We start from the raw sequence: 224,725 nt of genomic DNA, 5'->3' as shown, positions 1-224,725 counted from the left end.
CAAATGACCGTCCGCCAGTGCGGACACCTGTTCACGAACCGTCATCGTCTGATTCATTTCATTCACCTGCTTACCTACCAACGCTTGCCGGACTGGTTGTCCAGCAGCGGTTTGACCCTGGCCGAAATGGCCTCACGCGCCCGGAAAATACGCGAGCGCACCGTGCCGATAGGGCAATCCATGACCTCGGCGATCTCTTCGTAACTCATGCCCTCGATCTCGCGCAGCGTGACCGCCTGGCGCAATTCGGGCGGCAATGCTTCCATCGCCGCCTCGACCACCTGGGCGATCTCGTTTGCTGCCAAGACTGATTCGGGAGTTTCGTCGCTGATTGGTTCGTTTCCAGGGCGGTAAGTTTCATCGTCCTCGTCAGAAGACGGCCGCAGGGCACTTTCGGAGATGGTCGGGTCGCGCTTCATGTCGACCAGCGCCTTCTTGGCGGTGTTGACCGCAATCCGGTAGAGCCAGGTGTAGAACTGGGCGTCGCCGCGGAACTGATGGAGCGCGCGGTAGGCCCGGATGAAGGTTTCCTGGGCGATGTCCTCGACCAGGTCGACGTCGCGCACCATGCGCCCGATCAGGCGCTCGATCCGGCGCTGGTACTTGATGACCAGCAGTTCGAAGGCCTTCTGGTCGCCCGCGACCGTGCGCTGGACCAGTTGGAGGTCGACCTCGCCCGGGCGCGGTGCCTCGGCGGACCCATCGGGCAAGCCGGAGTCCGGTGGCACTGGCGGCGGAGAAGTTGTCATCGGGGAGGTTCAGGGCGCATCGGCAGGCGCGGTTGCTCGCCACGGCTCGCCCGCAGGCGAGGCGGACGGGGCGCGCGAATATACCGCACGGCGCACATCGCGCCAGCGCTCTGGCATGGCGCGCTCTTCGAGCCATATCCATCGTCCGGCACGGCCCGGCTGGGTCAGGCGGACCAGCAGCAGCGATTGCAGGTCGAGCGCCACGGTGGCGCGCGCCGCGTGAACGGCCCGGCCGGAATCGGTGCCCGTCAGGCTCCAACACAGGCCGTCGAAGTGCAGCATGCCCTTACCGTCGCTTCGCAGCCCGAGTCCGGCCGCAACGCCGGAAAACAGGACACTCAGGACCAGCAGCAGCTGGCGCCAGCCGACGCTATCGATCAGATAGCACGAGAGACCCGCGCAGCAGGCGCCCAGGGCCCAGGTGGCAATCAGGATCCGGGTCGCACCGCGCGAGCGCCCCACCGGATAGGTCACCGACGGTGCGCTGTACATGGAAGAGCAGGAATCAAACGCGCTTGAACACCAGCGTGCCGTTGGTGCCGCCGAAGCCGAAGTTGTTCTTGACCGCGACATCGATCTTGAGATCGCGCGCCTGATTGGCGCAATAGTCGAGGTCGCACTCCGGGTCCTGGTTGAAGATGTTGATGGTCGGCGGGCTCTTCTGGTGATGCAGCGCGAGCACCGTGAACACCGATTCGATGCCGCCGGCACCGCCCAGCAGGTGGCCGGTCATCGATTTGGTCGAGTTCACGACCATCTTCTTCGCATGGGCGCCGAAGGTGTTCTTGATCGCGTTGGTCTCGTTCAGGTCGCCCAGCGGGGTCGAGGTGCCGTGCGCGTTGAGGTACTGCACCTCGTCGGCGTTGACGCCTGCGTTGGCGAGCGCCATCGACATCGAGCGGCGCGGGCCGTCGACGTTGGGTGCCGTCATGTGGTACGCGTCAGCGCTCATGCCGAAGCCCGAGACCTCGGCGTAGATCTTGGCGCCGCGCGCCTTGGCATGCTCGTATTCCTCGAGCACGACCACGCCGGCGCCTTCGCCGAGCACGAAGCCGTCGCGGTCCTTGTCCCACGGACGGGACGCGGTGCGGGGATCGTCATTGCGCGTCGAGAGTGCACGCGCCGCCGCGAAGCCGCCGATGCCCAGCGGCGAAACGGTCGACTCGGCGCCGCCCGCAACCATCACGTCGGCATCGCCGTACTCGATCATGCGGGCCGACAGGCCGATCGCATGCAAGCCGGTGGTGCAGGCCGTGACGACCGCGATGTTCGGGCCCTGGAAGCCGTACTTGATGGAGACGTGGCCCGAGATCATGTTGATGATCGAGGCCGGCACGAAGAACGGCGACACGCGGCGCGGGCCGCGATTCACGAGTTCCGCGTGCGTTTCCTCGATCATCGGCAGTCCGCCGATGCCCGAGCCGATGTTGCAGCCGATGCGCGTCGCCTCTTCAGGCGACAGCGCATCGCCGGTCTTGAGACCGCTGTCCTGCACCGCCTGGATGGCGGCGGCCATCCCGAGGTGGATGAAGCGGTCCATGTGGCGCGCTTCCTTCTCGGAGATGTACTGCGTGATGTCGAAGCCCTTCACCTCGCCTGCAAACTTGCAGGCGAAGGCGCTGGCGTCGAACGATTTGATGGTGTCGATGCCCGAATTGCCGGCCAACAGGTTGGTCCAGGATTCGGCCACCGTGTTTCCGACAGGAGCGATGCAACCGAGTCCGGTCACGACGACGCGGCGTTTGGTCATGCCGGCAAACCTTTCTGGAAGCGCTGAAGACTGCGGTCGGCGCGTACGGGGCTGAAGAAGAAAAGCGCCGCCGGCCGAGACAGTTCCAGCTTGGCCCGATCAGGCCTTTTGATTCTTGGTGGCGTAGTCGACGGCGTTTTGCACCGTGGTGATCTTCTCGGCGTCTTCGTCGGGAATCTCGATGCCGAACTCGTCTTCGAGTGCCATCACCAGTTCGACCGTGTCGAGCGAGTCTGCGCCGAGGTCAGCCACGAAGGCCTTCTCGTTGGTTACTTGGGACTCTTCCACGCCGAGTTGCTCGGCGATGATTTTCTTGACACGTGCTTCGATATCGCTCATTTGGTTCCCTCTGAGGGTTGTAGGTAACAGTGGATTTTAGCCGGGCGCATTGTGGCATTTGCCGTGCGCCCGGTACGGGAAAAGATTGCGCCTTGCGGCTACATGTGCATGCCGCCGTTGACGTGCAGTTCCTGCCCCGTCACGTAGGACGCCTGGGGCGACGCGAGGTAGGCCACGGCATGTGCGATGTCGGCCGGCTTGCCCAGGTGGCCCAGCGGAATCTGCTGCAGCAGCGCCTGCTGCTGTGCTTCGGGCAGGCTGGCCGTCATGTCGGTTTCGATGAAGCCCGGCGCCACGCAGTTGACCGTGATGTTGCGGCTGCCCAGTTCGCGCGCCAGTGCGCGGGTCATGCCCGCCACGCCGGCCTTGGCCGCCGCGTAGTTGGCCTGGCCGGCATTGCCGGAGGCGCCCACCACGCTCGTGATGCTGATGATGCGGCCATAGCGCTGCTTCATCATCGGGCGGATCACCGCGCGCGAGAGGCGGAACACGGCCTTGAGATTGGTGTCGAGCACCGCGTCCCAGTCGTCGTCCTTCATGCGCATGGCCAGCGTGTCGCGCGTGATGCCGGCGTTGTTGACCAGCACATGGATCGCGCCGTAGGCCTTCACGATCTCGTCGATCAGCGCCTCGACCGCGACGGCGTCGTTCACGTCGAGCGCACGGCCGCGGCCGTCGAAGGCGCTGAGCGCCGAAGTGATCTTGGCCGCGCTGTCCTCGGTGGTGCCGGTGCCGACCACCTTGACGCCGCGCTGCGCCAGCTCGAGCGCGATGGCCGCGCCGATGCCGCGCGATGCGCCGGTGACCAGGGCGACCTGCCCTTCGAATTTGGGAATGCTCATAAAAGAAGTGTCTGGGCCCGCGCCGTTCAGCCGGCGAGCGATTGTCGGGTGTCCGCGAGCGTCGCCGGGTCGTACACCGACGCGGCTTCCAGCTCGGGGGCGATGCGCTTGACCATGCCGGCCAGCACCTTGCCCGGCCCGCACTCGATGATGGAGGCTACGCCGCGCAGTTTCAAGGCCTGCACGCTTTCGACCCAGCGAACCGGTCCGGCGGCCTGGCGCACCAGGGCGTCGCGGATGCGCGCGGGATCGGTCTCGACCGCGACGTCGATGTTGTTCAACACCGGAATCTGCGGGGGAGCCAATGCGAGGGTGGCGAGCTTTTCGCGCAGCGCCTCGGCGGCAGGCTTCATCAGGCTCGAATGGAACGGCGCCGACACCGGCAGCAGCAGCGCGCGCTTGGCGCCGCCGGCCTTGAGCAGCTCGCAGGCCTTGTCGACGGCCGCCTTGCTGCCCGCTATCACGGTCTGCATCGGATCGTTGAAATTCACCGCCTCGACGATCTCGGCGCTGCCTGCACCGAAGGACGCCGTGGCTTCCGCACAGCCCGCCACCACCTTGCCGGAGTCCATGCCCAGCACCGCCGCCATGGCGCCGACGCCGACCGGCACGGCCTGCTGCATGGCCCGCGCCCGGAAGCGCACCAGCGGCGCGGCCTGCGCGAGCGTCAGCACGCCCGACGCAACCAGCGCGGAATATTCACCCAGCGAATGCCCCGCCACCACCGAGGGGGTGGGCCCGCCTTCGGCCAGCCAGGCGCGCCAGGCGGCAACGCCGGCCACCAGCATCACCGGCTGGGTGTTGGTGGTCAGCGCCAGTTCTTCCTTCGGGCCGTTCTTGATCAGCCCGCCGATGTCTTCGCCCAGCGCTTCGGAGGCTTCGCGCAGGGTTTCGGCCACGGACGGGTGATCGCCCCAGGCATCGAGCATGCCGACGGCCTGGGAGCCCTGACCCGGGAAGACAAAAGCAAAGGATTTCATTTTTATCAAAAGCGTCGTGTCGCATCGCAGCCCGGAAGGGCACGGCCATGCGCTACAGATTCAATAGCACCGCGCCCCAGGTGAAGCCACCGCCCACGCCTTCCAGCATGACGGTTTCGCCCTTCTTCACCTTGCCGGACCGCACGGCCTCGTCGAGCGCCAGCGGAATCGACGCGGCCGAGGTGTTGCCATGCTCGTTGACGGTGACGATGAGCTTTTCACGCGGAAGCTTCAGCTTCTTGGCCGTGCCTTCCATGATGCGGATGTTGGCCTGGTGCGGAATGAGCCAGTCGATGTCGGCCTCGGTCTTGCCCGCCTTCGCCAGCGTGGCGCGGGCAGCGTCCTCGAGCACGCGCACCGCGAGCTTGAACACGGCCTGTCCGTCCATGTGCAGCAGCGGCGTGCCCAGCACGTTGCCGCCGGAGACGTGGCCCGGCACGCAAAGGATGCCGACGTGCTTGCCATCCGCGTGCAGGTCGCTCGCCAGGATGCCCGGCTCCTCGCTGGCCTCGAGCACCACGGCGCCGGCGCCGTCGCCGAACAGCACGCAGGTGGTGCGGTCGTTGAAATCGAGGATGCGCGAGAACACCTCGGCGCCGACCACCAGCGCGCAGCGCGCGGTGCCGGTGCGGATCATGGCGTCGGCCACGGTCAGCGCATAGACGAAGCCGCTGCAGACTGCCTGGACATCGAAGGCCGGGCAGCCGGCCACGCCGAGCTTGTTCTGGAGAATGGCCGCCGACGAGGGAAACACCATGTCGGGCGTCGACGTCGCGACGATGATCAGGTCGATGTCTTCCGCCTTGCGGCCTGCGGCTTCGAGTGCGTGCCTGGCGGCCTCGAGGCCGAGATCGCTGCTCGTGACCTCGGGCGCCGCGAAGTGCCGCGCATGGATGCCGGTGCGCTCGACGATCCACTGGTTCGAGGTTTCGATGCCGCGCGTTGCCAATTCCTTGGCAAGGTCGTCATTGGTCACCCGGCGCGGCGGCAGATAGCTGCCGGTGCCGGTGATGCGTGAATATGGGCTCATCAAACGTGAAGGGCTGTCGCGTCGGCTGGCACCGCGGGCTCCTGCCGCGCGAGCAATGGCGCGGCGTGAGCGATGCGGGCCCGCACGCGATCGAGCAGGTTGTTGCGAGCGGCATCATAAGCGCGATCCAGCGCATGCCCGAAAGCCACTTCGTCAGCCGAGCCATGGCTCTTGAAAACCAGGCCGCGCAGGCCCAGCAGCGCCGCGCCGTTGTACCGGCGGTGGTCAAGCCGGTTTTTAAACGCTTTTAAGACTGGATAGGCAACAATTGCTGCCGCCTTCGTGAAAATGCTCCGCGAGAATTCGACGCGGATGAACTCGCCGATCATCGAGGCCACGCCTTCGCTGGCCTTCAGCGCCACGTTTCCGACAAAACCGTCACAGACGACGATATCTGTCGTGCCCTTGAAAATATCGTTACCTTCCACGTTGCCGTAGAAGTTCAGATCCTTCGAGTTAGCGGCTGTACGCAGCAGTTGGCTGGCTTTTTTGATCGTTTCGCTGCCCTTGATGGCCTCTTCGCCAATATTGAGCAGACCGACCGAAGGCGCTTCGTTACCCGTGAGCGCCGAGACCAGCGCGGAGCCGAGCACGGCGAACTGGAGCAGGTCTTCCGCATCGCAGTCGACGTTGGCACCCAGGTCGAGCACCGTGGTCGCGCCGCCCTTGGCGTTGGGAAGCTGGGGCGCGATGGCGGGGCGGTCGATGCCGTCGAGCGTCTTGAGCAGGTAGCGGGCAATGGCCATGAGGGCGCCCGTGTTGCCGGCCGAGATGGCCGCTTGGGCGGCGCCATCCTTGACCTGCTGGATCGCGATGCGCATCGAAGAATCCTTCTTCTTGCGCAGGGCGATTTCCACCGGATCGTCCATGCCCACCACTTCGCTGGCGGCGACGATGCGAGCACGCGGATGCGCGGCAAAGCCCGCCAGTGCCGCCGGGGCACCGACCAGCAGCAACGAGGCTTCGCTGTGGCGCTCGAGAAACGCGCGGCAGGCCGCGAGCGTGACGCGCGGCCCATGGTCGCCTCCCATGCAATCCACGGCGAGCGTGATTGCGGAAGGCGCAGCAGTGGATTCGGGGGAAGAAGGCGTAGCCATCAAAACAAAGGCCCGACGCTACGGCAAAAGTAGCTTCGGGCCTCGGCCTTGGGATGCGAGATCAGGCTTCGGACTTGTTCTTGAGCACCTGGCGGCCACGGTAGAAACCGTTGGGGCTGATGTGGTGGCGCAGGTGCGTTTCGCCAGTGGTCGGCTCAACGGCAATGCCGGGCACGACCAGCGCATTGTGGGAACGGTGCATGCCGCGCTTGGAAGGCGACTTCTTGTTTTGCTGGACGGCCATGATGGCTCCTGGACTGTTAGGTGAGTGATTGGATGCGCTCTCTTGCGGTGGCAATCCAGGGGCATGCATGGAATGCCCTTGTCTGTCTTGCTGCTCACGGCGGCGCGCGCGAAGCCCATGATTATAGCCCAGGCGGCGAAAAAGGGCTACTTGCCCTCTTCCGGCTTGCGCGAACGCAACGCGCCGAGCACCGCGAAGGGGTTCGGCTTGGCCTCTTCGGCCGCCTGGAAGTCGTCGTCGCTGGACGAGAGCCGCACCGGGACCGGGCAGACCTCGTGCACCGGCATGACGGGAATCTCCATCAGGAGTTCGTCCTCGATCAGGGTGGGCAGGTCGAAGTCCCGGCTCGCGACGAGCAGGTCTTCCTCGGAATCCTCGTCCTCGGCTTCCGCCGTTGCCTCGTCGGCGACGAAACGGAACCAGCGGTCGACCACCAGCGGCGTCTCGACAGGCGTCAGGCAGCGCTGGCAGGTCAGCGGCACGGTCGCTTCGGCTTCCAGATGGAGCCAGGGCACGGCCTTGCCGTCGGCGCCCGGGCGCTCTTCGCCGGTCGCCGTCCAGCGGACCACGGCGTCGGGCGCCAGGGCCGCCAGTTCGGCGGCAAGGCGCACATAGTTGGGAACCGGGTCGGTGGCGCCGAGGGTGGCGGCAGCGGCGGCAAAGCCGGCCACGTCGAGCCGTTGGGGGGCAAATTCTCTCTTCATCCACACCAGTCTAGCGCGCCGGCCGCTTCACTGCCCCTCACGGGCATGCCTGGGGTTTTGCGCGGCTCCCGCACAATCTGGCCCATGCAACGCCCCTTGATCCTCGCCTCGACCTCGCGCTACCGGCGCGAACTGCTGAACCGCCTGCACCTGCCCTTCGATGTACAGCCGCCTGAAGTCGACGAAACGGCGCTGGACGGTGAAACGCCGCGCGAGCTGGCCGAACGGCTGGCGCTCGAAAAGGCCCGCGCCGTGGCCGCCCGCTTTCCCGAAGCCGTGGTCATCGGCTCGGACCAAGTGGCCGAGCTTGCGGGCGAAGCGCTCGGCAAGCCCGGCGACCACGCGCGCGCCACGGCCCAGTTGCGCCGGATGCGCGGCCAGACGCTGGTGTTCCAGACCGCGTTGGCCGTCGTCTGCGAGGCCACCGGCTTCGTCCAGCGCGACCTGGCGCCGGTGCGGGTGGTATTCCGCGAACTCAGCGACGCAGCCATTGAGCAGTACCTGCAGGCCGAGCAGCCGTACGACTGCGCGGGCAGCGCGAAGAGCGAAGGCCTCGGCATCGCCTTGCTCAGCGCGATCGACAGCGACGACCCGACGGCTCTCGTCGGTCTGCCCTTGATCCGCACCTGCCGGATGCTGCGCGCCGCGGGGGTCGAACTCCTGTGACGCACGGCAAGCTCTACCTCGTTCCCGCGCCGCTCGACTTCGGCTGCGACACCCAGGCGCCACTGCAGGACGCCCTGCCCCTGGGCACGATCCAGGCCGCCGCCGGGATCACCCACTGGATCTGCGAGAACGCCAAGTCGGCCCGCGCCTACCTGAAGCGGATCGATGCCGTCGCGCCGCTGGCGGCGCCGCTGCAGGCGCAGGACATCCGCGAACTGCCGCGCGAGGTCCACAAGAAGGGCGACCACGCCGGCCAGTTCGATGCCCGGCCGTTGCTGGCCGCCGCGCTCGAAGGCCACGACATCGGCCTGCTGAGCGAGGCCGGCATGCCGGCGGTGGCCGATCCCGGCTCCTCGGTGGCGCGCGCCGCGCACGACCTGGGCATTGCCGTGGTGCCACTCACCGGCCCCGTCTCGCTGCTGCTGGCGCTGGCGGCGAGCGGCCTCAACGGCCAGAACTTCGCCTTTGTCGGCTACCTGCCGCAGGATGCCGGCGAGCGCCAGGTGCGCATCCGCGAGCTCGAGGCGCTGGCGCTCAAGACGGGCCAGACGCAGCTGTTCATCGAAACGCCCTACCGCAACGCGGCGCTGCTGCAGGCGCTGGTGCAAACGCTGCAGCACAACACCCGGCTCGCAGTGGCGCGCGGCCTCACGCTCGCCAGCGCCCACGTGCGCAGCGAAACCGTGAAATCCTGGCGCGCCAAGACGCAGCCGGGCACATTGGACGAACGCCTTCCTGCCGTGTTCGCGATCGGGCGTTGACGATGGTGGTGACCGCCGGCACGCGCTGGGCCTCGCGCGCGCAGTTCTTTTCGTCCGGTTTCATCTTTGCGACCTGGGGCGTCCATGTTCCAACGGTCAAGGCGCACTACGGCATCGACGAAGCGCAACTCGGGCTGGCCCTGCTCGCGGCCGGCGCCGGCGCGATGTTCGGGCTGACCAGCGCCGGCCGCTGGATCGGCCGCCACGGCGCCCGGCGCATGGCCGCGCTCTGCGGCTGCGTCTACGCCTTGCTGCTTGCCGGCTTGATCGCGATGCCGGGCTATCTTTTCCTCTTGGCACTGCTGGCAGCCTTCGGCCTTGTGACCAGCGTGTTCGACGTGGCCATCAATACCGAGGCGGCGCAGCTCGAACTGCGCGGCGGCACGCCCCTGATGAGCGGCATGCACGGCATGTTCAGCCTGGGCGGCATGGCCGGTGCCGCGAGCGGCAGCGCGGCACTGGCCGCCGGGCTCGGGGCGCAGGCGCATCTGCTGTGGGTGGCTGCGGCGATGATGCTGGTCGTCGCCTTCTCCTCGATGCACATGCTGCCCAAACCGCCCATCGCAAGCGATGCAGCCCCGGCCGACCATCGCTTCCGGCTGCCCCGCGGCACGCTGGCGGTACTTGGCGTGCTCGCCGCGCTGGGCCTGATTGCCGAGGGCGCCATCTACGACTGGAGCGTGCTCTACATGCAGCAGGAACTCGGCAGCCCGCAGAAGCAGGCCGCGCTGGCCTACGCGAGCTTCTCCGCCGCCATGGCAGCCGCGCGCTTCGGCGGCGACGCCATGCGCGCGCGCTTCTCGCCGACCGCGCTGCTGCGCGGCAGCGGCATTCTTGCGGCGGCGGCCATGACGCTGGTGCTGCTGACCGACCTGCCCTGGCTCGCGCTGCTCGGCTTCGCGGGCGTCGGCATCGGCTTTGCGAACGTGGTGCCGATCCTGTTCGGCGCCTCGGCGCGCGTGCCCGGCGTCGAACCCGCCATCGGCATTGCCGCCGTCTCGGCCGTGGCCTACCTGGGTTTCATGGCCGGTCCGGCGGTGATCGGCCTGCTCGCGCGGGCCAGTTCGCTGACGGCCGCGCTCTATGTGGTGGTGGTCTTCGCGGCGGCGCTCGCGGCCTCAGCCCGCTTCACGGGCGACGACGGCAGCCGCGCCTGACGCGCCCCGCTGCCGCCGGCCTCAGCGCAGCGCCGGCGTGGCGGACTGCAGCGAGCGCACGGTGGCCGCGCCCATGGCCGCGCCGAATTTCTTCGCGAGCTTCTCGGCCACGTTGTCGCGCCGGGTGTAGTCGGTGACCTCTTCGGCCTTGATGACCTCGCGCGCCACGAAGTCGACATTGCCCAACTGGTCGGCCAGTCCGAACTCGACGGCCTGCTCGCCGCTCCAGAAGAGGCCGCTGAAAAGCCCCGGCGTGTCGAGCTTGAGCCGGTCGCCGCGACCGTTCTTCACCACGTTGATGAACTGCGTGTGGATCTGGTTCAGCATGGCCTGCGCATGGGCGCGCTGCGCATCGCTCATCGGGCTGAACGGGTCGAGGAAGCCCTTGTTCTCGCCGGCCGTCAGCAGCCGGCGCTCGACGCCGACCTTTTCCATCACGCCGGTGAAGCCGAAGCCGTCCATCAGCACGCCGATGCTGCCGACGATGCTGGCCTTGTCGACGAAGATCTTGTCGGTGGCGGCGGCAATGTAATAGGCGGCCGACGCGCAGGTTTCCTCGACCACCGCGTAGACCGGCTTCTTGTGCTTGGCCTTCAGGCGCTTGATCTCGTCGCTGATGATGCCCGCCTGCACGGGGCTTCCGCCCGGCGAATTGATCAGCAGCACGATGCCCTTGGCACCCTCGTCCTCGAAGGCGGTCTTCATGGCAGCGATCACGAATTCCGCGCTGGCGTCGCCGCCATTGGCGATCTCGCCCTTGATTTCGACCACCGCCGTGTGGGCCGTGGTCTTGGCTGCGCTCGGCGCGCTGCGCGACATCGCGAGCCAGACCAGGAAGATGAAGAAAACGAGCCACGACAGACGCGTGAAGGTCTTCCACCGGCGCGCGGCCTTCTGCTCGTTGAGCGAAGCGAAGGCGAGTTTCTCGAGCGTTGCGCGCTCCCATCCGGGACGCTGCGTGGGGTCTTTGGCCATGTTTCTCGGCGCGCCCTGCGAGGACGCAATGGGGGTGGCCGGCTCAAAAGGATCAAAACCTTCGGGTTCCGTGCGGTTCGGGTCGGTCATTGTCAAAAGCTCAGGGGATGGAGGTTCCAGGCAGTATGCCAGTGCACCACGCCGTCACGTTCGCTGAGGGCGATCTTCACGAGCCCGCCGCGGCACGGGCCGCCGGCGCATTCGCCGGTGTCCGGCCGGTAGACCGCGCCGTGGGTGGCGCAGAGCAGCCACTGGCCGCTGTCGTCGAAGAAGCGGTCGGGCTGGAAATCCAGTTCCATCGCCACGTGGCTGCACCGGTTGAGGTAGGCATGCGGCTGCCCTTCGAAACGCACCGCGAAGGCCCGGCAGGTTTCGCCGCCGTAGACCACATCGAAGGGGACGGCCCGGCTGCCTTCGACCAGGTCGGCGGCATTGCACAGGGGAATGCGCTGTTCTTCGCTCATGCCGCAATTTTCAGGCGTTCTCCAGAAGCCATGCCTCCAGGCTGGCCACCGAGTGGGCAACGAACAGCGGCTTCAGTTCGTCGAAGCTTTCGGGTTCGTGCGCGCCGTAGCTCACGCCCACGCTCGCGCAGCCGGCATTGAGCGCCAGCTGCAGGTCGTGCGTGGTGTCGCCGATCATCAGGGTGCGCTCGGGCGGCACCTCGAGTTCTTCCATGAGTTCCAGCAGCATGCGCGGGTGCGGCTTGCCGAAGGTCTCGTCGGCGGTGCGCGAGGCGTCGAAGCGGTCGCGCAGCGCGACCGACTTCAGCGCCTCGTTCAAGCCGCGGCGCGACTTGCCCGTGGCCACCGCGAGCTTGTGGCCGCGCGCGCGCAGGGCATCGATCATCTGCAGCACGCCATCGAACAGCACGAGGTCGTCCTGGTGCTGCAGATAGTGGTAGCGGTAGCGGGCGCCGAGCTCGGCGTATTTTTCCTTCGGCACATCGGGCGCGGCGCGCGCAAGAGCCTCGGCCAGGCCCAGGCCGATCACCCATGCGGCGTCGTTCTCGCTTGGCTTGGCGCCGCCGACGTCGATCACCGCCGCCTGGATGCAGCGCACGATGAGCCGCGTGGAGTCGTAGAGCGTGCCGTCCCAATCGAAGGCGATCAGGTCGAAACGCAGGGGTCTGGAGGAATCAGTCATTGGCCGTGGGAGTGGGATGTTGGGCGAGCGCTTCGATCGCCTGGGGCGGCATCAACGCGTGCAGTTCGGGTGGCAGGCCGGCCTGCAGCGCCACGCGCTCGCCCGTGGCGGGGTGGTTGAACTGCAGTCGCCATGCATGCAGGAACATGCGCTTGAGGCCAAGCTTTTGCAACACGCGCTGGCGCTCGAAGTCGCCGTACTTGTCGTCGCCCGCAATCGCATGGCCGGCCGATGCAAGGTGCACGCGGATCTGGTGGGTGCGGCCGGTCTTGATGGTGACCGCCAGCAGCGACAGCGGCGCGGCGTCGCCCGGCAGCGTGAGCCGCGCGAGCACGCGCACCAGCGTCACGGCCCGCATGGCATCGGGATGATCCTTGGCGACCACCCGCACGCGGCGCTCGCCGGCGCCCGCGCCGTCGCCCGGCAGCAGGTACTTGGCAAGCGGCGCATCGAGCACCTTCTTGTTGGCGGGCCAGGCGCCCTCGACCAGCGCAAGGTAGGTCTTGCCGGTCTCGCGTTCGCGGAACTGGTCCTGCAGCGCCACGAGCGCGCTGCGCTTCTTGGCCACCAGCAGGATGCCCGAGGTCTCGCGGTCGAGCCGGTGCACCAGCTCGAGGAACTTGGCGCCCGGGCGCGCCGTGCGCAATTGCTCGATCACGCCAAAGCTCACGCCGCTGCCGCCGTGCACGGCGACGCCGGCCGGCTTGTCGATGGCCAGCACCGCGTCGTCCTCCAGCAGCACCGGGAATTCGCGCGCCGGCGCGGGCGGCGTGGCGCCCTCTTCGGCGCGCGGCGATATCCGTACCGGCGGCAGCCGCAGCACGTCGCCGGTCTCGATGCGGGTCTCGGCCTGCGCCCGCCCCTTGTTGATGCGCACCTCGCCCGACCGGATGATCCGGTAGACATGCGTCTTGGGAACGCCCTTCAGATGGCGAAACAGGAAGTTGTCGAGCCGCTGGCCCGCGGATTCCGCATCGACGGTGATGAACTTGATGGCCGCATGCGGCGCGCCGGCCTCCGCCGCAGCCTTTTGAGCTGCGGGATCTGGAACTGCGGGATTTGGAGCGGCCGCGGGGCTTCGCTTCGCACCTATAATGTTTTTCACCAGCGCGGTCGTGTAAGTGCTTGATTAGACAGAAGTTTAGATCACTGCAGTCAAACGCCCAGGACCATGCTGTGAGGTCGATGCCGCTTTGGCGCCGAACCTGCAAACCCCGCGCAATTGCGCAAAGTGGCAGGCGTGGCGCCCAAGTCAAGCCGACACCCACGAAACACCGATACGGAATACCCAGCCTGCAGCTTCCAAGCTGCAGGCGGATCGAAGCGAGTCCCTTGTGTTGATGCTGCTGATTCAAATGTGCCTGCGCTGGCCCACCTGGCTTCTGCCAGCGGCCTCAGGCATTGAATCATCCGCACCGCGCGCCACCACTGCGCAACCGGCTATCAATAAGATAGCTGCTCAACACCGAATCTGGCTCGCGCCCATCCACGCGCCCCCACCCCGGCTGTCTTCTTGAGCTGACGCTCGAGAAGCCTGCTCGCGCCTGGCGCGGCAGTGGCAGCATCCGGGGCCAAGCGGCAATTCCCCTCGTTTCGCGGGCGTCGTCCGTGCATCGTTGGCCCGTCATGGGCCTGTAGAACGATACATATAAGGACAACGCATCATGAAGCGGATGCTGATCAATGCCACGCAGGCCGAAGAACGCCGCTTGGCCATCGTCGACGGGCAAAAGCTCCTCGACTACGAAATCGAGATCGAAGGGCGCGAACAGCGCAAGGGCAACATCTACAAAGCCGTCGTGACGCGCGTCGAGCCCTCGCTCGAAGCCTGTTTCGTCGACTACGGCGAAGACCGCCACGGCTTCCTGCCGTTCAAGGAAATCTCCAAGCAATACTTCGCCGAAGGCGTTTCCGCCAACCAGGCGCGCATCCAGGACGTCATCAAGGAAGGCCAGGAACTGGTCGTCCAGGTCGAGAAGGAAGAACGCGGCAACAAGGGCGCGGCCCTCACCACCTTCATCTCGCTGGCCGGCCGCTATGTGGTGCTGATGCCCAACAACCCGCGCGGCGGCGGCGTGAGCCGGCGCATCGAGGGCGACGACCGTGCCGAACTCAAGGAGGCGATGGACCAGCTCGAGTACCCCAAGGGCATGAGCATCATCGCGCGCACCGCCGGCATCGGCCGCTCGGCGCCCGAGCTCCAGTGGGACCTGAACTACCTGCTCAAGCTGTGGACCGCCATCGACGGCGCGGCCAAGGGCGGCAAGGGCGCCTTCCTGATCTACCAGGAATCGTCGCTCGTCATCCGCGCGATCCGTGACTACTTCAATCACGACATCGGCGACATCCTGATCGACACCGACGACATCTACGAGCAGGCGCAGCAGTTCATGGCGCACGTCATGCCCGAGCATGCCGCCCGCGTGAAGCGCTACCGCGACGATGCCGCGCTGTTCAGCCGCTTCCAGATCGAGCACCAGATCGAATCGGCCTATGCACGCACCGTGCAGCTGCCCTCGGGCGGCGCCATCGTGATCGACCACACCGAGGCGCTGGTCTCGGTCGACGTGAACTCGGCCCGCGCCATCAAGGGCGGCGACATCGAGGAAACCGCCACGCGCACCAACCTCGAAGCCGCCGACGAAGTGGCCCGCCAGATGCGCCTGCGCGACCTGGGCGGCCTGATCGTCATCGACTTCATCGACATGGACGAGTCGAAGAACCGCCGCGAAGTCGAAAGCCGCCTGCGCGACGCGCTACGGCAAGACCGCGCCCGCGTGCAGTTCGGCTCGATCAGCAAGTTCGGCCTGATGGAAATGAGCCGCCAGCGCCTGAAGCCGGCGCTCAGCGAAGGCTCGTCGATCCCCTGCCCGCGCTGCGGCGGCTCGGGCCACATCCGCGACACCGAATCGAGCGCGCTGCAGATCCTGCGCATCATTCAGGAAGAGTGCCTGAAGGACAACACGGCCGCCGTGCACGTGCAGGTGCCGGTCGAAGTGGCCTCGTTCCTGCTGAACGAAAAGCGCCCCGAAATCGCCAAGATCGAGCTCAAGCAGCGCGTCACCGTGCTGATGGTGCCCAACAAGACGCTCGAAACGCCGAACTACAAGCTCGAGCGCCTGAAGCACGACGATCCGCGCCTCGACCACATCGAAGCCAGCTACAAGATGGCCGACGAGATCGAGGATCCCACCTCGGTCACGCGCCGCTCGCAGGAGCCCACCAACAAGCAGACGCCGGTCATCAAGGGCGTTCTGCCCGATGCGCCCGCGCCCGTGGTGCCGCCCCGGCCCGAACCGGTGCGTGCGCCGGCCGCCATGGCCCCTGCACCGGTTGCGCCGCCCGTCGCGAGCGCACCGGCACCGGCCGAGACCGGCTTCTTCGCCCGCATCAAGAGCTGGTTCGGCGGCGCGCCGGCACCGGCACCCGCACCGGCCGTGATCCCGGTCGAGCCTCCGAAGCCCACGCGCCGTGATGGCGGCCGCCCTGGCCGCGACGGCGAAGCGCGCGGCGCCCGCGATGGCGAACAGCGCCGGGGTGGCCGCGGCGGCGAAGGCCGCGGCGAAAACGGCAGCCGCTCCGGTGGCCGCGACGGCGAACGCCGCGGCGGCCGCGGTGGCGAGCGCCGCGAAGGACGCGGCAGCGAGACCCGCAGCGAAGCCGCCCAGCCGCGCGAACCCCGTGAACAACGCGAGCCGCGCGAGCTCCGCGAACCTCGCGAGCCCCGTGAAGCACGCGGCCCGCGCGACGGCGAACAGCGCCGCGGTGGCCGCGGCGAGCGCCGCGAAGGCGAAGGCCGCGAGGCACGGCCGGCACCGACCGAGCTGATCGACGGCAACCTCGAAGGCCAGCAGCTGGCATCGGGTGCACCCGCCGGCGATGAAGGCAATGCGCCGGCAGAACGCGCCCCCCGCGGCCGCGGCGAACGCCGGGACCGCGGTGAACGTGGCGAGCGGGCCGAGCGCGGCGAGCGCAATGGCACCGACGCCCCGCGTGATGCATCCGGCGACGACAACGTCGCCCCGCAGGACGGCGCGCAAGCCGAACGCGCACCGCGTGGCGGCCGCGAAGAACGCGCGCCGCGAGGCGAGCGCAACGATGGCCGCCGCGAGCGCCGCAGCGAAGGCCAGCCGCGTTTCGCCAACGGCGAAGCACCGGCCAACCTCGACGAAGCGGACATCCGCATCGCCGAGGCCGCCGAAATGGCACCGGCCAATGAAGGCGAAGCCGGCACCGGCGAGCAGCAGGCACCGCGCCGCGAAGGCGAAGAGCGCCGCGGCCGTTCGCGCGACCGCTACGGCCGCGACCGCCGCGAACGCGGTCCGCGCGACGACAGCGAAGCCAGCGTGGCCGGCGCATCGGCCGACAACGCCGAGGCCAGCGAAGCACCGACACGCGAGCAGGCCCAGCCGCTGGCAACGGCAGAGCGCGCTGCGATGCCTGATGAAGAAGCGCGCGAACCGAAGCCGCGCAGCTACTTCGACCGTCCCGCCGCAGCGCCCGCGCCTGCCGCAGCACCCGCTGCGGCCACGGTCGCCACGGTAGCCGCACCCACGGCGGCGCCTGTCGCCGTCGAGAGCAGCAGCAAGCCCGCGGCTGCGGCCAACGGCCGGGCACTGCCGAAGGTGCAGCACTTCGAGCTGCCGCTGACCGAACTCGCGCAGATCGCCGAGAGCTCGGGCCTGCAATGGGTGAACTCGGATGCCGAGCGCATTGCACAGGCCCGCGCAGCGATTGCGGCCGAGCCGAAGCCGGTGCACGTGCCGCGCGAGCGCCCGCCTGCGATCGTGCTCGACGACGGTCCGCTGGTGCTGGTTGAAACCCGCCGCGAACTCGGCGCGATGACGCTGCCCTTCGAAAAGGCGCCTTCCGATGCGCAAGGCGTGAACTGAAGAAGACCGGGCCCCACGGCCCGGGAACAATGAAGAACGGCGCCACATCGGCGCCGTTTTTTTTATGGGGAATGCAAAAGCGGCAAACGCCGCAGCGCGGGGCCGATGCCGATGCCGGTTCAGGCCTTCTCGGTCTGCGCTGCGCGCTTCCAGGCCGCTGCGGCCTGCTCTTCATCGCCGCGCGTTTCGGCCAGTTCAGCCAGTGCCAGCCAGGCGCGCCGGTACAGCTCGGTGTCCTGCAGGCCCAGGCCGGCCTGCATCAGCAGCTGCTGGGCCTTGCCCCAGAGCTGGCGCTTCATGCAGGCCATGCCCGCGAGGTACTGCAGGTTGGGATCGCGCGGGTTGTTGCGCTGCGCCGTTTCGATGCGGGCCAGCCAGTCGGCATCCACCGAGTCGAGCCCCGCCTCGAGCGCGCGCGCCATCTTGACGCGCAGCGTGTCGCCCAGGCCCCGGGGCTGCGACACCATGCGCTCCCAGGCCGGCAGCAGCCAGCCGCGCGCCAGCGACAGGTCGCCGCGCAGCGCCACCATGCGTTGGGCGGCGTGAATCGCGACCTCGGGCATTTCGCGCTCGGCGGCGTCGAGCTCGGCCCAGGCGCGAAGCAGCTGTGCCGGGTCATGCGCGCCCGACAGCAGTTCGGTGGCGAGTCCGCGCACGATGCTCTGCGCCGCGCCATCGGAAAAGGCCCGGTGCTTGGCGAGCAGGCGCGCCGTTTCCAGTGCTTCGAGCGTGCGCCCGTCCTGGCGCGCCGCTTTCAGGCGGATGCGCAGCGCGAGCGTTCGCCGCTGCACGCCTTGGGGAAGCTCCTCGAGCCGGGCCAGAGCCCCGGCGGGATCGCGGTCTTCGAGTGCCCAGCGCGCCGCGCGCAGTTGCACGCCCTCGCGCGTTTCGGGGCTGGCCAGCACATTGCGGTCGACGCTTTCGTTGAGCGCCTGCTGCAGGTGCGCGTCGCGCGCGGGCCGGTCCTGCAGGGCCTGCGCGCTCTCGGCGGCCAGCAGGTGAGACAGCACGCGAACCTGCTGGGCCTGCGGCAGGCTCGCGCCGAGCGCGGCCAGCGTTTTTTCCTGCACCAGCGCAGCTTGCGCGGCCTTGCGCGCGCGCGAGAAGCGGCCCGACAGCAGCTGCACCATGGCGTCCAGCAAGGACGAATGCAGCATGCGTTCCTTTTGCTGCAGCCGCCATTGGCGCGCCTGGGTCGGCAGCGAGAACAGCGCCGCCAGGCCGCGCAGTGCAAGATGGAGCAGCACGAATGCGGCCAGCAGGATGACCAGCACCAGGTTCAGCGACAGGTCGACGCGCCAGGGTGGCCAGAACACGGTGATCGTGCCCTGGTTGTTGCCCGCGAACAGCGCCACCGCCGCCGCGACGGCGAACAGCGCGAGGAGCCAGAGCGCGGCTCTCACGTCAGCGCCCCGCCGCCGCCGTGGCCAGCGCGGACAGGGTGTCGTCGATGCGCGGGGGTTCGGCGGTTTTCACCAGCGCCTGCAGCTGCTGCAACTGCGTGGCGGCGGCCTGCGTGCGCCGCGATGCGGGATCGAAATAGCGGTTCAGCGATGCGGCCACCGTGGCGAGTTCGCTGCGCGCGGCGTCCACCTGCCGCGACAGCAGCGAGAGCCGCGCATTGAGCAGCTTGAGCTTGAGGTTCTCGCGCAGGAAATAGGTCTGGTCGGGTGCCAGCAGCACCGCCTCGGGACGCTCGATGCGCCCGACCCGCACCAGCGACCGCGCTTCGGCGCGCACCGTCAGCAGCACCCGCTCCCACCAGGCGGCGTCGGCGGGAATGGGTTCGGGCTGCCAGGCATTGAGCCCCGAGCCGCGCGTGGCCACGGCGTTGAGCGGCGGCAGGTCGTCCACGCTGCGCATCAGCTCGTCGAGTTTTTGCAGCGCCTCGCCGCTGTCGGCGCTCGCGCTGCTGCGCAGGCGGTCGGCATCGCGTTGCATGGCGCGCTGCAGCGGCGCGAGCCGGGGCTGCGCGGCGCGCGCGATGCGCAGGTCGCCGGACTTGAGGGCCGCGAGCAAGGGTTCCACGCTGCCCGTGACCTGCGCCTGCTGCAGGGCCAGGCGCACGGCCGATTCGATGTCGACCACCAGGTTCTCGTCGCGCGAACGCGAGAGGCTTTGCATCAGTTCCTCGAGCTGCGAGCGCTGCAGCGCGACCTCGGCAACGCGGGTTTCGGTGAGCGCGGCGCGTGCCGCGGTGTCCCGCACCGTGTCGATGGCCTGGCGGGCGAGCGTGCGCGCCTCGAGCGATTGGGCCAGCGCATCGGCGCTCTGGCGCGCCAGCTGCTCCTGCATGCCGCCGACCTTCTGCCAGAGCGAGATGGTCATCACCAGGGCCGCCAGTGCCACGATGGCCAGCAGGCCGAAGCCGATGCGCGAGAGCATCGTTGCGGCGGCCGCCTGCGATTCGGGCGACTGCGCCATTGCCAGCGTGGCGGGCACCGGCGCGGCGGCAGATGGGGGGGAGAAGTCGTCGGACGGGGACGCGGCACTCATGTGAAGGATTCTATCGACGCGACCAGGGCTTCCCGCAGAGGCGGGCACACGCGCACCGAACCGAATCCCGCGGCCCGCGCGGCTTCGGCGATGCGCGCATGGGTCGCCACCGCGCTTGCCGCATGCCAGTCGATGCCCGGCATGGCATCGCGCAGGTTGGCAATGGCCTCCGAACTGCTGAACAGCCAGACCGCACGTCCCGCGGCGCCGTCGAGTGCCAGTGCACGCGCCGCGTCGTCGAAGGATGGCGGCAGGCGCCGGTAGGCGACCACGGTGTCGCGCAGCCCCCGGGCGGCGTCGATCTCGTGGGCGAGCCAATCGCGCCCGCTCGGGTGGCCGGCCGCATCGCCGCCGCGCACGATCAGCACGCGCACGCCCTGGCCGACCTGCCCTCTCACACGCTCCCACAGGGCCTCGGAGTCGAAGCGGGCGGCGTCGGAAGGCGGTGCGTCGATGGCGTCTTGCGGCACGCCGGCACGCAAGAGCGCGCGCGCCGTGCCCGGTCCCGTGGCCCAGAAGCGCGGGCCGGCCGGGCGTTGTCCTTCTTCCGCGTGCAGGAAGAAATGCTCGACGGCGGTGGCGCTCACGAACATCAGCGCCGCGTAGTCGGGAAGATGCTTCCACGCTGCGCGCAACGGCTCCACCTCGATGGCGGGTTCGATGGCGATCAGCGGCAGCACCGCGGCATCCAGCCCGGCGGCCCGGAACTCGTGCGCCCATTGCGCGGCCTCGCGCGCCGGCCGCGTGACGATGACGGGCTTGGCGGCCATCGTTGTTTGAAGAATCTTCAGTGCGCGCCGGCGTCGCGCAGCAGCGCGGCAGCGCGTTCGCCGAGCGCGCCGGCCTGCGCGAAGTCGGCGGCCGGCGCCTGTGCATGAACCCGCACCAGCGCGGCGTTGCCTTCGGGGTCGCCCCAGGCCGCATCGACGCGCAGCGCCCCATCGGCCTGCCAGCGCGCATGGGCTGCCAGCGGCATGGAACAGCTGCCGCCCATCGACCGGCTCACCGCGCGCTCGGCGGCGGTGGCCAGCCAATCGCGCGAGTGCGACAGCGTGGCCAGCAGCGCGATCAGGTCGGTGCGGTCGGCCCGCACCTCGATGCCGAGCGCGCCCTGCCCCGCGGCCGGCAGCATGGTGTCGGGATCGAAGGCGACCCGGATGCGGTGCTCGAGCCCCAGCCGCTTGAGCCCGGCCGCCGCGAGCACGATGGCGTCGTAGTGGCCTTCGTCGAGCTTGCGCAGGCGGGTGTCGAGATTGCCGCGCAGCGGCTCGATGCGCAGGTCGGGCCGCAGGGCGCGCAGCAGCACCACGCGCCGCAGGCTGGAGGTGCCGACGACGGCGCCCTGCGGCAGCTCGTCGAGCGAGGCATGGTGCGGCGCCACCAGCGCATCGCGGGGGTCTTCGCGCTCCAGCACGCAGGCCAGCACGAAGCCCTCGGGCAGGTCCATCGGCACGTCCTTGAGCGAATGCACCGCGATGTCGGCGCGGCCTTCCTCGAGCGCGAGTTCGAGTTCCTTCACGAAGAGGCCCTTGCCGCCCACCTTGCTGAGCGACTTGTCCAGGATCTGGTCGCCCCGCGTGGTCATGCCCAGCAGGCTGACCGCGTGGCCTCTTTCCTGCAGCAGCGCCTGCACGTGCTCGGCCTGCCACAGGGCGAGCCGGCTTTCGCGCGTGGCGATCACGATATTGCTCAAGGCCGCTCCCAAAAAGTACATGTTGAAGACCTCCGGAATGCTAGCATGTTGCGCCGCAACAACGCAGACGGCGCATTCTTTCTAGACCAGGAAAAACATCGAAATGAAAGCCAGCAAGACTCCTGCGCCGCCCCGGCGCCGGCAAGCCGAAGACCAGCCGCTGATCGACGACATCCGGCTCCTGGGCCGCATCCTCGGCGACGTGATCCGCGAACAGGAGGGCGAGGAGAGTTATGCGCTGGTCGAGAAGATCCGCACGCTGTCGGTGGCTTTCCGCCGCGATGCCGACCAGGCGGCCGACCGCGCGCTCAAGAACCTGCTCAAGGGCCTGAGCGCGGCCGAGACGGTGCGCGTGATCCGCGCCTTCACCTATTTCAGCCACCTGGCCAACCTGGCCGAAGACCGGCACCTGATCCGCCGCCGCACCGAGGCCGAGCGCGCCGGCGAAAGCGCCGACGGCGACCTGCAGACCGCCCTCGCGCGCATCCGCAAGGCCGGCGTCAAGCCCGACGAGGTGGTGGCTTCGCTGGCACGCAGCTATGTGTCGCCGGTGCTCACCGCCCACCCCACCGAAGTGCAGCGCAAGAGCATCCTCGATGCCGAGCGCGCCATTGCGCAGCTGCTCACCACGCGCGACGAGATCAAGCTGCGCCAGAGCGCCTATGCCGGCGCCAAGGACGCGCTCACGCCGATCGAGTTTGCCGAGAACGAAACGCAGATGCGCATCCGCGTCACGCAGATCTGGCAGACGCGGCTGCTGCGCTTTTCCAAGCTCACCGTGGCCGACGAGATCGAGAACGCGCTGAGCTACTACGAAGCCACCTTCCTGCGCGAGATTCCGCGCGTCTATGCCGACCTCGAAAAGGCGCTGGGCCAGGGCGGCGTGGTGCCTTCGGTGGCGCCGTTCCTGCGCATGGGCCAGTGGATCGGCGGCGACCGCGACGGCAATCCCAACGTGACGGCCGAAACGCTCGAATACGCGCTGCGCCGACAGGCCGAGCTGGCACTGCGCCACTACCTCACCGAAGTGCACTACCTGGGCGGCGAGCTCTCGCTGTCCGCCACGCTGGTGGACGTGTCGGTCGAGATGCAGGCGCTGGCCGAGCGCTCGCCCGACACCAGCGAGCACCGCAAGGACGAGCCCTACCGCCGCGCGCTCACCGGCGTGTATGCGCGCCTGGCGGCCACGCTGCGCGATCTCACCGGCGGCGAAGCTGCGCGCCACGCCGTGCCGCCGCAGAACCCCTACGCCAAGGCCGAGGAATTCCTGGCCGACCTGCACACGGTGGAAGAGTCGCTCGTCGAGAAGCACGGCAGCGTGCTGGCGGCGCCGCGCCTGCGGCCGCTGATCCGCGCGGTCGAGGTGTTCGGCTTCCACCTGGCCACGGTCGACCTGCGCCAGAGCTCGGACAAGCACGAGGCCGTGATCGCCGAGCTGCTGGCCACCGCGCGCATCGAGCCCGCCTACGCCTCGCTGGCCGAGGAAGCCAAGCAGACGCTGTTGCTCAAGCTGCTCGACGACGCGCGTCCGCTGCGCGTGCCCGATGCCGAGTACTCGCCGCTGGCGCAGAGCGAGCTCGCAATCTTCGCGGCCGCGCGCACCGCGCGTGCGCGCTACGGCGCGGCGGCCATCCGCCACTACATCATCAGCCACACCGAGACGGTGAGCGACCTGCTCGAGGCCCTGCTGCTGCAAAAGGAAGTGGGCCTCCTGCGCGGCGCGATGAACGGCAAGGCCACCTGCGACCTGATCGTGGTGCCGCTGTTCGAAACCATCGAGGACCTGCGCAATGCCGCGCCCATCGTGCGCGCCTTCTATGCGCTGCCGAACATCCAGGCGCTCATCGAGCGCTCGGGCGCCGAGCAGGACGTGATGCTCGGCTACAGCGACAGCAACAAGGACGGCGGCATCTTCACGAGCAACTGGGAGCTCTACCGCGCAGGCATCGCGCTGGTGGCGCTGTTCGACGAACTCAACAAGAAGAAGGCCAACCCTATCAGGCTGCGCATGTTCCATGGCCGCGGCGGCACGGTGGGACGCGGCGGCGGCCCGAGCTACCAGGCCATCCTCGCGCAGCCGCCCGGCACGGTGCGCGGCCAGATCCGCCTCACCGAACAGGGCGAGGTCATCGGCTCGAAGTACGCCAACCGCGAGATCGGCCGGCGCAACCTCGAGACGCTGGTGGCCGCCACCTTGGAAGCCACGCTGCTGCCGCAGGCCAAGTCGGCGCCCGCCACATTCCTTTCAGCGGCGGGAGAGCTGTCGGCCGCGAGCATGTCGGCCTACCGCAAGCTGGTCTATGAAACACCGGGCTTCGGCGATTATTTCTTCGGCTCCACGCCGATCCGCGAGATTGCCGAACTCAACATCGGCTCGCGTCCCGCCTCGCGCAACCCGAGCCACAAGGTCGACGACCTGCGCGCCGTGCCATGGAGCTTCAGCTGGGGCCAGTGCCGGCTCACCATTCCCGGCTGGTTCGGCTTCGGCTCGGGCGTGGAGCAGTTCCTGGCGTCGGCCGCAACGCCGGCCGCGCGCAAGGAGCGCATCGCGCTGCTGCGCCGCATGTATGCGCAGTGGCCGTTCTTTCGCACGCTGCTCTCCAACATGGACATGGTGCTGGCCAAGAGCGACCTCGCGCTGGCTTCGCGCTACGCCGAACTCGTGACCGACCGCAAGCTGCGCCAGAAGGTGTTCTCGATGATCGACACCGAATGGCACCGCACCTCCGACGCGCTCACCCTCATCACCGGCGCCAAGCAAAGGCTCGAAGGCAACGCCGAGATGCAGCGCTCGGTGCGCCACCGCTTTCCGTACATCGACCCGCTGCACCACCTGCAGGTCGAGCTGATGCGCCGCTTCCGCGCGGGCGAAGGCGGCGAGCGGCTGCAGCGCGGCATCCACATCTCGATCAACGGGGTGGCAGCCGGCCTGCGCAACACGGGCTGAGTGGCTGCGGATCGACGGGAAAGAAATCGCGCAATAGCAAACCGTAAGGTCAATTAAGAGAGTAGGGTCGGGAACGTTCAAAGTTTTTCTCGCTATCTCTCGCAATTGCGCGGCAGCTCGAGTCGTATTCAGGAGCCCGTTGCAATGTCTACCCCGCAGTCGCTGACCCATTCACAGATCGATTTCGTCAACAACGATTTCGAAGCCCTGGCCTCCCACATGCGCCATTGCGCACGTGCCCACGGGCGATGGTTCCCGGTGCGAAGCCACATGCAGCGGGTACGCGCACTCCTTGCAGGCCGGATCGTCACGATGGCCTGCGTTGCGGTCGCCCTCGTTGGTATGGGGCTGTTCGCCCTCGCTTGAGGGTGGCCGCCCCTGAACCGACCCGGGCTGCAATTTCGCCCGCGAGGGGGCGAACAGGCAGCACCCCCTTCGAATTCCGGACAAAGGCGGCGCGATGAGCGCCGCCTTTGTCGTTGATCGGCTCGCAGATCTCAGCAGCTACGCGCGCACGCTGCTCCTCGCTCCCCATGAGCCGGTGGCACCGCCGATCCGCGCCGAACTCTTCGGAGCCCAGCGCTTCGAACAGCACGGCCACAGCCTGGCCCGCGCCCAGGCGGTCGAACTCGACCCGCACCGCGAACGCGAGGGAGCGCCCTTTTTTCCGCGCGTGGACGAGAACCTCGAATCGCTGCGCAACGCCTTCGACTACATCGCGCTGATCTCGCGGAGCGGGCGCTATGTGTCTCCCGCGGCCGAATGGCTGCTCGACAACTTCCATCTGGTGGAGGCGCAGCTCCAGCAGATCCACGACGGCGTGCCGCGCAGCTACTACGCGCGCCTGCCCAAGCTCGCCACGCCGCCGCTCGCGGGCCTGCCGCGCGTCTACGGCATGGCGTGGGCCTACGTGGCCCACACCGACAGCGTGCTCGACAAGACGCTGTTCACCGCCTTTCTCAACGCCTACCAGGACATCGACGAGCTCACGCTCGGCGAGCTGTGGGCGCTGCCCACCACCCTGCGCGTGGTGCTGCTCGAAAACCTGCGCCGCCTGGCCGAGAGCATTGCGGAGAACAAGGTGGCACGCGAAATAGCACACGCGGTGTGGGACGCAGCGCCGCACCTGTCGACGCAAGACCTCGGCACGCTGTACCGCGCATTGCAAAGCCACAACCTGCAGGACGCCTACCTCACGCAGCTCTGGCAGCGCCTGCCGGTGGAGCATGGCGAGAACGTGCCGGCGCTGGTGCGCTGGACCGAACAGCACTGTCCCAACGGGCCGGCGCTGATCGGCGAGGCGCAGAACGCGCAGGCCGCGGCGAACCTCACGGTCGGCAACATCATCACCACGCTGCGCATGATCGGCCAGGTCGAGTGGAGCGACCTGATCGAACCCGTGAGCCGTTCGCTGCGCGTGCTGCGCGAGCTGCCGAGCTTCGCCGACGAAAGCGAGCTCACGCGCCAGCAGATCACGCATGCGATGGAGCGGATCGCGCGCGACAGCGGCCGGTCCGAGCGCGAGGTGGCGCAGGCCGTGGTGCGGCTCGCAGCCGCTGCGCCGGACGACGGCGCAAGCGCCGGCACGGATCGCGCCGACGGCACCGCCGGCTGCTACCTGTTCGGGCAGGGGCGTGGCGCGCTGCTCGCGGCACTGCAATCCGACGCAGCGGTGCGCCGTGCCGACCGCCCGGCAGGGGTGCGGCCGCGGCACAGCCGCCGCGGCTGGCGCCTGCCGGCCTATGTGCTCTTCATCGTCCTGGGCACCGCGTGGCTGCTGGCGGCCGTGGCGCACGGCCTGCCGCAGCCTCGCGGCTGGACCACCCTCGCGGCGATGGCGCTGCTCGCATGGCCGCTCTCGGAGGCGTTGATCGCGCTGGTGCAGCGCATCATGGCCGAGTCGGTGCGGGTGCAGGCGCTGCCGCGCCTCGACTTCGCAGCCGGCATTCCCGAGCGGCACCGCACGCTGGTCGTCATTCCCACCCTGCTGAGCTCGCCTGCGAACACTGCGCAGCTCGCCCATCGGCTCGAACTGCACTGGCTCGCCAATCGCGAGGCGCACGCCCAGTTCGCGCTGCTGACCGACTGGGCCGACGCGCCCCAAGCCTCGCTGCCGGAAGACGCACCGCTGCTCGACGATGCCATCGCGCGCATTGCCGCGCTCAATGCGAAATATTCGGCGCCCGCCGGCGCGGCCTCGCGCTTCCTGCTGCTGCACCGGCCGCGCAGCTGGAGCGGTACCGAGGAACGCTGGATGGGCTGGGAGCGCAAGCGCGGCAAGCTCGAAATGCTGCTGCGCCTGCTGGCAACCAGCGACGCCAGCGGCTTTCTGCCGCTGGCGCCGGGCCAGCAGCTGGCCCCGGGACCAACGCCCTATGTGCTGACGCTCGACAGCGACACGGGCCTGCCGCCGGGCGCGCTGCGCGAACTGGTGTCGATCGCCGCCCACCCGCTCAATGCGCCCGAGATCGATGCGCAGAGCCGGCGCATGGTGGCAGGCTTCGGCATCCTCCAGCCGCGCATCGTGACGCCGTTCCCGATGCGCAGCGAGCGCTCGTTCTTCCACTGGATGTTTGCCGGGCAGTGCGGGCTCGACCCCTACGGCAGCGGCGCGTCCGACATCTACCAGGACGTGTTCGGCAGCGGCTCCTTCACCGGCAAGGGCCTGCTGAACGTGCGCGCGGTGCATGCCGCGCTCGACAGGCGCCTGCCCGACGGCGCAGTGCTGAGCCATGACCTGCTCGAAGGCACGGTCGCGCGCTGCGCGATGGTGAGCGACGTGGTGCTGATCGAGGACCACCCGCACCACTCGGGCGTGGCCGCATCGCGCGTGCACCGCTGGGTGCGCGGCGACTGGCAGCTGCTGCCGCTGCTGTGGCGCGCCAGGCACTTCGGCATCGACGCGCTCGGGCTCTGGAAGATGGGCGACAACCTGCGCCGCTCGCTGGTGGTGCCCGCCTCCTTCGCGCTGCTGGTGCTCGTGGTCTTCACGCAGGCCATGCCGCTCGGATGGGCGCTGGCCGCGGTCGCCTCGGCGCTCACGCTCGGGCCGCTGCTCGGTGCCCTGGCCGGGCTGGTGCCGACGCGCCGCGCCATCGAGCTGCGCCACTTCCTCGACGTCGGCGCGGTCGAGCTGCTGCGGGCCGCGGCGGGCGCAGCCTGGCAGTTCGTGCAGCTGGCGGCGCAGACGCGCCTGCTGCTCGATGCGATGTTCCTGGCGACGTGGCGGCTGACGGTCAGCCGCAGGCACCTGCTCCAATGGACCACCACCGCGCAGGCCCAGGCCCAGGCCAGCCAGCAGCTGCCGCCCTTTCTGCGCAACGCGGCCCTCAGCAGCGTGCTGTGCCTGGCGCTGGCCGTGGTGGCGGCGCGCTGGAGCGCCTATCCGGTGGCCGGGCCGCTGATGTTCGTGATCTGGGCACTGGCGCCGTTCGCGGCCTGGTGGAGCAGCCGGGTCGATGCGCAGGTGCCCGATCCGCTCCGCGCCGAACAACGCGGCTACCTCGAGAAACTGGCGCACGACACCTGGCGCTTCTTCGAGCACGTCGTCGGCCCGGAAGACAACCACCTGCCGCCCGACAACCTGCAGCTCGAACCCCAGCCGACCATCGCCCACCGCACCTCGCCGACCAACATCGGCATGTACCTGCTGGCCACCTGCTGCGCGCGCGAGTTCGGCTGGATCGACACCGCGGTGCTGCTCGCGCGCATCACGGCCACGCTCGACACCGTCGACCGCATGCAGAAGCACCAGGGCCATCTCTTCAACTGGTACCACACGCAGACGCTGCAGCTGCTGCCGCCGGCCTACGTGTCCAGCGTCGACAGCGGCAACCTCGCGGGCCACCTGGTGGCCGTGGCGCAGGCCTGCCGCGCCTTTGCTGCCGAGGGCTGCCAGAGCCATGAGGAACCCGCGCTGGAGGCGCTGGCACGGCGTTGCGATGCGCTGCACAGCGGCATGGATTTCAGCGGCCTCTACGACCCCAAGCGGCACCTGTTCCACATCGGCCTGCGCGTCGAGGAGAACGTGCTCGACGCGAGCTACTACGACCTGCTGGCCTCCGAGTCGCGCCTCTTGAGCTTCCTGGCGATTGCGAAGGGAGATGTACCCCGCCGCCACTGGATGGCGCTGGGCCGGCCGTTCATGCTGGTGGGTTTCCAGCCCGGGCTCAAGTCCTGGTCCGGTTCGATGTTCGAGTACCTGATGCCCGCGCTCGTGATGCCCGAACCCGACGACGGCCTGCTGCAGGTGGCCAACAGCGCGGCCATCGCCGAGCAGCAGGCCTTCGGCCGTTCGCTGAACATGCCGTGGGGCGTTTCGGAATCGGCCTACTTCGCGCAGGACCATTCGCTGGCCTACCAGTACTCGCCCTTCGGCGTGCCGCGCCTCGCGCTGCGCCGCACGCCGCCCGCCGACCGCGTGGTGTCGCCCTACGCGAGCGCCATGGCCGCCGTGCTGGCACCGGTCGCGGCGGTGGCCAACCTGGAACTGCTCGAATCGCTCGGCGCGCGCGGCGAGTTCGGCTTTCACGACGCGGTGGATTTCACCACCTCGCGCCAGGCCGATGGCCAGGATTTCACCGTGGTGCGCAACTTCATGGCGCACCACCAGGGCATGTCGCTGGTGGCGCTGTGCCATGTGCTGCGCGCCGAGGCACCGCGCCGCTGGTTCGGCAGCGCCGCGCTGGTGCAGGCACACGAGTCGCTGCTGCACGAACGCACGCCGCGGCAGATCATCGGCAGCGCCGACCCGCGCACGCCGCCCGAGCCCAGCCTGGCCGAACTGGCGCCGCTGTTCCAGCCCCGCTCGGTGGACCCGACGGTGTCCGGCTTCCAGCCCACGCACCTGCTGTCGAACGGGCGCTACACCGTGGCTCTGCGCGCCAACGGCGCAGGCGTGAGCCGCTGGCACGCGTTCAACGTGACCCGCTGGCGCGACGATCCGCTGCGCGACGGCCACGGCACCTTCTTCTATCTGCGCAATACCGCAAAGGATGGAGAAAAGCACGAACTCGTCTCGCTCACCGCCCTGCCCGCGCCCGGCGCCGGCTGGACCTACCGCACCCGCTTTCTCGCCGAGCAGGTGCAGTTCGATGCGGCCGGCGACGACTTGCAAGTACGCACCACGGTGCTGATCAGCCCCGAAGACGACACCGAGCTGCGCAACATCACGCTGCACAACGCCGGCAAAGAGGCCCGCACGCTCGAGCTCGTCTCCTACTTCGAGCCGGTGCTGTCGTATCCCAAGGCCGACGAGGCGCATCCGGCCTTCGCCAACCTGTTCGTCGAATCGCGCTGGGAGCCCGCGTGGCGCGCGCTGCTGCTGACACGCAAGCCGCGCCTGCATGGCGACCCGATGGTGGCCGCCGCGCACTTCCTGGCCTCAGTCGATGCCCATGTGATTTCCATCGACTGCATGACCGACCGGCGCGCCTTCATCGGCCGCAACCGCTCGCTCGCGAGCCCCGCGCTCGATGCGCAGCCGCTGGCCGCCGACGGCACGCCGGTGAACGGACTCGATCCCATCGCCTGCCTGCGCGTGCGCCTGTCGATCGCACCGGGCGCCACTGCGCGGCTGTGCTTCGCGACCGCCGCCGACGAAAGCATCGAGGCGCTGATGCCCAGGATCGACCGCTACCAGGAGCCGATGCATGTGGAGCGCGCCACGCGCATGGCCGCCACGCTGGCGCAGGTGCGGCTGCGCGACCTGAGCATCGCACCGGCCCAGACCTTCGCGCTGCAGGACCTGACCACCATCCTCACCTACACCACGCCGCGCGGGATGAAGGACCGCGGCCTCATCGACCGGCGGCAGATCTGGCGCTTCGGCATCTCGGGCGACAAGCCCATCGTGCTGGTCGCGATCCATTCGATGAACGGCATGGGGCTCCTCAATGCACTGCTGCGCGCGCAGCCGTGGTGGGGCTTTGGCGGCGTCGCCTGCGACCTGGTGGTGCTCAACAGCGAGCCGAATTCCTACCTGATGCCGCTGCAGCGCGAGATCGAGACCCTGTGCCTGCGCGTGGCGCAGCAGACCCAGAACAGCTTTCCCCGCAACGACACGGCGGGCTTCTATCTGCTGCGCGACCACGACGTGGCGCCCTCGGAGAAGGCCACGCTTTCGAAGCTGGCACGCGTGGTGTTCACCGCCGATGGGCGCTCGCTCGAAACGCAGGTGGCGGCGCTGCACGAGGCGCGGGTCGACACCGGCGCGGACGCCGAGACCCCGGCTGCATCGTCGCGTGCCGCGCTGCTGGCACGGCCCGCGTCGGCGCCTTCCGCGGAAGCGCCCGTGGGAAGCTTCGATGCCGAGAGCGGCGAGTTCCGCTTCGAGGTCGGCGCCGGCCAGCGAACGCCGCGCCCGTGGATCAACGTGATCGCCAACGCCGGCTTCGGCTTCCAGGTGTCCGAATGGGGCACCGGCTTCACCTGGGCCGGCAACAGCCGCATGCACCAGCTCACGCCGTGGTCGAACGACCCGGTGCAGGACCCGGCCTTCGAACACTACCTGCTGCAGGACGCGGCCTCGGGCGCGCTGCTGCCGCTCACGCCGGCGGGCCAGGGTGCAGGGGATGGTGGCGAGGTGCGCCACCGCGTGCGGCATGGCCAGGGCTACACGGTCTTCGAATGCCGGCAACAGGAACTCGCACTCGAGACCACCTTCTTCGCGGACCGGGACGATGCCGTCAAGCTGGTGCACGTGCGCGTGCACAACCAGGGCGCCGGCCCGCGGCGCCTGCGCGCGCTCGGCATGGCCGAGTGGCAGCTCGGCGCCGCGCGCGGCGAACGGCGGACCGTTCATTGCTGGAAGCCCGAAGACCAGCCCGCGGTGTTCGGCCAGCAGCGTGAATCGAGCACGGGCTTCGGCGGCAGCACGGCTTTCCTGCTGCTGGCGGGTTTGCCGGACGCCACGCAGTGGACCTGCGACCGCAACGAATTCTTCGCCGGGCGCGGCATCGTCGAAGTGCCGGACACGCTGGCGCGGCGCGCCGGCGGCGGGCTCGACGCCTGCGCGGCCATCGGCGGCGAGCTGGTCGTCGGCGCCGGCGAGAGCGCCAGCTTCAGCTTCGTGCTGGGCCATGCCGACGACGCCGATGCGGCGCTCGCTCTCGCCCGCCGCTGGCGCCAGCGCGACGTGCCCGAAGCCCTGGCGCAGGTGCGGGGCTTCTGGGACGAGCTGCTGGGTCGCCTCGAGGTGCGAACGCCCGATCCGCTGTTCGACGCCATGGTCAACCGCTGGCTCATCTACCAGACGCTGGCCTGCCGCCTCTGGTCGAAGGCCGGCTTCTACCAGGCCGGGGGCGCCTTCGGCTTTCGCGACCAGCTGCAGGACGCGATGGCCTTTGCGCTCACCGATCCCGCGCGGCTGCGCGCGCAGATCCTGGCCAATGCGGCGCGGCAGTTTCCCGAAGGCGACGTGCAGCACTGGTGGCACATGCCCGGCGGCGCCGGCGTGCGCACGCATTTTTCGGACGACCTGCTGTGGCTGCCCTTTGCGACGGCCCACTACGTCGAGGTGACCGGCGATGCCGCGCTGCTCGACCACGCGGCCCCGTTCATCGAAGGTCCCGCGATTCCCGAGGGCGCCGAAGACGCCTACTACGCGCCGCAGCACAGCGGCCGCACGGCCACCGTGTTCGAGCACGGCGCGCTGGCCATCGACCGCAGCCTGGAGACCGGCGTGCACGGCCTGCCGCTGATGGGCACTGGCGACTGGAACGATGGCATGAACCGGGTCGGCCACGAAGGCCGCGGCGAATCGGTCTGGCTTGCATGGTTCCTGTGCAGCGTGGTCGAGCAATTCGCGCCGATTGCGCAGGCGCGTGGCGAGCACGGCCGGGCCGCGCGCTGGAACGAGGCGCGGCGCGGCTGGATCGCCGCGCTGCACGATGCCGGCTGGGACGGCGCCTGGTTCCGCCGCGCCTTCTTCGACAACGGCGCGCCGCTCGGCTCATCGGCCAATGAGGAGTGCCGCATCGACCTGATCGCGCAGGCGTGGTCGGTGCTCTCGGGCGCATCGGACGACGCCCACACCGGCCCGGCGATGGCCGCCGTCAAGGAGCATCTGCGCGACGAGCCAGCCGGCCTGCTGCACCTGCTGGCGCCGCCCTTTGCCCGTTCGGCCAACCATCCCGGCTACATCCAGGCCTACCCGCCCGGCGTGCGCGAGAACGGTGGCCAGTATTCGCACGCCGCCGTGTGGGCGCTGATGGCGCAGGCACTGCAGGGCGACCACGAAGCGGCATGGCAGAGCTTTGCGGGCCTGAGCCCGGCGCACCGCGCGATGCATCCCGGGCGCGGACCCGCCTACGAGCTGGAGCCCTACGTGATGGCCGGCGACATCTACAGCGCCGCGCCGTATGTCGGGCGCGGCGGCTGGAGCTGGTACACCGGCTCGGCCGCATGGCTGCACCGCGCCGCGGTCGAAACGCTGCTGGGCCTGCGCGTGAAGGGCCGCATGCTCGCGCTGACGCCGCGCGTGCCCGCGCACTGGCCGGGCTTCGAGATTGCGCTGCGGCTCGGGCAGCGGCGCCTGACGCTGCAATGGGGAACGCCCGGTGCCGCCGCAACGCCCACGCACCACGCGGCCATCGGCGAATGGATCGACTGGCAGGCGCTGCCGGCGGATGCGGTGCTGCACGTGAGTTAAGGTCGCGGACCGATTCCACCTGCCTGTCCATGACCACCATCCAGTCCCGCCGCAAGCTCATCGTCGTCATCCTGCTGTGCCTGGCGGTCGGTGGGGGGCTCGTGCGGCACTACGCGGAGCGCGGCACGACCACGCGCGACATCGGCACGCTGCTGATGGTGCTGTGGGTGCCGATCATCGGCAACGTCATTGCCTGGCTCATCGGCAAGCTGCCGCGGCGCACCCGGCCGGCCGAGCCCGCGACCTTCGATGCGGCGCGCGCGTTCACGCCCCACTTCCTGGCCGAGATCACGCTGCGCCCGCCGGCACTGCCTTCGCACGACGTGCCGCTGGCCGCGGGCGAATACCGCTGTGCGCTGGTGGTCGACAACGAGGGCTTCTCCGCGCGCTGGTTCGTGCCGCAGGGAGAAGCGCTCGCAAGGGGAAAGCCGCATGCGCTCGACATCGAGCTGCTGTCGCCGCAGACCGCGGGGGCGCGGTTTCCTGCAGGTGCGGCCTTTCGCGTGCTGGTGGGCGACTCGTTCATCGCCGATGGGCGGGTGCTGGAGCTTCGCGCACCGTATATCTAGCGAAGCCGGCAAGACCGGGAACAGCAAAAGGGTCGATTGTTCGCCGCCGGGAAACTGACTACTGCCGGCAGGCCCCTTTGTGACAGGCCTGTCCGCTCCGACACTGGGAAGCCTTTCGCAACAACGTGTCGGTACGCGCTTGCCGACGCGGTCCAGGACCTCTTCCCATGATGAATTCACCCAGCAGCAACCCCTGCATCGACGATCTTGCGCCCGAACCCGCCAAGACCACCCGCTCAGCCTGGCTTGCGGTCGGCTCGATCGCCGTCGGCACCTTTGCCATGGTCTCGACCGAGTTCATGCCCATCGGCCTGCTGACCGACATCGCCCACGGCCTGAACGTGTCCGACGGCACGGCCGGCCTGATGATCACCATGCCCGGCGTGCTGGCGGCCCTTGCCGGCCCCGCGCTGATCGTCGCCTCGGGCCGGCTCGACCGGCGCACCGTGCTGATCGCGCTCACCACCTTGCTGATCGCCTCGAACCTGCTGGCCGCCTTTGCACCCAACTTCGCCACCATGCTGGTCGCGCGGCTGATGCTCGGCCTGTGCGTGGGCGGCTTCTGGACCTTTGCGCCGGCCGCGGCCACGCAGCTGGTACCGGACGCCTCCAAGGCGCGGGCCATGTCGCTGGTGCTGGCGGGCGTGTCCGCCGCCACCGTGCTCGGCGTGCCCGCGGGCTCGTTCCTGGGCACGCTGTTCGGCTGGCGCGCCTCGTTCGCGGTGACCGGTGCGCTCGCGGCCGCGGTGCTGCTGGTGCAGCTGTGGCTGCTGCCCGCGATACCGCCGTTGCGCGCCATCGGTGCGCGCGACCTGCTCACGCCGCTGACGCGCCGCATGGCGCAGGTCGGCCTGCTCGCGGTGCTGTTCTTCATTGCCGGCCACTTCGCGGCCTACACCTACCTGAAGCCGCTGCTGCAGCAGGTGTTCGGCCTCGCGCCCAACTCGGTCTCGACGCTGCTGCTGGTGTATGGCGCGGTGGGCTTCGTGGGCACCTTCCTCGGCGGCAGCCTGGTGGCGCGCAGCGTGCGCGGCACCACGCTGCTGGCGGCGCTGATGCTCGCCACCGCGCTCTTGCTGTCGACGGTGATCGGCTCCGGCTTCGTGCCCGGCGCGGTGGTGGTCGTGATCTGGGGCGTGGCCTTCGGCCTGATCCCGGTCGCGCTCACGGGCTGGATGATGGAGGCCGTGCCCGACGCGCCCGAAGCCGGCCAGGCCCTGCTCGTGAGCGGCTTCCAGGTGGCGATCGCCTCGGGCGCGCTGATCGGCGGCGTGACGGTCGACAGCTACGGCATCTCCAGCGCGATGGTGCTCAGCGGCGTGCTGGTGCTGATTGCGGCGCTGATCGTCGGCACGCTGGGCCGGGTGCGCGGCGGCGCCGCGCTGGCTACCTCTTCGGCCGAGTAGCGCGGCTGGCCTCAGCGCCCGCCGCCAGGATCGCATCGAGCACCACGCGCAGGGCCTTGTTGACCGGCTTGTCGCGCCGGATCACCACCGCCAGCGTGCGGTGCATGCGGGGGGCCAGCCGGCTGATCTTCAGGCCCGGGTGCGCGCCGCGGCCCGTCATCGCCATGCGCGGCACGATGCCGTAGCCCAGCCCCGCGGCCACCATTTCCTTCATGGCCTCGACGCTGCCCAGCTCCATGACGGGCTGCGGCTGCAGGCCTTCGGCCGCGAACCAGCGGTCGACCAGCTTGCGCGTGTTGGCCGCGGGCTCGAACAGCACCAGGGGCAGCGCGGCCAGGTCGGCGGGCGCCACGCGCGCCTTCAGCGGCGCAAGGTCGCTGCAGCCGATGGCGACGAACTCGTCGTCGAGCACCGGCACGACGCTCAATGACCGGCCCGCGGCCGGCAGCGTCACCAGCGCAAGATCGCTGCTGTTCTCCTCCACCTTGCGGACATGGTCGTCGGTGTTGCCGGTGCTCACCACGATGCCGAGCGCCGGAAACTGCTCGCGCAGGCTGCGCAGCACGGCCGGCAAGAAATACAGGCAGGCGGTGGCACCGGTGCCCAGCCGCACGCGGCCCGTGACGCCGCTCGCATGGTCCGCCAGCGCGTCGATGGCGTTCTCCACCGCAGTCTCGATGTGGTGGCTGTGCCGCAGCAACTCCGCGCCGGCCGGCGTGGCCTTGGCACGCTTGCCGACGCGCTCGACCAGCCGCACCGCGAGCCTGCGCTCCAGCTGGCGGATCTGCAGGCTCACCGCGGGCTGCGTGAGGCCGAGCCGGTCGGCCGCGGCCGAGAAGCTGCCGGTTTCGATCACCAGGCCGAAAGACCGGAGCTGGTCGAGGTTGAGCGTCTTGTCCAAAGTATTCCTTATGCCTTGCATCAGTCGTCGAAGCTTCACTTATCGACCCGACAGCGTCAAGATCCGGGCCATGCCTTCGCCAACCCAATCTCTCGCCTCCATTGAAATCCTCGACGCCGGGGCGCACCACATGCCCTCGGTGCAGGCCATCTACAGCCGCTACGTGCTGCACGACCTGTGCTCCTTCGAGGAAGAAGTGCCCGGCATCGACGAGATGCAGGCACGCCGCGCCGAGGTGCTTGCGCGCGGCCTCCCCTACCTTGTCGCGGTGAAGGACGGCGAGGTGGCCGGCTACGCCTATGCGAGCCCCTACCGCAGCCGCTCCGCCTACCGGCACACGGTCGAAGATTCGATCTATGTCGCAGAAGGCCTGCAGGGCCATGGCATCGGCCGGGCGCTGCTCCAGGAGCTGATCCGGCGCTGCACCGACGGCGGCTTCACGCAGATGGTGGCGGTGATCGGCAACAGCGCCAATGCCGGCTCGCAGCGCGTGCACCAGGGCCTGGGCTTCGAGACGGTGGGCGTGCTGCGCAACGTCGGCTTCAAGTTCGGTCAGTGGGTCGACACCGTGCTCATGCAACGTGCACTGCGCTGAACCGGCCCCCGCGCGCGGATGGCTCGCGCTGCTGTGCGCGAGCCGGCTGCTGCAGGCCATGGTGGTCACCGCCTATTCCGGCGTGCTGCCCTTCATGATGGCCGACTGGCACATGACGGCCGCGCAGGCCGGCTCGATCCAGAGCGCATGGCACGTGGGCTACATGAGTTCGCTGTTCGCCGTGGGCCTGCTGGCCGACCGCTACGGCCCGCACCGCGTCTTCCTGATCGGCAGCGCGATCAGCGCATGCTCGGCACTGGCTTTCGCGGTCTTCGCGCACGACCATCTTTCGGCGCTGCTGCTCTACGGCCTGGCCGGGCTGTGCGCGGGCGCCTCGTACACGCCGGGCCTGCAGCTGCTCGCGCGCAACGCCGAGCCGGCCGTGCGGGGTCGGGCGATGGGGCTCTTCCTCGGCGCGGCATCGATGGGCTATGCCTTGTCGCTTGCGGTGGTGGCGGCGTTCAGCCATGCGCAGCACTGGCGGCTCGGCCTGCTGGCGGCGGCGGGCTGCACCTTTGCGGGTGCGCTGCTCACGGTGCCGGCACTGCGGCGCATGCGGCCGCCCGCACCGTCCGCCGGCGCGGGAACGCCGCCGCGCGAAGGCACCTGGCATGCACTGTCCGAGACGGTGCGCGACAAGCCCGCCATGGCCGGCAACTGGGCCTATGCCTTCCACTGCTGGGAACTGATGGCCTTGTGGGCCTGGCTGCCGGCCTACCTGGTCGCCTCGGCCGGCGGCGCCGCGCCGTGGCAGGGCGTGGGCATTGCGCTCGCGGCGTTCGCGCACCTGGTGAGCGTGTTCGGCAGCATCGGGGGCGGTGCCGCGTCCGACCGCTTCGGCCGCGCACGCATCATGATGGCCGCCACGCTCATGAGCCTGTGCATGTCCTTTGCGTTCGGCTGGATGTGGACCTGGCCGCTGTGGCTGCTGGCCGCGATGGCCGCCCTCTACAACCTGCTGGCGATCGCGGACTCGTCCGTCTACTCGACCGCGCTGGCCGACGTGGTGGCGCCGCACCGGCTGGGCGTGGCGTACTCGGTGCGCTCGGTGATGGGCTTCGGCGCGGGCGCGCTCAGCCCGTGGGTGTTCGGCCTGGTGCTGGACTGGGGACAGACGCGCTTCGGCTTCGGCAGCACGTACAGCTGGGTGGCGGCATGGAGCTCGGTCGGGCTCGGCGCGCTGCTGGGGCCGTGGATGATCGTGCGCTTCGGCCGCCTGGAGCGCGGCCGGCGCGCGCGGTGAGCTTCACTGCCCGCCGCACGGCCGGACTACTCCCCGAGCAGCTCCCCGATCGGCTGCAGGTCTTCGACCCGGTCGCAGATCGACTTGATCACCATGGTGATCGGAATGCCCAGCAGCAGCCCCCACACGCCCCAGAGCCAGCCCCAGAAGATCACGCCCACGAACACGGCCACCGGGTTCATACGGCTGGTGCGGCTGGTGAGCCAGGGCATCAGCAGGTTGCCGACCAGCGTGTGGATGGCGAGCGACACGCCGGCCACCAGGATGCCCATCTCCAGGCTGTTGAACTGCAGGAAGGCCACCAGCCCCGCGGCCACCAGCACGATCACCGAGCCGACGTAGGGAATGAGGTTGGTCACGCCCGCGATGATTCCCCACACGGCGGCGTTCTCGACCCCGATGGCCCAGAAGGCGAGGCCCGTCGTCACGCCCACCAGCGCGCTGATCAGGATCTGCACCAGCAGGTAGCGCTCGATGTTGCGCGTGATGTCGTCGAGCACATGCACCGTGACCTTTTTCTTCTGCAGGCTGGAGCCGGTGATCTTGATCAGCTTGCGCCGGAAGGTGTCCCCGGAGCACAGCGCGAAGTAGGTCAGGAAGGCGACCAGCGTGAGCTGCCCGATCGCCGCGAGCAGGCCGACGGTGCCGCTCAGCAGGTAGTCGCGCACATTGAAGGACGGCCGCTCGATGACCACGCGCGCGACGCCCTTGCGGGCCGCGACGCGCGCGGAGTTTTCCTCGGCCGCCTTTTCAAGCTGCGCGGCCGCCTGCTGCACGCTTTCGAGCGGCGTGGCGCTGGCGCTCTTGTTCCGGCGCATGGCCTGCCCCAGCTTCTGGGCCGCGACGGGCAGCGAGTCGACCAGCTGCGTGGCGCTGCCCGAGAGCGAATAGCCGGTCCAGCCCACGCCGCCGAACAGGCCGACGAGGATCAGCGCCGCGCCGATCCAGCGCGGCAGCCGCAAGCGGTGCAGCCGGTCGACCAGCGGCGACAGCGCGTAGGTCAGGAGCAGGCTCAGCATCAGCGGGATGAACACGGCCTGGCCCCATCGCAGCGCGAAGACGGCGGCCAGCACGGCCAGCACCACCAGCGAGGCGCTGCGCACGTCGACCGGCATGTGCAGCAGCAGGCGTTCGGGCTCCGGCCGCAGCTCGGGCGGCACGGCTTCGGGCGGGGATTCCAGCACGGGTTGGGGCGGCACCTCGGCCGGGAGCCCTGCCGGCGACGGCTGCAGCTCCGGGGGCGGCTGGGCTGCCGGTGCCTCGCCGGCGGTCTTGTCGTCGTCGGTCATCGCGCTTCCTTCAGCACTTCGCGCACTGCAGCCAATTGTCGCCGCGACACCGCGACCGGTTCGGGAATCGCGTCGAGCCGCAGGGCCCAGCCCTCTGCGTCTTCCCCGTCGTCGTATTTCTCGAGTGCGCGGATGGCCGAGCGCGCCACCAGCGCATTGCGGTGCACGCGCAGGAAGCGCGCGGGATAGCGCTCCTCGAATTCGTTCAGCGAGCCATCCAGGATGTGGCTGCGCGTGGCGGTGCGCACCGTGAGGTACTTGTATTCGGACTTCAGGTAGAGCACCTCCGACAGCGGCACCCGCTCGGCACGGCCGCGGTCCTGGATGAGCACGCTTTCCTGCAGCGCGTCGGCCTGCAGCGCGCGCCGCTCCTTCAGGAAGCGCTCGGCCTTCTGCAGCGCCTGCTGAAGGCGTTCGGCGCGCACCGGCTTGGTCAGGTAGTCGACCGCGTCGAGGTCGAAGGCGGTCACGGCATGCGCCGCATGGGCGGTGACGAACACCACGGCCGGCGCATCGGTCCGGCCCCGCAGCGCGCGCGCCACCTCGATGCCGTCGACGCCGGGCATGTGGACGTCGAGCAGCACCAGGTCGAGCGCCATGTGCTCCAGGTGCTGCTGCGCCTCGGCGCCCTGGGCGGCCTCGGCCACCACTTCGGCGGCGGGCGAGCGGCAGTCGCGCAGCAGCGTGCGCAGGCGCGAGCGGGCCAGGGCTTCGTCGTCAACGATCAGGGTCTTGAGAGTCATGATTCGGCGGGAATGGCAATGCGCACGCGGTAGTTCTTCTGGTCCATGCCGGCGCTGAACTGCATCTGCATGTCGTGCAGGAGCCGCAGCCGGTCGCGCACGTTGGCCAAGGCAATGCCATGGCCGCGCGGCAGGGGCTCGTCGGCCCAGCGCAAGGGCGGCAGGCTGTTGACCACCTCGATCACCACCACGCTGCCGCGGCGCTCGGTGCGGATGCGCAGCTTGGCGCCCTCGGGGCTGGGCTCCACGCCGTGCTTGATGGCATTTTCGACCAGCGGCTGCAGCAGCAAGGGCGGCAGCCGCGCGCTGCTGGCCGCGGCGTCGAGGTCCCAGCGGATGCGCAGCCGGTCGCCGAAGCGCACCTGCTCGATGGCCAGGTAGCGCTCGGCCAGCGCAATCTCGTCGGCCAGCGTGCCCGATTCCCCCGGGTCGGCCAGCGCCTGGCGGAACAGCTCGGCCAGGTCTTCGAGCATGGTCTCGGCCTTGGCGGGCTCCTCCCGCACCAGTGCAATGGCGCTGTTGAGCGTGTTGAACAAGAAGTGGGGGCGGATGCGCGACTGCAGCTCTTCCAGCCGGGCCGTCATGGCGGCCGGCGTCTGGCCGCGCGCGCGCAGCACCATCGCCGCCATCACCATGCCCGCGATGAAGGCGCCCGCCACGGCGCTGGCGAGCCACGGCGCCGTGCCCAGCACGCCGGTCAGCCGCAACAGGCCGCAGCCATAGAGCGAGGAAACGGCACCCAGCGCGGCACCGGCCGCGTACTGCGCCTGGCGCGGCAGTCGCCCGAGCGGCTTCTTGAGCCCGCAGGCCGCCACCAGCCACAGCAGCGTGGCGGGCAGCGCGCCGCCCGTGACGGTGGCGGTCTGCACCAGCCATTCGCCGGGGGAGGACGACACGAACAGCGTGGCGGTCGCCACCAGCGCCTCCACGAAGAGCACCGCGCGCAGCACCACCCCGATCTGGCAGGCGTCGAACAGCCCCGGGCTGCCGCGCGCGGGCAAACGCCCTCTTTCCGGCGGGGCCGCAGGCGTGGGGGTGGAGGTGGCCGATAAAATCGCCGGATTGCGCATCACAGATACATCGGGTAACCGACCCATTATTGCCTCTACCACGGCTCCCATGACCCAAAACCAACTCGACAAGAAATCCGAAGCCTGGTCGGCCCTGTTCTCCGAACCCATGAGCGACCTCGTGAAGCGCTACACCGCGAGCGTCTTCTTCGACAAGCGCCTGTGGCAGGCCGACATCGAGGGCTCCCTGGCGCACGCCGGCATGCTGGCCGCGCAGGGAATCATCGGCAAGCAGGACCATGCCGAGATCGAGCGCGGCATGGCGCAGATCCGCGCCGAAATCGAATCGGGCGCCTTCGAGTGGAAGCTCGACCTGGAAGACGTGCACCTGAACATCGAGGCCCGGCTGACCCAGCTGGTGGGCGACGCCGGCAAGCGCCTGCATACCGGCCGCAGCCGCAACGACCAGGTCGCCACCGACGTGCGCCTGTGGCTGCGCGGCGAGATCGACCTGATCGCCGAGCTGCTGGTGGCGCTGCAGCTGTCGCTGGTGGACATCGCCGAGAAGAACGTCGAGGTCATCCTGCCCGGCTTCACGCACCTGCAGGTGGCGCAGCCGGTGAGCTTCGGCCACCACATGCTGGCCTACGTGGAAATGTTCAGCCGCGATGCCGAGCGCCTGCAGGACGTGCGCAAGCGCGTCAACCGCCTGCCGCTGGGCGCCGCCGCGCTGGCCGGCACCAGCTACCCGCTCGACCGCGAGCTGGTCGCCAAGACCCTGAACATGGACGGCGTGTGCCAGAACAGCCTGGACGCCGTGAGCGACCGCGACTTTGCGATCGAATTCACCGCCGCCGCCAGCCTGTGCATGGTGCACATCAGCCGCATGAGCGAGGAACTCATTCTCTGGATGAGCCAGAACTTCGGCTTCATCCAGATTGCCGACCGCTTCACGACCGGCTCTTCGATCATGCCGCAGAAGAAGAACCCCGACGTGCCCGAACTGGCCCGCGGCAAGACCGGCCGCGTGGTCGGCCACCTGATGGCGCTCATCACCCTGATGAAGGGCCAGCCGCTGGCCTACAACAAGGACAACCAGGAAGACAAGGAGCCGCTGTTCGACACCGTCGACACGCTCAAGGACACGCTGCGCATCTTCGCCGAGATGATCGGCGGCATCACCGTGAAGCCCGAGGCCATGGAAGCCGCCGCGCTGCGCGGCTACGCCACCGCCACCGACCTGGCCGACTACCTCGTGAAGAAGGGCCTGCCCTTCCGCGACGCGCACGAAACCGTGGCCCATGCGGTGAAGGCCGCCACCTCGCACAAGGTCGACCTCGCGGAGCTGCCGCTGGCCGTGCTGCAGCAGTTCAACCCGAACATCGAGAAGGACGTGTACGACGTGCTGAGCCTGCGCGGCTCGCTCAATGCGCGCAACATCCTCGGCGGCACCGCGCCGGCGCAGGTCAGGGCGCAGATCGCGCGCCACCGGGCCCGGCTGGCCTGACGCCCAAGGCCCCGCTTGTTCTACGCCATCCCGCTCGAGAACAAACCGAGCTGGCGCAATCCACCGTGGATGACGGTGCTGCTGATCCTCGTGAACATGATCGTGTTCTGGGGACCGCAGCGCAGCGAGGAAAAGGCGGAGGAACGCGCGGCCCACTACTACGTGAACAGCGTGCTGCCCGAGCTGGAGCTGCCGCCCTTCGTGGAGTGGCTCGAAAAGACCGACCCCAGGCGCGGCAAGCAGGCGCGACGCATGCTGCCGCACGAGGAAGCCCATCCGCAGTTGCTGGACGGCCTGCAGAACGACAGGAAGTTCCTGCAGAAGCTGCAGGCCGACGAGGTCGTCACGCCCGCGAACCCGCGCTACGCCGAATGGAAGCGCGACCGCCAGCAGTACGAGGCGATGCGGCCGGCGCCCTTCACCAAGCGCTGGGCGCAGGACTACGCCAACGGCGCCGCGTCCAAGCCCTGGACCTGGGTCACCGCAGCCTTCCTGCACGGCAGCACCGGCCACCTGCTGGGCAACATGCTGTTCCTCTTCCTGTTCGGCTTCTCGGTCGAGCTGGCACTGGGGCGCGGCACCTACCTGGCCTTCTACCTGCTGGGCGCAGTCGGCGCCTCCGCGCTGGCCGGCTGGGCCTATGCCAACCAGATCAACTACGGCGTGGGCGCCTCGGGTGCCATCTCGGCGCTGATGGGCATGTACGCGGTGATGTACCGGCTGCGGCGCATCCGGTTCTTCTACCAGCTCTTCTTCTATTTCAACTACGTCACGGCACCGGCCCTGCTGCTGCTGCCGGCCTGGATCGCCAACGAGCTGCTCCAGCACGCGGTAGGCGGCCAGGGCATCGCCTACATGGCGCACCTGGGCGGCCTCTTGACGGGCGCCGCGCTGATGGCCGGCGCCATGGCACTGCACCGCGTGAAGACGCCGGAAGCCGTCGCATCGGAGCAATCGGGCGACGACGGCGAGTTCGAGCGCCACGTGGCCGCGGCGCGCCGGCTGGGCGCCGCCATGAAGTTCGAAGCGGCCACGGCCGAGTGGCGCGCCGCCGCCGCATTGCGCCCCGGCGACACCGACACGCTGCGCGCCTGGTTCAACACCGCGCGGCTGCAGCCCGCGGGCGAAGATTTCCACCAGGCCGCGCGCCGCATCTTCCGCCTGCCCGCCACCGACCCCGACACCCTGGCCCTGCAGCACGCCAGCTACACCACCTACCTCGACCAGGCCAAGCCCGGCGCGCGCCTGAAGCCCGACGACATGGCCCGCCTGGCGCGACGCTTCACGCGCGTGCGCCAGTTCCAGGATGCCGACAAGCTGTGCCGCGTGCTGCTGAAGACCGCGCCCGACCATCCGGAGCTGGCCGACACGCTGTCGGTCTGCGCCAATGGCCTGCTGCATGCCGGCGAGCGCGACATGGCCGTCGGCTGGCTGCCGCACCTGCTGCGGATTGCGCCCAACGACATGGTGACGCGCGCCCTCGAGCGCGCCTGACCGCGGCTGAAGATCAGGCCGTGGGCCGTAGCAGCCAGCGCACTTCCTGCGTCTGCTCGCTGTCCGGAAAACGCGATTCGAGCGTCGTCAGGATCGGCTGCGCCATGTCGGCGCGGCCGAGCCCCTGCACCAGCACCCGGGCTGCCAGTTCGTAGGCCTGCGGAATGGCCGCATGGCCGCGAAAGCGCCGGTCGAAACCCGACAGCAGCGCGAGCGCCGCATGCGCATCGCCATTGCGCCATTCGGCCTTGGCCAGCGTCATGACCGTGGGGGCGTCATCGAGCGCGAAGGTCTTGTCCTTTTCGCGGCAGGCCTTGAAGACCTTGAGCGCCTCGGACGCGAGGTCGCGCCGCAGCAGCAGCGGAATGAAGCGGCGCGCATGGTCGAGCAGCGTGGACGCCTTCTCGGGCGCGAGCAGCAGCACGCGGTGGTAGCGGCGCTGCGCAGCCAGGTCGTCGGCCAGTGCCACGCGCTGCGCTTCGTAGGCGATGCCCAGCGCGCCGGCCACGTCGCCGTCGGTGATCAGCTGCGCCACTTCGGCATCGGTGCGCTGCGCTGCGATCTGCTCGGGCGTGCGGCGGTCCACCGGCGCGCCGTCGTCCACGCCGCCGCCGGGCAAAAGGTCGATGCCGAAGGCGTCGTGGTGCTGGTACATCACGTAGCCCAGCAGGCTCGACATCACCCAGCCGAAGTAGATGAACGCGAAATTGGCGATCGGCAGCACGATGAGGCCGTCGATCATCGGCAGCAGCATGCCGATGGCAATCTGCGCGCCCGCGCTCAGCAGGAACAGGAAGAAGCACAGCAGCGCATAGGGCCAGCCGATGATGCGCATCGCATCCATCACGTGGCCGGGGTTCATGGCCTGGAAGAAGCTGCCCGACTGCACCAGCACGATCATCGCGGCCGGAAAGGTGAACGACACCACGAACACCGCGACGGTGCCCAGCACCGGTTCGTACCAGGCGAGCCAGCCGATCAGCGCGCCCTGCACCACCGATATGGCAAACAGCTTCCACGGCAGGTTGACCCAGTCTTCATTCAGCTCGCGCGGAAAATCGGCCGAGCGCCAGATGCCGCGCGAACCGAGCGCCGTGACCTTGAAGCCGTAGCGGCTGGCCGCCAGCACGATGCCCAGTTCGATCACGATCAGCGAAAGGCCGGGATGCAGGAAAGGAATGGCCTCGAACAGCAGGCTGCAGAAGGCGAGCACCAGGCCGTACATGAGCGGCCGCAGCTGGAACGGAAACGCGAAGAAGCTGTTGAGGCGGTGCCAGAAAGGCGGCGGGGGCGGCAGCGAGTCGTTGATGAGCATGATGGCAGCGCCTGCGGCTACTTGAAGAAGTCGCTCTGGCTCATGGCGCCGCGCCCGCCCAGGCGCACCACCGTGACGTCGTCGCCGCGCACGAGCCGCATCTGGCCCAGTTCGCGCTCCAGCCGCTGGGTGAAGCTGCTCTTGAACTGCATGGCCGCCTCGCCCATCTTCAGCACGCTGGTGCCTTCGACGGTGGCGCTCTTGCGGTCGCTCGCCACTTCGATGCTGTCGATGTGGTACTCGTATTCGATGGTGAGGATGCCGCCCATGCGCTCGCCCACCGACTCGAACATCTTGAAAGACTTGCGGATGCCTTCGCAGGCCTGCTCGCGGTCGCTGGTGCTCTCCTGCGTGCGGCCCATCATGATCGTCTTGCTCTGGATCACGGCCTTCTTGCTGAGCTGCTTGCACAGCTTCTCCGCGTCACGCGAGTAGATGGCGTGCGCCTCTTTCTCGTAGTACTTGCGCACCATGGCCTCGTCGAGCTTGCGCCCGCCGATGAAAAAGTACCACGCGCCCACGCAGAGCGCGACGACGATCGCTATTTGCTTCATTTCCCCGCCCGCACGCCTGTGCGCCCCGCTCCGATTTTGCGGGGCAGTATACGTTGCGGAATGTTTCTTGAGGGGCTTCGGGCGGGGCCGGATGGCGTGGCGCAACCGCAGCCGCAGCCGCAGCCGCATCCGGGCCCGGCCGCTTCATGCCCCACAATCCGCGGATACGATCCGATCAGCGTTCCGCCTTCCGATGCCTTCGATGAAAACCGCGCTGGCCGCCGCGCTGCTGCTGACAACCGCACTCGCCTCGCTGGCCCAGAATCACAACGCCGTGCTGCCCTACGAGTCGCTGGACAGCACGGCGGCCGATGCCGCCGCCTCGTCCTCCGAATACCTCGCGGCCAAGGCGCGCTGGCACAACGAGCTGGCCGCCTTCTTCCGGGCCGACCAGCAGCAGTTCCCGGCGCCCGGCGGCGTGGTGTTCGTGGGCAGCTCCACGGTACGCATGTGGAAGAACCTGGGACAGGATTTCCGCCAGGTGCCCGGCGTCGTCAACCGCGGCTTCGGCGGCTCGACCCTGGCCGACTGCAGCCTGTTCGCGCGCGACCTGGTGGTGCGCTACAAGCCGCGGCAGGTGCTGGTGTACGCCGGCGACAACGACCTGGCCGAGGGCCGCACGCCGCTGCAGGTGCTCGAGAGCTTTGCGCGCTTTGCCAACGCGGTGCGCGCCGAGCTGCCGAACACGCGCATCAGCTTCATCTCGATCAAGCCGAGCCCCTCGCGCGAGCACCTGATGCCGCAGATCCGCGAAACCAACAACGTGATCTCGGCCTACCTCAACCGGCTGCCCGACAGCGAATACATCGACGTCTTCACGCCCATGCTCGGCGCCGACGGCCGGCCGCGGCCGGAGCTGTTCAGGAGCGACCGGCTGCACATGACCGACGAGGGCTACCGGCTCTGGCAGTCGGTCATCGCCAGCCGCCTGCCAGGGGCGGCGCCGGTCGCGGCGCCGGCGGCAGCCCTGCCCTGAGCTGCGCTCCCGGCCGGGCTCAGGCCCGCACGGTCTCCGCCGGCACATCTTCCGCCGGCGGCGGCAGGTCGGCACCGCGCGTGAAGCGCGCCACCGCGTACATGCCCGCGAACACCGTGAGCAGCAGCAGGCCGTCGCCCCACCAGGGCCGGACGGTCTGGCTGTCGCCGTAGAAGGCCAGCACCAGCAGCACCGCCACCAGGTGCGCGCAGAACACCGGCAGCGAGGCCGCGCCCATCGCCTCGAGCCAGTGCAGGCGCGGAATCCTGCGCATGAGCCCGGGCCCGAAGCGCACCGCCAGGACGCCCAGCGCCACCAGGTTCACGAGGCGCAGCGGCCCGAGCTGCCACTTGTCGAACAGCAGGTTCAGTTCCACGTCGCCGCCGAACGGCGCCTGGCCGTTGATGCCGTGGTGGCGCCACCAGAAGCCGTAGAGCGCAATGGCCAGCGCAGGCATCCAGAGCCAGGCCGGAAAGCGCAGCGGCCGCGCATCGGGCAGGTTGCGGCCGGCGCCGAGGCACAGGCCCGCAAACCACAGGAACTGCCAGGCGTAGCTGTTGAAGGCGCCCATTTCGTGGAACGGAACCGGCAGCCCGAGGTAATGCACCGCCAGCCCGTAGATCCATTCGCTCAAACCGAATTGCGCGAGCGCCCACAGGGCGACGCTGGCGGCCATCACCAGCGTCCAGCCGTGGCGCATGGCAAAGGCCAGCACCCAGGGGCTCATCAGCATGAAGAAGATGTACATCGGCAGGATGTCGAGCAGCGCGGGCTCGTAGATCAGCAGCAGCCCGAAGAGAAAGCCATCGCGCGGCTCGGCCAGGTAGTAGGACATCAGGTTCTTCACCGCGGGCTGGTCGATGTGCAGCCCGAGCGCGGCAATCACGGTGAACAGGAACAGCAGGATCGCCGCCTGGCACAGGTACACCTTGAGCACGCGCCGCCAGAAGGCCTGGCGCATCGGGTCGACGCCGCGCACGTAGCCGATGCGGCTGTAGACCAGCCCGGCCACGAAGGCCGACAGCAGCACGAAGCCTTCGGCGGCCGAGACGAAGCCAAAAGGCTGGCCCAGCGGGTCGGTCAGGCGGGTGGGCAGATGGGTGACGGTCATCAGCACGAGCATCAGCCCGCGCAAGGCGTCTATTTCCCAGTAGCGTTTCATCGGTCGGCGGCGAGGTCTTGGTGGCGGTCCGCGCGGCGCACGCACGACAGTGCCGATTGTATGAAGAGCGGCCGAGGCATATGACTCCTGGCACTGCCGGAGCGCCATTCAAATCGGCTACGCTGCGCGCTGCTTCCAGGTGGAGAAAAAATTGAAAAGAACCATTCCAGCGCTGCTTCTGGCCGGCAGCGCTCTGCTCGCCGGCCCTGCCCTCGCCCTCCAGATCACCAGCCTGACGCCGCAGGGCGAAGTGGCGCGCGTGCGCCAGGTGGTCGCCAAGTTCGACCAGCCCGCGGTCAACTTCGGCGATCCCAAGGCGCCCGCGCCGCTCGCCGTGAGCTGCACCGACGCGCAGGCCGGCAAGGGCACCGGCCGCTGGACGGATGCGAAGGCCTGGGTCTGGGATTTCGAGAACGACCTGCCGCCCGGCGTGCGCTGCACCGTCACGCGGGTTGCCGGCTTCAAGCCCGCCTCGGGCGGGGAGCTGACCGGGCCGGAGCGCTACCAATTCAATAGCGGCGGGCCGTTCGTGCGCAACTTCATGCCGGGCAGCTATGGCCGAATCGACGAGCAGCAGATGTTCGTGCTCGAGCTCAATGGCGCGGCCACCGTGGAGAGCGTGCGCCAGAACGTCTGGTGCGCGGCCGACGGCATTGGCGAGCGCATTCCCGTGCGGCTGCTCGAAGGCGAGCAGCGCACCGGGCTCCTGAAGGCCTTCGGCCGCGAGAAGGAAGCCGCCAAGGATCCGCTGCGCTTCATTGCGCTGCAATGCAACCGCACGCTCACGCCGGGCAGCAAGGTGCAGATCGTCTACGGCAAGGGCGTGGCCACGCCTTCAGGCGTGGCCAACAACGTGGAGCGCCGCCTGAGCTTCCAGGTGCGCGAGCCCTTCGCGGTGTCTTTCAGCTGCGAGCGCGAGAACGCACAGGCCGCCTGCCTGCCGCTGCGGCCGATGCAGCTGCAGTTCAATGCGCCGGTCACGCGCAAGATGGCTGGGCAGATCCAGCTCAAGGGCGGCGGCAAGTCGATCGCTGCCACGCTCGAGAACGATGGCGGCACGCCGAGCGAAGACGACGTGGTCAGCGCCGCGAGCTTCGGCCCGCCGTTCGCCGAAGACACCCAGTTCACCATCGAGCTGCCCGCCAGGTTCGAGGACGCCTCGGCCCGGCCGCTGGCCTCGCCCGGCAGCTTTCCGCTGAAGGTGGCCACCGGCGCGATGCCGCCGCTGGCCAAGTTCGCGGCCTCGCCCTTCGGCGTGGTCGAGCGGCTGGCCGAACCCGGCACGCCGGCCATGATGCCGGTGACCGTGCGGCGCGTGGAACCTGCGCTGATGGTGCAGGCGCTGACGCCCGGCAAGGTCAGCGACATGAGCCCGAAGACCGACGCCGAGATCATCGCGTGGTTCCGCAAGGTGCGCCGCTACGACGACTACACCGTGAGCCGCGAACAGGCGCGCAAGGACATCAAGGGCGCGCTGCCCGCCGTCATCGAAAACAGCGAGCGCAGCCGCGTGCAAAGCCGCATGCTGTCGCTCCTGGCGGGCCAGCCGGGCGTGAAGGCGCTCGACATGCCCAAGGCCGAGAGCGGCGATCCGCGGCCCTTCGAGGTCATCGGCATTCCGCTGACGCCGGGCTTCCACGTGCTCGAGATCGCGTCGCAAAAGCTCGGCGGCGCGCTGCTCGACGAGCGCTACGGCGCCAGCCGCACGATGTACGTGCGCACCACCGCGCTGGCCACCAACCTGGCGGTGCACTTCAAGCTCGGCCGCGAGAACTCGATGGCCTGGGTCACCACGCTCGACAAGGGCAAGGTGGTACCGAATGCCGAAGTGCGCGTGTCCGACTGCCGCGGCGCCGCCGTCGCATCGGGCACCACCGATGCCAACGGCATCGTGCACCTCACCGGCATCGCGCCCGAGGCGCCCAGCTGCAACGGCCCGGACGAATACAACACGGGCGCATGGTTCGTCAGCGCGCGCGCCAAGGACGACAAGGGCGTGGAAGACCTCGCCTTCACCTGGAGCGACTGGCAGCGCGGCATCGAGCCCTGGCGCTTCAACGTGCCCACCAGCCTGCAGCCCGAGCCCGACCGCGTGGCCCACACCATCTTCGACCGCACCCTGCTGCGCGCCGGCGAAACGGTGTCGATGAAGCACCTGATCCGCACCCAGACCAGCAAGGGCTTCGGCCTGCCCGAGAACCGGCCCGACACGCTGGTCGTCACCCACACCGGCAGCGGCCAGCGCTTCACGCAGCCGCTGGCCTGGCGCAAGACGCCGACCGGCGGCCTCAGCGCGGAAAACACCTTCGCCATTCCACCGGCCGCCAAGCTCGGCCTGTACGAAGTGATGCTGCGCAGCGGCAAGGGCAAGGACGCCAACAGCGGCGGCTCCGAAGGCGAAGAAAGCGGAGGCGAAGGCGACGACGGCTACAACCGCAGCTTCTCCACCGGCCAGTTCCGCGTCGAGGAATTCCGCCTTCCCGTGCTCGAAGGCCGCATCGCGCCCACCGACAAGAAGCCGCTGGTGAGCGTGGCCTCGGTGCCGGCCGAAGTGCAGATCAACTACGTGGCCGGCGGCGGCGCCGCCAACCTGCCGGTGCGCGTGTCGGCCATGGTGCGCGGCAAGAGCCTGAGTTTTTCCGACCACGAGGCCTTCAGCTTCAGCCCGCCGCGCGTGCAGCCCGAAGGCTCGCAGGCGCCCGCCGCGCCGGCCGCCGACACCGCGGGCGGCGAGGAAGACATCAACAGCGCCAGCGACACCCGCGTGATCGCCGACAAGCTGCCGCTCACGCTCAACAAGGACGGCGCCGGCAAGGTCACGATCGACAAGGTGCCCAAGGTCAAGGCCGCGCGCGAACTGCTGCTCGAGGCCACCTATGCCGATCCGAACGGCGAGGTGCAGACCATCCGCAGCACGCAGACGCTGTGGCCCGCCTCGGTGATCGCCGGCATCAAGACCGAAGGCTGGGTCTCGACCAGCCAGAAGCTCAAGTACCAGGCGCTCGCGCTCGACCTCTCGGGCAAGCCGCAGGCCGGCGTCACGCTCAACGTGCGCGCCGTGGCGCGCATCACCACCACCAGCCGCAAGCGCATGGTGGGCGGCTTCTACACCTACGACAACAAGACCGAGACCAAGGACATCGGCACCGTCTGCAGCGGCAAGAGCGATGCGCGCGGCCTGCTGCTGTGTGAGTCCGAGCTCAAGGAGGCCGGCGAGGTCGAACTGGTGGCCAGCGCCACCGACAGCGAAGGCCGCGACAGCCGCGCCGCCAGTTCGGTGTACGTGACCAAGCAGGGCGAACTCTGGTTCGGCGGCGAGGACAACGACCGCATCGACGTGCTGCCCGAGAAGAAGAGCTACCAGCCCGGCGAGCTTGCCAAGTTCCAGGTGAGGAGCCCCTTCCGCTTTGCCACCGCGCTGGTGTCGGTGGAACGCGAAGGCATCATCGAGACCCACGTGGTGAAGCTCGACGGCAAGGACCCGACCGTGAGCCTGCAGGTCAGGCCCGAGTGGGGGCCGAACGCCTACGTGAGCGTGCTCGCGCTGCGCGGCCGCCTGCGCGAGGTGCCGTGGTACAGCTTCTTCACCTGGGGCTTCAAGGCGCCGCGCGAGTGGTGGACCGCCTTCTGGTACGAAGGCAAGGAATACGTCGCGCCCACCGCGATGGTCGACCTCAGCAAGCCCGCCTACCGCCTCGGCATGGCCGAGATCCGCGTCGGCACGCGCGCGCACCAGATCGACGTGACCGTCACCAGCGACAAGCCCAGCTACCCGGTGCGCAGCAAGGCGCAGATCACCATCTCCGCCAAGCTGCCCGACGGCAAGCCCGCGGCGGGCGCCGAAGTGGCCCTGGCCGCGGTCGACCAGGCGCTGCTGGAGCTGATGCCCAACGACAGCTGGAACCTGCTCAACGCGATGCTGCAGCGGCGCAGCTGGGGCGTTTCCACCTCCACCGCGCAGATGGAAATCGTCGGCCGGCGCCACTACGGGCGCAAGGCCGTGCCCGCGGGCGGCGGCGGCGGCAAGGGCCAGACGCGCGAGCTGCTCGACACCCTCCTGCTGTGGAACCCGAAGGTGGTGCTCGACGCCAACGGCCAGGCCGTGGTGACGGTGCCGCTCAACGATGCATTGACCACTTTCAAGATCGTGGCGGTGGCCGATGCGGGCACCAGCCTGTTCGGCACCGGCCAGGCCAGCATCCAGGCCACGCAGGACCTGCAGATCATCAGCGGCCTGCCGCCGCTGGTGCGCGAGGACGACCAGTTCCGCGCCCAGGTCACGCTGCGCAACACCACGCAAAAGCCGATGAAGGTGGAAGCTGCGCCGCGCGCCACGCTGCTCACGCTCGAGCCGCAGACGGTGGACATCCCGGCCGGCGAAGCGCGCGAAGTCGCGTGGACCGTGACAGCGCCCGCGCAGCTCGCGCAGACGCGCGCCGAAGCCATCCTGTGGGAGATCGAGGCGAAAGACACCCTCGGCGGCGCCCGCGATGCGCTCAAGGTGCGCCAGCGCATCGTGCCCTCGGTGCCGCTCACGGTGCAGCAGGCCACGCTGGTGCAGCTCGACGGGCCCTTCACCATCGACGTGGCACCGCCCGCCGACGCCCTGCCCGGCCGCGGCGGCCTGAAGCTGTCTCTGCAACCCAGGCTGGCCGAGGGCCTGCCGGGCGTGCGCGACTGGTTCGCCAACTACCCGTTCAGCTGCCTCGAACAGAAGACCAGCAAGTCGGTCGGCCTGCGCGACGCGAAGATGTGGCAGGGCGTGCTGGCCCAGCTGCCGACCTACCTCGACAGCGACGGCCTGGCCAGCTACTTTCCGCCGCGGGACGGCGAATCGAACCGCGGCAGCGACATCCTCACCTCGTACCTCTTGGCGGCCACGCACGAGGCGGCGGCGCTGAACCCCGCCTTCGCGCTGCCCGACGCGGCGCGCGCGCCGATGGAGTCGGGCCTCATCGCCTTTGTCGAGGGCCGCATCCAGCGCGAGTTCTGGAGCCCGCGCAAGGACCTGGACGTGCGCAAGCTCGCCGCGCTCGAGGCCCTGTCGCGCTACGGCACGGCCAAGGGCAGCATGCTCGGCAGCATCACCATCGCGCCCAACCAGTGGCCCACCAGCGCGGTGATCGACTGGCTCAACATCCTGAAGCGCGTGCAGGACGTGCCGCAGCGCCAGCAGCGGCTCGATGAAGCCAACAACGTGCTCAAGGCGCGCCTCTCCTACCAGGGCACCAGGCTGGTCTTCAGCACCGAGCAGGACGACTACTGGTGGTGGCTCATGACCAACGGCGACGTCAACACCGCGCGCCTGCTGCTCAGCGTGATGGACGACCCGGCCTGGAAGGACGACATCGGCAAACTCGCCAACGGCTTCATCGGCCGCCAGCAGAACGGCGCCTGGCACACCACCACCGCCAACCTGTGGGGCGGGCTCGCGCTCGAGAAATTCTCGAAGGTGTTCGAGAGCACGCCGGTGGCCGGCATCACGGCCGCCACGCTCGGTGCCGTGAAGGCGCAGGTCGACTGGCGCAGCGTCGAGCGCGTGAAGACCACCGACGCGGCCGGCGCGCCCAACCAGAGCACCTTCTTCGGCGCGCCCGCGTCGCCGGGCAACCTCAAGAACAACACCATGTTCCTGCCCTGGGCCGCCTCGCCTGCCGGCGCACCGGTGCGCGACACGCTGCTGGTCACGCAGCAGGGCAGCGGCAAGCCCTGGCTCACGATGCAGTCGATTGCCGCGGTGCAATTGAAGGCGCCGTTCGCCGCCGGCTATGCCATCAAGAAGACCATCACCCCGGTCGAGCAGGCCACCGCGGGCAAGTACACCCGCGGCGACGTGCTGCGCGTGACCGTCGAGGTGAACGCCAGCACCGACATGACCTGGGTCGTGGTGAGCGATCCGATCCCGGGCGGCGCCACCATCCTGGGCACGGGCCTCGGCCGCGACTCGCAGATCGCCACGCAGGGCGAGCGCAAGTCGGGCGCCGGCTGGCTGGCCTTCGAGGAACGCAGCTTCGAGGCCTTCCGCAGCTACTACGAGTACCTGCCCAAGGGCGTCGTGAAGATCGAATACACCGTGCGCCTCAACAACGTGGGCGACTTCGCGCTGCCGCCGAGCCGCGTCGAGGCGATGTACGCGCCGGAGATGTTCGGCGAGACGCCGAATGCGCGCGTGAAGGTGGAGGCGGCGAAGTAAGAAAAGAAGTGGCGGGGCCTGCTTATGCCGGCCCCGCTGCCGCAAGCGCCGCTTCGTACACCGCCAGGTCCGCGTCCGAGAAGCAGCAGAACGTGGCCTCCTGCACGCCGGCACTCGCAGCCAGCGCCGATCGGACCGTGGCCACCGCGATGGGCGCCGCGAGCTCGATCGGGTAGCCGTAGATGCCCGTGCTGATCGAGGGGAACGCGATGCTGCGAACGCCGTGCTGCGCGGCGATTTCCATCGACTTCCGGTAGCACGATGCCAAGAGCTCCGGCTCGCCGCTCGCACCGCCGCGCCAGACCGGCCCGACGGTGTGAATGACGAAGCGGGCCGGCAGCCGGTAGCCCCGGGTCAGCTTGGCGTCGCCCGTCTTGCAGCCCGACAGCAGCCGGCATTCATGCAGGAGCTCGGGCCCCGCCGCGCGGTGGATGGCGCCATCGACGCCGCCTCCGCCGAGCAGCGACGAATTCGCCGCATTGACGATCGCATCGACCTGTAGCGTGGTGATGTCGCCGCGGATGGCACGAAGCGCTTTCTGCATGATCCAGGGCCTGTTCAGGGCAGATTAGACGACCGGCGCGCTGAATGCAATCAGCTTGCCCATGTTGGCCACGAAGCTGGCCACCGTGATCGCCTGCGGCTGTTCCTTCTTGACGTAGGGCTCGATCAGCGGCGGGTCCGCCGGATCGTAGGGCGAGGTGTCGAACACATCGCCCACATGCTTGCTGCGGTAGGCATCGCCCGTGTACGGCGTGGAGGGCCCATCGCCCTTGTAGGGGTTGGTCACGGCCGACAGCGGCGCGAGCCAGTAGCCCTTGGGGTCGAGCTTGTCCATCACGGCCGTGGCATCGGCGGCGCTCACCACGGGGCTGGTCATCACGCGGTCGGCGAACAGGTCGGCAAAGTCCACTTCACGCAGCGAAAAGTACTTGGGCAGCGGCCGCTGTTCGCCGTGTCGCAGCGGAGAGGCCGCCACCATCTGCTGGATGGCCGCGTCGCTCATGCCGTTGAGCTGGGCGTAGGTCTGGCGCATGCCCGCAATGTCGATGGCGCGGCCGGCCGAGTAGTGGCTGGGCGTTGCGCGGTGGTCGTGGTCGACGTAGTAGGCGCCGTTGTGGATGTTCGAACCGTAGCGGTGCACGAAGCGCGGCTGGTTGGTGCCGAGCTCCACGAAGGTGGGATGCGTGCGGCCCTTGAGCAGCGGGTTCTCCGCGATCATGGCGTCGGTGAGCTTGCAGCTGTCCAGCCAGTCGAGCGCCTCGGGCACGCGCGCCAGGTAGCCGCGGTCGCCCGTCAGGCGGAAATAGTTGAACAGCTGCTGCACGTTGGTCTGCGTCGTGTGCGTGGCCAGCGACCTCGGCTCGTAGCTGCGCGCGCCGGCGGGTGCCCCGGCCGGGCGGCCGTTCTGGTCCGTCGCCAGGTGCTGCAGCCCCCAGCCGGCCTGCGGCCCGGGCTGCTGCATGCGGCGCAGGCATTCCATCGCGCGGTTGATGTGCGGCACCAAGCTCTGGTCGCCCAGCGCCACCACGCACATCAGCATGAACTTGATGTTCTCGCCCGCCACGTCGTCGTTGAAGGTGACGTGGCGCGTGTAGTCGCCGTCTTCCATGCCCGCAGTCGCGCCCAAGGGCAGTTGATCTCCATTGGGCAGCGGCATCGACGAGATCGCATCGGGCGACGGCGGATAGCGCTGCGGCCAGCCGCCGTCGGCCACGCCGGAGCTGAACTGCGCCTGCGTGACGAAGCCGATGGCCTTCTGCAGCGCCGCGAGGAAGCGCGCATCGCGCTTTTCCAGGTACATGCGCAGCAGGAACTGCGACGACACCGCCGTGCCCGCATCGTCGAAGGTGGCGTTGCCGTAGTAGTGCTGGAATTCTTCGAGCCGCCAGCCGTTGGCGCCCACGGTGGCGTACCACTCGCGCAGCGAGGCTTCGCCGGCAAAGTCGTGGATGTAGTTCCAGCCGCCCGCCGGATGCTGCGCCTCGACCAGCGCGAGCGCGGTGCGCTCGGCGGCGCTGTAGAAGAGTTCGTCGCCGGTGGCGTGGTAGGCATCGAGCATGCAGTGCCCTGCCGTGGGCGTGCCGGGCGGCTGGATCCAGCACATGGTGCGGCGCGCCTCCATTTCGCCCCAGAGGGTGGAAAAGTCGGGCAGGTAGGCCCAGACGTAGCCGCCGCGATAGGACACCGTCTCGTCCATGAAGCTCGCCGCGCGCCGCATCGCCTTGCGCGCCAGCACCTCGGTGCTCGGCGGCGGTTCCGGCGCGGGCGCCGGCGGCGGCACCGGGAATGGCGGAAAGCCGGGGCCGTCCCCTCCGCCGCCGCACGCGCTCAGGGCCAAGGGGGAAAGTGTCGAAATGACGAAGTTCCTGCGTTTCATCTTTTGTCTCCAGTTAGGCAGCGGTTCGACCGCTTTGATACTTTTCAACTCATACGATGTCCGATGAGTCGACGAAATTCTGCCATGTCTGGGGCTTTTTCGGGCCTAGTTGTACGACAACTAAAGATGCAATAAGGCTGACTTTTTGTGTTGAATCATTCGCATGAGCCGGGGTTTGCAGCCCGGCTGGTTCTTCAGATCGTCCGTTCAGACCCGCGCGGCAAACCGCTCCACAGCCTCCGTCGGCCCGGCCACGATCAGCAGGTCGCCGGGCTTGACGACGGTGTTTTCCTTGGCGTAGATGAAATCCTCGTGGCGCCGCTTGATGCCCACCACCGTGACGCCGTGCCGCGTGCGCACCGCCGATCCGGACAGCGGCTTGCCATGGGTCTCGCTCGGCGCCCGCGTCTTGGCAATGGCAAAGCCGTCCTCGAACTCGATGAAATCGATCATCTTGCCCGTCACCAGGTGCGCAACGCGCCGCCCCATGTCCGCCTCCGGGTACACCACGTGATGGGCGCCCACCCGTTCGGCGATGCGTCCGTGCTGCTGGCTGTTGGCCTTGGCCCAGATGTCCTTGTTGCCCATCTGGCTCAGGTTCAGGATGGTCAGCACGCTGGCCTCGAGGTTCTGGCCGATGCTGACCACCGCATGCTGGAATTCGTTCACGCCCAGTTGCTTGAGCGACTCCAGGTCGGTGGCGTCGGCCTGCACCACGTGGCCGAGCACGCCGGCGTGCGCCTGCACCGCCTCGGCGTCGGTGTCGATGGCCAGCACGTCGTGCCCCAGTTCCGCCAGCGCGCGCGCCACGCCGGAGCCGAACCTGCCCAGGCCGATCACGACCACGCTGTCTGCGTTGTTTCTGCTACCCAACAATTGGCTTCTCCTCGGGAAAACGGTAGCCGCGCCGCGTGTGGTTCACGGCCATGGCGGCGGCCAGGGTGACGATGCCGACGCGCCCTGCGAACATCAGCAGGACCAGGACGAGCTGGCCCGCCGGCGGCAATTCGGCGGTGATGCCGGTCGACAGGCCGACCGTGGCAAAAGCGGAAATGACCTCGAACAGCACCTTCTCGTACGGCAGCGCTGTCATGGGCACCAGCGTCAAGGTGGCCAGCACGATGGCGCCCGCGCTGAGCACCAGGATGGCCAGCGCCTGGCGCTGAACGGTGGTGGAAATGCGCCGCCCCTGGAACTCGACGTCCTGGTGCCCGCGGATCTCGTTCCAGACCACCAGCAGCAGCACGAAGAAGGTCGTCACCTTGACGCCGCCCGCGGTCCCGGCGCTGCCACCGCCGATGAACATCAGCAGGTAGTGCAGGTTGAGCGATTCCACGGAGAGCGCGCCGATGTCGACGGCATTGAAGCCGGCCGTGCGCGCCGAGACCGAGGTGAAGGCCGCCGCAAGCACGCGCGTGGGCCAGTCCAGCGCTCCGAGGGTCGCCTTGTTGCCGGACTCGGCCAGCAGCAGCGCGACCGTGCCTGCGACGATCAGGAAGATCGTGCCCCATACGGTGAGCACCGTGTGTATCGATTGGACCTGCCGGCGCCGGCGCAGGCCGATGAGCTCGTGCAGCACCGGAAAGCCGAGCCCGCCCATCACGATGGCCAGCATCAGCGGCCCCAGCACCCAGGCGTCGTGCACGAACCGCACCACGCTGTCGCTCCAGGTCGAAAACCCGGCATTGTTGAACGCCGACACGGCGTGGAAGACGCCCTGCCACAGCGCTTCGCCCCAGTCCATGCCGTAGCCGAAGGCGAACCGGGCGCCGAGCAGCAGCGCGGCAACGGCTTCCACCGCGAAGGTCACGATCAGGACCAGTTTCGCGACGCTCCTGACGTCCCCCAGCCCGAGCGAGTGGGTTTCCGCCTGCAGCAGCAATTTCGAGCGCAGGCGCATCTGCCGGTTGACGAGCAGGCCCAGCAGCGTGGCGGAAGTCATCATGCCGAAGCCCCCGAGCTGGAACAGGCCCAAGATGACGGCCTGCCCGAAGCCCGACCAGTAGGTCCCGGTATCGACCACGACGAGCCCGGTCACGCACACGGCCGAGGTGGCGGTGAAGAGCGCCGCCAGCCAGGGAGCGCCCTCGCCCGCCGCATGGGACACGGGCAGCATCAGCAGCCCCGTGCCGATGCCGATGACCGCGAGAAACGCCAGCGCCAGTACGGACGATGGATGCGCGAGCCTCGTGGTCACGCCGTTCCTAGCGGTAGAACGCTTCGACCCTGCCCTTCAGCTTGATCAGCAGCGGCTTGCCCTTGCGGTCCACCGTCTTGCCCGCGGGCACCTTGATCCAGCCTTCGCTGATGCAGTATTCCTCCACGTCGAGGCGTTCCTTGTCGTTGAAGCGGATGCCGATGTCGTGCTCGAAGACAGCCGCCACGTGGTGGGGGCTGCGCGGGTCGGTGGACAGGTGGTCGGGAAGAGGGGGAAGAGAGGGAAGAGAATTGGCTTCGGTCATGACGCGGATGATATGGCCTGTCTCCGGAGCCCCGGCCGGCGCACGTCCTAGCGCCGCTTCTTCTTCACCGTCCGGGCCGCCGGCTTGGGCGCAAAGCCCAGCGAGGCGCGCGCGAGCGCGTCGGCCTCGTGGTTGCGGTGCCGCGGCACCCAGCGCAGGCTCGTCTCCTCGAACGAGCCGAGCAGGGCGCGGGCCTCGTCGAACAAGCCGGCCATGCGTGCGATCGGCCGAGCGCCGGGCGTGCTGAGCTGCTCGACGAGGATGCTGTTGTCGGTATAGGCCTGCACGGCGGTCGCACCCCTGGCCTTGAGCTCCTCGAGCGCGAGGGTCAGCGCCCTGAGTTCAGCTTCGTTGTTGCAGCCCGTGGCATGGCTGGCCAGCGACAGGGTGTGGCGGGTGCCGTCGGGCTCGGTGATGACCGCGCCCGCGCCCATGCGGCCGGGGTTCGGCATCGCGCTGCCGTCGCAGTACACGGTCCAGTGGGGAAGTTGCATCGGCTCCGTCGATTCAGCAATTGCTGCGCTTGATGCCCGCGAGATTCTGGCAGGGCCGCTGGCCCGGAGGCGGTCCCGGATCCTGCGGGCGTGGAGGCCGTGGCGGGCGGACGATCGGGCGGCCGGGGTCGTAGTACGGGTCGGGCCCCCAGCTATAGATCGGCGGCGATTCGGTCGCGGGGCGCTGCGGCTCGTCGACGTTGCGCGGAATGATGGCCGGGCCCTGCGGCGCGTTGCTGACCGGGGGTGGCGGTGGTGGCGGCGGCGCATATGCCGGCCGGCGCGCTTCTTCGCGAGAAGCGGGCGGGGCCACCGTCAGCGGTTCGGTGATCGGCACCTGGCGCGAGAGCCGGCTGCCGGCGGGGCAAGGGCCGTCGGTGTAGGAGATGCCTCCGCTCGCATCGGTGCAGCGCACCACCTCGGCCGCCTGCGCGCCCACGGCTGCGGCGGCCGCGCCCAAGAAGAAGACCGGAAAGAACAGAACCGATGTGCGCATCATGCGACCTCCGCCGTTGGCAGCCGAAGACGACAGTGTCTCCCCTGCCCTGCATTCTGGCCGGGTTTCTACAATCGAAGGTTGTCCGCACCTTCCTCCAACCGCACCAGGCCATGACCGTATACAACCCGCGCCACCAGCCGACGCGCGTGGCCGACCTGCACCGCTTCGATACCGTGATCGACGCGCGCTCGCCTTCCGAGTTCGCGCTCGACCACATTCCCGGCGCCATCAACTGCCCGGTGCTCGACGACGAGGAGCGCCGCATCGTCGGCACCATCTACAAGCAGACCGGCGCCTTCGAGGCGCGGCGCGTGGGCGGCGCCATGGTGGCCGCCAACCTCGCGCGGCACCTGCGCGAGCGCTTTGCCGAGCAGCCCGCCAACTGGCGCCCGCTCGTGTATTGCTGGCGCGGGGGCTTGCGCAGCGGCTCGATGGTGACCTGGCTGCGCCTGGTCGGCTGGGACGCGCAGCAGCTCGCCGGCGGCTACAAGAGCTATCGCCAGCACGTGCTGGCGCAGATCGAGGCCACGGTGCCCAAGCTCCGGCTCAAGGTGATCTGCGGCGCCACCGGCAGCGCCAAGACGCGCGTCCTGCAGGCGCTGGCCGCGCGCGGCGAACAGGTGCTCGACCTGGAGCATTGCGCCAGCCACAAGGGTTCGCTGCTGGGCGCGTTGCCCGGCGTGCCGCAGCCCTCGCAAAAGCAGTTCGAGACGCGCATCGCCACCTGCTTCGATGCGCTCGACCTGTCGCGCACGCTCTACGTCGAGGGCGAAAGCGCGCGCATCGGCCGGCTCTCGGTGCCGATTCCGCTGGTCGCGCACATGCGCGCCGCCGCCTGCATCGAGGTGCAGGCCGACGCGGCCGCGCGGCTCGACTACCTGCTGCGCGACTACGCCTACCTGGGCGACGACCGCGCCGCGCTGGCGGGCCAGCTCGACAGGCTCAAGGAAATGCAGGGCAAGGCGGTGGTGCAGCGCTGGCAGGAATGGGCGCTCGAGGGCAACCTGCCGCAGCTCTTTGCCGAACTGATGGCGCTTCACTACGATCCGCACTACGAACGCTCGCAGGCGCGCCATTTCGAGAAGTGGCCGCTGCGCCAGCAGGTGGCGGCGCCCGACCTGACGGACGCGGGCATCGACGCGGTGGCGGAGGCCATCCTTCGGCTCAACGCCGCAGGGTAGCGGGCACATTCACGGCAACGACAAGGCAGGCTCCATGACACTCGAATGGCGCGAATCGCTCGAAGGCCTCGACTGGGACGAACTCTCGCGGCTCTACCAGGCCGCACCGCTGGGCAACAAGCAGCCGGACGGCCTGAAGCTCGTGTTCGGCAACAGCATGTTCAAGTGCCTGGTGTTCGACGCCGGCCGCCTCGTCGGCGCAGGCCGCGCCATGGCCGACGGGCTCGACTGCTCCTACATCTGCGACGTGGCGGTGCACCCGAGCCACCAGGGCATCGGCCTGGGCAGGCAGATCGTCTCGCGGCTGCTGGAACTCTCGCGCGGGCACCGCAAGATCATTCTCTATGCGGTGGCCGGCAAGGAGCCCTTCTACGAGAAGCTCGGCTTCAGGCGCATGAAGACCGCGATGGCGATCTTCGAGAACCAGGCGCAGGCCTTCGAGCGCGGGCTGATCGAGTGACTCATTCCGTCGTCTCCACCGAAGCGCATCACTTCGAAAGCCTGCACCAGGCGCTCGACGTGGTGGCGCGCGAACGGAAGTACCTTGCGCTGATGCAGGCGCCGCCGTGGGAGCAATCGCTGGCCTTCTACCGCAGCGTGCTGGCGGCGGGCTTTCCCCATTTCGTGGCGATCGATGGCAGCGGCAAGGTCGTGGGCTGGTGCGACGTATCGCCGGTCTTCGGCCACTCCAGGGCCCACATCGGCCTGCTTGGCATCGCGCTGCTGCCCGAGGCACGCGGCCTCGGACTCGGCGCGCAGCTGCTGCAGGCGGCCATCGGCAAGTCATGGACGCGCGGGCTGACCCGCATCGAGCTTTCCGTTCGCGCCGACAACCTGAATGCGAAGGCGCTGTACGAGCGCTTCGGCTTCGAGCACGAAGGCCTGCTGCGCCGCGCCAGCCTGGTCGACGGCATCTACCATGACGCCCACGCGATGGCGCTGCTTCGCTAGACTGAAGCATCCACTGCATGCAACCGGAGAGCGCCCCATGTGCAGAAGCATCAAGACCCTCTACAACTTCGAGCCTCCCGCCACCGAGCAGGAGATCCGCGCCGCCTCGCTGCAGTTCGTGCGCAAGCTCAGCGGCTTCAGCGTGCCGTCCAAGGCCAACCAGGAAGCCTTTGAACGCGCGGTCGACGAGGTGACCGCGAGCGCCGCACGGCTGATCGCCTCGCTGGTCACCACCGCCGAGCCGCGCGACCGCGCCATCGAGGCCGAACGCGCGAAGGCCAGGTCGGCCGCGCGCTTCGGCACCTGACAGCCAACCGCTTTTTTCTGGAGAACCCATGCCGATCGAACTCTGGCTCGCCTTCGTCGCCGCATCGTCCGTGCTGCTGATCATTCCCGGACCGACCATCCTCACGGTGATCAGCTATTCCATGTCGCACGGCCGGCGCGCCAACGTGCCGCTGGTGGCCGCGGTGGCGCTCGGCGATTCGACCGCACTGGTGGTGTCGCTGCTCGGCCTGGGCGCGCTGCTGGCCGCGTCGGCGTTCTGGTTCACGGTGGTGAAGTGGGCGGGCGGGCTGTATCTGCTCTACCTCGGCATCAAGCTGCTGCGCGCGGGCATCGGCGGTGCCGAAATCGCGGCGCCCGCGGCGCCCGATTCGCGCTGGCGGCTGTTCGCCAACACCTACCTGGTGACGGCGCTGAACCCCAAGGGCATCGTGTTCTTCGTGGCGTTCCTGCCGCAGTTCCTGAGCCCCGCGGCCGACGTGACGCGCCAGCTCTGGGTGCTGGCGACCACCTTCGTGGCGATGGCTGCGCTCAATGCCACGCTCTATGCCGTGTTCGCGGGATCGGCCCGCAAGCTGCTTGCCTCGCCGCGCGCGCAGCGGCGCTTCAATCTTGCGGGCGGCTCGCTGCTGAGCGCAGCGGGCGTGTGGGCGCTGCTCGCGCGCCGGCCCGCCTGAGGCGCGCTCCCGCCGGCGTCAGCGGTAGTACGGATTGCCGGGGTTGCGGTCGTAGCGGTTCGGCACGCCGTCGCCATCGCGATCGCGGTCGTAGCGGTTGGGCACACCGTCGCGGTCGCGGTCTCCGTAGCCGTAGTGCGGGCGTGGCGCCGGACGGTCATAAGGTGCAACAACGCAGCCGGCCAGCGCAGCCGACGCGGCAAGCAGGACGGCCAGTGTCTTCATCATCATTTGGTTTCTCCTTGGAGTTGCAGGAAGGCGGCATGCCTTGCGCAAGCCGGCACCTGCATTGAAGGCCACCTCCGTCTCGGCTGCGTATCCGCCATGAGGCCGGAACGTGAAGTTCGTTACCGGATGTGGAACGTGCTGCAGACTTTGACGCCAAGTTCCTGCTGCCGCAGGCGGCGGCGCACCCGTCCGAAAGTAGGTGCAGTTCCCGTGGCCGCTTCGCCGAGAATGGCGCCGCCACGCCGCCGATTTCCGCTTCCCAACGCCATGCACCGCCCGCCCTTCTCCGCCAGCCGCAGTTGCCTTGCCGCAACGCTGGCGGCCATCGCCTGTGCGCTGCCGGCACTGGCCGGCGCCGTGAGCTTCGACGAGGTGAAGCGCGAGTTCCGCCCTTCCGACACCGCGGTGCTCGACCGCAACGGCGAGCTGCTGCAGCGCGTGCGCACCGATGCCAGCGTACGGCGCGGCCAGTGGGTGGCGCTGGCCGATGTTTCGCCGGCGCTGCGCATGGCCATGGTGCTGAGCGAAGACCGCCGCTTCTACGAGCACAGCGGCATCGACTGGCGCGCGGTGTCGTCTGCCGCCTGGGGCAACCTGTGGAACACCCGCACGCGCGGCGCATCGACCATCACGATGCAGCTGTCGGGCCTGCTCGACGAAGACCTGCGCCGCGCCAACAGCGGGCGCAGCTTCACGCAGAAGATCGGCCAGAGCGTGGCGGCCACGCAGCTGGAGCGCAGCTGGCGCAAGGACCAGATCCTGGAGGCCTACCTCAACACCGTGCCCTTCCGCGGCGAGATCGTGGGCATCGACGCGCTCTCGCGCACGCTGTTCGGCAAGGCGCCCAGCGGCCTGGACGCGCGCGAGGCCAGCGTGGCCGCGGCACTGGTGCGCGCCCCCAATGCCAAGCCGGCGCTGGTGGCGCAGCGCGCCTGCGAGGTGATGCGCGCGATGGAGCCGGGGCAGAAGATCGATTGCGATGCGCTCGACATGTTCACGAGCGCAGCAGTGCAGCGGCGGGCCTTCGATGCGACCGAGGGCATTGCGCCGCATGCGGCGCGGCGCGTGCTGAAGGAACTGCGCGAGGCCGGCGAAACGGCCGCGCCGCCCGCCCGCCAGGCAGCCGGCAGGGAAGCCGCCGTGCGGACCACGCTGCGCGCACCGCTGCAGCGCTTTGCGCTGGCCACGCTGCAGCGCCACCTGAAGGAACTGCGCGGCCGCCATGTGGAAGACGGCGCGCTCGTGGTGCTCGACAACGCGAGCGGCGAGGTGCTCGCCTGGGTCGGTTCGTCGGGCCCGCTGAGCCAGGCCGCCGAGGTCGATGCGGTCACCGCGCTGCGCCAGCCCGGCTCCACGCTCAAGCCGCTGCTCTATGCGCAGGCCATCGCCGAGCGGCGGCTCACCGCGGCCTCGCTGATCGACGATTCGTCGGCGCAGATCAGCACCGCGAGCGGGCTCTACATTCCGCAGAACTACGACCGCCAGTTCAAGGGACCGGTGTCGGCGCGCACCGCGCTGGCCGCCTCGCTCAACGTGCCGGCCGTGCGCACGCTGGTGATGGTGTCGCCCGAATCGTTCGCGCGCCAGCTGCGCGCGGCCGGCCTGCCGCTGCGCGAAAGCGGCGACTACTACGGCTACAGCCTTGCGCTGGGCAGTGCCGAGGTGTCGCTGCTGTCGCTCGCCAACGCCTATCGCACGCTGGCCAATGGCGGGCGCTACGGGCCTCCCACGCTGGCTGCGCCGGCTCCGGCTGCAAAGGACAAGGCCGCCGCGCCCGCCACCGTCATCGATCCGCGCGCGGCCTTCATCGTCGGCGACATCCTGTCCGACACGAACGCACGCACGCGCACCTTCGGGCTCGACAGCATTCTTTCGACGCGCTTCTGGACCGCCGTGAAGACCGGCACCAGCAAGGACATGCGCGACAACTGGGCCGTGGGCTGGTCGCAGCGCTACACGGTCGGCGTGTGGGTCGGCAACGCGAGCGGCGCATCGATGTGGGACGTGAGCGGGACCAGCGGCGCGGCACCGGTGTGGGCCGAGGTGATGCGCTTCCTGCACGCGCGCGAGCCGAGCCGCGCGCCCCGGCCGCCGGCCGGCCTGGTCGAGGCGCAGGTGACGTTCGGCCCCGGCGCCGACGGCAGCGCGCTCGAGGCGGCGCGCAGCGAATGGTTCCTGCAGGGCACGGAGCAGCCGCTCTTCGCGCTCGACAATGTCGGCACGCCGGCAGGCGCCGCGGCCGCGCCGCGCATCACCGCGCCGTCCGACGGCACCATCATCGCGCTGGACCCCGACATTCCGCCGCTGCACCAGCGCGTGCGCTTCGAGGCCGAAGGCCGCGGCGTGCAATGGCGCATCGACGGCAAGCACTTTGCGCGCGGCAACAGCGCGCAGTGGCTGCCGTGGCCCGGCCGCCATGTGATCGAACTCGTCGACGCCACCGGCAAGGTGGTCGACCAGCGCAAGCTCGAAGTGCGCGGCGCGGGCGTGGTCGCGAAGAGCGCGCGCCGGTAGGCCAATCCCCCTGCTTTCGACTGCGGCATTGCAGCCGCGCGAGAATTCATCCAATGATTCAATGAATTAGGTCTTTCTTATTCATATGCTCCTCCAAGCCCCCCGAACCTCCCTGGCCGACAGCGCCGCCGACAGCATCCGCGCCGAGATCGCGGCCGGCCGCTGGACCGTCGGATCGCGCATTCCGATCGAGCCGCAGCTCGCGCAATTGCTCGGCGTGAGCCGCGGCACCGTGCGCGAAGCCGTGAAGACGCTGGTCTCGCGCGGCCTGCTCGAAGTGCGGCAAGGTTCGGGCACCTATGTGCGCTCGGGCTTCGATCCTTCGGCCAGCCTGCAGAAGATGCGGCGCGCGAGCCTGCGCGACCAGTTCGAGGTGCGCCGCGCGCTCGAGGTCGAGGCCGCGCGGCTGGCCGCCGTGCGCCACACCGCCAAGGACCTGCGCAACCTGAAGACCCTGCTCGAGAAACGCGGCGTGCCCGATGCGAGCGACGACGGCGCGGGCTTCATCGAGCGCGACCTGGCCTTCCACCTGGCCATCGTCGACATCTCGGGCAACCTGGCGCTCGCGGAAACCTGCCGCTTCATCGCCGGCTACATCAAGGAAACCATCGCGAGCACGATGGGCACCAGCCTGCCCGAACCCGACACGGCCGCGCACGTCACCATCGTCGAGGCCATTGCCAGCCGCGACCCCGACCGCGCCGCCGAGGCGGTGCGCGCCTTCATGTCGCCGATGATCGACGCCCTGGCGCAAGAAGCAGTAGAGCCCGCCCGATGAGCGCAGTGGCGTTCCGGGCGGCCCGCGCCGCCGACGAACTGCTGATCGACGCCGAGGCCGACAGCACGCCCGCGCCGCGCCCCACGCCCGCGGGCAGTGTGGGCCGGCGCATCCTGCTGGGCGCGAGCGTGGTGCTGATTGCCTTCAACCTGCGGCCGGTGTTCGCCAGCCTGTCGGTGGTGCTGCCGGAGATCATCGCGGCCACCGGTCTCTCGGCCACCGCCGCGAGCCTGCTGACCACGCTGCCCATCGTCTGCCTGGGCCTGTTTGCGCCGCTGGCACCGGGACTGGGCCGGCGCTTCGGCACCGAGCGCACGCTGCTCGCCTGCATGGTGCTCATCCTGGTGGGTACGCTGCTGCGCGGCACCGGCAACATCCCGCTGCTGTTCGTGGCCTCGGCCATCGCGGGCAGCGGCATCGCGGTGTCGAACGTGCTGCTCTCGGGCCTCGTGAAGCGCGACTTCGCCAAGCAGGCGGCGCTGATGATGGGCCTCTACACCATGGCGGTGTGCGGCGGCGCGGCCAGCGCGGCGGGCCTCACGGTGCCGCTCGAGCATGCGCTGGGCGGGGGCTGGACCTATGCGCTCGCGATGTGGGCGGTGCCGGCCCTGCTGGTCACGCTGATCTGGGCGCCGCAGGCCCTGCCGCTGAAGCCGGTGGCCAGCGAATCGGGCTTCACGGTGCGCGGGTTGTGGCGCGACCGGCTGGCCTGGCAGGTCACTTTCTTCATGGGCCTGCAATCGGCGCTGGCCTACACCGTGATGGGCTGGCTCGCGCCCATCCTGCGCGAGCGCGGGCTCGGCGGCGAGACCGCCGGCTACGTGGTGTCGCTGGCGGTCATGACGCAGGTGGTGACCTGCCTGGTCGTTCCCGCGATGGCCGTGAGGCTGCGCAACCAGCGCGGGCTGGCGGTGGTGCTGGCCGTCGTCACCGTGGCCGCCATGCTGGCGATGCTGTTCGCCCCGCTCGGCGGCGTGTGGCTGTGGGCCGTGCTGCTGGGCATTGCGCAGGGCGGCACCTTTGCACTCGCGCTCACCTTCATGGTTCTGCGCTCGCCCGATTCGCATGTGGCGGCGCACCTCTCGGGCATGGCGCAGGGCGTGGGCTACGTCGTGGCCGCCTGCGGGCCGCTGATTGCGGGCCTGCTGCACGGCTGGACCGGCAGCTTCCGCGCGTCGTCATGGCTCTTCGTCGGGCTGGGCATTGCGCTGGTGATGGCAGGCCTTGGCGCGGGGCGCTCGATGCTCGTGGGCGCGGTGACGGTTCCGCGGCGCTGAGCTTCGCGCCGGCTACTGCAGGTAGCTCTCGGCCAGCAGCGCCCAGTAGGCCGCGCCGATCGGCAGGTTGCTGTCGTTGAAGTCGTAGCCCGGGTTGTGCACCATGCAGCCGCCGTGCTCGCCAGGCGCGCCGTTGCCGATGAACAGGTAGCAGCCGGGCTTCTTCTCGAGCATGAACGCGAAGTCTTCGCTGCCGGTCACGGCCGGGCCTTGCGGCTCGACGTGCGCGGCGCCCACCAGTTCATAGCCGATGCGGCGCGCAAACTCGGTTTCCTCGGGCGTGTTCACCAGCACGGCGTAGCCCTTGCGGTAGTCGATGTGCGCCTTCACGCCAAAGCTCTCGGCCTGCGCCGCGACGATGGCCTTCAGGCGCTTTTCGAGCAGCGCGCGCACCTCGCGGTCGAGCGAGCGCACGCTGATCTCCAGCACCGCGGTCTCGGGGATCACGTTGTTGGCCTTGCCCGAGTGGATGGCGCCCACGGTGACGATCGACATTTCCTGCGGATCGGCGTTGCGCGAGACGATGGTCTGCAGCGCCATCACGATGCTGGACGCGGCGACGATCGGGTCGGCCGTGCGGTGCGGCATGGCGCCGTGGCCGCCCACGCCGGTGAGCGTGACGGTGGCGTAGTCCGACGAGGCCATGGCCGCGCCTTCGCGGAACATCAGGTCGCCCTGTCGGCGGCCCGGCGAGTTGTGCATGGCATAGACCGCATCGCACGGGTATTTTTCGAACAGGCCGTCTTCCATCATCTTCACGGCGCCGCCCATGCCCTCCTCGGCCGGCTGGAAGATGAGGTTCAGCGTGCCCGAGAACTCGCCGTGCTGCGCCAGGTACTTGGCCGCGCCGAGCAGCATCGCGGTGTGGCCGTCGTGGCCGCAGGCGTGCATGATGCCGGGCCGGCCGCTGCGGTAGGCCAGGCCTGTTTTCTCCTCGATGGGCAGCGCGTCCATGTCGGCGCGGATGCCGATGGCGCGCGTTCCGCTGCCGCGCCTGAGCCGGCCCACCAGGCCGGTCACGCCCAGGCCGCGCTCCACCTCGTAGCCCCAGGCGGACAGGCGCTCGGCCACCAGATCGCTGGTGCCGAATTCCTCGAAGCCTAGCTCGGGGTTCTGGTGGATCTGCTGGCGCACCGTGACGAATTCGGCGGCGTGCCTTCTCATGTACTCGAGGTAGTGCTGGGCGCTTTGCGGCATCGTGGTCTCGTGTTGCGGATGGGTGGATGGATGACGGAAGGCCTGCTCAGGGCTGCAGCGCCATGGTGGCGGGCAGCCGGGTCCATGGCAGGTCGGCCGGGTCGGCGGCCATCGGACCGGGCGCCTTGGCCACGAGGATGTGGCTTGCAATGGGCGCGAAGTCGGCGCGAAAGTGCACCGAGCTCTTGTTGACCAGCAGCTTCATCGCCTCGGGCTCGATGCCCAGGTAGCGGAAGAACTCTCGGTCGAGCATCTGGCTCTTACCGCTGGCCACGGCAATGCGCACGCCGTCGATCTCCAGGCAGGCGCTCTGGCCGAGCGACACCACGCCGCCGCGCGACATCGGCCCCTTGCCGTGCACCTGCCCGTCGCTGAGCGCGCGCACGGTGAAGAGGCCTTGCACGGGCGCATCGCTGAAGCGACCGCCCCATGTCGGCACCGAGGTGCCGAGCGCGATGCGGATCTGCGCGCCGACGCCGGCCTCGTGCGCCGCCGCGGCCGCGCCGGGATCGAACATCAGCCCCAGCGCGACCTGCCCCGGGTAGCGCTTGCCCGCGCCTTCGGCCAGCAGCGCATGCAGCATGCCGGTGGTGTTGCTGTCGGCGCCCGCGCCAGGGTTGTCCTGCGTGTCCGCGATGACCACCGGCTTGCCCGCGTCCGCGGCCAGCGCCATGGCTTGCGCCACCGCCGCGCGCGGCTCCAGCACGTCGAGCCGCCATTGCGCGCGCGGCTGGTCGATGCGCTCGTACAGCGTGGCCACGGCCGCGCCGGCATCGTCGCCATAGCCCCACACGACCGGGCCGCACTCGGCAATGTCGGCGGCCGGGAAGCCGGTGGCAAAGCTCAGCACCGCATCGTGCCTGGCGTCGAGTTCGCCGAGCAGCCGGTACACGGATGCGGCCGGCTCGATCATGGTCGACTGCACGTTGAGCGGCAGCAAGAAGCCGAGGCGCCGCGCATGCAGCGGCTCGCGCGAACCGCGCGCGATGCGGCGTTCCAGCAGCCTGGCGGCGAGCCGGCCCGTGTCGGCCATGTCGACGTGCGGATAGGTGCGGTAGGTGGCCAGCGCGTCGGCCTCGGCCAGCATCCGGCCCGTGATGTTGCCGTGCAGGTCCAGGCTCGCGACGATCGGCACGCCGGGCCCCACGAGCATGCGGATGCGCGCGATCAGCTCGCCCTCGGGGTCTTCGAGGTGCTCGGTCACGGCCGCGCCGTGCAGGTCGAGATAGACGGCGTCGATGCCGCCGTTCGCCAGCGCGGCAGCCAGGTCTTCGGTGATGGCGGCCGAGATGCGCTCGAACGCGTCTTCGGTCACATGGGCCGAGGGCGTGGCGCCGGCCCAGGCCGACGGCACCAGCGACCAGCCCTTCTCGCGCGCCGCGTCGATGAAGCCGCCCACGGGAATGTTCCTGCCTGCGTAGGCCTCGACGATCGCGGCGCCGCGCCGGTACGGCGGGAAGGTCGAACCCGCATGGAACGCAGCCCAGTCCGCCTTGCTCGGCGCGAAGGTGTTGGTCTCGTGCTGGAAACCGGCGATGAAGACTTTCATGGAATCCTTTTTCTTGATCGTGGGAATGAAGGGGTTTCAGCTGCGCGCAAAGGCAAAGTCGCGTCCGGGCGCCGCAGCCAGCAGTTTGCGCGTGTAGTCGTGGCGGGGGGCGAAGAACACGTCGCGCACCGAACCGCGCTCCACGATCTCGCCCTGGCTCATGACCAGCACGCTGTCGCAGATCTGGCTGGCCACGCGCAGGTCGTGCGTGATGAAGAGAATGCCGATCTTCAGCCGCTGCTGGATCTCGTCGAGCAGGCGAAGGATCTGCGCCTGCACCGAGACGTCGAGCGCCGACACGGCCTCGTCGGCAATCAGCACCTTGGGGTCGCAGGCCAGCGCGCGCGCAATCGAGATGCGCTGGCGCTGCCCGCCCGAGAACTCGCTGGGGTAGCGGCGCAGCGCATCGGGCGACAGGCGCACCAGCCGCATCAGTTCTTCGGCGCGCGCCCAGGCCTGGTCGTGCGGCATGCCGAAGTTGACCGGCCCCTCGATGATCGAGGCGCCCACCGTCTGGCGCGGATTCAGCGAGCGGTACGGGTCCTGGAAAATCACCTGCACCGTGCGCCGGAACGGCGACAGCGCGCGGCCCCTGGCATGCGCGACCGAGCGGCCATCGGCAAAGATGTCGCCCGAGCTCGGGTCGATCAGCCGCGCGATGCAGCGCGCCACCGTCGACTTGCCCGAGCCCGACTCGCCGACGATGCCCACGGTTTCGCCGGGCCGCACTTCGAGCGACACATTGCGCGCCGCATCCACCGTGCGGCGCTTGCCGGGCCAGCTGCCCGTGACATAGGTCTTGCAGATGTTCACCGCATTGAGCAGCGGATAGGCGTCGGGCACCGGCGGGCGCCGGGGCGGCGAAAGCTCGGGCACCGCGTCGAGCAGCATCTTCGTGTAGGGCTCGCGTGGCGCCGTGAGCACCGCCATCTTGCCGCCTTTCTCGATCATGGCGCCCAGCTCCAGCACCACCACTTCGTCGGCGATCTCGGCCACCACGCCGAAGTCGTGCGTGATGAAGAGCACGGCGGTGCCGTTCTCGGTCTGCAGCTCGAGGATGAGCCGCAGTATCTCGGCCTGCGTGGTCACGTCGAGCGCGGTGGTCGGCTCGTCGCAGATCAGCAGCACGGGCTTCAGGATGAGCGCCATCGCGATCACGATGCGCTGGCGCTGCCCGCCCGACAGCTGGTGCGGATAGGAAGCGTAGATGCGCTCGGGCTCGGGCAGCCGCACGCGCTCCATGATGGCGATGATCTTTGCGCGCCGCTCGGCCGCGCCCATCTGCACATGCTGCGCGAGCATCTCGTCGACCTGCGCGCCGCAGGTCATCACCGGGTTGAGCGCGGTCATCGGTTCCTGGAACACCATGGCCATCGACGGCCCGCGCAGCTGGCGCAGGCGGGAAGACGTTGCGGCCAGCAGGTTCTCGCCCTGCAGTTCGATGGCGCCGCGCACCGGCACGAGGCCCGAAGGCAGCAGCCCCATCACCGCATTGGCGATGACCGACTTGCCCGAACCCGACTCGCCGAGCAGGCAGACGATCTTGCCGGGCGGCACGTCGAAGGAAACCTTGTCGACCGCATGCGGCCGGTCGCCGCCGCGCGGCAGTGCAATGGCGAGGTCGCGAACGGAAAGAACAGGTGCCTGCGCCATGTTCAGCCTCCGCGCTTGTTGAACTTGGGGTCGAGCGTGTCGCGCAGCCCGTCGCCGAGGATATTCACCGCGAGCACCGTCAGCGCCAGGAAGATGCCGGGGAACAGCACGTTGTGCGGGAACTGGTTGAACTGCGCCCTGCCCTCGGCCATGATGTTGCCCCAGGTCGCCATGTCGGCCGGCAGCCCTACGCCGAGAAACGACAGGATGGCCTCCACCAGGATGGCCGAGGCGCACACATAGGTCGCCTGGATGATCAGCGGCGCAATCGCATTCGGCAGGATGTGGCGCACGAGGATCTTCCATGTCGGCGTGTCGAGCGCAATGGCGGCTTCCACATAAGGCTCCTCGCGCACCGTGAGCACCACCGAGCGCACGAGGCGCGCCACGCGCGGGATCTCGGGCACCGCAATGGCCACCACCACGGTGAGCAGCTTGCCGCCGAACAGCGCCACCAGGCTGATCGCGAACAGGATGCCGGGGATGGCCATCACGCCGTCCATCAGCCGCATGATGGCGCTGTCGAGCCGGCGGAAGTAGCCGCCCAGCAGGCCGACGAGCATGCCGAACACCACCGCCAGCGCAGCCACCGCCACGCCCACGGTCAGCGAAACGCGCGCGCCGTAGAGCGTGCGGCTCCAGATGTCGCGCCCCAGGCTGTCGGTGCCCATGACGAACAGGTGCTCGAAGGTGTCGCCCGCGAGGCTGTTGAACTCGCCGCGCGTGCCCGGCATGAGGTTGCCGCTGCCGGGGTCGATGGCCGTGGGGTCGATGGTGCCGAGCCATGGCGCCGCCAGCGACACGAGCACCAGCAGCACAAGCACGCCGCCGCCCACGCGCACCGACCAGTCGGCCAGGATGCGCTTGAGCAGCGAGCGCCGCCGGGGCGGCGGCAGCGCCTCGGCGACGGCTTCGACAGGAATCATCGGAGGGGCGAGCGAATCGGTCATCGTGTTTTCTTCTTGCGCCTCAATAGCGGATGCGGGGATCGAACACCAGGTAGCTCAGGTCGATCAGCAGGTTGATGAGCACGTAGACGACGGAAAAGAACAGCGTGATGCCCTGTATCAGCGGAAAGTCGCGCGACAGCACCGCATCGACCGTGAGCTGCCCGAGGCCCGGAATCGCGAACACGGTTTCGGTGACGACCACGCCGCCGATCAGCAGCGCAATGCCGATGCCGATCACCGTGACGATCGGGATCGCCGCATTGGCCAGCGCATGCCGTATCAGCACCCGCGTCTCCGACATGCCCTTGGCGCGCGCGGTGCGGATGTAGTCTTCGGTCATGGCCTCGGCCACGGCCGCGCGCGTGACGCGGGCAATCAGCGCCACGTAGATGATCGACAGCGTGATCGACGGCAGGATCAGGTGCTTGATCCAGAGCCATGGCCCCTGGCCGATCCGCGAGTAGCCCTGCACCGGCAGCAGTTGCAGGTGCAGCGCGAAGATCCAGATGAGCACGTAGCCGATCACGAAGGCCGGCACCGAAAAACCCATGACCGAGAAACCCATGAGCATGCGGTCGAGCCAGCCGCCATGGCGCCAGGCAGCCACCACGCCCAGCGGCACCGCGATCAGGATGGTGACCACCAGCGTCACCGCCGCAAGCGACACCGTCGGTTCGATGCGCTGCCCGATGAGCTCCACCACCGTCTTCTTCATGAAGTAGGACTCGCCCAGGTTGCCCTGCAGCAATTGCCCGCTCCAGCGCACGAACTGCGTGGGCAGCGAATCGTTCAGCCCAAGCTGGCCCCGCACCTTGGCGATGTTCTCGCTGGTGCCGCTGTCGCCCACGATGGCGGCGGCCGGATCGCCGGGCGCCAGCCGGAGCATCAGGAACACGATCAGCGCGACGATGACGAGCACCGGCACGGTCGACAGGATGCGGCGCGCAAGAAAGATCAGCATGGGTTTGGCGAACGAGCGCGCTCAGCTCTTCTTGATGTTCCAGAACACATTGACCGGCGAGCGCACCACGCCGCTCACCACGCCCTTGCGGTAGGCCGTGAGCGGCTTGTATTCGCCGATGGGTGCGTAGATGCCGGTGTCGTACACGCGTTGCTGGATGGCCGTGGCCAGGTCCTTGCGCTTCGGCTCGTCGGCCGTCGCCAGGAAGTCGGACTTCAGCTGCTCGAGCTTGTCATCGGTGGCCCAGCCGAACCAGCCCTTCTCGCCGTTGCCCGTGAGCGGCGCATAGAACATCGGGTTCATGTTGTCGGCAATGCCCCAGCCGGTGATGAAGAGGTTCCAGCCGCCCTTGTCGACGGGATCCTTCCGCGCGCGGCGCGTGACCAGCGTGGGCCAGTCCATCGACTGCATGTCGACGTTGAAGCCGGCCTGCTTCAGCAGCTGCGCCATCACCGGCGGAAACTTGTTGAGCAGCGCAAAGTCGGCCGGATACATGAGCACGACCGGCTTGCCGTCATAGCCCGCTTCCTTGAGCAGCGCCTTGGCTTTCTCGAACTGCGGCTTGCCGGTGAAGTAGCTGGTCTTGTCGCTGGAGAACGCCGTGCCGCACGGGTAGACCGAGGCGCAGCTGTTGTAGAGCTCCTTGTGCACCATCTGGGCGCGCATCAGCGCCTCCTGGTTGATGGCCATGATGGCGGCCTGCGCGATCTTCGGATTGTCGAAGGGCGGAATGACGTGGTTCAGGTGCAGCGCGAACGAGCCCTTCGGGATCGGGTTGTCGACCGTGATGGCAGCGTTGTTCTTGAGCGCCGTGTACTGCTCCGGCGGCAGCCATTCGATCATGTCGACCTCGCCGTTCGCGAGCGCATTGGCCTGTGTCTGCGCGTCCTTCAGGATGATCCATTCCATGCGGTCGACGTACACGTTCTTGCCGCCCGCGGTGCCTGAAGGCGCCTCGGTGCGCGGCACGTACCTGGTGTTCTTCAGGTAGACCACCTTCTCGCCGGGGCGGTACTCCTCCTTCTTGAAGATGTAGGGGCCCGAACCGGTGGCGTCGTCGATCTGCTTGTCGGACGGCGTGGCGGCCACGCGCGCCGGCATGATGAACGGCGGGTTCGACGAAGGCTTGCTCAGTGCATCGAGCACCATGCCGAAGCCGTCCTTGAACACCAGCCTGAAGCTGCTGGCGTCGACCGCCTCGGCCTTGTCGAGCGCGGCATACATCTTCTGGCCCAGCCCGTCGCGCTGGCCCCAGCGCTTGAGCGACGCCAGCACGTCTTCCGAAGTGACCGGCTTGCCGTCATGGAATTCGAGGCTCTTGCGCAGCGTGAAGGTCCACGTCCTGCCATCGGCGCTGGTGGTGTACTTGTCGACCATCTGCGGCTTGACCTTGCCCTGCTCGTCCACGCCGAAGAGCGTGTCGTACACGGCATAGCCGTGGTTGCGCGTGACGAAGGCGGTGGTCCAGATCGGGTCGAGGATCTTGAGGTCGGATTGCGGCACCAGGCGCAGCACCTTGGCCGCATCCTGCGCGAACGCGCTGGTGGTTGCGAATGCAGCGGCCAGCATGGCACCCGCGACAACGGCTTTCAGGTTTCTTTTCGACAGCATCTTCGGTTCTCCGGTTGAAAAAATCGTGAGGAACGGGACTTCGGATCAGGCGTGCCAGCGCGGCCGCCCCGGTGGAAGAAGAAGAGGAAAAATCGCGCGAGGCGCTCGAACAAGAGTCATGAAGAAGAAGGCTCCGGAAGCGCGCAAAGGCCACCCCGCGCATTGCGCGAGATGCCCCTGCTGTCCTTTGGCCTGAGAGATTCACCATGCACGCTCATCGCGCATGGCTTGCCCCTTCGGCGGCTGCCCTCGGAGGCCTTTTCTATTCAGGGCTCCGGGCAGCGCTCTCCAGCGTTGATCGAGATATCCAGTCTTGGGACCTGAGCGTTATGGGCTGTCGCCTTCGGTAATGCACTAACTCGAAGCATCGAGCCGGCATTTCTCCTGGATGCATTCTTCCAAGCAGAATGCGTGCCACTCGAACGCTTGCGCTACTGCGGCCCGCCGCAGAAGCTCGCCCTTTCGGTGGTCCTGGCGGTGAAGTGAAGGCGTGTGGTGGTGGTGTCGCTGGCGGGCGTGTTCTGCGGCCATTCGCTCTGCAGCCATGTGTACTGCCAGCTGTAGGCTTCGCCCGGGCTCGCAGCTTCGCCGTAGCTGATGCGAAGGCTGCCGCTGCTCTCGTCGTGGCAGTGCTTCGACTGCTTGTATTCCCTTTCGCTGAAGCAGGCGCGGACCATCTTCGAGCACGAAAAAGGAATGCCTTCGTACACGGCCCGGCTCGCGTCCTCGACCGGCACGAAGTCGGCCTTGCTGAACGAAGCGCCGCCGCCCGAGTACATCTCCGACACCGTCTGGAGCACGGCCGCGGCCCACCGCCCTTCGGCCAGCGGATAGAGCGCCGGCGCGAGGGAGATGCGCGAATCCGCCATGCCGGGAGTGGCCGCCTTCTTCATCAGTGCGGCCGCATAGCCGCTGAAGTCATGCAGGCGGTTCAGCTGCCACGTGCCGGCGGCGACGCGCTTGATGCGCGCCATGGCCAGCGGCTCGCTCGAGAACACCGCATAGTCGCCCGCTGCGGCGCCGCGCGGCCGGTACAGGCCCAGCGCCTGCGGATCGCAGGGCTGCGGCAGCAGCGCACACAAGCGCGCGCGCCAGTCCGCATCCAGCGATTCCGGTTTCTTCACCGCATCGAAGAGTTGTGCCGACGGCGCGGCGCCCGCATGCCCCGCAAGCAGCAGGACGAACATCGGCAAGGCGGCAGTGCGAAGAATGGGCAACGGGTTCATGGACCGGCATGGTAGCCAGCCCGCCCACAGGATGCTGCAACCAATTGCGGTGCGGGCGGGCCGATGTTGTAGCCTTCGCCCCACGGCCATCTTGGCCTCGAACGGAGCAAAAGATGGCTGACAGGATCCTGGTGTTCTATGGCTCGTACCGCTCGGACCGCATGGGCATTCGCCTGGCGGACTACCTGGTGGCGGGCCTCAACGCGCGAGGTGCCGAGGCCGAGTTGATCGACGCCAAGGCCGTCGGCCTGCCGATGCTCGACCGCATGTACAAGGAATACCCCGAAGGCACCGCGCCCGCGGCGATGGAAGCGCTGGCGCAGAAGATACGCGGCGCGGATGCCTTCGTCTTCGTGGCCGGCGAATACAACTGGGGCCCGCAGCCCGGCCTGAAGAACCTGACCGACCACTTCCTCGAGGAATGGTTCTGGCGCCCCGCCGCCATTGCGAGCTATTCGGCCGGCCGGTTCTCCGGCGTGCGCTCGGGCACCGTGTGGCATTCGGTCCTATCGGAGATGGGCATGGTCGTCGTGTCGAGCACATTGGCGGTCGGCCCCATCTCGCAGACGCTCGATGCCAGCGGCAAGCCCACCGGCAGCGCGGGCGAATCGCTCGATCGCTCCTTCGGAAGGTTCGCGGACGACCTGGCATGGTGGACCGAGGCGGCGCGCGCGCAGCGGGCGCGCAAGGCGCCGCCGTATTGACCGCCCCTAGGCACCGGCCTTCGCAGCCTCCATCAGCGCCACCGACACGCACTCCAGCGCAATCGCCAGTTGCGTGAGCGTCGGCAAGCCGAATCCCAGCCTGAACACCAGCGGGTCGTCGCCGAACCACGGGCCGGGCGCGACGCGGGTGCTGTACCTGGCCAGCGCGGCATAGAAGCGCTCGACGGCCGCGGCATCGAAGAGCTCGCGCCTGAGCCGCATGCAGCACAGCGCCCCGGCATCCGGGCGCACCCACTCGATGTGGCTGGCATGGCGCGACACCCAGTTCTCTGTGAGTTGCAGGTTTTGCGCGAGGAGCTTGCGCCGCTCGCCGATGATCCGGTCGCGCTGCCTGAACACGGCCAGCGCTAGCGCCTCGTCGACCGGCGAGCAGGAGATCACCGTGCTGAACTTCGCCGTGACCAGCGCCTGGCGCAGCGCCGCGTCGCGCGTGATGGCCCAGCCGATGCGCAGGCCCGCCGAGCCGTGGCACTTGGACAGCGAGGACACCGAGATCACCCTGTCGCCCAGCCCGGCGGCTCCCGGCGCCGCGGCATCGTCGCCATAGGCTGCCTCGCGGTAGGTCTCGTCGATCACGAGCCAGGCGTTCGGCGCATGTTCGGCCAGCATCGCCACGATCTCGCGCAGGGTCTGCGCCGGAATCGCGACGCCCGACGGGTTCTGCGGCGAGGCCAGGCTCAGCAGCTTGGTCTTCGGGGAGAGCAGCTTGCGCAGCGCATCCAGGTCGATGCGGTAGCCGGTGTCGAAGCTCAGCGGCAGCGCGCGCGTGGTGGCGCCGACGGCGGCCAGCGCGTTGCGCGCCAACGGGAACACCGGCTCGGCCACGACGGCTTCGTCACCCGCCTGGCACAGCGTGAAGGCGATGAGGAACAGTGCGTGGGCACCGCCGACCGTAACCACCACGTCGTCGGCATCGACGCCATGTTCGTTCGCGATTTCCTGGCGCAGGGCGGGGCTGCCGGCCGCGGTGCCGTAGTCCAGCGAAAAGTCGGCATCGTCGCCGAAGGCCATGTCGACCAGCTCCGACAGCCGCACGCTCGGCCCCACGCTTTCGGCAAGATCGAAGCGCGGCGCCTTGCTGACGAGGGAAATGATTTCGTTGTCGGGAAACCGTGCCATGAACTGCCGCTTGATCCGTTGCTGTAGATAACACCAATGTTGCAGTTTCGTGGCCGACGATAACAGCCACACTTTCCTGAAATTAGGTGCAGTACAGTTGCATGCAGTGCCATCCACGCCAGCAGGAGTGATCCGTGTCGCAATCTCCCCGGTTCCGCTATGAAGAAGTCGCCGATTTCGTGGCCGCGCTGGCCGGCCGCGGCACCCTGAAGCCGGGCGCGCGGGCGCCGTCGCTGCGCGAGATCAGCACGCTGCAGCGCACCAGCCTGAGCACCGCGGTGCAGGCCTACCGCCTGCTCGAAGACCGCGGCATTCTCGAAGTGCGGCCGCAGTCGGGCTACTACGTTGCCAAGGCCCCGCCCGCCCTGCCCGTGCCGACAACCGCGCGCCATTCGATCCGGCCCGCCAAGGTGGAACTGTCGGGCCTGATGCTCGACCTGCTGAAGCACGCGTCGGACGAAGCCTTCGTGCCGCTCGGCTGCGCCATTCCCAACCAGCGCCTGCTGTCCTCCTCCAGGCTCGACCTCGTGCTGGCCCGCACGGCCCGCGTGAAGGGCAGCCAATGCAACACCTACTCGCCGCCGCACGGCGAGATGTCGCTGCGGCTGGAGATCGCGCGCCGCGCGCTGCGCTTCGGGCAGGTACTGGCGCCGGACGACATCGCCATCACCTGCGGCTGCACCGAGGCGCTGGCGCTCGCGCTCGATGCGGTCACGGAGCCGGGCGACACGGTCGCCATCGAGTCGCCGACCTACTTCGGGCTGCTGCAGGTGCTGCGCGCAAAGCGGCTGAAGGTGGTCGAGCTGCCGACCGATGCCGACACCGGCGTTGCCGTCGATGCGCTGCGCGAAGTCGTGGCCTCGGGCAGGGTGCGCGCCTGCGTGCTGGCGTCGAGCTTCAGCAATCCGCTCGGCTGCACCATGCCCGAAGAGAACAAGCGCGCCGTGCTGCGCCTCCTGGCCGAACACGGCGTGCCGCTGATCGAGGACGACGTGTACGGCGACGTCCATTTCGGCGAGGAGCGGCCCCCGCCCTTCAGCGCGCTCGACACGCACGACAACGTCATCTATTGCGGCTCCTTCTCCAAGACGCTCGCGCCCGGCTACCGCATCGGCTGGATCGCGACGCGCCGCCACATGGCCCGGGTGCTCGAAACCAAGTTCGCCACCAGCCTGGCGACGCCGGTGCTGACGCAGGTGGCGCTCGCCACCTTCCTGTCGAACGGCGACTACGACCGCCACCTGCGCCGCGTCCGGCGCGAGTTCGCCGAGACACTGGCCCGCATGACGCGGGTGATCGAGCAGGCGTTCCCGCCGGGCACCAAGGTGTCGAGGCCGGCCGGCAACTTCGTGCTGTGGGTCGAGCTGCCCGAGCCCGCGGACACGCGGCTCCTGTTTGCGCAGGCGCTCGAAAAGGGCATCTGCTTTGCGCCCGGCGTGGTGTTTTCGGCCAGCGGCAAGTACGCCCACTGCCTGCGCCTGAGCGGCGGCCACGGCTGGGATGCGCGCATCGAGAAAGGCCTGCGCACGCTCGGCGCCATGGCGGGACGGGCCGCAGGTCTTGCAGGATCAGGCAAGAAGCTTGTTCGATCCGGATAACGCCCGGAGCCCCATCCGCGAGAGACTTGCCTCCATGCCCGGCGCAGCGTTGCGCCATGGTCCACACCCATCGCACGAGGAGAGTCTCATGAGCGCAATCCAGGAAAAAGTCGTCCTCATCACGGGCGCAAGTGGTGGCATCGGCGCGGCGGCCGCGCGGCTCCTGGCGCGGCGCGGCGCCAAGGTGGTGCTCGGCGCGCGCCGCACCGACCGGCTCGAGGCGCTGGCCGAACAAATCGCGGCCGACGGCGGCACCGCGCACTTTCAGCGGCTGGACGTCACCTACCGGCCCGACGTGGAAGCATTTGCCGAATTCGCACTCGAAACGCACGACCGCATCGACGTGCTGGTGAACGCCGCGGGCGTGATGCCGCTGTCGCCGCTGTGGACGCGCAAGGTCGACGAATGGGAGCTGATGCTCGACGTCAACCTGCGCGGCGTGCTGCTGGGCATTGCGGCGGTGCTGCCGACGATGCAGGAACAGGGCTGGGGCCACATCGTCAACGTGGCGCCGGTGCCCGCGCAGGGCGTGTCGCCGAACTCGGCCGTGTATTGCGGCACGCAGTACGCGGTGGACGCCATCTCCGAAGGCCTGCGGCAGGAGCACGCAGGCAAGCTGCGCGTGACGGTGGTGCGCCCCGACGTGAGCGAGGCGGACCGCACGCTGGCCGACCGCATTGCGGCCTGCAGCAGCTTCGAGCGCATGGTCACGCGGCGGCGCATCGCAGTGCCCGCGGAGGCCGTGGCACGCTCGATTGCAGGCGCCATCGAGGGCGGCAGCATCTCGGCCCCGCGGCGCACGGCATGGCGGCCGCGGCCGGCCGAGCACGCGGCGTTCTGACGTTCCGTTCCGAGGGACCGCGTCAGTAGGTCTTGTAGGGCAGGAACTTGCCCGAGAGCACCACGTTGACGCGGTCGCCCTTGGGGTCGGCCTGGCGCTGGATGTCCATGCTGAAGTCGATCGCGCTCATGATGCCGTCGCCGAACTCTTCGTGGATCAGTTCCTTGATGGTGGTGCCGTACACGCTCACCACCTCGTACCAGCGGTAGATGAGCGGATCGGTCGGCACGGGCGTGGGCAGCGAGCCCTTGTAGGGCACCACCTGGAGCCACTTCTGCTCCTCGACCGTCAGGCCGAAGATCTTGCCGATGACCTTGGCCTGCTTGTCGTCGAGCGTCATCTGTCCAAGGCAGGCGGCGGTGGTCCACTCTTTCGAGAGGCCGACCTTCTTCGCCACATCGGCCCACTGGATGCCCTTGGACACCTTCACGGTGATGATCTTCTCGGTGACGTCGTTGCGGTTCATGCGGGTTTGCTCCTGATTGAAATGAAGAAGAAAGAAAACGAAGAAAGAGTCACGACGCCTTGGCGCGCGTGACGAGGAAATCGACGATGTGGTTGCGCAGCGCGTAGTAGCCATCGAGGTGGTGCAGCGAGGCGCGCGTGCGTTCGCGCGGCAGCGGGTTGGCCACGGTCTCCGCGATGTTGCCGGCGCGCCAACCGCCGCCCGGCTGTTCGGCGCCGTTGGTCATCAGCAGGATGCGGTCGGCCAGCAGGATGGCCTCGTCCACGTCGTGCGTGATCATGAAGACGGTCTGCTGCGTCTGGCGCACGATGGCCATGAGCTCGTCCTGGATGGTGCCGCGCGTGAGCGCATCGAGCGCGCCGAAGGGCTCGTCGAGCAGCAGCATCTTGGGCTGGATGGCAAAGGCGCGCGCAATGCCCACGCGCTGCTTCATGCCGCCCGAGAGCTGCGCGGGCTTCTTGTCGATGGCGGCCTGCAGGCCCACCATGGCCACGAAGCGCTCCACCTGCGTGTCGACGTGGCCGGCCGACCAGTCGGGCCAGCGCGAGGCCACCGCAAAGGCGATGTTCCTGCGCACCGTGAGCCACGGCATCAGCGCGTGGCTCTGGAACACCACGCCGCGCTCCAGGCTCGGGCCGGCCACCTCGCGGCCGTCCATGAACACATGGCCGGCGCTTGCCTGGTCCAGGCCTGCCAGCACGTTGAGGATGGTGGTCTTGCCGCAGCCCGAGTGGCCGATGATGCAGACGAACTCGCCGCGGTCGAGCGTGAACGACACGTCCGCGAACACCGGCCGCGCCGGCACGAAGGCCTTGGCCAGGCCCTCAATGCGCAGGAAGCCGCTGGTGGCGGGCCGCAGGGCGGGAGCAGTTGTCATGGGGGCGCCTCGTGCCGATCGATCACTCCACATAGGTCACCTTCCGCTGCAGGCCCGCGAAGGCCTGGTCGAGCAGCATGCCGACGATGCCGATCACCAGGATCGCGAAGATCACGTTGGTGAGCGAGAGGTTGTTCCACTCGTTCCAGACGAAGTAGCCGATGCCGGTGCCGCCCACCAGCATCTCGGCCGCCACGATGACCAGCCACGCAATGCTCATGCTGATGCGCATGCCCGTGAGGATGGTCGGCGCGGCCGCCGGCAATACCACGCGGAACGCGCGGCGCAGCGGCTTCACTTCGAGCGTGCTGGCCACGTTGAGCCATTCGCGCTTGACCGAAGCCACGCCAAAGGCGGTGTTCAGCAGCATCGGCCACACCGAGCAGATGAAGATCACGAAGATGCCGCTGACCGACGAATCCTTGATGGTGTAGAGCGCAAGCGGCATCCACGCCAGCGGAGAAATCGGCTTGAGCACCTGGATGAATGGATCGAAGGCCTTGTGCAGCAGCGGCGACATGCCGATCACGAAACCCAGCGGCACCGCCACCACGCAGGCCAGCAGAAAGCCCAGCCCCACGCGGGCCAGCGAATATGCCAGCTGGATGGCAATGCCCTTGTCGTTGGGCCCGTTGTCGTAGAAGGGGTTCGAGAGATGCTTCCAGGCCGTCACGGCCATTTCCGCCGGCGTGGGAAAGCCCGAGCTCTTGACCTGCCCGCCCGGATCCTTGCCGAGCATCTTCTGGTATTCGATCTGCTCGGCGGTCATGCCCGCGGCGGCACCGGCACCGGCCGTGGGCAGGGTGGCCAGCTGCCACGCGCCGACCAGCAGCAGGAACATCAGGAGCGACACCAGGGCCGCCTTCAGCGAAAGGGGGGTTTTCTTGCCGCGCATGGTTCAGGCCATCTTGGCGATGGCAAAGCTCTTGACGTAGTCGTCGGGCTTCGCGGGGTCGAACACCTTGCCCATGATGGTGAACTTGGGGTAGGCACCTTCGGGTGCGGCCTGGCCGAGCTCCTTCATGCGCTTCTTCGCGTCGGTCAGCAGGAACACCTTCTCGGCAATCTGCCTGTAGTTGACGTCGCCCTTCACGTAGCCCCAGCGCTTCATCTGCGTGAGCATCCACACGGCCATCGACTGCCACGGGATCGGATCGAAGTCGGCGCGGTCGGGCACGGTGCGGATGTTGCCCAGGCCGTCGGCGAACTTGCCCGTGAGCACCTGCGTCAGCACGGTCTCGGGCTGGTTCAGGTACTGCGCGGGCGCAATCACCTTGGCGATGAGCTCGCGGTTCTTCGGGTCGCGCGCCATGGCCGATGCGGTGAGCACCGAGCGCACCAGCGCGGCAAAGGTGTTGGGATTCTTCTCGATGAATTCGGCCGAGGTGCCGAAGGCGCAGCAGGGATGGCCGTTCCACAGGTCGCGCGTCAGCAGGTGCAGGAAGCCGATTTCCTCGAACACGGCGCGCTGGTTGAAGGGGTCGGGCCCCAGGTAGCCGTCGATGTTGCCGGCACGCAGGTTGGCCACCATCTCGGGCGGCGGCACCACGCGGATCTGGATGTCGGTGTCGGGGTTCAGGCCCGCTTCGGCCACGTAGTAGCGCAGCAGGAAGTTGTGCATGCTGTACTCGAAGGGAACGGCAAACTTCATGCCCTTCCACATCTTCGGGTCGCGCTTGTCCTTGTGCTTGTTGGCCAGCGTGATGGCCTGGCCGTTGGTGTTCTGGATGGTGGCGACGTTCATGGCCACCTGGTTGGAGCCCGCGCCCATCGAAATGGCGAGCGGCATGGGCGACAGGAAATGCGTGGCGTCGTATTCCTTGTTGAGCATCTTGTCGCGGATGAGTGCCCATCCTGCCGTCTTGACCACCTCGACGTTGAGCCCCTGCTTCTGATAGAAGCCCAGCGGGTGCGCCATGATGAGCGGCGTGGCGCAGGTGATCGGAATGAAGCCGATCTTGAGGTTGGTCTTTTCGAGCGGGGCCTTGTCCTGCGCCATGGCCTGCAGCGTGCCCAGCGGCAATACCGAGGCAATGGCGGCGCGGGCGGTGTTGGCGCCCACGGCGCGCAGGAAGTTGCGGCGCACGCTGTCGATGGGAAACAGCGCCTTCATGAGGCTGGCTTCGAGCTTGTCGTCGGGGCTGACATCGATCTCGGTTGCCCCGCGGCCATGGTTGCGGCCGCAGGCGCAGCGCATGTTCAGTGGCCGGTCGGCGTCGTAGAGATCGCAGGCGGTCGAATCGGATGGGCTGGACATGGTGGATGCACCTCGGTGAAAAGATGCCTGCCACGATGCAAGCCGCGGGCCGGAACAGAGGCCCGAAGGCTCATGGGCCGCAGATCGTGCCGCGCTTGTCGAGGCCTTGTAGGGCTGGCACTACAAGGCGGTGCCCGCCGGCTGCGTTTTCAGGCCGCGGGAGCGGCCTTGCCGTGGCGCTCGGCATACAGCGCAAGCTCGACGTCGTTCTTGGTGCCGGTCTTTTCGAGGATGCGCGCGCGATAAGTGCTCACGGTGTTGGATGCGAGGCCGAGCTGCGCACCAATTTCGCTCACGCTGTGCCCGGTACTGAGCAGGCGGTACACCTGGTGCTCGCGATGCGAGAGCTGCTCGGGGCCCTGTCCCACGTTGCGGCCCACGGCGGCGGCCAGCGCTTCGGCCGTGGCCGCCGATACGTAGAGGCCGCCGGCGGCCACCTTGCGCACGGCGCTCACCATGTCGTCGGCATCGGCGCTCTTGTTGAGATAGCCCGAGGCGCCGAGCTTGATGCAGCGCACGGCGTACTGCTTCTCGGGGTAGGTGCTGAGCATCAGCACCGGGAGCGTGGGCCAGTCTTTCCGCAGGGCCTGCAAGACGTCGAGCCCGTCGCGCCCCGGCAGCGCGATGTCGAGCAGCACCACGTCGAGGCCGTCGGGGCCGCCGAGCTCTTGCACAGCGGCGAGCACCTCGGGGCCGGTCTGGGCTTCGGCGCGCACGGTCATCGAGGGCAGGCCGTTGGAGAGGTCGCCGAGCATCTGCTTCAGGCCTTCGCGCACGATGCGGTGGTCGTCGCCGATGAGTACGCGGATGTCGTTCATTTCAAATGACGCGATGAGGGGTGGGTCGAGGATTGTCTGTGTTCTTGGTGCTTTTGTTCAGGGCTCTTTTGTTCAGGGCGTGTGCACAGATCACCGGGTACTCCCCTCCGCGAATGTCCCCCGGCCTTCGGCCTCCTCCTTGATTTCGCTGCGGGGAGCACCCGATGCTCTGTGCACTGGGGCACGCTCGTTGTGCATCGCTGATCAACGACCGCTCTTTGCAACGCTCCCGTCGATGGGGTGCCTTGCGCAGCGAAATCAAGGGGGAGGCCGCAGGCCGGAGGACATTCGCGGAGCAAGGTACCCCGTCGGCGGGAGCGCGCCCTGAACAGCAGCGTACATCAAGCATCCACCAGCAGCGGCAGATGCAGGCAGAAGATACTGCCCTCGCCCACACGGCTGTCGATGTCGATACGCCCGCCGAAGTGGCGTGCGCGTTCCCGCATGCCGAGCACCCCATAGGAGGTGGTGGCCTCGAAGGCCTGCATCGGCGCGCCCACGCCGTCGTCGCGCACGCTGATGCTCAGTTCCATGTCATCGACGCCAATGCGGATGTCGAGCTTGTGCGCCTTCGCATGGCGCCCGACGTTGCTGAGCATCTCCTGGAAGATCCGGAACACCGCAATGGCCGCAGGCTCGGGCAGCTCCACGCCCGCGGGCACGTCGAAGTGCCATTGCAGCGCCAGCTCGGCCGACTGCACGAACTCGTGCGCCTGCCATTCGAGCGCCGCCCACAGGCCCTGGTGGTCGAGGATGCTGGGGCGCAGGTCGGTGATGATGCGGCCCACATTGTCGACCGCGCGCTCGATCAGCTGGCTCATGTTGCTGCACTTGCTGCGCATCTGGCCGCGCATGGCCTCTGCCGCATCGGGCGTGCGCTCCTGCTGCTCGCCCAGGCGCTTGCCGATCCAGTTGACGTCCATCTTGAGCGCCACCAGCAGGCTGCCGAGCTCGTCGTGCACCTCGCGGGCGATGCGCGTGCGTTCATCTTCGCGCACCTTGTCGAGCCAGGCCGAGAGCTCGCGCAGCTGCACCAGCGCGTCGCTGAGTTCGCGCGTGCGCTCCTGCACGCGCAGGCCGAGTTCGTCCTTGGCCTGCTGCAGCGCCTCGGCCTGGCGGCGGCGCTCGGTGATGTCGACAAAGGTGATGACGGCGCCGCGCACCTGCGCGCCGTCCATGATCGGATGGCTCGAATACTCCACCGCGAAGGCGCTGCCGTCGCGGCGCCAGAACACCTCGGTGTCGATGCGGCACGGCAGGCCGCGGCGAAAGGCATTGAAGATGGGACAGTCCGTGTCGGCGTAGTGCGAGCCGTCAGAGTGCGAATGGTGCGTGAGCTCGTGCATGTTGCTGCCGATCACGTCGCGCGCCTCGTGGCCCAGCATCTGCGCGCCGGCCCGGTTGATGAACATGCAATGGCCGTCGAGATCGATGCCGAAGATGCCCTCGCCGGTCGACTCGAGCAGCAACCCCAATTGGTGCTGCCAGAGCGGGTGGCTGGCGGTGGGGTTCAGTACGGGCGTTTCCATGCACCAAAAGCAAGCAACACCCGTGCCCGGAGGCCGCTCAGCGCTCCCAGCGGAACTTGCGCTCCGACTCGGCAATGGGCTGGTCGTTGATGCTCGCGAAGCGCCGCTGCATCAGGCCGTTCTCGGCGAATTCCCAGTTCTCGTTGCCGTGGCTGCGAAACCACTGTCCGGCTGCGTCGTGCCATTCGTACTCGAAGCGCACCGCGATGCGGTTGTCCGTGAAGGCCCAGAGCGACTTCTTCAGGCGGTAGTTGTGCTCGCGCTCCCACTTGCGGGTGAGGAATTCCACCACCTGCTCGCGGCCGTTGACGAAGTCGGCGCGGTTGCGCCACTCGGTGTCGGGCGTGTAGGCCAGGCTCACGCGCACCGGGTCGCGCGTGTTCCAAGCGTCTTCGGCGGCCTGCACCTTCTTCGTTGCGGTTTCGAGGGTGAAGGGAGGCAGCGGCGGGCGGGATTCCATGGCGGTCTTTCGTTGAATGAATGAAGAGAGGGAGGAAGGAATGGCGAAGGCCCGCAATGTGCCACATGTAGACAGACCTGTCTACATGCCTACAATAGCGCCATGGACATCTCCGCACTGCCCGCGCGCGAACGCATCCTGCTCACGGCGCACGACCTCTTCTATGCCGATGGCATCCGTGCCACCGGCATCGACCGCGTCATTGCAGCCTCGGGCGTCACCAAGGTCACCTTCTACCGGCACTTCCCGTCGAAGGACGACCTGGTGCGCGCCTTTCTCGATCACCGGCATGCACGATGGATGGCATGGTTCGTCGATGCACTGGGGCGCCGCGGCGCCCACGAACGCGCCGGCGATGCCAGTGCCCTGCTGCTGCTCGCCGATGTGATGGCCGAATGGTTCGCCGACCCCGCGTTTCGCGGCTGCGCCTTCATCAACGCGGTGGCCGAGGTGGGCGGCAGCGTGGAGGGCGCCGCCGAGCGCGCCCGCGAACACAAGCGCGAGATGGTGGAGGTCATTGCCGGCCTGCTGCCCGCGGCCTTGCCCGCACGCATGGCGCTCGCCCAGGCCGCGGCGCTGGGCGTGGACGGCGCCATAGTCAAGGCGCAGATGGGCGGCGCGGCCCTGGCGCGCGAGGCCGTCGACGATCTGCGGCGCCTGCTCGAGGCACTGGCTGCCATGCCGCATCGATAAGATCGCTCCCGGAAAACACCCCATGGCATCGACGCGACTTCCCTCCACACAGGGCCTGCAAGCCTTCGAGGCAGTGGCGCGTCTGCGCAGCGTGAACCTCGCGGCAGAGGAGCTCAGCGTCACGCCCAGCGCGGTGAGCCACCGCATCCGGCAGGTCGAGACGCTGCTCGAACTCAAGCTTTTCACAGGCAACGACTTCGGCCTGAGCGCCGACGGCGTGGCCTACCTGGCCCGCGTGCGCGAGGCCATTGCGGCGCTGCAGCAGGTGCCCGGCCGCGAGCCCGCATCGCAGGTGCGGCGGCTGCGCGTGGCCGTCACGCCCACGTTCTCCCGCCAGATGCTGCTGCCCCGGCTCGCGCGCTTTCGCGATGCCTATCCGAACATCGAGCTGATGCTGCAGGTGACCATGCCGGTGCGCAACATGACGGCCGAAGAGGCCGACCTGGAACTGCGCTTCGGCACCGGGCCTTTTCACGACCGCGAGTTCTGCCAGTTGCTGGCCGACGACGTGGCGCCCGCCTGCAGCCCGGCGTACCTGCAGCGCCACGGGCCGTTCGACGGCTTTGCGACCGATGCCGAGGTCTCGCGCGTGCAGCTGCTGCGCACGCCGCTCGAGTCGTGGCGCACCTGGTTCAAGGCCCGCGGCATCGGCCTGCCGGAGCCGGCCACGGGCCATCAGTTCAACGACCTGGGCCTGGCGCTCGATGCGGCGGCCGAAGACTTCGGCGTGGTGCTGATGCACCTGAAGCTCGGCAGCGCCTGGCTGGAGAACGGGCGCCTCGTGCGGCTTTCGGCAGAGAGCGTGCCCTCGCCCAACGCCTACTTCCTGTGCTGGCGGCCGGGGGCGATGGAGCGCTGGGAGTGCGCGACCTTCGTCGAATGGTTGCGGCAGGCGCTGCGGGACTGACTGAATTCTTTTCAGGTCCGGCCTGGGTATTTTTCAGATCGGGGTCCGTTTCGAACGCCACACTCGGCCCGCGGCGGAGCTTGCCCATAATCCCCGCTCGCGCGATCGAACAACAGAGACTACCCAGGAGACTCCCCCGTGGCCGACCTTTCCAAGATCACCTGCATCGAAGACCTGAGGGTGATCGCCAAGCGGCGCGTGCCAAAAATGTTCTACGACTACGCCGATTCCGGCGCGTGGACCGAAAGCACCTACCGCGCCAACGAGAGCGACTTCCAGAAGATCAAGCTGCGCCAGCGCGTGGCCGTGAACATGGAAGGCCGCTCCACGCGCTCCACCATGATCGGACAGGACGTTGCGATGCCGGTGGCCATTGCGCCCACCGGCCTCACGGGCATGCAGCATGCCGACGGCGAGATCCTGGGCGCGCGCGCGGCCAAGGCCTTCGGCATTCCGTTCACGCTCTCGACCATGAGCATCTGCTCGCTCGAGGACATTGCCGAGCACACCGGCCGGCACCCGTTCTGGTTCCAGCTCTACGTGATGAAGGACCGCGACTTCATCGAGCGCCTGATCGAGCGCGCCCGCGCCGCGAACGTGTCGGCGCTGCAGCTCACGCTCGACCTGCAGATCCTCGGCCAGCGCCACAAGGACATCAAGAACGGCCTGTCGACGCCGCCCAGGCCGACCATCGCCAACATGATCAACCTGGCGACCAAGCCGCACTGGTGCCTGGGCATGCTCGGCACGAAGCGCCGCACCTTCGGCAACATCGCGGGCCATGCCAAGGGCGTGAAGGACCTGTCGTCGCTGTCGTCATGGACCGCCGAGCAGTTCGACCCGGCGCTCAGCTGGGCCGACGTCGAATGGATCAAGAAGCGCTGGGGCGGCAAGCTGATCCTCAAGGGCATCATGGACGTCGAAGACGCGCGCCTGGCCGCCGCGAGCGGCGCCGACGCGCTCATCGTCTCCAACCACGGCGGGCGCCAGCTCGACGGCGCGCCCTCTTCCATCGCTGCGCTGCCCGCCATCGTCGATGCCGTGGGGCGCGAGATCGAGGTATGGATGGACGGCGGCATCCGCAGCGGCCAGGACGTGCTCAAGGCACGCGCGCTCGGCGCCCGCGGCACGCTGATCGGCCGCAGCTTTCTCTACGGCCTGGGTGCCCACGGCCAGGCCGGCGTGACGCGCGCGCTGCAGATCATCCACAAGGAACTCGACATCACCATGGCCTTTTGCGGGCACACGAATATCGAGAACGTGGATTCGGGGATCCTGCTGCCCGGGACCTTCTAGGGCCCGGACTTGCCTCAGAGACTTTCACGCGAACTCCCCCAAGGTCTGCAGCACGCTCTGGACAGCGTTGTCGCGGTTGTGCGGCTCGAACGGCAGGATGGCCGCTGCGTGGCCTGCGGCGACCAGGCTCTTGATGGCTTCCGGATAGTTGCGATGCATCCGCGCCCGCGGGCTGAGGCCGGCCTGGCCGAACCACGCGGCAATGAGCCTGTACATCTGCGTGGCGGGATCGAAAAAGATCCAGGGCCGCTCGGCACCAGACGGTGCGCCGCCGTGACACGAGTGCGTCGGGTTGATCCGGTCTTCGTCCCACCGTCTCACCGCCAACGCGAAAGGCGTCCCATCCACTGGCCGGTCCATCACTTGTCGTCCTTGGGATCGCCTGTCTGTTGCCAGTTCGTGTCGCCGAAGGAACTGCGCTTGATGATGGGCATGATCTCGCCCTTCTCGAAGTAGCGCCGGCTGTCCAGTTGGGCCGGGGTGAACCACCAGCCGGCCTGCGGGCAGGGCTCGCCGCCGGGGACGAGAGGCTTCCTCTTCGAGGCGGTGGCACGGCCTTCATCGGGCGAGGGCTTGCGACGCTGTTCCGCACTGGGCCAATCGCTGTCATCGTCGAAGCGGCGCATCCAGCGCAATGAGCTCTCGTAGCCGAATCGGGGATTCGGGTCACCGTCCCAGGGATCGAGCGTGTTGAGGTTCAACTCGTCGCAGCGGATCGGACGGATCAGGCTGTTGGCCTTGACCAGCACATCGGGCACGCCGTCCTCCACCGGGTACAGATCAAGGTCGCCCAATTCGATCCAGAGTCCATTGGCCCCGTCAGGATTGAGTTTGTCCCGAGGGTAAGGAATGGCGGTGATCTTGATGCGCGGGTCGGCCAGTTCGACGCGAATCTGGTGCTCGGGCTTGCCGAGCTTGCGCTGCCACACGGGCGAAAGCATGAAGCACCATGTGGGTGGGCGTAGGCCAGCGCCAAGTCGAGCCGGATTGATATACCCATCTTCATCATCATTGGCGTGAAAACCCATGTTCCACGGGTGATCAATGTCCAACCCATGGAAGTAGTCGGCGCAGATGCGTTCCAACACGTCGGATTCGTAGGATCCCATGACCCCGAGACCGCCATTCCCGACCTCGTATCCCATGTATGCCTGCTCGGGTCGAAGCGACTTGATGCAGTCGAGCACAAAATCACGCCACCGCACCTGATTGCCATCCTCGTACCAGTCGTAGCAGAAGATCAGTTTGAGCATGCTGTAGCCCATCTGAGGCACATGATCGACTTTGGCTGCGTAAGACCACAAAGGCGAAGCATCCGGTGACTCCATGTCCGTCGCCATCAGGAAGAAGGTCCGAAACTCATCCTGCAAGAACTCAGCTTCTGCTCGAAGATCCTCGGGGAATCGCTTGTCGCCCGCGTTGAGCCACACCTGGGTGCGCGACTTGAACACCTTCTTGATGGGCTCATCGACGATTCGGCCGAAGCGCTCCCAGATGTCGATGAACTTGCCCGCCACCGACATGTAGTCCTTGGGCTGGTGATAGACGTAGAAAGTCACATATGGGCAGATGCCCAACTCCCGACCGGGGTAGCCATAGAACCACTGCGGAGCGATCTTGCTCTCGCGGATGAACTTCTCGATTTCCTCAGGGCTGAGGAACAGTTCCGCTGTACTCATCAAATGCCTCGTTTTCTGCTGTGCCGCGACCTGCCACTCGACTTTTCCGATTTCTGTTGCTCCGGCTCTTCCTTCTTCTCGTGCTCTGACGGCTTGTCCGGCTCTTTCTTTCCGTGAACCGCGATGTCCTCGGGGTATCGGAACAGCGACAACCGACCGCCCGAACTGACGGGTTTGCCCTGGAATGTGATGGGCGTGCGGCTTGTTTTCACTTTAGCTGCTGCCTCAAGCATTCGCTTGTACGCAAGGAATTGCTCCGCCTCAATCCGATCCCCCTGAAACTTGATCTCCACGATCGCAAAGATGTTGCCCTTGTCCGACCGCTGATGCCGGTATTCCGAGATCATGAGGTCGGCCGAAATGTTCCCTTTTTGGTACTGGAACGGGCTGGGATAGAACGGATTGATTTTCCCCAGCCGCTGGAGCTTGGTAGCCCCCTCCACCGGATGATCATCGAAGGATGGCGGCGGTCCGAAGTTCACCTCGCATTTCAACGGACTGGCCCAGCTCAGGCACTCGTCCACGAACTCGAACAACAGGTTGACCGCGAGCTGCTTCAGCCTGATCACAAAGAACTCCTCGAACTTCACGTCGGCCAATTGCTCGGCCGACTTCGACAGCAGCTCCTCGATGACCTTGCGCTTGGCCTTGGGCAGGTCCTTGATCGACACACCCTTCTTCTTCCGAAGGCTCCACACCGGCACGCGGTCGGCCGCATTGCACACCTGGGTGATGGCATCGCGGAACGGAATCTTCTGCTCGATGGCCGCATTGATGGTGGCATCCGTGGCGCCCCGGCCCGCGGCCTTGCGCGTGTTCTGCCCCTGCGGATCGGCCGCCTCGAGGGCCAGCAGGATCGCGACTTCTTCCTTCTCCTCGATCTTCTGCGCGATCTCGTCCTGGATGCTCTGGATGACCTTGCGCACCTCTTCCTTGGCCTTGCCGATGTCCTTGCCGTATTTTTCGACCCCTTCGTAGAGTTCTTCAGCCAGCTCGCCCAGTTCATGCAGCGTGATGGCGAGGGCGACCAGTTCGAGCACGCCCCAGACGATGGCGGGTACGGGCATTACGCGGCCTCGCTTCCAGGAGCGCTGCCCGGTGCCGGCGCGCTGCGGGCTTCAACTTGTCCGGCCTTGGCCTGCAGCGCGGACGGCCAGTTCTCGGTCACCCGCTCGCTCGTGCGCATGATCGACTTGTAGCCCTTCAGGCCGATGGCCATCTCGCTGTTGACCAGGCGGGTCTGGCCGGCCTTGGACGTATCGCCGCTCTCCAGCAATTTGCGGTGCCGGTCATGGATTTCGTAGGCGTAGCCTTCGAAGGGGCGGTTGTCGGTCTTGAAGAGTTGGTAGTCGGCCTTGTACGGACCCAGGTCGAGATTGGGGAGCTTCAGTTCGATCGACGGCACCGGCACGCTCTTGGGCCCCACCATCGAATGCGAAGCCGCATGCGCGCGCCACTGCCCGTTGGTGCCGCTCTCGATGCTGCCGGCCGTCCAGCGCGTGTAGCTGGAGCCACCGTTGATGAGGACCTCTTCCTTCGCCGTGATGGTGATCCGGTTGGCCTCCATCCTGATGTCCAGCTTGGCCAGCGCGTTGATGCTGTCCTTGAGCGCCGTGAGGTCGATGTCGGCCGCGGCTGCCGCCAGGCGGATGCCGTGATTGAAGGCGACCATGCGCACCGCGTCCTTGGCGCTCACCAGGAAGCTGTTGCCGGTGGCCACGCTGGTGTGGGCGCCGCTGCTGATGGCCGTGTGCTCGACGCTCACGAGGTGAGTGGAGCCCTGCGTCGTTGTCTGGATGCCCGCCGGGCTCGCCAAGGTCAGGTGCGGCTCCTGGAACTCCGGGAACTCGCCCGGGCCCGGGCTGCCGCCGCTGCCTTTGATCGCATCGTTTTGCGTCTTCAGCGCGCGGGCCACCTCGTCCTGGTCGCCCGCCTCGTGCGCCTTGGCCTGCTGCGCCACCTGCGCCAGGCTCTCGTGCAGGTCGCGCCCCTCTGTGAGCCTGGCCATGGTCTCGCGCATGTCCGTGATGTGGCCCTGGGCATTGGGCCGCGCCTCGGTGCTCACCAGCAGGCCCCGGGCGGCGCGGATGGCACCGTGGCCGTCGGTGCGCAGCTCGAAGCCCTGGCCGCGGTCGTCCTTGCGCCCGGCCGTGTCCTCGATGCGCCCGATGTGGCCCAGGCTCAGGCTGGTGCTCTGGTGGTCGCTCTTGAGCTGGGCCTGCACCTTGCCGCTCGAATCGTCGAGCGCGAGGTGGTTGCTGCGCCCGCCGCCGAGCTCGCGGCTGCGGATGCCCGTGAGCTGCTTTTGCTGGGGCAGTTGCCAAGCCGGCATCTCGTCGGCGTTGTGCACCCGGCCGGTAACGATCGGGTGGTCGGGGTCGCCGTTGAGGAAGTCGACGATCACCTCCTGCCCGATGCGCGGCAGCGCGGCCGCGCCGAAGGTGGCGCCGGCCCAGGCCGTGGACACGCGCAGCCTGCAGCTGGAATTCTCGTTGCGCTGGCCGAGGCGATCCCAGTGGAACTGGACCTTGATGCGGCCGTACCTGTCGGTCCAGATCTCCTCGCCGGCGGGGCCGACCACCATGGCGGTCTGCGGGCCGCGGGTGCGCGGCTTGGGCGTGCTGCGGCGCGGGCGCCAGGCGTAGCTGGTGGGCTGGGCCTCGAAGGCGAAGCGTTGAACGGAGCCCTCCGAACCGGCGGCCCCTTCGCTGACCCCGAGGTTCTCCTGCAATTCGTACGCCACGCTGACCAGCAGATGTTCCCGGTTCTGATCTTCACGGGGGTGGTGCGTGAGCGTGAAGATGCAGCCCGGGGCCAGATCGCGCCGGTTGGCACGGCCTGTGACCCGGCTGCGTTCGCTCAGCTGTTCCTCGGTGCGGATGCGCGCATAGCTTTCGCCATCGTCGTGCTGGGTGAAGCCGCCGGGCCATTCGTAGCGCTCGAAGTCGTCGTGGTCGTGCCCGGGCGGCATTTGCCGCAGGTGCAACAGCTCGGCCCTTGGTTTCTCGAAGTCGTAGTCGTCGTTGAAGTGGTGGCTCGGGCGGATCTCCTCGGCCTGCGCCCATTCGTAGATGCGCTCGCTGGCCTCCAGCCCGCCGGTCATGCCGGCCTGCTCGTGCGGGTGGTAGCGCACGGTCTTCCCGCCGGGCAGCGGGGCGTGCGAGCTGGCGATGTCGTCCGCGAAGACGAGCACATGCTGCTCGGCCTCGTGGCGGAAGTAGTAATAGATGCCCTCGTGCTCGCACAGGCGGGACACGAAGGAAAAGTCGTCCTCGCGGTACTGCACGCAGTAGGTCCAGGGGCGGTAGCTGCGGCTGAGCTTCTGCTCGAGGGGGTAACCGTAGCGCCCGAGCACGGCCGCAACGATCTCGGGCACCGTCTGGTCCTGGAAGATGCGGAAGTCGGAGCGGCGCGTGGCGAGCCACAGCCACGGGCGCAGCCGCATCTTGTAGAAGGCCTGGCGGTCGTCTTCGTGCGACAGGCCGAAGCGGGTAACAAGGCCGGCCAGGTAGCGCGGGGCGCCGCTCTCGGTCTCCATCACGACGGTGGCGGGCTTGCCCAGGATGGACTTGGGGTCCAGCGCATTGCTGCTGCCCAGCAATTCCAGGTCGAAGGCGCAGGCCTGGCTGAGCGCCTCGCGCCCCGCCAGCCGATGGAACTGCAGTGCCTCGCCCAGCGGCGAATGCAGGATCACGCGTCTTCTCATGGACGCGGACGAACCACGGGCGCGGGCGAGCGAGCTCGCGCGATCGAACATTGACATGAAAGCTCCCTGGCCGCGCTCAGAGGCTGGGGGGCCGTTTTGTGGGGAGATTATGTAATTTCCACGTCTCCGGTCACAGCAGCCGAAAGTAGCAATCGCATCAGGCGCGCGGGAAATTCGTGAACAAATACACGTGCTCCGCGCATGTGCCCATCCTCCGTCTTGTCGTCCCCGCAGACGCGCCGCTAGAGTTTGTCCAGCGCCCCTCTCCTGCCCCGACTCCAGAGTATGACGAGCACCCCACACAAGCCTGCCTTACAGCGGCCAGCCTCGATGTACGGCATTACGCGTGGCGTGCGCGACTGCTGGAAAGTCGCACTGCGACGCAATGGCGCCGAGTTCTGCAAATCGTTCAGCTTCAGCATCTTCGGCGGTGAGGAGGCCGCGTTGATGCGCGCTCAGGCCTGGCGCGACGAGATGGTCAAGACGCACCCGCCAGCGTCTCGGAGCCAGAGAGCACAAATCCTCAGGCGCAACAGTACATCGGGTCTTACTGGCGTCACATGCACGCTGGGTCCGGACGGCAGACCGAAGGCTTGGTCCGCAAAGACCCATGTCTCACCCGACAAGACACTCAACAAGTATTTCAGCGTCGGGCGCTATGGCTCGGACGCCAAGTTGCTGGCCATCGCCGAACGCGAAAAGCAGTTGCAGCAGATGGTCGGGCTCACGACCCCGCATCCTGCCGAGGCAGTGTTGCGCGAGGCGCCGCTACAACCGCCGCCGCCCGACTGTCCTGGTTCCATCTTGAGGGGAGAACTCGTCAGAAGTACCAACAGAAGCGGAATTTCCGGGGTGCAGTTCCAACGCGCGAAGGGTGGGGCGAATGACCCAGGCCGATGGGTCGCGCAGACCTACATGGGGGACGGCAAGGCTTACTACAAATCCTTTTCCATCAGGAAGTACGGAGAAGAGAAGGCCAAGGCCCTGGCCATTGCCGAGCGTCGGCGTCAGCTCGAACTCAAGAGTGGCTGACGGGAGCTCTGCGTCACCGGTACGACACGTCGCCACGACCACTGAGGCCGCGCTTCGTCAATCCGCGTAGACCCCCGCGGCCTTGATGACCGGGCTCCACTTGGCGATCTCGGCCGCCACGAACCTCTTGTGGCCCTCGGGCTCGATACGGCCATCGGTGGCCACCACGGCACCCAGCGCTTCTTCGCGCTTGATGAAGTCGGGGTCCTTCAACGCCACCTTCAATGCATCGTTGAGCTTCTTCAGCACCGTGGCCGGCGTGCCCTTGGGCGCGTACAGGCCATGCCAGATGGTGACCTGGAAGTTCTTCAGCCCGGCTTCGTCGAGCGTGGGCAGGTCTTTCAGCAGCGGCATCGCGAGGCGCCGGGGCGTGGTGACCGCATAGGCCTTGACCTTCTTCGCCTCGATCTGCGGCGAGGTGTTGGTGGTCTGGTCGCACAGGAGGTCGATCTGCCCGCCGATCAAATCGGTGATGGCCGGTGCCGTGCCCTTGTAAGGCACGGGCGTCATCTCGGTCTTCGTCGCGCTCTGGAAGAGCAGCCCGCACAGGTGCGAGGCCGAGCCGATGCCCGCATTGCCGATGTTGATCCTGCCCTTGTTGGCGGCAATCCAGCCGGAAAGCTCCGCGTAGTTGCCGGCCGGAAGGCTGGGCTTGGCGATCAGCGTCATCGGCACGTCGTTGACGATGCCGAGGTATTCGAAGTCGCTCTCCACCTTGAACGGCAGGTTGCGCACCAGCGTGGGCACGGTGGCCATCGCGATGTGGTTCAGGAGCAGCGTGTAGCCGTCGGGTGCGGCGCGCGCCACCTTGGCCGCGCCGATCGAGCTGCCCGCGCCGGGCACGTTGTCGATGATCACGCTCGCGCCGCCCAGCGGCTTGCGCAATGCCTCGGCCAGGTCGCGCGCCACGCGGTCGGTCGGGCCGCCCGCGGCAAAGGGCACGACGATGGTCACGGGCTTGCCCGCGGGAAAGTCTTGCGCATGCGCGCCGACAGCCAAAGTGGCAAGGGCAAGCGCCGCAAGGGCAAACAGTTTTTTCATGGAGTCTCCGTCAAGGTCAAAAAGAAAAATTCAGGGCGCTCGCGCAGGCACGCGGGTTTCGAGCGCCGGCGCTTGCCATTCGGGCTTGATGTGGCAGCCGTTCTTGCCGTCGGTGTCGTAGCGCGGCATCAGCGCCGCGCAGCGCTGCGCAAGGCCCGCGGGCGTGGGCTTCTCGCCCTTGTCGATCCAGTCCATCAAGGCTTCGAAGAGCGCCGGGTATTCCGAATCGCTCAGGTAGCTGTGCTCGCGCTCGGCGCTGAAGCTCTGCACCAGCGTGCCGCCCGTGCCCGCGGCATCGCGGATGCGCCGGTAGGCGTTTTCTAGTTCCACGAAAGCCGTGGGGTCGTCGATGGCATGCAGGGCCATCGTGGGCAGCGCGGTGCGGCCGGTGGGCTGGCTGTCGGCCGCAAGCGCGCCCTTGGCCTGCGGGTCGGCTGCATAGCGCGCCACGCCGGCATTCAGCGCCGCATCGTCGGCCGAGCCCTGGTAGGCCACGCCGATGTTGCCGAAGGGGTTGCGCCCGCCCAGGCGCTGCTGCACCAGGTCCTGGAACAGCCAGGTGGCCCAGTTCAGGTGCCCCAGCAGCGAGCGCTCCTGGATCTTCACGATCGACAGGATGGTCTTGAGCCGCGCGGCCTGCTCGGGCGTGCGCTGCGCCGCGGGCAGGCCGACGCCGGTGCATTCCTTGACGCGCGCGGCCAGCTCGGCGCGCGTGAGCTTCGACTCCATCGGCAGGCCCTGCCACAGCGGGTATTGCGGCTCGTCGGGCTTGGGATGGTTGCGGCACACGTATTGGTAGACCACGCGCAGGTCGAGCCGGAAGTCGTAGGCGCTGTTGCCGCCGCCGAGCACGCCGCTGGTGAGCAGCAGGCCGTCGTACGCGCCCTTTGCATCGCCGGCCGGTGCATAGAGCTCGGCCGCCTTCGCGGCCACGCCCGCGCCGTAGCTCTGGCCATGCAGCAGCGTGCGCCGCGGCGGGCCGAAGCGCTGCACGAAGATGCGGCGCAGGCGCTCGGTGTCCTCCGCGGCCATGGTCACGCCGTAGCCGCCGCGGCGGTAGGTGGAGCCGGCCCATGCGTAGCCGGCCTTCACGGTGACGGCCCAGCGCTTCAGGTCTGCCTCGCTGCGCTCGAGCCTGGGCGGGCCGGTCTCGGGGCCGCCATGGGCGTGCATCACAAGCACGCGGTTCCACGCCTGCGGTATGGCGATCCAGTAGAGCGCGCCGGCGCCATCGTCGCCGGTGTAGCAGCGCGTTTGTGCAGGCACCGGCGCCGGGCAGGCCGTGGGCTTGGGGCCCCAGGCGGCGGCCTCGGCCGACAGTGCGGCCATGGTGCCGAGCAGCGCGAAAGCGAAGGTGCGAAGAAGCGGTTTTCTATAGGTCATCAATGCCGTGCTCCGAGTTCCAGCGCCGCGGCCGCTCCCGATGTGGAGACGAAGCCGAGAACGCCGTGGGTGAAGATGAAATTGCCGGGCCGGCCCGCATCGGCCTGCACCACGCCGGGCACCGGCGTGTCGTAGCTCAGCGCCGCGGCGGCGCCGCCCAGGTTGAAGGCGCCGCCCGCCACCGTGGCCTCGCGGCTTTCGCCCTGCACGCTGGCCATGGCATAGCTGCCGTCGGCCGCGCCCGCCATCAGGCTCTGCTGCGGTGCCAGCAGCCGAAGGCCGGTGTTGGTGGCCGATTCGCGCACCAGGTGCAGCGGCACCGCGCTGCCGTTGACCAGGCCGATCACCATCGAGCCAGCGAGCGTGCCGCCGGTGGTGGTGGCGCCGCCCGTCGGCGAGGTGGTGCGCAGGTCGAAGGCGTTGCGCGCGGCGTTGTAGCTGATGTAGCCCTTCTCTGTCTGCGTGCAGCTCGGGTCGTAGGCCATGAAGCGGCCGGTGGCCGGATCGCGGCAGTACTGGAAGGTGCCCGCATTGCGCAGCCGCACCGACGAGGCATGCGCCACCGCCGCGCCGCTGCCCTGCTGCACGCCCACCGCATTGAAGATGTTCGCCACCGGGTTGAACACCGTGGGCGTGGCCGCATTCTCGAAGGTGGCCTGGAAGGCCAGCAGCGGCGTGAAGCCGCCGCCGGCCGGCGCGTTCACGCCGCCGAGCAGCACGCCGCCCGGCGCAAAGCTGAAGACCGCGCCGCTCTCGGCGCTCGCGTAGCTGCACTGGCCCTGCGCCACCAGCGTGCCGCTGCGCTGCGTGCCGGCGGCGCGCTGCAGGCTGGCGTCGATGGTCACGGTGTAGGCCATGGTGGCGGGATCGACCTGCACGCTGAGTTCTTCGCCGAAGCCGTTGCCGCCCTTGTAGGCCGTGGCGGCCGCGGGCAGGTTCGGGCAGGCGAGCGGATCGCCCACCTCGGTCACGCAGCTGTAGTTGACCGCCGCATCGAGACTGCCGCTGCCGCGGTACTTGGGCCACGACGGAAAGCGGCACAGCGGGCGCGTGCGGCCGTAGGTGCCGGCCACGGCGTCCACCGCCACGCCGGTGGCGGGCGCAAGGCCGTCCTCGACCCAGCCTTCGAGCGCCGCGAGCGAATCCCAGTTGGGAATGAACACCCCCGTGCCATGGCCCATGCCGGGCACGGTGTAGAAGCGCACGCTCTCGTCCACCGCGGCCTGGCCCAGCGTGGCGACGAGCTGCCGGTAATAGTCGATGGTGGAGTTGGGGCTGATCACTTCGTCGGCCAGGCCATGCAGCATGATGATGCGCCCGCCATGCGCGAAGAACGGTGCGAGGTCCGGGTTGGTCGCATCGATGAGCATCGACACCTCCGCAACGCGCGCCGCGTAGCCGGCCGGGTCGAGCGGATCGAAGCCGAGCGTGTCGAAGCTGTCGATGCGCGTGACGAAGTACTTCACCCACTGGTCGCCCGTGACGTACATGTTGGCATCGGCCGAGGTGGCCGGATTGGCCGGCACCTTGCGCGTGCCGAGGTCGCGCGTGGTGTACGGCCCGGCCACCAATGCGCCCTCGAGCAGGTTGTAGCCGCCCGCGCGGCGCACGCCGTTGGCGAGCGTGTAGCGGGTGAATTCGAGCGGCGACTCGATGGTGCGCACGGTGGCGATCTGCGCGTCCGACAGGCAGGTGTCGCCCGCGTCCAGCCCGCCGCTGCAGCGCAGCGATGCAAGGATGGGCGCATTGAGCTGGCGGCAGCTTTCCACGTTGCTCACGATGTTGTCGGCCGCGCCGTCGAGCTTGTCGCAGGCCTGCATCGCGGCCTTCTGCACCAGCAGCGTCTTGGCCACGTTCATCCAGCCCGCGCCGCCGTTGCTGTAGAGCGCGCGCCCCACTGCCACGTTCGACAGCCGCGTGCCGGTGTAGTTGAGCGCAGGCTCGTTGGCGATGATGCCGTCGTAGTCGAGCGGCCAGCGCTGCACGTAGCCGAGCGCATCGCGCCCGCCGGTGGAGGTGCCGAGGAAGTAGGCCTTCTTCGGCCTGACGCCGTAGCGCGCGAGCACCAGCGCCTGCGCCACGTCGCGGGTTTTCTTGAGCGACAGGCCGCCGTAGTTGGCCAGCTGCTCGTCGTTGGCCGCAAAGCGGCCATCGGTGATGCTGCTCGCCTGGTGGCCCGAATCGTCGCCGTAGGTGGCATAGCCGAGCGCCAGCGGGGCGGGCTTGCCGGCCGGGCCGAAGCGGATGGTCTCGGTGCCGTCGATGAGCACGCCGTCGAAACCGCCGCCGCCGAAGTGGATGGTCTTCCGGTTCCACTTCTCGGGCAGGTTGAGCGCGAAGTTGATCGCCTGCGCAGCGGGGGCTACCGGCTGGATGGTGCCGCGCACGCGGCAGTAGTCGCCCATCGGATTGCCGGCGTCGCCCGCGGCCACGGGCGTGGCGCTGGTGACGGTAGCGCCCTGCGTGGGCAGGCCGATCGCCGAGGCGGGCAGGCTTTTGCCGGCAAGCTCCGCGCACGAGAGCACCGGCACCACGGGGGCAGGTGGCGGGTTGTCCGGCGGGTCGGCGTCGGGCGGGGTGTTGCCTGCGGGCTGCGTCGGGAAGAAGAAGCCGCCGCTGCCGCCGCCTCCTCCACCGCCGCATGCGGCCAGGACCAGGGAAATGCCGATCGCGGTGCCGAGCGGGCGGCAGGCGCGGAAAGCGGCGCGGATCATCGATGAGGGGCGCGGTGTGCGCATGGACTTGTCTCCGGCATGCGGCCTCGAAGGACCGCTTTATTGAACAGGCGGCCGGACGATAGGTGCACGGGTGACTTCGGGTCAAATAAAATAACAAGGCACTTTCAATACAAAAAACATATGGACATCAGAGCGCTGCGCTACTTCACGGCCGTGGCCGGCACCGGCCACATGACGCGCGCCGCCGAGCAGCTGGGCATCCAGCAGCCGCCGTTGAGCCAGCAGATCAAGGCGCTGGAGCGCGAACTCGGCGTGCTGCTGTTCAGGCGCCATCCGCGCGGCGTGGCGCTCACCGACGCGGGCCGGCTGTTCCAGGCCGAGGCGCTGCGCATGCTGCAGGACATGGAAGCCATGAAGCAGCGCATGGCGCGCGTGGCCAAGGGGCAGGCCGGCACGCTGGCGGTGGGCTTCACGAGCTCGGCCGCGGCGCACCGCTTCATGCCCGAGGCCCTGCGCGCCTTTCGCCGCGCGCATCCGGACGTGGAGCTGCAGCTACGCGAGGACAACGCGGCCGAACTCACCGAGGCGCTGGCCGCCGGCCGCCTGCACTGCGGCCTGCTGCGCGTGCCGGTGGCGCGGCCCGAAGGCCTGGTGTTCGAAACGCTGCTGCGCGAGCCGGTGCTGGTGGCCATGCCCATCGACCATCGGCTCGCCCTCGCGCGCAGCAAGGCCTCGCGTGCGCTGCCGCTCGCCAGGCTGTGCGAGGAAGGCATCATCCTGGTGCGGCGCCCCGGCGCGCCCGGCCTCTATGCCGATCTGCTCGCGCTGTGCCACGCCAAGGGCCTGCGCCCGCGCGTGGTGGCCGAAGTCGATCGCATGATGACCAACCTGAACCTCGTGGCCGCGGGGGTCGGTCTCTCGGTGGTGCCGGCCTCGATGAGCGGCGTGCATGCGCATGCCATCGCCTATGCGCGGCTGGCCGACGGCGGCCAGCTCGACGCGCCGCTCACGCTGGTGCTGCGCGCCGAGGAAGACAACCTGCCCGCGCAGCACTTTGCCGCGCTGCTGCGCCGGCTCGCGAGCGAGCACCCGCGCTCATGAGCACGCGCATGCTGCTGCAGCGCCGCCGCTTCGTGCGCCGCATGGGCGCGCTGCTCGCGGCCTCGTGCGCGCTGCCGCGCCTGCTGCACGCCGCCGCGCCGCCCTGGCCGCAGCGGCCGGTGCGGCTGATCGTGGTGTATCCGCCCGGCGGCGTGAGCGACGGCATGGCGCGCGCGCTGGCCGAGCCGCTCGCGCAGGCGCTGGGCGTGCCGGTGCTGGTCGAGAACCGCGCGGGCGCGGGCGGCAGCGTGGGCATGGCCGTGCTCGCGCGCGCCGCGCCCGACGGCTGCACGCTCGCCTTCTCGGCCATCAGCCCGCTCACGCTGCAGCCGCTGCTCGCGCGCGTGGCCTACGACCCGCTGCGCAGCTTCGCGCCCGTGGCCAGCGTCATGCGAACGCCGGTGCTGGTGGTCGGCACGCCGGCCTTCGCGGGCCGCAGCTTCGGCGACCTGGTCGCCATGGCGCGCAGCCGCCCGGGCGCGCTGCGCTGGGCCAGCTCGGGCGTGGCCACCATCGGGCACATGGTGCTGGCGCAGGTGCGCATGCAAAGCCGCACCGACATCACGCACATCCCGTATCAGGGCGGCGGTCCGCAGCTCAACGACGCGCTCAGCGGGCAGTTCGAGGTGCTGTCGACCAACGTCGCGGCGCAGCAGCTGCAGTACATCGAAAGCGGCCGCCTGCGCGCGCTGGCCGTGGGCGCGCCGGCCCGCATCGAAGTGCTGCCTTCGGTGCCCACGCTCGCGGAGCTGGGCTTCGAGAAGGCCAACCGCGATTCGCTGTTCGGCATCTTCGCGCCGGCGCGTACGCCAACGGCCGTGGTTCAGCGCCTCAATGCGGAGATCAACCGCCTGCTGCGGAGCGAACCGCTGCACACCCGCCTGCGCGACGCGCACAACATTCCGGCCGGCGGCCCGAGCGAAGACTTCGCGCGCGAGATTGCGATCGACCGGCGGCGCAACCGCGAACTGGTGGCGGGCGACCGCTCGCAGTTCGACTAGGCTTCGGCGCTCCAGAGGCCGGGATAGTCGCGCACGAAGCCATCCGGCGTGATGCGCAAGGTGGCCGCATAGTCGAAGCGCTTGGCCTCGTAGGCATAGGCGTCGGCGGCGGTTCGCTCGTAGCGCTGCCTCAGCTCACTGAGCACGCCACCGCCGTCCAGGTCGACCCAGGCGGCCGGCGCGTCGGCGCCCTCGCCCTTTGCCAGGTTGAGCCGGCGCAGCTGCAGCAGGTTGGTGGCGGGCGTGAAGCCCAGGTCGAGGTCGGTGCAGTGCGACAGATCGGGCACCGCCTCGTCGTTGAGTTTCCAGTGGCCGCGCGCATCGCGGGCAATGGCCAGGTCGATGGCGCTGCCGCCGAGCCAGCCGCGCACCGTGCCCCACTGCGTGTGCCAGTGCAGGTCGCAGCGCACGCGGTAGTGCAGCTGGCCGATGCGGCCGTCCTCGAAGCGGAACACGGCGGCACCGTCGAGCTGCCACGCGCTTGCGTTGCGCTCGAGCCGGCAGGCGTCATGGCCCGGTGCATCGAGCCTGCGCCACAGGATGGAAGCGACGGTTTGCATGGCGCGGATGATGGCCCCAGCGGGCGCAACAGGCAAGCCTTGTCACAATGCCCCGCATCGTGAAGAAGATTCGCCTCCGCCGCGGGGCACCATTCGGAGGAGCACGCAAGTGGAATCCTGGTTCGCCGATGCCCGGCCGATCGACTCGCTCGAACCCGAGATCGCATTTCATCTGCGGGACGAATTTGATGCGGCACCGGACCGTCCGCCCGAGCCGCTGGCTCTGCCGGAATTCCCTCGCGCCTCGCGCTTGCTGGCGCGCAGCTCGGAGGCCGTCGGGCACGAGGCAGAGCTTGCCGCGTACTACGCCCGGGTGGCCGCACTGGCCCGGCAGCACGCGCTGAAACCGCACCAGGTGCGCCAGTACTTCTGGATGGCGCTGCGGCTCGACAACGAGGAGGCAGGCATTCACCTGTCCTTCCCCTGGTACGACACTTTCTCTGCCATGGACCCCTTCCTTGCCGCCGTGGCAGGGTACGGCGAGGGCCTGGTCTACGACGACCAGGACCAGGGCTGGGCGGTGGAGGCCTGGGCCCACAACGGTACGCTCTACATCCGCGAAAGCAACCCCGATGCCGGCGATGAGCCCGGCCAGGCCGTTGCGCTGCCCAGGGCGGCCCTCCAGGCCCGCATTGCCCCGCTGCGCGAGCGCACCGCCAGGCTCATGGCCTATCTTGCGAAAGAGCTTGGACCGGATGCGTGGCTGGGCGGCCAGGCGCAAGCGGCCGGGGCACTCGATCTGCGCTGAAAATTGCCAGCGCCGCGCACCGAGGTAACCGGATGGGCGCCCGCCGCTATTTCAGCGCGGCGAGCACGCTCTCCAGGAATTCGCGGATGGTGGATCCGAAGTCTTCCGGCTGGGCGGGGCGCTCGAACCGGCGCGGAAAGTCGGTTTCCAGATCCGGGTGCGAGCGCATGAAATCGACGATCTCGGCGCGCAACGCCTCGAGTTCGGCGGGCGTACACGCCTTCCGGTATTCCGCCATGATTTCGGCGCCGGTCTCGCCGAAATAATCGTAATCCTGGCCGAAGTAAACCTCGGTGAGGTTCTCGATGAGTTCGTAGCGCTTCATGGTGATTCGGCTGCTGGTTTCAGAAGGGGTGCGCCGTCAGTATGTAGTACGGCATGCCGTTGTAGCTCTTCATGTTCAGGATCACGCGCACGTTGCTCAGCTGGCTGACGGCGGTGCTGCCCCGCTGGACGCCGATGCCCACCACGCTGCCGAAGTTGTGCTCGAACACCATGGGCCTGGAGCCCACGGCGGCCGAGCGCGACCACGCCTTGATGGCTCTGGCGTTGGCACGAACAGTGGCGCTGATGGCGCGCTCCGCGATGTCGAGGTTGTGGAACGACGACGCCTTGGGCAGCGACGGCTTGTTCACCAACCGCTCGAAAAGCTCCACCTCGGTCTTGCCGACATGCTCGCGGATCGTGTGGCCGCCGATCTTCGTGCCCACCGGTCCTTCATGCAGCCGCAGGTTGACCGGCTCCAGGCGAAACCTGCTGGCGCGCACCGCGATCACTCGCGCGGCAACCAGCCCGGAAGCCACGGCCAACGGGACCGCCACATCCACCGCAAGGCCGATGCCGTCGGCCGTTTCGCGCGAGGCGCCCAGCGCCTCGGCCGCCGAGCTGGCGGTGACGGCGGTGGCCGTGCGCTGCGGGGTGCCGGTCCAGACCTGGCGGCTCGAGGTTGCCAGCGTATCGTAGCCGTGCACGCCCAGCACCACGCAGCCGGCCTTGGTCACCATCGTGGGCTCGGGCGCGACGCAGAGTATGCCGGCGCCCACCAGTTCAACCACGCCGCTCACCAGCCCCACGGTGCCCCAGAGCCGGTTGCTCAGGCTCGCGGATTCGGGCACCTCCTGCCCGCCCAGCACCGCCGCCATCTGAACCGGCGTCAGCGCGACGCTCAAGCCTTCGACTTCGTCATCCATGCCATTTCCCTTTCCATGCCATCGGAGGGCCAGCCTGCAAACCGGCCGCATTCTTGCATGGCGCCGCCCGGCAGGCGAACATCGCCCGGCCGCGAGACAATCCATGCCGTGAGCTCCCCGACCGTTCCAGCCCCCCCGATCCGCCGCATCGCCCACCTCGACATGGACGCCTTCTACGCGTCGGTCGAGCTGCTGCGCTATCCGCAGCTCAAGGGCCTGCCGGTGGTGATCGGCGGCGGGCGGCGCAGCGTGGACGAGGCGATCCGCCACGTGCCCGAAGGCGGCACGCTGGCCGACATTCCGGTCGATGCCTTTCCGCGGCTGAAGGACTACGTGGGCCGCGGCGTGATCACCACCGCCACCTACCCGGCGCGGCAGTTCGGCGTGGGCTCGGCCATGGGGCTCATGAAGGCCGCCAAGCTGTGCCCGCAGGCCATCATCCTGCCGGTGGACTTCGACGAGATCCGCAGGTACTCGCGCACCTTCAAGCAGGTCATCAGGGAAGTCGCGCCGCTGATGGAAGACCGCGGCGTGGACGAGGTCTACATCGACTTCACCGACGTGCCGGGCGGCCAGCGTGAAGGCGGCCGTTCGCTCGCGCGGCTCATCCAGAAGGCCATCCTCGACGCGACCGGCCTCACCTGCTCCATCGGCGTGGCACCCAACAAGCTCATCGCCAAGATGGCGAGCGAGTTCAACAAGCCCAACGGCATCTCGGTGGTCTACGAAGACGACCTGCAGACGCGCATCTGGCCGCTGCCCTGCCGCAAGGTGAACGGCATCGGGCCCAAGGCCGACGAGAAGCTCAAGCGCTTCGGCATTGAGACGGTGGGCCAGCTCGCGGCGCGCGAGCGCGACTGGCTGATCCAGAATTTCGGCAAGTCCACGGGCGCGTGGATGCACGAGGTGGCCTGGGGCCGCGACGACCGGCCGGTGGTGACCGAGAGCGAGCCCGTGTCGATGAGCCGCGAGACCACCTTTGACCGCGACCTGCATGCGGTGCGCGACCGCGCCGAGCTGGGCGCGATCTTCACCCACCTGTGCGAGAAGGTGGCCGAAGACCTGCAGCGCAAGGGCTACGTGGGCAAGACCATCGGTATCAAGCTGCGCTACGACGATTTCAAGATCGCCACGCGCGACCAGACCATCGAGCGCCACACCGCCGACGGCAAGACCATCCGCCAGGTCGGCGGGCTGTGCCTGAAGCGCGTGCCGCTGGATCGGCCCCTGCGCCTGCTGGGCGTGCGCGTGGGCGCGCTTGCGAAGGCCGGCAGCCCCGAGGCCATGGCACCGCCCGCGGGCGGCCCGACCTCGCGCGCATCAGCCGAGATTGCATCGGCCACCGCGTCGCTCTTCTGAAGCGTCCGAAGCCGTGATCAATCGCTGGCTCCAGCGCATCGCATTCACACTGCTGGGGTTCACGCTGGGCGCAGGGCTGTATGTGGGCGCGGCCTGCGCGCTGATGCTCTGGCCGGCCAATGCAAAGGCGCCCGCGCAGCCGCCCGCCGTCCAGGCCTGGGTGCTGAGCAACGGCATCCACACCGACCTGGTGTTTCCGATCCGCTCGGCCACCATCGACTGGCAGCAGCTCTTTCCGTTCGCGCACTTCAGGGCCGTGCCGCCCGATGCCGAGTTCATCGCGATCGGCTGGGGCGACCGCGAGTTCTACCTGCACACGCCCACCTGGGCCGACCTCACGGCCTCGCGCGCCCTGGGCGCCCTGCTCGGCGGCAACCGTGCGCTGCTGCACGTGACCTACCTCACGCGCGCCTCATTGCAGAGGAACGCCTTCCACCTGCCGCTCTCGCAGGCGCAGTACGCGCAGCTCGCAGGCTACGTTCAAGCGACGCTCGCCTCGGGCCACGCGACGCCCGTTGCCGGCGCCCACTACGGCAACGACGACGCCTTCTATGAAGCCGAAGGCGGCTACCACCTCTTCGAGACCTGCAACACCTGGACCGGCCGCGGCCTGCGGCAGGCGGGCGTCACGGTGAGCCGGTGGACGCCCTTCGATTTCAACGTGACATGGCACCTGCAGCCGGTGCGGCCCTGAACCCGCTCAGGGCTTCGGCACGCCGGCCTGCCACTGCGGCCAGTTGGCCACGATGTGGTCCACCACGCGCGTGCCCACCAGCGCGATGTTCTCCACCGTCTCGGCAAAGCCGCCCGCCGTCTCGCCCGGCGCCGGGTCCAGGTGCTGCAGCGTGCTTTCCTTCGGGTTGCCCTGGTCGAAGTTGACGGCGCCGCGCAGGCTCGTCACGCGGTCGGTGCCATGGCTGCGCTTGATCACGAGCGTGATGGCGGCGGCTTCCATTTCGGTGATCACGTAGTCGTCGGCGCCGTAGAGCCTGGCGATGTACTGCGCCTGCTTCGACATGCCGGGGCCATGGAAGAAGGTGTCGCCGGTCATGTGGGTGCCGGTGGCCACGAAGGGCGCGCGCCGCGCGGCCGCGTCGGGGTAGCGCAGGCGGTACTTGCGCGCGCTCTCCGAATCCTTGAGCGGCGTGTCGGACGAGAGCTTCATGGCCCAGCCCACGAGGTCGGGATTGAGCTTGAAGCGGCGGTACTCCTCGTAGCCCTTGCGCGGCATGAAGGTGGGCTCGCCGGGCTTGTTCTCCTCGGGCGCCCAGCGGTGGCCGAGGTCGTAGTCCACGAGCCAGGTGGCCCAGCTCACCTCGCCGATGGTGCCGCGCGCCGGCGGCGTGCCGGCCACGCCGGAAATCACGTAGTAGGCCTGCGAGAAATCGAACTGCGGGTTCAGCAGGATGGCCTGCATCGACGATGACGAGTTGACCTTGCCCATGCCGAGCACCGCGCCGCACACGCCGTCGGCATTGCAGTACACCGGCTGCAATGCGCCGGGCACCGCCATGGGCGCGGCGCCCTTCCAGTAGCGCTCGTACCAGTGCTGGAACTCACCGGCCCGGTCGCCGGTGTTCTGGCCGATCTCGAACATGGCCGCGACGAAGACCTTCACCTTGACGGGCGCGACAGCAGTAGCTGGACGTGCAGCCGATACCGGCGAGGTCGGCGAGGCGCAGGCCGCGACGAGCAGCGCCGCGCCGCAGGCCGAGAGCCAGCGCACGCACGAAGACGAGAACGGCCGATGGAAGAACATCATTTCTTTGGGGCTCCAGGAAAGAACAAAGCGCCTCCATCGCACCAGCGGCGATTGCGGCGTCCTACAGGCGGCGATTGTCGGTGCAGGCACAAGCGCTGGGTACCGTCACCACGCAAACCCCATGCCGGACCGCTCCAGATCGATTGCCCCGCCCTCCAGACCGTCGCCGACGGCCGCGCCCATTGCCAACGGCCTGGTCTACGTGAACCCCGACATGCCGGGCATCCGGCGCCTGAAGCATGGCGAGCACTTCCGCTATCGCGATGCGCAGGGCCGCTGGGTGCGCGATGCGGACGAGCTCTCGCGCATCCGCATGCTGGCCATTCCGCCGGCCTACACGCAGGTGTGGATCTGCCCGCTGCCCAATGGCCACCTCCAGGCCACCGGCATCGATGCCCGCGGTCGCAAGCAGTACCGCTACCACCCCGACTGGCGGCTTTTCAAGGACGAGACCAAGTTCGAGCGCCTCGAGGCCTTCGGGCTCGCGCTGCCGCGCATCCGCGCCCGCGTCGCGCGCGACCTGCAGGAAGGCGCGGCAACCGCCAAGGCGCCCGGGCGCCAGCAGGTGCTGGCGGCCCTGGTGCGCCTGCTCGACACCACGCTGCTGCGCGTGGGCAACGAGGAATACGCCAGCAGCAACGGCTCCTTCGGCCTCACCACGCTGCGCAACCGGCATGCGGCCGTGCAGGGCGCGGCGCTGCGGCTGCGCTTCAAGGGCAAGAGCGGCGTGATGCATGAAGCCCGGCTCGACGATCCGCGCGTGGCCAAGGTGGTGCGGCAATGCCAGCAGCTGCCCGGCCAGGCGCTGTTCCAGTACCAGGACGAAGACGGGGAACTGCGCAGCGTCTCGTCCACCGACGTCAACGGCTACATCGCCGAAGCCTCGCCCGGCGAACGCTTCACTGCGAAGGACTTCCGGACCTGGCACGGCACGGTGCAGGCGCTGGAGCTCACGCGGCTGGCCTGCGAACCGGGCCGCACGGCCGCCGACGGCACGCGCTACAGCGCCAAGGAAATACTGGCCGCCGTGGCAAAGCAGCTGGGCAACACGCCCGCCGTGTGCAAGAAGGCCTACGTGCACCCGGCCGTGCTGGCGCTGGGCAGCGCGCTCGCGGGCGACGAGGAAGACCCCGCGGCCGAACTGCTGCGAAAGATGTCGGCCCGTACCGCCGCGCGCAAGACGCGCGGGCTCCACGCCGCCGAACAGCGGCTGCTCGCCTTCCTGCGGATGCATCGGCAAGGCCAGGTGCGCCAGCAGCGCGAGGCGCGCAGGGCCAACGGCAGGCGCAAGGCCGGAGAAGAACGACGAAGGCCTCAGCCCGGTGCGAGCGGAAAGCGCACGCTGTCGCGCTCGAGCGCCACGGTGTAGCCCAGGTCCTCCGCCAGGCTCTGGAGCGCAATCGCGTCGATGGCCAGCGCACGCGGGGCGCGGTGCGCGTCGAGCACCGGGCTGGCACCGGCGGATTCGCGCGGCAAGGCGCTGAGGCGAAGCGCGTTGCCGCCATCGGCCTCGATGCGGATCGCGCCGGCCTCGGACGCGCCGTCGTGCAGGTACCCGAGGCCGCCAAGCACCAGGTAGCGCAGCGCGGCGCCCTGTGGCCAGCGCGTTTCGTCCTCGCGCGGCTCGAGTGCGGCATCGACAGCCAACTCGACGCCATGCATGTCGAAGGCCGCGCGCATCAGGCCCACGCATTGCGCCACCAGCGCGCTGCGCGTGATGCCGTCATCCGTCGTGGCCAGTTCCCAGTCGCGCAGCGAGCGGATGCCTTGCACGAGCTCGGACACCTGGTTGTCGATCAATGCCACGCGCTCCTCGCAGACCGGTGCGTCGATGACCGGCGCGCCGATCTGGCGCTTGAGCATGAGCAGCGCCATGCGGATCACCGACACCGGTGCCGCCATGTCGTGGCGCAGTGCCGGCAAGGCGCGGGTGAGCAGTTCGTGGCGTACGCCGGCGGCGATCCAGCTTCGGGCTCCGGGCGAGGCCTTCATTGGGCGCGGAGAGCCGAAGGCTTCGCCTCGGTGAGGGGGTGGCAGGCCCGCGGAGCACTGCTGGTGCGGGGTTCGGCAATCGGCTCGTTCACTTTGCGCGTCCTGAAGCGAAGGAAAGCCAAGTATCGGCTCCGCCCCCCGTGCCGGGTGTAGGAGCGTGCCTACGCTTTCGGCTAGGGTTTGCCGAGGTAGACCCGCACGTCCTTCACCTCGACACCCGCGGCGGCCACGGCCGAACGCAGTTGCGCCTCGGTCACGCCGAGCGTCTGGGTCCAGTAGCGCACCTCGTGCGGCTCGTTGACATTGATGCGGGTCCGGTCCTGCGGGCCGCGCTTGTTCGGGTCGTCTGCCATGGCGTGCGTCCTGTGTTGGGTGTGTCGATGCAAGGACGATGCGCGCGCTGGCTGCGCGGCACTGGCGGACGGCGGCGCGGCTCCTTGCAGGACATGTCCGAAACCGGCGTGCGGGCGCCGCGGGCCGCGCCTATGGTCGGCGCATGACCTCCGAACAGAACAAACGCATCATCTCCGACGCATGGAAGGCTTTCGCAAGCCACGACCCCCAACGCATCGCCTCCTGGTTCACCGAGGATGCCGAATGGCTGGCGCCACGTGGCAATGCCACCGCGCTGGCGCTCGATGTGCCCGACCACATGGTCGGCCCGCACGCCATCGTGCATTTCCTGGCCGAGAGATTTCCGGCGCTCTTCGTCTCCGATGTCGCGGTCGATTTCCGCAGCCGCTATTGCGAGGGCGATACCGTGATCGTCGAACTGCGCATGCAGGCCACGCTCGCAAACGGCCGCAGCTACGACAACGACTACTGCTTCATCTTCGAACTGCGCGACGGGCGCATCGCCCGCATGCGCGAGTACATGGACACGCAGAAGGGCCGCGCCTGCATCTTCGGCTAGCCAAAAGCCGGAGCGGCGCGCGCCTGCAGCTCGCGCTTGAGCAGCTTGCCGTTGGCCGTGGTCGGCATGGCCTCGATGGTCTCGATGCGCGCGGGCCGCTTGTAGGGCGACAGGTGCTCCGCGAGGTAGGCGCGCAGCGCCGGTTCATCGAGCACGGCGCCGGGCTTCATCTCGACGAAGGCGACGATCCGCTCGTTGCCGTCGGCCTCGGGCACGCCCACCACCGCGCAAAGGTGCACGCCCGCAAAGCGGCCGATCACCGCCTCGATCTCCGCGGGATACACGTTGAAGCCCGAGCGGATGATCATTTCCTTGAGCCGGCCGACCACGAACAGCGCGCCGTCCGCATCGAAGCGCCCGAGGTCGCCGCTCGCATACCAGCCGCCCGGTCGCATGACCTGCGCCGTGGCCGCCGCGTCGCGGAAGTAGCCCAGCATGAGGCCCGGCCCGCGCAGCCAGATCTCGCCGGTCTCGCCCTGCGCCAGGTCCTGGCCGTCAGGTCCGACGATGCGCGCCTCGCCGCCCTCGACCACGTGGCCCGCGGCCGTGTCCGCGCGCGGTGCCTCGACGCGCGTGAGGAACACCGAGCCCGCGTACTCCGACAGGCCATAGCCATAGTGCAGCGGCTGGCCGAACAGCGCCTCGACGCGCTGCTTGAGCGCTGGATCGAGCGGCGCCGAGCCGGTGTAGACATAGCGAAGCGCCGGAAAGCGCGGCGCGCCGTGCCCGGCCTCGATGTGGGCCAGCAGCCGCGCATACATCGTGGGCGGCCCGAGCAGGTTCGACACCTCTTCATGCGCCAGCGCATGCAGCATGTCGGCCGGCGAGAAGCTTGCGCGCAGCACCAGCGCGGCGCCGCCCGTGAGCGCGGCCATGAGCACCGTGCCGATGCCGAAGATGTGCGTCATCGGCAGGAAGGCATAGGCCCGGTCGTGCGCGCCCAGCGATCGCACGCTGGCCGACACGCGGCCGAAATGCAGCAGGCCGCGGTGCGACACCATCACGCCCTTCGGCGTGCCCGAGGTGCCTGAGGTGAAGATGATGGCCGCGGTGTCCGCCAGTGCGGGGTCGGCCTCCGGGCTGGCTTCGGCGCGCACGGCCGAGCGCATCACGCCGGGCAGTGCCGAGGGCACCGCGCCGGCGCGCTGCGCATGCTGGCGCGCGGCGTCCGAGGCGTCGGTGGTGAAGCAGCACAGCCGCGCATCGGCGCGCTCGGCAATGGCCGCGATCTCGCCGGGCGACATGCGCGCGTTGACCCCGCACGACCATGCGCCGATGCGGCTGCACGCCATGATGAGCGCGATGTGCGCGGCGCAGTTCTCGGCCACCAGCAGCACGCGGTCGGTCGGCCGCACGCCGGCGGCCAGCAGGTCCTGCGCGGCCGCCTCGGCCATGGCCTGCAGCGCGCCGTACGACACGGTGCCCGACGGTTCGAAGAGAAAGGCCGCGCTCGGCGACTGCAATGCGCGCGCTTCGAGCAGCTCGTGGATTCGCGTGGGTGCCGGCATTTCGCTCATTCCGCCTCGATGCCCTGGGCCGCCGTGGCCCAGAGCCGGCGGTCGGCCTGGCCCTTGGCCGCGAGCAGGTCCGCGCCCCCGCTCCAGACCTCGTAGCCCTGTTCGCGCAGCCGATGGGCGATGTCCTCGCGCGCGAGCGCCTTGTGCGTAGCGGCATTCAGGCGCGCGACCAGTGCCGGGTCCATGCGCGCCGGGCCGTAGAGGCCGAACCAGCCGCCCACGTCGTAGCCGGCCACGCCCGACTCGATCATGGTCGGCACCTCGGGCAGCATGCGGTTGCGCTGGCGCGAGGTGACGGCCAGCGCGCGGATCTTTCCCGACTGGATGAAGGGCCGCGAGGTGGCGATGATGTCGAACATCATGGTCACGGTGCCGCCCATCACGTCGGCCAGTGCGGGTGCGCTGCCCTTGTACGGCACGTGCGTGAGCTGCACGCCGGTCATCTTCTCGAGCAGCGCGCCGCTCAGGTGGTTCGACGCGCCGATGCCGGCCGAGCCGTAGAACACCTTGCCCGGCCGCGCCTTCGCATAGGCCAGCAGCTCGGCCACGCTGTGCACCGGCAGGTCCTTGTTGACCACGAGCACGTTGGTGTAGTCGACGAGCGGCGCGATGGGCGTCAGGTCCTTCATCGGATCGAAAGGCATCCTGCGCTGGATGTTCGGATTGATGGTGATGGTGGGACTCGCGCCGAAGAAGAGCAGCGCGCCGTCGGGCGCGGCCTTGGCCACCGCATCGCCGCCCACCGAGCCGCTGGCGCCCGGACGGTTGTCGACGATGACCTGCGTTCCGAGCTCCTGGCTCAGCGCGGGCGCGAGCAGGCGCGCCGCGCCGTCCACCGGGCCGCCGGCCGAATAGCCGACCACCAGCTTGACGAGCGGCGGCAGCTGCTGTTGCTGTGCCAAGGCGCGCGAAGGCAGTGCGGCCAGCAGCGCGCTGCCTGCCAGCGCGGCCACGGCATGGCGCCGGGTGATGTCGATCGATTGCATGGGCGTTGTCTCCTGTTGTGTATTTCTTCGGCGGCTCGCATCGATCAGGCGGGCAAGTCCAGGACCTGCCGCGCGAGGATGTTGCGCTGGATCTCGTTGGTGCCGCCGTAGATCATTGCGGCGGTGGAGCCGATGAGCGGCGACAGCACGTTGAAGCTCTGCCCGTCGAGCAGCTGGTCGCCCGCGACGGCGCCCTGCTCTTCGCCGGCCTCGACCAGCAGCGCGCCGATGCGGTGGTAGGTTTCGCTGGCCCATATCTTCAGCAGCGACACCGATGCAGGCAGCGGCTGGCCCGCGCGCACGATGTCGGCAAAGCCCGTGTATGTGGCCGACAGGTCGAGCACGTCGAGCCGCAATGCGGCAAAGCGCTGCGCGAATACCGGGTCCGCAAAAAGGCGGCGCGCCTCGGCCAAGCGCGCGAGCTGGCCCAGCGCGTACTGCGACTGCTTGGGGCTGCCCAGGAAAATGCGTTCGAAGCCCAGCAGCGCCTTGGCAATCGTCCAGCCGCCATGCAGCCGGCCCACGAGGTTTTCGGCCGGCACGCGCACGTTGTCGAAGAACACCTCGCAGAACTCGGGCTCGCCCGAAAGCGTGTGAATCGGCCGCACCGTGATGCCCGGCGTGCGCAGGTCGCACAGCAGGAAGCTGATGCCCTCCTGCTTGCGCGCGGCCTTGTCGGTGCGCACCAGCATGAAGATGTGGTTGGCATCCTGCGCGAGCGTGGTCCAGATCTTCTGGCCGTTGACGATGAAGTGATCGCCCTCGGCATCGCGCCCCGCCACCGCCTCGGTGCGAAGGCCCGCCAGGTCGGAGCCGGCGTTGGGCTCCGAATAGCCCTGGCACCACACATGCTCGCCGCTCAGGATGCGCGGCAGGAAGCGCTGCTGCTGCTCGGGCGTGCCATGCTGGATCAGCAGCGGACCGATCATCACGATGCCCTGGTCCGGCGCGCGCGCCACGCCGTGCTGCTCGAGCTCCTCGATCCATGCAATGAGCTTGTCGGCCGGCAGCCCCATGCCGCCATGCGCCTGCGGCCAGGCCGGCGCGATCCAGCCCTGCGCCGACAGCGTGAGATACCACTCGCGGATCTCGCTCCAGCGCGCACGGTGCGACAGGTAGCGCAGCTGCTGCGGATAGCGCTGCTGCAGGAAGGCGCGCACCATGCGCCGGAACTCGGCCTCGGGCATCGCGTGCCAGTCGGCGCTGCGCGGGAACTCGCCTTCCCATGCGGCGGTGCCCGCCCGCGCTTCGCCGCCGTCGGCCAGCACGGCATGGCGTCGCTGGTGCGCAGCCACGTTGCCGAGCCACGCCGCAAGGCACAGCGTGCGCTTGTAGTAGAGGCTCAGGTCGCACTCCTGCGTGTAGCCGATGGCGCCATGCAGCTGCACTGCCGTGCGCGAGGCCTGCAGCGCCGCGGCGGTGCAGCGGGCGTTCACGCGGCTGGCTTCGGCTTCGAGCCGCTCGGCCGGGAGCCCCAGGTCCGCCAGTGCCAGCACCTCCGCGAGTGCGGCCTGCGCCACTTCGAGATGAATGAACATGTCCACGCAGCGGTGCTGCAGCGCCTGGAAGCTGCCGATGGGCTTGCCGAACTGCGAGCGGGTGCGCAGGTAGGCCAGCGTCTGCGCGAGCATCGCCTGGCCCACGCCCAGCAATTCGGCCGCCTGCAGGACCTGGCCGGCCGCGAGCGCATGGCGCAGCGCGTCCTGCGCGGCCGGGCCTTCAGCCAGCACCGCGTCCGCCGGCAGCGCCACCTGCTCGAAGCGCAGGCTCGCGGCCTGGCTGCCGTCCACCAGCGGCACCAGGGTTTCGCTCACGCCGGCGGTGCCGCGCGGCACCCACAGCAGCACCGCATCGTCGCTGCCGCGCGCCGACACCAGCCAGCCGCTGGCGGCCGCGCCGGGCAGCACCATGAGCTTCTCGCCCTGCAGCAGCACGCCGCCCGCATGCCCCGCGCGCGGCTCGCAGCCGCAGGCCAGCGGCACGGCGCTCAGGTCGCCGGCGCTCTCCTGCCAGGCCAGCGCAGGCAGGCTGCGGCCCGCGACCAGGTCCGCCAGCAGCGACTGCGCGGCCGGGGCTTCGAGCCGTGCGAGCAGCATCGCGCTCAAGCCCGCCACCGCCAGCAGCGGCTCGGGCGCCACATGCTCGCCTGCGGCCCGCAGGATCTGCGCGGCGCCCGCGAGATCCAGACCGAGCCCGCCTGCGGATTCCGGTGCCAGCATGCCCGTCCAGCCCAGCTCGGCCATGGCGCTCCAGCCCTGCGCCTCGTCGGCATCGGGCCGCTCCATGCGCTCGCGCCGCCGCTGGACGGAACGGCTGCGGACGAAGTAGTCGAGCGCGGCATCGCGCACGGCGGAAAGTGATTCTGTGTCCATCGCCGCAGCGTGACAGAACGGCCCGCCGCGCGGCATTTGCATTTGCCGAAGGGAGGGTTTCGCATTCACAGACCCGCCTCGCGCGAGGGCGGCATAGATTCGGCGCATGACCACCACAAAGATCAAGAAATCCCTGCACACCGAGCTCGGCCACAGCACGCCCGACAAGATCACCGTGCGCGGGCGCGACCTGCCCTCCGAGATCCTCGGCCACCTGAACCTCGGCGACATGGCCTTTCTGGAGCTCACGGGCCGCATCCCGACGCCGCAGGAGTCGGTCACCTTCAACGCCATCGTCGTCACGCTGGTCGAGCACGGCATCACGCCCAGCGCGCTGGCCGCGCGCCTCACCTATGCGGGCGCGCCCGAGGCGCTGCAGGCCGCGGTGGCCGCGGGCCTGTGCGGGCTGGGCACCGTGTTCGTGGGCAGCACCGAAGGCGCAGCGAAGATGCTCTACGAGGCCATTCCCTTCGGCGAGAAGCCGGCGCGGCCGCTGGCCGACATGGCGAAGGACATCGTGGCCGACCACCGCGCGCGCAAGCAGATCGTGCCGGGCCTGGGGCATCCGCTGCACAAGCCGATCGACCCGCGCACGCCGCGCCTGTTCCAGATCGCCGAGGAGAACAGCCTCTCGGGCCACTACGTGGCGCTGATGCAGGCGGTGCAGCAGGAGGCCGAGCGCGTCTCGGGCAAGTCGCTGCCCATCAACGCGACGGGCGCCATCGGCGCGATTGCGGCCGAGTTCGGCTTTCCGTGGAAGATCATCCGCGGCCTCGGCGTGATGGCGCGCGCCATCGGGCTCGTGGGCCACCTCCTCGAGGAAATCGACGACCCGATGGCCATCGAAATCTGGCAACGTGTCGAAAAGGAAGCCGGCGGCCCGCGCCAGGATTGAACGAGATGAACAACCACAACGACACCCGCTTCGCCGACATCCGCGATGCCGTGCGCGACCTGTGCGCGCAGTTTCCCAATGAATACTTCCGCAAGATCGACGAGGCGCGCGGCTACCCCGCCGAGTTCGTCGACGCGCTCACCAGGGCCGGCTGGATGGCCGCGCTCATTCCGCAGGAGTACGGCGGCTCCGGCCTCGGGCTCACCGAGGCCTCGGTGATCATGGAAGAGATCAACCGCTGCGGCGGCAATTCGGGCGCCTGCCACGGCCAGATGTACAACATGGGCACGCTGCTGCGCCATGGCAGCGAGGCGCAGAAGCGCAACTACCTGCCGCGCATCGCCACCGGCGAGCTGCGCCTGCAGTCGATGGGCGTGACCGAGCCCAGCACCGGCACCGACACCACCAAGATCAAGACCACGGCCGTGAAGAAGGGCGACCGCTACGTCGTCAACGGACAGAAGGTGTGGATCTCGCGCATCCAGCATTCGGACCTGATGATCCTGCTCGCACGCACCACGCCGCTTGCGGAGGTCAAGAAGAAGTCCGAAGGCATGTCGATCTTCATCGTCGACCTGCGCGAGGCCATCGGCAGCGGCATGACGGTGCGGCCCATCCTGAACATGGTGAACCACGAGACCAACGAGCTGTTCTTCGAGAACCTCGAGATCCCGGCCGAGAACCTGATCGGCGAAGAGGGCCAGGGCTTCAAGTACATCCTCGACGGCCTCAATGCGGAGCGCACGCTGATCGCGGCCGAATGCATCGGCGACGGCTACTGGTTCATCGACAAGGTCACGGCCTACACCAAGGAGCGCGTGGTGTTCGGCCGGCCCATCGGCCAGAACCAGGGCGTGCAGTTTCCGATTGCCGAGGCCTTCATCGAAATCGAGGCCGCCAACCTCATGCGCTACGAGGCCTGCCGCCTGTTCGATGCGCGCGAGCCCTGCGGCGCCCAGGCCAACATGGCGAAGTACCTGGCAGCCAAGGCCAGCTGGGAAGCGGCCAATGCCTGCCTGCAGTTCCATGGCGGCTTCGGCTTTGCCTGCGAATACGACATCGAACGCAAGTTCCGCGAGACGCGGCTCTACCAGGTGGCGCCGATCTCGACCAACCTCATCCTGAGCTACGTCGCCGAACACATGCTCGGCTTGCCGCGTTCGTTCTGAAGGCACTCCATGACCACCTCATCGAATCATCCCAGCTGGGAGCTGGCCACCTTCGCCGCCGAACTCAAGTTCGCGGACATTCCCGCCCCCGTGCTGCGCCGCACCGAGGACCTGATGCTCGACTGGCTGGGCTCGGTGCTCGCGGCCCGCACGGCGCGGCCGGTACGCAGCATCGAGCGCTTCGCGCAGACGATGGGGCCGGCCGAGGGGCCGAGCGAAATGCTCACCTCGCGCCGCACCACCTCGCCGGTGTTCGCCGCGCTGGTCAATGCCGCGGCCTCGCACTACGTGGAGCAGGACGACGTGCACAACGGCTCGGTGTTCCATCCCGCGGCCGTGGTCATTGCGCCCGCGCTGGCCGTGGCGCAGAGCATCGGGGCCAGCGGTGCACAGCTGCTGACGGCGGTGGTGGCGGGCTACGAGGTCGGCATCCGCGTGGGCGAATTCCTCGGACGCTCGCACTACAAGACCTTCCACACCACCGCGACGGCGGGCACGCTGGCCGCGGCCGCCGCCGTGGGCCGGCTGCTCGAGCTCACGCCGCAGCAGATGCTGCATGCCTTCGGCTCGGCCGGCACGCAGTCGGCGGGCGTGTGGGAGTTCCTGCGCGATGCGGCCGATTCGAAGCAGCTGCACTGCGCGCATGCGGCCGCGAGCGGGCTGATGTCGGCATACCTTGCGCAGGACGGCTTCACGGGCGCAGCGAAAGTGCTCGAAGGCGCGCAGGGCCTGGGCGTGGGCATGTCGAGCGATGCCGATCCGGCACGGCTCACCGACCGCCTCGGCACGCGCTGGGCACTGGCCGAAACCTCGTTCAAGTACCACGCCTCATGCCGCCACACGCATCCCGCGGCCGATGCGCTGCTGCAGGTGATGCGCGAGCACCAGCTCGCGCACGGCGACGTGGCCCGCGTGACCGCGCACGTGCACCAGGGCGCCATCGACGTGCTGGGCCGGGTCACGGTGCCGGCCACCGTGCACCAGGGCAAGTTCTCGATGGGCACGGTGCTGGGCCTGATCGCGGTGCACGGCCGCGCCGGCTTGGGCGAGTTCGACCGCGACTTTCTCGCGCCCGAGGTGGCCGCGTTCCGCGACAGGGTGGCGATGCAGCTCGACGCCGAGGTCGACACCGCCTACCCCGCGCGCTGGATCGGCAAGGTCAGCGTGCAGACCCGCGACGGCCGCACGCTGGCCGGCCGCGTCGACGAGCCCAAGGGCGACCCCGGCAACAGCCTGAGCCGCGCCGAGATCGAGGACAAGATGCAGCGCCTCGCGCACTACGGCGAGGGCGCCACGGCCGACGAGGCGAAGGCGCTGTGCCAGCGCATCTGGCAGCTGGCGGCCGCGCCGCGCGTGGGCCGCTGGCTCGGCTGAGAACGTTCAGCCGAACAGCCGGCCCTGCCCCGGCGAGCATGCGTCGAGCCCGGCGGTGCGCACGAGGTCCCAGAAGCCCGCGGGCGAGCTGGACACCACGGGCACCTGCAGGCGCGCCTCGACCTCGCGCACGGCATCGAGCGTGACAAGGCCGCCGCACGAGATGAGGAGGCCGTCGGCACCGGGCTGGTCTTCGAACACCTTGAGGCACAGGTCGACCAGCACCTGGGTCGGCACCTGGCCCACGGCCTGCACGTCGGAGATGGCGAGGCCTTCGAGTGCCAGCGGTTCGAAGTCGCTCTGTTCGAGATAGGTCCGCAGCTGCGTGTTGACCTCGTCGATGTAGGCGGTGGCCACGGCCACGCGCCGCACCTTCAGATGGCGCAGGCCCGCGATGATCGCGTCGCTCATCGTCGTGCAGCGCAAGTCCGTGGCCTGTTCCATCTCGCGCTTGAGTTGACGCGTGAAGGCCACGCCGCGGAAGAAGCTCAGCGACGTGCCCATGAGGGAGACGGCGCTGGCACCCTCTGCCTTGAGTTCCATGGCCTTGCCGATGACCGAATCGATCACTTCGGTGTAGCCGCGGGTCGAGATTTCGCCGAGTCCCAAACCTCTTGCTGAAAAGCGAATGCGGTCGCCGTAGAGCAGCGGGCCGTCCACCGGCACCGCGCCGGCGGCCGGCGGCACGATCAGGCCCAGATGCGGCTGCGCCATCTACTTGCCCTCCGCAACGATGTTCTGCTCGGCGATGATGCGCTGCCAGCGCTTCGTCTCCTCGGCCATGTCCTTGCCGAGCTGCGCCGGCGTGGCGTAGGCGCGCAGCGTGCCTTGCGCGGCCGCGGCGGTGCCGGCCTCGGGCGTGTCGAGCACGGTCTTCACCGCGGCCGAGAGCCTGTCGACGATCTCGTCGGGCGTGCCGGCGGGTGCGAGCACGAAGATGCGCGGCGCCACGTCGAAGCCCGGCAGCGCATCGGCCAGCGGCGGGACGCTCTCGGCACCTTCGAGCCGCGCGGTGTTCATCAGTGCGATCGCGCGCAGCTTGCCGGCCTTGGCCTGCGCCATGCCGGCCGTGGCGCTGACCACGCCGATGGGCACCTGCCCGCCGACCACGTCGGGCACGATCTGCGCGGCGCCACGGTAGGGCACATGCACCACCTTGCTGCCGCTGGTCTGCTTGAGCATCTCGAAGCCCAGGTGGTGCACCGTGCCCACGCCCGAGGTGGCGTAGGAATAGTGTCCCGGCCGGGCCTTGATCTCCTTCACGAATTCGGCCGGCGTCCTGGCCGGGAAGTCGTTGCCGGTGACGATCATCAGCGGCGAGACGAAGGCGCCCGCGACGGGCCTGAAGCTGGTGAGCGGATCGACCGGCGCCTTCGGCTGCAGCAGCTTGGCGGCCAGCAGCGCGCTGTCGCCCATCATCAGCGTGTAGCCGTCGGGCGCCGACTTGGCGACGTATTCGGCGGCGATCATGCCGGTGGCGCCGGTGCGGTTGTCGACCATCACCTGCTGGCCGAGCACCGCCGACAGGCGCGTGCCGAGCAGGCGCGCGACCGCATCGACGCCACCGCCGGCCGAATAGCCGACCACCAGGCGGATCGGCTTGTCGGGGTACTTCTGGGCCCAGGCGGCGGGCACGGTAAACAGGCCCGCGAGGGCCAGGGCCAGGGCGGCACGCAGCGCCTGGCGGCGTGCGGGGCGAACAAGATCCGTAGCTTTTTTCATCGTGTCTCCAATGGTCATCGATCAGCGGCCGTCTGCGCGGCTCATTCAAGTGCACCCGCGGGCGTCTATTTTTTTAGGCTTTGCCCTTGCCACGTGAAGTGGGCAGCTTCGCGAGTTCGCGCACGCGATCCGCATTCGGCGCGAAGCCCAGGCCCGGCGTCTCGGGCAGCTGCAGCCAGCCATCCTGCGGCACCGGCAGGCCGTCGAAGACCTGCTTGAGCATCTGCACGGCCACGTAGTGGTATTCGGCCATGCCGCCGTTCGACACGCCCGCATGCAGGTGCATGTTGTGGAAGGGCCAGGCGCCGCCGTTGTCGATCGGCACGTTGAAGGCCTGCGCCATGCCCGCGATCTTCAGGCACTGCGAATAGCCGCCCGAGATGGTCACGTTGGGCTGCAGCACGTCGGCCGCCTGGTTCACCAGCAGGTCGCGGAAGCGGAAGGCCAGCCCTTCGTTCTGTCCGCAGGCCAGCGGAATGCTGGTGCGCGCGCGCAGCTGGGCCATCTGCCGCACGTCGTTCTGCGTGAGCGGCTCCTCGAAGAAGCTGATGCCGTAGGGCTCGATGCGGCGCGCGAGCTCGGTGGCGTGGAACAGGTCGAGGCCGCAGTTGGCGTCGACGTACAGCTTGACGTCGGGGCCGACCGCCTCGCGCACGGCCGCCACGCGGCGCACGTCCTCGGCAATGACCTCGTCGATGGGTCGCGGCTCGTCGCGCCGCGCGAGCGCATGGCCGCCGACCGTCATCTTCAGGCGCCGGAAGCCCTGCGAGACCCAGAGCCTGGCGGCGGCGGCGAGCTGGTCGCGCTCGAAGAAGCCGAAGCCGAAGGTCGCATAGACCGGCACCCTGGAACGGGCACCGCCCAGCAGCCGCCACAGCGGCTGGCCGAGCGCCCTGGCCTTCAAATCCCACAGCGCGATGTCGAGCGCGGCGATGGTGTGGCTCGCATAGCCGGTCTGGCCGCGCGGCGAGAGCAGCCAGTAGAGCTTCTCCCACAGGCGCTCGGTGGCCATCGGGTCTTCGCCGATCAATGCCGGGCCGGCCACCTCGCGCACGGCGGCGGCAATGATCTCTTCTTCGGTGATGGCCGTCATGCCATGGCCGACGAGGCCGGTGTCGGTCTCGATCTCGGTCAGGCAGAGCGAGAGCGAGGTCTGCTGGTTGAGCCCCAGCACATCGATGGTGACGGGAATGTTCAGCGGCGTGGCGCTGACGCGGATGATCTTCAAGAATGTCTCCTTTTGCCTTGCTCGGCTGCACGATTCTTGGTGCGCAGGCCGTGGAGAACAATTCGTTTTTGGCGGGCGCAAGGCTTCGCGCCGCGCGAAGGCTCGGGCTCAGTCCGGCCGGCCGAGATGCTCCAGCACCGAGCGCGCGGCCGCGGTCAGGTCCTGCTGGCGCCGCACGCACAGCAGGTGGCGGCGCACCGCCCACGGCGCATCGAGCTTCAGGCAGCGCAGCTTCAATATCTGCAGCTGCGGCAGGATGGCCGCATAGGGCAGCACGCCGATGCCCACGCCCTGCTCCACCATGCGGCACACCATGTCGAAGCTGCCCACCTGCATGCGCACCTTGAGCGGCAGCTGCGCCTCCAGCGCCGCGTTCAGCAGCACGCGGTGCAGCGCCGTGCCTTCGCGCACCACGATATGGTCGTGCCGCAGCACCTCCTCCACGCCGATGCGCTTGCGCCTGGCCAGCGGATGGTCGCGCGCCACCACCACGGCCAGTTCATCGCTGCGGTAGGGCAGGCATTCGAGCATTTCGGCGGGCGTGTTGCCCTCGATCACGCCGATGTCGGCCAGCCCGGCCTGCACGGCCTTCACCACCTCGGTGCTGGCGCGCTCCTGCAGGTCGATCTTGAGCACCGGGTGCAGCCGCAGGAAGGAGCCGATCTGCGCGGGCAGGAACTGCGCGATGGTGGACGCGTTGGCCGTGATGCTGACCACGCCCGCCACGCCGTTCTGGAAGTCGTCGAGCTCGGCGCCCAGCCGGTCCATGGCCGAGAGCACGGCCTGCGCATGCAGCTGCAGGCCGTGGCCCGCCGAGGTGAGCGTCACGCCGCGCGCATGGCGCACCAGCAGCGGCAGCCGCGCGCGGGCTTCCAGGTCGGAGATGCGCTTGCTCGCGGCCGCGAGCGCGATGTGGCAGCGCTTGGCGCCTTCGCTGATGCTGCCGTGGTCGGCCACGGCCACGAACAGGCGCAGCGACTTCAGGTCGGCGGACATGGCCTGCGCGCCTTCTTCTTCAGGGCGCAACGAGATGGTCGAACAGCTCGCGCGCCGAGGCCGGCAGCTGCTCGCGGCTGCGCGCGATGAGCTTGAGCTCGCGCTCGGCCCAGGCATCGCTGAGCGCCACGGTCGCGATGCGCATGGCCATCGACAGCCGCTGCGCCGACGAGGCCGGCAGCACGCCCACCCCCACGCCCGCCTCGATCATCAGGCAGATCGCCTCGAAGCTGCTGACCTGGATGCGCGGGTTGAAGCCGCGGCCGGCCAGCTCGGCCCGACGCTGCAAAAAGCGGTGGATGGCGCTGCCATGGTGCAGGCCCACGTGCTGCTCGTCGAGCGTGTCGGCAAAGGCCACCGAGGCCGCACCCGCCAGGTGGTGCGCAGCGGGCACCACCAGCACCAGCTGGTTGCGGCCGAAGGGGCGCGCATCGAGTTCGCCGGTGTGCACGTCGCCGGCCAGGATGCCGATGTCGGCCTCGCCATCGGCCACGGCGCGCACGATCTCCTCGCTCAGGTATTCGCGCAGGTCCACCTGCACCGCCGGATGCTGCGTGAGAAAGCCGGCCAGCTTCTGCGGCAGGTATTCGGTGATCGAGGTGGTGTTGGCGAACACGCGCACATGACCCTTGATGCCCTTGCCGAAGTCCTGCATGTCGCAACGCAGGTGCTCCATCTGCTGCATCACGCGCTTGGCGTGGTAGAGCACCGCCTGCCCGGCCGCCGTGAGGCTCACGCCCTGCGCGCTGCGGTGCAGCAGCTTGCCGCCCACGGCTTCTTCCATCTGCTTGATGCGGGTGGAAGCGGCTGCCAGCGAGATGCAGGCCTTCTCGGCGCCGCGCGTGAGGCTGCGCGCGTCCGCCACGTAGACGAACAGTTTCAGGTCGAACAGATCGAAATGCAGGTTCACCGGACAAGCGCACCAGAAAGAAAGGAAGCGTGCATTGTCCGGCGAATGGCGCGCCGCGCGCCGGCCTCAGGGTTTGACCTCAGGAGCCCGCTCCGCTCAGACCGGGTCCCAGCTGAACACGTCGGCCGAGCGGTCCAGCGGATGGAAGCTCGCGCGCATCGCCGGCATGGCGTGCTCGGCAATGCTTTGCGGCGTCCAGCCTTCGGAGCGGTGGATGGAGCGCACCGGCCGCGGCTGGCTGATGAGCGAGATCTCGTTGTTGCGCACCGAGAAGATCTGGCCGTTGACCGCGCCGGCCGCCTCGCTTGCCAGGTACACCGCGAGCGGCGCCACCTTGGCGGGCGTCATCTGCTTGATCTTGTCGACACGGGCGCGCTGCTCGTCGGTGTCGGTGGGAATGGCGCCGATCATGCGGCTCCATGCAAACGGTGCGATGCAGTTGGAGCGCACGTTGAACTTGAGCATGTCGAGCGCGATCGACTTCGACAGCGCCACGATGCCGAGCTTGGCGGCCGCATAGTTGGCCTGGCCGTAGTTGCCGATGAGGCCCGAGGTCGAGGTCATGTGCACCATGGCGCCCGAGTTCTGCTCCTTGAAGTGCGTGGCGGCCGCGCGGCTCACGTAGTAGGCGCCGTACAGGTGCACCTTGAGCACGGCGTCCCACTCGTCGACCGACATCTTGTGGAAGAACCGGTCGCGCAGGATGCCGGCGTTGTTGACCACCGCATCGATGCGCCCGAAGCTCTCGACCGCGCATTCGACGATGCGCGCCGCGCTGGCCGCATCGGCCACGCTGTCGGTGTTGGGCACCGCCTGGCCGCCCGCGGCGCGGATCTCGTCGACGACCTGCTGCGCGGGGCCGGCGCTGCCGCCCGCACCGTCGAGTGCGGCGCCGATGTCGTTCACCACCACCCTCGCGCCATGGCTTGCCATGGCCAGCGCGATGTCGCGCCCGATGCCGCCGCCTGCGCCGGTGACGACGACTACTTTTCCTTCAACCATGTGTATCTGCTCCGGATAGCCGCCCGCAGTGTCGCGGGCAGTTCCAGAATGCCACAGGGGCCGGGCTGCGGGTTCCGGATTTCCGAAGAGGGGCTTCGGCGGCGCCCTTGCCCCTTATTGCCGCGCGGTGCGGATGTTCGGCGGCAGCGCCTGCGGCCAGCTGGTGCGGAACGGATTGATGTCGAGCCCGCCGCGCCGCGTGTAGCGTGCATACACCGCGAGCTTGTGGGGCTGGCAGCGGCGCCAGATGTCGGTGAACATGCGCTCCACGCAGGGTTCGTGGAACTCGTTGTGGTTGCGAAAGCTCACGATGTACGCGAGCAGGCCGGCCTGGTCGATGGCCGGGCCGCTGTAGCGGATCTGCACGCTGCCCCAGTCGGGCTGGCCGGTGACGAGGCAGTTGCTCTTGAGCAGGCGGCTGGTGAGCGTTTCGTTCACGGGTGGCTGGGTGCTGTCGCTGGACAGCAGCTCGGGCGCGGGCTGGTAGCGGGTGCACTCGATGTCGAGCCGGTCGAGGTCCAGGCCGTCGAGCTCGTGCACCGGCTCGCGGTCGAACATGTCGGGCGCCAGCAGCTTCACGCCGATGCCGGCCGACTGGTCGCTGCCACGCCAGAGCGCCTCGGACAGGTCGGCGCGCAGGCGGTCGCGCACCGCCTCGACGCTCGCGAAGGCGCTGCTGTTGAAGCTGTTGAGGTACAGCTTGAACGACTTGCTCTCGATGATGTTGGGCGTTTCGCAGGGGATGGTGAAGTGCGCGATGGCCAGCTGCGGCTTGCCGCGCAGGTTGAGCCAGCTCACCTCGAAGGCGGTCCAGAGATCGGCGCCGAAGAAGGGCAGCGCGCCGGCGGCGATGCCCATGGCTTCGCGCTGGGTGCTGCGCGCAATCGGAAAGAGCAGGGTCGGGTCGTACTGGTCGGCATAGGCCGAGGTGCGTCCCAGCTGCGACTGCTCGGGCGTGTTGGGGTTGGTGGGGGGAATGTTGTCCAGGCTCATGGCTTGTGGTGTTCTTCGGCCGCATGCAGGAACGGCGCGATGTGGTGGGCGAGGATGGCGCAGACCTCGGGCGGCAGGTCGTGGCCCATGCCGGGAATGCTGACGAACTTCGCGCCCGAAATGCGCTTGGCGGTGTCCACGCCGCAGGCCATCGGCACCAGTGCGTCGGCTTCGCCGTGCAGCACCAGCGTCGGGCACTTGATGCGCGGCAGCACCTCGGGCCGGCGCGCATCGGCGCCAATGGCGAGCATCTGGCGGAACATGCCGGCCGGGCGGTAGGCGCGGCGCATGCTGAAGGTGAGGCGCTCGGCCAGCGCCTCGGTGCTCTGCGGATAGGCAGGGCTCTGGATGATCCTGAGCAGCCGGATGCTGTGCGCCACCAGCTCGGCCTCGCCGCCGCCCAGCGGCCGGCGCAGCAGCATGGCGGCGACGTCGCTGCGCGGTCCGGGCAGGCCGCGCGCGCCGCTCGAGCTCATGATGCTCACGAGGCTGGCCACGCGCTCGGGCGCTTCGGCGGCCAGGTGCTGCGCGATCATGCCGCCCATCGAGGCGCCGATGACGTGCGCCTGCTTGATGCCCAATGCGTCGAGCACGCCCAGCGAATCGCGCGCCATGTCCTGCAACGTGTAGGCCGAGCGCACCTGCAGGCCCAGGCGCTGGCGGATGCTCTCCCACACGATGTTGCCGGTGCCCGCATGGTCGAAGCCCTGGCTCAGGCCGATGTCGCGGTTGTCATGGCGCACCACGCGAAAGCCCGCGTCGACCAGCGCCTGCACGAAGTCCAGCGGCCAGCCGATCAGCTGCATGCCCAGGCCCATGATGAGCAGGGCCACCGGGCGGCCTTCGCCGCCGGTGTCGTCGACCTCGATCTGCAATCCGTTGGCCAGCAGCTTCATGGCGCTCCTGATTATTTGAATTCGCGTTCGCGCAGCCACTTGGTGGCGACCCACTTCTCGCCCGCGAGCACGGGCGCGCCGCCATGCAGCGTGCGGGTGGCGGGATCGGGTTCCTCGTAGCTGAAGAACACGCCGGTGCCGCGTACGGGCGCCACTTCCAGGCCCACGTCGGGGAAGGTGGTGGCGCCGCCCTGCCCGGGCTCCTGCAGGTACATCACGAGCGTGGCCACGCGCTGGCCGCCGCGCTTGAGGATGGTGGGCGTGCCGGGCTCGCCCGGGTCGAAATAGTCGTAGTGCGGCCGGTACTGGGCGCCGGGCGCATAGCGCAGGATCTGCAGGCCTTCGCCAAACTCCACCGGCCAGCGCAGCAGCGCGGCAATGCGCTGCTCGAGCCGCGCGACGATGTCGTTCTCGCCGCGCTCGAAGAACATGCCCTCGCTGGTGCGGTCGACGTTGAGCACCTCGCCGCCGGTGCGCGTCTCGACCGTGAGCGAGCGCGCCAGCCGCACCCGCGCCGCGGCAATCAGCCCTTCGCACTCCTCGGGCGACAGCAGGTTGCCGAACACGACGACGCGCGGATGCCGCATGGTCTGCAGCACCTGCACGCGGCGGTCGCCCGCGTCGATGTAGAGCGGCGCGCCCTCGAGGTCGGGGCCGGGCATCTCGGTGCGCCGCGGCCGGGCCACTTCCACGTGGGGAAAGCCGGCCTCGAGCTGCGCCAGCGCAAGGTCGGTGGCCGCGTCCTGCCACCCGGCCGCGCGCATCGAGGCCCGCAGCGCAGGCACCGAATGCCCTGCCGCGAGCTGCGACACCAGCCATTCCTTGAGCTCCGGACTGATCGGTTGCGACATATCAAGTCTTCCTTCTGAACACCAGCCTTTCGGTGTTGGACACCGTGGCGTCGAAACCATAACCCTCGAGATCGAATTTTTCCAGCGCCTTGGGTGTGGCGGCCTTGTGCAGCACCGCCCAGCGCGCGAGCAGGCCGCGGGCGCGCTTGGCATAGAAACTCACGATCTTGTAGCGGTCGCCCTTCCATTCCTCGAACACGCATTCGACCACGCGCGCCTTGAGCGCCTTCCGGTCCACCGAGCGGAAGTATTCCTGCGAGGCCACATTGACCACCACGGGCGTGCGGTCCGCCGCCAGCCGCTGGTTCAGGTGCTCCGCAATGCGCGGGCCCCAGAAGGCATACAGGTCCTTGCCATGCCGGTTGGCAAGCGGCGTGCCCATCTCCAGCCGGTAGGGCTGCAGCAGGTCAAGCGGGCGCAAGAGGCCGTAGAGGCCGCTCAGGATGCAAACGTGCTCCTGCGCCCAGGCCAGCTGCGCGGGTGTGAGCGAGCGCGCATCGAGCCCGCCGTAGACGTCGCCATCGAACGCGAAGGCGGCCTGGCGCGCATTCTTCGGCGTGCTCTTGCCGGACCAGGCCTGGTAGCGCGCCACGTTGAGCGCGGAGAGCTTGTCCGACAGGTGCATGAGTTCGGAGATCTGCTGCGGCGACTTCTCGCGCAGCAGCTTGATCAGTTCGGCCGAGGGGCCGCGGGGGACTTCGAAATGGGGTTGGGTGGCGGGGATTTCGGTGGGAACGGGGGTGTCGTAGTCGAGCGATTTCGCAGGGGAGAGCAGGAAGAGCATCCCGGAATTATGTGGGGTGGGCCTGCCCCGGGGCGGCCCCGGTAAAATCGCCGGCTATCCCATCTTGTCCCCACGGCACCCCCGAAGGCGCCGCTTCTGCATTTCCCATGAGCGAACCCACCACCCCTTCCGCCCAGCCTGGACTGGAGAGCCTCTCCAAGTCGTTCGAACCCGCCGCCATCGAGGCGCACTGGGGCCCCGAGTGGGAGAAGCGCGGCTACGCCAAGGCCGGCTTCCGCGGCACGCAGGCGCCCAAGGAGGGCGCCGATTCCTTCGCCATCCAGCTGCCGCCGCCCAACGTGACGGGCACGCTGCACATGGGCCATGCGTTCAACCACACGATCATGGACAGCTTCACGCGCTACCACCGCATGAAGGGCGACAACACCGTGTGGGTGCCGGGCACCGACCATGCGGGTATCGCGACGCAGATCGTGGTGGAGCGCCAGCTGCAGGAGCAGAAGATCAGCCGCCACGACCTGGGCCGCAAGAACTTCGTGGCGCGCGTGTGGGAATGGAAGGAAAAGTCGGGCAACACCATCACCGAGCAGATGCGCCGCATGGGCGACACGGTCGACTGGAGCCGCGAATACTTCACGATGGACGACGACCTGTCCAAGGTGGTCACGCAGACCTTCGTCTCGCTCTATGAAGAAGGCCTGATCTACCGCGGCAAGCGCCTGGGCAACTGGGACCCGGTGCTCAAGACCTCGGTGAGCGACCTCGAAGTCGAAAGCGAAGAGGAAGACGGCTCGCTCTGGCACATCGCCTACCCGCTGGCAGACGGAAGCGGCACGCTCACGGTGGCCACCACGCGGCCCGAGACCATGCTCGGCGACACGGCCGTGATGGTCCATCCCGAGGACGAGCGCTACCGGCAGCTGATCGGCAAGCAGGTGCGGCTGCCGCTGGTGGACCGGCTGATTCCGATCATTGCCGACGACTACGTCGACAAGGAATTCGGCACCGGCGTGGTCAAGGTCACGCCCGCGCACGACTACAACGACTATGCCGTCGGCCAGCGCCACAAGCTCGAGGTGATCGGCATCCTCACGCTCGACGCCACCATCAACGACAACGCGCCCGAGAAATACCGCGGCATGGACCGCTTCGTGGCGCGCAAGGCCATCGTGGCCGACCTCGATGCGCTCGGCCTTTTGGTCGAGGTGAAGAAGCACAAGCTCATGGTGCCGCGCTGCGCGCGCTCGGGCGCCATCGTCGAGCCGATGCTCACCGACCAGTGGTACGTGGCCATGACGCGGCCCGGCGCCGACGGCCAGTCGATCGCGCAGAAGGCCATCGACGTGGTGAAGTCGGGCGAGGTGCGCTTCGTGCCCGAGAACTGGGTCAACACCTACAACCACTGGATGGAGAACATCCAGGACTGGACCATCTCGCGCCAGCTCTGGTGGGGCCACCAGATCCCGGCCTGGTACGACGAAGACGGCAAGGTGTACGTGGCGCACGACGAGGCCGAGGCGCAGGCCAAGGCGCCGGGCAAGACGCTTCGCCGCGACGAGGACGTGCTCGACACCTGGTATTCGTCCGCGCTGGTGCCCTTCTCTTCGCTCGGCTGGCCCGAAAAGACCAAGGAACTCGAGCTGTACCTGCCCTCGAGCGTGCTCGTGACGGGCTACGACATCATCTTCTTCTGGGTCGCCCGGATGATCATGATGACCAAGCACTTCACCGGCAAGGTGCCGTTCAAGGACGTCTACATCCACGGCGTGGTGCGTGATGCGCAGGGCCGGAAGATGAGCAAGTCCGAAGGCAACGTGCTCGACCCGGTCGACCTGATCGACGGCATCGCACTGCCCGAGTTGCTCGACAAGCGCACGCAGGGCCTGCGCAGGCCCGAGACCGCGCCTGCGGTGCGCAAGAACACGCAGAAGGAATTTCCGGACGGCATTCCGGCCTTCGGCGCCGATGCGCTGCGCTTCACCTTCGCGTCGCTCGCATCGCTCGGCCGCAGCATCAACTTCGACAGCAAGCGCTGCGAGGGCTACCGCAACTTCTGCAACAAGCTCTGGAACGCCACGCGCTTCGTGCTGATGAACTGCGAAGGGCAGGACTGCGGCCTGCGCGAGCACACGAAGGAAGAATGCGCGGTCGGCGGCCCGGCGCACGGCTACCTGAAGTTCAGCCGCGCCGATTTCTGGATCGCATCGCAGCTGCAGCGCGTCGAGGCCGAAGTGGCCAAGGGCTTCGAGGAATACCGGCTCGACAACGTGGCCAACGCCATCTACCAGTTCGCCTGGGACGAGTTTTGCGACTGGTACCTGGAGATCGCCAAGGTGCAGATCCAGACCGGCGACGATGCGCAGAAGCGCGCCACGCGCCGCACGCTGATCCGCACGCTCGAGGCCCTGCTGCGCCTCGCGCATCCGGTGATCCCGTTCATCACCGAGGAACTCTGGCAGAAGGTGGCGCCCGTTGCCGGACGCGAGGGCGAGTCGATCATGGTCGCGGCCTATCCCAAGAGCCAGCCCGGGAAGATCGACGAAGCGGCCGAGGCGCATGTGGCGAGGCTCAAGGCCCTGGTCGACGCCTGCCGCACGCTGCGCGGCGAAATGAACGTGTCGCCCGCAGTGCGCCTGCCGCTCTATGCGGTGGCCGACGATGCCGAAGGCGCGGCGTTCCTGCGCGATGCGGCACCGGTGCTGCAGGCACTGGCCAAGCTCAAGGAAGTGAAGGTCTTCGACGACGAGGCTTCGTGGTCGGCGGCGGCCGAAGCGGCGCCCGTGGCCGTGGTCGGCACGGCGCGCCTGTGCCTGCACATGGAAATCGACAAGGCCGCCGAGCGCGCGCGCATCGGCAAGGAAATTACCCGCATCGAGGGCGAGATCCTCAAGGTGAACGGCAAGCTCGGAAATGAAGCCTTCGTGGCCAAGGCACCGCCGGCCGTGATCGAGCAGGAGCGCAAGCGCCTCGCCGATTTCAGCACCATGCTGGAGCGTCTTCGCGACCAGCTTGTGCGTCTCGGCTGACACACGTGGGCCTGGGCAAGGTTTAGCATGGCAATGACGGCATTTCCGTGCCGCCGTTGATCCATTCGAACCTTCTTCTTCAACTGAACGAACAGACGCCCAAATTGTCCATGCCCACTCCCTCGACACGCATCCGCAAGGCCGTATTTCCTGTTGCAGGTTTCGGCACCCGCTTTCTGCCCGCCACCAAGGCGCAGCCCAAGGAAATGCTGCCGGTTGTCGACAAGCCACTCATCCAGTACGCGGTTGAGGAAGCCTACGCGGCGGGCATTCGCGACATGATTTTCGTAACTGGCCGAAACAAACGTGCCATCGAAGACCACTACGACACCGCTTACGAACTCGAGAGCCAGCTCGAGGCCAGCGGCAAGCTCGAACTGCTCAACATCGCGCGCTCGGTCATGCCCGACGACATGACCTGCTCCTACGTGCGCCAGCCGCGCATGCTGGGCCTTGGCCATGCGGTGCTTTGCGCCGAACACCTCGTGGGCAACGAACCCTTCGCCGTGCTGCTGGCCGACGACCTGATGGTCGGCCCTGTCGATGGCGCACCGGTGCTCGCGCAGATGACGGCCGCCTTCGGCAAGCTCGGTGCTTCGCTGCTCGCGGTGCAGGAAGTGCCGCTCGAACACGTCAAGCGCTACGGCATCGTGGCGGGCGAATCGATCGGCGACGATCTCGTGAAGGTCGATCGCATGGTCGAGAAGCCCTCGCCGGACAAGGCCCCTTCGCGCCTTGGCGTGGCGGGCCGCTACATTCTCACGCCCGGCGTGTTCGACGAGATCCGCAACCAGCCCAAGGGCGCGGGCGGCGAGATCCAGCTCACCGACGGCATCGCGGCGCTGATGAAGAAGGAAGCGGTCTACGCCTATGCCTACAAGGGCACGCGCTACGACTGCGGCAGCAAGGAAGGCTTCCTGCAAGCTTCGGTGGAGCTTGCGCTCGCGCACCCCGAAGTCGGCGGGCAGTTCCGCGAATACCTCAAGAGCCTGGAGCTCTGAAGAAAAAGGGCCCCGACGGGGCCCTTTTCTTTTCCGGCACTCAGCGCCTCTTCAGCACATGGATGAAGTCGCTGCCGATCGTCTGCTGCTCGACCAGTTCGTTGCCGGTCTGCCGCGCAAAGGCCTGGAAGTCGCGCAGCGAGCCCGGGTCGGTCGACACCACCTTCAGCAGCTGGCCGCTCGCCATGTCGTTGAGCGATTTCTTGGCCTTGAGAATGGGCAGCGGGCAGTTCAGGCCCCGTGTGTCGAGTTCGCGGTCAACCTGCATGCTTCGGCTCCTCGGGCGGCAGGTTCAGGCCGCGCCGCCGTTCCTCGTTTTCCGCCGCGGTAAAGAACACCGGCTCGTGTCCGCGCGTGCGCAGCCAGTCGGCCAGTGCATAGCCGGTGCCCGCGGGCCAGCACTTGAGGTCGGGCAGGTCGTAGAGGCGGTAGTCCAGCAGCTCGGGCGAAAGCTTCACCTCGCCATCGGCCACCACGTGGTAGGCAATGATGATCTGGTTCATGCGCTGGAAGTCGTACGCGCCCACGAGCTTGGTCGCGCTCACGTCGAGGTTGGTTTCTTCCTTGACCTCGCGCGCAATGCCTTCCTCGGGCGTTTCGCCGGCTTCCATGAAGCCGGTGATCAGCGCGTACATCTTCACGGGCCAGGCGGCGTTTCGCGCCAGCAGCACCTGTCCGCGGTACTCGACGATGGCCGCGAGCACGGGCGTGGGGTTGTTCCAATGCGTGTGGCCGCAGGACGGGCAGCGCAGGCGCTCCTTGGGACCGCCGTCTTCCATCAGCGCGATCCATTCGAGCGGCGTGGCGCAGGCCTGGCAGAACTTGGGGTGGGCCATGGCTTCGGTCAGGCGGGAAAAACGCCGGTCGAGAGATAGCGGTCGCCGCGGTCGCACACCACGAACACGATGGTCGCGTTCTCGACCGTCTTGGCAACCTCGAGCGCGACCCAGAGCGCGCCGGCCGCGGAGATACCGCCGAAGATGCCCTCTTCACGCGCAAGGCGCCGGCACATCTCTTCGGCGTTGTCCTGGCTCACGCTGATTTCTTCGTCGACCCGGCTCGGGTCGTAGATCTTGGGCAGGTATTCGGCGGGCCACTTGCGGATGCCCGGGATGCGCGAGCCCTCGGCCGGCTGCGCGCCGATGATGCGCACCGCGGGGTTCTTTTCCTTCAGGAAGCGCGAGACGCCGGTGATGGTGCCGGTGGTGCCCATGGCGCTCACGAAATGCGTGATCTTGCCCTTGGTGTCGGCCCAGATCTCGGGGCCGGTGGTCTCGTAGTGGATGCGCGGATTGTCGGCATTGGCGAACTGGTCGAGCACCCGGCCCTTGCCTTGCGCCACCATCTGCTCGGCCAGGTCGCGGGCGTATTCCATGCCGCCGCTCTTGGGCGTGAGCACCAGCTCGGCGCCGAAGGCCTTCATGGTCTGCGCGCGCTCGACGGACAGGTCCTCCGGCATGATCAGCACCATGCGGTAGCCCTTGATGGCCGCCGCCATGGCCAGCGCGATGCCGGTGTTGCCCGAGGTGGCTTCGATCAGCGTGTCGCCGGGCTTGATTTCACCGCGCTCCTCGGCGCGCTTGATCATCGAAAGCGCGGGACGATCCTTCACCGAGCCCGCGGGATTGTTGCCTTCCAGCTTGCCGAGGATCACATTGCCGCGCCTGGCGTTTTCGGCTGCATCGATGCGTTGCAGGGCCACCAGGGGGGTCTTGCCGATGGCGTCTTCGATCGTCGGATAATTCATGGCAACGTCCGCATGGCCGCCCAAAGGACGTTGAGCGCCCCCTCGGGGGGCAGTGAATACGCGAAGTGATGAGCGTGGGGGCAATTCATATTCCCACTGTGCCATAATTTTGGGCTTCCTTCCGGATGTGCCCGGGTGGTGAAATTGGTAGACGCAGGGGACTCAAAATCCCCCACCGAAAGGTGTGCCGGTTCGATTCCGGCCCCGGGCACCATAGCTTTTCAGCTATTGATTCCATATCTTGTTCCGCGACGTGTTCCGCTTTCTTGAAACTTCATCTGCTCGTGCGGCGTGATGTCGCCTTACTGAGCACGTCACCAAGGCCGTTCACGCATTGCAGCGGGAACTGGCCCTCGCGCGGCGCCGACTGATTCTTCTCTCAAGCATCCCCCATTTGGTAACGCTTGACGTTACCAACGCATGGCGTTACCATTTAGCGCATGGCGATCCAGAGCTTCAAGTGCGACGACACCAAGAACCTGTTCGAAGGGCAACGTGTCGCCCGATGGGCCAATCTGGCGACAGTCGCGATGCGCAAGCTGGCAATGCTGAATGCCGCGGGCGTGCTGATCGATCTGCGCGTGCCGCCCGGCAACCGTCTTGAAGCGCTGGCAGGTGACCGCATCGGCCAACACAGCATCCGCGTCAATGATCAATGGCGCGTTTGCTTCGTGTGGACTGAGGCAGGCCCCACCGACGTTGAGATTGTCGATTACCACTGAGTTGCACCTGACGCTGAGAAAAGGAGTTTCTATGACGCGCCAAGTACCGTACCCACACCCAGGCGAGATCCTCGTCGAGGAATTTCTATCGCCAATGGGCATCACGCCGTACAAGCTGGCCCAAGCAATCCATGTCCCGCTGACTCGCATCACGGCAATCATTGCCGGTGAGCGTGGCATCACGGCCGATACCGGGCTTCGGCTGTCGCGTGCGTTCGGTCTGAGCGATGAGTTCTGGATGAACTTGCAGCGCGACTATGACGCCGCCACAACGCGCGACGCGCTGCACGATGAATTGGACGACATTGAGCCGCTGACCTACATGGTCTACGTGAGCAACGCCGACGGCTGCAGCGCGAAGCAGGTCGACGCCGCCCAGAAGCGATACATCCTCGTGCTCTCGCACAGGTTGGGCGGGACGCAAAAGGTGCCCGAGTTCTACGCCTCTTGGTCGAAGTGCTTGCGCGAGGGGAAAAGGGCACTCACGGACGCTGAACGCCGCCAGGTCAAGACGTGGGACGCTGCAGCCCAGGACGCCGAAGCAGCCGCCAAGGAACTACTCGGCAAAGTGAGTAGCCCTTCGTTCCTGGTGACCCTGAGAGATGGATCCGTCAAGCATTGACGTGCAGGCGCCCGACCGTTCAAGTGGGGCGAGCGAGGGCCATGCGAGGTCTTGATCGCCGCTGCACGTGCCCGCCGGATCCCATCTCGGCACCACTCCTCTCCCCTGTCTTGCCTGCCCTCACGCAGCCCCGATCATTTCGGTTGCCGTGACATGGCGCATCGCGTCCGGCACGGCGGCCGCGCGCAGCACCAGCTCCGCCGGCCGATGGCTTGCAGCCCGCACCGCCTGCTGTGGCAGCGCCTCCGACACCCATCCCTTCGCCTGCCATTGCGCCAGCGGCACCAGCGTTCGCAGCCCGCGCGGCGCAGCCTTGCGCAGGGCGCTTCCGACGTTGAACGGCGAAACGTGCGCGACAGCCCCGTGGGCAGCGGCCAGCGCACGCGCATCGAAAGTCAGCAGCACCTGCGGCCGGCCGCGCAGGGCGGCACGATGGCGCTGCACCCTCTCGGGGTCCAGCCAGAAGAACACGCAGCCGTTGAGCAGCGCATACCAGTCGGCCGGCACCAGGCCGGGATCGAGGCAGCGTGCCAGCGCCCCGGGCGGCATGGGCCGCTGGTCGCGGATGTAGCGGCCGTCGGGCAGCGTGACGCCCTCGGGACGGTGTGCGCGCACCGCGGCTTCCACTTCAGGTCCGAAGGCGCCGCGCCGCAGCAGCTCGTCGGCGCTGCACAGCCCCTGCTGCTGCACCGCCGTCCAGTTGGCGGCATCGACGAAATGAAAAGCCTTCGCGGGCAGGTTCGGCACGGCTTCAGGCTGCTGCTGCTTCTTCGCGCAAGCCGGTGTGCACCGTCGGGTGCGCGAGCCGCACGCGCAGTTCGCGCTTGAGGCGCGTGTTGTCGAGCCGGCGCGATTCGCCCATGAAGCTCAGCAGCTGCAACGGCAGCTGGCGCTGGGCTTCCTCGCGCGCCACGCGCGGCGGGCGCGGCATGCCGTACAGGTCGGCCGCCAGGTCGATGTAGTCGCCCATGCGCAGCTCGGTGTCGTCCGAGGCATGCACGATGCGCTGCGGCCGGCCTCGGAACAGCGCCGCCACGCAGGCCCGCGCGAGATCGTCGGCATGGATGTGGCTGGTGAACACGTCGTCCTCGCGCCGCAGCACCGGCGTGCCGCGCGCGAGCCGCTGGCGCGGCGTGCCGCCCTCGCGGTCGGGCGCATAGATGCCCGGGATGCGCAGGATGCTGGCGCGCACGCCCGCGCTGCGGCCGAGCCAGCGCACCGCGCGCTCGGCGTCCACACGGCGGTGGGCGCGCGGTGTGTCGGGCCGCACGGGGCGCGTTTCGCTCACGCGCGCGCCGCCGCAGTCGCCATAGACGCCGCTGGTGGAGCCGTAGACGAACGCAAGCGGCACGGAACGCAGCCGCAGCGCGCGCGCCAGCGCGGTGGTGCGCTGGTCGCGCCACCAGGCGGTACCACCGTCGCGCGCCGGTGGCGCCAGGTGCAGCACGCGGGTGGCCACGCCAGCCAGGCGGCGCAGCGTGGCCGGATCGTCCAGATTGCCCTGGAGCGGACGGATGCCGGCCGCCCGCAGGGCCGGCATCCGCTCGCTCGATGAAGTGAGCGCCACCAGCTGCACGCGGCCGCGCAGGCTGCGCGCCACGCGCTGGCCGACGTCCCCGCAGCCCACGATCAGCAGGCGTTCGCGGCGAAAGCGCGCCGGCAGCGCGCCGGAAGGGCTATTGATTGAAGGCAAAATCCGAGTTCCTTTCCCTTTTCAGACCCAGGCTGAAACAAGCCGAAGAATACCGATGACTGTTGCAGCGCCGCACGAAGCGGGCTTTTCCATCACCGTCGAGCCCAGCGGGCGTCATTTCGTGGTGCATGGCGACGAAACCATTCTCGCGGCCGGCATCCGCCAGGGCATCGGCCTTCCCTATGGCTGCAAGGACGGCGCCTGCGGCTCGTGCAAGTGCAGGAAGCTCTCGGGCGAGGTCGAGCTCGGTCCGCACCAGAGCAAGGCGCTGAGCGCCGAAGAGCAGCTGGCGGGCTTCGTGCTCACCTGCTGCGCCCATGCCAAGAGCGACGTGGTGCTCGAGTCGCGCCAGGTCACCGAGGCCGGTGCCCTGCCGATCCGCAAGATGCCGGTGCGGGTGCTGGCGCTCACGCGGCTCTCCCACGACGTGATGAAAGTGCGTCTGCAGCTGCCGGCCGGCGAGCCGCTGCAGTTCCATGCGGGCCAGTATGTGGAATTCATCCTGCGCGACGGCGCGCGCCGCAGCTACTCGATGGCCAATGCGCCGCACACGCTGGCCGAGCCGGGCACGGGCATCGAGCTGCACCTGCGGCATCTGCCGGGCGGCAAGTTCACCGACCATGTGTTCGGCGCCATGAAGGAAAAGGAAATCCTCCGCATCGAAGGCCCCTACGGCAGCTTCTTCCTGCGCGAGGATTCGGCCAAGCCGATGATCCTGCTGGCCTCGGGCACCGGCTTCGCGCCCATCAAGGCGCTGCTGGAGCACATGAAGTTCAAGGGCATCGAGCGGGCCGCCACGCTCTACTGGGGCGGCCGCCGGCCCGAAGACCTCTACATGGACGCCTGGGTGCGCGAGCAGCTCAAGGAGATGCCGAACCTGCGCTATGTGCCGGTCATCTCCAACGCCACGCCGGAAGACAACTGGACCGGCCGCACGGGCTTCGTGCACCGCGCGGTGCTGGAAGACTTTGCCGACCTTTCGGGCCACCAGGTGTATGCCTGCGGCGCGCCGATCGTGGTCGACTCGGCCCGGCACGACTACGTGGCGCTGGCCGGCCTGCCCGACGAAGAATTCTTTGCCGACGCGTTCACCACCGAGGCCGACAAGGCGCTTCCCTGATCCCGCTTTCCCTTCCCCCGAGACATAAAAGAATGAAGACGAGACACTTCCTCCTCGCGCTGCTCGCCAGCGCCACGCTGCTGGCCACCGGCCAGGCCGCGGCCCAGCAGCAGCGCCCGATCCGCCTCGTGGTGCCCTACGCCGCCGGCGGCCCCATCGACGTCACGGCCCGCATGCTGGCCGAACGCGTGAAGGACTCCCTGGGCACGGTCATCATCGACAACAAGCCCGGTGCGGGCGGCAACATCGGCGCCGACATCGTGGCCAAGGCGGCGCCCGACGGCCTCACCATCGGCATTGCGGCCACCGCCACCCATGCGGTGAATCCGTGGCTCTACAGCAAGATCCCGTTCAATGCGGCGACCGACTTCGCGCCCATCACGCAGATGGTGCGCGTGCCGAACGTGCTGGTGATGAACGCGGAAACGGCGCAGCGCCTGAAGATCAACACCGTGGCCGACCTGATCCGCTACGCCAAGGCCAACCCCGCCAAGCTCAACTACGGCAGCGGTGGCAACGGCAGCGCCGGCCATCTGGCGGGCGAGCTGTTCAAGAAGCAGGCCGGCATCTTCGCGCTGCACATTCCGTACAACGGCGGCAATCCGGCGCAGCTGGCGCTACTCTCGGGCCAGGTCGACTTCAACTTCGACAACCTTGCCACGGCGGCGCCGAACATCCGCTCGGGCAAGCTCAAGGCCATTGCGGTCACGACCTTGCAGCACAGCAGCGCCATGCCCGAGCTGCCGCCGGTGGCCGACACGCTCAAGGGCTTCTCGATCGACACCTGGTGGGGGCTGGTGGCACCGGCCGGCACGCCGCACGACGTGGTCGTGAAGCTCAACCAGGCCTTCGTGGCGGCGCTCAATGCGCCGGAGACGAAGACCCGTTTCGCCACGCTGCTGGCCGAGCCGGTCGCCAATTCGCCCGAGCAGTTCGGCGCGTTCATGAAGAGCGAACTCTCCAAGTACGAAGCCGTCGTGAAGGCAACCGGCGCCAGGGTCGACTGACCCCGGAGATTATTCGCCCAGGTAGGCGGCGCGCACGCGCGGGTCGCTCAGCAGATCCTTGGCGTCGCCCGTCATCGTGATGAGGCCCGACTCCATCACGTAGCCGCGGTCGGCCAGCTGCAGCGCGCGGTTGGCGTTCTGCTCCACCAGCAGAATGGTCACGCCCTGCGCGGCCACGGTCTGCACCACTTCGAAGATCTTGTCGCACATGATCGGCGACAGGCCCATGGTGGGCTCGTCGAGCAGCAGCACCTTGGGGCGCGCCATGAGCGCGCGGCCCATGGCCAGCATCTGCTGTTCGCCGCCCGACATGGTGCCCGCGAGCTGGTCCTTGCGCTCGCGCAGGCGCGGGAAAGTCACGAACACGCGCTCCATGTCGCTGGCGATCTCGGCCTTGTCGTTGCGGATGTAGGCACCGATCTGCAGGTTCTCGGTGATCGTCATGCGCGTGAACACGCCGCGGCCTTCGGGCACCATCACGAGGCCCTCGCCCACCAGGTCCCAGGCGCCGCGGCCCTTGATGTTGCGGCCCAGGAACTCGATGCTGCCGGCGCCCGCTGGCAGCGTGCCGGTGATCGCCTTCATGGTGGTGGTCTTGCCGGCACCGTTGGAACCGATCAGCGACACCAGTTCGCCTTCGTGAACCTCGAAGTCCACGCCCTTCACCGCCTGGATGCCGCCGTAGCCGACCTTGAGGCCGCTGACCTTGAGCAGCGTCTTGCCAGGGGCGTTGGCCGCGGTCTTGGGCGGAGTTGCAGTTGCCGTTGCTGTCGTCGTTGTTTCTTCTGCGCTCGTCATTGTCGTCGTCGCCATTTCAGTGTCCTCCGGTGCCGAGGTAGGCCTCGATCACCTTCTCGTTCTTCTGCACGTCGTAGGGCGTGCCTTCGGCAATCTGCTTGCCGTAGTCGAGCACGGTGACGCGGTCGCACAGGCCCATGATGAGCTTGACGTCGTGTTCGATGATGAGGATGGTGCGGTCGTCCTTGCGGATGCGGTCGATCAGCTCGCGCAGCAGCACCTTCTCGGTCGAGTTCATGCCGGCGGCGGGCTCGTCGAGCGCGATGAGCTGCGGGTCGGTGGCCAGTGCGCGCGCAATCTCGAGCCGGCGCTGGTCGCCGTACGACAGCGTGCGCGCCTTGTAGTCGGCAAACTTGCCGATGCCCACGTAGTCGAGCAGTTCCTGCGCACGGTCGGCAATGGCCTTTTCCTCGGCCTTGAACGAACGGGTGCGCAGCATGGCGCCGAACACGCCCGAATGGGTGCGGATGTGGCGCCCCACCATGACGTTCTCGAGCGCCGTCATTTCGGAGAACAGGCGGATGTTCTGGAAGGTGCGCGCAATGCCGGCCTTGGCCACTTCGTGCACGGCCGTGGGCTGGTAGGGCTTGCCGGCCAACTCGAAGCTGCCGCTGTCGGGCGTGTAGAGCCCGGTGATCACGTTGAAGAACGTGGTCTTGCCGGCGCCGTTGGGGCCGATGAGGCCATAGACCTGGCCGCGCTTGATGGTGATGCCGACGTCGGAAAGCGCCTGCAGGCCGCCGAAGCGCTTGGAGATTCCGCGGACGTCGAGGATGGTGTCTGTCGTCATGTTGATGTTTTCCTTCGGCTCACGGATTGATCGACATGGGACGCGAGGCCGCACCCGGCAGCTCGTCGGCGGGCGTCTCGATGCCCGGCGCGTGGGTCTGCAGCGAGCCTGGCGCCACCGGGGCGTCGGGGGCGATTCCGCCCTTGCGCTGCAAGGTCTTGCCATGCTCCGGCGAAGGCCAGAGGCCGCGCGGACGCACCAGCATGATCACGATCATGGCCAGCGCGATGAAGAGCTGGCGCAGGATGGACGCGTCGAGTCGGCCGTCGGTCATGGCCTGCAGCGGCCCGGCCACGTAGCGCAGCACCTCGGGCAGCGCGGCCAGCAGCACGGCGCCCAGGATCACGCCCGGCAGGTGGCCGATGCCGCCCAGCACCACCATGGCGACGATCATCACCGACTCCATGAGGCTGAACGACTCGGGCGAAACGAAGCCCTGGAAGGCCGCGAACATGGCGCCCGACACGCCGCCGAAGCTCGCGCCCATGCCGAAGGCCAAGAGCTTCATGTTGCGGGTGTTGATGCCCATGGCCTTGGCGGCGATCTCGTCTTCGCGGATGGCCATCCAGGCGCGGCCGATGCGCGACATCTGCAGGCGGTGCGAAATGATGATCGTGGCCACCACCAGCGCAAGGAACAGGTAGTAGTAGAGCGTGACCGACGAGATCGTGAAGCCGTCGAACTTCCAGGCCTTGCCCAGGTCGAGCCCCCAGAACTTGACGGAGTCGATGGCGGTGATGCCCTTCGGCCCGTTGGTGATGTTGATCGGCTGGTCGAGGTTGTTCAGGAACACCCGGATGATCTCGCCGAAGCCGAGCGTCACGATGGCCAGGTAGTCGCCGCGCAGCTTGAGCGTGGGCGCGCCGAGCATCACGCCCAGCACCCCGGCCACCACCAGCGCCAGCGGTATCACGATGAGCAGCGAGGTGTGCAGCCCGTTCGGGAACATGGCCTTGAACCACGGGAAGGTGTCGGACAGGTGCGACGAGCCCATCAGCGCGAAGAGGTAGGCCCCCACGGCAAAGAAGGCGACATAGCCCAGGTCGAGCAGGCCGGCGTAGCCGACGACGATGTTCAGGCCGAGCGAGAGCATCACGTAGAGCAATGCGATGTCGGCAATGCGCACCCAGGCGTTGCCCTGGCTCTGCAGGAAGATCGGCAGCGCGAGCACGGCGACGACGCCGAGAACGTAGAGAGCGAGGTTCTTGCTGTTTTTCATGGTGTGCTGCTCCTCAGGCCCGATCCGCCACGCGCTCGCCGAGCAGGCCCGAGGGCCGCAGCGTGAGCATGACGATCAACACGATGAAAGCGAAGATGTCGCTGTAGTTGCTGCCCAGCACGCCGCCGGTCAGCGAACCGATGTAGCCGGAGCCGATGGCCTCGATCAGTCCGAGCAGGATGCCGCCGACCACCGCGCCGGCCAGGTTGCCGATACCGCCGAACACCGCCGCGGTGAAGGCCTTGAGGCCGGGCAGGAAGCCCATCGCGTGCTGCGCGATGCCGTAGTTGGAGGCGTACATGACGCCCGCGATGGCCGCGAGCACGGCACCGATGATGAAGGTGGCCGAAATGACCATGTCGGGCCGGATGCCCATGAGCGCCGCGACGCGCGGGTTCTCGGCGGTGGCGCGCATCGCGCGGCCGAGCTTGGTGTAGTTGACCAGCCACATCAGCACCACGAGCGAGAACGCCGTGACGCTCAGGATCATGACCTGCGTGGGCGAGATCACCGCGCCGCCCACCTCGATGGGCGTGGTCGACAGCAGGTTGGGATAGGCCTTGTTGGTGGGCTTCCAGATGATCATGGCCAGCGTCTGCAGCAGGATCGACATGCCGATGGCCGTGATCAGCGGCGCGAGCTTGGGACTGTTGCGAAGCGGCCGGTAGGCGACCTTCTCGATCACGAAGTTGAGCGTGGCTGCAACGATGCAGGCGATGATCAGCGCGATGATGAGGATCAGCCAGCCGGGCGTGCCGGGCATGGATTCCTTCATGAGTCCGATGATGGTCCAGCTCGTGAGCGCCCCCACCATCAGCACTTCGCCGTGCGCAAAATTGATCAGATTGATGATGCCGTACACCATGGTGTAGCCCAAGGCTATCAAGGCATACATGCTGCCCAGGACCAGACCGTTGATGATCTGCTGCAGCAATATTTCCATAACGCGTTCCCTATTTGTTGCACCGTTGCGGGGTGCTGTTCACCCACCTTGGCACCGGTTTGGCACCTTGGCTTGATAAGCAAAAAACCAGCCAACATGTGCCGCTGGCTGATTTGTGGCCGGGATTGTAAGCACCCACCAGCGCCGATTTGGTGCGCCTTGCCCGGGGTTTACCCGCTCACGCCATGCTGTATGCGAGTGAAGTCATGCATGGCGTACGCGCATGGTGAAAAGGCGTATCACTCCTCGCGCTGGCCGTTCAGGCGGCGCAGTTCGCGCAGTTTTTCCGCGATGCGGATTTCGAGCCCGCGCTCGACGGGCTGGTAGAAAACCTGGCCCTCGAGGCCATCGGGCAGGTAGCGCTCGCCCGCGGCAAAGCCGCCCTCCTCGTCGTGCGCGTAGCGGTACCCCTTGCCGTAGTCGAGGTCCTTCATGAGCTTGGTGGGCGCGTTTCGCAAGTGCATCGGCACGGGACGCGTGCTGTCCTTCTTGATGAGCGCGCGCACGGCGTTGTAGGCGGCGTAGACGGCGTTCGACTTGGGTGCCATCGCCAGGTAGATCACGCACTCGGCCAGCGCGAGTTCGCCTTCGGGCGTGCCCAGGCGCTCATACACCTCGGCGGCGTCGAGCGCGAGCCGCAGCGCGCGCGGATCGGCCAGTCCGATGTCCTCGCTGGCCATGCGCACCAGCCGGCGCGCCATGTAGCGCGGATCGGCACCGCCGTCGAGCATGCGCACGAACCAGTAGAGCGAGGCGTCGGGGTCGCTGCCGCGCACCGACTTGTGCAGCGCGCTGATGGTGTCGTAGAACTGCTCGCCGCCCTTGTCGTAGCGCCGCATGCGCTCGCCGAGCACGCGCAGCAGCCATTCGTCGGTGATGTGGCCGAGCTTCTCGGCGCGGGCCGCGACGGCCAGCGTCTCGAGCGTGTTGAGCAGGCGCCGCGCATCGCCGTCGGCATAGGCAACCAGCCGGTCGATGGCCGTATCCTCGATGCCGGGAACCGCCTGGATGGCCTGCGCCTTGGCGACGATCTGCTTGAGATCGGCCTCGGTGAGCGGTTGCAGCACGTACACGGCCGCACGCGAAAGCAACGCCGAGTTGACCTCGAACGACGGGTTCTCGGTGGTGGCGCCGATGAAGGTGAACAGCCCCGATTCCACATGCGGCAGGAACGCGTCCTGCTGGCTCTTGTTGAACCGGTGCACCTCGTCGACGAAGACGATCGTGCGCCGCTGCTCCAGGCCGTCGCGCTCCGCAGTGGCGCGTTCGACCGCCTCGCGGATGTCCTTGACCCCGCCGAGCACGGCGCTGATGCTGAGGAACTGCGCATCGAAGGCATCGGCCATCAGCCGCGCAATGGTCGTCTTGCCGGTGCCGGGCGGCCCCCAGAGGATGCAGGAATGCGGCTGGCCCGATTCGAAGGCAATGCGCAGCGGCATGCCCGGCCCCAGCAGGTGCTGCTGGCCGATGACCTCGCCGAGCGTCTTCGGACGCAGGCGCTCGGCAAGGGGTTGATGCGAACTGGTGGCCAAACCTGCGGTGCGTCTGGTGGCTGCTATTGCTTGATGACGTCGGCGCCAGCGGGTGCCTTGAACTCGAACGCGCTGGCAGGCAGCGCCGGATTCACTTCGACCTTGCTGAACTTGAGCACCGAGCGCTGCCCGAAGCTGTCAAGAATTTCGAGCGCTGCCAGCGCGTCGCCCTGGAAGCCGACCTGCACATTCTGCAGCTGGCCGTCCTTGTTCTTTGGCGTGGCCTTGACCCACTGCAGGCCGTCGCGCTCGGGCGCGGCCTCGAGCGTGAAGTCGGCCTGCAGCGCGCGCAAGTCGGGTGCCGCGGCAATCAGTGCGGCGGGCGTCGAGCCCAGCGCCTGCGACTGGGCGCGCTGCGTGACCTGGTTCAGGTCGGCGTCGTAGAGCCACAGCGTCTTGCCATCGGCCACGATGCTCTGGGCGAAGGGCTTCTGGTAGTCGAACTTGAATTTGCCGGGCCGCTGGAATTCGAAGGTGCCGGTGGAGGTCTTGGTGCGGCCGGGCTGGCCTTCGCGCGGCGGCGCCGTCACGGTCTGGGTGAACTCGGCACGGCCCGACTTGACCGTCTTCACGAAGGCCTCGAGGCTTTCAAGGCCGCCGGCCCAGGCGTTGGCGGAACACAGGAGGCCGATCAACAGCCAATGGCGAATTTTCAATTGGGGTTCCTCTGGAAGCGATGGCGTTGGCATGACCATACCCCGCTGCGCGTTGCGCCATGTGCGGGGCTTCATGAAGTTATGCAACGTTATTGCAGCTTTTGCAAAGTGGCTGTCAGTGCGTAACGCCGGGGTCCGCAGGCATTGGCCGGCTATTCGGCGCGCGCCGGCACCAGGATCTCGCGCTGGCCGCTGCCGCTCATGGCACTGACGAGGCCCGCCTTCTCCATGTCTTCCACCAGCCGCGCCGCGCGGTTGTAGCCGATCTTCAAATGCCGCTGCACCAGCGAGATGCTGGCCTTGCGGTTCTTCAGCACCACCTCGACCGCCTGGTCGTACATCGGGTCCTTCTCGGCATCGCCGCCCTCGCCCAGCATGTCGCCGTCGCCGTCGACCGTGCCGCCTTCGAGCACGCCTTCGATGTAGTCGGGCTCGCCCTGGCTCTTGAGGTAGGCCACCACGCGGTGCACTTCCTCGTCGCTCACGAACGCGCCGTGCACGCGGATCGGGAGGCCCGTACCGCTCGGCATGTAGAGCATGTCGCCCATGCCCAGCAGCGCTTCGGCGCCCATCTGGTCGAGGATGGTGCGGCTGTCGATCTTGCTCGACACCTGGAAGGCAATGCGCGTGGGAATATTGGCCTTGATGAGGCCGGTGATCACGTCGACGCTGGGCCGCTGCGTGGCCAGGATCAGGTGGATGCCGGCGGCGCGCGCCTTCTGCGCGAGGCGGGCGATGAGCTCTTCGATCTTCTTGCCCACCACCATCATCAGGTCGGCCAGCTCGTCGATCACCACCACGATGTGCGGCTCGCGCTTGAGCGGCTCGGGATCGTCGGGCGTGAGGCTGAAGGGGTTGTAGATGAACTCCTCGCGCGCCTTGGCCTCGTCGATCTTGGTGTTGTAGCCGGCCAGGTTGCGCACGCCCAGCTTGCTCATGAGCTTGTAGCGGCGCTCCATCTCGGCCACGCACCAGTTCAGGCCGTGCGCGGCCTGGCGCATGTCGGTGACCACGGGCGCCAGCAGGTGCGGAATGCCTTCGTAGACCGACATTTCGAGCATCTTCGGGTCGATCATGAGCAGGCGGACGTCGCGTGCCTCGGCCTTGTAGAGCAGCGAAAGGATCATCGCGTTGATGCCCACCGACTTGCCCGAACCGGTAGTACCGGCCACCAGCACGTGCGGCATCTTTGCCAGGTCGGCCACCACGGGGTTGCCGATGATGTCCTTGCCCAGGCCCATCGTCAGGAAGGACTTGCCCTCGTTGTAGACCTGCGAGCCGAGGATTTCGCTGAGCTTGATCGACTGCCGCTTGGCGTTCGGCAGTTCGAGCGCCATGTAGTTCTTGCCCGGAATGGTTTCGACCACGCGGATCGACACCAGCGAGAGCGAGCGCGCCAGGTCCTTGGCCAGGCCGACGATCTGCGAGCCCTTGACGCCGGTGGCCGGCTCGATCTCGTAGCGCGTGATCACCGGCCCCGGCGACGCCAGCACGACGTGCACCTCGACGCCGAAATCCTTGAGCTTTTTCTCGATCATGCGCGAGGTCATCTCGAGCGTGTCGGCCGAGACCGTTTCCTGGCGCGCCTGCGCGGCGTCGAGCAGGTCGACCTGCGGCAGCTTGCTGTCGGGCAGTTCCTTGAAGAGCGGCTTCTGGCGCTCCTTGACGACGCGGTCGCTGCGGGGCACCTCGGTCATCGCAGGCTCGATCTGCACCGGCGGCGACGCCGCGCGGCGCTTCGGCCGCGGCTCGATGCGCAGTTCTTCGTCGCCATCGGCATCCGCCAGCTCGCCGCCGGCCGCTGCGCGCGAGAACGGCAGGTCTTCGGCCTCGGCACGCTCGCGGGCGGCCTGCTTGCCCATGGCGATGTCGGCCGCCATTTCGCGCTTTTCGCGGCGCGACTCGAACAGCGAATAGGCGCGCGCGCCAATGCGCTCGGCGATCTGGCTCCACGAGAAGCGAAACACCAGCGCCGAGCCGATCACGCCGGCGGCAATGGCCACCAGCGCCGAGCCCGTAAAGCCCATCCAGCGCACGCTGGCCGGGCCCACCAGGTAGCCCAGCGCGCCGCCGCCCGAACCCGGCAAGTGGGATTCGAGCCGGTACAGGCGCGACCATTCGAGCACCGCACTCGCGCACAGCAGCAGCACCAGGCCGAACCAGAAAGCCAGGCGGCTGCGGTTGAAGCGCCCGCGCACCGGCTGCTCGGCCGGCGCAGCGTCGCCGCCGCGCAGCCAGTTGGCCAGCGACGAGAGCCATGCCCGCAATCCCGCCGCCAGGCACCACCAGACCGAATAGCCCGCCAGAAAATAGCTGCCGTCGGCCAGCCAGGCGCCGATGCGGCCGCCCCAGTTCTTGATCTCGCCGCCGGTGCCGGAGGTCGACCAGGCCGCATCGGAAGGCGTGAAGCTCAGCATGGCCAGCAGCCAGAACAGGAGCCCCGCAAAGCCTGCGATCAGCGTGATCTCGTGGGCGAAGCGCATCGCGCGCATGCGCACGGGCTGCCCTTCGGCGGCGGAAGAAGATTGAAGCGTATTGAGCGAATAAGTCATGAAAAACGCGGCACCGAGCCCTTCGAAGCGGCGGCTGGGTGCCTGAACACTACAACAAAAGGGCGCGGCCGCCAGAAGCGCCGGTGCCGGCGGCTCAAGTCAGGGACAGGAGCCGCTCCTTGACGATCATGGAGCCGTCGTCCTGGGTCTGGACGAATCCGCGCTCCTCGAGGTCCTTCATCACGCGGCTCACCATTTCCCGCGAGGCACCCACCATTTTCGCGAGATCCTGGCGCGAGATCTTGTCGCGCACCTTCATGTTGCCCGCGCCGTCATCGATCGCGAACTCGAGCAGCGAGCGCGCCACGCGTCCATAGACGTCCATCAGCGCGAGCGATTCGATCTTGCGGTCCGCGTGGCGCAGCCGTTGCACCAGGCCACGCATGATGTTGTAGGCCATCGAGGAGTTCTCGGGCAGGCAGCGCGCGAACGCATCACGGTCGAGCATGAGGACGTCGCACTGGATCTCGGTGCGCACGGTGGCCGAATGGGGTTCGTCGTCGATCAGGCTCATCTCGCCGATGTAATCGCCTGGATGCAAGGTGGCAAGGATCACCTCGCGCCCGCGGTTGTCGGCGCTCGTCACGCGCGCGCGGCCGGTCAGGATGATGTAGAGCGCGTCGGATTTCTTGCCCTGCTCGACGATGACTTCGGCTCGCTTGAAGCGCTTCTTGATGATCGCATCCGCAATGCTTGCAGACTGCGAAGACGTGAGCGAGGCAAACAGCGGAACACGCCGCAGCAACTCAAGATTGGACAGCATCGACATTTATCAATCCCTGATACGGCGTGCGCAAGCTCGTCCACCGTCGGCCCGATGGATTACTACAATCGCGCGCATTGAAAACACCGTGCACCCGGTGTTGAACCGAGCGGTGATACTCCACATATATCGCTACCACCCTGAAAATGTACACGCTGAAGCAGCGCAAATCCTAGGTTTTCCACTCATGTCCGCTCCCCAACACGCCAAGGTCCTGATTCTGGGCTCCGGCCCGGCCGGCTACACCGCCGCCGTCTACGCAGCCCGCGCAAATCTCCAGCCCCTGCTCATCACCGGCATCGCCCAGGGCGGTCAATTGATGACGACCACCGAGGTCGACAACTGGCCCGCGGACGTGCACGGCGTGCAGGGCCCCGAGCTGATGCAGCGTTTTCTCGAGCATGCGGAGCGCTTCAAGACGCAGATCGTCTTCGACCACATCAACAAGGTCGACCTCGGCAAGCGCCCGTTCACGCTCACCGGCGACAGCGGCACCTACACCTGCGATTCGCTGATCATTGCCACCGGCGCTTCCGCCAAGTACCTTGGGCTCGACTCGGAACAGAAGTTCATGGGCCGCGGCGTCTCGGCCTGCGCCACCTGCGACGGCTTCTTCTATCGCGAGCAGGAAGTGTGCGTGATCGGCGGCGGCAACACCGCCGTCGAGGAAGCCCTGTACCTGGCCAACATCGCGAACAAGGTCACGCTGGTGCATCGCCGCGACAAGTTCCGCGCCGAGCCCATCCTGATCGACAAGCTCATGGAGAAGGTCGCCGAGGGCAAGATCGTCCTGAAGCTGCACAACGAACTCGACCAGGTGCTGGGCGACGACACCGGCGTGACGGGCATCCGCATCAAGAACACGCAGACGGGCGCCACCGAGCAGATCGATCTCAAGGGCTGCTTCATCGCCATCGGCCACCACCCCAACACCGACATCTTCCAGGGACAACTGGAGATGAAGGACAACTACATCCTGACCCGCTCGGGCCTGCAGGGCTTTGCCACGATGACCAGCATTCCGGGCGTCTTTGCCGCCGGCGACGTGCAGGACAACGTGTACCGCCAGGCCATCACGAGCGCCGGCACCGGCTGCATGGCCGCGCTGGACGCCCAGCGCTTCCTCGAGCAGGACGGCACGCTTTAAGCGAGCGGCCCCAAAAGGGCTATAATCCGAGGCTTTGCCGAAATAGCCCCTTTCAACCGGGGCCGAGAATCCAGGCAAAGCCGGGGTACCGCCACCCGTTTTCTGGCGAGGTCAAGCTGCAAAACACCTGCAATCGCCACGATTGCGCCGGTGCCAGCTGTTCAAGAAAGAGTGTCCTCATGGCACGCGTATGCGACGTAACGGGCAAAGGCCCGATGGTCGGAAACAACGTTTCCCACGCCAACAACAAAACCAAGCGCCGGTTCCTGCCGAACCTGCAATACCGCCGTTTCTGGGTCGAGACCGAAAACCGCTGGGTTCGCCTGCGTGTTTCGAGCGCCGCACTGCGCCTGATCGACAAGAACGGCATCGACGCCGTGCTCGCAGACCTGCGTGCACGCGGCCAAGCTTAAGGAGCTGAATCATGGCAACGAGCAAAGGCGGACGCGAAAAGATCAAGCTGGAATCCACCGCGGGTACCGGCCACTTCTACACGACCAGCAAGAACAAGAAGACGATGCCTGAAAAGATGTCGATCATGAAGTTCGACCCCAAGGCACGCAAGCATGTCGAATACAAGGAAATCAAGCTGAAGTAATTCGGCCCGGTTTCCCCCACAAAAAACCCGCTGCTCACCCCAGTGGGTTTTTTGTTGCCTGTCGAATCACGCGCAGTGCAGTGCAGTGCGGCACGCACAAAAAAGCCGGCCCCAAGGCCGGCTTTTTGATGGGCGCGAATGCCCGTCTGATCAGGCGCGTGCGGCGCGCAGGCGGGTCGAGAACTCACGCAGGCCCGCGATGCCGCTGGCCTCCGCGCGGTGGCACCAGGCCGCCAGATCGGCCGCCAGCTGCTCGCGCGACTGCGAGGTGTTGAGCCAGAGCTGGCGCAGCTCTTCGCGCATGGTGACCATCTTGTCGATGACCGGGTGGGCAGCGCGCGCCTGCACGAGGTGCGAGCGGGCCGATGCGGGCACCTTGTCGTCGTCGCGATGCAGCCAGTTCTTGGCCGCCTTGAGCACCGAAATGTCGCCGCCCTTGGTCTTGAGCGCAGCCAGTTCGGCCTTGGTGACACGGCGCATCTCGCGGGCATAGCCGGCCATGACTTCATAGCGGTTGGCAATGACAGCCTCGAGCGTTTTCTCGTTGGCCACGGGCTGGATGTCGCCCATCAGCATCTTTGGCGGAACCTTCTTGACCTTGGCCCAGCCGATCTTCTGCATCATCTGGATGTAGACCCAGCCGATGTCGAATTCGTACTTCTTGACCGAGAACTTGGCCGAGGTGGGATACGTGTGGTGGTTGTTGTGCAGCTCTTCGCCGCCGATGATCAGGCCCCAGGGCGAGACATTGCGGCTGGCGTCCGGCGCTTCGAAGTTGCGGTAGCCCCAATAGTGGCCAATGCCGTTGATGATGCCGGCCGCAGTGATCGGGATCCACAGCATCTGGACAGCCCAGACCGTGAGGCCCAGCACGCCGAACAATGCGAGGTTGATGACCAGCATGAGGCCCACGCCTTGCCAGCTGTAGCGGGTGTACAGGTTGCGTTCGATCCAGTCGTCGGGCGTGCCGTGACCGTAGCGCTCCATCGTTTCCTTGTTCTTCGACTCGGCGCGATACAGCTCGGCGCCGCGCCACAGGACTTCGTCGATGCCCTTGACCTGAGGGCTGTGCGGATCGTCTTCGGTTTCGCACTTGGCGTGGTGCTTGCGGTGGATGGCCACCCATTCCTTGGTCACCATGCCGGTGCCGAGCCACAGCCAGAAGCGGAAGAAATGCGAGGGGATCGGACCCAGATCCATGGCCCGGTGCGTCTGCGTGCGATGCAGGAAGATCGTGACCGCAGCGATCGTGATGTGCGTGGTGACGAGCGTGTACAGCACGACTTGCCACCATGTGAGGTCCCACAAGCCGTGTCCGAGCCAGTCGATGGCCGCGCTCAAAACGGCAGAGTCAGGAATCAACATTGAATTAAGTGCTCCATGGCCACACGAAGGTGCAGCCTTTCAGTTAACCCGCGATTTTAAGGCGGCAGGGCTTAAATGAGGCCCTTTGCCCTTCCTTAAAGGCGCAGATTTACCCTAATTTGGAGTGCCGTGCCTATTTGCGGTTCCACACCGCCGCAAAGAAACCGTCCGTCGCGTGGCGGTGCGGCCACAGCCGCAGATAGCGGCGGCCGTCCGCTCCGCCTGCGCAGAGCGCCTCGAAACCCTCCACCTTGAGGCCCTGCAGCAGCTCCGCGGCGTCCTGGGGCACGAAATCGGGGTTGGCGGCGCTGAAAGCCTCGGCAATGGCCTCGTTTTCCTCGGGCAGCACGCTGCAGGTGGCATAGACCAGCCGGCCACCCGATTTCAGCAGGCGTGCCGCACTTTGCAGGATGGCGGCCTGCTTGACCGTCAATTCCTCGACCGATTGGGGCGACTGGCGCCATTTCAGGTCCGGATTGCGGCGCAGCGTGCCCAGACCCGAGCAGGGCGCGTCCACCAGCACGCGATCGATCTTGCCGGCCAGGCGCTTGATGCGGTCGTCCCGCTCATGCGCAATGGCGGCCGGATGCACGTTCGACAGCTTGCTGCGCGCGAGCCGCGGCTTGAGTGCGTCGAGCCGGTGGGCCGAGGTGTCGAAGGCATAGAGCCGGCCGGTGTTGCGCATGGTCGCGCCGATGGCCAGCGTCTTGCCGCCGGCGCCCGCGCAAAAATCGACCACCATCTCGCCTCGCTTGGCATCCAGCAGCAGCGCGAGCAGTTGGGAGCCCTCGTCCTGCACCTCGACGGCGCCGCGGGCGAAGGCGTCCAGCTTGGTCAGTGCGGGCTTGCCGTCGATGCGCAGGCCCCAGGGCGAGAACGGTGTTGCTTCCGATTTGATAGCAGCCTTCGCAAGCTCCGCCTTCACCTCGGCACGCTTGTCGGTCAGGGCGTTGACGCGAAGATCGAGCGGCGCGGGCTGCTGCAGGCTTTCGACCAAGGCCCAGAAACCGTCGCCCAATTGGGCCTTGAGCGGCCCCACCAGCCATTCGGGCAGGTTGTGGCGGTGGCGTTCGAGCAGATCGTCGGGCTTGACGGCGTCGCAGTTGTCGAGCCAGCGCTTTTCGGTGTCGTTGAGGGCGCTCTTGAGGAAGTCGCGCGGGCCGTGAAAGCCCAGGATCGCCATGCGGCGCTCCTTCGAACCGCTGCCCGAGGGCGAGAGGTGGTCGAACAGCAGCTTCTTGCGCAGCACGGTGTAGACAGTCTCGGCAAGCGTGGCGCGCTCGCGCGGACCGAACTCGCGATGGTCGCGGAAAAAGCGCGAAACGACCTGGTCGGCCGGGTGATCGAATTTCAGGACAAGGCCGACCAGATCGGCGGTGGCCTCCAACAGGGCTTTGGGGTGCATGCCCCGATTGTCTCAGCCGGGCGGCCTGCTACGCCGTGCGCGTCCAGATCGCCCCGAAAGCCTGCCGCTCGATTTCGGCCAGGGTGGGCGAATGGCCGGCCCAGAGCACCAGCGCCGCGCCCGGCAGGCTCAGCGTCTGTTCGAGCTGGCGGCAGAGCTGCCAGCGGTCGTCGTCGTCCAGCCCCGGCAGTTCGACGAACACGACATAGGCCCGGCGCCACGGGAATTCGCGCAGGTTCTTGCGCACCAGCCAGGCCTGCGAAATGGGAAGACACCGCGCGAGCTCGGCCCGCAGTTCGCCCAGTTCGTGGTCGTTCAGGTCGTGCCGGGTGATCTGGCTGAAGAAAGGCGTCTCGGTGATCTCTTCCCAGGCGCGGGTCTCGGCTTCCTCGGCCTCCTTGAGGCGGCCGCGCCACAGCTGGAGCGCTTCCTCGTCGTGCGGGCCCGCATCGGGGTCTTCAAGCGCGGCCACGGCACTTTTGGCGGCCCACCAGCGGCTGGCTGCGCTGGCGCCGTACAGGCGCTCGAGCACGGCCAGGCGCGCCGCGCGGTCGCGCAGGGGCAGCATCTGGGCCAGTCCGCGCAGCGCGCCGGAGTGCTCGGGCGCGATCTGGAGTGCGCGCTCATAGCGGACACGCACCGGGGCGGCCGGATCGAGCCGGCGCTCGGAATCCGCCCACTCCACCAGTTCGTCGGGCGTGTTGCGCTCGCCCCGCGCCGCGAGCAGCTCGACGCGCTCGCGGATGCGCGAGCGATGCGCATGGTGCTGCTTCCAGTCGCTCGCATGGGCGCGGCGCCACTGGTTGTCGAAATGCGCGATCCACCTGGCGCTGTCGGCCAGCATGGCCAGCGCGGGTTCGGTCGACCAGGGAGGCACCACGGCCTTCTGGCCGAGCGCCTCGAGCCGGTCGCGCAGCACCGGATGGGTGTCTTCCAGGTCGCTCACGCGCCGCATGGCTTCGCGCAGGGCCTGGCGCGCGAATTCGGCGTCCGGCGGCGTGGCGGCGCGCTTGCTCAGGGCTTCGAAGGGACCGGGCGGCTGCGGCTCCCGTTCGGCGCGCGCCCAGTGCCAGGCCCAGAACTCGTCGGCATACCAGCTGGCCTTGATGGCTATTTCGGTCAAGGCGGCCGCGGCCACGGGCGTGCCCAGCAGCCGGCCGGAGATGCGGTCGGCTTCGTATTCGTCCTGCCGCGCGAGCGCGAAGGTGCGGGCCGCGAAGCGCGGGAAGTACCAGCGGAAGAAAGCCTGCGAAACCAGCGCCATCACGCCTTCGTCGCGTTGCAGGCTGGCGTCCAGCTTCAGCCACGACAGCCGCGTGCGGTAGATCCAGGCGCTGAGCTTGCCGTGGTTGCCGCGCAGGTGCCCGTATTCATGGGCGAGCACCGAAAGCAGCCGCCGCCGGTCGAGCATCATGAGCAGCGGCAGCCCGATGCTGAGGGAATTGACCGCCCCGCCGAACAGCCCGAAGCGCGGCACCTGCCGGATGCTGGCATTGAACTCGTCGTCGAGATAGACGCGGTGGACCGGCGGCCCCTTGATCTTCTTGCGGATGCGCTCGAGCGCCTCGAACAGCGCGGGCGCATCGGCGCGCGAAAGCTCGCGCCCTTCGGGCTCGTCGAACCGGACCCAGAGCGCGCGCAGCGTGGCCCAGAGCAGGCCCAGGGCGAACAGCAGCAGCCAGCCGCGCGTGAAACTGAAACGCCCGCGTGCGGCAGCCAGCGCGACCCAGGCGATGATGCCGACGGAAAGTGCAAGGCAGGCCAGCACCCAGAGATACCCGAGCGCCGCAAAGGCCGCGACGCCGCGCCGGTAGCGCGCGCTGTCGTCTGCGCTGGCATGCTCGCTCAGCCTGACGAGGTGAACAAAATCAGCGCGATCCATCCGGCTTTCCTCCACCAGCCTCACATTGAAAGGCCAGCAAGAACATGAACGACGACGACAACGACCTGCCACCCCTGATCGAGACGCCCCCCGGCCGCTATCGGCATTACAAGGGCGGCGAATACGAGGTGCTGGGCACCGTGCGCCACAGCGAAACGCTGGAACCGATGACGCTGTACCGCACGCTCTATGGCGCGAAGGGGCTGTGGGTCCGCCCGGCTGCGATGTTCGAGGGCACCGTGGAGATCGATGGCGTGCTCCAACGGCGCTTCGCGCCGATCTAGAACGCCAGGTATTCGACGACGCCGGCCCGAGCGCGCCTCAGCCGCAGCGAACGTCGGTCACGCGGCCGCGCGCATCCACATCGAGGTTCAGGCGCCCGCCGTTGAGTTCCATCGTCACCGCCTCGCCGGGCTTCAGTGCGCGCACCGTGCCCGCACCGGCGCGCACGCGGGCCGCAGCCTCGAGTTGGGGCGACAGCGGCTGGCCGACGGCGAAACGCGCGCCGTCCGCATTGCACTGGAACACCGGCTCGGGTGGTGCAGCGGACGCGGATGCGGGGGCTGGTGCGGGGGCTGGCGCGGCGCAGGCCGACAAGAGGACAGCGCCGGCGACCGCGGACAGTAGCGATTGGGTTCTCAATTCATGCTCCCGAAAACCCGCGAATATAAACAAATTTAAGACGTGTGACTTGATGTATCTGCAAGCCATTCGGCAATGGCGCGTGGATACAACTGATGCTCCTGCGCGAGCACCCGGCCGGCCAGCGTGGCGGCCGTGTCGTCCGGCAGCACCGGCACTGCCGCCTGCGCGAGGATCGGGCCGTGGTCGAGTTCCGTGGTGACCTGGTGCACCGTGACGCCCGCCACCTTGCAGCCGGCGTCGATGGCCCGCTGGTGCGTGTTCAGCCCCGGAAAGGCCGGCAGCAAGGAGGGGTGGATGTTGACCAGGCGGCCGGCGTAGCGCTCGACGAAGCCCGGCGTCAGGATGCGCATGAAGCCCGCCAGCACCACCAGCGCCGGCGAATGCGCGTCGATCGCCTTCGCCAGCGCCTCGTCGAAGGCCTCGCGCGTCGCAAACTCCTTGTGCGGGACCACGGCGGTTGCGATGCCGTGGGTCCTGGCGATCGCAAGCCCCCCTGCTTCGGCCTTGTTGCTGACGACCGCGGCAATGCGGGCGCCGAAACGCTCGGACCAGCGGTCGCGCTCGGCGGCGCGCACGATGGCCGCCATGTTGGAGCCGCCGCCGGAGATCAGGATCACGATGTTCTTCATGGGAGGCCGGGATTATCTGTGCTCCGCCCGCGTTGTCGCCGCGCGGACACCGATTCACAGCACGACCGTGCTAAAACTCGGAGCTCCGGAGACATGCCGCCGCAGCCGCGACGGCGGCGGACCGATCAACACAGCGAGGCACGCATGGATTTGAGCTTCACGCCCGAAGAACAGAAGTTCCGCGAAGAAATTCGCGCCTGGGTCAGAGAAAACCTTCCCCAAGAGATTTCGCACAAGGTGCACAACGCGCTCGAGCTGACGCGCGACGATTTGCAGGGCTGGGCCAAGATTCTTGGCAAGAAAGGCTGGCTCGGCTACGGCTGGCCGAAGGAATTCGGCGGCCCGGGCTGGACCGCCATCCAGCGCCACCTGTTCGAGGAAGAAACCGCACTGGCCGGCGCGCCGCGCATCGTCCCGTTCGGCCCCGTGATGGTCGCCCCGGTGATCATGGCCTTCGGCAATGCCGAGCAGCAGAAGCGCTTCCTCCCCGGCATCGCGAGCGGCGAGGTCTGGTGGAGCCAGGGCTACAGCGAGCCCGGCTCGGGCTCCGATCTGGCCTCGGTCAAGACCAAGGCAGAGCGCAAGGGCGACAAGTACATCGTCAACGGCCAGAAGACCTGGACCACGCTCGGCCAGCATGGCGAATGGATGTTCAACCTCGTACGCACCAGCAACGAGGGCAAGCCCCAGACCGGCATCAGCTTCTTGCTGCTCGACATGAAGTCGCCCGGCGTCACGGTGCGCCCGATCAAGCTGCTGGACGGCAGCCATGAAGTGAACGAAGTGTTCTTCGACAACGTCGAGGTGCCGGCCGAGAACCTGATCGGCGAGGAAAACAAGGGCTGGACCTACGCCAAGCACCTGCTTTCGCACGAGCGCACCAACATCGCCGACGTGAACCGCGCCAAGCGCGAGCTCGAGCGCCTGAAGCGCATCGCCAAGAGCGAAGGCGTGTACGACGACCAGCGCTTCCGCGACGAGATCGCCAAGCTCGAGGTCGACATCGTCGCGCTCGAGATGATGGTGCTGCGCGTGCTCTCGGCCGCCACCTCGGGCAAGAACTCGCTCGACGTCGCGGGCCTGCTCAAGATCCGCGGCAGCGAAATCCAGCAGCGCTACAGCGAACTGATGATGCTGGCCGGCGGCGCCTATTCGCTGCCGCTCATCCGCGAAGCGATGGAAGCCGGCTGGCAGGGCGACTTCCCCGGCGGCAACCCCGCCCTTGCGCCGCTCGCATCGACCTTCTTCAACATGCGCAAGACCACCATCTACGGCGGCTCGAACGAAGTGCAGCGAAATATCGTCGCTCAAACTGTTCTGGGCTAGACAACCTTCCATGGCGGCGACGATTTCGCTTGCGCGAACAAGACCGCTCCCCCGCACCCCCTCCAAGAGGGGGCTCCAGCAAGAGCTTCGCTAGGAACCAGACAAATGGACTTTGATTTTTCGGACGACCAGGAACAGCTGCGCGACGCCGTTCGCAAATGGGTCGACAAGGGTTATGACTTCGAACGCCGCCGCGGCATCGAGGCCCACGGCGGCTTCTCGCGCGAGGCCTGGGACGAACTGGCCGAGCTCGGCCTGGGCGGCCTCTACATCGCCGAGGACGACGGCGGCCTGGGCATGGGCCCGGTGGCCGGCATGGTGGTGATGGAAGAACTGGGCCGCGGCATCGTGCTGGAGCCCTTTGCGCAGACGCTGATCGCCGGCGCCGTGCTGAGCGGCTACGCCAGCGCCGACACCAAGGACAACTGGCTGCCGCGCATCGCCGGCGGCCAGGCCATCGTGGTGCTGGCTCATCAGGAACGCAAGTCGCGCTATCGCCTCGACGTGTGCGAGGCCCATGCGGCCAAGGCCGGCGACGGCTGGTCGCTGACCGGCGCCAAGAGCGTGGTGCCCGTAGGCGACGAAGCCGACGCCTACCTGGTGCCGGCCAAGGTCGACGGCAAGATCGCTCTCTTCCTGGTCGAACGCAGCGCGAGCGGCGTCGAGGCCCGCGGCTACGGCACGCAGGACGGCGGGCGCGCGGCCGAGGTGGTGTTCGACAAGGCAGATGCCACGCTGGTCACGGCCGATGGCCTGGCCGCGCTCGAACATGCGGTGGACGTCGGCATTGCCGCCACCTGCGCCGAAGCGGTCGGCGTGATGGACAAGACTGTGGCCCTCACCGTCGACTACATGAACCAGCGCAAGCAGTTCGGTGTGACCATCTCCACCTTCCAGGCGCTGCGCCACCGCGTGGCCGACATGAAGATGCAGCTCGAGCTCGCGCGCTCGATGAGCTACTACGCGACGCTCAAGCTCAATGCGCCGGCCGAGGAGCGGCGCCAGGCAATGGCGCGCGCCAAGTACCAGCTCGGCACGTCGATGCGTTATGTCGCCGCGAATTCGGTGCAGCTGCATGGCGGCATCGGCGTGACCGACGAATACATCGGCAGCCACTATTTCCGCAAGCTCACGCAGCTCGAAATGACCTTCGGCGACACGCTGCACCACCTGGGCGAAGTGTCGGCGCGCATGCAGGACACGGCCGGCGTCTTCGCCTGACGCTGTTTTTCCCATAGCATCCAACGCCCGCCCGCCTTGCGCCGGCGGGCGTTCTTACTGGAACCCTGCCAGGAACACACATCACATGCCATCACGCCGCACCCTACTGGCCCTCGGGCTCGCATCGACCGCCATGCTGACCGCCTGCGCCACCGCCCCCTCGCCTTCGTACACCGAACGTCCGCCGATCGTCTTCATGCACGGCAACGGCGATTCGGCCGCGCTCTGGCTGACCACGATCTGGCGCTTCGAATCGAACGGCTGGCCGCGCGACCGGCTCTTCGCGCTCGACCAGCCCTACCCGCTGGCGCGCGACGACGATGCCGTGGCGCAGCCCGGCCGCAGCTCGACCACCGATTCGGCCCTCTTCCTGAAGGCCGAGGTCGACAAGGTGCTGAAGGCCACGGGCGCCGGCAAGGTAGTGCTGATCGGCAATTCGCGCGGCGGCAACACGATCCGCAACTACGTGCAGAACGGCGGCGGCGCGGCCGTCGTGAGCCATGTGGTGCTGGGCGGCAATCCGGCGCACGGCATCTGGGCTGTGAAGGGCTTCCGCGAGAACAACGAGTTCTCGGGGCTCTCGGGCTTCATGCAGCAGCTCAACGCGCCGAAAGGGCCGAACGGCGAGGAGGTCACGCCGGGCGTGAAGTGGCTCACGCTGCGCTCGGACAACAACGACAAGTACGCCCAGCCCGACGGCGTGTGGATCGGGGTGCCGGGCCAGCCGACGAACATCAGCTTCGACGGACCCGCGCTCAAGGGCGCGACCAACGTGGTGCTGCCGCGCGTGGATCACCGGGAAACCTCGTTCTCTCCCGCGGCGTTCGCGGCGACCTGGCAGTTCCTGACCGGCGAAGCGCCGCGCAGCACGGCGGTGGCACCCGAGGCGAAGGTCGTGCTCGACGGCCGGGCGGTGGGCGCAGAGAACCTGTCGCTCAATGGCGGGCAGGTCACCGTGTACGCGGTGGATCCGGCCACGGGCGCACGGCGCGGCGACGCGGTGCACAGCAAGAGCATCGGTGCCGATGGCCGCTGGGGTCCGTTCGATGCGCGCGGCGACACGGCCTACGAGTTTGTGCTCAGCGCACCCGGCTACGGCATCACGCACATCTACCGCAGCCCGTTTCCGCGCAGCAGCCGCGTCGTGAACCTGCGGCCCGAACGCCTCACGCCGGCCGATGGCAGTGCCCAGGCGGTGGTGGTCTTCACGCGGCCTCGCGGCTACTTCGATGCGCAGCGCGACACCATGCGCTTCGACGGCCAGAGCCCGCCGCCCGGTGTGCCGCCCAAGGGCTCCGGCGTGTCGAGTTCGCGGTTGCGGGTGGCCGCCGCGCAACCGCAGCGCGCGGTGACCGGCGAGTTCAACGCGGAGCGCATCACCGGCCTGACATGGCCCGCGGCGCAGCAGCATGTGACCGTGCTCGAACTGACCTACTGAGACTGAACGACGAGGGCCCAAGACATGAGCGACACGACTTCTCCCTTCGTGCTGGCGACACGCGATGCGCGCGGCGTGGCCACGCTGACGCTGAACCGCCCGGCCTCGTTCAACGCCCTCTCCGAGGGCATGCTCGGCGCGCTCGAACAGGCGCTCGCTGACATTGCGGCCGACGACACCGTGCGCGCCGTCGTCATCGCGGCGGCGGGCAAGGCCTTCTGCGCGGGCCACGACCTGAAGGAAATGCGCGCCGAACCCTCGCTCGGCTACTACCAGCGGCTGTTCGAGCGCTGCGGCGCCATGATGCTGTCGATCCAGCGCCTGCCCGTGCCGGTGATCGCACGCGTGCACGGCATCGCGACGGCCGCGGGCTGCCAGCTGGTCGCGGTGTGCGACCTGGCGGTGGCCTCGAGCGAGGCGCGCTTCGCGGTCAGTGGCGTGAATGTGGGCCTGTTCTGCGCCACGCCGAGCGTCACCCTCTCGCGCAATCTCGGCCGCAAGCAGGCCTTCGAGATGCTGGTGACCGGCGAATTCATCGGCGCGGAGGAAGCCCGCGAGAAGGGCCTGGTCAACCGGGTGGCGCCGCCCGGCGAACTCGACGCCGCGGTGGAGGCGCTGGTGGCGAGCATCGTCGCCAAGCCGCGCCAGGCGCTCGCGCTCGGCAAGGCGCTGTTCTATCGACAGCTCGAAACCGGCATCGAGGCCGCGCTGGCCGATGCCAGCCAGACCATGGCCTGCAACATGATGGACGAGAGCGCGCTGGAAGGCGTGCAGGCCTTCATCGAGAAGCGCCCGCCCGACTGGAAGCGCTAGCTAGGTGTCGTGCAGCCGCGAGCTCTGCGGCAGGTGCGCCATCAGGAATTCCATCTGGTCCGCCAGGATGCGGCGGTTTCGCAAAATGAAATCTTCCCAGAGGCTGGGCACGTAGGGCGCGTACAGCAGCGGCATGTTGGCCTGCTCGGGCGTGCGGCTGCTCTTGCGGTGGTTGCAGGGCCGGCAGGCCGTAACCACGTTCATCCAGGTGTCGATGCCGTTCTGCGCGAACGGAATGATGTGCTCGCGCGTGAGTTCGTCTTCGTGGAAATGCCCGCCGCAGTAAGCACAGATGTTGCGGTCGCGCGAGAACAGCTTGCTGTTGGTGAGCCCCGGGCGCTGGGTGAAGGGGTTGATGCGCGGCACGCCCTTGGTGCCGATGATGCTGTTGATCGCGATCTGCGACTGCTGGCCGGTGATGGCATTGTGGCCGCCACGGAACACGGCCACCTGCGCGCCCACCTCCCAGCGGACTTCGTCCGCTGCATAGTGGATGACCGCCTGTTCGAGCGATATCCATGACTGGGGCAGCCCTTGGGCCGACAGCTTCAAGACCTTCACCACACGCCTCCTCAAAAAGGGAAGAATCACGGAAAGACCAGGGACACGGAGCGCGCCGGAGACCACTTCAGGCGACGCACTGAGTCACAATATACCGGCTTTGTGACAAAACGGCCTGATGTGCCCATTCGACGGGCAAAAGGCGCTATCAAAAAGATATCCACCCATGCAGGTTTTCCGCGGCTTCCGGCACCCGGGCGTGGCTCCGGCCTGCGCCCTCACCATCGGCAATTTCGACGGCGTGCACCGTGGCCACCAGGCCATGCTGGCGCTGCTGCAGACCGAGGCACGCCACCGCGGGCTGCCCAGTTGCGTGCTCACCTTCGAGCCGCATCCGCGCGACTATTTTGCCGCCGTCACCAAGAAACCCGACCTGGCGCCCGCGCGCATCGGCACGCTGCGCGACAAGCTGACCGAACTCGCGGCCTGCGGCGTGGCGCAGACGGTGGTGCTGCCCTTCGACGGCCGGCTGGCCTCCCAGTCGCCCGAGGCATTCATCCAGAACGTGCTGATCGACGGCCTGGGCGCGCGCTACGTGCTGGTGGGCGACGACTTCCGCTTTGGCGCCAAGCGGGCCGGCGACTACGCCATGCTCGACGCCGCCGGCGATGCGCACGGCTTCGACGTGGCGCGCATGAACAGCTACGAGGTCCACGGCCTGCGCGTTTCCAGCTCGGCCGTGCGCGAGGCGCTGGCCGAGGGCCGCATGGCCGATGCCCAGCATCTGCTCGGGCGGCCCTACACGATCTCGGGCCACGTGGTCCATGGCCGCAAGCTCGGCCGTGCGCTGGGGGCCTCGGCGCCCGGCAAGGACGACGGGTTCCGCACCCTCAACCTGCGCTTCAAGCACTGGAAACCGGCGGCCAGCGGCATCTTCGCGGTGCTGGTGCACGGGCTGGCCGACCAGCCGCTGCCGGGCGTGGCGAACCTCGGCGTGCGCCCCTCGCTCGATGCCAATGACGTCAACGCGGGCCGCGTGCTGCTGGAGACGCATTGCCTGGAGTGGCCCTCGCATCTGGGAGCCGAAGGGGCCTACGGTAAAATCGTCCGCGTGGAACTCCTGCACAAACTGCACGACGAATTGCGCTACACCAGCCTCGAGGCCCTGACTGCGGGCATCGCGAAGGATGGGCGCGACGCGCGCGCGTTCTTTGCGTCGACCCACGCCGAAACCCACCGCCAGACCACGCGCGACCGAATTTAGCCCTGCACGCACCGTGCTGCCGCCCTTCGACAAGCTCAGGGCGAACGGCTTTTCTTCCGCACCGACCGCTCAATGCAGTTCGGGCTGAGCCTGTCGAAGCCCCTCTGTTTCGCACCCCAACATGTCTGACGCCGCTTCCCCCACCGACTACCGTTCCACGCTGAACCTGCCCGACACCCCCTTCCCGATGCGCGGCGACCTGCCCAAGCGCGAACCGGGCTGGGTCAAGGAATGGAACGACGAAGGCCGCTACCACCGCCTGCGCGACGCCCGCCACGGCGCGCCCAAGTTCATCCTGCACGACGGCCCGCCCTACGCCAACGGCCAGATCCACATGGGCCACGCGGTGAACAAGATCCTGAAGGACATGATCACCAAGGCGCGCCAGCTCGAAGGCTACGACGCGCTCTACGTGCCGGGCTGGGACTGCCATGGCCTGCCGATCGAGAACGCCATCGAAAAGCAGTACGGCCGCAACCTGAGCCGCGACGAGATGCAGGCCAAGAGCCGCGCCTACGCCACGGAACAGATCGCGCAGCAGATGGCCGACTTCCAGCGCCTGGGCGTGCTGGGCGAATGGGACCACCCCTACAAGACGATGGATTTCGCCAATGAAGCCGGCGAGCTGCGCGCGTTCAAGCGCGTGATCGAGCGCGGCTTCGTCTACCGCGGCCTCAAGCCCGTGTACTGGTGCTTCGACTGCGGCTCTTCGCTGGCCGAGTTCGAGATCGAATACGCCGACAAGAAGAGCCAGACCCTCGACGTGGCCTTCAAGGCGCACGAGCGCGAGAAGGTGCTCAAGGCCTTCGGGACCGACCACACGATCCTCGGCGACATCTTCGCCGTGATCTGGACCACCACCGCGTGGACCATCCCGGCCAACCAGGCGATCAACCTGAACCCCGAGATCGAATACTCGCTGGTCGACACCGAGCGCGGCCTCTTGATCCTGGCCAACTCGCTGGTCGAGATGTGCATGACGCGCTATGCGCTCGACGGCAAGGTGCTGGCCACGGTCAAGGGCGAGAAGCTCGGCGGCCTCGAATTCGAGCATCCGCTCTATGACGTAGACGCCGGCTACCAGCGCCTGTCGCCGGTGTACCTGGCCGACTACGCCACCGCCACCGACGGCACCGGCCTCGTGCACTCCTCGCCCGCCTACGGCGTGGACGACTTCAACTCCTGCATCGCGCATGGCGTGGCCTACGACGACATCCTGAACCCGGTGCAGGGCAACGGCAGCTACGCGCCCGACTTCCCGCTCTTCGGCGGGCAGAACATCTGGAAGGCCGTGCCGGTCATCATCGCCGCGCTGCGCGACGCCAACCGGCTGCTCACCACCGAGACCATCACGCACAGCTATCCGCACTGCTGGCGCCACAAGACGCCGGTGATCTACCGCGCCGCGGCCCAATGGTTCATCCGCATGGACGAGGGCGAAGGCGTGTTCACCAAGGACAAGGCGCCCAAGACGCTGCGCCAGACCGCGCTCGACGCCATCGAACAGACCAGCTTCTACCCTGAGAACGGCAAGGCGCGCCTGCACGACATGATCGCCGGGCGGCCCGACTGGTGCATCAGCCGCCAGCGCAGCTGGGGCGTGCCGATCCCGTTCTTCCTGCACAAGGATTCGGGCGAGCTGCATCCGCGCACGATGGAAATCCTCGACCAGGCCGCCGACATCGTCGAGAAGGGCGGCATCGAGGCCTGGAGCCGCGTCACGGTCGAAGAGATCCTGGGCGCCGAAGACGCGCCGCACTACACCAAGAGCACCGACATCCTCGAGGTGTGGTTCGACTCGGGCTCGACCTTCTATCACGTGCTGCGCGGCACGCACCCAAACGTGCACCACGAGAGCGGCCCCGAAGCCGACCTGTACCTCGAGGGCCATGACCAGCACCGCGGCTGGTTCCATTCGTCGCTGTTGATCGCCTGCGCGCTGGAAGACCGCGCGCCGTACAAGGGCCTGCTCACGCACGGCTTCACGGTGGATGCCAAGGGCATCAAGATGAGCAAGTCGCTCAAGAACGGCATCGACCCGCAGGAAATCAGCAACAAGCTGGGCTCGGAGATCATCCGGCTGTGGGTGGCCGCGAGCGACTACTCGGGCGACATCGCGGGCGACGACAAGATCCTTGCGCGCGTGGTCGATGCCTACCGCCGCATCCGCAACACGCTGCGCTTCCTGCTGGCGAACACGAGCGACTTCGACATCGCGAAGGATGCCGTGCCGCTCGAAGAGCTGTTCGAGATCGACCGCTATGCGCTGTCGCGCGCGGCGCAGTTCCAGGCCGAGATCCTCGCGCACTACAAGGTGTACGAGTTTCATCCGGTGGTGGCCAAGCTGCAGATCTACTGCTCGGAAGACCTGGGCGGCTTCTACCTCGACATCCTGAAGGACCGGCTCTACACCACCGCGCCCGGCTCGCTGGCGCGCCGCAGTGCGCAGACGGCGCTCTGGCACATCTCGCAAGCAATGCTGCGCTGGATGGCGCCGTTCCTGAGCTTCACGGCCGAAGAGGCGTGGAAGTTCGTGAGCACGGGCAAGCCGGGCGAGTCGATCTTCGCGCAGACCTACAGCCAGTTCGCCGCGCCCGACGAAGCACTGCTTGCCAAGTGGGGCCGCATCCGCGAGATCCGCGACGTGGTCAACAAGGACATCGAAGCCGTGCGCGCCGAAGGCAAGGTCGGCTCGTCGCTGCAGGCCAAGCTGCAGCTCAGCGCACCGGCCGACGACTTCGCGCTGCTGGAGTCGCTGGGCAACGACCTGAAGTTCGTCTTCATCACTTCCGCCATCGAACTGGCGGCAGGCGAGGCGCTGTCTTCCGTGGTGACGCCGAGCAGCGCGCAGAAGTGCGATCGCTGCTGGCACTACCGCGACGACGTGGGCCATGACCCGGCGCATCCGACGATCTGCGGCCGTTGCACGAGCAACCTGTTCGGTGCCGGCGAGCCGCGGAGCTTTGCCTGATGGCGGCCGCACGCACCATGTCGGCATCGCGCTCGCGCAGCGGCAGCATCTGGCCATGGCTCGGGCTGGCGGCGATCGTCCTGATCATCGACCAGTTCACCAAGACGCTGATCCTTGGCTACTACAAGCTGGGCGACGCAACCTACGTGACGAGCTTCTTCAACGTGGTTCGCGCGCACAACACGGGCGCCGCGTTCTCGTTCCTGGCCGACCACTCGGGCTGGCAGCGCTGGTTCTTCACGGCCATTGGCGTGGCGGCTGCGGTGTTCATCGTCTGGATGCTGAAGTCGCACGCGGGGCAGAAGCTCTTTTCGTTTTCGATGGCCTGCATCCTGGGCGGGGCGATCGGCAATGTGATCGACCGGATGATGCACGGCTACGTGGTGGACTTCCTGAGCTTCCACGCCGGCGACTGGTACTTCCCGGCGTTCAATGCGGCGGACAGTGCGATCACGCTGGGGGCGATCTGCCTGGTGCTGGATGAGATACGGCGGGTTCGGCGGGGGAAGTAGGGCTTCTTAGCGGCTCTTGGGAGACGCGCCCGGCATGCGGCGCGGTGTGGCGTGGATGCCGCTGCCCTCACCCCAGCCCTCTCCCGGAGGGAGAGGGGGCAAGACAGGCCTCTAAAAACGCGAGGGTTTCTCCCCACTTTCATAGCCTGTCATAGCGGGGTCATACTGCCGCGGTGAAATGTAATCGATTACATGACACCGCACGAATGAGCATCCAAGCCGTTGCAGCCAAAGCCGGAGTTTCCGTGGCCACCGTGTCGCGGGCCTTCAATTTCCCCGACAAGGTGACCCGATCCACGCGGGAGCTGGTGGAACGCGTCGCGCGTGAACTCGACTACGTGCCGAACGCCAGCGCGCGCACCTTGCGCACCCAGCGCAGCCGTGCGCTGGGCGTGGTGCTGCCGACGCTCTTGAATCCGACCTTTGCCGAATGCCTGCAGGGCATCGCGCGCGCGGCCATCGCCGGCGGCTACGCGATCATTCCGGTCACCACCGGCTACCAGCTCGACGAGGAAGAGCGTGCGGTCCACCTGCTCTTGGCCGGCAATGTCGACGGGCTGATCCTCGTGGTCTCCAATCCTTCCACGTCGGCCGCGCTGGCCCGGCTGCGCGGCACCGGTACGCCCTATGTGCTGGCCTACAACAGGCATCCCGGGCATCCCTGCGTGACCGTCGATGGCGAGGCGGCCGTGGCCGATGCGGTGGCGCGGCTGGTGCTGCTGGGGCATCGCCGCATCGCGATGGTCAGCGGTACGCTTGCCGCCTCCGACCGCGCGCAGCAGCGCTATCGCGGCTACCGCAAGGGCATGGCCGATGCCGGGCTCAAGGCACCGCCGCTGATCGAGGTGCCGTTTGTCGAAAGCGCGGTCGATGCGCTCGCCGGCGTGCTGCAGGCGCCCGGCCGGCCCACCGCATTGATCTGCTCGAACGACCTGCTCGCCATCCGCAGCATCCGCGCCGCGCACCTGGGCGGCCTCGGCGTGCCGGACGACCTCAGCGTCATCGGCTTCGACGGCATCGCGCTCGGCGAAGACCTGACGCCGGCGCTCACCACCATCGCACAGCCCAACAACGACATCGGCCGCCGCAGCGTCGAGCTGCTGATCCAGGCGATGGCCGGCGGCACCACGCTGCAGGCCGATGCGAGCCTGCTGCTGCCGTACTTCTTCCGGGACGGCGAGTCGTGCGCGGCCGCGCGCGACACCACCGCCACCCGCTGACCGATCACCCTGCTACCGCCCCTCACCATCCAAGGAGCTCTTTCATGTTGTCTTTCCGTTTCTCGCGCATGGCCCGCCTGGGCCTGCTCGCCGCCACGCTTGCCGCCGGCAGCACGGCGGCCATGGCCCAGACCGCCATTTGCTACAACTGCCCCACCGAATGGGCCGACTGGGGCACGCAGCTCAAGGCCATCAAGGCCAAGACCGGCATCACGGTGCCGGCCGACAACAAGAACTCGGGCCAGTCGCTCGCGCAGCTGGTGGCCGAGAAGGCCAGCCCCGTGGCCGACGTCACCTACCTGGGCGTGACCTTCGCGGTGCAGGCGCAGAAGGACGGCGTGGTCGAACCCTACAAGCCGGCCGCGTGGAAAGACATTCCCGATGGCCTGAAGGACCCGGCCGGGAACTGGTTCACCATCCACTCGGGCACGCTCGGCTTCATGGTCAACGTCGATGCGCTCAAGGGCAAGCCGATTCCGAAGTCGTGGGCCGACCTGCTCAAGCCCGAATACAAGGGCCTGATCGGTTACCTCGATCCGGCCTCGGCCTTCGTGGGCTATGTCGGCGCGGTGGCGGTGAACGAGGCGCGCGGCGGCACGCTCGACAACTTCGCGCCGGCCATCGACTACTTCAAGGCGCTGCAGAAGAACGAACCCATCGTGCCCAAGCAGACTTCCTACGCGCGCGTGCTGTCGGGAGAGATCGCGATCCTGCTGGACTACGACTTCAACGCCTATCGCGCCAAGTACAAGGACAAGGCCAACGTCGCCTTTGTCATTCCGAGCGAAGGCACCTTGGCCGTGCCCTACGTGATGAGCCTGGTCGCCAAGGCGCCGCATGCGGCCGAGGGCAAGAAGGTGCTCGATTTCGTGCTGTCCGACGAGGGCCAGGCGATCTGGGCCAAGGCCTACCTGCGGCCGGTGCGCGCGAGCGCAATGCCCAAGGACATCGAGGCGCAATTCCTGCCGGCTACCGAATACGCCCGCGCGAAGAGCGTCGATTACGCCCGCATGGCTGAGGCGCAGCGTGCGTTCTCTGATCGGTATCTCAAGGAAGTGCGCTGAGGTTCTTTGTTCAGGGCTCGCTCCCGCCGACGGGGTACCTTGCTCCGCGAATGTCCCCCGGCCTGCGGCCTCCCCCTTTATTTCGCTGCGCAAGGCACCCCATCGACGGGAGCGTTGGACAGAGCCGCGGTTGATCAGCGATGCACAACGAGCGTGCCATCGTGCACAGGGCATCGGGTGCTTCCCGCAGCGAAATCAAGGAGGAGGGGGCGCAGCCCCCGGGGGACATTCGCGGAGGGAAGTACCCGGTGGCCTGTGCACGCACCCTGAACAAAACAACAGCGCGAAATAAGAAACTGAGATGAAGCAACCCAACGCCTGGAACCCCCGCTGGCGCCTGCTTGCCTGCGCAGCCCCCGCCGCCGTCTTCTTCGCGGCCTTCTGGCTGCTGCCGGTCGTGCGCCTGCTCACGCTGCCGGCGAGCAAGGGCTGGTCCACCTACTTCGCAGTGCTCACCGACTCGCGCTACCTGCAGAGCATGGCCAACACCGTGGCGCTGTCGGTCGCGGTGACATTGGCAACCCTGGTGCTCGGCGCCGCCGTCGGCATCTACCTCGCGCGCCATGCCTTCACAGGCAAGCGCATGCTGCTGTCGCTGCTCACGCTGCCGCTGTCCTTTCCGGGCGTGATCATCGGCTTCTTCGTGATCCTGCTCGGCGGGCGCCAAGGGCTGGTGGCCGACATCGGCGACAGCCTGTTCGGCGAGCGCATCACCTTCGCCTATGGCCTGCTCGGGTTGTTCCTCGCGTATCTCTATTTCTCCTTGCCGCGCGCCATTGCCACCTATGCCGCCGCGGCCGAGGCCATGAACATGCAGCTCGAAGAAGCCGCACGCTCGCTCGGCGCCTCGCGGCTGCGCGTGGCGCGCGACGTGTGGATGCCCGAACTCGCGCCCACCACGCTCGCATGCGGCGCGATCCTGTTCGCCACCTCGATGGGCGCCTTCGGCACCGCGTTCACGCTGGCCAGCAAGTTCGAGGTGATCCCCATCACCATCTACAACGAGTTCACCAACTACGCCAACTTCGCGCTCGCCGCGTCGCTGTCGATCGCGCTGGGCCTCGTGACCTGGCTGGTACTGTTCGCCGCGCGGCGCTTCGGCGCCAACCCGGTCGCGCGCTGAATCAAGGAACTCCCTCATGCGAAAGAACACGCAACCCAGGGCGCCCTTCCTGCTGGCCATCACCGTGCTCGTGAGCCTCTTCATGATCGCGCCGATGCTGCTGTCGGTGATGGCGGGCCTGGTCAACAACTACAGCGCGGGCCTGAAGAGCGGCCTCACGCTGCGCTGGCTCGGCGAGGTGTGGGAAAACTACGGCGGCACCGTCGGCTGGTCGCTCGCGCTGGCGCTGGCCTGCGTGGTCGGCACCGTGCTGCTGGGCGTGCCCTGCGCCTATGCGCTGGCGCGCAGCCGCTCGCGCGCGGCGCACATCTTCGAGGAGCTGCTCACGCTGCCGGTGGCGGTGCCGGGCCTGGCCACGGCGCTGGCGCTGATCCTCGCCTACGGCCAGCTCACGGCCTTTCGACAGAGCTTCGCCTTCATCCTCGTGGGCCACATGGTGTTCACGCTGCCGTTCATGGTGCGCACCGTGAGCTCGGCCTTCCAGCGCGACGACCTGCTCGCGCTCGAAGAGGCGGCCCGCTCGCTGGGTGCGAACTTCCGCCAGCGCTTCATGGGCATCCTCATGCCCGCCGTGTTCCCCGCGATCGTGGCCGGCAGCCTGATGGTGTTCACGCTCTCGGTGGGCGAGTTCAACCTCACGTGGATGCTGCACACGCCGCTCACGCGCACCCTGCCCGTGGGCCTGGCCGACAGCTATGCCTCGATGCGCATCGAGATCGGATCGGCCTACACGCTGGTCTTCTTTGCCGTGATCCTTCCGGTGCTGTGGGGCCTTCAATATCTTGCCAACCTGATGCAGAAACGCCATGGAACTTGAACGCATTCCCATCGACATCGCGAACTGCGCGAAAACCTATGCCGACGGCACGCGCGGCCTGCTGCCCACCCACCTGCATGTGGAGGCCGGCGAGGTGCTGGCGCTGCTCGGCCCCTCGGGCTGCGGCAAGACCACGCTCCTGCGGCTGATCGCGGGGCTCGAAGCGCCCGACGAGGGCAGCCGCATCGTGTTCGGCGGACAGGACGTCACCGATCGGCCGGTGGAGCATCGCGGCGTGGGCATGGTGTTCCAGAGCTATGCGCTGTTTCCGCAGATGACGGTGGCGGCCAACATCGGCTATGGGCTGCGCATCCGCGGCGTGGCGCCGGAAGAGGAAAGGCGCGCGGTGGGCGAACTGGTCGACCTGACGCGGCTGGGCGGCCTGGAGAACAAGCGCCCCGCCGAGCTCTCGGGCGGCCAGCGGCAGCGCGTGGCGCTGGCGCGCGCGGTGGCCGTGCGCCCGCGCGTGCTGCTGCTCGACGAGCCGCTGGCCGCGCTCGACGCCAAGCTCAAGGAGTCGCTGCGCGACGAGCTCGCCGAGCTGCTGCGCCGGCTGCACATCACGGCCATCCACGTCACGCACGACCAGCAGGAGGCCCTGGCCATTGCCGATCGCCTGGCGGTGATGAGCGCCGGGCGCATCGTGCAGATCGGCCGCGGCGAAGAGCTGTACCGCACGCCGGCACATCCCTTCGTTGCGGAGTTCCTGGGCCGCGTCAACCGCCTTGCACGCGAAGCCGACGCCATCGCGCAAGGCGTTGTCCGACTCGGCGGAAGCACCCTCCCTTGCCCGCCCGCCTGGCGCAGCCATGCGATGCTGCTGGTGCGCCCCGAAGACGTCGAAGTGAGCGCACCGCGGCCCGACTGGGGCGCTGCCACGGTCGAGCGCCGTACCTTCCTCGGCGACCGCGTGCAGCTGCAATTGCGGGTGCAGGACCAGCCCCTGCTCGTGGCCGACGTGGGCCGCGACACGCCTTTCGGCCCCGGCGATCCGGTGGGCCTGCGCATCCTGCCCGACCGCCTGATGACGTCGCAGGAGACCCTCGCATGACGACAACAACGACACAAGACACCACCTTCCTGGTCCAGCTGACCGACCTGCACATCCGCGAGCCGGGACGCCTGGCCTATGGCCGCATCGACACCGCGCCCTACCTGGAGCGCGCGGTGCAGTCGGTGCTGCGGCTGCCGCAGCAGCCCGACGCCGTGGTGATCACGGGCGACCTGAGCGACTTCGGCCGCGCGGCCGAATACGAGCACCTGGCGCGCCTGCTGGCGCCGCTCACGATGCCGGTCTACCTGATGCCCGGCAACCATGACGAGCGCGACCAGCTGCGCCGCAGTTTTCCCGGCCATGCCTACCTGGCGGCGGGCGTGGGCTCGGCCGGCTTCGTGCAGTATTCGGTGCGCGTGGGCGCGCTGCGCCTGCTCACGCTGGACACCTGCGTGCCGGGCGCGAGCCACGGCGAGTTGTGCGGCGAACGGCTGGCCTGGCTCGAGGAGCAGCTCGATGCCTGCCGCGGCGAGCCGGTGGTGATTGCCATGCACCACCCGCCTTTCCGCACGCTGATCGGCCACATGGACGAGATCGGCCTGCTGCAGGGCGCCGAGGCGCTCGAGGCGCTGGTCGCGCGGCACCGCAACGTGGAGCGCGTGATCTGCGGCCACCTGCACCGCGCCATCGACGTGCGCTTCGGCGGCAGCATCGCATCGACTTCACCGGCGCCGGCGCACCAGGTCTGCCTGGACCTGTCGCCCGATGCGGCCTCGGCCTGGACGCTGGAGCCGCCGGGCTTCAAGATTCACGCCTGGTCGGCCCGGGACGGCCGGCTCGTGACCCATCTGGCGGCTTCCGGCACATTCGAAGGGCCTTTTCCCTTCCATGACAACGGAGCGTTGATCGACTGAGGCCATAGATGTGGAAAATGGGGCCGCAAACGAACAAAAACGAAAAGGATAGAAACCGGCATCCATGAAGCACCTCCTGAACCTGCTCGCCGCCGTCGCCCTCCTGGTGTGGGGCACGCACCTCGTGCGCACGGGCGTGCTGCGCGTGTTCGGCGCCAACCTGCGCAAGATCCTGGTGCAGAGCATGCGCAACCGGTTCACGGCCGCGCTGTCGGGCATCGGCGTCACGGCCCTGGTGCAGTCGAGCACCGCCACCTCGCTGATGACCTCCTCCTTCGTGGGGCAGGGCCTGGTCACGCTGCCGGCGGCGCTGGCCGTGATGCGGGGGGCGGACGTGGGCACGGCGCTCATCTCGGTGCTGTTCTCGGCCGACCTCTCGTGGCTGTCGCCGATGTTCATCTTCGTGGGGGTGGTGCTGTTCATCACCCGCTCGGCCAGCGTGGCGGGCCGCGTGGGTCGGGTGCTGATCGGGCTGGGGCTGATGCTGCTGGCGCTGCAACTGGTGGTGGAAGCGACCGAGCCTCTCTTTTCAGCGCCGGCCGTGCGCGTGCTGCTGGCCTCGCTCAACAGCGACGTGCTGCTCGAGATCACCATCGGCGCGGTGCTGGCGATCGTGGCCTATTCGAGCCTGGCGGTGGTGCTGCTGGTGGCGGCCATGGCCAGTTCCAACGTGGTGCCGCTGGACGTCGCGCTCGGGCTGGTGCTGGGCGCCAACCTCGGCAGCGGCCTGCTGGCGGTGCTGACCACGGCCAAGTCCGCGGTGCCGGTGCGGCAGGTCACGGTGGGCAACCTGCTGTTCAAGGCGCTGGGCGTGGCCATCCTCGCGCCTTTCGTCGGGCTCTGGCTGCGCCATGTGCAGCCGCACGTGCCGAATGCCACGCACGGCGTGGTGCTGTTCCACCTGGCGTTCAACGTGCTCATCAGCGTGGGCTTCATCGGCCTCACGCAGTGGGTGGCCACGCTGGTCACGAAGATGCTGCCGGTGCCGCCGGTGCCGGCCACCTCCACGCGGCCGCATCACCTCGACCCGTCCGCCCTCTCGACGCCCTCGCTCGCCATTTCCAACGCGGCGCGCGAGGCGCTGCACCAGGCAGACGTGGTGGAGACCATGCTCATCGGCACGCTCGACGTGATCCGCCACAACGACCTGCGCCTCGCGCAGGAGCTGCGGCAGCTCGACGACACGGTGGACGAGCTCTACTCGGCCATCAAGTACTACATGACGCGCATCTCGCGCGAGGCGCTGGGCGAGGAAGAAAGCCGGCGCTGGACCGACATCATCAGCTTCACCATCAACATGGAGCAGATCGGCGACATCATCGAGCGCGTGATCATCGACATCGAGGACAAGAAGATCAAGCCGCAGCGCAATTTCTCCGAAGCGGGCATGGCGGAAATCGTGGAGCTGCACGGGCGACTGGTCGCCAACCTGCGGCTGAGCATGAGCGTCTTCCTGAACGGCAACGTGCGCGACGCGCAGCGGCTGCTCGAGGAAAAGGCGCGCTTCCGCGACCTCGAGCGGGCCTACGCCACCACCCACCTCGACCGGCTCTCCGACCGCACCACGCTGAGCATGGAGACCAGCTCGCTGCACATCGACCTGATCAGCGACCTGAAGCGGGTCAACTCGCACATCTGCTCCATTGCCTATCCGATCCTCGAATCGGCGGGCGCGCTGGCGCCGAGCCGGCTGCGCGAATCGCGGCTCGGCAAGATCGAGGGCTGATCTGGCGTCGGGTCGGTCAGTGCGCCGCCGGGAACGGCGGGACCGAGAACTGCTCCTGCCGGCGGCGCAGGCAGAAGTCGATCAGGTCGTCGAGCTCGGTGGCCTTGTCGAACACCGCGTCGGCGCCCAGCTGCGCGCACTTGCGCCGCATCTGCGGCGTCAGATGGTTGCTGAGCACCACCATCTTCTGGTTCGGATCGCGGTTGCGGCAGGCTTCGAGCACGCCGAAGCCGGTGCCATCCTTCAGGAACAGGTCGACGATGGCCAGGTCCCATTGCGAGAGATTGCCCGCGAGCCAGCGCGCGCCTTCGTTCTCGGTTTCGGCCTGGCCCACCGGATCGACCCGCGCCACTTCGCGCAGCGTGCCGGCCAGGTTCTCGCGGATGGCGGCGTTGTCCTCGACGATGAAGGTTCTGACGGTGTCCATGGCACTGGCCTTCGCTGGCTTTGCTGAAGGCTACAAAGTGCGCCCTGCACAAGACGCAGGCATGACACCCCACCACGGGTAGGACAGGGGCTGGCCCCGCGGCGGGCCCGCCGCGGCCCGGCCTCAGAGCGTGAGGATGGTGCAGCCGGTGGTCTTGCGCGCTTCCAGGTCGCGGTGGGCCTGCTGCACGTCGGCCAGTGCATAGCGCTGGTCGATCGGGATCTTCACCGCGCCGCTCTGCACCACGGCGAACAGGTCGTCGGCCATGGCTTGCGTGCTCTCGCGCGTGGCGATGTGCGTGAACAGCGTCGGCCGCGTCACATAGAGCGAGCCCTTGGACGCGAGCGTGCCCAGGCTGATCGGCGGCACCGGGCCCGAGCCGTTGCCGAACACGGCCAGAAGGCCGAACGGGCGCAGGCAGTCGATGGAGCCTTCCCAGGTGTCCTTGCCGACCGAGTCGTACGCCACCTTCACGCCCTTGCCGCCGGTGATCTCCTTCACGCGGGCCGCGAAGTTCTCGGTGCTGTAGTTGATGGCATGCGCCGCGCCGTATTCGAGCGCGAGCTTGCACTTGGCGTCGCTGCCGGCCGTGCCGATCAGCTGCAGTCCGAGCGCCTTGGCCCACTGGCAGGCGATCAGGCCGACGCCGCCAGCCGCCGCGTGGAACAGGATGAAGTCGCCGGGCTGCAGGCCTTCGGCGGGCAGCGTCTTCTTCAGCAGGTATTGCGTCGTGAGGCCCTTGAGCATCATGGCCGCGCCGGTCTCGAAGGAGATCGCATCGGGCAGCTTGCAGACGGTCTTGGCCGGCATCACGCGCAGCTCGCTGTAGGCACCGGGCGGCTGGCTCGCATAGGCGGCGCGGTCGCCGGCCTTCAGGTGCGCCACGCCTTCGCCCACCGCCTCGACCACGCCCGAGGCTTCCATGCCCAGCTGCAGCGGCATCTGGAACGGATAGAGCCCGCTGCGCTGGTAGGTGTCGATGAAATTCAGGCCCACGGCCTTGTGGCGGATGCGGATCTCGCCGGGGCCGGGCTCGCCCACCTCGACGTCGACGATCTTCAGTTCCTCGGGGCCGCCATGGCGGTCGATACGGACGGCTTTGCTCATCATCTTTGCAGTCTCCAGTCGCACAGAAAAGAAGAGGCGCATGGTGCCACGTTTGGCCTTTGCACGGCGGGGGCGGGGAATGCCCGGTAGAGTCGGCGGCCATGCAGATCCAGCAGCGCCTCACGCCTTCCACCGTCTTCCTGCTCACCGTGCCGCCGCTGCTGTGGGCGAGCAATGCGGTGGTCGGCCGCCTGGTGCGCGACCTGGTGTCGCCGCTCACGCTGAACTTCGTGCGCTGGGTCATCGCGTTCGTTCTGCTGCTGCCGCTCGCATGGCCTGTGCTGCGCCCGGGCAGCCCGATGTGGGCGCACTGGAAGCGCTATTCGGTGCTGGGGCTGCTGGGCATCGGCTGCTACAACGCATTCCAGTACCTGGCGCTGCAGACCTCCGCGCCGATCAACGTCACGCTGGTGGGTTCCAGCCTGCCGCTGTGGATGCTGGCGGTGGGCGGCATTTTCTTCGGCGCGCGTGTCGGCGGGCGCGAGATCGGCGGCTCGCTGCTCTCGATGCTGGGCGTGCTGCTGGTGCTGAGCCGGGGCGAATGGCGGCAGCTGCTCGCGCTGCGGCTGGTGCCGGGCGATCTCTACATGATCCTGGGCACCATCGCCTGGGCGTTCTACAGCTGGTTCCTGGTGCGCACGCGGGAGCCGCAGGGCGTGCGGCAGGACTGGGCCGCGTTCCTGATGGCGCAGCTGGTGTTCGGCCTCGCATGGTCGGGCCTGTTCGCGGCCGGGGAATGGGCGCTGACCGATGCGCGCATGGAGCTCGGTTGGCCGCTGCTGGCGGCGCTGGCCTTCATCGGCATCGGCCCGGCCGTGGTGGCCTACCGCTGCTGGGGCAGTGGCGTGCAGCAAGCGGGGCCGCAGGCGGCGAGCTTCTTCATGAACCTCACGCCGCTGTTCGCCGCGCTGCTGTCCGCGGCCTTCCTGCGCGAGCCGCCGCACTGGTACCACGGCGCGGCCTTTGCGCTGATCGTGGGCGGCATCGTGATCTCGTCACGGCGCTGATCGAACAACGCCCCTTTCAAGCGAACACCGCGATCTCAGTAAGTGCCTGGGTAGGCGCCGCCGTCGGCCAGTACGTTCTGCCCCGTCATGTAGCCCGCCTGCATGCTGCAGAGAAAGGCGCAGATGGCGCCGAACTCGGCGGGCGTGCCGAAGCGCCTGGCCGGAATGTTCTTCTTGCGGGCTTCCCACACGGTGTCGAAGTCCTGCCCCGACTTCTGCGCTGCGCCGGCCATCGTGCCCTTCAGGCGGTCGGTGTCGAAGGAACCGGGCAGCAGGTTGTTGATGGTCACGCCCTGCGCGGCAATGGGCGTGCGCGCCACGCCGGCCACGAAGCCCGTGAGGCCGCTGCGCGCGCCGTTGGAGAGGCCGAGGATGTCGATGGGCGACTTCACAGAGCTCGAGGTGATGTTGACGATGCGCCCGAAGCCGCGCTTTGCCATGCCGTCGACCGTGGCCTTGATGAGCTCGATGGGGGTCAGCATGTTGGCGTCGACCGCCTTGATCCATGCCTCGCGGTCCCAGTTGCGGAAATCGCCCGGGGGCGGGCCGCCGGCGTTGGTGACGACGATGTCGAAGTCGTGGCCGAGCGCGAACACCGCGGCGCGGCCGGCCTCGGTGGTGATGTCGGCGGCCACGTGCTTGACGAAGGGGCCCGATGCGCCTGCGGCTTCGGTCAGCTTCTTTGCCGCCGCCTCCAGCGCCTCGGCGCCGCGCGCCACGATGACCACGTTCACGCCCTCGCGCACCAGCGCCTCGGCGCAGCCGTAGCCGAGTCCCTTGCTCGCGCCGCACACCAGCGCGGTCTTGCCTGCAATGCCCAAATCCATGTTGTTTGCTCCTGAACTGCAGGGGCGCTAGCGCCCCGTGCGTGTGAAAACGAAGATGCCCGCAATCACGAGCACCGTGCCGGCCGCGATCCACGCGGTGAACGGCTCGCCGAGTATGACCACGCCCATGAGGATGGTCGACAGCGGCCCGATCATGCCGGTTTGCGCCGCCATGGCCGGGCCGATGCGCTCGATGGCCATCATGACCATGAGGACAGGCACCGCGGTGCACAGCGTGGCGTTGAGCACCGACAGCCAGATGACCTCGGGCGCCACCTGCATCGCGGCGCTCACCGGCCGCATCAGCACGAACTGCAGGATGCACAGCAGGCAGGCCACGGTGGTGGCCAGCCCCACGAGCCGCAGCGACCCGAGGCGCTTGACGAATTCGCCGCTGTAGACGAGGTAGGCCGCATAGCTCACGGCGCTCAGGAACACGAGGAAGGTGCCCCAGGCCGCCGCCCCGCCGCCCTTGCCGCCGCCGATCCAGAGCTCGTGCCCGAACACGAGCAGCACGCCCGCATAGCTCACGATCATGCCAAGCACCTGCGGCCGCGTGGCGCGCCGCCGATACAGCAGCCAGCCGAACAGCAGCACCAGCGTGGGGTTGAGATAGAGAATGAGCCGCTCGAAGCTGGCCGAGATGTAGGCGAGCCCCGCAAAGTCGAGAAAGCTCGCGAGGTAGTAGCCCGAGAAGCCGAGCCCGGCCACGCCGAACCAGTCGCGCAAGGTGAGCGCGGGCTTGCCGCGGCCGGCCCACCATGCCATCACCGCGAACAGCGGCAGCGCGAACAGCATGCGCAGCATGATCAGCGTGATCGCATCCACGCCATAGCGGTAGGCCAGCTTGACGATGATGGCCTTGCCGCTGAATGCGACCGCGCCCAGCGAGGCGAGGATGAGGCCGGGCGCAAGGCTCCTTGCGCCGCTGGCAGAAGAAGAAGAGGGAATGCCGGTCTGTACGGCGGACTTGGTCATTCCCCGATCATCGCGCGGCCGTCAAAAGCCTGCAGCCAGGCCGTCGCGGCGCGGATCGCTGGCCGCCACGTAGCCTTCGACCGACGGATCGCCCGCGCGCCAGATGAACTGGCCGGCGCCGAAGTCCTGGTAGGAGTCGTCGATCACGTCGAGGTGGTGGCCGAGCTCGCGCAGGCCCTGCACCGTGGCCGGGTTCATTGCGGCCTCGACGTTGATCTCGAGCCCCGCGTTGAAGCGCCAGCGCGGCGCATCGCAGGCGGCCTGCGGGTTCTGCCTGTAGTCGAGCATGCGCACCAGCGTCTGCATGTGGCCTTGCGGCTGCATGTTGCCGCCCATCACGCCGAAGCTCATCACCGGCTGGCCGTCCTTGGTGAGGAAGGCCGGGATGATGGTGTGGAACGGCCGCTTGCCCGGCGCCACGACGTTCGGGCTCTCGGCCTTGAGGCTGAAGCCATGGCCGCGGTTCTGCAGGCTGATGCCGAACTCGGGCTCCACGCAGCCCGAGCCGAAGCCCATGTAGTTGCTCTGGATGAAGCTCACCATCATGCCGCTCTCGTCGGCGGCCGTGAGGTAGATGGTGCCGCCCTTGACGGGGTTGCCGGCCTTGAAGTCCTGTGCCTTTTTCACGTCGATGAGTCTCGCACGCGATGCGAGGTAGGAGTCATCGAGCATTTGCGCGGGTGTCACCGTCATCGACGATGGCTCCGACACATAGCGGTAGACGTCGGCGAAGGCGAGCTTCATCGCCTCGATCTGCAGATGCTGCGAAGCGACCGAGTCGACCGGCAGCGAGGCGATGTCGAACTTCTCGAGGATGCCGAGCGCGATCAGCGCCGCAATGCCCTGCCCGTTGGGCGGAATCTCGTGCAGCGTGTGGCCGCGGTAGTCGCGCGAGATCGGCTTGACCCATTCGGGCTGGTAGGCCGAGAGGTCGGCCACCGTGAGCGAGCCGCCCTGCTCCTTCGAGAACCTTGCAAGCGCCTCGGCGATCTCGCCGTTGTAGTAGGCCTCTCCCTTGGTGCGGGCAATGGCCTTGAGCGCGCGCGCGGCGGCCGGAAAACGAAACAGCTCGCCGATCTCGGGTGCGCGGCCCCAGGGCAGAAAGGACTGCGCAAAGCCTGGTTGCGACTCGAGCAGCGAGGTGGCGGCCAACCACTTGCCTTGCACCACCGGCGGCACCAGGTAGCCGCGCTCGGCGATGTCGATGGCTGGTGCCAGCAGGTCGGCGAAAGGCAGCTTGCCGAAGCGCTCGCTCAGCGCCACCCAGCCGCGCACCGCGCCGGGCACAGTGACCGAATCGATGCCGCGCATCGGCGGCGTGGCGGCATCGGCGCCGTACTTGGCCTTGAAGTATTCGGGCGTCCAGGCCTTGGGCGCGGGGCCCGAGGCGTTGAGGCCGTGCAGTTCCTTGCCGTCCCACAGGATGCAGAAGGCGTCGCTGCCCAGGCCGTTGCTCACGGGCTCGACCAGCGTCATCACGGCCGCCGTGGCAATGGCCGCATCGACGGCATTGCCGCCCTGCTGCAGCATGCGCAGCCCCGCCTGCGAGGCGAGCGGGTGCGACGTGGACACCACGTTGCGCGCGAAGATCGGAATGCGGGTGGAGAGATAAGGGTTGCTGAAATCGAAGTTCATGGGAATGTGCTCGCTTATTCGTTGGTGATCTTGCGCTCGACCACGATCTTTTTCCACTTGGCGGCGTCGGCCGCCACCATCCTGGCGAACTGCTCGGGCGTTCCGGAGGCAGCAGGCTCGATGCCCAGGCGCGAAAGCTTTTCCTTCACTTCGGGATCGGCCAGCGCTTCGTTCGCGGCCTTGTTGACGCGCGCCACGATGTCCGCCGGCAGCCCCTTGGGGCCGTAGAAGCCGAACCAGGTGTTCGACTCGAAGCCCGGCAGCGTGTCGGCGATCGACGGCAGCTCGGGCGCGAGCGGGCTGCGCTTGGGCGTGGTGACGCCCAGCGCGCGCAGCCGGCCGTCGCGCACGTGCGGCATGCCCGTGGGCAGCGAGTCGAACAGCACGTCGACCTTGCCGCTGATCAGGTCGGGAATGGCCAGCGCCGTGCCCTTGTAGGGAATGTGCGTCACGAACACCCCGGCCTGCGACTTGAAGAGCTCCGCCGTCAGCTGCACGATGGTGCCGTTGCCGCTCGATGCGTAGTTGAGCTTGCCGGGGTTCTTCTGTGCGTGGGCTATCCATTCGCGCACGGTCTTCGCGGGCGAGTTGACCGGCACCAGCATGATGCTCGGCGCGTCGCCCACATGCGCGATGGGCGTGAAGTCGCGCACCGTGTCATAGGGCAGCTTGCTGGAGATGGCCGGCCCGATCGAATGGGTGCTGGTGGTGGCCAGCAGCAGCGTGTAGCCGTCGGCCGGCGCCTTCGCGGCCATGTCCGAGCCGATGGCCCCGCCCGCGCCCGGCTTGTTGTCGATGACCAGCGTGGTGCCGAGCTTCTCGCTCATCTTCTGCCCGAGGGTGCGGGCAAAGAGGTCGGTCGCGCCGGCCGCCGGAAACGGCACGATGAGCCGCACCGGCTTGTTCGGGTAGCCCTGGGCCAGGCTGGTGGACGAGGCGGCCATGCACAGCAGCGCAACGGCGGCCCCTTGAAGGAACTGGATTCTTTTCATGGTGCTTGGATTCTGGCCCCGTGGAGAAACCTCGCATGCTATGCAGCCGCCGCACATCAAGCCAGATAATCCAGCTTATTCAACTATGAGCGCTGCTTATGACAAAGAACGCCACGGAAGAAGTCTCGCTGCAGCAGCTGCGGGCGCTGGCGGCGGTCGCCGAGTCGGGCAGCTTCACATTGGCAGCGGAAAGCCTGCAGCTGACGCAGCCGGCCATCAGCCACCTGGTCAAGCGCATGGAAGAGCAGCTCGGACAGCCGCTCATCGTGCGCGGCCGCCGTATCCAGCTCACGAGCGCGGGCCGAGTGATGGTCGAGACGGCCGTGCGGGCGCTGCGGATGATCGATGAATCGGTGGGCGCTTGCCGCTCCCAGTCGCAGCTGCGCGAAGGGCGCGTGGTTCTGGCCGTGGGCCACCTCACGGCGGGCGCCTTGCTGCCGCCGATGCTCGGCCGCTTCTCGCAGAAGCACCCGACGCTCGCAGTCACGCTGCTCGACAGCACGGCCGAGCAGATGATCTCGCGCATCCTCTCGCAAGAGGCCGACCTGGGCTTCGGTTCTGACATCGGGCAGAAACACTCCGAACTCGCGACCGAGCCGCTGTTCACCGAGCGCATGGCCCTCTTCGTACGCGACGACCATCCGCTCGCGCAGCGCGTGGTCGTCGATGCGAAGCACCTCGATGCGCTGCCCTTCATCCACGTCAACCCGGACGCCAACATCTGGCGCGCGGTGAGCCGCCAGCTGTCGAGCGTGGCAAATGTGTATCCGCAGGTGGTGCATCACGTCTCGATGCTGTCGACGGCTTTCGGCCTCATCCAGGCGGGCGCGGGCGTGGCGTTGCTGCCGCGCTATGTGGAGGTGCTGATGCCGGGCAATCTGCGCGCCGTGGCGGTGACACGTCCGACGCTCGAATACCCGGTCGTCGCAGTGCGGCTGGCCAAGCATCCGCTGAGCCCGGCGGCGCTGGCCTTTCTGGCCATGGCACGGCAGCACATGAAGCCGCCGCGCGCAAACAAGCCCTGAAAAAGAAAACGGCGCCCAGAAGGCGCCGTCGTTTTATTCGTGGAACACCGCGGAACCGGCTTTGCCGGGCCGCTGGTGTTGCCCCCTTGAGGGGGGAGTCGAGCTACACGAAGTGAGCGAGGGACGGGGGTGGGCCGTTTAATCCTCGACGAAGGCTTCTTCGCGTTTCGCCTTGACTGCCGGCAGCAGCACGATCACCAGCAGCAGCGCCGCGGCAAGCAGCAGGCCGAGCGAGATCGGACGCGTGACGAACACGCTCCAGTCGCCGCGCGACAGCAGCAGCGAGCGGCGCAGGTTTTCTTCCATCATCGGCCCGAGGATGAAGCCCAGCAGCAGCGGCGCAGGCTCGCAGCCCAGCTTGAAGAAGGTGTAGCCCACGAAGCCGAAGATGCCGACCATCCAGATGTCCCAGGTGTTGTTGTTCGTGGAGTACACGCCAATGGCGCAGAACAGCACGATGGCAGGGAACAGGAACTTGTAGGGCACCGTCAGCAACTTGATCCACATGCCGATCAGCGGCAGGTTCAGGATGACGAGCATCGCATTGCCAAGCCACATCGAGGCGATCAGGCCCCAGAACAGCTCGGGGTTGCTGGTCATCACCTGCGGGCCGGGCTGGATGTTGTGGATCGTCATCGCGCCCACCATCAGCGCCATCACCGCGTTGGGCGGAATGCCCAGCGTCAGCAGCGGGATGAAGGAGGTCTGCGCGCCGGCGTTGTTGGCGGCCTCGGGTGCGGCCACGCCGCGGATGTTGCCCTTGCCGAACGGCACTTCGCCGGGATGCAGCTTGGTCTTCTTCTCGATGGTGTAGGCCGCGAAGGCCGACAGCAGCGCGCCGCCGCCCGGCAGGATGCCGAGCGAGGAGCCCAGCGCCGTGCCGCGCAGCACGGCGGGAACCATGCGCTTGAAGTCTTCCTTGGTCGGGAACAGGCCCGAGACCTTGGCGGTGAACACTTCGCGCTCGTCGTCGGGACGCGAAAGGTTGGCAATGATTTCGCCGTAGCCGAACACGCCCATGGCAATGGCCACGAAGCCGATGCCGTCGGTCAGTTCAGGAACGTCGAAGCTGTAGCGCGCCACGCCCGAATTCACGTCGGTGCCCACCAGGCCCAGCAGGAGGCCCAGCACGATCATCCCGATGGCCTTGAGCAGCGAGCCCGAGGCCAGCACCACGGCGCCGATCAGGCCCAGGATCATCAGCGAGAAGTACTCGGCCGGACCGAACTTGAACGCGAGTTCGGTCAGCGGCGGTGCGAAGGCCGCCAGGATCAGCGTGCCGACGCAGCCGGCAAAGAACGAACCCAGGCCCGCAGCGGCCAGCGCCGGACCGGCACGGCCCTTGCGCGCCATCTGGTAGCCGTCGATCACGGTCACCACCGACGAAGATTCGCCCGGCAGGTTCACCAAAATCGCGGTGGTCGAGCCGCCGTACTGCGCGCCGTAGTAGATGCCGGCCAGCATGATCAGCGCCGACACGGGCGGCAGCGCATAGGTGGCGGGCAGCAGCATCGCGATGGTCGCGACCGGGCCGATGCCCGGCAGCACGCCGATCAAGGTGCCCAGAATGCAGCCGCCAAGGCAGTACAGCAGGTTCGTGAAGGTAAAGGCAACGCCAAAACCCATCGAGAGGTGGTCAATCAATTCCATGTGAGCAGCTTTCTTCTCAACCGGTGATGAAGGTCGGCCAGACCTGGATCTGCAGCTTGAGAGCCCAGATGAATGCGACATAGCTGCCGACGGCCAGCACGGTGGCCAGGATCAGCACGGTACGCAGCCTGAACTCGTGGCCCGCGAGGCTGGCGATGATCACGAGCGCGTAGATCGCGATGATCATTCCCATGGCCGGCACGCCGAGGCTCGGCAGGCCGCCCAGCAGGATGCCGAACGCGAGATTGGCGCCCAGGATGAACACGACCTGCTTCCAGGCCCACTTGCCGATCTTCTCGCCGTCGGTGGTTTCGACGGTCAGGCCGCTGAACATGATCCCCAGGCCGATGACGGCCATCAGAATGCCCAGCATCAACGGGAAGTAGCCCGGCCCCATGCGGGCGCCGCTGCCTACGCTGTAGGTGGTGGCGCCCCATGCGAACGCCACGCCCACGACCGCAAACATCAGACCCGAGAAAAAGTCTTTCTGACTCTTGATTTTCACGAACAGTCTCCTCGAACAAATTTCGATGCGAGATTGTCGAGTCAGCTGGTGGTCAGCCCGATGTGGATTCCACTAACCGAAAGACTAGGGTAACCCCCAGGGTTGGCGCGCGCTTTTTTCCGGCGCCTTGCCTCGCCTCACTCCAGCGGCGGCGTCGCGCTCAGCACTTCCTCGATGGTGGTGACGCCTTCGGCGATGCGCAGCGCCCCGGCCAGGCGCAGCGGGCGCATGCCGTCGATCACGGCCTGGCGGCGCAGCCCGGCCAGGTTGGGCTCCTTGGTGACCTGGGCCTTGAAGTCCTCGCTGATGCTCAGCAGCTCGTACAGGCCCATGCGGCCCATGTAGCCGGTCATGCGGCAGTCGACGCAGCCCACAGGCTTGTAGGCGCGCACCGAGCCGGTGATCTGCCAGGGCTTGACGATGGTCTCGAGCTTCTCGCGCGTGACCGTGTCGTCGGGCTGCTTGCAGTTGGGGCACAGCGTGCGCACCAGCCGCTGGGCCAGCACGCCGAGCATCACGGCGTTGATCAGGTAGGAGGGCACGCCGAGCTCCATCAGCCGCGTGATGGCGCTCGGTGCGTCGTTGGTGTGCAGCGTGCTGAACACCAGGTGGCCGGTGAGCGCGGCCTGCACCGCCATCTCGGCCGTGGCAAGGTCGCGGATCTCGCCGACCATGATGATGTCCGGATCCTGCCGCATCAGCGCGCGCAGGCCTTCGGTAAAACCGAAATCGAGCTGCGGCTGCACCTGCGTCTGGTTGAACGAAGGCTCGATCATTTCGATCGGGTCTTCCACCGTGCTCACGTTGACCTCTTCGGTGGCCACGCGCTTGAGCGTGGAGTACAGCGTGGTGGTCTTGCCCGAGCCCGTGGGCCCGGTCACCAGGATGATGCCGTTGGGACGCGTGACGAGCTGCTCCCAGCGCTGTGCGTCGTGCTGCGCAAAGCCGAGCGCGTCGAGGTCCTTCACCGCGGTGTCGGGGTCGAAGATGCGCATCACCATCTTCTCGCCGAAGGCGGTCGGCAGGGTGGACAGGCGCATTTCGACTTCGTCGCCGCGCATGTTGCGGGTCTTGATGCGGCCGTCGAGCGGGCGGCGCTTCTCGACCACGTCCATGCGGCCCAGCAGCTTGATGCGCGACACCATGGCGTTCATCACGCCCATGGGCATCTGGTAGGCCGGGTGCAGGATGCCGTCGATGCGAAAGCGGATCACGCCCTGCTCGCGCCGCGGCTCCAGGTGGATGTCGCTCGCGCGCTGGTCGAAGGCGTATTGCCAGAGCCAGTCGACCACCTGTACCACGCTCTGGTCGTTGGCATCGAGCTGCTTGGTGCTCTTGCCCAGCTCCACCAGCTGCTCGAAGCTCGCGCCGCCGGTGTTGCCGCCGGCCTTCTGCGCGGCGCGCACCGACTTGGCAAGCGCGAAGAACTCGGCCGTGTAGCGCTGGATGTCGGTCGGGTTGGCCACCACGCGGCGCACGGTGCGGCGCGACTGGCGCTCCACCTCGGCGATCCAGTCGGTCAGGAAGGGTTCGGCCGTGGCCACCACCACCTCGTTGGGCAGCACCTGCACCGGCAGCACCTTGTGGCGCTCGGCGTAGGCCGCGCTCATGGTGTCGGCCACCTTGCCCACGTCGACCTTGAGCGGATCGATGCGCAGGTAGGCAAGCCCGGCGCGGCCGGAGAGCCACTGTGTGAGCATTTCGAGGTCGAGCGGCTTGCCGTCGCTTTCGCGCGTCATGGCCACGTTGGCCAGCCGCACCAGCGGCGCCTGCCGGCTCTCGGCCTGGGCGCAGCGCGCGATGGTGCGCTTGGCTTCGACCGGAGAAATCACGCCGTCGGCGGCGAGCCATTCGATCAGGCGGCGCAGGTCGAGCGGGCCTTCGTGGCGGGCGGCCGGGGATGCGGGAACGGAAACAGCGCTCATGGGCCGGACGGTCGGGTGAGGGTGGGATTCAGCGGTTTGAACACGCGCAGCCATTTGGGCGCGGGCAGGCCCCATCGAGTCTGGATCGTTTGGGCGCGCTCGGCAAGGGCTTCGCGCCTGGGCCGGCTGGGTGCGCGCTGCGCCAGCACCACCGTGTTGCCTTCGCGCGTCGGCTTGAAGGCCCAGACCGCATCGGCGCCGAATGCACCGGCGATCTTCTCGAGGCTGCGCTCATAGCTCGACGAGCGGCCGAAGAGGTTGACCGTCATGCAGCCGTCCTCGCTGAGCAGCGCGCGGCAATCGGCGTAGAAGCCTTCGCTGTCGAGCACCGGCGCGGCGGCCTCATGGTCGTACAGGTCGACCTGCAGCGCATCGACCGTGCCCTGCCATTCTGGCTTGCGGATCTCCTGCGCGGCATCGGCGATGACCACGCGCAGCTTCGGGTCGTCGGCCGGCAGCTTGAACCAGCCGCGGCAGGCCGACACCACCTGCGGATTCAGCTCCACCGCAGTGGTGCGCATGCGCAGCGTCTTGCGGCAGAACTTGGTGAGCGTGGCCGCGCCGAGGCCCAGCTGCATCGCATGGCGGCTGGCCAGGCTCTTGGGGTCGGTGAACAGCAGCCAGGCCATCATGCGCTGCACGTATTCGAGCTCGATCTCGAACGGCGCGTCGAGCTTCATCGAGCCCTGGACCCATTCGGTGCCAAGGTGCAGGTAGCGGATGTCGCCCCAATCGGAAAAGTTGACTTCGGGGAGAACGGGAGTTTTGCTCGTGGCCATCAAAGAAGGTGGTGGGCGTCGAAGACCTCGCGCCAGGCTGCGAGCTTGCGCTCGAAGCTCCACGACGCGTTGGCGGGGCTGGTGGAAGGCAGCTGGTAGACCGGCACCCCGAGGGTGCGCGTATGGCGCGCGTGCTTGAAGCTCTCGCCGCCGTTGTGCGCAATGGCCGCCAGCCGGGGCAGGTGCAGGCCCGCGATGTCGTTGGCCACGGGCGCGCGGATGGCGGAGTCGAGGCTGCCCTCGCGCTCGCAGGCCGCATACACGTCCCATACGCCCAGGCCGCGCTCGAGCAGCCACTTTTTCTTCTCGGGATAGCTGTCTGCGCCCATGGGGAGCGGATGGTGGGGCCAAACGGCTTGCAAGATTTTCCAGAACTGATTTTGCGGATGCGCATAGTACTGCTGCAGTTCGAGCGAGCGCACGCCCGGGAAGCTGCCCAGGATCAGTACGACGGTGGCGGGCGAGACGATGGGGGCGAGGCCCGTGAGCACGGGGCTGCTGGTGTCAGGTACGGCGGGTGGGTTCATGGACAGGCTCTATCTTGGCACTGTCGCCCGCCCATGAAAAAACCCGCCGAAGCGGGTTTTTCTGAAGGCGGATGCCGATTACTTCTTGGCGGCTTCGTTCTCTGCGGTGCCGGGCACCTTCTCGCCGATCGCCTTGCCGGTGCTGCGCATGCCGTCGGCCGTCTTGTGGCCGGCGGTTTCAACGGCGTCGCCGGTCTTTGCAGCCACGTTCTTGGTGGCGTCGGCGGCCTTCTTGGTGGTGCGCTTGGTCGCGTTCCAGGCCTTCTTGGTACCGCGCTCGGTGGCGTCGACGGCCTTCCTGGTCGTGCGCTTGGTGGCATCGACCGCATCCTTGCCGGCTTCCTTCACCTTTTCGGTGGTGGTGGGTTCCGCAGTGGCCGGAGCCGGAGCGGCGGTGGCCGGCGCAGCGGTCTGGGCCACGGCGGACACGCCGATGGAGGCGAGCGCGAGGGCGAGCACGACGGGCACGGTGCGGATGAAAGATGTGTTCATGCAGAAGCTCCTTTGGGGGATGACGTATTGTTGAAGTGACGAACTTGCCACTGAACAGGAAACGGCACTTCGAACACCGAGGATGACAGCAAATGCGCACGCTTCCTTGCGCCATCGCAACTCGGGATATCGGCCTACGCGGGGTGCGGCCGGCCTTCCGACAAGGAGAGCAGACTTTCGAGCCGCGGCAGGGCTTCCAGCGCGTTGCGGGTGGTGGCCCGGGCCAGTTCATCGACTTCCATTCCGCGCAGCCGGGCCACCACTTCGGCAATGCGCGGCAGCTCGCCCGGTTCGTTGCGGCCCTGCGCTTCGCCGGCCGCGCGCTGCGCCTGGGTGCGGTAGAGCCAATGCGGCTGGATGTCGGGCGCATCGGTTTCCATCACCATCGATTCGAGCGGAAGCGTGGCCGCCAGCCGCCGCAGCTGCAATGCGCGGTCGAAGGTCACGGCGCCGCCGAAGCCCAGCTTCAGGCCGATCTCGATGCAGGCCGCGGCCTGCTGCTCGCTGCCGTTGAACGCATGGGCAATGCCCTGCCACGGCCGGCCGGCCGCGGTCTGCCGCAGGTGCTTGAGCACCTTGTCGACCGAGCGGCGCACGTGGATGAGCACCGGCAGATCGTATTTGCGCGCGAGTTGCAACTGAGTGTGAAAAAAGTGCTGCTGCTTGTCGCTGTCCAGCCCTTCCACGAAGTAGTCGAGGCCGATCTCGCCGACCGCGACCAGCCGCGGATCGCCGTGGTGCGCGGCAAGCTCGGCATCGAGCGCCTCCAGGTCGGCGTCCTCTGCATTGCCGGTGCACAGCGGGTGGATTCCGAGCGCATAGGCGTCGCCCTGCACCTGCGCCAGCTCGCGCACGGTCGCAAAGTTGAAGGCCGCCACGGCAGGAATGACGCACAGCACCACGCCCTTTTCGGCGGCCCGTGCACGGATGAGCGGCATTTCCGCACCGAATTCGGGCGCGTCGAGGTGGCAGTGGGTATCGACAAAAACAGCCATGGCCAGATGATGCCCGAAGGGATGCAAGGCAGAAGAAAGCGTGCTACTGTGACTCCCTACTGACCCGTCATCCCTTGCCGGAGGTGCCCCGATGCGCAGGCCCGCTTTCTACAGCCGTTCGCCCCGCACGCTGCCTCAAGCGGCCGATTCCGCGGCCGAAGAGGCTGCCGTGCCGTCGCCCGAGGGCGCAGCAGGCAACGGCGCGCCGCCCCCGACGTACGCCGAAACCGGCTGGCAGCCGGGCCGGCGCAGCTTCGCACTCCTTCTCGTGCTGTGCGCCGCGCTGGTGGCGGGCGGCGCCACCTGGTGGCCGCGGCAGGGCAAGGCATTGACGCAGAAGGACATCGATTCGGCCGTGCTGCGCACGCTGCAGACCAACACGCTTCCCTCGCCCGCCGCAAAGGCCGCGGAGATCGTGCGGCCCTCGGTGGTCCGGGTGGTCGGCTACGGCCCCGAGAAGGCCACGCCCGAGGCCAAGACCCAGAAGCGCGGCCGCAATCTCGCCAAGGGCAAGCCGCCCGAAGCCGATGCGCCGCCGGGCGAGGTCGAACGCGGCGTGGGCACGGGCGTCGTCATCGTCGACAAGGGCGTGATCCTCACCAACCTGCATGTCGTGGCCGGCGCCGAAACCATCAAGGTCACCTTCTCCGACGGGCTCGAGGCCGTGGCCACCATCACCGGCGTGCAGCCCGAGAACGATCTCGCGGTGCTGCAGGCCCAGAAGATCCCCGACGACCTGATTCCCGCCGCCATGCGCTCGACCGGAGACCTGCAGCCCGGCGACCAGGTGGCCGCGGTCGGTTTTCCGTTCGGCATCGGCCCCTCGGTGTCGGCCGGCGTGGTGTCGGGCCTGAAACGCTCCTTCCGCTCGCCCGAGGGCAAGCAGGAACTGGGCAACCTGATCCAGTTCGACGCGGCCGCCAATCCCGGCAACTCGGGCGGCCCGCTGATCAACATGGACGGCGAGGTGCTCGGCATCGTCACCGCCATCCTCAATCCCACGCAGCAGCGCACCTTCATCGGCATCGGATTTGCGGTGCCCATAGAGAACGCGGCCTCGGCCGCGGGCTCGCCGCCGTTCTAGCCAGGAACACCCACGCTTTCGATTGTTTACTGAGAGGCCCTCGCATGAGCACAGAGAACCCCTTTTCCACCTCTCCCGCCACGGCCGAACTGATGGAGCAGATCCTCTACGAGGTCAAGCGCGTGGTGGTGGGCCAGGACCGCTTCCTGGAGCGCGTGATGGTGGCCATGCTCGCGGGCGGGCACCTGCTGGTCGAAGGTGTGCCGGGCTTGGCGAAGACGCTCACCATCAAGACGCTGGCCGACACCGTGCGCGGCCAGTTCAAGCGCATCCAGTTCACGCCCGACCTGGTGCCGGCCGACCTGGTGGGCACGCGCATCTACAACCAGAAGACCGGCGAGTTCAGCACCTCGCTCGGCCCGGTGTTCGCCAACCTGCTTCTGGCCGACGAAATCAACCGTGCGCCGGCCAAGGTTCAGAGCGCGCTGCTCGAAGTGATGCAGGAGCGCCAGGTCACCATTGCCGGCGAAACGCACAGGGTGCCGCGCCCCTTCCTGGTGATGGCCACGCAGAACCCGATCGAGACCGAAGGCACCTATCCGCTGCCCGAGGCGCAGGTCGACCGCTTCATGATGAAGGTGCTGGTCGACTATCCGAGCGACGAGGAAGAGTTCGTCATCGTCCAGCGCGTGATCGGCTCGCTGGTCGAGGTCAATCCGGTGGCGACCACCGAGCAGCTCGCCACCCTGCAGGCCGAGGCGCGGCGCGTGTACGTCGATCCTTCGCTCATCCAGTACGCGGTCAAGCTGGTGTCGGCCACGCGCACGCCCGACAAGCACGGCCTGAAGGACATGCGCCGCTTCATCACCTTCGGCGCGAGCCCGCGCGCGAGCATCAGCCTGACCGAGGGCGCACGCGCGCTTGCGCTGCTGCGCGGCCGCAGCTATGCCCTGCCCGAGGACATGACCGCGCTGGTGCCCGACGTACTGCGCCATCGCGTGACGCTTTCCTACGAAGGCTTGTCCGAAGGCCTCACACCCGACAGCCTGATCGAGAAGATCATGAAGGCCGTTCCCGCTCCTCCCAAACCCCTCGAACATGAAAAGCTGGTGGCGTAAGGCCCCCGCGGCCGCGAACGACGAACGGCTCATCGCGCAAGCCGGCGGTGCAGAACGCGCGCTGCGCCGGCTCGAGTGGACCGTCATCCGCCGCCTCGATGGCCTGCTGCAGGGCGACTACCGCACACTGATGCGCGGCACCGGGCTCGACCTGGCCGATCTGCGCGAATACCAGCACCACGACGACGTGCGCCACATCGACTGGAACGTCACCGCCCGCCTGCAGACGCCGCACGTGCGCGTGTTCACCGAAGACCGCGAGATGGCGGCCTGGTTCGTGCTCGACCTGAGCCGCTCGGTCGATTTCGGCTCCGGCCTCAAAGCCAAGCGCGAGATCTCGGCCGGCTTCGTCGGCGTGCTCGCGCGCCTGCTCACGCGCCACGGCAACCGGGTGGGCGCACTGGTCTACGGCACCGACCTCGAGGCGGTGATTCCGCCGCGCAGCGGCCGCCGCCACGTGCTGCACCTGCTGCATGCGATGGAGCGCCGCGCCGACAAGGCCGAGGCCGCGCCCGCGCAAAAAGGCATGACGCGCCTGGCCGACCTGCTGAAATCGGCCGCCACGCTGATGCCGCGCCGCTCCACCGTTTTCGTGGTGTCCGATTTCCTGAGCGAGCCCGGCTGGGAACGCCCGCTCGGCCAGTTGGTGCAGCGGCATGAAGTCATTGCCGTGCGCCTGTTCGATCCGCTCGAACTCGAGTTGCCCGACCTCGGCCTGGTGCCGCTGCGCGACGCGGAAACCGGCGAGCAGCTCTGGGTCGACACGCACGACGCCGGCTTTCGCAAGCGCTTCGCGCGGCTGGCGGCCGAGCGCGAGGCAACGCTGCGCGCTGCGCTCGCGAAAGCGGGCGTCGACGCACTGGAGCTTTCGACCAGCGACGACCTGGTGGAAGCCATCGTTCGTTTCGCCGACCTGCGCAAGCGCCGCATGCGCATCGGCCCGGGCAGCATGAAGGCGGTGGCAGCATGACATTTCTCTGGCCTCAATTCCTCTGGTTGCTGGCGGCCTTGCCGCTGCTGGTGTTGCTCTACATCTGGCTGATCCGCCGCAAGAAGAAGCTCGCGGTGCGCTATGCGAGCCTGTCGATCGTGCGCGAGGCGATGGGCGCGGGCCAGAGCGTGCGCCGGCACATTCCACCGTTCCTGTTCCTGCTGGCCATGGCCGCCATGCTGGTGGCGGCCGCGCGGCCCATGGCGGTGGTGATGCTGCCGTCCAACCAGCAGACCATCATCCTGGCGATGGACGTCTCGGGCAGCATGCGCGCGGCCGACGTTCTGCCCAACCGGCTGGTGGCAGCGCAGGAAGCGGCCAAGAGCTTCATCAAGGACCTGCCGCGCCACGTCAAGGTGGGCATCGTGGCCTTCGCGGGCAGCGCGCAGGTGGCGCAGCTGCCCACCACCAACCACGATGACCTGATCACCGCGATCGACAGCTTCCAGCTGCAGCGCGCCACGGCCACGGGCAATGCGATCGTGGTGTCGCTCGCCACCTTGTTCCCCGACGCAGGCATCGACGTCTCGCAGTTCAGCGCGCCCAGCCGCCAGCGCGGCACGCCGATCGACCAGGCGGAAAAGCAGGCCAAGGAGTTCACCCCGGTGGCGCCGGGCTCCTACAGCTCGGCCGCGGTCATCATGCTGACCGACGGGCAGCGCACCACCGGCGTCGACCCGCTCGATGCCGCCAAGGCCGCGGCGGACCGCGGCGTGCGCATCTACACGGTGGGCGTGGGCACGGTCGATGGCGAGACCATCGGCTTCGAAGGCTGGTCGATGCGCGTGCGGCTCGACGAGGAAACGCTCAAGGCCGTGGCCAACAAGACGCAGGCCGAATACTTCTACGCCGGCACCGCCGCCGACCTGAAGAAGGTCTACGAAACGCTGAGCTCGCGGCTCACGGTCGAGAAGAAGGAAACCGAGGTCTCGGCGCTCTTCGCGCTCGGCGCAGCCATCCTCACGCTGCTGTCGGCGGGGTTGTCGCTGCTCTGGTTCAACCGGATTCTTTGACGGAGTCCAGCTGGTGCGCCGGCGGCGTCGCACCAACCGGCGGAGGCGACTTCACCGCCCCGATGCCGCCCAGGAACAGGTCGGCCACGATCGGCGCAATCGACGCATGGTCGAGCCGGCCGCCGGGCTTCATCCAGGTGAACATCCAGTTGATCATGCCGAACAGCAGCATGGTCAGCGGCTTGGCGAGATCGTCGCTCGGCGCGCCCGGGCGCAACGCCGACACGGCACGCGCAAACCCCGCCACCACTTCGCGCTCCTGGTCCAGCACGCGCTCGCGGTCTTCTTCTTCCAGGAAGCGCACGTCGTCGGTCAGCACGCGGTGCGCGTCCTGCGCCCCGGCGTATTCCTCGACGATGCGGTAGATGAAGCGGCGCAGGCGCTCTTCGTCGGTGTGAGTCGACGCCTCTTCCTCGGCCACCAGCGCCGCGAGCTTGGACACGTGCGTCTCGGCGATGCTGATCAAGAGGCTGCTCTTGTCCTTGTAGTAGTGGTAGAGCGTGGCCTTCGAGAGATTGCAGGCCTCGGCCACCTGGTTCATCGAGGTGGCGGGATAGCCGCGGCGCGCGAACAGCTGGGCGGCCTGCGCCAGGATGAACTCACGCTGGTCGTCGTAGGTGGCGGATCTTCCACGCGGCATCGGGTCTTCTTTCTTCCTTGATTGGAGTTGCGGGCAACCCGCGATCTTGCATGAAGCGCGCCGGCTAGCCGCGCCGGGTCGCAATGAGCGAGCGCACGTCGGAGGCTGGCAGGCGTGGCCGATCGGGCTCCATCTGCCGCAGGGGCGCAACCTCGCGCAGGCTGGCCAGGCTGCGCACCGTGAGCGCCTGGTAGGTCTGCGTGCCTTCGAGCTTCCAGGCGACTTCTTCCTCGCTCAGCATCTTCTTCACCTTGGCCGGAATGCCCGCCACCAGCGAGCGCGCCGGCACCTTCATGCCGGCCGGCACGAAGGCGCAGGCCGCCACGATGGCCTGCTCGCCGATCTCGGCCTCGTCCATCACCACCGCGTTCATGCCCACCAGCGCATCGCGCCGCACGATGCAGCTGTGCAGGATCGCGCCGTGGCCGATGTGGCCGTTGACCTCGACCACCGTGTCCTGGTCCGGAAAGCCGTGGATGCAGCAATGGTCCTGCACGTTGGAGCCTTCCTGCAGCACGATGCGGCCGAAATCGCCGCGCAGGCTGGCGCAGGGACCGACGTAGCAGCCGGGGCCGACGATCACGTCGCCTATCAGCACGGCGCTGGGGTGCACGTAGGCCGTCGGGTCGACGACGGGAATCACGCCGTCGATGGAGTAGCTGGGCATTCGATCGGTCTCCTTTGTTGTTGCGGGCTCAGGGTTTGCCCTGAAGCCACCCGCTTGTGCCGGCATCGAGGTCGATCTTAAAATCTACCGGACGGTCGGTCAATAGTGTTTAAGGATCAGAGACAAGCCCATGCCAGAACCTTTAGTTCTCACCAGCAATGCCGGCGCCGTTCGCACGCTGAGCCTCAACCGGCCCGCGGCGCTCAACAGCTTCACGACCGAAATGCATGGCGAATTGATGGCGGCGTTGAATCTTGCAGCCGGCGATCCGGAAGTGCGCTGCCTGGTGCTCACGGGTGCAGGCCGCGCCTTCTGCGCCGGGCAGGACTTGGCCGATCCCTCGGTCGCGCCCGACCCCACGCCCGGCGCCGCACCCAAGGACCTGGGCCATGTCATCTCCGCTTACTACGCCCCGCTCGTCGCACGGCTGCGCTCGATGCCGGTGCCCGTGGTCGCCGCCGTCAACGGCGTGGCCGCCGGCGCGGGCGCCAACATTGCACTGTGCTGCGACCTCGTCGTGGCTGCGCGTTCGGCCAGCTTCATCCAGGCCTTCACCAGGATCGGCCTCGTGCCCGACACCGGCGGCACCTGGCTGCTGCCGCGGCTCGTGGGTTCGGCGCGCGCGTTGGGCATGGCGATGCTGGGCGACAAGCTGCCGGCCGAGGAAGCCGCGCGAATCGGGCTGATCTGGCAGTGCGTGGACGACGCGGCACTGCCCGAAACGGCCGCCGCGCTCGCCTCGAAGCTGGCCGCCATGCCGACCCGCGCCCTGGTCGCCACGCGCCAGGCCATGGCCGCGGCGCAGGGCATGGATCTCGATGCGGCACTGGCCGAAGAAGCGCGCATCCAGCGCGAGATGGGCAACGCGAACGACTACCGCGAAGGTGTCGAAGCCTTTCGTGCCAAGCGCTCGCCGGTGTTCAAGGACCGCTGAGATGAAGCCTTGTTTTTCTTGTCGCGGCGAGGGTCATTCAGGGCGCTGCCGTTCAGGGCGCGCTCCCGCTGATGGGGTACCTTGCTCCGCGAATGTCCCCCGGCCTTCGGCCTCCTCCTTAATTTCGCTGCGCAAGGCACCCCATCAGCGTGATCGTTATTCAGCGCGGTGGTTAATCAGCCGCGAACCGACAGCGTGCCCAGGTGCACAGGGCATCGGGTGCTCCCCGCAGCGAAATAAAGGAGGAGCCGAAGGCGGGGGACATTCGCGGAGGGGAGTACCCGGTGGCCTGTGCACGCGCCCCGAACAACAGAACCAAGAAACACAAGCCCCGGAGACAAAGCCCAGCACAGGCGGAACCCAAGAATGACCGACACCACCCGCACCCCCCAGCAGACCGCCGAGTACGTCCGCGACGGCATGTTCGAGAACGACAACGCCAGCAAGGGCCTGGGCATGCGCATCGTCGAGGTCGGCCCCGGCCAGGCCACGCTCGAGATGCGCGTGCGCACCGACATGCTCAACGGCCATGCCATCTGCCACGGCGGCTTCATGGCCACGCTGGCCGATTCCACCTTTGCCTTCGCGTGCAACTCGTACAACGAGCTGACCGTGGCCTCGGGCTTTTCCATCGACTTCATCGCACCGGCACGCGAAGGCGACGTGCTCACCGCGCGCTGCTTCGAAGTGTCGAAGGCCGGCCGCACCGGCGTGTACGACACCGAGATCACCAACCAGCGCGGCGAGCGCGTCGCCATCTTCCGCGGCCGTTCGTACACCGCCAAGGGCCGCCCCGCCGTTGCCGCCTGAGGAGACACAAGCCCATGACAGCCAGACACCCCGCCCCCGGCGAACTCGAGCCCATCGAAACCGCGAGCCGCGACGAGATCACTGCGCTGCAGATCCAGCGCCTGCGCGCCACGCTGCAGCGCGCCTACGACAACGTGCCGCACTACCGCCAAGCCTTCGATGCCAAGGGCGTGCACCCTCATGACCTGAAGTCGCTCGCCGACCTGTCGAAGTTTCCGTTCACGGTGAAGACCGACCTGCGCGACAACTACCCCTTCGGCATGTTCGCCGTGCCGCGCGCGCAGGTGGCGCGCATCCATGCCTCGTCGGGCACCACCGGCAAGCCGACCGTGGTGGGCTACACGCTGAAGGACATCGACAACTGGGCCGACCTCGTCGCGCGCTCGATCCGCGCGGCGGGCGGCCGCGCCGGCGACATGGTGCACGTGTCGTACGGCTACGGCCTGTTCACGGGCGGCCTGGGCGCGCACTACGGCGCCGAGCGCGCGGGCTGCACCGTCATCCCGATGTCGGGCGGCCAGACCGAGAAGCAGGTGCAGCTGATCCAGGACTTCAAGCCCGACATCATCATGGTCACGCCCAGCTACATGCAGGTGATCATCGAGCAGTTCGAGCGAATGGGCCTCGATGCCAAGGACAGCTCGCTCAGGATCGGCATCTTCGGCGCCGAACCGTGGACCGAGGCCATGCGCCGCGACATCGAAGGCAAGGCCGGCCTCGATGCGGTCGACATCTACGGCCTGTCCGAAGTGATGGGCCCCGGCGTGGCCAGCGAATGCGTCGAGAGCAAGGACGGCCCCGTCATCTGGGAAGACCACTTCTACCCCGAGATCATCGACCCCGACACCGGCGAGCTCAAGGCCGATGGCGAGGAAGGCGAACTGGTCTTCACCTCGCTCAGCAAGGAGGCCATGCCGATCGTGCGCTACCGCACGCGCGACCTCACGCGCCTGTTGCCGCCCACCTCGCGTTCGTTCCGCCGCATGGGCAAGATCGTCGGGCGCAGCGACGACATGATGATCATCCGCGGCGTCAACGTCTTTCCTACGCAGGTGGAAGAGATCGTGCTCGCGCACAGCGCGCTCACCGGCCTGTACCAGGTGCGCGTGAGCCGCGAAGGCCTGCTCGACCAGGTCGAGGTGCACTGCGAACTCACACCGCACGAGGCCGCCGCGGCCGACCGCAATGCCATCTCCGACTGGGTGCAGCAACGCGTGAAGACGCTCATCGGCATCTCCACCCGCGTGGTCGTGCACGGCCCCGACGAAATGGAGCGCACGCAGACCGGCAAGGCCCGCCGCGTGATCGACACGCGCCCGCGCTGAGCCGCCCGCGCGCCCACACACCGCACAGAAAGGACACGCACATGTACACCCAGGCAATGGACACCATGGGCAAGGATGCAGGCGACGGCAAGCAGAAGAAAGCCGTGCGCTCCGCCGAGGAAATGCGGCTCGAGGAGCGCTTCGACGCGCACATCGACGCCGGCGACTTCATCGAGGCGAAGGACTGGATGCCCGAGCACTACCGCAAGACGCTGGTGCGCCAGATCAGCCAGCATGCGCATTCCGAGATCGTCGGCATGCTGCCCGAAGGCAACTGGATCGGCCGCGCGCCCACGCTCAAGCGCAAGGCCATCCTGCTGGCCAAGGTGCAGGACGAAGGCGGCCACGGCCTGTACCTGTATGCGGCCGCCGAAACGCTGGGCACCTCGCGCGACCAGATGTTCGATGCGCTGCACAGCGGCAAGGCCAAGTACAGCTCGATCTTCAACTACCCCACGCTCACCTGGGCCGACATGGGCACCATCGGCTGGCTGGTCGACGGCGCGGCCATCATGAACCAGGTGCCGATCTGCCGCTGCTCGTATGCGCCCTATGCGCGCGCCATGATCCGCATTTGCCGCGAGGAGAGCTTCCATCAGCGCCAGGGCTACGAAGCGCTGCTGACGATGATGACGCACGGCACCGAGTCACAGAAGGCGATGGTGCAGGACGCGGTCAACCGCTGGTGGTGGCCCTCGGTCATGATGTTCGGCCCGCCGGACGACCAGTCGCCCAACAGCGCGCAGTCGATGCGCTGGGGCATCAAGCGCTTCAGCAACGACGAGCTGCGCCAGAAGTTCATCGACGCCGCCGTCGAGCAGGCGCACATCCTCGGCGTGACCCTGCCCGACCCCGACCTGAAGTGGAACGAAGAGCGCCAGGCGCACGACTTCGGCGCGATCGACTGGAGCGAGTTCTGGCGCGTGATCGGCGGCGACGGTCCCTGCAACCGCGAACGCCTGCAAGCCCGCGTCGATGCCTGGGAAGAAGGCGCGTGGGTGCGCGAGGCCGCCATGGCGCACGCCAGCAAGCAACCGATGAAGGAGGCTGCATGACCACCGATACGAAACAGGAATGGCCCCTTTGGGAAGTGTTCGTGCGCAGCAAGGCGGGGCTCGATCACAAGCATTGCGGCAGCCTGCACGCGGCCGACCCGAAGATGGCGATCCAGATGGCGCGCGACGTCTACACGCGCCGCCAGGAAGGCAGCAGCATCTGGGTGGTGCGCTCGGACCAGATCGTGGCGAGCGACCCGGGGGACAAGGACATGTTCTTCGATCCGGCGGAGGACAAGGTGTACCGGCATCCGACCTTCTACAAGTTGCCCAAGTCCGTGGACCACATGTGAGCGGCACGCCATGCAAGCATCGATCGAACTGAACCGCACGCCCGCCGTGCAATACCTGCTGCGCATCGGCGACACCTGCCTGGTGCTCGCGCAGCGCCTGGGCGAATGGTGCGGCCATGCGCCCGTGCTGGAAGAAGACATTGCCATGGCCAACATCGCGCTCGACCTCGTCGGCCAGGCCCGCGCATTGCTCACGCACGCCGGCAAGCTCGAAGGCGAAGGCCGCGAACACGACGAAGACCAGCTCGCCTACCTGCGCGACGAGCGCGACTACTTCAATCTCACGCTGGTCGAACTGCCGCGCGGCGACTTCGCGTTTGCCGTGGTGCGCAACACCATGGTCGCCACGCTGCTCAAGCTGCTGTGGCAACGCCTTGCCGCATCGAGCGATACCGAAGTGGCCGCCATCGCCGGCAAGGCCGTGAAGGAAGCGCGCTACCACCAGCAGCATTCGGGCGACTGGGTCGTGCGGCTCGGCGACGGCACCGATGAATCGCGCCGCCGCACGGAAAAGGCACTGAAGCAGCTCTGGCTCTACATGCCCGAGCTGTTCGAGAGCGATGCGGTCGATGCGCAAGCCAGCGCGAGCGGCCTCGGTCCCGCATGGAGCGAACTGCGCGAACCGTGGCTCACCGAGATGCAGCAGGTGCTCGACGCCGCCGGGCTTTCCATGCCGCAGGAGACCGCCTTCCGCAGCACCGGCAAGCAGGGCGTGCACAGCGAGCACATGGGCTACATCCTGGCCGAGATGCAGCACCTGCAGCGCAGCTATCCCGGAGGCGTGTGGTGAACGCCGCCCTCGCATCGCGCATCGACGCGGCCTGGGCCGTGCTGCACACCGTCCTCGACCCCGAGGTGCCGGCCGTGTCGGTCTGCGACCTGGGCATCGTGCGCGAGGTGGTCGAACATGACGACGGGCTGGAGATCGTGCTCACGCCGACCTACTCGGGCTGCCCCGCGACCGAGGCCATCGAGCACGACGTGCTCGCGGCCATCGAGCAGGCAGGCCTCGGCCGCGCACGCGCCACCCTGCGCCGGGCGCCCGCCTGGAGCAGCGACTGGATCAGCGAAGAAGGCCGCGCCAAGCTCAAGGCCTACGGCATCGCCCCGCCGGCCCACCTCACGCCAGAAGCTGCAGCCAGCACCGCCATGCCCATCCGCCTCTTCGGCCGCATCGCCGGCGGCGAACGCATTGCCTGCCCGCGCTGCGCGAGCGAGCGCACCGAACGCCTCTCTGCCTTCGGCTCCACCGCATGCAAGGCGCTCTACCGCTGCCTCGCCTGCCGCGAACCCTTCGAACACTTCAAGCCGATCTGAGCGATGAGCACCCTCTTCCACCCCTTGCGCGTGAAGGCCGTCGAGCCCGACACCTCGGAGGCCGTCATCGTCTCCTTCGAGGTGCCGCCCGAGCTGCAGCAAGTCTTCGGCTTCACGCAGGGCCAGTACCTCACGCTGCGCCGCGACATCGACGGCCAGGACCTGCGCCGCTCGTATTCGATCTGCGCCGGCCTGGACGACGGCGAACTGCGCGTGGGCGTGCGCAAGGTGCAGGGCGGCGTGTTCTCCAACTGGATCAACGCGCATCTGCAGCCCGGCGATACGGTGCAGGTGATGGCGCCGCAGGGCCGCTTCTTCGTGCCGATCGAGCCGGGCTCCGCGCGGCATCATGTCGGCATTGCGGGCGGCAGCGGCATCACGCCGATCCTCTCGATCATGAAGACCGTGCTGGCGCGCGAGCCGCTGAGCCGCTTCACGCTGATCTACGGCAACCGGCAGCTGCAGTCCACGATGTTCAAGGAAGAGATCGAGGACCTGAAGAACCGCTACATGACGCGGCTCGCGCTGCAGCTGGTGTTCTCCGACGAGCAGACGGATTCGCCGCTCGGCCGCGGCGTGATGAACCGCGAGAAGATCGGCGAATTCCTGAACACGCTGGTGCCGGCCGCCAGCATCGACCACGCCTACATCTGCGGCCCGTTCCAGATGAACGACGAGGCCGAGGCCGCGCTGCTCACCGCCGGCGTGCCCGAGGAGCGCATCCACATCGAGCGCTTCGGCGTCGCGCTGCCTTCGGCCGCGTCGGCAGGCCAGGTCGGCGCAGTGGTGCACGAGGCCCTGCCCGGCGATGCCAAGCAGGCGCGCATCACCATCGTGCGCGACGGGCTGCAGCGCGAGATCACTTTCACCGAAGGGCAGCCGAGCATCCTCGATGCGGCTTCGGCGGCCGGCCTCGAAGTGCCGTTTTCCTGCACCTCCGGCGTATGCGGCACCTGCCGCGCCAAGCTGGTGGAGGGGGAAGTCCGCATGGAAAGAAACTTTGCGCTCGACAAGAATGAGGTGGCCGCGGGATTCGTTCTGTGCTGCCAGGCGCACCCTCTCACCGAACGCGTCACCCTGTCCTTCGACGAGCGCTGACCTCATAACAATTTTTCAACCGGAGACAAACCAAAATGAAATTCTTCAAGCCCCTGCTGATCGCAGCGCTGTGCACCACCGCCGTTGCGGCCTGGGCCGACGTCAATGTCGGCGTGACGCTGTCGGCCACCGGCCCGGCCGCATCGCTCGGCATTCCCGAGAAGAACACCATTGCGCTGATGCCCAAGACCATCGGCGGCCAGAAGATCAACTACATCGTGCTGGACGATGCTTCCGACACCACGGCGGCCGTGGCCAACACGCGCAAGCTCATCGCCGAGAACAAGGTCGACATCGTGCTGGGCTCGACCACCACGCCCAACTCGCTCGCGATGATCGACGTGGTGAGCGAAGCCAAGACGCCGATGATCTCGATTGCCGCATCGGCCCGCATCGTCGAGCCCATGGACGCCAAGAAGCAGTGGGTCTTCAAGACGCCGCAGAACGACATCATGATGTCGCTCGCGATTGCCGAGCACATGGCCGCGAGCGGCGTGAAGACGGTGGCCTTCATCGGCTTCTCCGATGCGTACGGCGAAGGCTGGTCGCAGGAATTCGCCAAGGCGGCGGAGCTGAAGAAGCTCAAGATCGTGGCCAACGAGCGCTATGCGCGCACCGACACCTCGGTGACCGGGCAGGCCCTGAAGATCATGGCCGCCAAGGCCGACGCGGTGCTGGTCGCGGGCTCGGGCACGCCGGCCGCGCTGCCGCAGAAGACGCTCAAGGAGCGCGGCTACGCCGGCAAGATGTACCAGACGCACGGCGTGGCCAATGCCGACTTCCTGCGCGTCGGCGGCAAGGACGTGGAAGGCACCTTCCTGCCTGCCGGACCGGTGCTGGTGGCCGAGCAGCTGCCCGCCAGCCATCCGGTGAAGAAATCGGCCTTGGCCTATGTCACCGCCTACGAGGCCGCGAACGGCAAGAACTCGGTGTCGACCTTCGGTGCGCACGCCTGGGACGCGGGCCTCTTGATGACCTCGGCCGTGCCGGTGGCGCTCAAGAAGGCGCAGCCCGGCACGCCCGAATTCCGCGCCGCGCTGCGCGATGCACTCGAACAAATCAAGGACGTGTCGGGCGCGCATGGCGTGTTCAACATGACCGCCAACGACCATCTGGGCCTGGACCAGCGTGCCCGGGTCATGGTCAAGATCGAGAACGGCGCCTGGAAATACCAGCCCTGAAACTCGGCTCGCCCCCAGGCTTCGCGCACTTCGTGTCGCTTCTCCCACCCCCTACCGGGGGCAACACCAGAGGCCCGGCAAAGCCGGTTCCTCGGTGTTCCTGACCTGACTCACGGGCGCTGCCCGAAGGTAGTTGTATGGATCTGCAGATCGCCCTGCTTCTGGGGCAGGACGGCATCGTGAACGGCGCCGTCTATGGATTGATGGCGCTCGCGCTGGTGCTGGTGTTCTCGGTCACGCGCGTCATCTTCATTCCCCAGGGCGAGTTCGTCGCCTTCGGGGCGCTGTCGATGGCGGTGCTGCAGGCCGGCCGCGTGCCAGCCACGCTGTGGCTGCTGCTCGCGCTGGCGGCGATGGTGCTGGTGGTCGAGTTCTGGCGCTGGAAGCGCGGCGCGGTGGTCGACTGGGCCTCCGCGCTCGCCTGGTGCGTGGTGCTGCCGCTGGCCGCCGCCGCGCTGGTGCTGCTGCTCAAGCCGACCTCGATGGCGGGCCAGGCGCTCACCACGCTGCTGCTCATCATGCCGCTCGGGCCGCTGCTCTATCGCCTGGCCTACCGGCCGTTGGCCAGCGCCAGCGTGCTGATGCTGTTGATCGTCTCGGTCGCGCTGCATGGCGTGCTGGTGGGGCTGGGCCTGCTCTTCTTCGGTGCCGAGGGCTATCGCACCACGGCGTTCTCCGAGGAGCGCTTCGACGTCGGCGGCATTCCGGTCAGCGGGCAGTCGCTGGTGGTGGTCGGCGTCACGCTGCTGCTGGTGCTTGCAATGTTCCTGTTCTTCGGCCGCTCGATGATCGGCAAGGCGCTGCGCGCCACCGCCATCAACCGCGTGGGCGCGCGGCTGTCGGGCATTCCGACGGAGCTCTCGGGCGACCTGAGCTTTGCGCTCGCGGCGCTCATCGGCGCGGTCTCGGGCCTGCTGATTGCGCCGCTCACCACGGTGTACTACGACACCGGCTTCCTGATCGGGCTGAAAGGCTTTGTCGCCGCCATCGTGGGCGGGCTGGCGAGCTATCCGCTGGCGCTCGCGGGTGCGCTGCTGGTCGGGCAGCTCGAGGCCTTTGCCTCGTTCTGGGCCAGCCCCTTCAAGGAAGTGCTCGTCTTCACGCTGATCATTCCGGTGCTGTGGTGGCGTTCGCTGCACAGCCATCATGTGGAGGACGAGGAATGAACAACACGCCGTCCAACAACACCGCAACTGCCACCGCCGCACCGGCCGGCCGCGCGCTGGTCACGCCCCGGCAGCTGACGCTCGCCTGCGTGGCGGCGCTGGCCCTCGCCTGGGGCTTCCTGCCGGAGTTCACGGTCTCGGTCCTCAGCAACATCGGGCTCTATGCGCTGGTCGCGGCCGGGCTGGTGATGCTCACCGGCGTGGGCGGCATGACCTCCTTCGGCCAGGCCGCGTTCGTCGGCATGGGTGCCTATGCCACCGCGTGGATCTGCACCTCGCCCACGGCCGCCGCATGGCTGGGCGGCGCCGTGAGCCCCGCGCTGCTGCCTTGGGCCGGGCTCCTGCTCGGCCTCGCCTTCACCTTCGCGCTCGCCTGGGCGCTGGGCGCGGTCACGCTCAAGCTGCAGGGCCACTACCTGCCGCTGTGCACCATCGCCTGGGGCCTGAGCCTGTACTACCTGCTCGGCAACATGGATTTTCTCGGCGGGCAGACAGGCATCACCGGCGTGCCGCCATTGGTGATTGCCGGCTACTCGCTGGCCACGCCGCGCGCGCTGGGCGTGGTGATCTGGGCCGTGCTGCTGCTCGCGCTGTGGGCCATGCACAACCTGCTCGACTCGCGCGAAGGCCGGGCCATCCGCGCACTCAAGGGCGGCCGGCTGATGGCCGAGTCGATGGGCGTGGACACGGCGCGCCACCGCGTGAAGCTGTTCGTGCTGGCTGCGCTGCTGGCGGCCGTCTCGGGCTGGCTCTATGCGCACCTGCAGCGCTTCGTGAACCCGACGCCCTTCAACCTGAACATCGGCATCGAGCTGCTGTTCATGGCGGTGGTGGGCGGTGCGGGCCACCTGTGGGGCGCGGTGCTGGGCGCCGCGCTCATCACGCTGCTGAAGGAAAAGCTGCAGGACCTGCTGCCATCGCTGCTGGGCAGCAGCGGAAACTTCGAAGTGATCGTGTTCGGCCTGCTCATGCTGTTCGTGCTGCAGCGCTTTGCGGATGGCCTGTGGCCCACGCTCGCACGCATCGCCGGCCGCTGGGTGCGCCCGCATGCCACGCCCGCGAGCCATACCGCACGGGCCGTGCAGCTCGTGCAACGCAACCTGCCCGCCCGGGGCGAGGTGCTGCTGCAGGCCACCAAGGTCAGCAAGCGCTTCGGCGGCCTGGTGGCCAACAACGACATCTCGATGACGCTGAAGGCCGGCGAGATCCACGCGCTGATCGGACCGAACGGCGCGGGCAAGAGCACCTTCTTCAACATGGTCTCCGGCGTGGACGATCCGAGCGCCGGCGAAGTGCGGCTCGCAGGCCAGGTGATGACGGCAAAGCCCTCGCGCGTGTTCGCCGCGCTCGGCCTGGGCCGCACCTTTCAGCACGTGCGCCTGCTCGGGCAGCGCAGCGTGGCCGAGAACGTGGCGCTCGGCGCCCACCTGCGCGCCAGGCGCGGATGGCTCGCCGCGATGCTGCGGCTGGATCGCGCCGAGGAAGCCGCGCTGATGGCCGAGGCGCGCCGCCAGATCGAACGCTGCGGCCTCGGCGCGCACGCCGACACGCCGGCTGCATCGCTCTCGCTCGGCCAGCAGCGCGTGGTCGAGATTGCGCGCGCGCTGGCCGGCCAGCCTTCGGTGCTGCTGCTCGACGAGCCCGCCGCGGGCCTGCGCCACCTGGAGAAGCGCGCCCTTTCCGTGCTGCTGGGCCAGCTGCGCGCCGAGGGCCTTGGCATCCTCGTGGTGGAGCACGACATGGAATTCGTGATGAACCTGGCCGACCGCATCACGGTGCTCGAATTCGGCACCGTGATCGCCACCGGCACGCCGGCCGAAGTGCAGGCCAATCCGCGCGTGCTCGAAGCCTATCTGGGCGGCGCCGACGACGAACTGCTGGAGGACGCACGATGAGCACCCCGATCCTCCAACTCGACGGCTTCTGCGTGGCCTACCGCAGCGTCGAAGCGGTGCACAGCGTGCAGCTGCATGTGAACGAAGGCGAGATCGTCACCGTGATCGGCCCCAACGGCGCCGGCAAGACCACGCTGCTGTGCGCGGCGATGGGCCTCTTGCCCTCCACCGGCAGCCTTGCGCTGCATGGCGAGCGCATCGCGCGGCCGAGCGTCGAGACCATGGTGGCACGCGGCGTGGCGCTGGTGCCCGAGCGGCGCGAGCTGTTCGGCGATATGTCGGTCGAGGACAACCTGCTGCTCGGCGGCTTCTACCAGTGGCGCAAGGGCAAGCGCGACCAGCGTGCGCGCATGGAAGAGGTGTTCGAGATCTTTCCGCGGCTGCGCGAACGCAAGCCGCAGCTGGCTTCGACGCTCTCGGGCGGCGAGCGCCAGATGCTGGCCATCGGCCGCGCGCTGATGGCGCGCCCGCGGCTGCTGATGCTCGACGAACCTTCGCTCGGCCTGGCGCCGCTGGTGGTGCGCGAGGTGCTGCGCGTGGTCTCGCAATTGCGAAGCCATGGCGTCTCGGTGCTGCTGGTGGAGCAGAACGCGCGCGCCGCCCTGCAGGTGGCCGACCGGGCCTACGTGCTCGAGATGGGCGCCGTGGCGCTCGAAGGCCAAGCGCGCGAATTGATGCACGACCAGAGAATCATCGACACCTACCTGGGCATGGGAAAGAAGGAATGACCCCGGATTTTCTCCCTCCCCTTCCGGGGAAGGAGCAATACCAAGACAGCGAAAGGACACCCGCATGACCACCCTTCAAAGCTACATCGCCGGCCGCTGGATCGGCCAGCAGGGCGCGCAGCAGCTGCGCAGCGCCGTCAACGGCCAGCCCGTGGCCAGCACGCACGCCGAAGCCATCGACTTTGCCGAGGCACTCGGCCATGCGCGCCGCATCGGACTGCCCGCGCTGATGGCGCTCGACTTCCAGCAGCGCGCCGAGCGGCTGAAGGCGTTGGCCAAGCACCTGGCCGCCCACAAGGAAACGCTCTACGCGATCTCGGCCCACACGGGCGCCACGCGCACCGACAGCTGGATCGACATCGAAGGCGGCGCCGGCACGCTCGCCGCCTATGCCGGCATCGGCAGCAACGAGCTGCCCTCGGGCAACCTGGTGCACGAAGGCCCGGCCTTTGCGCTCGGCAAGAAGGGCGGCTTTGCGGGCACGCACATCCTGGTGCCGCGCGGCGGCGTGGCGGTGCACATCAACGCCTTCAACTTTCCGGTGTGGGGCCTGCTTGAAAAATTCGCGCCCAGCTTTCTCGCGGGCATGCCCTGCATCGGCAAGCCGGCCACGGCCACCAGCTACCTCACCGAGGCGCTGGTGCGGCTCATCGTGCAGTCGGGCATCCTGCCCGAAGGCAGCCTGCAACTGGTCGTCGGCGGCACGGGCGACCTGCTCGACCGGCTCGAAGGCGCCGATGTGGTCACCTTCACCGGCTCGGCCGATACCGCCGCGAGGCTGCGCGTGCACCCGAACCTGGTACGCCACTCGATCCCGTTCAACGCCGAGGCCGATTCGCTCAACTGCGCAATCCTCGCGCCCGACGTGACGCCCGACGACGAGGAGTTCGATCTCTTCGTGAAGGAAGTGGCGCGCGAGATGACGATCAAGGCCGGCCAGAAGTGCACCGCGATCCGCCGCGCGATCGTGCCGCGCCATCACCTGGATGCAGTGGCCGAACGGCTGCGCGCGCGACTGGCCAAGACCGTCATCGGCGATCCCTCGCGCGAAGAAGTGCGCATGGGCGCCCTCGCCTCGCATGCGCAGCAGGCCGACGTGGCCGAACGCGTGGCGACGCTGCTGCAAGGGGCCGAGCTGGTCTACGGCGAGCGCGACGGCTTCTCGCCGGTGGGCGACGGCGTGGCCGGAGGTGCCTTCTTCGCGCCCACGCTGCTCCTGAGCCGCAAGCCGCTCGAGCACGACGCCGCACACGATGTCGAAGCCTTCGGCCCTGTCAGCACGCTGATGCCCTACGACGGCATCGACGAAGCCCTGGCGCTGGCCGCACGCGGCCGCGGCAGCCTGGTCGGCACGCTGGTCACGCGCGACCCGGCCATCGCGGCCAAGGCCATTCCGGTGGCTGCCGCCTGGCACGGCCGCCTGCTGGTGCTCGACCGCGAAGCCGCCGCCGAATCGACCGGCCACGGCTCGCCGCTGCCGCAGCTCAAGCATGGCGGCCCGGGCCGCGCGGGCGGCGGCGAGGAGCTCGGCGGCCTGCGCGCGGTGAAGCACTACCTGCAGCGCGCCGCGGTGCAAGGCTCGCCCACCATGCTGGCCGCGATCACCGGCGAGCACGTGCGCGGCGCGGCCGTGCGCGAGAGCGAGGTGCACCCGTTCCGCCGCCACTTCGAGGACCTGCGCGTCGGCGACTCGCTGCTCACGCACCGCCGCACCGTCGGCGAGGCCGACATCGTGGCCTTCGGCGGCATCTCGGGCGACTATTTCTACATGCACTTCGACGAGGTCGCGGCCAGGGAGTCGCCGTTCGGCAAGCGCATCGCGCATGGCTACTTCGTGCTGTCGGCCGCGGCGGGCCTGTTCGTGTCGCCCGCGCCGGGCCCGGTGCTCGCCAACTACGGCCTCGACACGCTGCGCTTCGTCAAGCCCGTGGGCATCGGCGACACCATCCGCGCGCGCCTCACGTGCAAGCGCAAGATCGACCGCAACAGGAAGGACGCGAGCGGCCAGGGACAGGGCGTGGTGGCCTGGGACGTGGAGGTGACGAACCAGGACGGCGAGCTGGTCGCGAGCTACGATATCCTGACCCTCGTCTCCAAGAAACCAGAAACCACCTGATGTTCGATCTCACAGGAAAAGCAGCACTCGTCACCGGCGGCAACGGCGGCATCGGCCTGGGCATGGCCCAGGGCCTCGCCAAGGCGGGCGCCCGCGTCGTCATTGCCGCGCGCAACGCGCAGAAGTCGGCCGCCGCGGTCGAGGCGCTCAGGGCCCTGGGCAGCGACAGCTTCGCGCTCGAAGTCGACGTGGCCGACGAAGCCTCGGTGCAGAAGGCGGTCGACCAAGCAGCCGCGCGCTGCGGCCGTCTCGACATCCTCGTCAACAACGCCGGCACCACCGTGCGCAAGCCCGTCGACCAGCTCGCACTGGACGAATGGCACAAGGTGATGGACACCAACCTGACCAGCGCCTTTCTCTGCAGCCGCGCCGCGCACCCGCACCTGAAGGCGGCCGGTGGCGGCAAGATCATCAACATCGGCTCGATGATGTCGATCTTCGGCGCGCCCTATGCGCCGGCCTATGCCGCGAGCAAGGCGGGCATCGTGCAGCTCACCAAGTCGACCGCGCTTTCGTGGGCGGCCGACAACATCCAGGTCAACGCAATTTTGCCGGGCTGGTTCGAGACCGAGCTGACCGACGGCGCCCGCAGCCAGATTCCGGGCCTCTACGACCGCGTGGTGGCCCGCGCGGCGGCCGGGCGCTGGGGCCAGCCGGCCGACATCGCCGGCACCGCGGTGTTCCTTGCGAGCCCCGCCTCCGACTACGTGACCGGCACCGCGATCCCGGTCGACGGCGGATTCTCCATCTCTGGCTGAAGCCGGGCGGCCCGTGTAAATTCGGCCGCCATGCTTCTCTGGTTCCAGATCCTTCTCTTCATTGCCGGCACGGCCGCGCTGCTGTACGTTTCGCGCGGCCCGCTGCGCCAGCCCGGCTCGCATGGCTTCTACCGCTTCTTCGCGTGGGAATGCATGCTGGTGCTGATCATCGTGAACCTGCCGGTGTGGCATGTCGACCCGCTGTCGTTCACCCAGTTGCTGTCCTGCGTGTTCCTCGCGCTGTCGATCTGGCTGCCGATCCATGCGGTGAAGCTGCTCAAGGCCCACGGCAAGCCCACCGAGGCGCGCAGCGACGATCCGGCGCTCTACGGTTTCGAGAAGACGTCCTCCATCGTTTCCACCGGCGCCTTCCGCTACATCCGCCACCCGATGTACACGGCACTGATGCTGCTTGCCTGGGGCGCCTTCCTCAAGCAGTTCACCTGGCTCACGCTGGCGCTGGTGCTGGCGGCCACGGTGCTGCTGTTCCTGACGGCCCTGAGCGATGAAAAGGAATGCATCGCGCATTTCGGCGACGACTACCGCGCGTACATGCGCGGCACGCGGCGCTTCATTCCGTTCGTGCTGTAGCGGGCGGTCGTTCTTCTCAGGCGGAAGTACCGCCGTTGCCTGAACGCAGGACGGGCGCCAGCGGGCGCGCATCGACCGCTTCGCCATCGACGATGAAATGCCCGCCCGCCACGTGATGCAGCGTGCGCAGCTCGTCATGCCCGGTGAAGTTCCACCGGCCATCGGCGAACACGCGCGCATCGGCCTGCGCCGCGATCACCTCGCCCAGGAACAGGTCGTAGCGCTGCTGGATCGGCGGCTCGGGCAGCAGGCGGCATTCGAGCCAGGCCGCGCAGCCTTCCAGCAGCGGCGCCTCGGTCGCGACGCCCGCGAAGGTCTGCAGGCCATAGGACGCGAACTTGTCGTGCCCGTCGCGCTCCACGATCTCGCGGCCCGAGCTGTTGCCCAGCGCATCGGTCAGGTCGAGCTGCGCGCGCGTGGGCACCTGCAGCGCGAAGCTGCCCGCGCCTTCGAGCAGCACGCGCGTCCAGGTGCTCTTGTCGAGCACCACGGCCACCTTGGGCGGATCGAAGTCCAGCGGCATCGCCCAGGCCGCGGCCATGATGTTGCGCTGGCCGCCATGCGCGGCACTCACGAGGACGGTGGGGCCGTGGTTCAGGAGACGGTAGGCCTTGTTCAACGGAACCGGCCGGCGGTGAGAGGCATTCATGCGCGGGGAACTCGCGAAAGCGAGTCCTGAGGATGGAGGCCCGCCAGCCTACCAGCAGGCGCCGGGCCTTGCTCGGCCGGGGCTCAGGCGCCCGGTTGCCTCTCACGCCGCATAGGCGTCGCACAGGGCGAGGTACTCATCGCCCGAGATCTCCAGCGCAGTTGCGCGGCGCAGCACGCGGGCCTTCGGCTTGGGCAGGTCGGTCTTGATCTGGATCTGCTTGCCAATGGGAATGCCCATGTAGTCCTGGTTGACCCAGGTGTTCTCGACGATGTTGTGCCATGGAAGCAGCAGGCCGTTCTCGAAGGTCAGGCCCTGGTGGCCGATGACGAACGCGGGCGTCCCGATGTTGGCCAGCGTGCGGATGCACTTGACGGCCAGCCACGCGGCCAGCAGACCGAAGCCCGCCGCAATGAGGATACCGATGTTCTTGTCCTGCGCGCGGATGCAGAGCACGGCCAGCACAAGTGCCACCACCACCCAGAGGGTGGTACCGGCGATCAGCCGCGTGCGGGAGTAGAAGACGGGGCGGTCCTGGCGGGTTTTTTCCTGCTGGCTGGCGGAGCTGTAGATTTCCATTTTTATTAAGTCGCTGTATCGCTGTGTGTTGCAGATGGAGGAAAGAAAGAGAGGGCTCAGGCCGACGGAAGGCGCTGCATGAGGCACACCATCAGCACCGGTTCGTTGTCGATCTTCGAGCGATCGATCTTGCGGGTCCTGCCGTTGGCGACGATCACCAGGTGCTCGTCGACGCCCATGGCTTCGGCGTCGGACTGGGTGCGGATCGTGTCGATGCTCGACCACGCGATGAGCTGGTCCTTGTGCACCAGGCCGTCCGCATTCAGCGCCAGCGCACCGAAGGGCACGGTGTCGCCGGCATGCAGGCGCCGCTCGACGTCGTGCCGCAGCGCCTCGCCCACGGCTTCTTCCACTTCGGCGACCAGCGCATGCGCGTCGTCCCACAGGTCGAGCCGCAGCCGCAGCGTCTTGCCGTCGCGGGTGGTGAGCAGCAGGTGGTTGCGGTTGTGGCGATGGCGCAGCCGCGTCACGTCGGCGAAGGCCACGGTCGTCGCACCAAGCTGCAGGCCATGCGCGCCCAGGGTCAGCACCTGCGGGGTTCGCAACCACGCGAAGAAGTCGCTGCCCTTCCAGCCGATCAGGTAGATCGCGGCCGGGATCGCCAGCACCAGCACGAAGAAGGCGCCCTTATAGCGAACGAAGTCCGGAGTGACGAGGTAGGGAAGGATGTATATCTTTGCCGGCACCAGCACCATGGCGCAGAAGACATAGATCGCGGCAAGGCCGGCCAGCACACAGTAGAACGCGTAGCGCGGAAAGATTCGGTCGTGACGAAGAGGCATGTGAGGCACCCAATGCGTCGACAACGGGCGTGGTGGCGTGAAGCTGAATTGCGCGCACGAAGATACCAGCGGGAGGCCTCGCTCTCGAGGCTGCGCGAGCCTTGCGGCATCTTTTTTTTGGGACAGGCACCGCCCGCCGCGAAGTCGATTAACCAGGAAGATTTACGTTTGATGCCTGCTTCGACGCAACCGCTGCTTAAGCATTCATCGGGCTATGGGCAACTCGGTGGCAGGGCGGGCCTCGAAGTCAGAGCGCGACGAATGCCGCCCAGAGCAACGCGATGGCACCGACGATCGAGCCCCACGCACCGACCATGTTTCCAGCATGGACGAGCTTGCCCAGGCCAGCGCCATCGGAAGACAGCCCGCGCTGGCCCGTGATCGCGGCCAGGGGCGTGGAAACGCAGAAACCGTAGCCTGAAACGATCAGCGCAACGGCAATGACCCAGATGACTGGAGCGGAGACCGCGAGCAAGGTCAGCACGGCCGCCGTCGCGAGCATCAGCGTCGCGCCGATGGGCAGGCTCAAGTGCGCCACGCGCCAGGAGTTGACGATGTGGGCCGGCGCATTGCGCTTGATGGCCTTGGCATAGGGCGCGCCGAGCAGGAGCCCGAAAAGCAGGATCACTGCTGCGTGGAAAACGAGATGGCGTGCTGCCGTGTGCATGGAAAGTAGGAGCCTGGAGGTGGCGCACATCCTAACCGGGGGCTTGCTGTTCGGGGCGCGATCACGCCGACGGGGTACCTTGCTCCGCGAATGTCCCCCGGGCTTCGCCCTCCTCCTTAATTTCGCTGCGCAAGGCACCCCATCAGCGTGATCGTTGCAAAGAACGGTCGTTGATCAGCGATACACCACGAGCGTGCCCTGGTGCACAGGGCATCGGGTGCTCCCCGCAGCGAAATAAAGGAGGAGGCGAAGCCGGGGGACATTCGCGGAGGGGAGTACCCGGTGGCCTGTGCACGCGCCCCGAACACAAGACCCCGACGCAACATGCGCCTCAGCTTCCGCGCGTCAGCATCCGCCCTGCCCGCGCGAGCACCTTCGCTTCAGCGCCGCCACCTCGATACGCCAGCATCCCATTCACGAACACCCGCTCCACCCCCAGGCTCACGCCGTGCGGCTTGTCGTAGGTGGCGGTGTCGGCAATGGTCTCGGGGTCGAACACCACCACATCGGCCATCGCACCCACACGCAGCAAGCCGCGGTCTGCAATGCGCAGGTTGCGCGCGGTCATGCCGGTCATCTTGTGCACGGCCTGCTCGAGCGTGAACAGGCGGCGCTCGCGCCAGTAGCGCGCGAACACGCGCGGGAACGCGCCCCACAGGCGCGGATGCGGATGGCGGTCGTGCGGCAGGCCGTCGCTGCCGATCATGGTGAGCGGGTGCGCAATGACGCGCTCCACGTCTTCTTCCTGCATCTGGAAATAGCAGGCGCCGCCGGGCTTCAGACGCAGGCACGCCTCCTGCTCGGTGGTGCCCCACTCGCGCGCGATGTCGGAGATCAGGCGGCCGGTCATCTCGGGGTGCGGGTCGGACCAGGTCAGCAGCACGTCGATGACGCCGTCGACCAGGTCTTCGCGCAGCACGGTGGAACCGGCCACGTAGGGGTACACGTCCATCGAGATCTTCTGCCGCTGCGCGAGCGCTTCGATCAACGGCAGCGTTTCCTTCGTGCGGCCCCAGTTGGCGGGGCCCGCGCACTTGTGGTGCGAAATGACCAGCGGCACGCCGGCGCTGAACGCCGTGCCGCCCGCTTCGTGCAGCGCCTCGATGATCTGCTGCATCTCGCTGCGCAAGTGCGTTGCATAGACGCCGCCGTGCCTTGCCACGACGCGCGCGAGCGCGGTCACTTCTTCGGCCGGCGCAGCAAATGCTTCTTCGTAGAACAGCCCCGACGACAAGCCGTGTGCGCCCTCGGCCATGCAGCCCTCGAGCAGAGCCGCCATGCGCGCGAGCTCGTCGCCGCTCGCGGGCCGGTCGAGCGCTTCCATCGCAGCGAAGCGCAAGGTGGTGTGCCCCACCAGCGCCGCCACGTTGAGCGCGGGCTGCACGGCATCGACGGCCGTGCGGTACTCGGCCATGGTCGCATGCTTGAACGATTCCGCGCCCAGCAGCGTGAGCGGCGGCTTCGACTGCGGCGTGCGGTACGGCGCGAGCGAGATGCCGCAGTTGCCCGTCACCACGGTGGTGATGCCCTGCGACACCTTCGGCAGGCACAGCGGGTCGCGCAGCACGATGGCATCGTCGTGCGTGTGCGCATCGATGAAGCCGGGCGCGATCACCTTCGTTCGGCAGTCGACGATCTCGATGTCTTCGAGCGCGAGGCCCTCGGGCAGCCGCCCGCGCTGGCCCTCGCCGAGCGCGACGATGCGGTCGTCCCGCAGCAGCACGTCGCCCGGCCACGAAGGCCCGCCCGAGCCGTCGACCACGAGTCCGGCCTCGAGCAGGATGGCTTTCGGTCGATCGCTCACGATGCGCGGCCTCCGGTGTTGATGCCGCCGCCGTCCCAGCTTTGCAGCGGATGCGTGGTGGCGTCGATGCCGTGGCGCTGGAAGGCCTCGCGTGCGCGCTGCAGGCGCTGCACCGCAGGCTCGCCGCGGCGCTGCGCCACCAGCACCGTGAGGATCTCGATGGCCGTGAGGTGCGTCAGGTAGGCATCGATGCCCACGTGCATCACGGCGTCGTCGGGCACCGAGAGGCCCAGCAGGAAATCGGCCTTGGCCGCCAGGGCCGTGCCGGGCCGCGTGAGCGCGACCACCTTGGCACCCTGCCCGCGCGCGATGTCCACCGCGTCGAGCAGCGAAGGCATGCCGCCCACGTGCGAGATGGCGATGACCACGCCGCCCGGACGCTGCGCCGCACCCGCCACCTGCTGCAGGTGGTAGTCGGCCCAGGCATTGGCCGAGAGGCCGAGCCTGAAGAGCCGCGCCTGCAGGTCGTTGGCCATGAACCACGAGGTGGCGCCCGCGCCGTACAGGTCGACGTGCGGCGCGGCCGCGATGGCGGCCACTGCGCCTTCGAGCACCTGCATGTCGAGCTGTCCGCGCACGCCGGATACCGAGGCCGCCGCGCTGCGCGCGATCTTGCCGACGACTTCGTCGGCCGCATCCTCGATGTTCACGCGCCGGTGCAGCGGCGATCCGCCGAGCGCCAGCTCCTGCGCGAGCGCGAGCTTGAATTCGCGCAGGCCCGCAAAGCCGAGGTCGCGGCAGGTGCGCATGATGGTGGGCACCGAGCTGCGCGAGCGCTCGGCCAACTGCTCGAAACTCTCTTCGAGCGCGCGGTCGGGGTCTTCGAGGATCAGGTCGAGAATCGCGCGCCGCGTGGCGGGCGCGCTGCCGCGGGCCTGTGCGATCTTCTGAAGCAGGGAAGGGGTCATCGCGGCGGGTTCAGAAATGCATGGCGACGGCGTCGCTCACGCGGTAGTTTTCTTCGATCACCGGCATCCAGTGCCATTTGTCGAAGGTGGTGCAGGGGTGCGAGATGCCGAGGCCGACGCGGTCGCCGACGGCAGGCGCCTGCGCCTCTTCGGCGGCATCCCAGCGCAGGTAGGCGTGCTGGTCGTTGAGCGCGGTGATCTTCCAGCCGGCGGGCACGGCCTGCGCTTCGAGCATGCCGCGTGCGGCGCGTGCGATGGGCACCGGCATCGACAGGTCGAAGGAGATGTCGCGCTTGCCCACGGCAAGGATCGCCAGGCCCGGCTCGGGCCGCGACTGCACCGTGGCCCACACTTCCATCGCGGGGCGCAGGCTCTCGCCGCAATCGCAGCCCAGGCGCTCGTCCACCACGCTCACCATGCGCTTGTAGAAGCCGTGGTCGTGCGTCACATAGCAGCCCGAGCGCAGCAGCCCGCGCACCGGCGAACCCAGCGCGGGCTTCAGGCGCCCGGCCACGAGGTCGAAGATGGCCGAGCCGCCGGCCGAGACCAGCACCTCGTCGGTCTCGAACAATTGCTGCGCGTCGCAGTGGCGCGCGATCGCTTCCACGCGGTCCATCAGCGTGCTGGCGTAGGCCGTGTCGGCTTCGCTGGAACCGGTGGCGCCCTGCCCTTCGTAGGTTTCGATGCCCACGAGCTTGACCGCATCGCTGGCACGCAGCCGCGTGGCGAGCGCCACGGCTTCCTCATGCGTGCGGCAGCCGGTGCGTGCACCCTCGACGCCGATCTCCAGCATGACCTCGAATGGCACGCTCTCGGGATGGCGCCTCGACCAGTCCTCGATCAATGCGAGCTGCGCCAGCGAATCGACCAGGAACACCACGCGCAGGTCGGCGTGCGCCTGCAGCAGCAGCTGGATGCCGGCCAGGTCTTCGTCGCTCACCACCTGGTTGGCGATGAGCGTGCGGCGCGCGCCGGCCGCCACGCCCACGCCAAGCTGCGTGACGGTGGCGAAGGTCAGGCCCCAGGCGCCGGCGTCGAGCTGGCGCTGGAAGAGCTGCGGCGACATGGTGGTCTTGCCGTGCGGCGCCAGGTCGATGCCCCATGCGCGCACGCGCGACTGCATCCAGGCCAGGTTGTGCTCGAGCGCCTCGCGCTTGAGCACGGCCAGCGGCAGCGGCAGGTCGCCCGCGAGCACGTTCCATCCCGCGGCGCCCACTTCGCTGCGGCGGCGCGGCGGCTGGGTACGCGGGTAGCCCTTGAAGCTGCTGCCCAGCAGCGGGTCGTTGAAATCCTGGTCGGCGGTGGTGGTAGCGGTCATGGTGTTCATGCGGCGATGTTGGAGAGCAGCTCTTTTCGGATGCAGGCGCTGTAGTGTCCGGCGGAAATCTCGTCGAGCGGCGGCACGGTCTGCGCGCAGGCCTCGATGGCGTGCGGGCAGCGGGTGCGGAACACGCAGCCCGAGGGCGGCGAGATCGGGCTCGGGATGTCGCCCTTGAGCGCGATGCGCTCGGTGGCAAGCGTCGGATCGGGCTTCGGGCTCGCGGCCAGCAGCGCCTGGGTGTAGGGGTGCGAAGGCCGCGCGAACAGCTCGTCGGTGGTCGCCACTTCCATCACCTTGCCAAGGTACAGCACCACCACGCGGTCGCACAGGTACTCGACCACGTCGAGGTCGTGCGAGATGAAGAGCATGGTGAGACCGAGCCGCTCGCGCAGGTCGGCCAGGAGGTTGATGACCTGCGACTGGATCGACACGTCGAGCGCCGACAGCGGCTCGTCGGCCACGATGAACTCGGGCTCGACCGCGAGCGCGCGCGCCACGCCGATGCGCTGGCGCTGCCCGCCCGAGAACTCGTGCGGAAAGCGGCTTGCATGCTCGGCGCGCAGGCCCACGGTTTCGAGCAGCTCGGCAATGCGCTTGTCGCGCGCGGCCGCGCCCTTGTGCAGGCCGTGCGTGGAGAGCGCCTCGCCGAGGATGGCGCTGATGCGCATCTTCGGATTCAGGCTCGCATACGGGTCTTGAAAGATGATCTGCAGCTTGCTGCGCAGCCGGCGCATGCGTTCGCCCGACAGCGCGCCGATGTCGTCGCCGCGGTAGAGCACCTGGCCCTCGGTGCGTTCGACCAGGCGCAGCACGGTGCGGCCGATGGTGCTCTTGCCCGAGCCCGATTCGCCGACCAGGCCCAGCGTTTCGCCGGGCTGGATCGCGAAAGACACGTCGTCGACTGCGCGCACCGGGCGGTCGCTGGCGCCGAAGTACTTCTTGAGTCCGCGGACTTCGATGAGGGGAGCGGCGGTGGTCATGGGGATGTCGTGTTGGCTCCTTCTCCCGCTTGCGGGAGAAGGCGGGGGATGAGGGTGTTTGCGAGAGCGCTCGGGGGCACCCTCACCCCAGCCCTCTCCCGCGAGCGGGAGAGGGAGCAAGGCGGGGACAACGGCGCGCGGGTCATGCAACCCTCGCAAGTTGAGCATCCGGCTGCACGCGAATGCAGCGCGCCTGCCGGTCCTGCCGGATATCGATCAGCGGCGGAATCGCTTCCTTGCAGCCCGCCAGTGCATGGTCGCAGCGCGGCTCGAAGGCGCAGCCCGGCGGCGGTGCGAGCGGGCTCGACACCTGGCCGCGGATCGCGAACAGCCGCTTGGGCTTGGGCTGCCCCGGCAGCCGCGCCTTGCCCGGCAGGCAGGCCAAAAGGCCCTGTGTGTACGGATGTTCGGGCTGCGCGAACAGCGGCCGCACGGGCGCGCTTTCGACCACGCGGCCCGCATAGAGCACCACCACGTCGTCCGCATGGTGCGCGACCACGCCGAGGTTGTGGGTGATGAAGAGAATGCTCATGCCGGTCTCGGCCTGCAGCCGGCGCATCAGCTCGAGGATCTGCGCCTGGATGGTGACGTCGAGCGCGGTGGTGGGCTCGTCGGCGATCAGCAGCATCGGGTCGCAGGCCATGGCCAACGCGATCATCACGCGCTGGCGCATGCCGCCCGAGAGCTGGTGCGGGTATTCGTGGATGCGCTGCGCGGCCGCGGGAATCTCGACCAGCTCCAGCATGCGCAGCGCATGGGCCATGGCTGCCTTGCGGTCCAGGCCCTTGTGCAGCCGCACGCTCTCGGCAATCTGCTCGCCGATGGTGAAGACCGGGTTCAGGCTGGTCATCGGCTCCTGGAAGATCATCGACAGCTGGTTGCCGCGCAGGCTGCGCATCTCGCGTTCGCCGATCTGCAGCAGGTCGAGCGTCTTGCCCTCGCGGGTCACGAAAGAAGCCGAGCCGCTGACCTGCGCGTTCGCGGTCTTGGGCAGGAGGCGCATCAGCGTGAGGCTGGTGACCGACTTGCCCGAACCCGATTCGCCGACCAGCGCCGTGGTCTTGCCGGGCTGGATCGAGAAGCTCACATCGGCCACCGAACGGATCAGGCCGTCCTCGGTGGGAAAGCTGGTGCTCAGGTTGTTGACCATGAGACGCGGTGTGTTCGTGGCGTTCGTCATCACAGGGTCTTCTTGAGCTTGGGGTCGAGCAGGTCGCGCACGCCGTCGCCCAGCAGCTGCAGCGAGAGCGCGGTGAAGATGATCGCCAGCCCCGGGAACAGCACCACCCAGAAGGCCTGGTGCGCGTACTGCTGGCTGCCCGCGACCATGGTGCCCCAGGTCGGAATCTCGGGCGGCACGCCCACGCCGAGGAACGAGAGGCCCGCCTCGGCCAGAATGGCGTAGGCGAAGATGAACGACACCTGCACGAGGATCGGCGACATCAGGTTCGGCAAGATGTGCCGCCACAGGATGCGCGAGGTACGCACGCCCAGCGCGCGCACCGCCTCGACGAACAGCAGCTCGCGCACCACCAGCGTCGAGGCCCGCACCACGCGCGCCACGCGCGGCGTGTAGACCAGCACCAGCGCGAGCACGGTGTTGATCAGCGACGGGCCGAGGATGGCCACCAGCGCAATGGCCAGCAGGATGTCGGGGAAGGACATCATCGCGTCGACCACGCGCATCAGCGGCGCGTCCAGGCGGCGGAAGAAGCCGGCCATCAGGCCCAGCACCGTGCCCGCGACCACCGCGCCCAGCGCGGTGAGCGCCGCAATGGCCAGCGAATAGCGCGCGCCATGCACGATGCGCGAATACATGTCGCGGCCGAGCTCGTCGGTGCCCAGCAGGTGCTCGGCGCTCGGCCCCTTCAGGCGCTGCAGCACGGCGGTGTCGTTGGGGTCGATGGAGGCGAACAGCGGCGCGCCGATGGCAAGCACCGCAATGACCAGCAGCACCAGCGCGGAGACCATCACGATGCGGCGGTGCATCAGCTGGCGGAGCATTCGGGGCATTTGCATTCCTGTTCCCTCAGACTTTCACGCGCGGATCGACCACGGCATACAGCAGGTCGATGGAAAAATTGATCAGCACGTAGATCGCCGCAATCACCAGCAGCGCACCCTGGATCACCGGATAGTCGCGCCGCAGCACCGCGCTCACCACCAGGTTGCCGACGCCCGGCAGGCCGAACACGGTCTCGGTGATGACGGCGCCGCCGATCATCAGCGCGACCGTGAGGCCGATCACCGTGACGATGGGCACCAGCGCATTGCGCAGCGCATGCTTGAGCACGACGGTGCTTTCGCTCAGGCCCTTGGAGCGCGCGGTGCGCACATAGTCTTCGCCGAGCACGTCGAGCATCGAGGCGCGCGTGAAGCGGATGATGAGCGCCGAGTTCAAGAGGCCCAGCACCGTGGCCGGCAGCACCAGCGCATGCAGGCGTTCGGGGAACGGCGCATCGGGCGCGCCGTAGCCCGACACCGGGAACCACCCGAACGACACGGCAAAGATCTGAATGAGCACGATGCCGAGCCAGAAGCTCGGAATGCTGGCGCCCAGCATCGCAATGCCGGTGAAGAGCTGGTCGACCACGCGACCGCGGAACACCGCCGAGACGATGCCGCAGGGCACGCCGATCAGCGCTGCGATGGCCACGGCCATCAGCGCGAGCAGCGTGGTCGGTTCGGCCCGCTCCCACAGCGCCTGCGTGACCGGCCGCTGCAGGAAGATCGAGGTGCCGAGGTTGCCCTGCAGCACTTCGCGCAGCCAGTAGCCGAACTGCACGGGCAGCGGCTTGTCGAGACCGTACTCCTTCTGCACGCGCGCGATGTCGGCCGCGGTGGCCTGGTCGCCCAGCAGCACCGAAACCGGATCGCCCGAGGCCGCGCGCGTGAGCACGAAGACGAGCACCGCCACGATGGCGAGCACGACGAGCATGCCGGCGGCGCGGGAAGCGAGATAGCGAAACATGTGTGGTTGGCTCCGTCGCGCCCGGGCGGTTACTTGATCCTTGCGTTCCAGAAGAACGGCCAGGTCGCGGGCTGGTAGTTGTCCAGCGCCGGGCTCTTGGCCGAGAGGCCGTTGAACTTGCCGACGTTGATGTACGGCACTTCTTCGTAGACCACCTGCTGCACCTTGCCCCACAGCGCGCCGCGCTTGGCCGGGTCGCTCTCGACGTTGAAGGCCTGCAGTGCCGACTTCTTGGCGGGCGAATCCCACCAGCCGGGCGCGCCGTCGCCCAGCTGCGGCGGCGAGAGCATCGGCTCGGGGAACTGGCCCGAGTGGGTCACGTAGATGTCCCACAGCTTCGGGTCGTTGCGGCGCTGCACCAGCGTGGCCCAGTCGACCACGTTCAGGTCGACCTTGAAGCCGGCGCGCTTGAGCTGCTCGGCCATCAGCAGCGACATGTTGTAGTGGAAGTCGTACTGGCGGCTGGTGAGCACGCGGATCGGCTCGCCCTTGTAGCCGGCCTTGGCCGCGGCCTCCTTGGCCTTGGCGGCGTTGCGCTCGTTGTAGAGCGTGGTGCCCGCGGTCGAATAGAACGGCGAGCCCTTGGGAAAGTGGTTGCCTTCGGCCACGAAGAAGCGCGTGTCGCCGAAGCCGGCCGCGAGCATCTCGCCTTCGCCGAGCGCCGACTGGATCGCCTGGCGCAGCGCCTGGTTGGAAGCCACGCCTTCCTTGGTGTTGAGCACCAGGTACGGAAAGCCGAACGACGGCGTCATGATCGGCACGGTCTTGCCGCCCGACTTCTCCAGCCGCGGCAGCGCTTCGACCGGCAGCAGGTCGGCAAAGTCGTACTGGCCGGCCAGTGCGCCTTCGACGCGCGTGCTGGCATTGGGCACCGGCACGAAGCGCAGCTCCTCGATGGCCGCCTCGCGCTTGCCGCCGTAGCCGCTCGCGGGCTCCTTGCGCGCCGTGTACTTGTCGAAGCGCGTGAGCAGCACGAACTGGTCGGGGCGGCGTTCCTTGAACTTGTAGGGGCCGGTGCCGACGAACTCCTTGAGCGGCGAAGCAATGGAATCCTTCGCCATGATCGCGGCCATGCCGCTGGGCAGCGCGAGCTGCGAGAGCAGCGGCGCATACGGCGCCTTCAGCACGATCTCCACACCCAGCGGGCCCTTGGCCTTGAGGCTTTCGATCTCCTTGCCCACGGCCTTGCCACGCGGCGACTGGTCCATCCAGCGCTGCAGGCTCGCCACCACGTCGTCGGCATTGAGTTCGCGGCCGTTGTGCAGCATCACGCCCTTGCGCAGCGTGATCGCGTAGGTCTTGCCGTCGGCCGAGATCCTGGGGCTGCTCTCGGCCAGCATGGGCACCACGTTCCACTTGGCGTCGAAGGTGTAGAGCGTCTCGTACACGTGCTGCATGATGGTTCCGACCAGGTCGGCGGTGGACGCCATCGGGTCGAGCGTTTGCGGCTCGGCCACCATGGCCAGCGTGGCAAAGTTGCGCGGCCCCTGGGCATGGGCGGGCTGGGAAGGCAGCGCGGCGCACAGCATGGCGAGCAGGGAGGCACCCAGCAGGCTGCGCTTCGACAGCTTCGGCAGGCATTGGACAAGACCGGCGTGAGACATGGGGAACTCCTTCGTGGGGCAGGCAAATTGTGAAAGAAATTTTCTTTTCGGCCCGCACTTTGAAGCACTATCCATGCCAAATCATCCGTGTTAACCCTTGTTTGTGGGTTTTTCTGAAACAAATTTTCAGATTGGATCGATACTTGCGATCTGCTTTTCTTTCAATCCTTTCAGGAGTTCTCCCATGCCGCTCGAATACCTCGGCGCCCCGCCCGTCGCCTCGGACCGCCAGGCCCGCCCCTTCTCCCCGGCCGTGCGCGCCGGTGATTTCATCTATGTGTCGGGCCAGGTGCCGGCCAATGCCGAGGGCGAGATCGTGGTGGGCGGCATCGAGGCGCAGACGCGCCAGGTGATGGAAAACCTGAAGAAGGTGCTGGCGCTGGCCGGCGCCACGCTCGACGACGTCTGCAAGAGCACCGTCTGGCTGCAGGACGCGCGCGACTTTGGTGCCTTCAACCGCATCTACATGAGCTACTTCGGTGACAACAAGCCGGCGCGCTCGACCACCGAGGCGCGGCTGATGGTCGACGCCAAGGTCGAGATCGACGTGGTGGCCTACAAGCCCAAGGCCTGATCAGGCGTGCAGCTCGGTCTTGCGCTGGATGATGCGCGAGACCAGTCCGTACTCGACCGCCTCCGCGGCAGAGAGCCAGCGGTCGCGCTCGATGTCGGCGAGCACCACGTCGATCGGCTTGCCGGTTTCCCGCGCGATCTCGTGCGCGATGCGGTGCCGGGCCTTGATGATTTCCTGCGCCTGGATCGCGATGT

The 224,725-nt window shown here is 68.0% G+C and carries 208 protein-coding genes, 1 tRNA gene and 1 riboswitch (2 of these 210 running past the window's edge); of the genes, 87 read left to right on the top strand and 122 right to left on the bottom strand.

Annotated features, from left to right (window positions below; genetic code table 11):
• The 11 genes from RZE77_RS06890 to RZE77_RS06840 all read right to left on the bottom strand — a co-directional run.
• Positions 1 to 45, bottom strand: the 5' portion of a protein-coding gene (locus RZE77_RS06890) for a sigma-E factor negative regulatory protein (protein WP_405547137.1). Its footprint begins 609 nt before the window's first position; only the first 45 of its 654 coding nucleotides appear in the window; the start codon lies at positions 43 to 45; the stop codon falls past the left edge of the window.
• A gap of 29 nt (positions 46 to 74) precedes the next feature.
• Positions 75 to 749 carry an RNA polymerase sigma factor RpoE gene (rpoE, locus tag RZE77_RS06885; protein ID WP_012746540.1) on the bottom strand — a complete coding sequence of 225 codons (675 nt, stop codon included), beginning with the start codon at positions 747 to 749 and terminating at the stop codon, positions 75 to 77.
• 9 nt (positions 750 to 758) lie between these two features.
• Positions 759 to 1,241 carry a hypothetical protein gene (locus RZE77_RS06880; RefSeq protein ID WP_319441228.1) on the bottom strand — a complete coding sequence of 161 codons (483 nt, stop codon included), beginning with the start codon at positions 1,239 to 1,241 and terminating at the stop codon, positions 759 to 761.
• A 13-nt stretch (positions 1,242 to 1,254) separates the two neighbouring features.
• Positions 1,255 to 2,499 (bottom strand): beta-ketoacyl-ACP synthase II, encoded by a 1,245-nt coding sequence (gene fabF, locus RZE77_RS06875; RefSeq protein WP_319430652.1) that lies wholly within the window; start codon positions 2,497 to 2,499, stop codon positions 1,255 to 1,257.
• Positions 2,500 to 2,598: 99 nt separating this feature from the next.
• Complete coding sequence (gene acpP / locus RZE77_RS06870) at positions 2,599 to 2,838, bottom strand: acyl carrier protein (RefSeq protein WP_007830471.1); 240 nt, start codon at positions 2,836 to 2,838, stop codon at positions 2,599 to 2,601.
• Positions 2,839 to 2,936: 98 nt separating this feature from the next.
• Complete coding sequence (gene fabG, locus RZE77_RS06865) at positions 2,937 to 3,680, bottom strand: 3-oxoacyl-ACP reductase FabG (protein WP_319441227.1); 744 nt, start codon at positions 3,678 to 3,680, stop codon at positions 2,937 to 2,939.
• A 26-nt stretch (positions 3,681 to 3,706) separates the two neighbouring features.
• Positions 3,707 to 4,660, bottom strand: coding sequence for an ACP S-malonyltransferase (gene fabD, locus RZE77_RS06860; RefSeq protein WP_319441226.1), 954 nt, complete (start codon positions 4,658 to 4,660; stop codon positions 3,707 to 3,709).
• Positions 4,661 to 4,712: 52 nt separating this feature from the next.
• The gene (locus RZE77_RS06855; RefSeq protein ID WP_319441225.1) at positions 4,713 to 5,690 is read right to left on the bottom strand and encodes a beta-ketoacyl-ACP synthase III; all 978 of its coding nucleotides are present in this window, start codon (positions 5,688 to 5,690) and stop codon (positions 4,713 to 4,715) included.
• Complete coding sequence (gene plsX / locus RZE77_RS06850; RefSeq protein ID WP_405547132.1) at positions 5,690 to 6,787, bottom strand: phosphate acyltransferase PlsX; 1,098 nt, start codon at positions 6,785 to 6,787, stop codon at positions 5,690 to 5,692. The genes RZE77_RS06855 and plsX overlap by 1 nt, the downstream gene beginning before the upstream one ends.
• A 61-nt stretch (positions 6,788 to 6,848) precedes the next feature.
• Positions 6,849 to 7,031 carry a 50S ribosomal protein L32 gene (gene rpmF / locus RZE77_RS06845; RefSeq protein ID WP_007830466.1) on the bottom strand — a complete coding sequence of 61 codons (183 nt, stop codon included), beginning with the start codon at positions 7,029 to 7,031 and terminating at the stop codon, positions 6,849 to 6,851.
• A 146-nt stretch (positions 7,032 to 7,177) separates the two neighbouring features.
• On the bottom strand, positions 7,178 to 7,735 hold the full coding sequence (locus tag RZE77_RS06840) for a YceD family protein (RefSeq protein ID WP_319430616.1): 558 nt from the start codon (positions 7,733 to 7,735) through the stop codon (positions 7,178 to 7,180).
• 84 nt (positions 7,736 to 7,819) lie between these two features.
• Between RZE77_RS06840 and RZE77_RS06835 the strand changes: the two genes are divergently transcribed.
• Genes RZE77_RS06835 through RZE77_RS06825 form a run of 3 tightly spaced genes read left to right on the top strand, consistent with a single transcriptional unit; the run spans position 7,820 to position 10,319 of the window.
• On the top strand, positions 7,820 to 8,401 hold the full coding sequence (locus RZE77_RS06835) for a Maf family protein (RefSeq protein ID WP_319441224.1): 582 nt from the start codon (positions 7,820 to 7,822) through the stop codon (positions 8,399 to 8,401).
• Positions 8,398 to 9,162, top strand: coding sequence for an SAM-dependent methyltransferase (locus tag RZE77_RS06830; RefSeq protein ID WP_319441223.1), 765 nt, complete (start codon positions 8,398 to 8,400; stop codon positions 9,160 to 9,162). Before RZE77_RS06835 ends, RZE77_RS06830 begins: the two co-directional genes overlap by 4 nt.
• A gap of 2 nt (positions 9,163 to 9,164) precedes the next feature.
• Positions 9,165 to 10,319: an MFS transporter gene (locus RZE77_RS06825; protein WP_319441222.1), complete on the top strand. Its 1,155-nt coding sequence runs from the start codon at positions 9,165 to 9,167 to the stop codon at positions 10,317 to 10,319.
• A 21-nt stretch (positions 10,320 to 10,340) separates the two neighbouring features.
• On the opposite strand, the gene RZE77_RS06820 is transcribed toward RZE77_RS06825, so the two are convergent.
• The 4 genes from RZE77_RS06820 to RZE77_RS06805 are packed head-to-tail and all read right to left on the bottom strand — an operon-like array spanning position 10,341 to position 13,545.
• Positions 10,341 to 11,384, bottom strand: a complete 1,044-nt coding sequence (locus RZE77_RS06820) for a S49 family peptidase (RefSeq protein WP_319430610.1) — start codon at positions 11,382 to 11,384, stop codon at positions 10,341 to 10,343.
• A 2-nt stretch (positions 11,385 to 11,386) separates the two neighbouring features.
• The gene (locus RZE77_RS06815) at positions 11,387 to 11,758 is read right to left on the bottom strand and encodes a Rieske (2Fe-2S) protein (protein ID WP_319441221.1); all 372 of its coding nucleotides are present in this window, start codon (positions 11,756 to 11,758) and stop codon (positions 11,387 to 11,389) included.
• 10 nt (positions 11,759 to 11,768) lie between these two features.
• Complete coding sequence (locus RZE77_RS06810) at positions 11,769 to 12,440, bottom strand: HAD family hydrolase (protein WP_018903243.1); 672 nt, start codon at positions 12,438 to 12,440, stop codon at positions 11,769 to 11,771.
• Positions 12,433 to 13,545: an RluA family pseudouridine synthase gene (locus tag RZE77_RS06805; RefSeq protein ID WP_319441220.1), complete on the bottom strand. Its 1,113-nt coding sequence runs from the start codon at positions 13,543 to 13,545 to the stop codon at positions 12,433 to 12,435. The genes RZE77_RS06810 and RZE77_RS06805 overlap by 8 nt, the downstream gene beginning before the upstream one ends.
• Positions 13,546 to 14,104: 559 nt before the next feature.
• Between RZE77_RS06805 and RZE77_RS06800 the strand changes: the two genes are divergently transcribed.
• The gene (locus RZE77_RS06800; RefSeq protein ID WP_319441219.1) at positions 14,105 to 17,332 is read left to right on the top strand and encodes an Rne/Rng family ribonuclease; all 3,228 of its coding nucleotides are present in this window, start codon (positions 14,105 to 14,107) and stop codon (positions 17,330 to 17,332) included.
• Between the two features lie 119 nt (positions 17,333 to 17,451).
• Here RZE77_RS06800 and RZE77_RS06795 read toward each other — a convergent pair whose 3' ends face one another.
• The 4 genes from RZE77_RS06795 to hemC are packed head-to-tail and all read right to left on the bottom strand — an operon-like array spanning position 17,452 to position 21,542.
• Entirely contained in the window at positions 17,452 to 18,735 is a 1,284-nt protein-coding gene (locus RZE77_RS06795; protein WP_319441218.1) for a heme biosynthesis HemY N-terminal domain-containing protein, read from the bottom strand.
• A gap of 1 nt (position 18,736) precedes the next feature.
• Positions 18,737 to 19,828, bottom strand: a complete 1,092-nt coding sequence (locus tag RZE77_RS06790; RefSeq protein WP_319441217.1) for a uroporphyrinogen-III C-methyltransferase — start codon at positions 19,826 to 19,828, stop codon at positions 18,737 to 18,739.
• The gene (locus RZE77_RS06785; protein WP_319441216.1) at positions 19,825 to 20,598 is read right to left on the bottom strand and encodes a uroporphyrinogen-III synthase; all 774 of its coding nucleotides are present in this window, start codon (positions 20,596 to 20,598) and stop codon (positions 19,825 to 19,827) included. The genes RZE77_RS06790 and RZE77_RS06785 overlap by 4 nt, the downstream gene beginning before the upstream one ends.
• A 17-nt stretch (positions 20,599 to 20,615) precedes the next feature.
• Positions 20,616 to 21,542 (bottom strand): hydroxymethylbilane synthase, encoded by a 927-nt coding sequence (gene hemC / locus RZE77_RS06780; protein ID WP_319441215.1) that lies wholly within the window; start codon positions 21,540 to 21,542, stop codon positions 20,616 to 20,618.
• A gap of 82 nt (positions 21,543 to 21,624) precedes the next feature.
• Here hemC and ppc point away from each other — a divergent pair, with 82 nt between their 5' ends.
• The 5 genes from ppc to RZE77_RS06755 all read left to right on the top strand — a co-directional run bounded on the left by ppc (position 21,625) and on the right by RZE77_RS06755 (position 35,093).
• Positions 21,625 to 24,468, top strand: coding sequence for a phosphoenolpyruvate carboxylase (ppc, locus tag RZE77_RS06775; protein WP_319441214.1), 2,844 nt, complete (start codon positions 21,625 to 21,627; stop codon positions 24,466 to 24,468).
• A 144-nt stretch (positions 24,469 to 24,612) separates the two neighbouring features.
• Complete coding sequence (locus tag RZE77_RS06770) at positions 24,613 to 24,834, top strand: hypothetical protein (RefSeq protein ID WP_319430590.1); 222 nt, start codon at positions 24,613 to 24,615, stop codon at positions 24,832 to 24,834.
• 94 nt (positions 24,835 to 24,928) lie between these two features.
• A complete protein-coding gene (locus RZE77_RS06765) occupies positions 24,929 to 33,118 on the top strand; it encodes a glycoside hydrolase family 94 protein (protein WP_319441213.1) in 8,190 nt (2,729 codons plus the stop codon).
• A gap of 29 nt (positions 33,119 to 33,147) precedes the next feature.
• Positions 33,148 to 33,687, top strand: a complete 540-nt coding sequence (locus RZE77_RS06760; RefSeq protein WP_319441212.1) for a hypothetical protein — start codon at positions 33,148 to 33,150, stop codon at positions 33,685 to 33,687.
• A 167-nt stretch (positions 33,688 to 33,854) separates the two neighbouring features.
• Complete coding sequence (locus tag RZE77_RS06755; RefSeq protein ID WP_319441211.1) at positions 33,855 to 35,093, top strand: MFS transporter; 1,239 nt, start codon at positions 33,855 to 33,857, stop codon at positions 35,091 to 35,093.
• Here RZE77_RS06755 and RZE77_RS06750 read toward each other — a convergent pair.
• A complete protein-coding gene (locus RZE77_RS06750; protein ID WP_319441210.1) occupies positions 35,074 to 36,015 on the bottom strand; it encodes a LysR family transcriptional regulator in 942 nt (313 codons plus the stop codon). The two genes, RZE77_RS06755 and RZE77_RS06750, sit on opposite strands and share 20 nt — an antisense overlap.
• 49 nt (positions 36,016 to 36,064) lie before the next feature.
• Here RZE77_RS06750 and RZE77_RS06745 point away from each other — a divergent pair, with 49 nt between their 5' ends.
• Positions 36,065 to 36,589, top strand: a complete 525-nt coding sequence (locus RZE77_RS06745; RefSeq protein WP_319441209.1) for a GNAT family N-acetyltransferase — start codon at positions 36,065 to 36,067, stop codon at positions 36,587 to 36,589.
• Positions 36,576 to 37,832, top strand: a complete 1,257-nt coding sequence (locus RZE77_RS06740; RefSeq protein ID WP_319441208.1) for an MFS transporter — start codon at positions 36,576 to 36,578, stop codon at positions 37,830 to 37,832. The genes RZE77_RS06745 and RZE77_RS06740 overlap by 14 nt, the downstream gene beginning before the upstream one ends.
• Before the next feature lie 26 nt (positions 37,833 to 37,858).
• On the opposite strand, the gene RZE77_RS06735 is transcribed toward RZE77_RS06740, so the two are convergent.
• From RZE77_RS06735 to RZE77_RS06725, 3 genes are read right to left on the bottom strand one after another with little or no spacing between them, the layout of a single operon-like run.
• Positions 37,859 to 39,121: an AI-2E family transporter gene (locus RZE77_RS06735; RefSeq protein WP_319430575.1), complete on the bottom strand. Its 1,263-nt coding sequence runs from the start codon at positions 39,119 to 39,121 to the stop codon at positions 37,859 to 37,861.
• The gene (locus RZE77_RS06730) at positions 39,118 to 39,864 is read right to left on the bottom strand and encodes a LytR/AlgR family response regulator transcription factor (RefSeq protein ID WP_319441207.1); all 747 of its coding nucleotides are present in this window, start codon (positions 39,862 to 39,864) and stop codon (positions 39,118 to 39,120) included. The genes RZE77_RS06735 and RZE77_RS06730 overlap by 4 nt, the downstream gene beginning before the upstream one ends.
• Complete coding sequence (locus tag RZE77_RS06725) at positions 39,861 to 40,961, bottom strand: sensor histidine kinase (RefSeq protein ID WP_124957226.1); 1,101 nt, start codon at positions 40,959 to 40,961, stop codon at positions 39,861 to 39,863. The genes RZE77_RS06730 and RZE77_RS06725 overlap by 4 nt, the downstream gene beginning before the upstream one ends.
• Positions 40,962 to 40,983: 22 nt before the next feature.
• On the opposite strand from RZE77_RS06725, the gene argH reads away from it, so the two are divergent.
• Together argH and RZE77_RS06715 are read left to right on the top strand one after the other, a co-directional pair.
• A complete protein-coding gene (argH, locus tag RZE77_RS06720; protein WP_319430571.1) occupies positions 40,984 to 42,381 on the top strand; it encodes an argininosuccinate lyase in 1,398 nt (465 codons plus the stop codon).
• 15 nt (positions 42,382 to 42,396) lie between these two features.
• A complete protein-coding gene (locus RZE77_RS06715) occupies positions 42,397 to 43,875 on the top strand; it encodes a rhomboid family intramembrane serine protease (RefSeq protein ID WP_319441206.1) in 1,479 nt (492 codons plus the stop codon).
• 13 nt (positions 43,876 to 43,888) lie between these two features.
• Here the strand turns inward: RZE77_RS06715 and RZE77_RS06710 are convergent, their stop codons facing one another.
• Together RZE77_RS06710 and RZE77_RS06705 are read right to left on the bottom strand one after the other, a co-directional pair.
• Entirely contained in the window at positions 43,889 to 45,190 is a 1,302-nt protein-coding gene (locus RZE77_RS06710) for a tetratricopeptide repeat protein (protein WP_319441205.1), read from the bottom strand.
• Between the two features lie 17 nt (positions 45,191 to 45,207).
• A complete protein-coding gene (locus RZE77_RS06705; protein WP_319441204.1) occupies positions 45,208 to 45,744 on the bottom strand; it encodes a hypothetical protein in 537 nt (178 codons plus the stop codon).
• 202 nt (positions 45,745 to 45,946) lie between these two features.
• On the opposite strand from RZE77_RS06705, the gene RZE77_RS06700 reads away from it, so the two are divergent.
• Entirely contained in the window at positions 45,947 to 46,720 is a 774-nt protein-coding gene (locus tag RZE77_RS06700) for an SGNH/GDSL hydrolase family protein (RefSeq protein ID WP_319442315.1), read from the top strand.
• A gap of 19 nt (positions 46,721 to 46,739) precedes the next feature.
• Here RZE77_RS06700 and opgC read toward each other — a convergent pair whose 3' ends face one another.
• Entirely contained in the window at positions 46,740 to 47,882 is a 1,143-nt protein-coding gene (opgC, locus tag RZE77_RS06695; protein ID WP_319441203.1) for an OpgC domain-containing protein, read from the bottom strand.
• A gap of 151 nt (positions 47,883 to 48,033) precedes the next feature.
• Here opgC and RZE77_RS06690 point away from each other — a divergent pair, with 151 nt between their 5' ends.
• Positions 48,034 to 54,075, top strand: a complete 6,042-nt coding sequence (locus RZE77_RS06690; protein ID WP_319441202.1) for an alpha-2-macroglobulin family protein — start codon at positions 48,034 to 48,036, stop codon at positions 54,073 to 54,075.
• Positions 54,076 to 54,097: 22 nt separating this feature from the next.
• Here the strand turns inward: RZE77_RS06690 and RZE77_RS06685 are convergent, their stop codons facing one another.
• The 7 genes from RZE77_RS06685 to RZE77_RS06655 all read right to left on the bottom strand — a co-directional run bounded on the left by RZE77_RS06685 (position 54,098) and on the right by RZE77_RS06655 (position 59,907).
• Complete coding sequence (locus tag RZE77_RS06685) at positions 54,098 to 54,619, bottom strand: O-acetyl-ADP-ribose deacetylase (protein WP_319441201.1); 522 nt, start codon at positions 54,617 to 54,619, stop codon at positions 54,098 to 54,100.
• A gap of 24 nt (positions 54,620 to 54,643) precedes the next feature.
• A complete protein-coding gene (locus RZE77_RS06680) occupies positions 54,644 to 56,455 on the bottom strand; it encodes a pectate lyase (protein WP_319441200.1) in 1,812 nt (603 codons plus the stop codon).
• Positions 56,456 to 56,662: 207 nt separating this feature from the next.
• The gene (locus RZE77_RS06675; RefSeq protein WP_021006090.1) at positions 56,663 to 57,331 is read right to left on the bottom strand and encodes a potassium channel family protein; all 669 of its coding nucleotides are present in this window, start codon (positions 57,329 to 57,331) and stop codon (positions 56,663 to 56,665) included.
• Positions 57,321 to 58,652, bottom strand: a complete 1,332-nt coding sequence (locus RZE77_RS06670) for a TrkH family potassium uptake protein (protein WP_319441199.1) — start codon at positions 58,650 to 58,652, stop codon at positions 57,321 to 57,323. The genes RZE77_RS06675 and RZE77_RS06670 overlap by 11 nt, the downstream gene beginning before the upstream one ends.
• A gap of 7 nt (positions 58,653 to 58,659) precedes the next feature.
• The gene (locus tag RZE77_RS06665; protein WP_319441198.1) at positions 58,660 to 58,917 is read right to left on the bottom strand and encodes a DUF3297 family protein; all 258 of its coding nucleotides are present in this window, start codon (positions 58,915 to 58,917) and stop codon (positions 58,660 to 58,662) included.
• 47 nt (positions 58,918 to 58,964) lie between these two features.
• Entirely contained in the window at positions 58,965 to 59,411 is a 447-nt protein-coding gene (locus tag RZE77_RS06660; protein WP_319441197.1) for a ribonuclease HI family protein, read from the bottom strand.
• 13 nt (positions 59,412 to 59,424) lie between these two features.
• Entirely contained in the window at positions 59,425 to 59,907 is a 483-nt protein-coding gene (locus RZE77_RS06655) for a hypothetical protein (RefSeq protein ID WP_319441196.1), read from the bottom strand.
• Between the two features lie 113 nt (positions 59,908 to 60,020).
• Here RZE77_RS06655 and mnmH point away from each other — a divergent pair, with 113 nt between their 5' ends.
• The 5 genes from mnmH to RZE77_RS06630 are packed head-to-tail and all read left to right on the top strand — an operon-like array spanning position 60,021 to position 63,004.
• Positions 60,021 to 61,091 carry a tRNA 2-selenouridine(34) synthase MnmH gene (gene mnmH / locus RZE77_RS06650; protein ID WP_319441195.1) on the top strand — a complete coding sequence of 357 codons (1,071 nt, stop codon included), beginning with the start codon at positions 60,021 to 60,023 and terminating at the stop codon, positions 61,089 to 61,091.
• A 34-nt stretch (positions 61,092 to 61,125) separates the two neighbouring features.
• Positions 61,126 to 61,551: a GNAT family N-acetyltransferase gene (locus tag RZE77_RS06645; RefSeq protein ID WP_319441194.1), complete on the top strand. Its 426-nt coding sequence runs from the start codon at positions 61,126 to 61,128 to the stop codon at positions 61,549 to 61,551.
• A complete protein-coding gene (locus RZE77_RS06640; protein WP_319441193.1) occupies positions 61,548 to 62,042 on the top strand; it encodes a GNAT family N-acetyltransferase in 495 nt (164 codons plus the stop codon). The genes RZE77_RS06645 and RZE77_RS06640 overlap by 4 nt, the downstream gene beginning before the upstream one ends.
• Positions 62,043 to 62,079: 37 nt before the next feature.
• Positions 62,080 to 62,349, top strand: a complete 270-nt coding sequence (locus RZE77_RS06635; protein ID WP_319441192.1) for a DUF2277 domain-containing protein — start codon at positions 62,080 to 62,082, stop codon at positions 62,347 to 62,349.
• 28 nt (positions 62,350 to 62,377) lie between these two features.
• Positions 62,378 to 63,004 carry a LysE family translocator gene (locus RZE77_RS06630; protein ID WP_319441191.1) on the top strand — a complete coding sequence of 209 codons (627 nt, stop codon included), beginning with the start codon at positions 62,378 to 62,380 and terminating at the stop codon, positions 63,002 to 63,004.
• A gap of 18 nt (positions 63,005 to 63,022) precedes the next feature.
• Here the strand turns inward: RZE77_RS06630 and RZE77_RS06625 are convergent, their stop codons facing one another.
• Positions 63,023 to 63,235, bottom strand: a complete 213-nt coding sequence (locus tag RZE77_RS06625) for a hypothetical protein (protein WP_405547117.1) — start codon at positions 63,233 to 63,235, stop codon at positions 63,023 to 63,025.
• A gap of 264 nt (positions 63,236 to 63,499) precedes the next feature.
• Here RZE77_RS06625 and pbpC point away from each other — a divergent pair, with 264 nt between their 5' ends.
• From pbpC to RZE77_RS06610, 3 genes are all read left to right on the top strand, one after another.
• Positions 63,500 to 65,746, top strand: coding sequence for a penicillin-binding protein 1C (gene pbpC / locus RZE77_RS06620; protein ID WP_319441190.1), 2,247 nt, complete (start codon positions 63,500 to 63,502; stop codon positions 65,744 to 65,746).
• 85 nt (positions 65,747 to 65,831) lie between these two features.
• Positions 65,832 to 66,524: a FadR/GntR family transcriptional regulator gene (locus tag RZE77_RS06615; RefSeq protein ID WP_319441189.1), complete on the top strand. Its 693-nt coding sequence runs from the start codon at positions 65,832 to 65,834 to the stop codon at positions 66,522 to 66,524.
• Positions 66,521 to 67,801 carry a CynX/NimT family MFS transporter gene (locus RZE77_RS06610; RefSeq protein WP_319441188.1) on the top strand — a complete coding sequence of 427 codons (1,281 nt, stop codon included), beginning with the start codon at positions 66,521 to 66,523 and terminating at the stop codon, positions 67,799 to 67,801. Before RZE77_RS06615 ends, RZE77_RS06610 begins: the two co-directional genes overlap by 4 nt.
• A 12-nt stretch (positions 67,802 to 67,813) precedes the next feature.
• On the opposite strand, the gene RZE77_RS06605 is transcribed toward RZE77_RS06610, so the two are convergent.
• The 7 genes from RZE77_RS06605 to RZE77_RS06575 all read right to left on the bottom strand — a co-directional run bounded on the left by RZE77_RS06605 (position 67,814) and on the right by RZE77_RS06575 (position 76,948).
• Positions 67,814 to 68,998, bottom strand: a complete 1,185-nt coding sequence (locus tag RZE77_RS06605) for a M20 aminoacylase family protein (protein ID WP_319441187.1) — start codon at positions 68,996 to 68,998, stop codon at positions 67,814 to 67,816.
• Between the two features lie 46 nt (positions 68,999 to 69,044).
• On the bottom strand, positions 69,045 to 70,547 hold the full coding sequence (locus RZE77_RS06600; protein ID WP_319441186.1) for a M81 family metallopeptidase: 1,503 nt from the start codon (positions 70,545 to 70,547) through the stop codon (positions 69,045 to 69,047).
• Positions 70,548 to 70,583: 36 nt separating this feature from the next.
• Complete coding sequence (locus RZE77_RS06595) at positions 70,584 to 72,200, bottom strand: ABC transporter ATP-binding protein (RefSeq protein WP_319441185.1); 1,617 nt, start codon at positions 72,198 to 72,200, stop codon at positions 70,584 to 70,586.
• 2 nt (positions 72,201 to 72,202) lie between these two features.
• Positions 72,203 to 73,150, bottom strand: a complete 948-nt coding sequence (locus RZE77_RS06590; RefSeq protein ID WP_319441184.1) for an ABC transporter permease — start codon at positions 73,148 to 73,150, stop codon at positions 72,203 to 72,205.
• A gap of 19 nt (positions 73,151 to 73,169) precedes the next feature.
• The gene (locus RZE77_RS06585; protein ID WP_319430526.1) at positions 73,170 to 74,111 is read right to left on the bottom strand and encodes an ABC transporter permease; all 942 of its coding nucleotides are present in this window, start codon (positions 74,109 to 74,111) and stop codon (positions 73,170 to 73,172) included.
• 21 nt (positions 74,112 to 74,132) lie between these two features.
• Positions 74,133 to 75,722 (bottom strand): ABC transporter substrate-binding protein, encoded by a 1,590-nt coding sequence (locus RZE77_RS06580; protein ID WP_319441183.1) that lies wholly within the window; start codon positions 75,720 to 75,722, stop codon positions 74,133 to 74,135.
• A gap of 170 nt (positions 75,723 to 75,892) precedes the next feature.
• A riboswitch (glycine riboswitch) is annotated at positions 75,893 to 76,024 on the bottom strand.
• A 129-nt stretch (positions 76,025 to 76,153) separates the two neighbouring features.
• Positions 76,154 to 76,948, bottom strand: a complete 795-nt coding sequence (locus RZE77_RS06575; protein WP_319441182.1) for a hypothetical protein — start codon at positions 76,946 to 76,948, stop codon at positions 76,154 to 76,156.
• A gap of 113 nt (positions 76,949 to 77,061) precedes the next feature.
• On the opposite strand from RZE77_RS06575, the gene RZE77_RS06570 reads away from it, so the two are divergent.
• Positions 77,062 to 77,652, top strand: coding sequence for an NADPH-dependent FMN reductase (locus RZE77_RS06570; protein WP_319441181.1), 591 nt, complete (start codon positions 77,062 to 77,064; stop codon positions 77,650 to 77,652).
• A gap of 6 nt (positions 77,653 to 77,658) precedes the next feature.
• Here RZE77_RS06570 and RZE77_RS06565 read toward each other — a convergent pair whose 3' ends face one another.
• Entirely contained in the window at positions 77,659 to 78,792 is a 1,134-nt protein-coding gene (locus RZE77_RS06565) for a pyridoxal phosphate-dependent aminotransferase (RefSeq protein WP_319441180.1), read from the bottom strand.
• A 134-nt stretch (positions 78,793 to 78,926) separates the two neighbouring features.
• Between RZE77_RS06565 and RZE77_RS06560 the strand changes: the two genes are divergently transcribed.
• On the top strand, positions 78,927 to 80,390 hold the full coding sequence (locus RZE77_RS06560) for an aminotransferase-like domain-containing protein (protein ID WP_319441179.1): 1,464 nt from the start codon (positions 78,927 to 78,929) through the stop codon (positions 80,388 to 80,390).
• 88 nt (positions 80,391 to 80,478) lie between these two features.
• A complete protein-coding gene (locus RZE77_RS06555) occupies positions 80,479 to 81,231 on the top strand; it encodes an SDR family oxidoreductase (protein ID WP_319441178.1) in 753 nt (250 codons plus the stop codon).
• Positions 81,232 to 81,253: 22 nt separating this feature from the next.
• Here RZE77_RS06555 and cynS read toward each other — a convergent pair whose 3' ends face one another.
• From cynS to RZE77_RS06520, 7 genes are all read right to left on the bottom strand, one after another.
• On the bottom strand, positions 81,254 to 81,697 hold the full coding sequence (cynS, locus tag RZE77_RS06550) for a cyanase (RefSeq protein ID WP_047784436.1): 444 nt from the start codon (positions 81,695 to 81,697) through the stop codon (positions 81,254 to 81,256).
• A gap of 49 nt (positions 81,698 to 81,746) precedes the next feature.
• Complete coding sequence (locus tag RZE77_RS06545; protein WP_319441177.1) at positions 81,747 to 82,574, bottom strand: ABC transporter ATP-binding protein; 828 nt, start codon at positions 82,572 to 82,574, stop codon at positions 81,747 to 81,749.
• Positions 82,575 to 82,596: 22 nt separating this feature from the next.
• Entirely contained in the window at positions 82,597 to 83,469 is an 873-nt protein-coding gene (gene ntrB / locus RZE77_RS06540; protein WP_319441176.1) for a nitrate ABC transporter permease, read from the bottom strand.
• A gap of 3 nt (positions 83,470 to 83,472) precedes the next feature.
• The gene (locus RZE77_RS06535; protein WP_319441175.1) at positions 83,473 to 84,831 is read right to left on the bottom strand and encodes a CmpA/NrtA family ABC transporter substrate-binding protein; all 1,359 of its coding nucleotides are present in this window, start codon (positions 84,829 to 84,831) and stop codon (positions 83,473 to 83,475) included.
• A 149-nt stretch (positions 84,832 to 84,980) separates the two neighbouring features.
• A complete protein-coding gene (locus tag RZE77_RS06530; protein WP_319441174.1) occupies positions 84,981 to 85,649 on the bottom strand; it encodes a response regulator transcription factor in 669 nt (222 codons plus the stop codon).
• Positions 85,650 to 85,990: 341 nt separating this feature from the next.
• Positions 85,991 to 87,178, bottom strand: a complete 1,188-nt coding sequence (locus RZE77_RS06525) for a sensor histidine kinase (protein ID WP_319441173.1) — start codon at positions 87,176 to 87,178, stop codon at positions 85,991 to 85,993.
• A 37-nt stretch (positions 87,179 to 87,215) separates the two neighbouring features.
• The gene (locus RZE77_RS06520) at positions 87,216 to 87,638 is read right to left on the bottom strand and encodes a nuclear transport factor 2 family protein (protein ID WP_319441172.1); all 423 of its coding nucleotides are present in this window, start codon (positions 87,636 to 87,638) and stop codon (positions 87,216 to 87,218) included.
• 102 nt (positions 87,639 to 87,740) lie between these two features.
• Here RZE77_RS06520 and RZE77_RS06515 point away from each other — a divergent pair, with 102 nt between their 5' ends.
• From RZE77_RS06515 to RZE77_RS06505, 3 genes are all read left to right on the top strand, one after another.
• A complete protein-coding gene (locus tag RZE77_RS06515) occupies positions 87,741 to 88,331 on the top strand; it encodes a TetR/AcrR family transcriptional regulator (protein WP_319441171.1) in 591 nt (196 codons plus the stop codon).
• A 22-nt stretch (positions 88,332 to 88,353) separates the two neighbouring features.
• Positions 88,354 to 89,238, top strand: coding sequence for a LysR substrate-binding domain-containing protein (locus RZE77_RS06510; RefSeq protein WP_319441170.1), 885 nt, complete (start codon positions 88,354 to 88,356; stop codon positions 89,236 to 89,238).
• A gap of 138 nt (positions 89,239 to 89,376) precedes the next feature.
• Positions 89,377 to 90,534, top strand: a complete 1,158-nt coding sequence (locus RZE77_RS06505; RefSeq protein ID WP_319441169.1) for an alpha-hydroxy acid oxidase — start codon at positions 89,377 to 89,379, stop codon at positions 90,532 to 90,534.
• Between the two features lie 24 nt (positions 90,535 to 90,558).
• Here RZE77_RS06505 and RZE77_RS06500 read toward each other — a convergent pair whose 3' ends face one another.
• Genes RZE77_RS06500 through RZE77_RS06485 form a run of 4 tightly spaced genes read right to left on the bottom strand, consistent with a single transcriptional unit; the run spans position 90,559 to position 95,919 of the window.
• Positions 90,559 to 90,894 carry a LysR family transcriptional regulator substrate-binding protein gene (locus tag RZE77_RS06500; RefSeq protein ID WP_319441168.1) on the bottom strand — a complete coding sequence of 112 codons (336 nt, stop codon included), beginning with the start codon at positions 90,892 to 90,894 and terminating at the stop codon, positions 90,559 to 90,561.
• Positions 90,894 to 92,213, bottom strand: coding sequence for a type VI immunity family protein (locus RZE77_RS06495; RefSeq protein ID WP_319441167.1), 1,320 nt, complete (start codon positions 92,211 to 92,213; stop codon positions 90,894 to 90,896). Before RZE77_RS06495 ends, RZE77_RS06500 begins: the two co-directional genes overlap by 1 nt.
• The gene (locus tag RZE77_RS06490; RefSeq protein ID WP_319441166.1) at positions 92,213 to 93,280 is read right to left on the bottom strand and encodes a hypothetical protein; all 1,068 of its coding nucleotides are present in this window, start codon (positions 93,278 to 93,280) and stop codon (positions 92,213 to 92,215) included. The genes RZE77_RS06495 and RZE77_RS06490 overlap by 1 nt, the downstream gene beginning before the upstream one ends.
• Positions 93,280 to 95,919 (bottom strand): type VI secretion system Vgr family protein, encoded by a 2,640-nt coding sequence (locus tag RZE77_RS06485; protein WP_319442313.1) that lies wholly within the window; start codon positions 95,917 to 95,919, stop codon positions 93,280 to 93,282. The genes RZE77_RS06490 and RZE77_RS06485 overlap by 1 nt, the downstream gene beginning before the upstream one ends.
• Before the next feature lie 330 nt (positions 95,920 to 96,249).
• Between RZE77_RS06485 and RZE77_RS06480 the strand changes: the two genes are divergently transcribed.
• On the top strand, positions 96,250 to 96,951 hold the full coding sequence (locus tag RZE77_RS06480) for an AP2/ERF family transcription factor (protein ID WP_319441165.1): 702 nt from the start codon (positions 96,250 to 96,252) through the stop codon (positions 96,949 to 96,951).
• Positions 96,952 to 97,008: 57 nt separating this feature from the next.
• Here the strand turns inward: RZE77_RS06480 and RZE77_RS06475 are convergent, their stop codons facing one another.
• Genes RZE77_RS06475 through RZE77_RS06465 form a run of 3 tightly spaced genes read right to left on the bottom strand, consistent with a single transcriptional unit; the run spans position 97,009 to position 102,113 of the window.
• A complete protein-coding gene (locus RZE77_RS06475) occupies positions 97,009 to 97,992 on the bottom strand; it encodes a tripartite tricarboxylate transporter substrate-binding protein (RefSeq protein ID WP_319441164.1) in 984 nt (327 codons plus the stop codon).
• Positions 97,993 to 98,022: 30 nt separating this feature from the next.
• A complete protein-coding gene (locus RZE77_RS06470; protein WP_319441163.1) occupies positions 98,023 to 99,375 on the bottom strand; it encodes an alpha/beta hydrolase in 1,353 nt (450 codons plus the stop codon).
• The gene (locus RZE77_RS06465; RefSeq protein WP_319441162.1) at positions 99,375 to 102,113 is read right to left on the bottom strand and encodes a tannase/feruloyl esterase family alpha/beta hydrolase; all 2,739 of its coding nucleotides are present in this window, start codon (positions 102,111 to 102,113) and stop codon (positions 99,375 to 99,377) included. Before RZE77_RS06465 ends, RZE77_RS06470 begins: the two co-directional genes overlap by 1 nt.
• A gap of 120 nt (positions 102,114 to 102,233) precedes the next feature.
• Here RZE77_RS06465 and RZE77_RS06460 point away from each other — a divergent pair, with 120 nt between their 5' ends.
• Together RZE77_RS06460 and RZE77_RS06455 are read left to right on the top strand one after the other, a co-directional pair.
• Positions 102,234 to 103,154 (top strand): LysR substrate-binding domain-containing protein, encoded by a 921-nt coding sequence (locus RZE77_RS06460; protein WP_319430482.1) that lies wholly within the window; start codon positions 102,234 to 102,236, stop codon positions 103,152 to 103,154.
• Positions 103,151 to 104,155, top strand: a complete 1,005-nt coding sequence (locus RZE77_RS06455) for a Bug family tripartite tricarboxylate transporter substrate binding protein (RefSeq protein ID WP_319441161.1) — start codon at positions 103,151 to 103,153, stop codon at positions 104,153 to 104,155. The genes RZE77_RS06460 and RZE77_RS06455 overlap by 4 nt, the downstream gene beginning before the upstream one ends.
• Here the strand turns inward: RZE77_RS06455 and RZE77_RS06450 are convergent.
• On the bottom strand, positions 104,152 to 104,715 hold the full coding sequence (locus tag RZE77_RS06450; protein ID WP_319441160.1) for a putative glycolipid-binding domain-containing protein: 564 nt from the start codon (positions 104,713 to 104,715) through the stop codon (positions 104,152 to 104,154). The genes RZE77_RS06455 and RZE77_RS06450 overlap by 4 nt on opposite strands.
• Before the next feature lie 109 nt (positions 104,716 to 104,824).
• On the opposite strand from RZE77_RS06450, the gene RZE77_RS06445 reads away from it, so the two are divergent.
• Positions 104,825 to 105,463, top strand: coding sequence for a hypothetical protein (locus tag RZE77_RS06445; RefSeq protein ID WP_319441159.1), 639 nt, complete (start codon positions 104,825 to 104,827; stop codon positions 105,461 to 105,463).
• A 46-nt stretch (positions 105,464 to 105,509) separates the two neighbouring features.
• Here the strand turns inward: RZE77_RS06445 and RZE77_RS06440 are convergent, their stop codons facing one another.
• Both RZE77_RS06440 and RZE77_RS06435 read right to left on the bottom strand, forming a co-directional pair.
• The gene (locus RZE77_RS06440) at positions 105,510 to 105,788 is read right to left on the bottom strand and encodes a contact-dependent growth inhibition system immunity protein (RefSeq protein WP_319430475.1); all 279 of its coding nucleotides are present in this window, start codon (positions 105,786 to 105,788) and stop codon (positions 105,510 to 105,512) included.
• A gap of 19 nt (positions 105,789 to 105,807) precedes the next feature.
• The gene (locus RZE77_RS06435; protein ID WP_319441158.1) at positions 105,808 to 106,653 is read right to left on the bottom strand and encodes an RNase A-like domain-containing protein; all 846 of its coding nucleotides are present in this window, start codon (positions 106,651 to 106,653) and stop codon (positions 105,808 to 105,810) included.
• A gap of 108 nt (positions 106,654 to 106,761) precedes the next feature.
• Here RZE77_RS06435 and RZE77_RS06430 point away from each other — a divergent pair, with 108 nt between their 5' ends.
• Together RZE77_RS06430 and RZE77_RS06425 are read left to right on the top strand one after the other, a co-directional pair.
• A complete protein-coding gene (locus RZE77_RS06430) occupies positions 106,762 to 108,012 on the top strand; it encodes a Y-family DNA polymerase (protein ID WP_319441157.1) in 1,251 nt (416 codons plus the stop codon).
• Positions 108,013 to 108,025: 13 nt separating this feature from the next.
• Positions 108,026 to 108,706, top strand: coding sequence for a TIGR02117 family protein (locus tag RZE77_RS06425; RefSeq protein ID WP_319441156.1), 681 nt, complete (start codon positions 108,026 to 108,028; stop codon positions 108,704 to 108,706).
• Positions 108,707 to 108,712: 6 nt separating this feature from the next.
• Here the strand turns inward: RZE77_RS06425 and RZE77_RS06420 are convergent, their stop codons facing one another.
• Entirely contained in the window at positions 108,713 to 109,774 is a 1,062-nt protein-coding gene (locus RZE77_RS06420; protein ID WP_319441155.1) for a purine-nucleoside phosphorylase, read from the bottom strand.
• Between the two features lie 121 nt (positions 109,775 to 109,895).
• Between RZE77_RS06420 and RZE77_RS06415 the strand changes: the two genes are divergently transcribed.
• Positions 109,896 to 111,143, top strand: coding sequence for a DNA topoisomerase IB (locus tag RZE77_RS06415; RefSeq protein ID WP_319441154.1), 1,248 nt, complete (start codon positions 109,896 to 109,898; stop codon positions 111,141 to 111,143).
• On the opposite strand, the gene RZE77_RS06410 is transcribed toward RZE77_RS06415, so the two are convergent.
• Together RZE77_RS06410 and RZE77_RS06405 are read right to left on the bottom strand one after the other, a co-directional pair.
• Positions 111,089 to 111,766, bottom strand: a complete 678-nt coding sequence (locus tag RZE77_RS06410; RefSeq protein WP_319441153.1) for a hypothetical protein — start codon at positions 111,764 to 111,766, stop codon at positions 111,089 to 111,091. The two genes, RZE77_RS06415 and RZE77_RS06410, sit on opposite strands and share 55 nt — an antisense overlap.
• Before the next feature lie 173 nt (positions 111,767 to 111,939).
• Entirely contained in the window at positions 111,940 to 112,119 is a 180-nt protein-coding gene (locus RZE77_RS06405) for a DUF3606 domain-containing protein (protein WP_021006041.1), read from the bottom strand.
• A gap of 143 nt (positions 112,120 to 112,262) precedes the next feature.
• On the opposite strand from RZE77_RS06405, the gene RZE77_RS06400 reads away from it, so the two are divergent.
• The gene (locus RZE77_RS06400; RefSeq protein ID WP_319441152.1) at positions 112,263 to 112,679 is read left to right on the top strand and encodes a nuclear transport factor 2 family protein; all 417 of its coding nucleotides are present in this window, start codon (positions 112,263 to 112,265) and stop codon (positions 112,677 to 112,679) included.
• Here the strand turns inward: RZE77_RS06400 and RZE77_RS06395 are convergent.
• The 3 genes from RZE77_RS06395 to RZE77_RS06385 are packed head-to-tail and all read right to left on the bottom strand — an operon-like array spanning position 112,676 to position 117,554.
• Positions 112,676 to 114,187: a class I adenylate-forming enzyme family protein gene (locus tag RZE77_RS06395; RefSeq protein ID WP_319441151.1), complete on the bottom strand. Its 1,512-nt coding sequence runs from the start codon at positions 114,185 to 114,187 to the stop codon at positions 112,676 to 112,678. The two genes, RZE77_RS06400 and RZE77_RS06395, sit on opposite strands and share 4 nt — an antisense overlap.
• A 5-nt stretch (positions 114,188 to 114,192) precedes the next feature.
• Positions 114,193 to 115,182, bottom strand: a complete 990-nt coding sequence (locus RZE77_RS06390) for a Bug family tripartite tricarboxylate transporter substrate binding protein (RefSeq protein ID WP_319441150.1) — start codon at positions 115,180 to 115,182, stop codon at positions 114,193 to 114,195.
• A 44-nt stretch (positions 115,183 to 115,226) separates the two neighbouring features.
• On the bottom strand, positions 115,227 to 117,554 hold the full coding sequence (locus RZE77_RS06385) for an acyl-CoA dehydrogenase family protein (protein WP_319441149.1): 2,328 nt from the start codon (positions 117,552 to 117,554) through the stop codon (positions 115,227 to 115,229).
• Positions 117,555 to 117,660: 106 nt separating this feature from the next.
• Here RZE77_RS06385 and RZE77_RS06380 point away from each other — a divergent pair, with 106 nt between their 5' ends.
• Genes RZE77_RS06380 through RZE77_RS06370 form a run of 3 tightly spaced genes read left to right on the top strand, consistent with a single transcriptional unit; the run spans position 117,661 to position 120,992 of the window.
• Positions 117,661 to 118,449: a citryl-CoA lyase gene (locus tag RZE77_RS06380; protein WP_319441148.1), complete on the top strand. Its 789-nt coding sequence runs from the start codon at positions 117,661 to 117,663 to the stop codon at positions 118,447 to 118,449.
• Between the two features lie 5 nt (positions 118,450 to 118,454).
• Positions 118,455 to 119,618 carry an acyl-CoA dehydrogenase family protein gene (locus RZE77_RS06375; RefSeq protein WP_319441147.1) on the top strand — a complete coding sequence of 388 codons (1,164 nt, stop codon included), beginning with the start codon at positions 118,455 to 118,457 and terminating at the stop codon, positions 119,616 to 119,618.
• A gap of 9 nt (positions 119,619 to 119,627) precedes the next feature.
• On the top strand, positions 119,628 to 120,992 hold the full coding sequence (locus tag RZE77_RS06370) for an MmgE/PrpD family protein (protein WP_319441146.1): 1,365 nt from the start codon (positions 119,628 to 119,630) through the stop codon (positions 120,990 to 120,992).
• A gap of 6 nt (positions 120,993 to 120,998) precedes the next feature.
• Here the strand turns inward: RZE77_RS06370 and RZE77_RS06365 are convergent, their stop codons facing one another.
• From RZE77_RS06365 to yaaA, 10 genes are all read right to left on the bottom strand, one after another.
• A complete protein-coding gene (locus RZE77_RS06365) occupies positions 120,999 to 121,706 on the bottom strand; it encodes an arylmalonate decarboxylase (RefSeq protein ID WP_319441145.1) in 708 nt (235 codons plus the stop codon).
• Positions 121,707 to 122,714, bottom strand: coding sequence for a Bug family tripartite tricarboxylate transporter substrate binding protein (locus RZE77_RS06360; RefSeq protein WP_319441144.1), 1,008 nt, complete (start codon positions 122,712 to 122,714; stop codon positions 121,707 to 121,709).
• A 73-nt stretch (positions 122,715 to 122,787) separates the two neighbouring features.
• Positions 122,788 to 123,942, bottom strand: coding sequence for a mandelate racemase/muconate lactonizing enzyme family protein (locus RZE77_RS06355; protein ID WP_319441143.1), 1,155 nt, complete (start codon positions 123,940 to 123,942; stop codon positions 122,788 to 122,790).
• 108 nt (positions 123,943 to 124,050) lie between these two features.
• Positions 124,051 to 124,938 (bottom strand): LysR family transcriptional regulator, encoded by an 888-nt coding sequence (locus RZE77_RS06350; protein WP_319441142.1) that lies wholly within the window; start codon positions 124,936 to 124,938, stop codon positions 124,051 to 124,053.
• 19 nt (positions 124,939 to 124,957) lie between these two features.
• Entirely contained in the window at positions 124,958 to 125,848 is an 891-nt protein-coding gene (locus RZE77_RS06345) for a LysR family transcriptional regulator (RefSeq protein ID WP_062362937.1), read from the bottom strand.
• Positions 125,849 to 125,944: 96 nt separating this feature from the next.
• A complete protein-coding gene (locus tag RZE77_RS06340; protein ID WP_021006029.1) occupies positions 125,945 to 126,850 on the bottom strand; it encodes an SDR family NAD(P)-dependent oxidoreductase in 906 nt (301 codons plus the stop codon).
• A 114-nt stretch (positions 126,851 to 126,964) separates the two neighbouring features.
• The gene (queF, locus tag RZE77_RS06335; RefSeq protein WP_319441141.1) at positions 126,965 to 127,843 is read right to left on the bottom strand and encodes an NADPH-dependent 7-cyano-7-deazaguanine reductase QueF; all 879 of its coding nucleotides are present in this window, start codon (positions 127,841 to 127,843) and stop codon (positions 126,965 to 126,967) included.
• The gene (locus RZE77_RS06330) at positions 127,840 to 128,739 is read right to left on the bottom strand and encodes an alpha/beta fold hydrolase (protein ID WP_319441140.1); all 900 of its coding nucleotides are present in this window, start codon (positions 128,737 to 128,739) and stop codon (positions 127,840 to 127,842) included. The genes queF and RZE77_RS06330 overlap by 4 nt, the downstream gene beginning before the upstream one ends.
• Before the next feature lie 11 nt (positions 128,740 to 128,750).
• Positions 128,751 to 129,590: a 2OG-Fe(II) oxygenase gene (locus RZE77_RS06325; protein ID WP_018903189.1), complete on the bottom strand. Its 840-nt coding sequence runs from the start codon at positions 129,588 to 129,590 to the stop codon at positions 128,751 to 128,753.
• 1 nt (position 129,591) lies between these two features.
• Positions 129,592 to 130,374, bottom strand: coding sequence for a peroxide stress protein YaaA (gene yaaA / locus RZE77_RS06320; RefSeq protein ID WP_319441139.1), 783 nt, complete (start codon positions 130,372 to 130,374; stop codon positions 129,592 to 129,594).
• 107 nt (positions 130,375 to 130,481) lie between these two features.
• Between yaaA and RZE77_RS06315 the strand changes: the two genes are divergently transcribed.
• Positions 130,482 to 133,361: a valine--tRNA ligase gene (locus RZE77_RS06315; protein ID WP_319441138.1), complete on the top strand. Its 2,880-nt coding sequence runs from the start codon at positions 130,482 to 130,484 to the stop codon at positions 133,359 to 133,361.
• A gap of 110 nt (positions 133,362 to 133,471) precedes the next feature.
• Positions 133,472 to 134,362 (top strand): UTP--glucose-1-phosphate uridylyltransferase GalU, encoded by an 891-nt coding sequence (gene galU, locus RZE77_RS06310; protein WP_319441137.1) that lies wholly within the window; start codon positions 133,472 to 133,474, stop codon positions 134,360 to 134,362.
• A gap of 40 nt (positions 134,363 to 134,402) precedes the next feature.
• On the opposite strand, the gene RZE77_RS06305 is transcribed toward galU, so the two are convergent.
• From RZE77_RS06305 to cysM, 3 genes are read right to left on the bottom strand one after another with little or no spacing between them, the layout of a single operon-like run.
• Positions 134,403 to 134,630 (bottom strand): sulfurtransferase TusA family protein, encoded by a 228-nt coding sequence (locus RZE77_RS06305; protein WP_012746445.1) that lies wholly within the window; start codon positions 134,628 to 134,630, stop codon positions 134,403 to 134,405.
• A complete protein-coding gene (locus RZE77_RS06300) occupies positions 134,620 to 135,198 on the bottom strand; it encodes an NUDIX hydrolase (RefSeq protein WP_319441136.1) in 579 nt (192 codons plus the stop codon). The genes RZE77_RS06305 and RZE77_RS06300 overlap by 11 nt, the downstream gene beginning before the upstream one ends.
• 8 nt (positions 135,199 to 135,206) lie before the next feature.
• The gene (gene cysM / locus RZE77_RS06295) at positions 135,207 to 136,109 is read right to left on the bottom strand and encodes a cysteine synthase CysM (protein ID WP_012746443.1); all 903 of its coding nucleotides are present in this window, start codon (positions 136,107 to 136,109) and stop codon (positions 135,207 to 135,209) included.
• 129 nt (positions 136,110 to 136,238) lie between these two features.
• Between cysM and RZE77_RS06290 the strand changes: the two genes are divergently transcribed.
• The 3 genes from RZE77_RS06290 (at position 136,239) to RZE77_RS06280 (ending at position 137,453) form a co-directional block, all read left to right on the top strand.
• Positions 136,239 to 136,323, top strand: a tRNA-Leu gene (locus RZE77_RS06290).
• Positions 136,324 to 136,549: 226 nt separating this feature from the next.
• The gene (locus tag RZE77_RS06285) at positions 136,550 to 136,831 is read left to right on the top strand and encodes a type II toxin-antitoxin system RelE/ParE family toxin (RefSeq protein ID WP_319441135.1); all 282 of its coding nucleotides are present in this window, start codon (positions 136,550 to 136,552) and stop codon (positions 136,829 to 136,831) included.
• A gap of 31 nt (positions 136,832 to 136,862) precedes the next feature.
• A complete protein-coding gene (locus RZE77_RS06280; protein ID WP_018903184.1) occupies positions 136,863 to 137,453 on the top strand; it encodes a HigA family addiction module antitoxin in 591 nt (196 codons plus the stop codon).
• A 120-nt stretch (positions 137,454 to 137,573) separates the two neighbouring features.
• Here the strand turns inward: RZE77_RS06280 and RZE77_RS06275 are convergent, their stop codons facing one another.
• Both RZE77_RS06275 and RZE77_RS06270 read right to left on the bottom strand, forming a co-directional pair.
• Positions 137,574 to 138,200, bottom strand: coding sequence for a DUF7002 family protein (locus RZE77_RS06275; protein WP_319441134.1), 627 nt, complete (start codon positions 138,198 to 138,200; stop codon positions 137,574 to 137,576).
• A gap of 4 nt (positions 138,201 to 138,204) precedes the next feature.
• The gene (locus RZE77_RS06270; RefSeq protein ID WP_319441133.1) at positions 138,205 to 139,146 is read right to left on the bottom strand and encodes an SDR family oxidoreductase; all 942 of its coding nucleotides are present in this window, start codon (positions 139,144 to 139,146) and stop codon (positions 138,205 to 138,207) included.
• A gap of 55 nt (positions 139,147 to 139,201) precedes the next feature.
• On the opposite strand from RZE77_RS06270, the gene RZE77_RS06265 reads away from it, so the two are divergent.
• Together RZE77_RS06265 and RZE77_RS06260 are read left to right on the top strand one after the other, a co-directional pair.
• Positions 139,202 to 140,266 carry a CDP-6-deoxy-delta-3,4-glucoseen reductase gene (locus tag RZE77_RS06265; RefSeq protein ID WP_124957302.1) on the top strand — a complete coding sequence of 355 codons (1,065 nt, stop codon included), beginning with the start codon at positions 139,202 to 139,204 and terminating at the stop codon, positions 140,264 to 140,266.
• 32 nt (positions 140,267 to 140,298) lie between these two features.
• Entirely contained in the window at positions 140,299 to 141,273 is a 975-nt protein-coding gene (locus RZE77_RS06260) for a Bug family tripartite tricarboxylate transporter substrate binding protein (RefSeq protein WP_319441132.1), read from the top strand.
• A gap of 9 nt (positions 141,274 to 141,282) precedes the next feature.
• On the opposite strand, the gene RZE77_RS06255 is transcribed toward RZE77_RS06260, so the two are convergent.
• The 8 genes from RZE77_RS06255 to RZE77_RS06220 form a co-directional block, all read right to left on the bottom strand.
• Positions 141,283 to 142,071 (bottom strand): ABC transporter ATP-binding protein, encoded by a 789-nt coding sequence (locus RZE77_RS06255; RefSeq protein WP_319442312.1) that lies wholly within the window; start codon positions 142,069 to 142,071, stop codon positions 141,283 to 141,285.
• A 16-nt stretch (positions 142,072 to 142,087) separates the two neighbouring features.
• On the bottom strand, positions 142,088 to 142,861 hold the full coding sequence (locus tag RZE77_RS06250) for an ABC transporter ATP-binding protein (protein ID WP_124957304.1): 774 nt from the start codon (positions 142,859 to 142,861) through the stop codon (positions 142,088 to 142,090).
• 19 nt (positions 142,862 to 142,880) lie between these two features.
• A complete protein-coding gene (locus tag RZE77_RS06245) occupies positions 142,881 to 144,080 on the bottom strand; it encodes an ABC transporter permease subunit (protein WP_319430410.1) in 1,200 nt (399 codons plus the stop codon).
• A gap of 13 nt (positions 144,081 to 144,093) precedes the next feature.
• Positions 144,094 to 145,023, bottom strand: coding sequence for a branched-chain amino acid ABC transporter permease (locus RZE77_RS06240; RefSeq protein WP_215246055.1), 930 nt, complete (start codon positions 145,021 to 145,023; stop codon positions 144,094 to 144,096).
• A 239-nt stretch (positions 145,024 to 145,262) separates the two neighbouring features.
• Positions 145,263 to 146,555, bottom strand: a complete 1,293-nt coding sequence (locus RZE77_RS06235; protein WP_319441131.1) for a replication-associated recombination protein A — start codon at positions 146,553 to 146,555, stop codon at positions 145,263 to 145,265.
• A gap of 23 nt (positions 146,556 to 146,578) precedes the next feature.
• Positions 146,579 to 147,211 (bottom strand): outer membrane lipoprotein periplasmic chaperone LolA, encoded by a 633-nt coding sequence (gene lolA / locus RZE77_RS06230; RefSeq protein ID WP_012746433.1) that lies wholly within the window; start codon positions 147,209 to 147,211, stop codon positions 146,579 to 146,581.
• A gap of 152 nt (positions 147,212 to 147,363) precedes the next feature.
• The gene (locus RZE77_RS06225; RefSeq protein ID WP_319441130.1) at positions 147,364 to 149,763 is read right to left on the bottom strand and encodes a DNA translocase FtsK; all 2,400 of its coding nucleotides are present in this window, start codon (positions 149,761 to 149,763) and stop codon (positions 147,364 to 147,366) included.
• A 94-nt stretch (positions 149,764 to 149,857) separates the two neighbouring features.
• A complete protein-coding gene (locus tag RZE77_RS06220) occupies positions 149,858 to 150,532 on the bottom strand; it encodes a Crp/Fnr family transcriptional regulator (RefSeq protein WP_319441129.1) in 675 nt (224 codons plus the stop codon).
• A gap of 181 nt (positions 150,533 to 150,713) precedes the next feature.
• On the opposite strand from RZE77_RS06220, the gene trxB reads away from it, so the two are divergent.
• The 3 genes from trxB to rpmG all read left to right on the top strand — a co-directional run bounded on the left by trxB (position 150,714) and on the right by rpmG (position 152,271).
• Complete coding sequence (gene trxB / locus RZE77_RS06215; protein WP_319441128.1) at positions 150,714 to 151,673, top strand: thioredoxin-disulfide reductase; 960 nt, start codon at positions 150,714 to 150,716, stop codon at positions 151,671 to 151,673.
• A 179-nt stretch (positions 151,674 to 151,852) separates the two neighbouring features.
• Positions 151,853 to 152,086, top strand: coding sequence for a 50S ribosomal protein L28 (gene rpmB, locus RZE77_RS06210; RefSeq protein WP_007830293.1), 234 nt, complete (start codon positions 151,853 to 151,855; stop codon positions 152,084 to 152,086).
• A gap of 11 nt (positions 152,087 to 152,097) precedes the next feature.
• The gene (gene rpmG / locus RZE77_RS06205) at positions 152,098 to 152,271 is read left to right on the top strand and encodes a 50S ribosomal protein L33 (protein WP_007830291.1); all 174 of its coding nucleotides are present in this window, start codon (positions 152,098 to 152,100) and stop codon (positions 152,269 to 152,271) included.
• A gap of 150 nt (positions 152,272 to 152,421) precedes the next feature.
• Here the strand turns inward: rpmG and RZE77_RS06200 are convergent, their stop codons facing one another.
• From RZE77_RS06200 to RZE77_RS06190, 3 genes are all read right to left on the bottom strand, one after another.
• Positions 152,422 to 153,636, bottom strand: coding sequence for a DesA family fatty acid desaturase (locus tag RZE77_RS06200; protein ID WP_319441127.1), 1,215 nt, complete (start codon positions 153,634 to 153,636; stop codon positions 152,422 to 152,424).
• Positions 153,637 to 153,769: 133 nt separating this feature from the next.
• Positions 153,770 to 155,041: an RsmB/NOP family class I SAM-dependent RNA methyltransferase gene (locus RZE77_RS06195; protein ID WP_012746428.1), complete on the bottom strand. Its 1,272-nt coding sequence runs from the start codon at positions 155,039 to 155,041 to the stop codon at positions 153,770 to 153,772.
• 28 nt (positions 155,042 to 155,069) lie between these two features.
• Positions 155,070 to 156,923, bottom strand: coding sequence for a M48 family metalloprotease (locus tag RZE77_RS06190; RefSeq protein WP_319441126.1), 1,854 nt, complete (start codon positions 156,921 to 156,923; stop codon positions 155,070 to 155,072).
• A gap of 44 nt (positions 156,924 to 156,967) precedes the next feature.
• On the opposite strand from RZE77_RS06190, the gene RZE77_RS06185 reads away from it, so the two are divergent.
• Positions 156,968 to 157,207 carry a DUF1653 domain-containing protein gene (locus tag RZE77_RS06185; protein ID WP_319441125.1) on the top strand — a complete coding sequence of 80 codons (240 nt, stop codon included), beginning with the start codon at positions 156,968 to 156,970 and terminating at the stop codon, positions 157,205 to 157,207.
• 37 nt (positions 157,208 to 157,244) lie between these two features.
• On the opposite strand, the gene RZE77_RS06180 is transcribed toward RZE77_RS06185, so the two are convergent.
• Both RZE77_RS06180 and purN read right to left on the bottom strand, forming a co-directional pair.
• The gene (locus tag RZE77_RS06180) at positions 157,245 to 157,565 is read right to left on the bottom strand and encodes an I78 family peptidase inhibitor (RefSeq protein WP_319441124.1); all 321 of its coding nucleotides are present in this window, start codon (positions 157,563 to 157,565) and stop codon (positions 157,245 to 157,247) included.
• Between the two features lie 35 nt (positions 157,566 to 157,600).
• On the bottom strand, positions 157,601 to 158,197 hold the full coding sequence (gene purN, locus RZE77_RS06175; protein WP_319441123.1) for a phosphoribosylglycinamide formyltransferase: 597 nt from the start codon (positions 158,195 to 158,197) through the stop codon (positions 157,601 to 157,603).
• Positions 158,198 to 158,341: 144 nt separating this feature from the next.
• Between purN and RZE77_RS06170 the strand changes: the two genes are divergently transcribed.
• From RZE77_RS06170 to RZE77_RS06155, 4 genes are all read left to right on the top strand, one after another.
• On the top strand, positions 158,342 to 159,523 hold the full coding sequence (locus tag RZE77_RS06170; protein WP_319441122.1) for an acyl-CoA dehydrogenase family protein: 1,182 nt from the start codon (positions 158,342 to 158,344) through the stop codon (positions 159,521 to 159,523).
• 105 nt (positions 159,524 to 159,628) lie between these two features.
• Positions 159,629 to 160,744: an acyl-CoA dehydrogenase family protein gene (locus tag RZE77_RS06165; protein ID WP_319441121.1), complete on the top strand. Its 1,116-nt coding sequence runs from the start codon at positions 159,629 to 159,631 to the stop codon at positions 160,742 to 160,744.
• Between the two features lie 85 nt (positions 160,745 to 160,829).
• Positions 160,830 to 162,182, top strand: coding sequence for an alpha/beta fold hydrolase (locus RZE77_RS06160; protein WP_319441120.1), 1,353 nt, complete (start codon positions 160,830 to 160,832; stop codon positions 162,180 to 162,182).
• A 24-nt stretch (positions 162,183 to 162,206) separates the two neighbouring features.
• Positions 162,207 to 162,995, top strand: coding sequence for an enoyl-CoA hydratase (locus RZE77_RS06155; RefSeq protein ID WP_319441119.1), 789 nt, complete (start codon positions 162,207 to 162,209; stop codon positions 162,993 to 162,995).
• On the opposite strand, the gene RZE77_RS06150 is transcribed toward RZE77_RS06155, so the two are convergent.
• Positions 162,996 to 163,556: an HNH endonuclease gene (locus RZE77_RS06150; RefSeq protein WP_012746419.1), complete on the bottom strand. Its 561-nt coding sequence runs from the start codon at positions 163,554 to 163,556 to the stop codon at positions 162,996 to 162,998.
• A gap of 166 nt (positions 163,557 to 163,722) precedes the next feature.
• Here RZE77_RS06150 and RZE77_RS06145 point away from each other — a divergent pair, with 166 nt between their 5' ends.
• The 10 genes from RZE77_RS06145 (at position 163,723) to RZE77_RS06100 (ending at position 176,101) form a co-directional block, all read left to right on the top strand.
• Complete coding sequence (locus RZE77_RS06145; protein ID WP_319441118.1) at positions 163,723 to 164,760, top strand: bifunctional riboflavin kinase/FAD synthetase; 1,038 nt, start codon at positions 163,723 to 163,725, stop codon at positions 164,758 to 164,760.
• A 121-nt stretch (positions 164,761 to 164,881) separates the two neighbouring features.
• A complete protein-coding gene (ileS, locus tag RZE77_RS06140) occupies positions 164,882 to 167,731 on the top strand; it encodes an isoleucine--tRNA ligase (RefSeq protein ID WP_319441117.1) in 2,850 nt (949 codons plus the stop codon).
• Positions 167,731 to 168,243, top strand: a complete 513-nt coding sequence (gene lspA, locus RZE77_RS06135) for a signal peptidase II (RefSeq protein WP_319441116.1) — start codon at positions 167,731 to 167,733, stop codon at positions 168,241 to 168,243. The genes ileS and lspA overlap by 1 nt, the downstream gene beginning before the upstream one ends.
• A gap of 206 nt (positions 168,244 to 168,449) precedes the next feature.
• Positions 168,450 to 169,463, top strand: a complete 1,014-nt coding sequence (locus RZE77_RS06130) for a LacI family DNA-binding transcriptional regulator (RefSeq protein WP_319441115.1) — start codon at positions 168,450 to 168,452, stop codon at positions 169,461 to 169,463.
• 44 nt (positions 169,464 to 169,507) lie between these two features.
• The gene (locus RZE77_RS06125) at positions 169,508 to 170,527 is read left to right on the top strand and encodes an ABC transporter substrate-binding protein (protein ID WP_405547081.1); all 1,020 of its coding nucleotides are present in this window, start codon (positions 169,508 to 169,510) and stop codon (positions 170,525 to 170,527) included.
• Positions 170,528 to 170,828: 301 nt separating this feature from the next.
• Complete coding sequence (locus RZE77_RS06120) at positions 170,829 to 171,650, top strand: ABC transporter permease (protein ID WP_319441114.1); 822 nt, start codon at positions 170,829 to 170,831, stop codon at positions 171,648 to 171,650.
• A 16-nt stretch (positions 171,651 to 171,666) separates the two neighbouring features.
• Positions 171,667 to 172,467: an ABC transporter permease gene (locus RZE77_RS06115; protein WP_319441113.1), complete on the top strand. Its 801-nt coding sequence runs from the start codon at positions 171,667 to 171,669 to the stop codon at positions 172,465 to 172,467.
• Positions 172,457 to 173,518, top strand: a complete 1,062-nt coding sequence (locus tag RZE77_RS06110) for an ABC transporter ATP-binding protein (protein WP_319441112.1) — start codon at positions 172,457 to 172,459, stop codon at positions 173,516 to 173,518. The genes RZE77_RS06115 and RZE77_RS06110 overlap by 11 nt, the downstream gene beginning before the upstream one ends.
• A complete protein-coding gene (locus RZE77_RS06105; RefSeq protein WP_319430334.1) occupies positions 173,515 to 174,375 on the top strand; it encodes a phosphodiesterase in 861 nt (286 codons plus the stop codon). The genes RZE77_RS06110 and RZE77_RS06105 overlap by 4 nt, the downstream gene beginning before the upstream one ends.
• Before the next feature lie 64 nt (positions 174,376 to 174,439).
• Positions 174,440 to 176,101, top strand: coding sequence for a Na/Pi cotransporter family protein (locus tag RZE77_RS06100; protein ID WP_319441111.1), 1,662 nt, complete (start codon positions 174,440 to 174,442; stop codon positions 176,099 to 176,101).
• A 16-nt stretch (positions 176,102 to 176,117) separates the two neighbouring features.
• On the opposite strand, the gene RZE77_RS06095 is transcribed toward RZE77_RS06100, so the two are convergent.
• A complete protein-coding gene (locus tag RZE77_RS06095) occupies positions 176,118 to 176,528 on the bottom strand; it encodes a response regulator (protein ID WP_319441110.1) in 411 nt (136 codons plus the stop codon).
• Positions 176,529 to 176,651: 123 nt separating this feature from the next.
• Positions 176,652 to 177,635, bottom strand: a complete 984-nt coding sequence (locus tag RZE77_RS06090) for a quinone oxidoreductase family protein (RefSeq protein WP_319442310.1) — start codon at positions 177,633 to 177,635, stop codon at positions 176,652 to 176,654.
• A gap of 101 nt (positions 177,636 to 177,736) precedes the next feature.
• On the opposite strand from RZE77_RS06090, the gene RZE77_RS06085 reads away from it, so the two are divergent.
• Positions 177,737 to 178,642 carry a DMT family transporter gene (locus tag RZE77_RS06085; RefSeq protein WP_319441109.1) on the top strand — a complete coding sequence of 302 codons (906 nt, stop codon included), beginning with the start codon at positions 177,737 to 177,739 and terminating at the stop codon, positions 178,640 to 178,642.
• A gap of 35 nt (positions 178,643 to 178,677) precedes the next feature.
• On the opposite strand, the gene RZE77_RS06080 is transcribed toward RZE77_RS06085, so the two are convergent.
• From RZE77_RS06080 to RZE77_RS06065, 4 genes are read right to left on the bottom strand one after another with little or no spacing between them, the layout of a single operon-like run.
• A complete protein-coding gene (locus RZE77_RS06080) occupies positions 178,678 to 179,469 on the bottom strand; it encodes an SDR family oxidoreductase (RefSeq protein ID WP_319441108.1) in 792 nt (263 codons plus the stop codon).
• A gap of 27 nt (positions 179,470 to 179,496) precedes the next feature.
• Positions 179,497 to 180,447, bottom strand: coding sequence for a DMT family transporter (locus tag RZE77_RS06075; RefSeq protein ID WP_319441107.1), 951 nt, complete (start codon positions 180,445 to 180,447; stop codon positions 179,497 to 179,499).
• A gap of 21 nt (positions 180,448 to 180,468) precedes the next feature.
• Positions 180,469 to 182,082 (bottom strand): gamma-glutamyltransferase family protein, encoded by a 1,614-nt coding sequence (locus RZE77_RS06070; protein ID WP_319430324.1) that lies wholly within the window; start codon positions 182,080 to 182,082, stop codon positions 180,469 to 180,471.
• A gap of 14 nt (positions 182,083 to 182,096) precedes the next feature.
• Positions 182,097 to 183,074 (bottom strand): Bug family tripartite tricarboxylate transporter substrate binding protein, encoded by a 978-nt coding sequence (locus tag RZE77_RS06065; protein WP_319441106.1) that lies wholly within the window; start codon positions 183,072 to 183,074, stop codon positions 182,097 to 182,099.
• A 98-nt stretch (positions 183,075 to 183,172) separates the two neighbouring features.
• Here RZE77_RS06065 and RZE77_RS06060 point away from each other — a divergent pair, with 98 nt between their 5' ends.
• Positions 183,173 to 184,099, top strand: a complete 927-nt coding sequence (locus RZE77_RS06060) for a LysR family transcriptional regulator (RefSeq protein WP_319430320.1) — start codon at positions 183,173 to 183,175, stop codon at positions 184,097 to 184,099.
• Between the two features lie 138 nt (positions 184,100 to 184,237).
• On the opposite strand, the gene RZE77_RS06055 is transcribed toward RZE77_RS06060, so the two are convergent.
• The 7 genes from RZE77_RS06055 to RZE77_RS06025 form a co-directional block, all read right to left on the bottom strand.
• Positions 184,238 to 185,749, bottom strand: coding sequence for a tripartite tricarboxylate transporter permease (locus tag RZE77_RS06055; protein ID WP_319430318.1), 1,512 nt, complete (start codon positions 185,747 to 185,749; stop codon positions 184,238 to 184,240).
• A 16-nt stretch (positions 185,750 to 185,765) separates the two neighbouring features.
• Positions 185,766 to 186,254 (bottom strand): tripartite tricarboxylate transporter TctB family protein, encoded by a 489-nt coding sequence (locus RZE77_RS06050; protein ID WP_319430317.1) that lies wholly within the window; start codon positions 186,252 to 186,254, stop codon positions 185,766 to 185,768.
• A gap of 137 nt (positions 186,255 to 186,391) precedes the next feature.
• Positions 186,392 to 188,179 carry a type IV pilus assembly ATPase TfpB gene (locus RZE77_RS06045; protein WP_319430315.1) on the bottom strand — a complete coding sequence of 596 codons (1,788 nt, stop codon included), beginning with the start codon at positions 188,177 to 188,179 and terminating at the stop codon, positions 186,392 to 186,394.
• Entirely contained in the window at positions 188,176 to 188,958 is a 783-nt protein-coding gene (locus RZE77_RS06040; RefSeq protein ID WP_319441105.1) for a class I SAM-dependent methyltransferase, read from the bottom strand. Before RZE77_RS06040 ends, RZE77_RS06045 begins: the two co-directional genes overlap by 4 nt.
• A complete protein-coding gene (locus tag RZE77_RS06035) occupies positions 188,958 to 189,485 on the bottom strand; it encodes a DNA-deoxyinosine glycosylase (RefSeq protein ID WP_319441104.1) in 528 nt (175 codons plus the stop codon). Before RZE77_RS06035 ends, RZE77_RS06040 begins: the two co-directional genes overlap by 1 nt.
• 78 nt (positions 189,486 to 189,563) lie before the next feature.
• Positions 189,564 to 189,977: a hypothetical protein gene (locus RZE77_RS06030; RefSeq protein ID WP_319441103.1), complete on the bottom strand. Its 414-nt coding sequence runs from the start codon at positions 189,975 to 189,977 to the stop codon at positions 189,564 to 189,566.
• A gap of 134 nt (positions 189,978 to 190,111) precedes the next feature.
• Complete coding sequence (locus tag RZE77_RS06025) at positions 190,112 to 190,972, bottom strand: TatD family hydrolase (protein WP_319441102.1); 861 nt, start codon at positions 190,970 to 190,972, stop codon at positions 190,112 to 190,114.
• A 91-nt stretch (positions 190,973 to 191,063) separates the two neighbouring features.
• Between RZE77_RS06025 and RZE77_RS06020 the strand changes: the two genes are divergently transcribed.
• From RZE77_RS06020 to RZE77_RS06005, 4 genes are read left to right on the top strand one after another with little or no spacing between them, the layout of a single operon-like run.
• Positions 191,064 to 192,056: a S1C family serine protease gene (locus RZE77_RS06020; RefSeq protein ID WP_319441101.1), complete on the top strand. Its 993-nt coding sequence runs from the start codon at positions 191,064 to 191,066 to the stop codon at positions 192,054 to 192,056.
• A gap of 44 nt (positions 192,057 to 192,100) precedes the next feature.
• The gene (locus RZE77_RS06015; RefSeq protein WP_319441100.1) at positions 192,101 to 193,114 is read left to right on the top strand and encodes an AAA family ATPase; all 1,014 of its coding nucleotides are present in this window, start codon (positions 192,101 to 192,103) and stop codon (positions 193,112 to 193,114) included.
• Positions 193,095 to 194,084, top strand: coding sequence for a DUF58 domain-containing protein (locus tag RZE77_RS06010; protein ID WP_319441099.1), 990 nt, complete (start codon positions 193,095 to 193,097; stop codon positions 194,082 to 194,084). The genes RZE77_RS06015 and RZE77_RS06010 overlap by 20 nt, the downstream gene beginning before the upstream one ends.
• The gene (locus tag RZE77_RS06005; RefSeq protein ID WP_319430299.1) at positions 194,081 to 195,118 is read left to right on the top strand and encodes a VWA domain-containing protein; all 1,038 of its coding nucleotides are present in this window, start codon (positions 194,081 to 194,083) and stop codon (positions 195,116 to 195,118) included. Before RZE77_RS06010 ends, RZE77_RS06005 begins: the two co-directional genes overlap by 4 nt.
• Here RZE77_RS06005 and RZE77_RS06000 read toward each other — a convergent pair.
• Together RZE77_RS06000 and RZE77_RS05995 are read right to left on the bottom strand one after the other, a co-directional pair.
• Positions 195,102 to 195,758 (bottom strand): TetR/AcrR family transcriptional regulator, encoded by a 657-nt coding sequence (locus RZE77_RS06000; protein WP_319441098.1) that lies wholly within the window; start codon positions 195,756 to 195,758, stop codon positions 195,102 to 195,104. The two genes, RZE77_RS06005 and RZE77_RS06000, sit on opposite strands and share 17 nt — an antisense overlap.
• A 64-nt stretch (positions 195,759 to 195,822) precedes the next feature.
• Entirely contained in the window at positions 195,823 to 196,425 is a 603-nt protein-coding gene (locus RZE77_RS05995) for a phenylacetic acid degradation protein PaaY (protein ID WP_319441097.1), read from the bottom strand.
• A 130-nt stretch (positions 196,426 to 196,555) separates the two neighbouring features.
• Here RZE77_RS05995 and RZE77_RS05990 point away from each other — a divergent pair, with 130 nt between their 5' ends.
• The 15 genes from RZE77_RS05990 to RZE77_RS05920 all read left to right on the top strand — a co-directional run bounded on the left by RZE77_RS05990 (position 196,556) and on the right by RZE77_RS05920 (position 211,692).
• Complete coding sequence (locus tag RZE77_RS05990) at positions 196,556 to 197,359, top strand: enoyl-CoA hydratase-related protein (RefSeq protein WP_319441096.1); 804 nt, start codon at positions 196,556 to 196,558, stop codon at positions 197,357 to 197,359.
• 366 nt (positions 197,360 to 197,725) lie between these two features.
• Positions 197,726 to 198,169, top strand: a complete 444-nt coding sequence (gene paaI / locus RZE77_RS05985) for a hydroxyphenylacetyl-CoA thioesterase PaaI (protein ID WP_124957352.1) — start codon at positions 197,726 to 197,728, stop codon at positions 198,167 to 198,169.
• Between the two features lie 14 nt (positions 198,170 to 198,183).
• Positions 198,184 to 199,494, top strand: a complete 1,311-nt coding sequence (paaK, locus tag RZE77_RS05980) for a phenylacetate--CoA ligase PaaK (protein ID WP_319441095.1) — start codon at positions 198,184 to 198,186, stop codon at positions 199,492 to 199,494.
• Between the two features lie 41 nt (positions 199,495 to 199,535).
• The gene (gene paaA / locus RZE77_RS05975) at positions 199,536 to 200,549 is read left to right on the top strand and encodes a 1,2-phenylacetyl-CoA epoxidase subunit PaaA (RefSeq protein WP_319441094.1); all 1,014 of its coding nucleotides are present in this window, start codon (positions 199,536 to 199,538) and stop codon (positions 200,547 to 200,549) included.
• The gene (gene paaB, locus RZE77_RS05970; RefSeq protein WP_319430285.1) at positions 200,546 to 200,842 is read left to right on the top strand and encodes a 1,2-phenylacetyl-CoA epoxidase subunit PaaB; all 297 of its coding nucleotides are present in this window, start codon (positions 200,546 to 200,548) and stop codon (positions 200,840 to 200,842) included. Before paaA ends, paaB begins: the two co-directional genes overlap by 4 nt.
• Positions 200,843 to 200,852: 10 nt before the next feature.
• Positions 200,853 to 201,632 carry a 1,2-phenylacetyl-CoA epoxidase subunit PaaC gene (gene paaC / locus RZE77_RS05965; RefSeq protein WP_319441093.1) on the top strand — a complete coding sequence of 260 codons (780 nt, stop codon included), beginning with the start codon at positions 200,853 to 200,855 and terminating at the stop codon, positions 201,630 to 201,632.
• Complete coding sequence (gene paaD / locus RZE77_RS05960) at positions 201,629 to 202,159, top strand: 1,2-phenylacetyl-CoA epoxidase subunit PaaD (protein ID WP_319441092.1); 531 nt, start codon at positions 201,629 to 201,631, stop codon at positions 202,157 to 202,159. Before paaC ends, paaD begins: the two co-directional genes overlap by 4 nt.
• Before the next feature lie 3 nt (positions 202,160 to 202,162).
• Positions 202,163 to 203,257 carry a 1,2-phenylacetyl-CoA epoxidase subunit PaaE gene (gene paaE, locus RZE77_RS05955; RefSeq protein ID WP_319441091.1) on the top strand — a complete coding sequence of 365 codons (1,095 nt, stop codon included), beginning with the start codon at positions 202,163 to 202,165 and terminating at the stop codon, positions 203,255 to 203,257.
• 35 nt (positions 203,258 to 203,292) lie between these two features.
• Positions 203,293 to 204,438 (top strand): ABC transporter substrate-binding protein, encoded by a 1,146-nt coding sequence (locus RZE77_RS05950; RefSeq protein WP_319441090.1) that lies wholly within the window; start codon positions 203,293 to 203,295, stop codon positions 204,436 to 204,438.
• A 137-nt stretch (positions 204,439 to 204,575) separates the two neighbouring features.
• Positions 204,576 to 205,604 (top strand): branched-chain amino acid ABC transporter permease, encoded by a 1,029-nt coding sequence (locus tag RZE77_RS05945; RefSeq protein WP_319441089.1) that lies wholly within the window; start codon positions 204,576 to 204,578, stop codon positions 205,602 to 205,604.
• Positions 205,601 to 207,499, top strand: coding sequence for a branched-chain amino acid ABC transporter ATP-binding protein/permease (locus tag RZE77_RS05940; protein WP_319441088.1), 1,899 nt, complete (start codon positions 205,601 to 205,603; stop codon positions 207,497 to 207,499). Before RZE77_RS05945 ends, RZE77_RS05940 begins: the two co-directional genes overlap by 4 nt.
• Positions 207,496 to 208,227, top strand: coding sequence for an ABC transporter ATP-binding protein (locus RZE77_RS05935; RefSeq protein ID WP_319441087.1), 732 nt, complete (start codon positions 207,496 to 207,498; stop codon positions 208,225 to 208,227). Before RZE77_RS05940 ends, RZE77_RS05935 begins: the two co-directional genes overlap by 4 nt.
• Positions 208,228 to 208,291: 64 nt before the next feature.
• A complete protein-coding gene (gene paaZ, locus RZE77_RS05930; protein ID WP_319441086.1) occupies positions 208,292 to 210,343 on the top strand; it encodes a phenylacetic acid degradation bifunctional protein PaaZ in 2,052 nt (683 codons plus the stop codon).
• On the top strand, positions 210,343 to 211,101 hold the full coding sequence (locus tag RZE77_RS05925) for an SDR family NAD(P)-dependent oxidoreductase (protein WP_319441085.1): 759 nt from the start codon (positions 210,343 to 210,345) through the stop codon (positions 211,099 to 211,101). Before paaZ ends, RZE77_RS05925 begins: the two co-directional genes overlap by 1 nt.
• A gap of 30 nt (positions 211,102 to 211,131) precedes the next feature.
• Positions 211,132 to 211,692: a methyltransferase family protein gene (locus tag RZE77_RS05920; RefSeq protein WP_319441084.1), complete on the top strand. Its 561-nt coding sequence runs from the start codon at positions 211,132 to 211,134 to the stop codon at positions 211,690 to 211,692.
• A gap of 16 nt (positions 211,693 to 211,708) precedes the next feature.
• Here RZE77_RS05920 and RZE77_RS05915 read toward each other — a convergent pair whose 3' ends face one another.
• The 12 genes from RZE77_RS05915 to RZE77_RS05860 all read right to left on the bottom strand — a co-directional run bounded on the left by RZE77_RS05915 (position 211,709) and on the right by RZE77_RS05860 (position 223,957).
• Complete coding sequence (locus RZE77_RS05915; protein ID WP_319441083.1) at positions 211,709 to 212,341, bottom strand: flavin reductase family protein; 633 nt, start codon at positions 212,339 to 212,341, stop codon at positions 211,709 to 211,711.
• 102 nt (positions 212,342 to 212,443) lie between these two features.
• Complete coding sequence (locus RZE77_RS05910; RefSeq protein ID WP_319441082.1) at positions 212,444 to 212,920, bottom strand: hypothetical protein; 477 nt, start codon at positions 212,918 to 212,920, stop codon at positions 212,444 to 212,446.
• Between the two features lie 56 nt (positions 212,921 to 212,976).
• Complete coding sequence (locus RZE77_RS05905; RefSeq protein WP_319441081.1) at positions 212,977 to 213,702, bottom strand: hypothetical protein; 726 nt, start codon at positions 213,700 to 213,702, stop codon at positions 212,977 to 212,979.
• Positions 213,703 to 213,949: 247 nt separating this feature from the next.
• Positions 213,950 to 214,369 (bottom strand): styrene oxide isomerase, encoded by a 420-nt coding sequence (locus tag RZE77_RS05900; RefSeq protein ID WP_319441080.1) that lies wholly within the window; start codon positions 214,367 to 214,369, stop codon positions 213,950 to 213,952.
• Between the two features lie 331 nt (positions 214,370 to 214,700).
• Positions 214,701 to 216,173 (bottom strand): N-acyl-D-amino-acid deacylase family protein, encoded by a 1,473-nt coding sequence (locus tag RZE77_RS05895; protein WP_319441079.1) that lies wholly within the window; start codon positions 216,171 to 216,173, stop codon positions 214,701 to 214,703.
• On the bottom strand, positions 216,170 to 217,081 hold the full coding sequence (locus RZE77_RS05890; protein ID WP_319441078.1) for a MurR/RpiR family transcriptional regulator: 912 nt from the start codon (positions 217,079 to 217,081) through the stop codon (positions 216,170 to 216,172). The genes RZE77_RS05895 and RZE77_RS05890 overlap by 4 nt, the downstream gene beginning before the upstream one ends.
• A gap of 10 nt (positions 217,082 to 217,091) precedes the next feature.
• Positions 217,092 to 218,408: an amino acid deaminase gene (locus RZE77_RS05885; protein ID WP_319441077.1), complete on the bottom strand. Its 1,317-nt coding sequence runs from the start codon at positions 218,406 to 218,408 to the stop codon at positions 217,092 to 217,094.
• Positions 218,405 to 219,382, bottom strand: a complete 978-nt coding sequence (locus tag RZE77_RS05880; RefSeq protein ID WP_012746367.1) for an ABC transporter ATP-binding protein — start codon at positions 219,380 to 219,382, stop codon at positions 218,405 to 218,407. The genes RZE77_RS05885 and RZE77_RS05880 overlap by 4 nt, the downstream gene beginning before the upstream one ends.
• Positions 219,383 to 219,524: 142 nt before the next feature.
• On the bottom strand, positions 219,525 to 220,562 hold the full coding sequence (locus RZE77_RS05875; protein ID WP_319441076.1) for an ABC transporter ATP-binding protein: 1,038 nt from the start codon (positions 220,560 to 220,562) through the stop codon (positions 219,525 to 219,527).
• Positions 220,562 to 221,401, bottom strand: a complete 840-nt coding sequence (locus RZE77_RS05870) for an ABC transporter permease (RefSeq protein ID WP_319441075.1) — start codon at positions 221,399 to 221,401, stop codon at positions 220,562 to 220,564. Before RZE77_RS05870 ends, RZE77_RS05875 begins: the two co-directional genes overlap by 1 nt.
• A 10-nt stretch (positions 221,402 to 221,411) precedes the next feature.
• On the bottom strand, positions 221,412 to 222,353 hold the full coding sequence (locus tag RZE77_RS05865) for an ABC transporter permease (protein WP_319441074.1): 942 nt from the start codon (positions 222,351 to 222,353) through the stop codon (positions 221,412 to 221,414).
• Positions 222,354 to 222,382: 29 nt separating this feature from the next.
• Positions 222,383 to 223,957: an ABC transporter substrate-binding protein gene (locus RZE77_RS05860; protein WP_319441073.1), complete on the bottom strand. Its 1,575-nt coding sequence runs from the start codon at positions 223,955 to 223,957 to the stop codon at positions 222,383 to 222,385.
• A gap of 184 nt (positions 223,958 to 224,141) precedes the next feature.
• On the opposite strand from RZE77_RS05860, the gene RZE77_RS05855 reads away from it, so the two are divergent.
• Positions 224,142 to 224,531 carry a RidA family protein gene (locus RZE77_RS05855; RefSeq protein ID WP_125964567.1) on the top strand — a complete coding sequence of 130 codons (390 nt, stop codon included), beginning with the start codon at positions 224,142 to 224,144 and terminating at the stop codon, positions 224,529 to 224,531.
• Here the strand turns inward: RZE77_RS05855 and RZE77_RS05850 are convergent, their stop codons facing one another.
• On the bottom strand, positions 224,532 to 224,725 hold the 3' end of the coding sequence (locus RZE77_RS05850; RefSeq protein ID WP_012746361.1) for an ATP-dependent Clp protease proteolytic subunit. Its footprint extends 403 nt past the window's final position; 194 of the gene's 597 nt are visible here — the last part of the coding sequence; its start codon lies off the right edge, out of view; it ends in the stop codon at positions 224,532 to 224,534.

The sequence above is a fragment of the Variovorax sp. SPNA7 genome, assembly GCF_033807855.1.
GTDB classification, from domain to species: Bacteria; Pseudomonadota; Gammaproteobacteria; order Burkholderiales; family Burkholderiaceae_C; genus Variovorax; species Variovorax beijingensis.
The sequence above is the reverse complement of the archived record's forward strand: the minus strand, read 5'-3'. Positions and strand labels throughout refer to the sequence as shown.

Bases quoted from the DNA above. Each gene is read 5' to 3' on its own strand.
- rpoE (WP_012746540.1), bottom strand. From the start codon at position 749: ATGACAACTTCTCCGCCGCCAGTGCCACCGGACTCCGGCTTGCCCGAT.
- RZE77_RS06840 (WP_319430616.1), bottom strand. From the start codon at position 7,735: ATGAAGAGAGAATTTGCCCCCCAACGGCTCGACGTGGCCGGCTTTGCC.
- RZE77_RS06285 (WP_319441135.1), top strand. From the start codon at position 136,550: ATGGCGATCCAGAGCTTCAAGTGCGACGACACCAAGAACCTGTTCGAA.
- RZE77_RS06100 (WP_319441111.1), top strand. From the start codon at position 174,440: ATGAAGCACCTCCTGAACCTGCTCGCCGCCGTCGCCCTCCTGGTGTGG.
- RZE77_RS06480 (WP_319441165.1), top strand. From the start codon at position 96,250: ATGTACGGCATTACGCGTGGCGTGCGCGACTGCTGGAAAGTCGCACTG.
- RZE77_RS06455 (WP_319441161.1), top strand. From the start codon at position 103,151: ATGAGCACGCGCATGCTGCTGCAGCGCCGCCGCTTCGTGCGCCGCATG.
- RZE77_RS06435 (WP_319441158.1), bottom strand. From the start codon at position 106,653: ATGGATGACGAAGTCGAAGGCTTGAGCGTCGCGCTGACGCCGGTTCAG.
- RZE77_RS06835 (WP_319441224.1), top strand. From the start codon at position 7,820: ATGCAACGCCCCTTGATCCTCGCCTCGACCTCGCGCTACCGGCGCGAA.
- RZE77_RS05995 (WP_319441097.1), bottom strand. From the start codon at position 196,425: ATGCCCAGCTACTCCATCGACGGCGTGATTCCCGTCGTCGACCCGACG.
- RZE77_RS06020 (WP_319441101.1), top strand. From the start codon at position 191,064: ATGCGCAGGCCCGCTTTCTACAGCCGTTCGCCCCGCACGCTGCCTCAA.
- RZE77_RS06545 (WP_319441177.1), bottom strand. From the start codon at position 82,574: ATGACAACTGCTCCCGCCCTGCGGCCCGCCACCAGCGGCTTCCTGCGC.
- queF (WP_319441141.1), bottom strand. From the start codon at position 127,843: ATGAGCCTGGACAACATTCCCCCCACCAACCCCAACACGCCCGAGCAG.
- RZE77_RS06735 (WP_319430575.1), bottom strand. From the start codon at position 39,121: ATGACCGACGACGACAAGACCGCCGGCGAGGCACCGGCAGCCCAGCCG.
- RZE77_RS06255 (WP_319442312.1), bottom strand. From the start codon at position 142,071: ATGACGAGCGCAGAAGAAACAACGACGACAGCAACGGCAACTGCAACT.
- RZE77_RS05880 (WP_012746367.1), bottom strand. From the start codon at position 219,382: ATGACCACCGCCGCTCCCCTCATCGAAGTCCGCGGACTCAAGAAGTAC.
- RZE77_RS06530 (WP_319441174.1), bottom strand. From the start codon at position 85,649: ATGAACGACATCCGCGTACTCATCGGCGACGACCACCGCATCGTGCGC.
- pbpC (WP_319441190.1), top strand. From the start codon at position 63,500: ATGCACCGCCCGCCCTTCTCCGCCAGCCGCAGTTGCCTTGCCGCAACG.
- RZE77_RS05860 (WP_319441073.1), bottom strand. From the start codon at position 223,957: ATGTCTCACGCCGGTCTTGTCCAATGCCTGCCGAAGCTGTCGAAGCGC.
- RZE77_RS06660 (WP_319441197.1), bottom strand. From the start codon at position 59,411: ATGCAACTTCCCCACTGGACCGTGTACTGCGACGGCAGCGCGATGCCG.
- RZE77_RS06700 (WP_319442315.1), top strand. From the start codon at position 45,947: ATGAAAACCGCGCTGGCCGCCGCGCTGCTGCTGACAACCGCACTCGCC.
- RZE77_RS06765 (WP_319441213.1), top strand. From the start codon at position 24,929: ATGAGCGCCGCCTTTGTCGTTGATCGGCTCGCAGATCTCAGCAGCTAC.
- ppc (WP_319441214.1), top strand. From the start codon at position 21,625: ATGAAAGCCAGCAAGACTCCTGCGCCGCCCCGGCGCCGGCAAGCCGAA.
- RZE77_RS06390 (WP_319441150.1), bottom strand. From the start codon at position 115,182: ATGCAATCGATCGACATCACCCGGCGCCATGCCGTGGCCGCGCTGGCA.
- RZE77_RS06625 (WP_405547117.1), bottom strand. From the start codon at position 63,235: ATGATGATGAAGACACTGGCCGTCCTGCTTGCCGCGTCGGCTGCGCTG.
- RZE77_RS06460 (WP_319430482.1), top strand. From the start codon at position 102,234: ATGGACATCAGAGCGCTGCGCTACTTCACGGCCGTGGCCGGCACCGGC.
- RZE77_RS06495 (WP_319441167.1), bottom strand. From the start codon at position 92,213: ATGAGTACAGCGGAACTGTTCCTCAGCCCTGAGGAAATCGAGAAGTTC.
- paaK (WP_319441095.1), top strand. From the start codon at position 198,184: ATGACAGCCAGACACCCCGCCCCCGGCGAACTCGAGCCCATCGAAACC.
- RZE77_RS06680 (WP_319441200.1), bottom strand. From the start codon at position 56,455: ATGAAACGCAGGAACTTCGTCATTTCGACACTTTCCCCCTTGGCCCTG.
- RZE77_RS06280 (WP_018903184.1), top strand. From the start codon at position 136,863: ATGACGCGCCAAGTACCGTACCCACACCCAGGCGAGATCCTCGTCGAG.
- RZE77_RS05885 (WP_319441077.1), bottom strand. From the start codon at position 218,408: ATGAACACCATGACCGCTACCACCACCGCCGACCAGGATTTCAACGAC.
- RZE77_RS06110 (WP_319441112.1), top strand. From the start codon at position 172,457: ATGGAACTTGAACGCATTCCCATCGACATCGCGAACTGCGCGAAAACC.
- paaC (WP_319441093.1), top strand. From the start codon at position 200,853: ATGCAAGCATCGATCGAACTGAACCGCACGCCCGCCGTGCAATACCTG.
- paaZ (WP_319441086.1), top strand. From the start codon at position 208,292: ATGACCACCCTTCAAAGCTACATCGCCGGCCGCTGGATCGGCCAGCAG.
- RZE77_RS06360 (WP_319441144.1), bottom strand. From the start codon at position 122,714: ATGAAAAAAGCTACGGATCTTGTTCGCCCCGCACGCCGCCAGGCGCTG.
- paaB (WP_319430285.1), top strand. From the start codon at position 200,546: ATGACCACCGATACGAAACAGGAATGGCCCCTTTGGGAAGTGTTCGTG.
- RZE77_RS06200 (WP_319441127.1), bottom strand. From the start codon at position 153,636: ATGTTGATTCCTGACTCTGCCGTTTTGAGCGCGGCCATCGACTGGCTC.
- RZE77_RS05905 (WP_319441081.1), bottom strand. From the start codon at position 213,702: ATGCCTCTTCGTCACGACCGAATCTTTCCGCGCTACGCGTTCTACTGT.
- RZE77_RS06685 (WP_319441201.1), bottom strand. From the start codon at position 54,619: ATGCAGAAAGCGCTTCGTGCCATCCGCGGCGACATCACCACGCTACAG.
- rpmF (WP_007830466.1), bottom strand. From the start codon at position 7,031: ATGGCCGTCCAGCAAAACAAGAAGTCGCCTTCCAAGCGCGGCATGCAC.
- RZE77_RS05935 (WP_319441087.1), top strand. From the start codon at position 207,496: ATGAGCACCCCGATCCTCCAACTCGACGGCTTCTGCGTGGCCTACCGC.
- RZE77_RS05855 (WP_125964567.1), top strand. From the start codon at position 224,142: ATGCCGCTCGAATACCTCGGCGCCCCGCCCGTCGCCTCGGACCGCCAG.
- RZE77_RS06395 (WP_319441151.1), bottom strand. From the start codon at position 114,187: ATGCCGGCACCCACGCGAATCCACGAGCTGCTCGAAGCGCGCGCATTG.
- RZE77_RS06260 (WP_319441132.1), top strand. From the start codon at position 140,299: ATGAAGACGAGACACTTCCTCCTCGCGCTGCTCGCCAGCGCCACGCTG.
- RZE77_RS06380 (WP_319441148.1), top strand. From the start codon at position 117,661: ATGACCACCACAAAGATCAAGAAATCCCTGCACACCGAGCTCGGCCAC.
- RZE77_RS05945 (WP_319441089.1), top strand. From the start codon at position 204,576: ATGGATCTGCAGATCGCCCTGCTTCTGGGGCAGGACGGCATCGTGAAC.
- RZE77_RS06155 (WP_319441119.1), top strand. From the start codon at position 162,207: ATGAGCGACACGACTTCTCCCTTCGTGCTGGCGACACGCGATGCGCGC.
- RZE77_RS06555 (WP_319441178.1), top strand. From the start codon at position 80,479: ATGAGCGCAATCCAGGAAAAAGTCGTCCTCATCACGGGCGCAAGTGGT.
- RZE77_RS06060 (WP_319430320.1), top strand. From the start codon at position 183,173: ATGACAAAGAACGCCACGGAAGAAGTCTCGCTGCAGCAGCTGCGGGCG.
- RZE77_RS06515 (WP_319441171.1), top strand. From the start codon at position 87,741: ATGGACATCTCCGCACTGCCCGCGCGCGAACGCATCCTGCTCACGGCG.
- RZE77_RS06040 (WP_319441105.1), bottom strand. From the start codon at position 188,958: ATGGCCACGAGCAAAACTCCCGTTCTCCCCGAAGTCAACTTTTCCGAT.
- opgC (WP_319441203.1), bottom strand. From the start codon at position 47,882: ATGAAACGCTACTGGGAAATAGACGCCTTGCGCGGGCTGATGCTCGTG.
- RZE77_RS05890 (WP_319441078.1), bottom strand. From the start codon at position 217,081: ATGACCCCTTCCCTGCTTCAGAAGATCGCACAGGCCCGCGGCAGCGCG.
- RZE77_RS05910 (WP_319441082.1), bottom strand. From the start codon at position 212,920: ATGGAAATCTACAGCTCCGCCAGCCAGCAGGAAAAAACCCGCCAGGAC.
- RZE77_RS06070 (WP_319430324.1), bottom strand. From the start codon at position 182,082: ATGAACTTCGATTTCAGCAACCCTTATCTCTCCACCCGCATTCCGATC.
- RZE77_RS06125 (WP_405547081.1), top strand. From the start codon at position 169,508: ATGTTGTCTTTCCGTTTCTCGCGCATGGCCCGCCTGGGCCTGCTCGCC.
- RZE77_RS06105 (WP_319430334.1), top strand. From the start codon at position 173,515: ATGACGACAACAACGACACAAGACACCACCTTCCTGGTCCAGCTGACC.
- RZE77_RS06405 (WP_021006041.1), bottom strand. From the start codon at position 112,119: ATGGCAGACGACCCGAACAAGCGCGGCCCGCAGGACCGGACCCGCATC.
- RZE77_RS06225 (WP_319441130.1), bottom strand. From the start codon at position 149,763: ATGACTTATTCGCTCAATACGCTTCAATCTTCTTCCGCCGCCGAAGGG.
- RZE77_RS06565 (WP_319441180.1), bottom strand. From the start codon at position 78,792: ATGGCACGGTTTCCCGACAACGAAATCATTTCCCTCGTCAGCAAGGCG.
- RZE77_RS06880 (WP_319441228.1), bottom strand. From the start codon at position 1,241: ATGTACAGCGCACCGTCGGTGACCTATCCGGTGGGGCGCTCGCGCGGT.
- RZE77_RS06585 (WP_319430526.1), bottom strand. From the start codon at position 74,111: ATGCTGATCTTTCTTGCGCGCCGCATCCTGTCGACCGTGCCGGTGCTC.
- mnmH (WP_319441195.1), top strand. From the start codon at position 60,021: ATGACCGTATACAACCCGCGCCACCAGCCGACGCGCGTGGCCGACCTG.
- RZE77_RS05990 (WP_319441096.1), top strand. From the start codon at position 196,556: ATGCCAGAACCTTTAGTTCTCACCAGCAATGCCGGCGCCGTTCGCACG.
- RZE77_RS06760 (WP_319441212.1), top strand. From the start codon at position 33,148: ATGACCACCATCCAGTCCCGCCGCAAGCTCATCGTCGTCATCCTGCTG.
- RZE77_RS06595 (WP_319441185.1), bottom strand. From the start codon at position 72,200: ATGGCGCAGGCACCTGTTCTTTCCGTTCGCGACCTCGCCATTGCACTG.
- RZE77_RS06465 (WP_319441162.1), bottom strand. From the start codon at position 102,113: ATGCGCACACCGCGCCCCTCATCGATGATCCGCGCCGCTTTCCGCGCC.
- RZE77_RS06520 (WP_319441172.1), bottom strand. From the start codon at position 87,638: ATGGAATCCCGCCCGCCGCTGCCTCCCTTCACCCTCGAAACCGCAACG.
- RZE77_RS06610 (WP_319441188.1), top strand. From the start codon at position 66,521: ATGAGCGCAGTGGCGTTCCGGGCGGCCCGCGCCGCCGACGAACTGCTG.
- trxB (WP_319441128.1), top strand. From the start codon at position 150,714: ATGTCCGCTCCCCAACACGCCAAGGTCCTGATTCTGGGCTCCGGCCCG.
- argH (WP_319430571.1), top strand. From the start codon at position 40,984: ATGACCCAAAACCAACTCGACAAGAAATCCGAAGCCTGGTCGGCCCTG.
- RZE77_RS06315 (WP_319441138.1), top strand. From the start codon at position 130,482: ATGAGCGAACCCACCACCCCTTCCGCCCAGCCTGGACTGGAGAGCCTC.
- RZE77_RS06265 (WP_124957302.1), top strand. From the start codon at position 139,202: ATGACTGTTGCAGCGCCGCACGAAGCGGGCTTTTCCATCACCGTCGAG.
- RZE77_RS06195 (WP_012746428.1), bottom strand. From the start codon at position 155,041: ATGCACCCCAAAGCCCTGTTGGAGGCCACCGCCGATCTGGTCGGCCTT.
- lspA (WP_319441116.1), top strand. From the start codon at position 167,731: ATGGCGGCCGCACGCACCATGTCGGCATCGCGCTCGCGCAGCGGCAGC.
- RZE77_RS06825 (WP_319441222.1), top strand. From the start codon at position 9,165: ATGGTGGTGACCGCCGGCACGCGCTGGGCCTCGCGCGCGCAGTTCTTT.
- RZE77_RS05900 (WP_319441080.1), bottom strand. From the start codon at position 214,369: ATGCACACGGCAGCACGCCATCTCGTTTTCCACGCAGCAGTGATCCTG.
- RZE77_RS05915 (WP_319441083.1), bottom strand. From the start codon at position 212,341: ATGAATGCCTCTCACCGCCGGCCGGTTCCGTTGAACAAGGCCTACCGT.
- RZE77_RS06580 (WP_319441183.1), bottom strand. From the start codon at position 75,722: ATGCTGTCGAAAAGAAACCTGAAAGCCGTTGTCGCGGGTGCCATGCTG.
- RZE77_RS06330 (WP_319441140.1), bottom strand. From the start codon at position 128,739: ATGAAGCTGCTGGCCAACGGATTGCAGATCGAGGTCGACGACACCGGC.
- RZE77_RS06130 (WP_319441115.1), top strand. From the start codon at position 168,450: ATGAGCATCCAAGCCGTTGCAGCCAAAGCCGGAGTTTCCGTGGCCACC.
- RZE77_RS05940 (WP_319441088.1), top strand. From the start codon at position 205,601: ATGAACAACACGCCGTCCAACAACACCGCAACTGCCACCGCCGCACCG.
- RZE77_RS06035 (WP_319441104.1), bottom strand. From the start codon at position 189,485: ATGAACCCACCCGCCGTACCTGACACCAGCAGCCCCGTGCTCACGGGC.
- RZE77_RS06115 (WP_319441113.1), top strand. From the start codon at position 171,667: ATGCGAAAGAACACGCAACCCAGGGCGCCCTTCCTGCTGGCCATCACC.
- RZE77_RS06655 (WP_319441196.1), bottom strand. From the start codon at position 59,907: ATGCGCACATCGGTTCTGTTCTTTCCGGTCTTCTTCTTGGGCGCGGCC.
- RZE77_RS06590 (WP_319441184.1), bottom strand. From the start codon at position 73,150: ATGACCGATTCGCTCGCCCCTCCGATGATTCCTGTCGAAGCCGTCGCC.
- RZE77_RS06525 (WP_319441173.1), bottom strand. From the start codon at position 87,178: ATGGAAACGCCCGTACTGAACCCCACCGCCAGCCACCCGCTCTGGCAG.
- RZE77_RS06055 (WP_319430318.1), bottom strand. From the start codon at position 185,749: ATGGAATTGATTGACCACCTCTCGATGGGTTTTGGCGTTGCCTTTACC.
- RZE77_RS05920 (WP_319441084.1), top strand. From the start codon at position 211,132: ATGCTTCTCTGGTTCCAGATCCTTCTCTTCATTGCCGGCACGGCCGCG.
- RZE77_RS06245 (WP_319430410.1), bottom strand. From the start codon at position 144,080: ATGAAAAACAGCAAGAACCTCGCTCTCTACGTTCTCGGCGTCGTCGCC.
- RZE77_RS06300 (WP_319441136.1), bottom strand. From the start codon at position 135,198: ATGGCCCACCCCAAGTTCTGCCAGGCCTGCGCCACGCCGCTCGAATGG.
- RZE77_RS06810 (WP_018903243.1), bottom strand. From the start codon at position 12,440: ATGACTGATTCCTCCAGACCCCTGCGTTTCGACCTGATCGCCTTCGAT.
- RZE77_RS05870 (WP_319441075.1), bottom strand. From the start codon at position 221,401: ATGCAAATGCCCCGAATGCTCCGCCAGCTGATGCACCGCCGCATCGTG.
- RZE77_RS06470 (WP_319441163.1), bottom strand. From the start codon at position 99,375: ATGACCTATAGAAAACCGCTTCTTCGCACCTTCGCTTTCGCGCTGCTC.
- RZE77_RS06600 (WP_319441186.1), bottom strand. From the start codon at position 70,547: ATGAAAGTCTTCATCGCCGGTTTCCAGCACGAGACCAACACCTTCGCG.
- RZE77_RS06240 (WP_215246055.1), bottom strand. From the start codon at position 145,023: ATGGAAATATTGCTGCAGCAGATCATCAACGGTCTGGTCCTGGGCAGC.
- RZE77_RS06160 (WP_319441120.1), top strand. From the start codon at position 160,830: ATGCCATCACGCCGCACCCTACTGGCCCTCGGGCTCGCATCGACCGCC.
- RZE77_RS06730 (WP_319441207.1), bottom strand. From the start codon at position 39,864: ATGACTCTCAAGACCCTGATCGTTGACGACGAAGCCCTGGCCCGCTCG.
- RZE77_RS06365 (WP_319441145.1), bottom strand. From the start codon at position 121,706: ATGGCGCAGCCGCATCTGGGCCTGATCGTGCCGCCGGCCGCCGGCGCG.
- RZE77_RS06815 (WP_319441221.1), bottom strand. From the start codon at position 11,758: ATGAGCGAAGAACAGCGCATTCCCCTGTGCAATGCCGCCGACCTGGTC.
- RZE77_RS06710 (WP_319441205.1), bottom strand. From the start codon at position 45,190: ATGCTCATCAACGACTCGCTGCCGCCCCCGCCGCCTTTCTGGCACCGC.
- RZE77_RS06120 (WP_319441114.1), top strand. From the start codon at position 170,829: ATGAAGCAACCCAACGCCTGGAACCCCCGCTGGCGCCTGCTTGCCTGC.
- RZE77_RS06475 (WP_319441164.1), bottom strand. From the start codon at position 97,992: ATGAAAAAACTGTTTGCCCTTGCGGCGCTTGCCCTTGCCACTTTGGCT.
- cysM (WP_012746443.1), bottom strand. From the start codon at position 136,109: ATGAATTATCCGACGATCGAAGACGCCATCGGCAAGACCCCCCTGGTG.
- RZE77_RS06370 (WP_319441146.1), top strand. From the start codon at position 119,628: ATGACCACCTCATCGAATCATCCCAGCTGGGAGCTGGCCACCTTCGCC.
- RZE77_RS06750 (WP_319441210.1), bottom strand. From the start codon at position 36,015: ATGCAAGGCATAAGGAATACTTTGGACAAGACGCTCAACCTCGACCAG.
- RZE77_RS06535 (WP_319441175.1), bottom strand. From the start codon at position 84,831: ATGTCCAGCCCATCCGATTCGACCGCCTGCGATCTCTACGACGCCGAC.
- RZE77_RS06790 (WP_319441217.1), bottom strand. From the start codon at position 19,828: ATGAGTGCCGCGTCCCCGTCCGACGACTTCTCCCCCCCATCTGCCGCC.
- RZE77_RS06045 (WP_319430315.1), bottom strand. From the start codon at position 188,179: ATGAGCGCTGTTTCCGTTCCCGCATCCCCGGCCGCCCGCCACGAAGGC.
- RZE77_RS06400 (WP_319441152.1), top strand. From the start codon at position 112,263: ATGACCTCCGAACAGAACAAACGCATCATCTCCGACGCATGGAAGGCT.
- RZE77_RS06800 (WP_319441219.1), top strand. From the start codon at position 14,105: ATGAAGCGGATGCTGATCAATGCCACGCAGGCCGAAGAACGCCGCTTG.
- RZE77_RS06665 (WP_319441198.1), bottom strand. From the start codon at position 58,917: ATGACCGAAGCCAATTCTCTTCCCTCTCTTCCCCCTCTTCCCGACCAC.
- RZE77_RS05950 (WP_319441090.1), top strand. From the start codon at position 203,293: ATGAAATTCTTCAAGCCCCTGCTGATCGCAGCGCTGTGCACCACCGCC.
- RZE77_RS06145 (WP_319441118.1), top strand. From the start codon at position 163,723: ATGCAGGTTTTCCGCGGCTTCCGGCACCCGGGCGTGGCTCCGGCCTGC.
- RZE77_RS06375 (WP_319441147.1), top strand. From the start codon at position 118,455: ATGAACAACCACAACGACACCCGCTTCGCCGACATCCGCGATGCCGTG.
- RZE77_RS06410 (WP_319441153.1), bottom strand. From the start codon at position 111,766: ATGAAGGCCTCGCCCGGAGCCCGAAGCTGGATCGCCGCCGGCGTACGC.
- RZE77_RS06005 (WP_319430299.1), top strand. From the start codon at position 194,081: ATGACATTTCTCTGGCCTCAATTCCTCTGGTTGCTGGCGGCCTTGCCG.
- RZE77_RS06075 (WP_319441107.1), bottom strand. From the start codon at position 180,447: ATGACCAAGTCCGCCGTACAGACCGGCATTCCCTCTTCTTCTTCTGCC.
- RZE77_RS05875 (WP_319441076.1), bottom strand. From the start codon at position 220,562: ATGACGAACGCCACGAACACACCGCGTCTCATGGTCAACAACCTGAGC.
- RZE77_RS06165 (WP_319441121.1), top strand. From the start codon at position 159,629: ATGGACTTTGATTTTTCGGACGACCAGGAACAGCTGCGCGACGCCGTT.
- RZE77_RS06415 (WP_319441154.1), top strand. From the start codon at position 109,896: ATGCCGGACCGCTCCAGATCGATTGCCCCGCCCTCCAGACCGTCGCCG.
- galU (WP_319441137.1), top strand. From the start codon at position 133,472: ATGCCCACTCCCTCGACACGCATCCGCAAGGCCGTATTTCCTGTTGCA.
- RZE77_RS06645 (WP_319441194.1), top strand. From the start codon at position 61,126: ATGACACTCGAATGGCGCGAATCGCTCGAAGGCCTCGACTGGGACGAA.
- RZE77_RS06250 (WP_124957304.1), bottom strand. From the start codon at position 142,861: ATGACGACAGACACCATCCTCGACGTCCGCGGAATCTCCAAGCGCTTC.
- paaE (WP_319441091.1), top strand. From the start codon at position 202,163: ATGAGCACCCTCTTCCACCCCTTGCGCGTGAAGGCCGTCGAGCCCGAC.
- RZE77_RS06015 (WP_319441100.1), top strand. From the start codon at position 192,101: ATGAGCACAGAGAACCCCTTTTCCACCTCTCCCGCCACGGCCGAACTG.
- RZE77_RS06440 (WP_319430475.1), bottom strand. From the start codon at position 105,788: ATGAAGCGCTACGAACTCATCGAGAACCTCACCGAGGTTTACTTCGGC.
- rpmB (WP_007830293.1), top strand. From the start codon at position 151,853: ATGGCACGCGTATGCGACGTAACGGGCAAAGGCCCGATGGTCGGAAAC.
- RZE77_RS06325 (WP_018903189.1), bottom strand. From the start codon at position 129,590: ATGTCGCAACCGATCAGTCCGGAGCTCAAGGAATGGCTGGTGTCGCAG.
- ileS (WP_319441117.1), top strand. From the start codon at position 164,882: ATGTCTGACGCCGCTTCCCCCACCGACTACCGTTCCACGCTGAACCTG.
- RZE77_RS06000 (WP_319441098.1), bottom strand. From the start codon at position 195,758: ATGCCGCGTGGAAGATCCGCCACCTACGACGACCAGCGTGAGTTCATC.
- RZE77_RS06605 (WP_319441187.1), bottom strand. From the start codon at position 68,998: ATGCCGCAAAGCGCCCAGCACTACCTCGAGTACATGAGAAGGCACGCC.
- RZE77_RS06705 (WP_319441204.1), bottom strand. From the start codon at position 45,744: ATGAAGCAAATAGCGATCGTCGTCGCGCTCTGCGTGGGCGCGTGGTAC.
- RZE77_RS06190 (WP_319441126.1), bottom strand. From the start codon at position 156,923: ATGGATCGCGCTGATTTTGTTCACCTCGTCAGGCTGAGCGAGCATGCC.
- RZE77_RS06770 (WP_319430590.1), top strand. From the start codon at position 24,613: ATGTCTACCCCGCAGTCGCTGACCCATTCACAGATCGATTTCGTCAAC.
- RZE77_RS06630 (WP_319441191.1), top strand. From the start codon at position 62,378: ATGCCGATCGAACTCTGGCTCGCCTTCGTCGCCGCATCGTCCGTGCTG.
- RZE77_RS06385 (WP_319441149.1), bottom strand. From the start codon at position 117,554: ATGGACACAGAATCACTTTCCGCCGTGCGCGATGCCGCGCTCGACTAC.
- RZE77_RS06635 (WP_319441192.1), top strand. From the start codon at position 62,080: ATGTGCAGAAGCATCAAGACCCTCTACAACTTCGAGCCTCCCGCCACC.
- RZE77_RS06855 (WP_319441225.1), bottom strand. From the start codon at position 5,690: ATGAGCCCATATTCACGCATCACCGGCACCGGCAGCTATCTGCCGCCG.
- fabG (WP_319441227.1), bottom strand. From the start codon at position 3,680: ATGAGCATTCCCAAATTCGAAGGGCAGGTCGCCCTGGTCACCGGCGCA.
- yaaA (WP_319441139.1), bottom strand. From the start codon at position 130,374: ATGCTCTTCCTGCTCTCCCCTGCGAAATCGCTCGACTACGACACCCCC.
- RZE77_RS06095 (WP_319441110.1), bottom strand. From the start codon at position 176,528: ATGGACACCGTCAGAACCTTCATCGTCGAGGACAACGCCGCCATCCGC.
- RZE77_RS06305 (WP_012746445.1), bottom strand. From the start codon at position 134,630: ATGCAGGTTGACCGCGAACTCGACACACGGGGCCTGAACTGCCCGCTG.
- RZE77_RS06575 (WP_319441182.1), bottom strand. From the start codon at position 76,948: ATGAACCCGTTGCCCATTCTTCGCACTGCCGCCTTGCCGATGTTCGTC.
- RZE77_RS06490 (WP_319441166.1), bottom strand. From the start codon at position 93,280: ATGCCCGTACCCGCCATCGTCTGGGGCGTGCTCGAACTGGTCGCCCTC.
- RZE77_RS06065 (WP_319441106.1), bottom strand. From the start codon at position 183,074: ATGAAAAGAATCCAGTTCCTTCAAGGGGCCGCCGTTGCGCTGCTGTGC.
- purN (WP_319441123.1), bottom strand. From the start codon at position 158,197: ATGAAGAACATCGTGATCCTGATCTCCGGCGGCGGCTCCAACATGGCG.
- RZE77_RS06510 (WP_319441170.1), top strand. From the start codon at position 88,354: ATGGCATCGACGCGACTTCCCTCCACACAGGGCCTGCAAGCCTTCGAG.
- RZE77_RS06350 (WP_319441142.1), bottom strand. From the start codon at position 124,938: ATGTCCGCCGACCTGAAGTCGCTGCGCCTGTTCGTGGCCGTGGCCGAC.
- rpmG (WP_007830291.1), top strand. From the start codon at position 152,098: ATGGCAACGAGCAAAGGCGGACGCGAAAAGATCAAGCTGGAATCCACC.
- RZE77_RS06080 (WP_319441108.1), bottom strand. From the start codon at position 179,469: ATGGATTTGGGCATTGCAGGCAAGACCGCGCTGGTGTGCGGCGCGAGC.
- fabD (WP_319441226.1), bottom strand. From the start codon at position 4,660: ATGAAATCCTTTGCTTTTGTCTTCCCGGGTCAGGGCTCCCAGGCCGTC.
- RZE77_RS06725 (WP_124957226.1), bottom strand. From the start codon at position 40,961: ATGGGTCGGTTACCCGATGTATCTGTGATGCGCAATCCGGCGATTTTA.
- RZE77_RS05925 (WP_319441085.1), top strand. From the start codon at position 210,343: ATGTTCGATCTCACAGGAAAAGCAGCACTCGTCACCGGCGGCAACGGC.
- RZE77_RS05865 (WP_319441074.1), bottom strand. From the start codon at position 222,353: ATGTTTCGCTATCTCGCTTCCCGCGCCGCCGGCATGCTCGTCGTGCTC.
- acpP (WP_007830471.1), bottom strand. From the start codon at position 2,838: ATGAGCGATATCGAAGCACGTGTCAAGAAAATCATCGCCGAGCAACTC.
- paaA (WP_319441094.1), top strand. From the start codon at position 199,536: ATGTACACCCAGGCAATGGACACCATGGGCAAGGATGCAGGCGACGGC.
- RZE77_RS06500 (WP_319441168.1), bottom strand. From the start codon at position 90,894: ATGGACCGGCCAGTGGATGGGACGCCTTTCGCGTTGGCGGTGAGACGG.
- RZE77_RS06745 (WP_319441209.1), top strand. From the start codon at position 36,065: ATGCCTTCGCCAACCCAATCTCTCGCCTCCATTGAAATCCTCGACGCC.
- fabF (WP_319430652.1), bottom strand. From the start codon at position 2,499: ATGACCAAACGCCGCGTCGTCGTGACCGGACTCGGTTGCATCGCTCCT.
- cynS (WP_047784436.1), bottom strand. From the start codon at position 81,697: ATGAACCGCAACGACGTCACCGAGAAGATCATCACCGTGAAGGTGTCC.
- paaI (WP_124957352.1), top strand. From the start codon at position 197,726: ATGACCGACACCACCCGCACCCCCCAGCAGACCGCCGAGTACGTCCGC.
- RZE77_RS06615 (WP_319441189.1), top strand. From the start codon at position 65,832: ATGCTCCTCCAAGCCCCCCGAACCTCCCTGGCCGACAGCGCCGCCGAC.
- RZE77_RS06485 (WP_319442313.1), bottom strand. From the start codon at position 95,919: ATGAGAAGACGCGTGATCCTGCATTCGCCGCTGGGCGAGGCACTGCAG.
- RZE77_RS06755 (WP_319441211.1), top strand. From the start codon at position 33,855: ATGATGAATTCACCCAGCAGCAACCCCTGCATCGACGATCTTGCGCCC.
- plsX (WP_405547132.1), bottom strand. From the start codon at position 6,787: ATGGCTACGCCTTCTTCCCCCGAATCCACTGCTGCGCCTTCCGCAATC.
- ntrB (WP_319441176.1), bottom strand. From the start codon at position 83,469: ATGCGCGGCAAGAAAACCCCCCTTTCGCTGAAGGCGGCCCTGGTGTCG.
- RZE77_RS06085 (WP_319441109.1), top strand. From the start codon at position 177,737: ATGCAGATCCAGCAGCGCCTCACGCCTTCCACCGTCTTCCTGCTCACC.
- RZE77_RS06220 (WP_319441129.1), bottom strand. From the start codon at position 150,532: ATGTCGATGCTGTCCAATCTTGAGTTGCTGCGGCGTGTTCCGCTGTTT.
- RZE77_RS06185 (WP_319441125.1), top strand. From the start codon at position 156,968: ATGAACGACGACGACAACGACCTGCCACCCCTGATCGAGACGCCCCCC.
- RZE77_RS06420 (WP_319441155.1), bottom strand. From the start codon at position 109,774: ATGATGTTCTTCCATCGGCCGTTCTCGTCTTCGTGCGTGCGCTGGCTC.
- RZE77_RS06785 (WP_319441216.1), bottom strand. From the start codon at position 20,598: ATGGCCGCCAAGCCCGTCATCGTCACGCGGCCGGCGCGCGAGGCCGCG.
- RZE77_RS06820 (WP_319430610.1), bottom strand. From the start codon at position 11,384: ATGACCGACCCGAACCGCACGGAACCCGAAGGTTTTGATCCTTTTGAG.
- RZE77_RS06025 (WP_319441102.1), bottom strand. From the start codon at position 190,972: ATGGCTGTTTTTGTCGATACCCACTGCCACCTCGACGCGCCCGAATTC.
- RZE77_RS06170 (WP_319441122.1), top strand. From the start codon at position 158,342: ATGGATTTGAGCTTCACGCCCGAAGAACAGAAGTTCCGCGAAGAAATT.
- RZE77_RS06090 (WP_319442310.1), bottom strand. From the start codon at position 177,635: ATGAGCAAAGCCGTCCGTATCGACCGCCATGGCGGCCCCGAGGAACTG.
- RZE77_RS06450 (WP_319441160.1), bottom strand. From the start codon at position 104,715: ATGCAAACCGTCGCTTCCATCCTGTGGCGCAGGCTCGATGCACCGGGC.
- hemC (WP_319441215.1), bottom strand. From the start codon at position 21,542: ATGTACTTTTTGGGAGCGGCCTTGAGCAATATCGTGATCGCCACGCGC.
- RZE77_RS06340 (WP_021006029.1), bottom strand. From the start codon at position 126,850: ATGGTTGAAGGAAAAGTAGTCGTCGTCACCGGCGCAGGCGGCGGCATC.
- RZE77_RS06030 (WP_319441103.1), bottom strand. From the start codon at position 189,977: ATGAACACATCTTTCATCCGCACCGTGCCCGTCGTGCTCGCCCTCGCG.
- RZE77_RS06570 (WP_319441181.1), top strand. From the start codon at position 77,062: ATGGCTGACAGGATCCTGGTGTTCTATGGCTCGTACCGCTCGGACCGC.
- RZE77_RS06010 (WP_319441099.1), top strand. From the start codon at position 193,095: ATGAAAAGCTGGTGGCGTAAGGCCCCCGCGGCCGCGAACGACGAACGG.